The organism is Erythrobacter sp. R86502, assembly GCF_042466465.1.
Lineage (GTDB): Bacteria > Pseudomonadota > Alphaproteobacteria > Sphingomonadales > Sphingomonadaceae > Erythrobacter.
Genome location: NZ_JAXHCJ010000001.1, coordinates 573279 through 803964, shown reverse-complemented (window position 1 = coordinate 803964; position 230686 = coordinate 573279). Strand labels below are relative to the sequence as shown.

Below are 230686 nucleotides of genomic sequence, written 5' to 3'. Positions count from 1 at the left end.
TGCAGCGCCGCCACGGCACCTGCCTGAGCCAACAGGTTGATCCCCGCAGCCTCTCCCGCAGCCCACACTCCCAAGCTAACAGCAACCAGCACAAGCCCCGGCCAGAAGCCTTGCGGCGTGATGACGGCCAGTTCCTCTTCTTTCAGCGCGACCAGCCAGGCGATGATGAACGGCACTAGCAAGAGGTGATTGTAGGTATCGATATTCCACCACTGGTGCAGCATTGCGCCCCAGCTTTGCGCCGTCACAGCGATGAGCGCGATTGCAGCAGCCGCGACGGCGGCCAGCGTCCCACGCCATGCCTTCGGGAAGCCCTTGGGAGCTGCCAGAACGGGCAAGACGCTGCTGTCAGGCGGCATCGCGGCGGTCTTCGGTCCTGATGCCGATCAGGTTGGCCAAAGGGGCCAACACCGCATCCCAACCATGCTGTTTGCAAACAAACGCTCTTGCAGCAGCGCCCATGCGTGATGCGCTGCCGTGTGCCGAAAGAAGCGCGTCGATCTGCTCGGACATTTGGGCCGGGTCAGAGCGGCACACCAGCCAATCCCTTTCATTGTCCGCGGCGATGCCTGTTGCTGCGTCTGGTGTCAGCACGACCGGCTTGGCCATCGCCATCGCCTCAAGTACCTTGTTCTGGACACCGCGCGCGATCAGCAGCGGCGCAAGAACAGCATCTGCGGCAGCAATAAAGGGCCGCACATCGGGAACCTCTCCCCAAACCATCACGCCACGCTTGCCATGATGCGCCATCAGTCTGCTCGTCGGATTGCGCCCGACGACGTGGAACATGGCCTGCGGATGGAGAGCGTGCAGCCGGGGCAAAAGCGCCTCGATCACCCACAAGGCGGCTTGTTCATTGGGGCGATAATCCATCTGGCCGGTGAAAACGAAATGCGGCCCCGGCATGGCCGCGATTGGCGGGTGAGCGGCCACAGCCGCCGGATCGAAATAATCAAAGTCGATCCCGTTTCCGATGACGTGGACATCGACCGCCTCCGGCGCGTCAAGCCGACTGCGGTACATCGCAGCCTCCGCTTTTGAGACGAGGACCGTCGCATCGGACCGAACGCCTAGGCGTTCTTCTTCGATAGCCAACAAGCGCGCCTCACGCGCGTTAAGCCACACGCGCTCCCCCGCGTCAGCATAGCTGGCAAACTTGGCGCTATCGACGTCGCACAAGTCGATCACCACTCTGCCCCCGAAGTCAATGGGTACATATTGCCCCATCTGCCCTGAAAAAACGACAATCGCGGTGATCGGTCGGGTTGCGATAATGCCGCGCACCCAATCGGCGAGGCTGCGAGAATGGAACGCGGTGAGGCTCACCGGTTTGCGGGTCACAATCGCTTCGATCCCAGCCAGCGGCAAGGGCTTGGAACGCGAGACAACGCAATGGGTGGCAGCCAGCGCCGCCAATGCTCTCTCACCGTCACCCCCGCTTTGGTCTTCGGCAAAGCAGCCGACATGGACCGGCGCAAGCCGGGTCAGCGCTTTCAGGATATTATGGGACCGGATCCGGTCGCCGCGGTCGGGCGGGAACGGCACCCGGTGGGCAAGAAACAGGATTTCACCCATCACGCCAGCCCGCGCGCGATCCAGGGCCCCAGGGTATTGGCGACCGGCATCGGCAACTTTTTCCAAATGCCGATCTTTCGTGAATAGCTGGCATCTGTCGGGTCGATATTGCGCGCCGGCTCGCCAGGCGCGGTCCATCCGGCATAGGTCAGCGGTGTGGGTTCAAAACCCCAGTTCTTCTTGAAGGCAAACGGGCCGCTGCCAGTTTTCGAGCGACCGAAATCGAACCTTGTCATGCCCCGGTTTCGCGCATGACGCATCAGTTCATAATACATCACATCATTGGCCCGCGCGGCGCGTGCAGCATGAACCCCGCCGCCCCAGAATGGCATCACCGCGCCATCATGATAAAAGTTGAGGACGCTCGCCAGGGGCCTGTCGCCTTGCCACACCGTTAGGATGTCGCTGGTGTCGGGGAAAGCGTCCAGCATGGCGGCAAACAGCGCCCTGGGAAACACAGGCGTGCCCAGATTACGCACGCTTTGGCTGTAACAGGCGTAGTGGGCCGCGCGATCGGAAGGCCTGCGGCCAACCGTGACACGATGTCCATAGGACAAACCTTTTCGCACTTCGGCACGTGCCTTGCGCGGGATGGCAAGCAGTTCAGCCTCATCGTCCGCCGCCAGCGGACGGATAAAGCCGCAATGCTTGTCTGACCACACATCCCATCCGGCCGGGGCAAACCCACCGCGCAGTTCAATCGTGCGAAAGCCGCCAGCCCTTGCGTGGCCTTGGGCGGCACGCGCCAGCGCCTCGGCGGCATCGGCACTTTGCGCAATAATGCCGCCCCCAATGCCAAAGCCGCTCGAAACCAGCGCCTTTCCGAACAGGGCAGAGCGCACTTCGGTCAGGGGCAGCCAACCGGTGATGATACCCAGGCGTTCGGACACGAAACCCGTCGCACGCTGGCCGGTGCCCTTTTCGACGGCTTGCAGCCATGATGGGCGGTGGAACAGGCTTCCCCCCTCATCGGCCAGAAAACCTTCGATCCGGCGCCTATTCGCTTCGGCGCGCGAGTTGATCACGCGCACGTGCGTATTGGCGTTGACAGCCACGTTCATGCCATGATCGCCGAGCACGGCGCAGCGGGATCGGGCAGGAACAGATCATTGGCCCGCTGCGCCTCGCGATGCGCGACAAGATCCATTCGCCCCCAGCGGAATTCATGAACCAGTTCGCGCAATTTGCCCGCCATGCGCGCCAACCCGGTATAGTGGCGCAGCCGCGAACGCAGCGGCGCATGGCCCACCCGCGGTTGATCGGGATCGACTTCCCAAGGATGGAAATAGAAGCACGCCGGGCGACCTTCATCCCGGTTCACCTGCCGGATCGCCCAACGCGAAAAACCATAGGGCAGCACGCGAAAGAAACCGCCCCCGCCGGCGGCCACGCGTCGACCGCCCAGAATTGCTGTGGTCACCGGCAGTTCGATCAGCGGCGACCACGGCAGCGGCTTGAACGCAAAGCGTGGTGCCTCTGGCCAGCCATAGTGATCATGCACCACGGGGGCCACGCTGGACGAATAGGCGTAGCCTTGTTCGGCAAGCTCGGCAAATGCCCAAGGCGTTCGCTGATCGATGGAAAAACTGGGCGCGCGGTAGCCGGTCACCGCAACGCCCGAACAATCTTCGATAATCGAGCGCGCTTTGCGAATATCCTGCGCAAAGGCCGAACGGTCCATGGTGAAAACCCGCGCGTGGTCATACCCGTGGCTGGCCAATTCATGGCCTGCCGCAGCAATGCGGCGGATCATCTCGGGGTGCCGTTGCGCCACCCATCCCAAAGTGAAGAAAGTCGCGCTGACCTCAGCTTCGGCAAACAGGTCGAGCACACGATAGACATTATCTTCGACGCGGGTCTTGATGCTGTCCCATTCGCCGCGCGCAATGACATCTTCGAAGGCGCCGACCTGAAACCAGTCCTCCACATCGACCGACAAGCCGTTCACAATGCCGGGAATGTTTGGTGATGAGGATTTGAACGGAGCGTTCATGGTCTACGCAGCCTCGCGCGAAGGATCTTCCTCAAGCCATTCGATCAACATGGTGAGGACATGACGGAACGATTGTTCCTGCTCTTCCAACCGCGCCTCGATCCGTTCGAGCGCAGAGGCGAAACGTGCTTCGGCAATGCGGGCTTCTTCAGGGGTCAACGGTTCGCCATCTGCGCCATGCTGTCCGTTCCCGGCTGCTTGAAGTTCGCTGATAGCTGCTTCTAGTTCGGCGGTGCGTGCATCGCGTTCTGCCAGCAACGCCGCGACTTCGGTGGCCGGAAGGCTTCCTTGCGCAGCCGGTGCAGGCGTCGCCGAAACAGCGGGTGCCGACCGCAGATCGCTGCCGCTGCGCGCCCCGCGGGTTTGATCGGACGTCATTTCCGCAATGACATCGCCCAACATGGCAAGGCTGAGCGTGTCGCGCTCCTCGATTGCGCCAAGCAGCAGCAACCGGTTCATGACCTGATTTACCCGCCGCGGAATGCCGCCTGTGTGTTGATACAGACCGTCGAGCAGACCGGTGTCGAACAAGGGGCGTTCGTCCCATCCGACATGACGAAGCCGGTGCCGGACGTAGTGCTCAACCTCATCGGCATCCAGTGCCTCGAGATGGTGCGAGGCGATCACCCTTTGGCGAAGCTGTTCCAGCCCAGGGTGGTGCGCAACCATGCGGCGAAACTCCGGCTGGCCGAGCAGCAGGCTTTGCAACAGCGGATGGGCGCCCAGCTGGAAGTTGGAAAGCATGCGCAACTCTTCCAAGGCATCCAGATCAAGGTTCTGACATTCATCAACCACTAGCAGGCAGCGGCGTCCTGCGCGTGCTTCGTCTTGCAGGAACCGTTCTATGGCGCCCAAGGCGCCGGCCTTGTCGCGGCCTTCGACATGCAGACCGAATGCCTGCGCAACCACATGCACCACTTCGGCCCCGTCAAGCGCGGTGGTCACGACCTGGGCCACCGTCAGGGCCGCAGGATCGATCCGCTCCATCAAGTGCGCCACCAGCGTCGATTTGCCCGCGCCCACTTCGCCCGTGATGATGATGAACCCTTCGCCCTGAGCAAGGCCATAGCCAAGATAGCTCATCGCCTTCTTGTGACTGACGCTTTCAAAATAGAACTGTGGGTCAGGGGTGAGCTGAAAGGGCCGTCCGCGGAAGCCATAGAATTGTTCGTACATGAGCCGCCTATCCTGTCAGAAATTGTAGCGCAGACCGACCAGCGCGGTCGCAAAAGCGAAGTCCTGAGCGGTGAACTCGCTATCGAAGTAATCCAGCGCGATTGCCGCCCGTCCGGTAAGCCGCTGCGTAATCGACTGGTTATAGGCCACCGACGCGCCCATTGCGGTCACGTTGTTGCTACCCCCCTCGGCCTTGAACCAGTTGACGTAGGCATTGGTGGAGATGTTTGCGTTCTGCCCGATCTGGCGGGTCAGACCGCCGATGACGTAGTAGCTTTCATCGGTCAGCCCATCGATGGGTGCAAGCACTGTACCCGCTGCCGCAATGAAGGTCCGCCTGTCATAGCCGGCTCCGATGGATGCTACAGTGCGGCCCATTGTCCGCTGATAGGATGCCCGCACCCCGCGTCCGCGAAAGGCTGCCGAGCGGGTCGAGCCCAATCCGCCAACCAGTGCCTGCCCTTCGGTGTCACCGACCAACCCGCCAAAATCGCCCGTTACCGGATTTCGGATCGCTTCAAAATCGCTGTCCAGTGCGGCAAGCGCATTGCCCAAGGTGCCGCCGATGCCGCTGACCCCGTCATAGACGGATATTGCCAAAGCGCTGCGCTGGTTCGGAACGTAGGTGAAGTTGCCGTAATATGTAGTTGAATCGTAACGCCGTCCGACCGAAGCTTGAAGGCTGGTTCGCGAACTTGGCCGCCACATGACACCCACGTCCCACAGAAGGCCGTCGACAGCAAAGGCGATCCGCCGCGGCGCCGTGCTGTCCGTAATAAAACGACCATCAGGGCCAATCACCGGCACGCCGTTCGCATCACGCACCGCATCACGGCTCGAAATCTCGACATCCTCATATCCTGCGCCCGCCACCAGAGCGAGACTGCGGGTCAGCGGAACTGTCACATCGCCGCGAACATACAGGTCGCGCACGCGCTGATCGAGATTGCCAATATCTTCTTGAAATCCGCCCGCCGTGACAGCGAGGCCCACAGGCAGAACATCGCCCGGCCTTACGCCTGCGCGAACCTGTCCAAGGTAGGTGACACTGTCATCGAACACGTCGACTGTCGCGCCCTGTTGCGAAACGAGCGCATCATCGGCTTCAAACCGGTTGTAGCCCACGCGTGCCAGCCCCTGCACATCGACATCGCCGACACGGGTGTTGAGGCTGGGCCCTGCATAGACGCTGTAAACGCGGCTTTCGTTGTCGTCGCGGACAAGCGGGTTCGCGGTGGCGCCGCCGCCTGCGTCGATACGGCTGCGTGACGCCAGCGCGCCCGCTTCCAGGTTCAAGGTGTTGGGTACCAAAGCTAGCGTACCGCGCGCAATCCCGCTGATGGTATCGGTATCGATGCTGTCATCACCGTAACCGATATTGCGTTCGTATCGCAAAGACACTGCGGCGCCGCTGTTGCGTCCCTGCACGTTGATATCGACGCCCGCCGCCACTTGCGTAAACGTCACGACATCATTGCCCGGACTGATTTCGGCCGAGACGACTTGGCCCACTTCGATATAGGGCTGCACCACGCGACTGGCGCGCTGCCCGGGAACGTCACCGCCGCTCGCTTGCGCTTGTCCTTGCGACTGCGCGTATGCCGGACTGCACGCAGCCGCAATCAGGCCTGCGGCGAGCAAAGCGGACGCAAATGAGCGGGCGCGCATGATTATTTCCCCTTGGTGCCGTAAGTGCCGAAGCGCCGCCCGGACGGGCTGTAGCGCGCGGCATTCAGGAGCAATTTGATATCGCCGCAGGCCGACAACAGCTGCTGGGCATCTTCCAGCGCAGCCCGGCTCGTTTCATCTGCGCGCACCACCAGCAACGCCTGCCCGACATGCTGCGCCAGTTCGGCTGCAGGCGACGCGGCAAGCGCGGGCGGGGTGTCGAAAATCAGGATTCTGTCGGGTGCATCCTGTGTCAGCCGATCGAGCACATCGCCTGTGCGGGCGCTGGCCAAATATTCCGCGTCCAGCGACGTCGCAGTGCCCGCAGGCAAGACGAATAGACCTTCGATATCGGTGCGGATCACAAGGCTTTCGGGGGCGATTTCCGGGTCGGCCAGCGCATCCATCAGGCCCTGTTCCGTAGCGATGCCAAGTCGCGAAGCAACAGACGGCTTCACCACGTCAGCATCGACCAACAGCACCTCAAGGCCCCGTTCGGCTGCAAGCGCGATAGCAAGGTTGGTGGCGCAGTATGTCTTACCCTCACCCGGATGCGGCGAACACACCAGGATGCGCCGCGATAACGGACTGGCGCCAGCGCGGGCATCGGCAAGAAGCTCACGTTTGACGATGCGGAATTCTTCCAGCAATCCTGTGACCGGATCCTCGGGGACAATCAGTCCGGCATCGCGAAGATAATCGCGATCAATGCTGGCGGATGGTCCGCAAAACGCCACCGCTCGAACCAGCTGTGGTTCTGCCTGGGGGCGCGTGTTCACCACCGGTGAAGACGGCGGCGGCGGCGCCATTACGGGCTCGGCCTGTTGTTTGGGCTGCGCCATTGCCGCTGGCGCCCGACGTACCGCATCGGGGACAGGAGGTACCGCAGGCGTACGCACAGGCCCGAACCCGAAGGTAACATCGGCCCGTTCGAACAACGAGGCTGGCCGGGCGTCGTCCCGATTGATCTTGCGCTGATCGGTCATGCCTTGTCCCTCATTCTCACGCTATCGTCCCGATCGAGACGACCTCGATGGCGAGAAGGATCACAAACATAAGCCCCAGCCCGGCGCAGGCGCCGACAAACTGCTTCAACCGGCGCTTTTCAATCATCCGGGCCGCCTGGGATACGGTCAGCGAAATCGAACCGATCACCGGCAGGTCAAAGGCTCGCTCCAGTTTTTGTGACGTAGCAAAGCTCGATTTGAACTGAGCCAGCGCATACGCGGTCGCAACCCCGGCGCCGAGGCCGACGAAGAGTACCCCGAACAACAATAGCGGCCGATTGGGCGCAGCCGGTTTCTGCGGAACACCGGGCTGCTGGATAATATCGAAGCGAAACTGGCTGGCCTTGTCTTCAACCTGGCCGCGGGTGCGCAACTGTTCGCGGTCCTGCAACAATTTCTCGTAATTCTGCCGCAGGACATCATAATCGCGGCTGATACGATTGGCTTCGGCGGCAACCGCTGGCTCCGTCGCCTGACTTGCCATCAGTGCAGCGAAATTGCTTTGTAGCGCAGCGCGGCGAGCCTGAAGGGCTTCAACCGAAGCCTGACGCTCGCTCCGTATCGCTACCAGCGACGCATAGGCTGGATTGGGCGTGCCGCCCGCATCGTCCCCCGCCGCGGCTGCCTGCCTTGTCAGGATGGCGACCTGCTTCGTTGTGGACACCACATCAGGATGACTGTCGGTCAGACCGCGCGACCGCAATTCGGCCAGCTGGGTCTGGGCTTGCTGCAGTGCTGCACGCGGTCCGGTCGCCTGCGGACCGCCTGCCAATGTGCGCGGAGTGCCAGCCAATTGCGATGAAATGGCTGCCAGCCCGCTATCTGCTGCAGCCAGATCGGCATCGACATTGCGCAAATCGGTGCGGGCTTGCTGGACCTTGTTTGACAAGCTGTCGGAACCACCAACAAGATCAGGGTATTGCGCTTCGAAGTTCAGGCGGCGCTGTTCGGCCTGCTCCAGCTCCAGCTTGCGTTCGTCAAGCTGGCGATCAAGATCACCGATCGCGGTGCTGATCCCGGTGCGGTTGCCGATGACGTGTTCTTCGCGAAGAATATCGAGAAGCTTTTGTACGACATCGCGCGCCAGAACGGCGTTTTCGGCGTCCGACAGATCACTGCGTCCGATCGTTGCGGTGATTTCGAACAGATTGTCCTGTTCGCTCGTCACCTGCACCTTTTTCTCAAGTTCACCGATCATTGCATCCAGCGCGCCGCGTTCCATCACGCCTTCGCTGAGCCGTGTGGAGGTAACGACCTTTTCCAGATTCTTGGCGCTCGACAAGGTTTGCCGCACGCGCATAATTTCTTCTTTGCCATCGCCCGCAATGCCAAGCTGCTTGGACAATACGTCCTGCACATCAACATAAACCCGCGCCTTGGATTCATAGCTGTTGGGGATCATGCTCACGACGACCCAACCAAGCAGGCATACGCCCCAAGCCACCGCAATCGCGATCCAGCGCCGGTGCCAGACCGACCACATCGCCGCCCGCAGTTCGTCGAAAATTTCGCTCATCCCCGTTGCGCCTCTTAGAACCGGCTCTCGGGAATGATGATCGTATCGCCGGGCTTCAGCATGACGTTGGCGGTCGAATCACCCTTGCGGATGAGATCCGACAGCCGCAACCGATATTCGGTCTGCGTCCCGTTCTCATTGTTCAGCCGGATCAACTTGGCGCGGTTGCCAGCTGCGAATTCGCCCAGACCGCCCACCGCAATCATCGCGTCCAGCACGGTCATATTCGCACGGAACGGCAGCGATGATGGCTGCGGGGTCGCGCCGATAATGCGCACCTGCTGGGTGAAATTGCCTTCAGGCGTATTCACGATCACCGAGACGATCGGCTGTTCGATGTACTTCGCGAGTTCGCCTGCGATGTAATCCTGCAATTCCGTGGCCGTCTTCCCCACTGCGGGGATATCCTGCACCAAAGGGATCGTAAGCCGCCCGTCGGGCCTGACGCGCACCTTGTCGGCGCTCAGTTCTGGGTTGCGCCAGACATGGATCGTAATCTCGTCAAGCGGGCCGATCGTGTATTCTTCGGACGGCGCCACGCTGCCATCGCCATAGCTGGCAGGGGGCAATTCAGTGCCTGCGGTCGTGCAAGATGCCAACAGACCCGTGCTCATGCAGAGAGCGGTTAGACGCATCAGAGGCAGACGGTGCAACATTGGTACAGTGTTCCTTGGCCAGTTCCAGTCGGGCGGGTTGTTAACGCGCAGGAGCGACCTGCCACACAAAACGCCCGGATATCGGCCTTCTTGTGGCGGGAAATGGTGAACATCTGGTTAGTTATACAGCGGCAATTGCGGCCCCATCCCGCTTTGGCACAGCGGCTTCGGCGCAATTAACGCTCTGACACGGGGCCGTTGGCTGATGCTGTCACACCAGCATTTCTGCGGCAGGACCGTGACCCAGAAAGGCGGTGGGAGATGCGGTTGCGCCGTAAGCTCCTGCGCAGAAAACCGCGACAAGATCGCCCACCTGCGCTTCAGGCATGGCTGCATTATCGGCAAGACGGTCCAGCGGGGTGCACAGGCAGCCGACAATATTAACAGACTCTGTCGGATTGTCATCGTAACGTGTTGCAATCGCAGAAGGATAATTTCGCCGCACGACGGTTCCAAAATTTCCTGACGCTGCCAGTTGATGATGCAAGCCGCCATCAGTGATAAGGTATGTCACTCCGTGGCTTACCTTGCGATCAATTATCCGGGTGAGATACACCCCTGCTTCGCCCACAAGATATCGCCCCAGCTCGATGCACAATTCAGTATCTGCAAGAGAAGCGGGCAGATCAGCCACGCGGGCGTGCAAAGCCGCGCCGACGCGTCCCAGATCGACGGGCGTGTCCCCGGGGAAATAGGGAATACCAAGTCCCCCGCCCATATTGAGCTTGGGACACCCGTGCCCGATGGCGTCGGTCAATTCCGCCGCCAGATCCAACACTTTTCCTTGCGCTTCGACTATGGCGTCTGCGCTTAGAGTCTGACTTCCGGTAAAAATGTGCAGACCCCGCCATTCGGCACCATTTTCGATAAGATGCCGTGCCAGTTCGGGAACGCGTTCGGCATCAACACCAAATTGCTTGGCACCCCCGCCCATCTTCATGCCCGAACCCTTCATTTCAAAGCTGGGATTGACGCGAACTGCAATGCGCGGCGCTGTACCCAGCTTTTGCCCGATGGCGAGTGCCCGCGCACCTTCGCCTTCACTCTCGCAATTCAGGGTGACACCTGCCGCGATTGCCGCTTCGAGTTCATCGTCGCGCTTGCCCGGCCCGGCAAAGCTGATGCGCCGCGGATCGATCCCTGCCGCTGCACACATTGCCAGTTCGCCTGATGACGCGATGTCGAAGCCATCGACCAATGACGCCATGTAGGCAATCACATCGGGATGCGGGTTCGCCTTGACCGCGTAATTCAGGCCCATGCGGCGCGGCATGGCGGCGCGAAGTTCAGCCACACGCGCATCAAGATGCGAGCGCGAATAGACAAACAGCGGCGTGCGCCCCGCTTCAGCCACCAGTTCACTCACCCGCTTTCCGCCAATCGCAAGTTCGCCCGCGATTGTATCATATCCGGCAGGGATCGGGCCGACGGGCTTCATTCGCCATATTCCTTTGTAAGTTCAGCTTGCAACGTCGCACGATCGATCTTGCCATTCGGGTTCAATGGCATCGCGGCGCGCCAGTGGATGTGCTGCGGCTGCATGAAATTCGGCAGTTCGCGCTGCAGCAATCTGGGCAACTCTGCACGCACGGCGTCCTCTGCACTTCCCCGCACGACCAAATGCACCGCCTGCCCCAGTCGCCGATGCACTACGCCCAATGCCGCGGCTTCCGCCACCAAACCCGTCCCAAGCGCTGCCTCTTCGATCTCCTGCGGGCTAATCCGATTGCCTGCGCTCTTGATCATGGCATCGCGGCGACCGGCAAAATACAGCAACCCGTTTGCATCGCGCCGCACCCGGTCCCCCGACCAGACCGCCGTCCCTCCATAGTGCGAAGCGGCAGGCGCCGGTCTGAAGCGTTCGCCAGTTCGCACAGGGTCCTGCCAATATCCCTGCGCCACGAGCGGTCCGCAATGCACCAGTTCGCCGTCGACATTATCCGCCGCGACTACGCCTTCGTCGTCTATTACGAGAATCTCTGCAAAGGGTATCGCCTTACCCATTGATGTTGGATGCTTATCGACCAAGGATGGATCCAGAAAGGTCGAACGGAACGCCTCGGTCAACCCGTACATCGGAAACAGAAGCGCATCGGGAAACTGACTGCGCAAGGCACGCACCATATCAACCGTCAGCGCCCCTCCGCTATTGGTAAGCCGCCGAAAGGAAGCGCGCGCTTCCTGCGGCCAATCAATTTCGGTCAGTTGCACCCACAGCGGGGGCACGGCAGCGAGCGTCGTCACGCCGTGCCTGGCGCAGGCCTTGGCCACATCCTTCGGGAACAGGAAATCCAGCGGCACCGCACACCCGCCTGCATACCACGTGGAGAGCAGTTGGTTCTGGCCATAATCGAACGACAGCGGCAGCACCGCGAGCGTCACGTCATCATCTGCCAGGCCGAGATAATGCGCAACGCTCACCGCCCCCAGCCACATGTTCGCATGGCTCAGCATCACGCCCTTGGGACGCCCGGTCGATCCCGAGGTGTAAAGTATTGCCGCAAGCTCATCCGGATCGGCATCGGAAGGGCCGATGGCAAGCCCGGCCGCTTGCGCTGCGGCCAGCGCCTCAGCCTCCTCCAACACGGCGCAATCCGGCGGCAGATCGTTGGCGTCAAGGCTGGCGATACGCGAACCTGTACCGATCAGCAGCGAAGCCCCGCTGTCTGCCAGAATATGTGCAGCCTGTGCACGCTTGAGCAGGGGATTGATCGGCACGTGCACCAATCCGGCCCGTGCTGCGGCCAGCGGCAGCAGGCACGTGACCTCACCCTTGGCCGCCCAGCTTGCAACGCGGCCGCCGCGACCGGGCACTACCTGCGCCAGCCACCCAGCTAGCAGGGCAACACGCTGTCTTAACGCATTGTGGTTAAGCGTCGCATCGCGAAGCACCAGCGCCGGATGATCGCCGCGGCCCTCTGCTCCGGCCAATTCGGCCAGATGGTCAAGCGGACGGGGAGTAGGATCAGGCTGATGCGGCATGGACAGGAGCAGTCTTTCAAGTGATCGAAACGCGGTATCACGATAGCGTTAACGTCTTGCAAGCGTTGAACGCGGGCGGAACAGCCCGGGGAACCCTCGCGCCGTTTGATCGTGCCGAATGGTTTGCCTTGATAGCCGAAACCGGACTTGCGCCGCTCATCGCGGTTGCAAGCGATGGCGACAACGCGGCCGCGCTTGCCCTGACAGAAAATGGTGGGCGAATCACGCCTTTGCGGAACTGGTACAGCTTTACATGGCGCGAATACGCCATGGCAGGTCCACCCGGTGACCGCCTGCTCGAAGCAATTGCGCAGCAGTTGAAGGCCCGCAGTTACCGGGTCACGCTCGAACCTGTTCCGGGGGAAGACGGATCGGCCGCACGTCTGGCACGGCTATTTCGGGCAGCCGGTTGGCATGTCATACTCGAACCCTGCGACATCAATCACATTCTGCCGGTAGGGGGTCGCAGCTTTGACAAATATTGGGAAAGCCGCCCCGGCCCCCTGCGCACAACGTTCAAGCGCAAGGCCAAGAAAGTCGATGTCGAGGTGCTTACCCACTTCGACGCTGCGGCGTGGGCGGCTTACGAAGCGATCTATGCTGCAAGCTGGAAACCTGCTGAAGATCAACCCGCGATGTTACGCGCCTTTGCCATGGCTGAAGGGGCTGCTGGCCGCCTGCGGCTAGGGATTGCGCGCGCCGCCGGAACTGCTGTTGCAGCGCAATGCTGGACCGTTGAAAATTCAACCGCTTACATTCACAAGCTGGCACATCTCGAAAGCCACAAGGCGCTGTCGGCTGGCACAACCCTGACCGCCGCATTGTTTCGGCATGTGATCGACATCGACCGCGTCGAACTCGTCGACTTTGGCACGGGCGATCAGCCCTACAAAGCCGATTGGATGGAAGATGTGCGGCCGCGGTTCCGGATCGATTGTCTCGATCCGGCGCACCCGAAAAGTTGGCCACCATTGGTCAGGCAGATGCTTCGCCGCAGCAAGCCTTGAGGCGCGGCGCAGGGGCAGCAGCGCTTGCACCGCGCCCCGTGCATGGCTAAGCCCCGCCGCCGAGGCCAACTACGCCAAGGCCGAACACAGGGATTTGGGCATAAATGACCACGTTGCCGAACATCGAAAGCGAAGCTGGCGAAGCAGCGCTTGATACCGAACTGAAGGCGCTCATCGCTGATGTGCTCGGGCTCGATCCTGAACAAGCGGCGGCATTTGGTCCGGAGTCAGGACTGTTTGGCCATTTGCCTGAGCTGGACTCGATGGCGGTCGCCGGCCTGCTCACTGAAATGGAAGATCGCCTCGGTATCGTGATCGAGGATGACGATGTCGATGGGGAAATGCTGGAAACCTATGGCGGTTTGTTGGCTTTTGCGCGCGCCAAGATGATGGACCGCTAGGCTCACCTTGGCCTTTGCCAGAGCATCCATCGCGTGATTGACACATGGAAATGCCCCGCATTTGCGGACGGCCCGCCTGCCGAAGAACAGGTGCTGGCCTTCGACCGCAACCGTGCGTCCCGGGTGTTGGTCTGCCCGGCATGGTTTGACGAAGCAAACAAACTGCGGCGCCTTACAGTGGAAGTCATGAGGCGGTTGGATGCCGCCGGGATCGACAGCTTTCTGCCCGATTTGCCTGGCTGCAATGAAAGCTTGGCTCCGCTGGAAAGTCAGACTCTCGAAAGCTGGCAGGCAGCAACAGTTGCCGCAGCAGAGACATTGGGGGCGACGCATGTTCTGACCATCCGCGCAGGCGCGTTACTGGCACCGACTTTTCTGCCCGGGTGGTTTTATGCGGCCCAATCAGGCCCAAAACTGCTGCGCGGCATGGTCCGCGCGCGCATCATTGCAGCACGCGAAGCAGGTATCACCGAAACTTCGGACGACATCCTTGAAACCGGGCGGCAAACGGGGCTGTTTCTTGGTGGCTGGTCGATCGGGGCTGAGCTGATCCGTTCGTTGGAAACTGCGGAACCCATACGATCAGCGGGACAAACCGATATTGCCCAATCCGCCGTCAGCGGTGCAGGTCTCTGGCTGCGTGCCGAGCCTGATGAGCATCCTGGTCAAGCAGATCAGCTTGCCCGGATCATTGCCAGCGATATCGCAGAAGCCGCAGAATGACGCGGCTGTCACACACCTTTGGCTGCGGCAGCCTGAAGCTTGTCGGCACGCTTGACACCGCCCCCGGGCGAACCGGCATGCTTATCGTCAGCGGAGGTAATGAAATTCGCTCTGGCGCGTTTGGTGGACAAGCCCAGATTGCAGCACGAATTGCGCAAGCCGGCTTTCCCGTTTTCCGTTTCGACCGCCGAGGAATCGGCGACAGCGAGGGCGAGAATCGCGGATTTCGTCATAGTGCGAAAGACATATCCAGCGCGTTGGGTGCCTTCCGGGCCATGGCACCGCAAATGTCGCGGGTTGTCGCCTTCGGCAATTGCGACGCGGCATCTGCGTTGATGTTGACAGGCGGCTCTGGCTGCGATGGACTGGTTCTGTCGAACCCCTGGACGATAGAGCCGGATCAGAGCGAGAATGCCACCAGCAACATGCCGCCTCCGGCCGCAATCCGAGCGCGCTACCTTAGCAAGCTAAAAAATCCACGTGAAATCATCAGATTGGTAAGCGGGGGGGTCAACTTAGGCAAATTGGTCCGCGGGATACGCACGGCGTTGCAGCCGTCGGCGCCCGTGACTGATCTTGCGCAGGACATGGCCGCCGGACTGACAGGCTTTACCGGCTCGGTGCGCATCCTGCTGGCGACCGCAGATCGCACCGCACAGGTGTTCGAAGCCAGCTGGGACGCTGCCGACCCGCGGATTTCGCGCTGTGAGGGCGCAGGCCATTCCTATGTCGACCCTGTCCACCGCGACTGGTTGTATGCTCAACTTTTGGCGAGCTTGCGCACTTAACGTTCGAAATAACTGACCAATTCCACGTGCGTCGACCAGCGGAACTGGCCAACGGGCCGCAATTTTACGAGCCGGAAACCTGCTTCTATCATGACCGCAGCATCGCGGGCCCAGCTTGATGGATTGCAGCTGATATAGACTACGCGGGCGGCGCTACTGGCGGCAATTTGCGCGATCTGGGCCCGCGCTCCTGCACGCGGCGGGTCCAGAACGATGCCGTCGAACCGGCTCAATTCTGCGGAATCGAGCGGGCTGCGGAACAGATCGCGGTGCAGCGCGAGCACTGTGCCGCCTGACTGCGCGCCGGCAGTCTTGCACGCCAGATGGGCAGCACGTTCAGCCTCGACCGCCAGCACCTTTCGATCCCGGCGCAGCGCAAACGCAAAGGTGCCCAGACCCGCAAACAGATCCGCAACGATCCGGGCGTCTCCAAGACATTCACGGGCATCGGCGGTCATGATATCTTGTGCATCTTCGGTCGCCTGAAGAAAGGCGCCGGGCGGCAATACCACGACCACGCCGTCCAGCGTCACGGTCGCCGGCTCAGGCTCCCACATCGTCTCGGCGCCGTATCCCTGATCTACAGTCAGCCTGGCAAGACCATGCTCCCGTGCGAAATCGAGCGCGGCTTCGGTCGGGCCCAGTCCATCTAGCGGAAAGTGGACCAAGTTTACCTCCACGCCTTGGTCGGCGAGCGTCAGATCGATCCCGACCATCGCTTTTGGCCCATGGGAGCCGACAAAACGCCGCAAAGGTGCGATCAGCGCAGTGAGACGGGTATGCAGGACCGGACATTCGGACAGATCCACCACCCGGTGCGATCCGCCCTCCCGATATCCCAGCACAGCGCCTTTGGCTGTACGCAGACCGTGCAGCCCCGCACGGCGCCGAGTATGTGGCGGGGACAGGTAGGTCGCCAGCAGTTCTTCTGCTTCTATCCCCTGGCCCCTTGCCGCGTTCACCACCCTGTCCCGAACAAAATCCGATAGCGCAGCATCATCGACATGCTGCAACTGGCAACCACCACAGACATGAAAGTGGCGGCATACGGGTTGAATATGATGCGGACCCGGTGTGATCGTTCCAGCAGCGTCCACCGTGTCTCCCGGTACACCTTCGGCGAAATGCCGGCCGGACGCGGTTATCCCGTCTCCCTGGGCGGCGAGGCGGATGATGGGTTCGCTGAGCGTTGGATCATGGGTCACAACGCGGCTGCTAGCGCCTCGGACACCCTTTCGGCAAGCTGCGACGATGTGAAAGCGGGCCCAGCCCGCCGCGCCGCCTCGCCATGCAGCCAAACGGCTTCGCAAGCGGCATCAAAAGGACATACACCGGTCGCCATTCGGCTCGCAGCAATGCCTGCCAGAACATCGCCTGTTCCGGCGACTGAAAGCCAACTTGGTGCGGGCGGCGCAAGTGCGAGGCGCCCATCAGGCGCTGCGACGATGGTGTCCGGCCCTTTGGCCAGAATCACCATTCCGCTTTCCCGTGCCAGCGCCCGCGCCCGATCCCGGCGACTTTTGGCGTTGATGCCAAAGCTGTCGCAAAGCGTTTCAAGTTCCCCATCGTGCGGGGTGGCCAGCAGAGGCACTTCGCGGCCAAGCATGGCAGGGCGAAGCAAGGTCAAGGCATCCGCATCTAAAAGCAATGCTGGCGCGTGCATCACCGTATCGGCGAGGAGCGCCGTAGCCCGGTCATCACGGCCCAATCCAGGACCGATGAGAACCGCTGCAATCCGATTGTCACCCAGTGCTTCGGGCAAAGGCGTATCGTCGGCTACGATATCGACAGGCGTGCGCGGATCGCTCTGCGCGGTAAGCAGTTTGACATAGCCTGCTCCGGAACGCTGCGCGGCAGCGGCGGCCAGAAGGGTTGCCCCCGGCATCGCCCCGGCGACGACAGCCAGCAAGCCCCGGCGATATTTGTGACTTTCGGCGTCCGGCGGGGCGATAACAGGACGTGCCACCATCCGAGCCGCTTCGGATAGCTCGCCGATGCCAATGGCGATGCGCCGCATCTGCCCCATCAATCCGCGGCCTGGCAGGCTCCAATGTGCAAATTTCCACGCCCCCAGCGCCAGTGTCAGGTCATAGGCGGGTAATTGCTCGTTCAGCACCGCGCCGGTATCGCTGGCAATCCCGGAAGGCAGATCGATCGCGACGCGCAGCCGATGCCGCGCCGCCAGATCGCGCAGCATCAACACATGGTCGTTCACCAACGGTCGTGTTAGCCCAGAACCAAACAGACAATCGACAAAGACATCGCCCGATGCGTCACCCGCAATGCCGATATCCGAACCCCATCGCTGGCGCGCGCGCTGCGCCGCATCGGTGGTGGACGCAAGTGGCGCGATGACTGTTACCAGATTGCCCGAGTTACGCAAAATCCTCGCAATAACAAATCCATCGCCGCCGTTATTGCCGGGGCCACACAGCACCGTCACAGCGCGTCTGGCGGCGATCCGCCGGATCCATTCTGCGGCCCGGCCGGCGGCCTTCTCCATCAACGCATCGACCGAAGTTCCGTTGTCGAACAGTGCCTGTTCGGCATCCCGCATTTGTGCAACGGTAAGAACCTGGTCGCCCAACATTGATCAGCGACGATACCCGCCGCCGAGTGGTACAAGGTAGCGATCGCCATCGACCGCGATTTCAACCTTCCCCGAAGCATCAGGCTCTTGCGCAGCAGCTCTGCCTGCGCCGTCGTTTGTAACGATAACGCCATCAATCATCCGGAATCGGCGAAACCCGCCGTCGGGGTGATGAATCAGGAATACGCCATCACCTTCTACGGTCTCCAGTGTGCAGACTGCGGAAAGTTCGGCCCCTGCCCCGATGGCACAGGCGATCGGTTCTCCGGGCGGCGGCGGGCTTTCGGTCTGGGAGCAAGCTGCCAGGACCGCAATCGCCACCAATGGGCTAGATATCCGCAAAAACATGGGTCTCCGATCGTGCGCCGGGATGGGTAATGGCGCCATACCGCGCAAGGCCCACAACCTGACTGTAACGCCAGAGCGCACCAGATTGGTAGTTGTTGACCCGCGGTTGCCAATTTGCGCGCCGTGCGTCCAAGACGTCTTCAACTACTTCAAGTTCGATCGAACCGGTTTCCGCATCGATACTGATAATGTCGCCATCCTCAACCAGCGCAATCGGTCCGCCGTCGGCAGCTTCGGGGCAGACGTGGCCGATGCAGAAACCGCGGGTCGCGCCTGAGAAGCGACCATCGGTAATCAGCGCGACTTTTTCGCCCATGCCCAGCCCGTACAATGCGGCGGTGGTCGAAAGCATCTCGCGCATGCCGGGGCCGCCCTTGGGGCCTTCGTAACGGATCACGATCACGCAGCCTTCGGCGATATCGCGGCGCTCCACCGCGGCAAACGCGTCCTCTTCGCAATCGAACACCCGCGCTGGGCCGGAAAACTGCAGCCGCGCCATGCCGGCGACCTTCACGATTGCGCCCTCGGGAGCGAGCGAGCCTTTGAGGCCCACGACACCGCCAGTTGGCGTGATCGGGTTTTTCACGTCATAGAAAACTTTTTGATCAGGGTTCCAGGTGATCTCTTCAAGGTTTTCGCCGATGGTCTTGCCTGTGACGGTGATCGGGTTGGGATCAATGAAACCGCCATCGAGCAGCGTTTTCATCGCCATGTAGACCCCGCCCGCATCATGCATATCCTTGGCCACATATTTGCCACCAGGTTTCAGGTCCGCAATATAAGGCGTTGATTTGAAGATCTCGGCCACATCAAACAGATCGAAAGCAATCCCCGCTTCGTTCGCCATCGCTGGCAAGTGAAGCGCGGCGTTGGTGGAACCACCGGTCGCAGCCACCACCCGCGCCGCATTTTCGAACGCGGCTCGGGTGCAAATATCGCGCGGGCGCAAATTGCGAGCGACCAGTTCCATCACCTGGCGGCCTGCCGCAACCGCAATGTCGTCACGCGATCTGTAAGGCGCAGGGGCCATATTGCTGTTCGGCAAGGACAATCCGATCGCCTCGCCAACACAAGCCATGGTGTTGGCGGTGAACTGACCCCCACAAGCACCGTGCCCGGGGCAGGCGACCTTTTCGAGAGCAATCAGCTCCTGCAACGGACAATTGCCGGCGGCATATTGACCCACCGCTTCGAAGACGTCCACCACGGTCACATCCGCGCCGCGGTGCGTGCCGGGAAGAATTGAACCGCCGTAAACAAATATGCTGGGTACATTGAGCCGCAGCATCGCCATCATCATGCCAGGAAGGCTTTTGTCACAACCCGCAAATCCAACAAGCGCGTCATAACAATGACCTCGCACCGAAAGCTCAACTGAATCCGCAATGACTTCGCGACTGATGAGCGACGACTTCATCCCTTGATGGCCCATCGCGATACCGTCGGTCACGGTGATCGTGTTGAACCGGCGCGGGGTGCCGCCGCCCGCAATCACGCCTTCGCGACAGATATCGGCTTGTGCGTTCAAGGTGGTGTTGCAAGGCGCAGAATCATTTCCCGCGCTGACCACGCCGACGAAGGGCGCGGCGATTTCGTCCTCAGTCATGCCCATCGCGTAATAGTAGGAGCGATGCGGCGCGCGCTCCGGCCCGACCGAAACATGGCGGCTGGGAAGTTTGGACTTGTCAAACCTGGACGACATAAGATTTCCTGCTGAGGGCGATTTGTGAAACGCCCCCTGCCTTCAGGTGAGCGCTGACGCAACCCTTTGCGCAATTTTCGCCAACAATCCCGCCCAGCGATCATGGCTTTCGGGCGTCTGGACAAGATCTTGACGCAGTTCGACGCCAAGATAGGGGCGCCCGTGCACCTCGGCGTGGCGGTTCATCGTATAATTGAGATCGCGCCCGGAATAGGGAAGATTGTCGCCGACATTCAGCCCTTCGGCCGCCAGCAGCGGGATTGCGATCCGGGCGGCGCGGTCGTCCTGATTGTAGAGAACGCCGACCTCCCACGGACGCGGTTCGTCGCGGCTGGCGAGGTGCGGGGTGAAACTGTGCAGTGACAGGATCAGTGCCGGTTCTGCGTCATCAAGCCAGTCGGCCAGTTCGGTGTGGTACGGGCGGTGGAAGCGGGCGAGGCGTTCCTCGCGGTCCACGCCGACATTGCCGGGGATCGGGTGACCGTCGCTTCTCTCCGGGACAAGGCCGGGGGCCGTTTCGTCGCGATTGAGGTCGCACACTAGACGGCTGACGGCGGCGATATGCGCGGGGATGGCGTGGTCTTGCGCGAGCCGTTCGGCGATCGCGGCGGTGCCTATATCGATGGCGATGTGTTCGTGCAGCAGGTGTTGGGGGATGCCGAGGTCGATGTCGGCGGGCACGGCGTTGCTGGCGTGGTCGGCGGTGCAGACGATCCCGCCACGCGCGGGCGTGCCGATCTGGCGGAAAGCTTCGCTCACCGCAGCCGCCCCGCCATCGTCCACCAGTCCTTCGGCATGGCCGCCGCCGCGGCGTCGCGGGCTTCGGGAATGTCGTAGAGCGCAAAGCATGTCGCACCCGAGCCGGACATGCGGGCGAGCCACGGGTTGGTCTGTGCCAGCGCCGCCAGCACCTCGGCGATCACCGGGCACAGTGCGATGGCAGGAGCCTCGAGGTCGTTGCGCCCTTCCCTTGCGATCCGACTGGCGGGGCCTTCGGGCAGCGCCCCCCTGTCCTCGCCATCCCACGCCTTGAACACCGGGCCGGTGCTGAGCGGTACGCGCGGGTTGACCAGCAACACCGGGGTTCCGGCGAGGTCGTCCTCGACTTCACGCTGCTCGGTGCCGGTGCCCAGCCCGATATGGGTGCGGCTCAGCACGCAGGCGGGCACATCCGCGCCGAGCTTCGCCGCGCGCGCCTGCCAGTCATCGGGCAGGCCGTGCAGCGCCTCGACCATCCGGAAGACCGCGCCTGCATCCGCCGAGCCGCCGCCAAGGCCAGCAGCGACGGGGAGGTTCTTCTCCAGCGTCACGGCGAGCCCTTGCGGTCGCGGCAGTGCGGTCAGCGCGCGAGCCACAAGATTGTCGAAGGGATTGTCCAGCCCGCCCGCAAACTCACCCAGCGTGGTGACGATGTCCTGCGCAGCCGGCTTCGCCGTCAGCACGTCGCCCGCATCGACGAAGGCGAACAGGGTTTCGAGTTCGTGATACCCGTCCTCGCGCCGTCTGCGAACATGCAAGGCGAGGTTGATCTTGGCATAGGCGGTTTCGCGCATTCGTTTATCCTCATGCACGATGGCGAGATCGGCGTAAGCGCTGCCGATCTCCCAACACATGGTACTGGAGTGCTGTGCCGAGCATCAGCAGGATGGGGATACCCAGAAGAACCAGCACGACCAGCCAACTTGGCCACAGCTCTCCCCCAACCGGGAAGGACTTGTGCGGGTCGTCTTCAAGAAACCGGATTTCAACCGTGCTGCCGACCGGATGGGTCCGGACCAACGGGCATCCCCCCGTACCCCCTTCAAACACCTCGCCCCTATAGGCGAATTGATAGCTGAAGGTGCAATATCTCAGCCCCTCGAAGGACTCGGTAACGATCGCTGATCCCGACTGGCCATGGCTAACCACATGCTCACGAAAGCGACTTTCGATGATCGCGTAGGACACGACAGCCACCAGAAATGCTGAAATCAGGGCCGGGACCAACAGCAGCGATGCAATTCTCGCTGCCTTCGTATCGGTCCGCGCCGCTGATTTCAGCATCATCGGGCCTCACATATTCGGATAGTTCGGCCCGCCGCCGCCTTCCGGCGTCACCCAGTTGATGTTCTGGTTGGGGTCCTTGATGTCGCAGGTCTTGCAGTGGACGCAGTTCTGCGAGTTGATCTGGAACCTGGGCTCACCGGTCTTTTCGTCGACCAGCCATTCATACACCCCGGCCGGGCAATAGCGGGTCGAGGGGCCGCCATAGACCGCTAGCTCGCTTTCCTTTTGCAGTTCCCAATCCTTCACCTGCAGGTGGCAGGGCTGGTCTTCGGCGTGGTTGGTGTAGCTGTAGGCAACGTTGGTGAGCTTGTCGAAAGTGATCACACCATCGGGCTTGGGGTAGTCGATCTTCTTGTAGAGATCTGCGCGGCCCGTTTGCTCGTAATCGCGGTGGTGCTTCATCGAGATCGGCAGGCCGATTTTCAATGTCCGCATCCACATGTCGATGCCCGCCAGCACCGTGCCGATATCGCCGCCGAACTTGGCGACTGCGGGTTCGGCGTTCTGGACGACCTTGAGCTCGTCCGCGATCCAGCTCGAACGCACCGCCGCGTCATAATCCATCAGCTCGGTCTTTTCCTGACCCGCAGCCACCGCCGCCGCGATGCTCTCAGCCGCCAGCATCCCGCTCTTCATCGCGGTGTGGCTGCCCTTGATGCGCGGTACGTTTACGAAGCCTGCCGCGCAGCCGATCAGCGCGCCGCCGGGGAAGGCGAGCTTGGGCACGGACTGCCACCCGCCTTCATTGATCGCCCGCGCGCCGTAGCTCACCCGCTTGCCGCCTTCGAGATATTCGCGGATCGCGGGGTGCTGCTTCCAGCGCTGGAATTCCTGATAGGGCGATACCCAGGGGTTCTTGTAATCGAGCGCGGTCACGAAGCCCAACGCCACCTGACCATTGGCCTGATGGTAGAGGAAGCCCCCGCCCCAGCTTTCGCTTTCGGTCAGCGGCCAGCCCTGCGTGTGGATCACGCGGCCCGGCTTGTGCTTCTTGGGATCGATGTCCCACAATTCCTTTATGCCAAGGCCATAGACCTGCGGCTGGCAGTTCGCTTCGAGATCGAAGCGCTTCTTCAACTGCTTGGTAAGGTTGCCGCGCGCGCCTTCAGCAAACAGCGTGTATTTGGCGTGGATTTCCATGCCGGGCTGGTAATCGCCCTTGTGGCTGCCATCGGCGGCAACGCCCATGTCCTGCGTGATGACACCGGCAACGCGCCCTTCCTCGTCGAACATGACTTCAGCAGCAGGGAAGCCGGGGAACACCATCACGCCCAGCCCTTCGGCCTGTTCGCCCAGCCAGCGCGTCAGATTGCCGAGGCTGCCGGTGTAGCAGCCCTTGTTGCTCATCAGCGGCGGCATGATCGCGTGCGGCATTGAAGACTTGCCGGTCTTGGACAGCACCCAGTGCCAGTTGTCCGTGACCGGGGTTTCCGCCATCGGGCAGTTCATGTCACGCCATTCAGGCAGCAGCTCATCAAGTGCCTTGGGATCAACCACCGCGCCCGACAGGATGTGCGCGCCAATCTCCGAGCCCTTTTCCAGCACGATCACTTCAAGTTCGGCGTTGACCTGCTTGAGCCTGATCGCCGCGGCAAGACCCGCAACCCCGCCGCCGACGATCACGACATCGCAGGGCATTGATTCACGTTCGCTCATGGGGCTTCTGATCCTTGTTGGTTTGGGCGCGCGCGACGCACAGACTGGCGATATGCCTTTCATGCCCACTTGCTAACACCCTCAGGGACAGTCAAGACCCGCGTTGGATAGCATGACCCCCCAATGAGCCGACCCGAACCTTCTCTGGTGCACGAATTTGAAGCCGCGCTTGCCTGGTGGCAGGCGGCAGGGGTGGATCACGATTACAGCGATGACGCTACGGCGTGGTTGGCCCCGGAGCCTGGGGCGCAGGCTTCCGACACCCCCGGAAACGGTGCGTCGGCGCGGAACAAGACGCGGGCAGGCGGTGCAGGATTGGCCGTCGCGAAGGATCGTACCGCCGCGCCGTCATCGCCTTCTGCAACGCTGCGCCGCGATTTGCTGGGCGAATCGCCGCCGCAGGATCTTGCCGCGTTTCGCGAATGGTGGATGACAGCGCCGGGGATCGACACAGCGCGCGCCTATCCGCGGATTTTGCCCCGTGGCGATACCCAGCCGGCCTTGATGGTGCTGGTGCCGCAGCCCGAAGACACCGATCACGAAACCTTGCTTTCGGGCGCCCAAGGCCGGCTGCTGACGAACATGCTTGCGGCAATGGGGTTGGATGACAGCGCCGTTTATATCGGGGCAGCGCTGCCGTGCCATACGCCAATGGCCGATCTGGCAACGCTGGCGGCCAGCGGGATGGACGCGGTGACCGCGCATCATATCAGCCTTGTTCGCCCGGCCCGCGTGCTTGTGCTGGGCACCGGGCTTGCGCCGATGCTGGGCGGTACACCCGAAGAGCCTTTACGCGAAATCAACCAAGCCGGTGGCAAGGTGCCGGTAATGTCCAGCGAAACGCTTGACGCCCTGATGGAAATGCCCCGGCTGAAAGCCCGGTTCTGGCGGAGATGGATCGAATGGTGGCCCTCACAATGAAACTTCGCTTGCGAGCGATGTGCGCCGTGACGCTCGCGGTCATTGCCCTGCCCGCGCCTGTGCTGGCGCAATCGAGCGATATGGTCGCACGTTGGGATGACGCTTCGCTATCTGAACAAAACCGCATTGCGCCTGTGCTGACCGCGGAAGAGCGCGCCCATTACCGCGTGCTGTTTGCCGCGATTGACACCGAACAATGGGACGCGGTGGAGAATCTGCTCGCTCAGCGACCCGATGGACTGCTGACCCAGACAGCGCGCGCCGAATATTATACCCATGCCAACAGCCCCAAGGTTTCAGCCGAGCAGATTGCTGCCTGGTTCGCAGCGGGGACCGATCTGCCGCAAGCTGAACAGATTGCGCGCATGGGTGCCAAGCGGGGTGTGACCTACCTCCCGCCACTTCCCAGCGAACAGGGATTTGCGCGGCAACCCTATGCTCCCAAACGGATCCTGCCGCGATCCGTGGCCGACGGCACCATGCCCGACATCACCGCAACCGCCATCCTTGAAGCGATCAAGGCCGACAATCCAGGCGAGGCCCAGCGGCTGCTCGCCGAAATCGATCCGATGTTGTCCGGCGACGCGCGGGCCGAATGGCGCGAGCGGGTGGCGTGGAGCCACTACATCGAAAACAACGATAATGCCGCGCTCGAACTGGCCCGGACGGTATCCGAAGGTACGGGCGAATGGGTGGCCGAAGGCGCATGGGTTGAAGGGCTTGCGTCATGGCGGATGGGATACTGCCAATTGTCGGCCGAAGCCTTTGCGCGGGTTGCGGGCCGGGCGTCAAACGTCGAACTGGCTGCGGCGGGTCATTACTGGGCGCACCGGTCGCTGGTGCGCTGCCGCGAACCGGAACGGGCACAGCAGCACCTGTCTGCCGCCGCGCAATTCCACGAAACACTCTACGGAATGCTCGCTGCCGATCAGTTGGGCATAGAGCTTCCGCATCATGCGCCGCCTCAGGCCTTCACCGGTGACGATTGGGCCACACTGGCGCAGCGGCCCAACATTCGGGTCGCCGCTGCACTGACCGAGATCGGGCGGCCATCACTCGCCGATGAAGTGCTGAGGCATGAAGCACGGATCGGGCCGGCATACCAATACGCATCACTTGCCCGCCTCGCCCGCGAATTGGGGATGCCGGCGACGCAGTTGTTCATGGCCCACAACGCGCCTTACGGCACCAGCAGCGATCCATCGCTCAGGTTCCCGGTGGCGCACTGGCAGCCGGTTGGCGGTTGGCAGGTCGATCCGGCGCTGGCCTTTGCCCATGCCTTGCAGGAATCGAATTTCCGCGCCTCGGCCGTCAGCCCTGCGAACGCCCGCGGGCTGATGCAAATAATGCCCGCAACCGCGCGCGATCATTCCTTCCGCCTGAGCCTTGGCGCCAGCTACGAAGATCTGAACGATCCGCAGGTGAACCTTGCCTATGGGCAACGGCATCTCGAAATGCTGCGCGATCACCCTGCTACGGGCGGCGCGTTGCCCAAGATCATGGCGGCCTACAACGCTGGCCTCACCCCGATCGGACGCTGGAATTTCGAAATTAACGATCAGAACGATCCGCTGCTATGGATGGAATCGATCCCTTACTGGGAAACCCGCGGCTATGTCGCGATCGTGATGCGCAACTACTGGATGTATGAACGCGCCGCGGGCACCCCGTCGCCCAGCCGCCGTGCGCTTGCACAAGGACGCTGGCCGGAATTTCCGCGCGCGGTGAAGAACACCCGTTCGGCCCGACTGGAGCCTTAAGGAGGCGCACCGCAGTGGCTATTGACGAAACCCGCGCCTTCACACCGATCAATATCGCGATCCTCACGGTATCGGACACACGCACCCCCGATACCGATACATCGGGTGATCTTCTGGCCGACCGCGTCAAGCGTGCTGGGCATAATCTGGCAGCGCGCATGATTGTGAAAGATGATGCCGCAACCTTGGCCGCGCAATTTGATAACTGGATCAAGGATCCGGCAATTGATGCCATCATCAGCACCGGCGGGACCGGCCTGACAGGGCGCGACGTGACTCCTGAAGCGCTGGCGATGGTTGCAGACGCGCGCGACATCCCCGGCTTTGGCGAATTGTTTCGCTGGCTGAGCTACAAGACCATCGGTACCAGCACGGTGCAATCGCGGGCCTGTGCTGTCGTGGCCCGCGGCACCTACATCTTTGCGCTTCCCGGATCGAACGGAGCGGTAAAGGACGGGTGGGACGGCATTCTGGCAGAGCAGCTCGACAGCCGAAACCGCCCTTGCAACTTTGTGGAGCTAATGCCCCGACTGCGCGAGATCTAATCAACGATCTGCCTTTGCAGAATCGCTTTTGTTCCCTAAATGTTTCACGTGAAACATTCACCCATCAAAGGCCGCGGCGCACAATCGGCGGACGTTTCTTCCCGCTTCGGTCTTGCCGCACGAGAAGTGGACGGGGATTGGCGCGACCATGTCGAAACGCTCGATGGGCCGCCGATAAAGCTTCGCACCACGGTGATCGAGGAGCGACCCAAATCGATCCTCACCTTCAACCAATCGCCCGATGTGCCGTTTGATCGGTCGATCAACGCTTACCGTGGTTGTGAACATGGCTGCGTGTATTGCTTTGCGCGGCCTACCCATGCCTATCACGACCTGTCCCCCGGACTGGATTTTGAAACCAGACTGTTTGCCAAACCCGACGCAGCAAAGCTGCTGCGCGCCACTCTGGCAAAGCGTGGCTATGTGCCCAAGCCCATTGCGCTGGGGACCAACACCGATCCCTATCAACCGATCGAACGCGATTACCGCATCACCCGCGCAATTCTCGAAGTTTGTCTAGAAGCCCGCCACCCTGTCACTATCACTACGAAATCCGACAGGGTGCTTCATGACGCCGACCTGCTGATCGAACTGGCGCGGCAGAAACTGGTCGCGGTGGCAATTTCGGTGACGAGCCTTGATCCCGTGCTTTCGGGCAAACTTGAACCGCGGTGTGCGGCGCCTGCCAGACGGGTTACAGCCCTTGGCAAGCTGGCAGAGATAGGGGTGCCGGTGCATTGCTCGATCTCGCCGATCATCCCGGCGATCACTGATGATGTCATCGAAGACATCGTATCCTTGGTTGCGCAGTCAGGGGTGCAAAGCGTGAACTGGATACCCCTGCGCCTCCCCCATGAAGTCGCCCCGCTATTCCGCGAATGGCTTGCCGTCCACTACCCTGATCGCGCGGGCAAGGTTATGAGCATCGTTCGGGAGATGCGCGGCGGACGGGACAATGATCCCAATTTCCACAGCCGCTTCAATCCGCAAGGCGTGTGGGCCGACCTTATAAGGGCGCGTTTCAAACTGGCGTGCAGGCGCGCCGGGATCGGCAAAACGCGGTTCGAACTGGACTGCTCGCGGTTCAGGGCGCCCGAAGTGGACGGGCAGCTGCGCTTGATTTAGCCTAACCGAACGCCGCCCCGGTTTCGCCAGGCTGAAAACGCACCAACCGGCTGTCCACCAGCGCGGCTGTGCGGTTGACCACGGCTTTCTGATAATCTGGATCCTTGATCATTTCGAAGAATGCGCCTGCGTTGGGATAGTGCGCGATAAAGCCATCGTGCCAGCGTTCGCCTTCTGGACCAGTCACCACTGTCTGAAAGCTGCCGCGCCACAGGATGCTGCCGCCAACGCGGCTGAAGATGGGACCGCTGGTCTTACCATATTCTTGATAGGCACGTCTGCCGCTCCACCCTTTGCCCGCGTGTTCGTGTCCGTCGGGATAAGCCGCCCGATCGCGATATAACAGCAGATTGAGCATGTCGATCGGCTGATCGCGCGGCAAGTCCTTGAACGCCGCGAAGTTGGCTGGCGAAGGATCGATGTAGGTTTCGCAGGTCATCGGCTCACTCCGTCAGCGTATAATCCGCAAACCGATCGCGCAGGTCTTTCTTGCTGATCTTGCCTGTGGCGGTGTGGGGAATATCGTCAACGAATTCGACCGCGTCAGGCAGCCACCACTTTGCCACGATCGGTGTCAGATGCGAGATGACATCATCTGCTGTCAGCTCTGCATTTTCCTTCCTTACCACGAACAGCACCGGGCGTTCATCCCATTTGGGATGCGCGACCCCGATGCAGGCGGCCTCGGCGATACCAGGGTGCCCAGCGGCAGCATTTTCCAGTTCGACCGAGCTGATCCATTCGCCGCCGGACTTGATCACGTCCTTGGTCCGATCGGTCAATTGCAGCGTGCCATCGGGGTGAAGGATGCCGACATCGCCGGTGTCGAACCAGCCATCGTTCCCGACCGCGTCCTGTTCCGCCTTGAAGTACCGCTTGATCACCCAAGGCCCGCGAATTTGCAGCGCTCCGCTGGTTTTGCCGTCGCGCGGAAGTTCGGTAGCCATGTCATCCAGATCAACCGTGCGCAGTTGCACGCCAAAGATCGGACGTCCCTGCATGGCGGTCTTTTCGACCTTCTGTTCCAGCGTTAGGCTATCCCAGTCCCATGTTGGCCCGCCAACCGTGCCGATGGGCGATGTTTCGGTCATCCCCCAGGCGTGCTGAACGCGGGTGCCGTTTTTCAAAAGCCGTTCGATCATGAAACGCGGCGCTGCCGATCCGCCGATCGTCGCAGCCTTCAGCGGCGGCAGATCCAGCTTTTCGCGATCGCAGTACTGGAAATGCGCAAGCCAGACAGTCGGAACCCCTGCGCTGTCGGTCACGCCTTCGCGCAGCATCAGATCGTGCAGCACCGCCGGGTCGTTGACCGCAGAAAATACGAACTTGATCCCCGCCATCGCACCGGCATAGGGCAGCCCCCAGCTGGCTGCGTGGAACATCGGCACCACCGGCAGCATGACTGACGCCGCGCTAAAATTGAACGCCGCCGGTTGCAGCCCGGCCATTGCGTGCAGCACGGTCGATCGGTGTTCGTATTGCACACCCTTGGGATTGCCTGTCGTCCCGCTGGTGTAGCAGATCATGCACGGGTCGGTTTCCGGCCCCGTCACCCATTCGAAATCACCGGTTTCAGCACCGATCCAATCTTCGAACGCGGTCGCCTGCGCATCCAAATCGTAGCAAATGTAATGTTCGACCATCGGCCAGCGTGACCGCATCCGATCGACAATCGGCTGAAACGCTGCATCGTAACACAGCACCCGGTCTTCGGCGTGATTGATGATATATTCGAGCTGATCGTCAAACAGGCGCGGATTTACGGTGTGAAGCACCCCGCCCATGCCTGCTACGCCATACCAGCTGACCAGGTGGCGTGCATGGTTCATCGCAAGGCTGGCGACCTTGTCACCCGGTCTGATGCCCAGACGTTGCAGCGCCTGCGCCATCTTCAAGGCATCGTTGCGGATACCGGCCCAGTCCGTGCGCGTTTCGCTGCCATTGGCCCACCGGCTGACGATTTCGCGGTCGGGTGCCTCGCGCGCCGCGTGATCAATCACGGCGGTTACGCGCATGGTCCAGTCCTGCATTGCTCCGAGTTGGGTTCCAGTCATACCAAGCATCTCTCCCTTTGTTATGACATATCACCGCGCAGCGCCGTCGTCAGGGCTTTCTTGCCGTGCAGCGGAAGGCTTTGCAATCGGCTCGCCCAAACGAAAACACGTTCTATCTTTTTTTGATGAAACTTTCTTGCCCGAGCGAGACTTTATCCTCCCGCTGCTCAAGGAGCCCGGGTGTCATAACACTGGCACTGAGCGGTACTAAGCCTCTTCAGGGCACCCAATTTCGAGGAACCACAATAATGAGAACCACAGCATTTCTTCTGGCAGGGGCCGCAATGATCGTTGCCGCTCCCGCTGCCGCGCGTGACGGCCAAGCGTACATCGGCATCAACGGCGGCGTCAGCATCGACGATCAGGTCGATGTCGATTTCGACAACGGCCAAGGCGCAAACACCAACGCAGCTTTCGCTGATACCAACCTCGGCATCGATGCCGATGTTGTCCTTGGTTACGATTTCGGCGCGTTCCGTCTTGAAGCCGAAGGCGGCTACAAGCGTGCGGGCTACGAAGGTCTGACCGTGCTGGATTCGGGCATTCTTCCGGGCGGCCTTACCGTTCCGTCGGGCACCCGCGTTCAGAACGAAAGCGATCTCGAAATCTGGAGCGGCATGGTCAATGCGCTGGTTGAATTCGGCGATGACGATGGCTTCCAGGTCTTCGGCGGCGGCGGCGTTGGTATCGCCAACCTGAACCTGCCCGTGAACGTCAACGGTGTCGGCACCGTGATCGATGACAGCGCAACCGATTTCGCCTGGCAGCTTTTGGCTGGCGCGCGTTTCGCTGTGACCGATAACGTCGACCTCGGCGTCAAGTATCGCTACTTCGTCGCTGACAACTTCAATCTTGAAGCTGCCAATGGCCGTTCGCTTGAAGCCGATTATTCGGCGCACTCGGTGCTGGCAAGCCTGACCTACAACTTCGGTGGTCGCGCAGAGCCGATGCCGGTTGTCGCTCCCCCGGCGCCGGTCACCGCTCCCCCGCCGCCGCCGCCGGTCGTAGCACCGCCGCCGCCGCCGCGTCCGGCTTGCAACACCGGTCCGTACATCGTGTTCTTCGACTTCGATCGTTCGGACATCTCGCCTGAAGCGTCGACCATCCTTAACAACGCTGTCACCGCCTATGCCAACTGCGGCATGGCGCGCGTGATGCTTGCCGGTCACACCGATACCTCGGGCAGCATGCAGTACAACATGGGCCTCGCCCAGCGTCGTAACGAAGCTGTGCGCAGCTATATGACGGGTCGCGGTGTTCCCTCGGGTCAGATTTCGGGTGAAGCGTTTGGTGAAAGCCAGCCGCGCGTCCCGACTGCCGATGGTGTGCGCGAAGCACAGAACCGCCGCGTCGAAGTGACCTACGGCCCCGGTTCGGGCATGTAATCGTCACAATCCTTGACGGACAAGCGAGGGGGCAGAGAAATCTGCCCCCTTTTGCTTGTGCGGGTCAGGCGACCAATCGCAAGTTGCCGCGTTTCTTGAGCGGCACCAGAGAGACTTTGTCGATCCCCTCGACCGCGGCAAGCCGTTCAGCCAGTTCGCCGCTCAGCACGAAATTGCAGCCCAACCGGGCGTGAACCTCATCGCCATCAGCCAGCATCAACCGCACCACAACCTCGCCCGTTCCTGTGGGCCGTTCGCCCTGCGCGGTCTGAAGTTCGATCTGCAATTCGCGCAAACCCTCAACCGAAAGGATGTCCGCCGTCAGCTCCATCGCCGTCGCCCCGCTGACCGCTGCCAGCGGCCGTGCCCCGCGAACGGTCAGACGCGGGGGTTCATCCACACTGGGCGAATCCAGTTCGACGCTGAGCAGCAGGCACTCTCCATCGGCAGCCCAGCGCTCAAACTGCGGCACCAGCGCTTCTTCAAAACAAGCGGCCGAAAACTGGCCCGAGGAGTCCGAAAAATCTGCCCGCACAAAGGTTGCGCCCTTGCGGGTGCGCGCCTTGGTGATGCCTTCAACCAGCACCGCCATCACCGCAGACCCCTTACCGCCCGAAGGCGCGCCCGCTTCCATCAAGCTTTGATAGGTGCGTGCGCCGTTGGCCGAAGCGACATCCCTGTATTGATGCACCGGGTGTGCGGAGAAATAGAACCCGAAATTTTCGCGCTCCTTGGCCATTCGGTCAGTCCGGCTCCACGGTTCGCAGGCCTGCAGCCGCAGGTCTTCGGCAGGGCCCGCATCGCCTCCGAACAGCGCGGCCTGACCGCTTGATCGTTCGCGGATCGCGGCATCGGCCACCGCCATCAGCAAATCGGCGTTAGCGAACAAAAGCGCACGGTTCGGCTCAAGCGTATCGAACGCGCCTGCACAGATCAGCCCTTCAAGCTGGCGGCGGTTCATCGTGCCCTGGGGCAGCCGTTCGAATAGATCCTTGAGGCTGGCAAATGCCCCATTGGCTTGGCGTTCCGCCACGATGGCCTCCATCGCCTTTTCGCCAACATTGCGAATTCCCGCGAGCGCATAGCGAACGGCATAGCCATCATCGGTCTGTTCGACCGTAAATTCGGCCTCGCTGGCATTGATGCACGGCGCCAGCACTGCAATGCCGCCCTGCCCCCCTGGGTAGCGCCGCGCGTCATCGACAAAGACGTTCAGCTTTTCCGATTGGTGCATATCGAAGCACATCGACGCAGCGTAGAATTCCTCCGGGTAATGGGCCTTCATCCACCCGGTCTGATAGGCGAGCAAGGCATAGGCCGCCGCGTGGGATTTGTTGAAACCGTAGCCTGCAAACTTGTCGATCAGGTCGAACAATTCATTGGCGCGTTTGGCGTCGATCCCGGAATTGGTCTTGCAGCCTTCACAGAAACGTCCGCGCTGCGCGTCCATTTCGGCCTGCACCTTCTTACCCATCGCACGGCGGAGCAAATCAGCGTCTCCGAGCGAATAGCCCGCCAGAACCTGCGCGGCCTGCATCACCTGTTCCTGATAGACAAAAATGCCGTAGGTTTCGGCCAGAATGCCTTCCAGCTTTTCGTGCGGATATTCGATCGGCACAATCCCGGCCTTGCGCTGGCCGAACAACGGAATATTGTCCATCGGGCCAGGCCGATAAAGCGAAACAAGCGCGATGATGTCGCCAAAGTTGGTTGGCTTCACCGCTTTCAGCGTGCGCCGCATCCCTTCGGATTCCAGCTGGAAAACGCCCACGGTATTGCCTGTCTGCATCAGGTGGTAAACCTGGGCATCGTCGAGCGGCAACGCGCCCAGGTCGATCGTGATCCCCCGCGCTTCCAGCAGATCGACCGCCTTTCTCAGCACCGAAAGCGTTTTGAGGCCGAGGAAGTCGAACTTCACCAACCCCGAACTCTCGACATATTTCATGTCGAACTGCGTAACCGGCATGTCCGAACGTGGATCGCGGTACAGCGGCACCAGCTGCGCCAGCGGACGGTCCCCGATCACAACGCCCGCGGCGTGGGTGGACGAGTTGCGCGGCAGGCCTTCAAGCTGCATCGCCAGATCGACCAGACGTTTGACGTCCTTGTCATTGTCATATTCGCGCCGGAAATCGGCCGCGCCGTTCAGCGCGCGCGGCAGCGGCCAGGGGTCGGTTGGATGGTTGGGCACCATCTTGCACAGACGGTCAACCTGACCATAGCTCATCTGCAAGATGCGGCCGCAATCGCGCAGCACCGCGCGCGCCTTCAGCTTGCCGAAGGTGATGATCTGCGCAACGTGATCGCCGCCATACTTGCGCTGGACGTAACGGATCACCTCACCGCGCCGTGTTTCGCAGAAGTCGATATCGAAGTCTGGCATCGACACGCGTTCGGGGTTCAGGAAACGTTCGAACAGCAGGCCCAACTGGATCGGGTCCAGATCGGTAATCGTCAACGCCCACGCCACCGCCGAGCCTGCGCCCGATCCGCGTCCCGGCCCCACCGGGATGCCCTGTTCCTTGGCCCACTTGATGAAGTCGGCCACGATCAGGAAGTAGCCGGGAAAACCCATCTTGACGATAACGTCGATCTCGAACTCAAGCCGGTCGGAATAGATGCGGCGCTGGTCTTCGGTAAGATCGGGATAGGCAGACAGACGCGCTTGCAGACCTTTGCGCGAATCTTCGGCCAGCATCCGTGCCTCGCCCGAAAGATCGCCGGCAAGACTGGGCAGGATCGGTTTGCGATACGGCGGCGCAAAGGCGCAGCGCTGCGCAACGACCAGCGTGTTGGCGGTGGCTTCGGGAAGATCGGCAAACGCCTCTTCCATCATGCTTGCCGATTTGACGAAAGCCTGCGGGTTGGATCGCGGACGCTCGTCTGCGTCCACCTGCGTCGAATTGGCAATGCACAGCATCGCATCATGCGCCTTGTGCATATGCGGTTCGGCAAAATTGGCAGGGTTGGTCGCCATGAGTGGCAGATCGCGGGCATAGGCGAGATCGATCAGCGCGTCTTCGGCCTGTTCGCAAACCGGATCGCCGTGCCGCGCCAGTTCGATGTACAATCGCCCGGGAAACAGCGCCTCCAACCTGTCGGCCAAGCGGTTGCCCGCATCCAGCTGCCCGCCAGCCAAAAGCCGCGTCAAACCGCCCTCCCCCGCTGCGGTCAACGCGATGAGCCCGGCGGTGCGGCCGTCAAGATCGTCAAGCGTTACATGCGGATCGCGTTCAAGCGGCCGATCAAGATGCGCACGCGATACCAGATGGCACAAATTGTCGTACCCGGCATCATCCTGCGCAAACAGCGCGAGGTAATCGACCGTCCCGCGTTCATCATTACGCGCCACGCCCAGCATTGCGCCGATGATCGGTTGGACACCTTCATTTTTGCAGGCCCCGGCAAAAGCCATGATGCCATACAATCCGTTGCGGTCGCAGATCGCTATCGCGGGATAGCCGCGCTCCTTGGCCAGTTTGGCGATGTCCTTGGGATCAATCGCCCCTTCCAGCATCGAATAGGACGAAAGCACGCGCAACGGGACAAAGGGAGCAAAGGCCATAGACACTGATATGCGGACGAGGCGCAGATTCGCCAAGCACCTGCGGCGTGCTTTTCCGGCATCCCGTCGTGCAGCAAGCCCCCGCGACGTAGGATCAGCTTACAGCAGCGCTTCGATGTCCCGCGCAATCCGTTCGGGCGTATCGGTCGGCGCATAGCGCTTAACGACCCGGCCATCGCGGCCAATCAGAAACTTGGTGAAGTTCCACTTGATCGAATTGAGCCCCAAAAGACCCGGCGCCACGCGCTTCATCCAATTATACAGCGGCGAGGCGTCACTGCCGTTCACATTGACCTTCTCCATCAACGGAAAAGTGACACCGAAATTGACCTTGCAGAATTCGGCAATCTCATCGGCATTGCCCGGTTCTTGTCCGCCGAACTGGTTGCAGGGAAAACCCAGCACTTCAAACCCGCGGTCCTTGTACTGCTGAAAAAGCTTTTCGAGCCCGTCATATTGCGGCGTGAAACCGCATTTGCTGGCGGTGTTTACCACCAGCAACACGGTTCCAAGCTTGTCCTTGAGATCGAGAGGCTGCCCACGATTGGTGGTGACGGTGAAATCGGCAATCGTGGTCATGCAGTCCCCTGTGTCTGATGCATCAGCTTTCGTTGTGTGACGGGAAATCGGGGTGCGAGGCAAGCTCCATCGCTTCTGCCGCGGTATATTCCCGGTCGCCCGACTTGGCGATCACGTAACCCTGCCGTTCGTCGTCAGGCAATGCGGCCATATGCCGGATCATGTCTGCAAAGGAACCGCGCAGCAGGGGAATGCCGCCACCGGGAACCTGCGCCTGCTGGCTGGCGGGCACGATCGAAGCGCGGTCTTCCCAGGCAAGCTCGCCCGATTGGGTTGTGGCGCCGCCAAAGGTGCTGGGGTGGTCTGTCATGAAAGTTCTCCTTTGCCCGGATCAAAGAGGTGAAACGCGGCGAAGGTTCCTTTTCTAGAGCAGGACACCTTCTTTCAGGCGGACGACGCGATCCATCCGCGCGGCAAGACGTTCGTTATGCGTGGCGACCAGCGCCGCGCTGCCTTCACCGCGGACAAGCGCGAGAAATTCCGCAAGCACGTTATCGGCGGTGGCTTCGTCGAGATTGCCGGTGGGCTCGTCCGCCAAAACCAGCGTCGGCCGGTTCGCCAGCGCGCGGGCGACTGCCACACGCTGCTGTTCGCCCCCCGAAAGCTGACTGGGCCGATGGGTCAGCCGCGCTGCCAGACCAAGGCTTGTCAGCAGGCTATCCGCGCGCACTTCGGCCTCTGTCCGGACCACGCCGCGGATCATTTGCGGCATCACCACGTTTTCACGCGCGTTGAAATCGGGCAGGAGGTGGTGGAACTGGTACACAAAACCCAGATGGTCGCGGCGCAGCTGGGTACGGTCGTCACCGGCCAGCGCCTCGGCCTGTTGTCCGGCAATGCTGATCGACCCGTCAAATCCGCCTTCGAGCAGACCCACGGCCTGCAAAAGCGTCGATTTGCCCGAACCTGACGGTCCCAGCAACGCGACGATTTCGCCCGGCATGATGTCGAGTTCGACACCGCGCAACACCTCGATACGTTGCCCACCCTGCTCGAACGCACGGCGCAGGTTGCTGAGCCGCACGATCGGCGCGCCCGGAACAAGATCACTATTCATACCGCAGCACCTGCACCGGGTCCGTGTTCGCCGCCTTGAACGCGGGGTAAAGCGTGGCAAGGAAGCTCATCGTGAGCGCCAGCAGCACGATGCCCAGCACCTCCCACGGATCGGTCCGCGACGGCAGCGTTGAAAGGAACCGCACCTCGGGATCCCAGATTTCCTGCCCTGTTGCAAAGGCGATGAAATCAACGATCGGTTCGCGGAAGAACAGCACGATCGCGCCCAGCAGCAGGCCCGCGATCGTCCCGATTGCGCCGACCGTGGTGCCGGTGGTTACGAATATCTTGAGCAGTGAACGACGCGTGGCCCCCATCGTGCGCATGATCGCAATATCGCGTGTCTTGGCACGCACCAGCATCACAAGGCTCGAAAGAATATTGAACGATGCCACCAGCACCATGAAGCTGAGTGCGAAGAACATCGCCACGCGTTCAACCTGAAGCGCTTCGAACAGGGCGGAATTCATTGTTTTCCAGTCCGCGATCAGCGCACGTCCCGTCAAGCGATCGGACACCGGCTGCAGGATTTCACCTACCTGATCGGGATCATCCACTGTAACTTCGATCTGCGCCACCGAATCGCCCATGAGAAGCAGCGTCTGTGCATCCTTGAGCGGGAGCATCACAAACTTTTCATCGAAGGTGTAGATCCCCACTTCGAAGATAGCGCCGACTTCGTAAGGCAGTTGGCGAATGGTGGTGCCGAAAGGCGTGGTGCGGCCTTGCGGATTGATGATGGTGATACTGTCGCCCACCCTGACGCCAAGGTTCTGTGCCAGTCGGCTGCCGATCGCAACCCGTTCCAATCCGTCCTGCAACGTGCCGATATCGCCCAGGATCACCTTTTCGCCGAGCGCCGCAACATCCTTGTCGGATTGGCCGCGCAGGAAAATCGCTTCGACCCGGCCGTTGTAGCTGACCAGCAAGGGGCGTTCGATCATCGGCGTTGCTTCGATGACGCCGGGGGTCCGTTCGATATCGGCGATGACATTCTGCCAGTCATCAAGCCGGCCTTCGTAGCCCTGCACCACCGCATGGCCGTTCAGACCTACGATCTTGTCGAGCAATTCGCCGCGAAAGCCGTTCATGACGCTCATCACGATGACGAGCATCGCAACCGAGAGCATGACAACGCCAACCGATATGCCGGCGACAAGCGCGATGAATGCCTCGCCCTTGCCGGGCCAGAGGTAACGCTTGGCAATCATCCATTCAAAGGGGGAGAGCATGGGTGGTAAGGAAGCCCGTTAATCGCTGAAAGCTGCCTGTAGTGCGCGCATCACCCCGCGGCAATCCCTCAAGACAATCGAGGTCTTGAACGCCGGCCGATCATGGCTGTGTCACACGATGGTCGGGAAAAAGGCTTGGGTCGCAGGGTCGCTTTTCCTTGTAATTGATCCGTCACATCGCCATTGGGGCCATGCACCCCAGCAGCTCGGCTGCAAACAGGTCTGGTGATGCCGATGACGCCCCTCAATATGACACACCCCTTCCTCGACGCGGATGGCGACAAGCTGCGCGAGGAATGCGGAATCTTTGGCGCAATTCGCGCAAACGACGCTGCTGCGGCAACGGCACTGGGTCTGCACGCGCTGCAGCACCGCGGTCAGGAAGCGGCCGGGATCGTCAGCTTCGATGGCAAGGAATTCTCTGCCAGCCGCGGGCTTGGCCATGTTGCGGACAACTTTTCGTCGCACGAGGCGATTGCGGCTCTACCCGGCCATATGGCCGCCGGCCACGTGCGCTATTCCACGACCGGCGGATCGGGCCTGCGCAACATTCAACCGCTGTATGCCGATCTGGCCAGCGGCGGATTTGCGGTGGCGCACAACGGGAACATCTCCAACGCCGGCGCCCTGCGCAAGGATCTGGTGAACAAGGGTTCGATCTTCCAGTCGACATCGGACACCGAAGTCATCATCCACCTGGTCGCCACCAGCCGCTACCCTACCATCGCTGATCGTCTGGTCGATGCGCTGCGTTTGGTGGAAGGCGCCTATGCGCTGATCGTGATGACCCCTGAAGGCATGATTGCCTGCCGCGACCCCCTGGGTATCCGTCCTCTCGTGATGGGCCGGATGGGTGATGCGATCCTGTTCGCGTCCGAAACGGTGGCTTTCGATGTCGTGGGCGCTGAACTGATCCGCGAAGTTGACCCCGGTGAGCTGGTGATGGTCGATTTTGCCGGTGACGTGCGCACGATCCGTCCCTTCGGCAGTCCTTCACCGCGCCCCTGCATCTTCGAACATGTCTATTTCAGCCGCCCCGACAGCGTTTTTGCAGGTCGCAGCGTTTACGAAGCGCGCAAGGCCATCGGCGCGCAGCTCGCGCTTGAGGCGCCGTGCGATGCCGATTTGGTGGTGCCCGTTCCCGATAGCGGTGTGCCCGCGGCGATTGGTTTTGCCAAGCAATCGGGCCTGCCGTTCGAACTGGGCATCATTCGCTCGCACTATGTCGGGCGGACCTTCATCCAGCCGTCGGACGGCGCGCGCCATTCAAGCGTGAAGCGCAAGCACAACGCCAACCGCGCGCTCGTCGAAGGCAAGCGCATCGTTCTGATCGACGATTCAATTGTGCGCGGCACCACGTCGATGAAGATCGTCGAGATGATGCGCGAAGCCGGCGCGGCCGAAGTCCATTTCCGCGTAGCCAGCCCGCCGACGGCGCATTCCTGCTTTTACGGTGTCGACACGCCCGAACGGTCCAAGCTGCTTGCTGCCCGCATGGAGCTTGAACCCATGCGCACGTTCATCAAGGCTGACAGCCTCGCCTTCATCTCGATCGACGGGCTTTACCGCGCCGTCGGACGCGAAGGCCGCGATGCGGCTTGCCCGCAATTCTGTGATGCCTGCTTCACCGGCGACTATCCCACATCGCTCACCGATCTTGCGATTGCCGAACAAAAGTCCGCCGAACTTCCCTTTGCCGATCCGAAAGCTGCCTGACCCATCATGACTGACACTGCCAAGCCGCTAGCCGGCCAGACCGCGCTTGTTACCGGCGCCAGCCGCGGTATCGGTGCTGCCACGGCCAAATCGCTCGCCAAGGCCGGCGCGCATGTCATTCTGGTGGCACGCAAGGTCAAGGCGCTCGAAGCAGTGGAAGATGACATCCATGCTTTTGGCGGCACATCCACCATCGCGCCCATCGACCTGACAGAGCCTGACGCCGTCTCGCGGCTTGCCGCAGCGATTGCAGGGCGTTGGGATACGCTGGATATCATGGTGCTGGCAGCGGCCTATCTGCCAGAACTGACACCCACGTCGCAAATCGAACCCAAACCATTCAATCAGGCGCTGCTGACCAATGTCGTGGCGACCCATGCACTGATCGCCGGATTCGATCCGTTGCTGCGCCGCGCCAAGGCTGGGCGGATCATCGGTCTGACCAGCTCAGTCGGAAGCGCGCCGCGGCCCTATTGGGGCGCGTATGGCGCCACCAAGGCAGCGTTTGACAACCTGCTTGCGACCTACGCGGCCGAAGTTGAACGGTTGAGCCCGCTGCGTGTCGCCATCGTCGACCCGGGCGCAACGCGTACCGAAATGCGCGCGCGCGCCTATCCCGGTGAAGATCCTGCCACGGTCAAGGCGCCCGAAGTGGTTGCGGATCGCCTGTTAGCGCTTCTTGTGGAAGGCTTTGACAGTCTGCACCGCGAACGTATCGACTGACGCAAACTCTGATTAGCGCGCCGTTTACCATTTTTTTAAAGCTGTGATTTAGGAACGCGGGTGCAAACCTGCGCGCGGACTCATTTACCCAAGAGGCCGCAGAAACCAGGACAAGGCGCAACGCAATGCCCGTGAGTTCAGATCCGTACAGCACCGCAAGCCAGGAAGATCGGTGCAGCCCGCGCACGCGATTGACGATCCCGGCAACCTTGCGGGCATCGGGCGGGCGTGCGTTTCAAAGCGTGGTCCACGACCTGTCGATTTCCGGCTTTTCCGCAGCATCGATCAACCGCATGCATGAAGGCCAGATGTGCTGGTTGACGTTGCCCGGCCTTGAATCGCTGCAAGCCGAAGTGATCTGGTGGGACAATTGTATTGTCGGCTGCGCGTTCAGCGAATTGCTGAGCCCGATCGTCCACGACAACATTCTGCAGCGCTACACCAATATCGGGGTTTATCGCCAGATGATCTGATCGGCTTCCGGCCGTTCACTCCACCTCTGCAGCGATCTTGCGGCTCATATCAAGAAGCTGCCCGCGTTCGGAACCGCCGCTCGCCGTGGCCCAGTTGCCTATATAGGCAACCACGACACGCTTGTCAGGGAACAGCGTGATACCCTGCCCGAAGATCCCCTGCGCACCATAGGTGCCTTGCGGATAGGTCCACCACTGGTAGCCATAGCCAAAGCCGCTGCTCCCGAAATCGACGGCGCTGTCGGTCGCCTCGGCGAACCAGCCATCGGGCACGATCCCCTTCCCGCCTTCAAGCGCGAACTGGCCCATGCGCGCATAATCGGCCAGTGTGATCGACAAACAGCATCCGCCGATATTCCCGCCGCGCGGGTCGACCATCCAGAACAGATCGCCTTCAAACCCGGCAGGTTCGACGATCTTGGCCATGGCATATTCGGCCAGAGGCAAGCCCACGGCATTTTCCACCAACACGCCGATCAGATTGGTTTCCCCGGTCTTGTACACCCATTTCACCCCCGGTTCCGCCTCACGCGGAAGCGCTTTCATCTGGGCAACGATCGCGTTGGCGCCGTGTTCAACGACGAAGCGGTTCATCTGCGCAACATCGCTGTTGGGGTCTGTGTAGTCTTCGTTCCATTTCACGCCGCTTGTCATCGTGGCAAGCTGGCGCACGCTCACACCGTCATAGGCCGAACCTGCCAGACCCGGAATATAGGTGGTGACCATGTCATCAAGGCTGGCGATGTGACCATCCCTCACCGCGGCCCCAAGCAGGGTGGAAGTGAAGCTTTTCGCCACTGAAAAACTGGTCCAGCGATCCTGGGGTCCCATGCCGAGGCTGTAATGTTCAAACCGCACCTTCCCATCAACCAGCACGATGATGCCGGCGGTTCTGGTTTGCTCCATCAAAGTACGCAGCTCGGCTTCGGTCGCAGGATCAAGCGGTGCGCCGCGCACCAGTTTGCGCGGGACAGTCGCAGCGGGAACTTCGTGCCCTGCAAACCACTGCTCCATTGCGCGAAACCGCTCGGCGCGCTGCGCGTCCGACCAGAACAGCACCTGAAGATCGGCAGCATCGCGCGCCGGGGGCTGCACAAGCCGGGCCGCAGGAGTGGCAGGGCCCACCATCGCCGCGCCTGCCTGCGACGTGCCCGGCGCAACGCAACTCGGCATCAGCACCGCGCCCAGCGCCAGCGGCGCAAGCCGTGCCATCATTTGTGCAAACCGGTTGCTGCGGCCCATCGTCTTGTTCCCCTTGCCTTGTGTTTGGCCACGCATAGGCGGAGCGGGCGGGTTCGGGCAAGCCTCGCCTAACCGCTCTTCATCGCCTTCAGCGCATCGAGCGCGCGTTCGCGTGCAGCCTTGTGCGCGATGATCTTGCGGGGATAGGATTGCGGTCGCTTTCCGGCATCTTCGGGATCATGAATGGCCGCGTCGTCCAGCCCTTTCAGTTCGGGCACATATTCGCGGATATAGCGCGCCGCATCGAATTTTTCCGACTGGGTCAGCGGCGCCATGATCCGGCTGAACATGTTCGAGTCTACCCCGGTGCCCGCGGTCCACTGCCAGTTGGTTGCATTCGATGCGTAGTCGGCATCAACCAGACAATCCCAGAACCATTTTTCGCCTTCGCGCCAGTCGATCAGCAGATGCTTGATCAGGAAGCTTGCGGTGATCATCCGCACGCGGTTGTGCATCCAGCCGGTCTGCCACAGCTGGCGCATCCCTGCATCGACGATGGGATAGCCGGTGCGGCCCTGCTGCCAGGCCTTAAGGTCGCTGGCGGCGTCATCGTCACTCGCCGGATCGCGCCAGGCGAAGCGGTCGAAGTCCTCACGATAATTTTTGGTTGCGTAGTCGGGGAACTGGCAGATGGCGTTCTGCGCATAGTCGCGCCAGATCAACTCGCCTTCGAAGGTGCGCCACCCGTCGGAACGCTTGTGCTTGAACGCGTGCCAAATCTGGATCGGAGAAATCTCGCCCCAGTGCAGATGCGGGGACAAGCGCGAAACCTTGTCGACGCTGGGAAAGTTGCGCTTGTCGTCATAGTCGTCGACATCGGCTTCCCAAGCCTCAAGACGTTCGTGCGCCGCGTCCTCGCCCACCTGCCAGAATTCGCGCATTCCGCCTGACCAGTCAGGTTTGGTGGGAAGCAGGTTCCACGAAGCAAGGTCGTCGCTGTCAGGCCATTCCGATGGCGAGGACAGAGTTTCGGGCGCGGGCAATTCATCGCGCGGAGGAAACTCGGTGCGCATGGCGCGGCTGAAGGGGGTGTATATCTTGTAGGGCCCTCCGCTGCCGGTGGTGATGCTGCCAGGCGGCATTAGGTAGTTGCTGTCATACAATTGCAGGTCGCAGCTTTCGGCAAGCTTGCCCTGCGCCTTGCGCCACCAGGGTTCGTAATGGCGATTGGCGTGAATGGTGGTCGCGCAGGTTTCCTTGGCCAGCTTGGTCAGTTCCTCCACCGCATCCCCGCGCCGCAGGATCAGCCGGGCGTGCCGCTGAGCGAGACTGTTGGACAGGCTTTCGAGCGAGTGATGCAGCCACCACCGCGACGCGCCGCCATAGGCGTGGTGCTGGGGTGCGTCGTCGTCGAGGACATAGACGCACACCACCGGCCCGGCCTTGGCGGCGTGGTAGAGTGCAGGATTATCGGCGAGGCGAAGGTCGCGCCGCAGCCATACGATTTGGATTTGGGGCATTGGTTTCTCTGATTGAACGCTTCCAACACCAAACGCTGTCATGCTGAACTTGTTTCACCTCTAGTGAACTTCGTTTCCAGCACCCATCCGGCAAAATCGGGCGGAGGCGCGTGGGGCAAATGTATCCTGGAAGCGAAGCTGTGCCTGCACAAACAAGTTCAGGATGACGGAGAAGGCAAAGCCTCAAACTGTACATCCGGCAGCGCGAGGCTGTGCTCTCATTCAATCAATGATCCGGCATCCTCCCGGAATAGCGACAGCGAAACGCTCCTTCACGCGCTCGTCGGTAAATCGGGCATCGCCGATCCAGAACTCTCCGCCATTGCGCTTATGTACATATGGCGCTCTTGACCAGAAGAGGAAAGCGTCGATCTGCGGGTCTTTCTTGCGCGCCTTTTCAAGGTCACAACCAGCGACATTGTAGCCATCCAGCCATGGTTCCTTTCCAGGAGTCGCGACGTACCATTGCCCAGTTGAAGGATTGCCAATCAGCTTTTCGCGCTGCCAAAACGCAAACGGAATCGGCGCCGCTATGGCGACCACATCAGGTCGGCCGCTCTCAGCCAGTAGAGATTGCTCGACTGACGCGGTGATCGCCCCATTCACCCCGATATACGCCAGCGCCGCCGCGATCCCCGCCCGCGCAGGCCACATCCATTCACCGTCCGCCTTTTCCCGCCGCCGCGACCACCAGACGGTGCCGATCAGCAACGCCCAAAGCCACGGGTCGATGATGAACAGCGTATCGCCATAAAACCACTGTGAGGAAAACGGCTCCAGCAGGCGGATGCCATAGACATTGAGCCAATCGAAGAAAGGGTGGCTGAGGCACCCCATGAAGGCCATCGCGTAAAGCCAACCAAACCGCACCGGTGGCCGCCTCTCCGGCCGCGTGCCGCGCTTGCTCTGCCAGCGGTCAAAGGCCCACAAGATCCCCGCCAGAATCAAGGGCAGCAGCACCAGCGCGGGTGGGCCGTGGGTGATGCCTCTCCTGAAGGCGAGATGCTCGGTGCCCTCCAGCCAGAAGAAGCACGCCGCATCCACGTCGGGCAGGTTCGCGCCGATAATCAGCGCGGGCATGGCGAGGCCAGTGGTGCGCTTCAGCCCCGCCTGCCCCATGACCGCGCCGACAAGGCTATGTGTCAGATTGTCCATCGCTTCACTGGCTAGCGCGCCGCAAGCCTCCACGCGAGTGCAAATGCGCTTGGCACTTGCGCCCGCGCTCGCCTATCGCATCACAAAACCGTCCCGGGAGAGACATGCCATGACCGACACGCCTTACATCCGCCCCGACATGAAGGGCTTCCTCGACATGATGGCGGCGGTGAACGGCCCTAAGCTTGCGGACATGACGCTGGAAGAAGCCCGCGCATCCTATCAGGCGATGCATGGGATCGCCGACCGTCCGGCCCGCGCATTGCCCGTGATCCGCGATCTTGCCTGCCCTGGCCCCAATGGCGACATTCCGCTGCGCCTTTACGATGCCCGCGAAAACCGTGACGAAGCCGCGCCCGTTGTGATGTTCTTCCACGGCGGCGGATTCGTTATCGGCGATCTCGACACGCACCATGCGCTCTGCACCGAAATTGCCGCGTTGATCGACCTGCCGGTACTGGCCGTACATTACGCCCGCGCGCCCGAAGCGCCCTTCCCCGCTGCGATCCTCGATTGCGAGGCGGCGACGCGGTGGGTGGCGGGCAGTCCTGCTGACCTTGGCCGCATCGCCAACGGCATCATCACCATCGGCGACAGCGCCGGTGGCAATGCCGCGGTCGTCGTTCCGCAGATGCTGGAAGCAAATCCTGCAGCGGTGCCCGTGGTGCTGCAAGTGCCGATCTTCCCGCTGGTCGCTGACGCAAACGGTTCGGTCAGCATGGCGGCATTCTCCGAAGGCTTCTTGCTGACCGCCGACACCATGGGCTTCTTCGATGCGGCCTACGGCGCCGACCGCGCCGATCCGCGCGGTTTCCCGATCCTTGCCGACCACAGCAACGCCCCGCCCACCATCGTCGTTACCGCCAGCCTTGATCCGATCCGCGATTCGGGCCGGGAATATGCCAAGGCGCTGGTCGATGCCGGGCGCGATGTGGTGTTCCTCGAAATGCGCGGGGTGACGCACAGCTTCACCAACCTGCGTCAGGCCGTGCCCAGCACGCAGGCCGATCTGGAACGCATCATCGCTGCGATGCAGTTCATGCTGGCGAACCCGGCATGAACCGCGAAACCCTCCCCTATCGCCCCTGCGCAGGGTTCATGCTGATCAACGCCGAAGGTTTGGTCTTCGTCGGCCAGCGCATCGACCCGTCGGCCCACGGCTTCTGGCAGATGCCGCAAGGCGGGATCGACCAGGGCGAGGATGTCCGCGCCGCTGCCCTACGCGAACTCGAGGAGGAAACTGGCATTGGCGCGCATCTGGTCGAGGTGATCGCCCCGGCCTCACGCACCATCGCCTATGACTTGCCTGACGAGTTGCTCGGCAAGGTGTGGAAGGGCAAGTATCGCGGGCAGGAACAACACTGGTTCCTTGGCCGCTTCCTTGGCACCGATGCCAATATCGATTTGAACGCGCACGAACCGGCCGAGTTCAACGAATGGCGGTGGATTGCACCGGGCCTGCTGCCAGAAGTGATCGTACCGTTCAAACGCGACGTGTACGAAGCCGTCCTCGCTGAGTTTCGCGACCTGATCTGAACCGATCAGTTGCTGGCAGGGGCGGTGTCGTTGTTGCTTTCAATCGCGAGACGCGGTGACGGGCCGCGGGCAATGCTGCTTTGCAATGCCATGGTTTCAGGGCATCCGTTCCCGCACAGCGATTGCAGCTTGGCAAGGTTCAGCTTGGCCTTTTCAACCGCGCCCTTTTCAACCAGCGCCGTACCTTCACCCGAGATAGCGGCAAAATTGTCCGGGTCGCGGTCCAGCGCCTCACGGTAATAGCGGATGGCCTTGCCCTGAAGACCCTGGAGCTGTGCGGCTTCGGCAAGGTTGACAAGGACGGGCGTATGGCCCGGATCAACGGCAAGCGCAGCTTCGAACGCATCGGTCGCCGCCTGCGCTTCTCCCGCGGCAAGCGATGCCTGACCCTGCGCAATCAGTGCCAAGGCACGGGGATCGGGCTGCCCGGTATCATCTGCGCTGGTGATGCTTGCCGAAATGGCAAGGCACAGCGAGAGAACAGCAGCAGCAGGCGCAAAACGCATTAGAAGCTCCTTCAGGGCATGGGACCGGGAACCGGAAGGCGGGGTCATACCATGCGAAGCTATCATGGTGAACGCAAGCAGGCGATGAAAAAACCATCCGTGCCGTCATGATGCGGATCAAGACGCACTCCGCCGCCGCGCGGACGGCCCAGCGGCAGCGACAGCGACTCGCTGCGCCAGCCGGGATGCTGCGCCAGAAACGCTGCGACACGGTCCGGGCCTTCGGCATCGAGCACCGAGCAGGTGACAAAGCCGATCGAGCCGCCGGGGCGCACCAGTTGCGCCGCCAACGCCAGAACGTGATCCTGCAAGGCATTGAGCCGCGCCAGTTCTGCCGGATCAAGCCGCCAGCGCCCTTCGGGGCTGCGCCGCCAGGTCCCGCTGCCCGAACAGGGCGCGTCCACCAGCACGTGATCGGCCTTCCCCGCCCACGGGCCCAGCGCCCGCATTTCGCGGTTCGGATCGAGCAGCACGATATGGTCAACCGCCGCGCCCGCACGCGCCGCACGCGGTGCGAGATTGCCCAGACGGCGCTTGTCGGTGTCGGCTGCGATGATGCTGGCCGCGTTGCCCAGCCGCGCTGCAAGCGCCAGAGTCTTTCCGCCGCCGCCAGCGCACAGATCGATGATGGTATCGCCTGCTGCAATCGGCAGCGCTTCAACAATCAGCTGGCTGCCCAGATCCTGCACTTCAAACGCGCCGTCGGCGTAGCCGTCCCATTGTTCGGCTGCCGTGCCGGACGGGAACCGGAGGCCCTGTGCAGAGACCAGTTCCTCCCCCTGTTCGGGCAACGTCAGGCTTGCCCTGTCTGCTTTCAACGCATTGACCCGCAGGTCAAGCGGCGCACGGCCCAGCAGTGCGGCGATTTCCACCCCCCCGAGATCTGATGCGCGCAAGGCCGCAGCCAGCCACTTGGGCGCAAGCGCGGATTTGGCCGCTTCCTCCCCTTCACCGCGCGGGGCGGGGCCGTGAGGTGAATCATCGAACAAGGCTGCGACCGCCTCGTCCTGCACGGCCACGGCCAGCATCGCAGCGCGTCCGCTTTCGGGCACAGGTCCGCACAGGCGGATGGCGCGGTACACCAGATCGCGGACCGCTCTGCGGTCCTTCGACCCGGCATAGCGGCGTGCGCGGAAGTAATCGGCGATAATACGGTCGGCGGGCGCACCTTTCCCCCGCGCGGCGGGAATGATGGCATCAAGCAGCTCAATCGCCGCCTGGACTCTAGCGGCGGGTGTCATATTGCGACCTCAGCGTGTGGGATAATTGGGAGCTTCACGGGTAATCGCCACGTCATGGACATGGCTTTCCGAAAGGCCGGCATTGGTGATGCGCACGAATTGCGCGCGTTTCTGCAAATCGGCGATGGTATGCGATCCGGTATAACCCATCGCTGCCTTGATACCGCCAACCAGCTGGTGAACAACATTGGCGGCCGGGCCCTTGAACGGCACCTGACCTTCGATCCCTTCGGGCACCAGCTTCATTGCGCTGACATCCTGCTGGAAATAGCGGTCAGCCGATCCCCGCGCCATGGCGCCAACCGATCCCATGCCGCGATAGGCCTTGTAGCTGCGCCCCTGGTAAAGGAACACTTCGCCGGGGCTTTCGGTGGTGCCCGCCAGCATTGATCCGATCATCACCGACGACGCGCCCGCGGCAAGCGCCTTGGCCGCATCGCCGCTGGTGCGAAGGCCGCCATCGGCGATCACCGGCACGCCCGATCTGGCGGCTTCGGCAGCGCTTTCCATGATGGCGGTCAATTGCGGGACGCCCACGCCTGCCACTACCCGGGTGGTGCAGATCGATCCGGGGCCAATCCCTACCTTCACCGCATCGGCGCCAGCATCAACCAGCGCGCGCGTGGCTTCTGCCGTGGCGACATTGCCCGCGATCACCTGCACGCGGTTGGACAGCTTCTTCACCCGTTCGACCGCGCGGGCAACTTCGATGTTGTGGCCGTGCGCGGTGTCGATTACGATTACATCGCACTCGGCATCAACCAGTGCCTCGGTGCGCGCAAAGCCCGCGTCGCCAACGGTTGTCGCTGCGGCGGCACGCAGACGGCCAGTGCTGTCCTTCGTTGCGTGCGGATAATTCACCGCCTTTTCGATATCCTTGACCGTGATAAGGCCGATGCAGCGAAACGCATCGTCCACCACCAGCAGCTTTTCGATGCGGCGTTGATGCAGCAGACGGCGCGCTTCTTCTTGCCCTGTGCCCAGCGGGACGGTGGCGAGATTTTCGGTCGTCATCAGCTCGCGCACGGGCTGCATGGTGTTTTCGGCGAAACGCACATCGCGGTTGGTCAGAATGCCAACCAATCGCCCGCCAGCATCGACGACCGGGATGCCGCTGATCCGGTGCAGTTCCATCAGCGCCTGCGCTTCGCCAAGCGTCGCGTCGGGACCGATTGTGATGGGGTTGACCACCATGCCGCTTTCATAACGCTTCACCGCGCGCACAGCCGCGCACTGCGCATCGACATCCAGATTGCGGTGCAGCACGCCGATCCCGCCCAATTGCGCCATCGCGATTGCCATGTCCGCTTCGGTCACGGTGTCCATCGCGGATGAAAGCACGGGGATATTGAGCGCAATATCACGCGTCAGCCGGGTCGAGGTATCGGCCATGCTTGGCAACACACTGCTTTCCGCAGGGCGAAGCAGCACGTCATCGAAGGTAAGACCGAGCGGGATATCCATGAGTGCCACTTTCTGAGAGCCGAAACAGCGTTCTCCCCGCTTCTGTGATGCGTTGGAGAATCGTGGCGGCCCATGTAACCGCACTTGCGCAATTGCGCTAGGGCTGCGCGGCGGTGGCCATCGGATAGCGTGCCGGATCGGCCAGCACACGGATCAGGTCTTCGTGAAGCAGAAGGTCATCGATAGCCCCGCCAAGCTCGACATCATCGGCTTCATCGCGTGGCCGATGATATTTCGCGCTCAAAAACGGGCCCAGAATGCTGGTCGAACCATAGGTGCTCGATACAAGCACGCTGGGAACGCCTTTCTGTAACAGGGCCCAACCATCCTGCCGCTGGACAAAGCTGTCGGCCAGTGTCTGGTCGCCCAAGGTGCGGCCATTGCGGGCAATGGCTTCGATGATGGCGGCATCCAGCGGCGTGTCAGCACGCCCGATGACGCCGACGGGGCTTCCCGCGGGCGCCACGGCGACCATGTCGAAATTGAGCGCCGCAACAATTCCCGACAAAGGCACGGGCGACGTCATGGCAAAGCCCCGCGCCCCCAACAGTCCGGCTTCTTCCGCGGTGGTGGCGAGCACATAAATGTCGCGGCCATGGGGCCCGGCGGCCTTCAGACGCTGCGCCAGTTCGAGCATGGCGGCAACCCCGCTGGCATTGTCGGCCGCGCCGTTGCAGATACGATCGGCAGCATCAGGCGCACCGCATTCGCCAAGGTGATCCCAATGCGCCAGCAAAAGGATAATACCCGCGTCCGGCACCGTACCCGGAATCCTGCCCAGCAGGTTGTAGCTAGTAAATTCGCGCCGTTCAGCAGCGGCTTCGATCGACACGGCCAGATTGAGTTCGAGCGGTGCAAAATCGTCCGCCCTGGCATCGCTTTTCAATCTGTCCCAGATGCGACTGCCGATCAGATCGGCCAGAATGGCATCGGTCACGAAAGCGGAAAGCGTATCTTCTTCTTCGCTGGCAAGCTGCAGCTTTTCCCGCGATTCGGCATTGCGCACGATCGCCAGCGTCGCTGCATCAGGCACCACGGTCACAACGGCGGTTGCGCGTTGGCGAAACAGCGCCTCGCGCCGGGCAGCGCCGCGTCCGGGATCGGCGAGCATCACTGCCACCGCGCCCGCCAGACGGTCGCCAAGAACCGAACCGTCACCATATCCCACGAACACCACCGGCACGCCTGTACCCGGCCCGCTGATCGCCAGCGCGCGCCGCCGGGGCGTGAAGACCGCAGCCGCCGTTTCGGGAACCACAACTTCGCGGTTGCCCCGGGTCATCGTCATACTGCCGGACAATGGCGTGGTCGCCACCAGATCAACCGGCATGCGCCATTCGCTGCCGGGATCATTCGTGCCCGACACCAGTCCCACCTCGCGCATGCGTTGCTCAAGGTAGGAAAGCGTCTTGTCTTCGCCTTGCGTACCCGTTTTGCGCCCGGCGAATTCATCGCTGGCCAGAACGGCGATATCGGCTCGCAAGCGTTCAGCGATGCCAGCGCGCTGGGCATCGGCCGACATAACCGTCGGCACGGTGGCACATCCTGTCAGCCAAACGCCTGCCAGCGCGGCAAAACACAATCCAAAACGCCGCAGGATCATTCGGCCGTCCATCCCCCATCAAGGGCATAGTTTGCGCCGGTGATATTGCGCGCCGCATCGCTGCACAGGAACACCGCCAGCGCGGCGACGTCTTCGGGCAGAACGAAGCTTTTGGTGGGCTGCTTGGCCAGCAGCACGTCATTCATCACCTGTTCGCGGGTCATACCGCGTGCCGCCATCGTATCGGGGATCTGGTTTTCCACCAGCGGGGTCCAGACATAACCGGGCGAAATGCAGTTCGCCGTGACACCGCAGGTCGCAAGTTCCAGCGCTACGGTCTTGGTGAGGCCCGCCAGCCCGTGCTTGGCCGCGACATAGGCGCTTTTGAAAGGAGACGCGGTGAGCGAATGCGCGCTGGCGGTGTTGATGATCCGCCCCCAGCCCTTCGCCTTCATCCCCGGCACCGCCAGCCGCGTCGTATGAAACGCCGCCGACAGGTTGAGCGCGATGATCGCGTCCCATTTTTCAGGCGCAAAATCCTCAACCGGGGCGACATGCTGCATCCCGGCATTGTTGACGAGGATATCGACCGGGCCGACATCATCCATCATCGCCGCTATCGCATCAGGCTGCATCAGGTTCGCGCCGTGGAACGTCGCACCGATATCCTTGCAAAGCGATGCAATTTCGTCGGCATCACCCAGCCCGTTGAGAATCACTTCGGCACCCTCATCCGCGAGCGCGCGGGCGATGGCTAACCCGATTCCCGACGTAGAACCGGTGACAAGCGCACGCCTGTTCTTGAGCATTCGCCGCATCTCCTGCACGTTCGGCCTCTTGGCGCTGCTTTTGCCGCACCCAAAGCGGCTGTCCAGCACTTTGCGACCGAACACGATGAACGGAGAAATTTGTATGCGACTGGGGCCGTTCGATACGTCCAAGATCAATGTACGGGGCAGCGAAGGTGGCGGCGGGATCGGTGCTGGCGGTGTCGGATGCGGCACATTGGTCATCGCCCTGATCGGCGCGGTGGTGTTCGGGATCAATCCGATGCAGACCATCGGAATGGTTGAAGGCCTTCAGCAGCAGACATCAGCGCCCGCGCAAGGCGGCGGCAGCGGCCTTAGCGAACAGGAAGTCTGCACCCGCAACGCCTACGCCACCGAGGCATGCAATGCGCTTACCAATCTGGATGCGACCTGGCAGGCGACCTTCGCGCAGGAAGGTATTCCGTTTGAACAGCCCTTCCTGCACCTGTTCGCCGGCGGGGTGCGCACCGATGGTTGCGGCAGCGCCACATCGGCGTCGGGGCCGTTTTACTGCCCGGCTGACAAGGGCATCTATATCGACACGAGCTTTTACGATCAGCTCGCCCGAATGGCGGGGACCGGCGGCGATTTTGCGCGGATCTATGTAATCGCGCATGAATACGGGCACCATATTCAGAACATCACCGGGCTTGCCAGCCAGGTGAGACGCGCCCAACAGCAGAACCCGTCGTCGGCAAACCAGTTACAGGTGGCGATGGAGCTGCAGGCCGATTGTTACGCCGGCATGTGGGCAGGCAAGAACCGCGACCTGATCGAATCGGGCGATCTGGAGGAAGGCCTGCAGGCTGCCAGCGCGATTGGCGATGATACGTTGATGCGCAACGCAGGGCAGCGCATCAATCCGGAAAGCTTTACCCATGGCACCAGCCAACAGCGCATGTCCGCGCTGAGACTGGGGCTCGACAGCAGGGACAATGCCGCCTGCGACGTTTTTTTTGAAGGAGCCTGATGGAAATGGTCCGTATTATCCCGCTTGCAGCGATGCTTGCCGTGTCTTGCACGGGCGCGACCGCTGCGTTTGCGCAAACAATGCCCGAACCGGACATGACAGAAGTTGCCAAAACCCCTTTGCGCGATCTCAATATCGATGGGCGCGATATCCCCGAAGTTCTGGTGGCTGCGGCTGCCGATCCCTATGCCTTACCCGCTGGCGGCACTTGCAATGCGCTGGTCTCGGAAATCGCGGCGCTGGATACGGTGCTTGGTGCGGATTATGATATTGCCAATGATGACGGCAATGACCGCTTCAGCCAAGGACGGATCGGCCAGAGCGTGGTGGGATCGATCCTGCCGTTCCGCGGCATCCTGCGCGAAGTGACAGGCGCTGCGGGCAACGACCGGGCACTGCGTGCGGCCTATACCGCAGGAATGGTCCGGCGGTCGTTCCTGAAGGGATTGGGCCTTGGCAAAAGCTGCGCCTACCCCGCGCAGCCCAAGGAACGCAGCATCGCTGCCGAATAATCAGCGCGCCGCACCAACGATAGCCAAAGAAAAAGGCCCGGTCCCATGGGGGGAACCGGGCCTTCGATTTTTGCGGCCTGATCGGCAGAATCAGTAAACACGGGCCTTGGGCTCGATATACTTGATATCGTCGGTCAGCGTGTATTCGTGCACCGGACGGTAATCGATGCGGCTGTTGCTGCCGCGACCGCCCCAGCCATCGAACCATGCGATGGTGTGCTTCATCCATTCCGCATCATTGCGCTCAGGGAAGTCTTCGTGCGCATGCGCGCCGCGGCTTTCCTTGCGATTGGCCGCCGATGCCATCGTGACGTTAGCCTGGCTCATCAGGTTGTCGAGCTCCAGCGTTTCGATCAGATCGCTGTTCCAGATCAGCGATTTGTCGGTGACGTGGATGTCTTCCATCCGCTTGTTCTGTTCGGCCAGCTTCGCCACGCCTTCGTCCATCAGCTTCTGATCGCGGAACACGGCGCAGTGCTTCTGCATCGCCTTCTGCATTTCGCTGCGGATCTGCGCGGTCGGGGATCCGCCCTGAGCGTAACGGAAGTGATCCAGACGGGTCAGTGCAAAGTCGGCGCTGTCGGCGGGCAGTTCAGGCTGCTTGGCCTTGGGCTGCAGATTGTCGCGCAGATGGTGACCGGTCGCGCGGCCGAACACCACGAGATCGATCAGCGAGTTCGAGCCGAGGCGATTGGCGCCGTGCACCGAAACGCACGCCGCCTCGCCCACGGCATATAGACCGGGGATGACCGTGTCCGGGTTGCCATCCGGACCAAGGGTGACGACCTGTCCGTGGTAGTTACACGGAATACCGCCCATGTTGTAATGCACCGTCGGGGTGACGGGCAGCGGCTGACGGGTCAGATCGACGCCGGCAAAGATCTTGCCGCTTTCGGTGATGCCCGGAAGGCGCTGCGCCAGCACGGCGGGATCGATATGGTCGAGGTGAAGGTAGATGTGATCCCCTTCCGGCCCCACGCCGCGCCCTTCGCGCATTTCGAGCGCCATCGAACGGCTGACGACATCACGCGAGGCGAGATCCTTCGCTGACGGCGCATACCGCTCCATAAAGCGTTCGCCTTCGGAGTTGGTGAGATAGCCACCCTCCCCGCGCGCGCCTTCGGTGATGAGCACGCCCGCGCCGTAGATGCCGGTCGGGTGGAATTGCACAAACTCCATGTCCTGCAGCGGCAAGCCCGCGCGCAGCACCATCCCGCCGCCGTCGCCGGTGCAGGTGTGGGCGCTGGTGGCGGTGTAGTAGCAACGCCCGTAGCCGCCGGTCGCCAGAACGACAGACTGCGCACGGAAACGGTGGATCTTGCCATCATCTAGGCACATCGCGATCACGCCGACGCACTGCTTCACCCCGTCACGCTCATCCATGATGAGGTCGAGCGCGAAATATTCGATGAAGAAGTCCGCGTCGTACTTCAGGCTTTGCTGATACAGCGCGTGCAGCATGGCGTGACCGGTGCGATCGGCCGCGGCGCAGGTGCGCTGCACCGGCGGGCCGGCGCCCATGTTCTGCATGTGACCGCCGAAGGGGCGCTGGTAGATCGTGCCATCCGCATTGCGGCTGAAGGGCACGCCGGCATGTTCCAACTCGTACACAGCGGCAGGCGCTTCACGGGCAAGATATTCGATCGCGTCCTGATCGCCCAGCCAGTCCGACCCCTTGACGGTGTCGTACATGTGCCAGGTCCAGTGATCGGGCGAATTGTTGCCCAACGATGCGGCGATCCCGCCCTGCGCTGCCACGGTGTGGCTGCGTGTGGGGAACACCTTCGAAATGTTGGCGGTGCGCAGGCCGCTTTCGGCCGCGCCCATCGTCGCGCGCAGGCCCGATCCGCCTGCACCAACAACCACCACGTCATAGGTGTGATCGATGATCGTGTATGCGCCCGTCAGATGCGCGCCGCCCACGTCGTTGGCGGTGCCCCTTGGTGCTGCGGTAGCCATCAGGCCTGTCCTCCGAATGCAAGGCTGGCGACGCTGAAGATGCCGAACGCGCCGCCGCCGATAGTTGCAAGGTTGAGCGCCGAGATCGCAGCAAACTTGCTGCCGGCGTCATGAATGTAATCCTCGATCAGAACCTGCAGCCCCAGCCGCGCGTGCCAAAACACGCTCAGCAGCAGCAGGATCATCGCCGTGGCCGAAAGCGGCGCAGACAGCCACTTTACCACGTTGGCATAGCCATAGTCGCCCAGCATCACGAGGCTGACGAGCAGCCACACCATCAGCACCACGTTGCCGATTGCGGTGAAACGCTGCACCAGCCAGTGATGCGGGCCATGATGCGCAGCGCCAAGGCCGCGCACCCGTCCGATGGAAGTTCCGTTACCCATATCGCGTCTCCCTCAGCGCAGCAGGATCAGGGCCCAGAAGGCCGCGGTAAGACAGATTGCGATAATCGGCGAAGCGATCGACCACAGACGGTTGGTGTCGAGTTCATAGCCCGCGCCGATATCCAGCACGAAGTGGCGCATCCCGCTCATCATGTGCGTGAAGAACGCCCAGCTCAGCCCAACCAGGACGAGCATGCCGATCGGCGATCCCATCACACCCTGGAACGTGGCGTAAGCGTCAGGCCCGCTGGCCAGCGCGCCCAGCCACCATAGCAGAACGCCAAGGCCAATCAGCGCCATGCCGTCACCGGTGGCCCGGTGCAGGATCGATACCAGCATATGCGGCCCCCAGCGCCACACCTGCAAATGGGGAGAAAGCGGTCTTTGGTTCATGGTGATCCCAGTTATACCTCGAATTGGCCTCCCCACTTAGCGTCGCTGACGCATGAGGCAAGCCGCGAGCGGTGGACACAGCTTGCAAAGTTTCGGATAGGCGCTTGCATGGGACACATTCTTGTAACTGGATCAAGCCGCGGAATCGGCAAGGCGGCGCTGGAAATGCTCACCGCAAAGGGTGCGCAGGTCATCGGACACGCATCGCGCCCGGTCGCGCCATTGGCCGGCGCGGTGCCGGTCATCGCGGCCGATTTCGGCGATCCGCTCTCAGTGCAATCGCTGTGGGAACAGGCTCTGGATCTGGCAGACGGCGAAATTGACGCCGTGGTCAACAACGCCGGACGGTTCGAAGCAAACCGGCTTGACCGTTCGGATATCGAATGGCTGGACGCGTGGGAAGATACGCTGCGCGTCAATCTCACCGCCGCAGCGCAGCTGTCGCGCTTTGCGGTGCTGCACTGGCAGGAACGCGGCTTTGGGGGACGGCTTGTCCACGTGGCAAGCCGCGCTGCCTATCGCGGCGACAGCCCCGCGCACTGGCACTATGCCGCTGCCAAAAGCGGGATGGTGGGGATGCACAAGACCATCGCCCGCGCCTATGCCAAGGACGGTATCCTCAGCTTTGCCGTCACCCCCGGCTTTACCGACACCAGCATGGCAGATGATTACCTCGCCAGCCGTGGGGGACCGGGTTTGCTCGCCGATATCCCGCTGGGACGCGTTGCCACACCTGATGAAATCGCCGCGATCATCGCGTTCTGCGTGTGCGATGCGCCCCCCAGCATGACCGGCGCCGTGATCGATGCCAATGGAGCCAGCTTTGTCCGATAGCACCACATGGAAGTTATCGCTCTTCGCGCCCAAGCCGATCGTGCAGGCAGCGCTGCTGGCGCATGATCTGATCGATGACTGGGACAGCGAACTGGTGATTGCCGGGCGCGAGGTCGCAGAAGACCAGCCCGACGACTGGGTGCTTGAAGGCTGGTATCCGCGCAAGCCCGGCAACGCTGAAAAAACCGCGCTTGCCGGTCTGTTCGATGGCTCAGCGCCCAAAGTGGTCGTGGAAAAACTGCCTGCAGAAGACTGGGTCACGCTCAGCCAGCACAACGCACCGCCGATCCGTGCGGGACGGTTCCATGTCCATACCCCCGATTACCCTGCCGATCCCGAACTGATCGATTTCACGATCCCGGCGAGCCAGGCGTTCGGGACCGGCCAGCACAAGACAACCGCCGGATGTCTGGAAATGCTGGGCGCGATGAAGGACAGCGGCGTTGCGGCACGCAACATCGCCGATATTGGCACCGGCACGGGGCTTTTGGGGTTTGCCGCGCTCGCCCTGTGGCCGCGAGCGCTCCTGACGCTGACCGATATTGATGCGGTGTGCGTTGGCGTGGTGGAGGAAAACGCGCGCCTCAACGCTGTTCCCATGGGGGCAGCGCGTGGTGAGGCGGTGATGATCGTGGCCGACGGCATGGACGATCCGCTGCTGCAGGTGCGCGGTCCGTACGATCTGCTCATCGCCAATATTCTGGCGGGCCCGCTGGTCAGCCTTGCGCCCGATTTTGCCAAGGCGATAAGCCCGAAAGGCAGCCTGCTTCTGGCAGGATTGCTGGCCGGCGAGCAGGAAGACGCCGTCAAACGCGCGATGCACCGCGCTGGCTTCCGCATGGCAGCCCGGTTGCAGCGCGGCGATTGGGCGATCCTGTGGCTGCGACGCCGCAGCACCCGGCGGCCGGCGCGATAGACGCAAAACTCAGCCTGCGCGTTCCACCGCATAGTCAATGGGCTTGAACGTCCCGCCGTTGGAGGCATAGGCCGAACACGCCGTAAGGCCAATCACCAGATCCATTTCGGCGCGAAAACGCACGATATCGCCCGGCTTTGTCGCAGGGGGAAGAACAGAAATCCTCCCGCCTTCCCCCACGGGCACGTGCATGAAAACGTTGAAAGCGGTGGGGATCATGTCCGGCGTCACGCCATAAGGTTCCAGCGCCTCGGCCAGATTGCCGAAACATCCGCGATGCAGCGGCTTGTCAGGATAAAAGTGGCGGAACGTATCGTAAGAACAGGGCGTCAGCAGAAAATCGTGATGCGGCGCTGTGTCCTCGATGATCGTCAGCATCACCTGCGATCGGTTCGACCACAATCGCGAACCCTTGGATAGCGTTATGCTTTCTTCGTAATCGAAGGTTCGTCCGTTCGACAGGATTTCGCCGGGATCGCCATCGGCAACTGCGATCAGATCGCTCACCTGACCGCCTTCGGGATCGCAAACGGTCAGGATATCCCCCTTGGCCAGCTTGAAAGCGGTGCCGGTGCGCGGTGCAATACGCTCCATCATGGTGTCTCCTGAAGGTCTGCGCGCCGCGTTACGTGCAGCGCCATAAGAATGGTTCGATGCGTGCCCTTATCCGATGCACCGCGATTTGTTCCGTCGTGTGACCCCGCAAGGGGCGCCGCGAATGTCGTGCACGCGAACGGCCTATCCCATATGCGCACCATATCGCCCCGCGCCCTCCAGCGCAGCCAGTATCTATAGCGAATGCGCCATGGAACTCTGCAGGGCAGGCGGGCTTGATCCTGGCACACAAGCCACAAAACAGGAGACAACTTATGGCCCGCACCCTTCTTATCACCGGCGCTTCGTCCGGCATCGGCGCTGCCACTGCCCGCGCTGCCGCTGCCAAGGGCTGGAACGTCGCCATGCTCGCACGTTCGGCAGACAAGCTCAGCGAACTTGCCAGCGAAATTGGCGACAGCGCGCTTGCGCTGACCTGCGACGTGACCGACCGCGATGATCTGGGAGCCGCGATCGAAAAGACCGCCAGTCATTTCGGCGGCATTGATGCCGTTTTCGCCAATGCAGGGAAAGGCGTGTCGAACCCCGGGATCGAAAAGGGCGATCCGCAGGAATGGCATGACATGATTCATCTCAACATCATGGCCGTCCTCTACACTGCACATGCCGCGATGCCACATTTGCGCAAGACCAAGGGTCATTTTGTCGTGACCGGATCAAAGGCCGGGCGTGATCATATGAAGGGATCGGTCTATTCGGCGACCAAGTGGTTCATTCACGGCCTGTCGGAAAACATTGCCGAAGAAATGCGCGAATGGGGCGGCCGCGCCACCGTCATCGCGCCGGGCATGGTCAACACCGCCTTTTTCGACGAAGCAAAGCCTGAAAAGCTGCAGCCCGAAGATGTGGCTGCGGCGGTCATCTTTGCGATTGAACAGCCCGAAACATCGGCAATTCGTGAAATTTATCTGATGCCGAATGATTAAGGCTGCAACAGCGCGTCTTCCAGCAATGCCAGCGCGTTGCGGGTAAACGCGCCCATATTGCCGATGCGGTCTTCGCTGGCAGTGTCGAGGACGCGGACATGTTCGCCTCCCGGCCCTGCCAGCGCGGCCACACTACGGCCGGCTGGCGCGCCGCTCGGATGCGTCGATCCGCCGACTGATCCGCTTTCAGCGAGCCCCCAGTCCGCATCGAAATTGTCGCGGATGGCACGGGCCTGCAGCAACGCGTAATCTTCGGTCGCTCCGCGCATCCCTGCATAGGCATCCCGCGGCAATCCGAACAACAGGTCACGGGCGCGAAAAGAATAAACCACCCCGCCCCCCACAAAAAAGTCGAGCGCGCCCGGCACTGTCAGCAGCGTGGCGGCAATCAATCCGCCCGTAGCGCCATCGGCAGCCGCCACCTTTTCGCCGCGCGCCCGCAACATGTCCGCAATGCGCAGCGCCTGAGGGTTAAGGTCATGCAGCAGGTCCATCAGCTTCCCAGCGCTTCTGCCACCAGCGCTGACCAGCCAGCTTCGTCCATCGTCTCGATGCCCAGCTCGGCGGCTTTTTTCAACTTCGAACCCGCGCCCGACCCGGCGACCAGCAGATCGGTTTTTGCGCTGACGCTTCCCGCCGCCTTGGCGCCCAACCGTTCGGCCTGCGCTTTGGCTTCATCGCGGCTCATCGTTTCCAGCTTGCCCGTGAACACGACGGTCTTGCCCGCAACACGGCTGGCGATGGTCTTGACCTCGTAGCGCGGCGGCGCCACTTCGCTGAGAATATCTTCCCATACCGCCACATTGTGCGGTTCATGGAAGAAATCGCCCAGCGCTTCGACCACTGATGGGCCGATGCCGTCGATCGCCGTTAGTTCGGCTGCCGCCTCGGCATCGCCGTCACGCGCGCGTTCGGCCTGAATACGCAGATCTGGCAGCGTGTGCAGATGTTTCATCAGATCGCGCGCGGTCACTTCGCCGATGTGGCGAATACCCAATCCGAACAACAGCCGCGCCGCATCGGGCACGCGCTTCGCTTCGATGGCTGCCAACAGGTTATCCACAGACTTGTCCTGCCAGCCTTCAAGGCCAAGAATATCACTACGGCGGGCCCGCAGCCGGAAAATATCCGCCGGACTTTCCAGCCACCCCAGCGCAAAGAACTGTGCGATGGTCTTTTCGCCCAGACCTTCGATATCGAGCGCCTTGCGGCTGACGAAATGTTCGAGCCGCTGGGTGCGCTGTGCCGGGCAGATGAGGCCGCCGGTGCAACGCACATCGACCTCGCCCTCTTCGGCCACCGCTTCGCTGCCGCATTCGGGGCAGTGATCGGGGAAGGCGAAGGCAGGGCGTTCCTCCTCGCGGGTGAGGTTTTCGACCACCTGCGGGATCACGTCGCCAGCGCGCTGGATCACCACGCGGTCGCCGATACGTAAGGCGAGCCGCGCGATCTCGTCACGGTTGTGCAGCGTGACATTGGTGACGGTCACGCCGCCTACCAGCACCGGGGCGAGCCTGCCCACCGGGGTCAACTTGCCGGTGCGGCCCACCTGGATGTCGATGCCCTGCACCGTGGTCTCCGCGCGTTCCGCCGGGAACTTGTGCGCCAGCGCCCAACGCGGCGCCTTGGCGACGAAGCCCAATCGCTCCTGCCAGTCGAGCCGATCGAGTTTGTAGACCACCCCGTCGATATCATAATCGAGCCCCGGACGCGCCGCGCCGATGGTGTCGAAATGCGCGACCAGGGCATCGGCCCCGCCCTCGATCCGCGTGAACAGCGGCGAGACGGGAAAGCCCCATTCGCGCAATTTGGCCACCACCTCGCTTTGGGTCACCCCCGGCACGGCGGACGCCGCGCCCCAGCCATGTGCCCAGAACCTTAGCGGGCGCTTCGCCGTGACGCCTGCATCCTTCTGCCGCAGACTTCCGGCAGCCGCATTGCGGGGGTTGGCAAACAGCTTCCCGCCCGCTTCATGCTGCGCAGCATTGAGCGCGGTAAACGCCTGTTTTTCCATGTAGACTTCGCCGCGCACTTCGAAGACATCTGGCACACCGTGGGGCAGTGTTTGCGGGATATCGGGAATGTGCGCAACATTGGCGGTCACGTCTTCACCCACCTGCCCGTCCCCCCGTGTCGCAGCGCGTACGAGTTGACCGTTCTCGTACCGCAACGAACACGACAGGCCATCAATCTTGTCTTCAGCCGTGCATGCAAGCGGCTCGCTGTCAGGCAGGTTCAGAAACCGCCGCATCCGCGCCAGCCACTCGGCCACGTCCGCTGGCGAAAAGGCATTGTCGAGGCTCATCATGCGAACCTCGTGGGCAACCTTGCCCAATGGCGAGGCGGCAATGCCATGGCCGACCTTGCGCGAAGGGCTGTCGGCGCGAACCAGATGCGGAAAGTTGGTTTCCAGTTCCGCGTTGCGGCGCACCAGCGCGTCGTATTCGGCATCTGTGATTTCGGGCGCATCCTCGGCGTGATACAGCCGGTCATGCCGCGTAATCGCACGTGCCAGCCGCATCAGTTCGTTGGCGGCTTCGGCTTCGGAAAGGTCAGCCGACATGGTTTACCGGGCGCGTTTCAGCGCGCAGGCCGAAGCCCGCAATCAAAGGGCGGGCGCGGGCTATCGCGGCTTGCACGGCGGCAGGCTTGAGGCTTTTGGCGTGGTCGGTGCGGGTTCGCCAGACTTCGGTGATCCAGATCAGATCAGGGTCGGCCAGATCTTCGGCCACCAGGTAAAGCAGGTTCCCTTCCATCGCCGCTGAGGCTTCGATCAGGATGGCGATCAGTTCTTCGCGTTTGCCCGGCGCGGCGGTGAGTTGGCCGATCAGTCCGTAAATCTCTTCCATGTCCTCTCCTGCGCCAATCAGCGGCGAATGCGCCGCCAGCAGAGCCAGTGCTGCCGCACCGATAAATTCGCGGCGCGCCATCATCGGCTCAATCCCCTTTCAGCACCGCCATCATCGCGGCTTCGTTGGCTTTATAGGCGTCGGCGCCAGGGGTGATGATGGCAAAATGGCTCGCGCCTGCATTTTCGCGCACGGCCACACGCGCGCCGCCGCGTGCGGCTGCTGCTTGCGTTGCGGCAGATGGCGCGGGGAGCTTGGCCTGCACGAACAGCAGATCGGCCAGCCGGGGCGCGTGAATCACGGGCGAGATGGCGGCATAGCGCGTTCCCGCAGCTTCAGACACAGCACCGATGAACGGGTCGACAGCGGAAAACTGGCACAGCGTATCGAACGCCGCACGTTCCGCTCCGACATCGCCCGGCCCGTCGAGCACAATCGCAGCACGGGCGTTCACAGGCGCACGGACACCCACAGGACCGCTGGCATCCTGCCCGCTGGCAAGCCATTGCGCCGGCAACCCGCCAGCCGAATGACCGACCAGTGTGACACGCGCACGATCAATGGGGTAAGCCGCCGCCATATCGTCGATCAACCGCGCCGAATCTGCCCAATCGGCAAATGATCCCGGCCAGCCCCCGCCATCGCCCACCTCGCGGTAATCGACATTCAGCGTCGCGATACCCTGCTGCTGCCAGCGCGTTGCAAGCGGGGCCATGTAAGCCTGGCTGGCGATCCCGGTCTTCCAGCATCCGCCGTGATAGATCACCGCCAGCGGAAACGGCCCCTCTCCTGCAGGCAGGCGCAATTCGGCAAACCCGCGCGCATGATCGGCATAGCGCAGGATCGCATCGGGCGGAGAGGCGGCAAGGTTTGCATCGGTGCCGTAGGTTGCGTTGTTGGGCTGCACCGCGGACGGCGCGTTCTGCCGGTCAGCCGTTACGGGGGCACAGGCCGCGGCGAACAGCAGGACGGGAAGCCAGCGCATCATACCCCCTCCAGCAGCCGATCCGCCTGCGCCCGCGCTTCGGGTGTGACTTCGGCGCCCGACAGCATCCGGGCAATCTCCTCCTGCCGCCCGGCATGGTCGAGCAGCACCACCGATGTCTTCGTCACCGTGCCGGTGGAAGCCTTGGCGATGAAATAGTGCTGCCCACCCCGCGCGGCGACCTGCGGGCTATGCGTTACCGCCAGCAATTGCCCTTCGCGCGCCGCCAGCCGCGCCAGCCGCTCACCAATCGCAGAGGCCACCGCCCCGCCGACGCCGCGGTCGATTTCATCGAAGATGATCGTCGCCGCCCCGCCCTGTTCCGCCAGGGCGACCTTCAACGCGAGGATGAATCGCGACAATTCGCCGCCCGATGCGATCTTGCCCAGCGGCGCAAAGTCCGCGCCGGGGTTGGTCGAGATCAGAAACTCCACCGCGTCCATCCCGCTTGCGCCCCAGCGATCTTCGGGCAGCGGAGTTATCGCAGTGCGGAACCGCGCGGCGTCCAGTTTCAGCGGTGCGAGTTCTGCCGCCACGGCGCCATCCAGCTTGTTTGCGCCCGCCACCCGCGATGCGTGCGCTGCTTCGGCCGCAGCGACGTAAGCCTTGCGCGCATCCTTGGCCGCGGCCTCCAGCGCATCAAGTTGCGCTTCTCCGCCCTCAATCGCGTCCAACCGGCTGCGCATGGTGCGCATCAGTTCAGGCAGATCGTCAACCTCGCAGCGATGCTTGCGCGCAGCAGCGCGAAGTTCGAACAAACGGGTTTCAGCGCGTTCCAGTTCCAGCGGATCATGCACCAGCGCCTCGGCAGCGGAGCGCAGCTTGTCTTCCGCCTCGCTAGCCTCGATTACCGCGCGGTCGAGCGCAGCCAAGGCTTCCGCCAGCAAGTTGTGCTGTTCGGCAATACGATCGAGCTTGCGCGCCGCCACCCGCAGCGAAGCCAATGGCGAATCCGAACCTTCCCACAGGTGGCGCAGCGTTTCGAGATCGCCCGAAAGCTTTTCGCCCTTCTGCATATCCGCCCGCGCCCCGGCGAGCCGCGCTTCTTCGCCCGCGACAGGTTCCAACGCGGTCAGTTCGCCCAAATGGGCAATCAGCAGGTCCTGATCGGCCTTGGCCTGATCGACCACGCTGCGCGCTTCTGCCAGCTGGGCTTCGGCCTTGGCCCAGTTGGCATAGGCGCGTTCAAGCCCGGCGGTATCGGTTCCGGCATAGCGATCCAGCAGCATCCGGTGCCCCTTGGGGTTCACCAGCCCGCGATCATCGTGCTGGCCGTGCAGTTCGACCAGCGCAGGCGCCAATTCGCGCAGCAGCGCAACGCTGGCAGGCGAATCATTGACGAACGCCTTCGATCCGCCATCAGCCTTGATCTGCCGGCGGATCAACAGCGGTTCGCCCGGTTCAATGGCAATATCGGCATCATCAAGCGCCGCCGCGATCCCGGCAGGCAGCGTGACAAATTCAAAGCTGGCAATGACGCTGGCCTTGTCTGCGCCGCTGCGCACCAGCGATGTTTCCGCCCGGCCGCCAAGGATAAGCCCCAGCGCATCAAGCAGGATCGACTTGCCCGCCCCCGTCTCCCCCGTCAGCACGCCAAGCCCGCGCGCGAAATCGAGATCGAGCGCTTCGATAAGGACAATGTTGCGGATCGAAAGCCGGGTCAGCATGGGTATCCGGGCAGATAGCGCACCCTTGGCGGCACGTCACCACCGCAAGCAGGGCAAATCCCCGTCGCTGATCGATTTTGTGATCGCCGCGCCGCAACAGTGCGCAAATGATGTGTCACCGCTTTATCCATCGCCTTGCGCAGGATCGGTGATAGGATGGCACAGTGCCAGGCTGCCAGACCCCTCACATATTCCGCATCGCCTTTACCGATGCGCCCGTGCGCGACGCGCCCGAAGCGCTGGCGCAGGAACAGCCCATTGCTTTTGAATATAACGGGCTTGGTTATGCCGTCATGCTGGGCACGCCGCACGATTGTGAGGATTTCGCGGTAGGCTTCACCATCGCCGAAGGATTGGCGAACGGCCCTGAAGACATTCTGGCCTTGGCAATTGCGCCGTTGGATCGGGGCACCATCATCCGCATAACTCTGCCTGAAGATCGCGCTGCGCCATTGCGCGAACGGTTGCGGTTGCGATTGGTCGAAGGCAGCTGCGGATTGTGCGGGCTTGAAACGATCGACGATGTGCTGCGCCCGCTTGCACCCATCACGGCGCACCCTGCCCTGTCGGTGGCCGCGATAACCGCTGCACTGGCGGCGCTGCGATGTCATCAGCCGCTGGGCCGCGCCACAGGGGCCATGCATGCCGCCGCGTTTTGCGACGGGGCGGGCCAGATCATTGCCACGCGTGAGGATGTCGGGCGGCACAACGCGCTCGACAAGCTGATCGGCCACATGGCGCGGATGAAGATTGATCCGCACACGGGGTTTGTCCTGCTGTCCGCCCGCTGCTCGTATGAACTGGTGGAAAAGACCGTACGCGCCGGCGTACCCGCGCTCGTCACGATTTCGGCGGCAAGCGATCTTGCGGTTGCGCGCGCGGGCGAAGCGGGCTTGACGTTGATCGCGCTGGCCCGTGACGATGGGGCGCTGGTGATGAATGATCCCCACGCCATCTTCGATGCGGTGGCGGATGCAGATACCCGAACGAAAGGCAAAGCACATGGCCGATGAACTTCCCAAGCCCAGGCAATATAACGGCGCAACCGGTGGCTGGGGATCGGTCGAAGGCATCGCCCGGATCGAACTGGCGGCGCGCGCTTCCCCATCTGCGTTGCTGACGCTGAAAGACCAGAACAAGCCCGGCGGGTACATGTGCGCATCGTGCGCCTGGACCAAACCGGAAGACCCGCTTGCCTTCGAATTCTGCGAAAACGGTGCCAAGGCGACCTTGTGGGATCTGACCCGCGATCGCTGCACGCCCGAAGTGCTGGCGCAGCACACCGTCACCGAATTGCGCGGCATGGGGGACTACGCGCTCGAAATGCTTGGCCGTCTAACAGAGCCGCTGCGCTACAACCCTGCAACTGACACATACGAACGCGCCGACTGGGACACCGCCTTTACCGAAATCGGGGCAAAACTGCGCAGCCTCGATCCGCAATCGGTCACGTTCTACGCCAGCGGGAAGGCCGCGCTGGAACCATCCTATCTCTACGCGCTGTTCGCCCGCGCCTATGGCCACAATAATCTGCCTGACAGTTCCAACATGTGTCACGAAACGACTTCGGTGGGTCTGAAGAAGGTGATCGGATCATCGGTGGGCACCTGCCAGATGGAGGATTTCGATCATGTCGATGCAATCTTCTACCTCGGTCAGAACCCCGGCACCAACAGCCCGCGCATCCTGCACCCGCTGAAATCGGCGGTGGAGCGCGGGTGCAAGATCATTGTCTTCAATCCGCTCAAGGAAAAGGGCCTGCGCGAATTCGTCGACCCGCAGAACCCTGTCCAGATGACCGTGGGGACGCCGACCAGGATCGACCATCAATATTGCCAGGTTCGTGCAGGCGGGGACATCGCGGCACTAATGGGCGTGTGCAAGCACGTCATCGCGATGGAGCGCGCCCGCGGGCCCAATGATGCTGCGGTGCTCGATCATGCGTTCATCGCAGAACATACCCATGGCCTCGACGATTTCATCGCTACGCTTGACGCTGCCGATTGGGGCGATCTTGAACGCGCAAGCGGCCTCACGCGCGATGAGATGGAGGCGGCGGGCCGCTGTTACGCGCAGGCGAAGAATGTGATGGGCATTTACGGCATGGGTCTGACCCAGCATGTTCACGGATCCCAGGCGATCGGAATGCTGGTCAACCTGCTGCTGCTGCGCGGAAATATCGGGCGCAAGGGCACCGGCTGTTCGCCGATCCGCGGCCATTCCAACGTGCAGGGCCAGCGCACCGTGGGCATTACCGAAAAAGTCGATCTGGCTCCGGTCGAAAAATACCGCGAGCTGTTCGATCTGGAAACGCCTGTGCGCGATGGGCACAACACCGTCGCCTTTCTCGAAGCGGTGTGTGACGGATCGGCCCGGGCATTTGTGGGACTGGGCGGGAACCTTGCCAATGCGGTGCCCGATCATGTGCGGGTGCATGATGCGTGGCGGAACATGGAACTGACCGTCCACGTCGCGACCAAGCTTAACACCACGCATTGCCTGCCCGGAAAGGCAAGCTGGATACTCCCCTGCCTTGTGCGTGCGGAGATCGATGAGCAGGTCAACGGCCAGCAGTGGGTGAGCATGGAAGACAGCTTCAGCCACATCAGCGGCAGCCGCGCCTATCGCACCCCGGCCAGCGAACACCTGCTCAGCGAAACCGCGATTGTCTGCGGGCTGGCCAAGGCTACGGTGGGCGATCGCTATCCCAAGCTGACGTGGGACGCCTGGCAGGCCGATTACGGCCGCATCCGCGATGCGATCGCTGCGACCTATCCTGACGAATTCTTCGACATGAACGGCCGGATGAACACGCCCGGCGGCTTTTTCCGCGGCAACGCAGCGCGCGAACGCGTGTGGAAAACTGCGAGCCGCAAGGCGGAGTTCACCGTGCCAAGCGTGCTGAATGCCTGCGGCGTGGGCGATGCCGCCGGGCGCTATCATCTCATCACGCTGCGTTCCAACGACCAGTTCAACACCACGATCTACGGCCACGATGACCGGCTGCGCGGGCTTTCTGGCAGCCGGATGATCGTGCTGATGAAGCCCGAAGACATGCGCGACGCCGGACTTGCAGAAGGCGACCGGGTGACGCTTGTCACCGATGCAGGCGAAGCACCGGGCGGCGCGCAGGAGATGCAGCGCAGCGTCAGCGGGCTTGCCGTGGTGCCCTATGATCTGCCCGCGGGAACGCTGGCGGGATATTTTCCCGAACTCAATCCGCTGGTTCCGCTGTGGTATCACGAAGAACTGTCACAAACCCCGGCAAGCAAAGGGGTTCCGGTGCGGATCGCGCTGGCCTGAGCCAGCAACGCGCACGTGCGTGCTTGCGCCCCCATCACCGCACCGTCCAACTGAATTGCCCGACAATGGAACCGCCCGCGCCCCTTGCGGTTTCCCCCTCCCTGTGCCCGATCGCGGGCTTCGCCATAAGGATTTTTCATGCGTCTTCCCCTCGCTCCGCTTGCCCCCCTGTGTCTGCTGCTGGGTGCGTGCGGCGCAGAACAGTCTGACCCGCAGGATTCCAACACAGCCGCAGCGACCCGCGATGACAATGGCGCGGATTCGATGGCGTCGAACGACAATGCTACAGGAGGCGACGCCATCGCCGACACCGACCCGCGCCCCGTGATGCAAGCACAGGTCGTGCTGGAACGTCTGGGCTTCGGTCCCGGCGTGATCGACGGAGCGAAGGGCGCGTCGCTGACGAACGCCGTGAAAGGCTTTCAGGAATCGCGCGGGCTGGAAGTGACAGGCGAATTCGATACCGCCACGATGGAAGCACTGTCTCAATGGCGCACCATTTCCGCGACCCGGATCGTCACGATCCCGCAGGACTGGGGCCAGCTGACGTTTGAAACCTTGCCCGAAAGCCCCGCCGATCAGGCCAAGCTGGAAAAGCTCGGCTACGAAAGCTTGACAGAAAAGCTGGCCGAACGCTTCCACACGACCCCGGCGGTGCTGGCACAGCTTAACCCCGGAGGAAAGCCCGCCGGTGCCGATGGCGCCACCCCCAGCGCGGCAGCCACGCCCGAAAACGCAAACAATGCGCCCGTATTCACGGCGGGACAAAAGGTGCGTGTGCCCAATATCGGTGCTGACCGGATTGCGGCCGATAGCATCGATAACAAGGACTGGCTCGAAACCCTGCGCTCGCTCGGGGTGGGCACCAATCAGCCCGAAGTTGCGCGTATTCTGGTCGACGAAAGCGAAGGCTGGCTGAAGGCGTTCGATGAAAACGACAAGCTGGTGGCGATGTTCACTGTCACGACCGGATCACAGAACGATCCCCTGCCCATCGGCAATTGGGACGTGAAGGGCAAAGCCTACAACCCCACCTACGCCTATGATCCCAAACTGCTTCGCGGTGCGCCTGACAGTGATGAAAAGCAGCAGCTTCCCCCCGGCCCCAACGGCCCGGTCGGCGTGGTGTGGATCGATCTGAGCAAGGAACATTACGGCATCCACGGCACGCCCGCGCCCGACACCATCGGCACGGCGCAAAGCAACGGATGCGTGCGCCTGACCAATTGGGATGCGGCACGGCTGGCCCAGATGGTCAGCGGCAGCACCAAGGTGGTGTTCCAGAAGTAACACCAGCATTCACGGGCATGGCGGGGCTTGTTCCCCGCCAGCCTGTTTCAAGCCTCAGGACGGAACGACGCCATCCGCATGGCGATCGACCAGCTTGAATGCGCGATCGTACCAATCCGTGCCCGGATAGTTGGCGCCCAGCACGGCGGCGTACTTCACCGCTTCGGCCGGCACACCCAAGGCCAGGCTGCTTTCGGTCAGACGATACAACGCTTCGGGCGTGTGACTGGTCGTAGCGAACTTTTCTACCACATTGCGGAAGCGCAAATCAGCGGCCAGCCACAATCCCATACGCTGATAATGACGGCCGATTTCCATTTCCTTGCCCGCAAGGTGATCGGCCACCAGATCAAGCTTCAATCGCGCATCGGCGGCATATTCGGTCTGCGGGAACCGGCGGTTGACTTCGCGCAGCGCAGTCTGCGCCTGTTCGGTGATTTTCTGGTCGCGGTTCACATCGCTGATCTGTTCGTAATAACTCAGCGCGATCAGGTAATAGGCGTAAGGCGCGTCCTTGTTGCCCGGGTGGATCGACAGGAACCGCTGCGCGTTCTGGATCGCCTTGTTGTAATCGCGCGCGACGTAATAGCTGAACGCACTCATCAACTGTGCGCGCCGCGCCCAGGGGGAATAGGGGTGCTGGCGTTCCACCTCGTCAAACAGCGCCGCGGCCTGCAAGGTGTTGCCATTGTCGAGCCGGCGCTGCGCTTCGGAATAAAGCGATTCCACGTCGCGCGCGACATAGGCAACGTCCTGCCCCTCCGTGCTACCGGCACAGGCCGAAAGGGTCGCAAATGTAGCGGCAGCCAGCGCGACCTGCGCAAGACGGCCAAGGGGGCGAGCGGTGAACTTTGTCGACATGGACGCTCCTATAGCCAGCCGTGCGCTGAACGCCAAGTGAAGCTGCGTGCCCGCTCGCCCCTCACCCACATTTTCCTACTGATGCGTTTTGTGATGTTGTCGCCCCGATGCTGCGCCAGCATCCTCATGCGTGCGCGAAAGGACGAAAATGACTCGCCGCAAAGACCCCCGTACCGCCCGTCTACCCGTCCCTGCGGGAGAGCTGCCTTCTTTCACCCCCGTTCCGCGCCGATGTGATCGCCACGACGGCTGGACGCCGCAGCGCCAACGCGATTTTATTGAAGCGCTGGCCGATACAGGATCGGTCACCGCTGCGTGCAAGGCTGTCGATATGAGCACGTTTGGTGCCTATTACCTGCGGCGCCAACCCGGTGCGGAAACCTTCCGCGCCGCATGGGCTGCCGCGCTGCAACTGGGCGTTCAGCGGGTCGAAGATGTGGTGATGGACCGCGCATTGAATGGCGTGGAAGAACCGCTTTATTCCTACGGCAAACTTGTCGGCACCCGCACCCGCTATAACGACCGGCTGCTGATGTTCATTTTGCGCAATCGTGCGCCAGAACGATTTGCCGCAGGTGGCGGGCCAAAGGGGCTCAACGCGGTCAGCCAGATGCAGCTTGATCGATTGAAGAAACAATGGATCGCAGAGCACGAGGCGGGCAAACGCAATGTCAGCGACCACGACGTGCGCCGCAGCATCGATGCCAAGATCGAAAGCATCCGCCGCAGCATGGAACCGCAGCGTGTGGCGCGCTGGAACAGTCTGTCGTCAGAAACCCATGCGGCGTGGACGCGGTTCGTGGAACTGCGCGAACGCGACCTTGCCGCAACCTGCGCCGATGAAGCCGCACGTCAGTTGGTCAACGTGGAATGGGACGCGCACGAAAACGTGTTTACGCCCAGCAAAGATCTGAAATATCTGCACGATCGCCTGGCGCAGCGCGACGTATCGAACCCGATCGCTTGCGACGGGACCGATGAAGCGCCGTCAGTGTCGCTTGGCAGCCCGCCGGAACCGGAACCGCCGACGCTATAGAGGCTGTAACAACCAAAAAGAACGGTCCGCCGGATAGCCCCTGCATGAAGAAACGTGGGCTATCCAGCGTGATACAGGCATCGCGATGGGCGGCCGGATCTATTCCTCGCCCATTCGCAGGGCTGCGATAAAGGCTTCCTGCGGAATGCTCACGTTCCCATATTCGCGCATCCGGGCCTTGCCCTTCTTCTGCTTGTCGAGCAGCTTCTTCTTGCGGCTGATGTCCCCGCCGTAACACTTGGCGGTCACGTCCTTGCGCATCGCGGCGATGGTTTCGCGCGCGATCACCTTGCCACCGATGGCCGCCTGAATCGGGATCTTGAACAGGTGCCGCGGGATCAGGTCTTTCAGGCGTTCACACATGCCGCGGCCGCGTTCTTCGGCCACATGGCGGTGAACGATCAGGCTGAGCGCGTCGACGGGTTCCGCGTTGACGAGAATGTTCATCTTCACAAGATCGCCTTCGCGCGTGCCGATCTGTTCGTAATCGAAGCTGGCATAGCCGCGGCTGATTGATTTCAGACGATCGTAGAAGTCGAATACGACTTCATTGAGCGGCAGTTCATACGTGACCTGCGCGCGGCCGCCCACGTAGGTCAGTTCGGTCTGGATGCCGCGGCGGTCCTGACACAGCTTCAGGATCGGGCCGAGATATTCGTCAGGGGTGTAAATCACCGCCTTGATCCACGGCTCCTCGATCATCTCGATCCGGTTGGTGTCGGGCCAGTCGGCGGGATTGTGAATGTCGATGACCTTGGCATCCTCGGTCTTGGAATGGCCAAGATGGATGCGGTACACCACGCTTGGCGCGGTGGTGATCAGGTCAAGGTCGTATTCGCGGCTCAGGCGTTCCTGGATGATCTCCAGATGCAGCAGACCAAGGAACCCGCACCGGAAGCCGAAGCCCAGCGCCGCGCTCGATTCCATTTCGAAGCTGAAGCTTGCATCGTTCAGCCGCAGCTTGCCGATGCTTTCGCGCAGCTTCTCGAAGTCGGCGGCGTCGACCGGGAACATCCCGCAGAATACCACGGGCTGCACTTCCTTGTAGCCCGGCAGCGCCGTTTCCGACCCGCCCTTGACCGTGGTGATCGTGTCACCGACGCGCGCCTGTTCGACTTCCTTGATCTGCGCCGTAATGAAACCGATTTCGCCGGGGCCAAGTTCGGCCAGATCGGTGCGCTTGGGCGTGAAACAGCCAACGCGGTCGACCAGGTGCTGCGTGCCGCCCTGCATGAAGCGGATATTCAGCCCCTTGGTCAGCTTGCCGTCGATCACGCGCACGAGGATGACGACGCCCAGATAGGGGTCGTACCACGAGTCGACGAGGCTAGCGGTCAGCGGCGCATCGATCTTGCCTTGCGGCGGCGGGATGCGTTCGACCACCGCTTCGAGCACTTCCTCGATCCCGATTCCCGATTTGGCGGATGCAAGAACGGCGTTGGATGCATCGATCCCGATGATGTCTTCGATCTCCTTGCGAACCTTTTCAGGCTCCGCAGCGGGCAGGTCGATCTTGTTGATGACGGGGACGATTTCGTGATCGTGCTCGATCGATTGATACACGTTGGCCAATGTCTGCGCCTCGACGCCCTGCGCCGCGTCCACCACCAGCAACGCGCCCTCGCACGCGGCAAGGCTGCGGCTCACCTCATAGGCGAAGTCAACGTGGCCCGGCGTGTCCATGAGGTTGAGCTGATATGTTTCGCCGTTCTTGGCGGTGTAATTGAGACGCACGGTCTGCGCCTTGATGGTGATACCGCGCTCTTTCTCAATGTCCATGTTATCAAGGACTTGCTCGGACATCTCGCGCGCGGTGAGCCCACCGGTGAACTGGATCAGCCGGTCAGCCAGCGTCGACTTGCCATGGTCGATATGCGCGATAATCGAAAAATTGCGGATTTTTGAAAGGTCAGTCATCGCCGCGCGATGTAGCGCCGAGCCTCGCGGTTGTCATTCGCCAAAAACGCAACAGCTAGATCGGCTGGTTGGCGTAACCGAACTTGGGTATGGCCCCGCCCTGATCCATGCTCAAGAACTTGTCCGGGGCCAAAGCCGCGAGCGGTGTTCCCGCGGCTGCGAGCGCGTAGGGCGACACGCGGTTGCGGGTGCACAGCCCGCCCGAACCGTCCTCGATCAGCGACTGTTCGAATTCCAGCCCCTGCACATCGCCATTGCTGCGGGTCACCGTAGCAACGGCGAGCTGGCCGCCGCCCAGATCGACCACGAACTGTGTCTGACGTGGGACGTCGGCCAGCCCCTGGATCAACGCGCCCGTCTTTGACAGATTGCGCAGTGTCACTTCGTAGGTGTAGTCATCGTGGATCACCTGGATCTTGCGAAACACCGTGCGCCGACGTGCACGGCGCGTCCGGTCAGAGTCGGGTTCGATTTTCCACGTGCCGCCCGCCAGTTCCTGCATCAGTGCCTGGTCGTCCACTGGTTCGCTGAAGATCGGGCCTTGAAGGAAACGGACGCCGCCATTGGCAAGCGCTGAGACAAGATTGGCGTTTTCAATGCCGCTTGCCATCGTATCCATATGCAAAGCCCCGGCCAGGGCGACGATCGCTCGCACCAGACCGAGTTCGCGGCCATCATCGCGTTCTGCCGCAGCGATCAGTTTCTGGTCGAACTTGATGCTGTCGAACGGCGCCCGGCGCAGATAGGCGAGCGAGGAATAACCGCTACCGAATTCGTCGAGAGTAAGACGCACACCAAGTTTGAACAAAGCCGCCAGCGTGCGATCGACGACATTGGTATCACCAAAAAACACCGCTTCGCTGATTTCAAGTTCAAGCCGAGACGGGTTGATGCCCGATCCATGAACCGCTTCGCTGACACGTTCGACGAAATCTTCCGCTTGAAACAGAGGCACCGGGACATTGACCGCGACCTTAACACTCTCCGGCCAGGCTGAGGCGCTTTGGCAAGCGGCGGCAATTGCCCACCGCCCCACATCGCCGAGCAACGCCGAGCCTTCGGCGATCTGCGAAAATTCCTCCTCGTCGATCACACCGCGTTCGTCGTGGTTCCAGCATACGTGGGCTTCGAGCGCGCAAACATTTCCGGCTGCGGCCTCTACGATCGGTTCGAAACGCAGGAACAACTGCTCTTCACGCAAAGCGGTGCCCAGATCCTGTTCAAGCCGGCGGCGGAAAATCGTTTCGTTTTCCAGATCGCCCGAAAAAAAGCGGTATTGTCCGCGGCCGCCATTCTTCGAAGCATACAGCGCAAGATCTGCGGCACGCACGAGTTCTTCGCGGTTTACCCCGTCGTGCGGGGCGATCGCGATTCCGACGGAGGCACCAATGACACAGCGCCCCTCTTGCAGGCTGTAAGGCTGACGCAGCATGGTGATAATCTTCATCGCCAGATCGCCCAGAACCCCGCGATCATCGACATCAGGCAACATGACCTGAAATTCATCTCCGCCCAATCGCCCGATCTCGCATTCGCGATCGATTGCACGGGTTAATCTGTCGGCAACCTGCTTCAGCAGTTCATCACCCGCGGCATGGCCCAGCGTGTCGTTGACATGTTTAAACCGATCCAGATCGAGCATCATGACCGCGCAATTGCGCCGCGCCGCCTTGAAAGCGGTCAGCGTCGTATCAAGGTGGTGCGCCATGCGGTGCCGGTTGGACAGCCCGGTCAGGGAATCAAATCGTACCAGTCGCGCGGTTTCTTCCTCGCGGTGATATTCATCGGTGATGTCCGCACCCGTTCCACGGAAACCGGCAAATTGACCATCGGGACGTTTTACCGGTTGGCCCGAGAGACGCAGCACTGCGCCGTCGGGACGCCGCACGGCATGTACTGCGATGCCCGCAAAACCCTTGTGAGCGCCCAGCATCCACGAAAGCGATTTGCCGCGTTGTTCGCGATCGGCAGCGGTAAAAATCGAGGTTAAAGGCTGACCCAACAGATCGGCCAGCGGCACGCCGATCCGCGCTGCGATGACGGCTGACAAATAGGTAAGATGGCCGCTTTCATTGCTGGCCCAAAACCAGCCCAACCCCGATTCTTCTAGATCATCAAGCATGGCGAGACGTTCGTCATCGGTCAAAACCGATGCAGCAGCAGGGCGCTCGCTCTGAGGCGCAACGACAATGCGGGGGGACAAGAGACCCTTCAGCGACACTCCCCTGCAAACCTCCAAACGTCAGGTGGCAAACGGCCCACGCCGCCGCTCTCTCTGGTTTGCAGAGGAGTAAAGCCCGATGGTTATTTTTCCGCTAACAGCCACCCCTAACAACACCGATACCCACGCGGCGATCGTGCTAGTTACGTCAAGGCAACCCGTCTAACCGTGCGAAGCCTTGAGCGCATGTTCGCGCTGACTGCTGAGCACCGAAAAGGACCCATCAGCACGGCGGCGCAGTGCCTCATCAAATTCTATCCCTACGCGGGTATCGCAGGACCAGCGGACTTGAGCGGTCGCCACACTGCCGGGTGAAAATTCGACACGCAGGACACTTCCCGCTGGCACATTCCACAGCCCTTCGATCATGGCTCCGCTTTCCGAAATGTTGCGCAGAGTCGCAGTGGTCCGGATGCGATTGTGAATGACTGCGACCTTGCGCAGCAGGTTTTGTCGAGGCGCGCGGACGCATTGCGGGCCTTCTGCGGACGCCACCAGATCGCCCTCGACAAGAGCGGCGGCGTCTTCTGCGGGCATCGGTTTATAGTAGATATGACCCTGAACATGGCTGCATCCCAGCAGCCGCACCAGATCCAGTTCGTCCAGCGTTTCGACGCCTTCGGCTGTCGTATCCATGTGCAGTGCCTCGGCCAGCGACGTAATCGAGGCGATTATGGCGCCGTTCCGGCTACCTTCTTCTGTGGCACCTTGCACGAAGCTGCGGTCAATCTTGATCTTGTCGAAAGGCGCTTTCTTCAGATAGCCGAGCGAAGAATATCCCGTTCCAAAGTCGTCAAGTGCAAGGCGTACGCCCACCCGCTTCAGCGCCTTGAACATTGTCTCGGTCATGGCATTGTCGTTCAGGAACACGCTTTCAGTGATTTCAAGCTCCAGACGCGAGGGAGCGACACCCGAATGGGCTAGCGCATTGGCCACGATGGCAGGCAGTTCGGGATTGGCAAATTGCAGCGCGGATACATTGACCGCACAACGGATCGATCGCGGCCAGCGCGACATGTCGGCGCATGCGGTGCGCAAGGCCCATTGTCCCATCCGGTCGATCAAGCCGGCATCTTCGGCAATCGGCACAAATTTGGATGGGCTCAACCAACCGCGCTTTGGGTGGTTCCAACGCATCAGTGCTTCGAACCCGACGATGGTTTCGGTCGCAGCATAGATCACAGGCTGATAATAGAGCTGCAGATCGCCTTTGGCGATGGCATCGCGCAGATCCTGTTCCAGCTCAGCGCGTTCTTCGGCCGCCGCGTGGAGGTCTTCGGCGTAGAAGCGATAGACCCCGCGTCCGGCATCTTTGGCTGCGTACAACGCAAGGTCAACATTGCGGATCAGCTCATCGCTGGTCGCACCGTGTTCCGGTGCAAGTGCGATCCCGATTGACGCGCCGATAACGACGCTTTGCCCTTCAAGCGAATAGGGCTGCGACAGCGCGCTGATGATTTCCTGCGCCATGTGCCCCAATGCCGGGCGCGACTGGTCGCCCGGAACGATGACCTTGAATTCATCGCCCCCCAGCCTTCCGCACCGCCCCGCAGCGCCGATGCTGCGTTCGAGCCGCTGCGCGACCTGTTTGAGCAGAGCATCCCCTGCCGGATGGCCGAGCGTGTCGTTCACCTGTTTGAAGCGGTCAAGATCGAGCATCAGTACGGCGCACGCGCGTTCGCGTGCGCTGGGAGCGGCAAGGATTTCTTCCAGCGCCCGGCTCATCTGCACGCGGTTGGCCAGGCCGGTGAGCGAATCGTAATGCGCAAGGCGCGAGACCTGTTGTTCGCTCCTGCGCTTTTCGGTGAGGTCGGTGCCGTGGCCGCGGAAACCGCAGAAGTTCTTGAAGCTGTCGTAGACCGGTCGTCCCGTCAGCGCCCACCAGCGTTCATCGCCCAGCGTTGCTGCGCGAACTTCAACGTCGTGGAAGGATGACCGGGCAGAAAGATGGAAGGCGAGCGTGCGTTCGGCGTCTTCTGCGCCGGGCGCAGGATCGACAATTGCGCCCAAGGGACGACCAACGATCTGGGCGCTTGTCTTGCCCAGCGCCATCGCTGCCTTGGGTGAGATATACGTAATCAACCCGCGCCGGTCGGTTTCCCAGAACCAGCCCTGTCCGGTTTCTTCAAAGCTGCGCAGAATATCTTCTGCGCGGGCCGCCACGCGTTCGCGTGCTTCGCGGTTCTGGCGGCGCCGTTCCGCAGCCTTCCATTCTAACCGGGCGATCAACGACAGGGTCAAGGCTGATGCTATCAGCGCGGCGTAAGTCATCGCATGGGGCACCAGCAGCGCAAACCCGGCCCAGCTGGCGATCTTCCCACTGAACAACGATATGATCCGCATATCGAACAGCGCCGCAGCGGCTGCGTTGATGCAGATCAGCGTTGCCACGGCCCATTGCCACGGCAAGCCTTCTCCGACCCAGCATGCCATGGCGTAACCCGCCAGCGCCATCGGCAATACAATGCCAAGCATCACTACGATGATGCGGGTCCGCAAGGACACCTGCGCACGGCGCTGGATCGTTGCGAACAGCGATCCGCATGAAAACAGCGCTGCCGAAGCGAGCGCCGCGCCCACCGTGTTCAGCGATGGGAGACCCTGAAACGCCACCGCGGAAACGGCGTAAGCGACCAGCAGGAACAGGGTCATGGCCCCTGCTTCCTTGGGCAGAAGAATGATCTGCTCGCTTTCCTGGTGCATTTCGCTGTCTTTGATCTTGTCGATCCCGGCTGCATCCAAACGCGCGGCGCTGCGCCGTTCACGGCGGGCGCGCAGATCGCTGTCACCCCCCTCGCCCGTTGAAGGCGAGCCGGTATTGGCAGACGCCCGCATACCCCGCCTGCCGGCACGCGGCCGCCGGTTTGCCTGTGGCAATGTTTTGATACGGTCCCCCACCATCGGGTGCTTTTGGCCCAACAGGCTTGAGAAAAGGATTAATCCTTGTGGTAAATCCTTTCATGCTTTGCCGCGGCCCCAACAATTTGCGCCGTTGCTGAACACCTTGCATGTTTATGCGGCAGGCTGCATTCTTCCATTAAGATCGCATGAAACGGCGGCCGTCAGCGGCGCTGATCAAGACGGTCACACGGAGAGGATGTTATGGCACGCAGCGAAGTGAAGCTTGAAAACGAAGCCGCCCAGTCCACCAATGCGCTGGGGCCGCTGATCGGGGTTGCGCGCGAAGATTTCGTCAGCGCGATCGCGCTGCTGCTACGCGAAACAGCATCCGATCCCGCCCGTCTCGTGCGGCATTCGACGGCGATGGCGCAGGACATGGTCAAGATCATGACCGGCAAAAGCGATCTCGCTCCCGATCCCAAGGACAAGCGGTTCATGGACCCGGCCTGGGCCTTCAACCCCTTCTTCCGCGCCGGTGCGCAATATTACCTGGCCGTTCAGAAAGGCATGCGGGGCTGGCTGGAGGAGCTTGAACTGGACGAACTTGAACGCAACCGGGCAAATTTCATCGCCAACATCGTTCTCGACAGTCTGGCCCCAACCAACACGCTCATCGGCAACCCGACCGCGCAGAAGCGCGTCATCGACAGCGGCGGGCTCAGCCTCATCAAAGGCCTGCAAAACGCATACAATGATGTTGTCCATAACAAGGGCATGGTGAGTCAGGTCGACAAGCGCCCGTTCAAGCTGGGTGAAAACGTCGCGACTTCGAAGGGGGCCGTGGTTCTTCGTACAGAAATGATGGAACTGATCCACTACGCCCCGACAACGGACGAAGTGCATGAAATCCCGCAGCTGACCATCCCGCCGCAGATCAACAAGATGTACATCAATGATCTCAGCCCCGATAAATCGGTGGTGAAATGGCAGGTTGATAACGGCATTCAGACGTTCGTGATTTCGTGGCGCAACCCCACCAAGGAACAGGGCCGCTGGGGCATGGCCGATTATGTCAACTCCTGCCGCGAGGCGATGGAAGCGGTCGCGGCAATTACCGGCGCAAAGAAGGTCAACGTGTCGGCGGGATGTTCGGGCGGACAAACGGCCGCGATGCTGGCGAGCAAACTGGCCGCCGACAAATCCGACCTACTTGGCGCGCTGACTTTGATGGTGTGTGTGCTGCATCCGATGGCGACGGACATTGAAGCCGGTTCGCTGGTGTCCGAAAACGGCATGAAGCTTGCCCGCCAGCGCGCCAGCAAGGCGGGAGTCATCAAGGCGGATGATCTGGCGCGTGGCTTTGCGTGGTTGCGTCCCAATGATCTGATCTGGAACTACGTCATCAACAACTATCTGCTGGGCAGCGATCCGCCCGCATTTGATGTGTTGTTCTGGAACGCCGATGCCACCAATCTTTCAGCAAGTCTGATGGGCGATTTTCTAACCGTCTACGAAACGCTGGCCTTCACCAAAAAGGGCGAAGTGGAGATGGTGGATCACGCAATCGACCTGTCGAAAGTCACCGCCGATATGTTTATCCTTGGCGGCGTGACCGATCACATCACTCCGTGGAAAGCGACCTACCGATCGACACAATTGTTCGGATCGAAGGATGTGACCTACGTTCTGAGCCAATCGGGCCACATGCAGGCAATCCTTAATCCGCCCACCAATCCCAAGGCTAAGTATTTTATTCAGTCCAAAAAAGGCAAGTTGCCAGCCACTGCCGATGCCTGGCTGAAAGGAGTCGAAGAGGTCAAAGGCAGCTGGTGGCCGCTATGGATTGAATGGCTCCAAGCCCGTTCGGGCAAGACCAAATCTGCGCCTTCGACGCTGGGCAGTGATGCCTATCCCCCCACAGACCCCGCACCAGGACTCTACGTGCGCGAAGAAGTCTGATATTGCGCTGCAGCATAGGCGCGGCTCCATGCCGCCCGTTGATGCAGTGAATAAACGAGGGTGTGCGTGATGCCATCTGGCTGAGCACGCCCACCCTTGCGCCGTTGATGGCGCCAAGAAAGGACAGGTTTTTGTGGCCAACCCAATGGACGGCGCCGTCGTCACGATGGAAGAAGTGGGCGGACGGACGCTACGGACTGCGGCGTGGCGGCTGGATATGCCGTCCGATCACTTGCCGATCCTGTTCTTCAATGGCATCGGTGCGAATATCGAAGCGGTCGCCCCGCTGGCCGCTGCCATGCCAGAACGCGGCTTCATCATGTTCGACATGCCAGGAACAGGCGAATCACCTGATCCGGTGGTGCCTTACAACCCTTTCATCATGTGCTGGACCGCAGCACAGCTTCTGTCGAAATATGGTTTGGACGAAGTGGATGTGATGGGCGTGTCATGGGGCGGCGCCATGGCCCAGCATTTCGCCCTTCAACACCCCAAACGCACACGCCGCCTGACCCTGATTGCGACTACGCCGGGGATGGTGATGGTACCGGGTAATCCCAAGGCGTTGACGAAAATGGCCAATCCCCGTCGCTACGTCGATGCTGATTTCATGGCGAAGCATTTCATGACGCTGTATGGCGGAATGACACGGACCAAGGGCCAGGATCACAAATCGAGCCACATCGGCCGCCTTACCCCCCCCAGCCCCCGCGGCTACGTGTATCAGTTGATGTGCATGATGGGCTGGACAAGCTTACCCGCCTTGCCGTTCATGAAAAAAGAAACGCTGATCATGATGGGTGAAGACGATCAGATCGTGCCCGTGATCAATGGCAGGATCCTGAAGGCGATGATCCCCAACGCGCAGCTTAGGATCTTTGAGGACGGCGGCCACCTGTTCTTGTTGACCCATGCCGATGAAAGCGTGGCGGCGATCCGTGAATTTCTTGACGCGCCGGAAACAGGCACGGAAACGGAGCGCATGATGGCAGCGATTGCCTAAGCGGAAAGAGACCCGTCGGGTGTCGGTCGGTCAGCGCCTTTGGTGATGCGATAAAAAGTGGAACCATCACCTTCGGCGGCGGGGTTTTACCGCAGCGAGAGCGGACTGCGTTATCCGTGGGCGCCTTAAAGGGCGCTATTGGGTCAAGCTGCGGAGTGATTGGCCGCCTCGGCTCAAGGCTCTATGACGATGCCCTTGGCCGGGTCGATCTGCCCTGCCACCATCGCGGCAAAAACTTCGCGGGCGGCCGCAAGGCCGGAATGCCGTTCTATCGCGACTGTGCCTTCAGTCACTGCCAGGAAATCACGCCACGCGGAAGCGACCAGCTTCCCGCCTTCGTCCGGCCCATGTGTCTTGAAAAAGGCGACCGCATGATCAGGGGCAAAGAACATTGCAGGCTTGGGGCCAGGTAGCGGCTCGCCCGCACCAGAGGCGGAGCGCGCTTCGATATGAGTCATGCCCACCAGCGCCGAATGGGCGAGCGCGGCGTCGAAATGACGGTGCACCCGCGCGAGCAGATCGGCATTGCCTGCAAAATCAACACTGACGCTGCGCAGCACCGGCAACCGTTCCAAATCTGCATAGGTCACGACGTCATCGTAAAGGCCGCAAGATTCGACAAAGGCGACGTTCTGTTGCGATGTCAGCCCGATCCGCCTGATGGTCGGCGACAACGTCTTTGCCACGCTCGCCAAGCCCATCGCGGTTTTGGAAGAAGCGCTGGTCACGATAAGCTGTTCAGCGCCGAACCAGTCGGCACCGCGAAGAAAGTATTCGATCAGGAAGCCAGTGCGGAACAGGGGCGCAAAAATCATCCGCTCCCCCTCCCGCGCGGGGTCGTGTTCGGGGTCAGCGGCAAGGCGCGTGTAGCTGTTGTAGACCGGGCTCATCGGCTGGCGATGCGCTGCAATGTCCAGGAATCCTCCCGGCGTCACCCTGCCCGGTAGAACGTCCAAATGGCTTGCCATGGGCAAGTAGCCATACAGGCGTTCGCCCACCGCGATTTCGGCGTGGCGGCTTTCGATCACCTGCGCATGGCCCCACATCGGCACGATGCCATAGCCTTCGGGTGCCGGAAAAAAGTCCCAATATTTGAAACCGTCACCCACCACAGCGTAAGTGACGTTATTGGCGGTGACCGAAAAACTTTCTACCGCCAGTCGCACCGCGTCGTCGGGCAAGGGAGAAACCTGCACTTCAACAAGTACGCTCTGCGTCAGGTCCGCCTTGCGAACGTGCACCTGCATCATGGTCATCGGCAGTGCCCCTTCTGAAACGGCAGCAGTTACACCCGCATCGGCATCAGCACATACAGCGCACGGGCATCTTCGTTCTCGCGGATCAAAGTCGGCGCGCCGGCATCGGCCAGATGCAGTTCAACAATGTCGCTATCGATCTGACCAAGAATGTCTTTCAGGTAGTTGGCGTTAAAGCCAATCTCCAGACTTTCCGCCCGGTATTCTGCGGCAATTTCCTCGGCCGCGGTGCCATTGTCGGGCGATGTGACCGACAGGGTCACACGGTCGTTATCAAGCCCGATCTTTACAGCTCGGGTCTTTTCGGTGGCGATGGTTGCAACGCGGTCAACGCCCGAAAAGAACAGCTTGGGATCGACCTTCAAGAGCTTGTCATTCGCGGTGGGGATGACGCGGCTGTAATCGGGGAAGGTACCATCGATCAGCTTGCTGGTGAGAACAACGCCGCCTTCGCCGCCCATCGTGAAGCGGACCTTGCTGGCCGACAGATCGATCAGCACGTTGCTGTCCAGCGCTTCATCTAGCAACTTGCGCAGTTCGCCCACCGCTTTGCGCGGGACGATAACATCGGGCATTCCGGCCGCACCTTCGGGGCGCGGCAATGTGAAGCGCGCCAGACGGTGCCCATCGGTCGCTGCAGCCTTCAGCATCGGTTCGTCATCGTCGGTGACGTGGAAGAAGATGCCATTGAGGTAGTAGCGCGTTTCTTCAGTAGAAATCGCAAAGCGGGTGCGATCGATCAACTCGGCCAGCAGACGTGCAGGCAGTTCGAAGCTAGTCGGCAGATCGCCTTCGACGATCACGGGGAAATCGTCGCGCGGCAAGGTTGGCAGCTTGAAGTTCGACCGGCCCGCCTTGACCTCAAGCCGGTTGTCGCTGGTGGTCAGGCTGACTTGGCTGCCATCAGGCAGCTTGCGGGCAATGTCGAACAAAAGGTGGGCGGACACAGTGATCGCGCCCGCCTGATCGACCGAAGACGCCGACATCGTTTCGACCACCTGCAAATCGAGATCGGTCGCCATCACGCGCATTGAACCACCGGCGTCGGCATCGATCAGCACGTTGGAAAGGATGGGTATGGTGTTGCGGCGCTCCACCACGGATTGAACATGGGAAAGGCACCGCAGCAGTGTCGCGCGTTCGATCGTGGCCTTCATCGCTTGTCCCTATCGGTCCTGTCTATGGCCTAGAGGCGAAGGAATCGCTCTCAAGCGCCGGAATCTGCGTCAAACCTTAGCGTAGGCAAAGCTACGAGCAAGTTGATGGCTTTGCGAGGCACGTTTCCGCTGGGGATAAGGCCGCGCAATTGCGCCGCTGGCTATCCCAGCATCGCCATCCCGCCGTTCACATGCAGCGTTTCGCCCGTCACATAGGCGGCTTCGCGGCTGGCAAGAAAGGCCACGGCCGCCCCGATCTCCGCGCCCTCGCCCATCCGTCCCATCGGAATACGCCCATTGATGGCAGTCTGCTGCTTTTCATCGAGCGCAGAGGTCATCGCAGTGCGGATGAAACCGGGCGCCACGCAATTGGCGGTAATGCCGCGACTGGCGACTTCCTGTGCGAAAGCCTTGGTCATGCCGGTAAGGCCCGCCTTGGCAGCACAATAGTTCATCTGACCGGGGTTGCCGGTCGCACCCACAACCGACGTGATGTTGATGACGCGACCGAAACGCGCCTTCATCATCGGCCTGGCCGCCGCGCGCATCAGCCGGAAACCGGCTTCCAGGTTGATGCGGATCACCTGATCCCATTCATCGTCCTTCATCCGCATGCCCAGGTTGTCACGAGTGATGCCGGCATTGTTGACGAGAATATCCATAGTCCCGAGTGTATCGAGCATGGCAGGGATCAGTTCTTCGACCTGTACGGGATTGCCCAGATCGCAGGTAATTTCGACATGACCATCGTGATCATGGTGCGGATAGGCAGCGTTCAATTCGTCTCGGAAGGCGCGCAGCTTGGCCGCGTTCGATCCCGACAACGCGACCCGTGCTCCTTGCGCAGCAAGTGCATGCGCAATCGCTGATCCGATACCGCCGCTTGCGCCGGTTACCAGTGCGTTCATGCCTTTCAGTGAAAACATCGCTTCGCGTTCCTGTTACTGGGTTTATCCGACAAAGTTGCGGGCGCTCATGCGCTGCATCGCCAGGGTGGCAAGAAAAGCTCCAACCAGTTCGGCGGTTGCTTCGTCCATGCCAAAGCCGATTTCCATGACGAAGTCTTCAAAGACCTTCGCGTTTGCCTCGCCAACCGAAGCGTCTTCTCCTGCGATGCCGATGTTGACTTGTTCTTCCAGCGCGGCCCACAGCGCGCTTCGGTCGCCCTTGGCTAGCGCTGCGTCGATATTGGTGACGTCAACTTGCGGCAAGGGTCCATGGCGCCGAATCGCGGTTTCCACCAAGCGGCCAAGTTCATAAAACAGGGCGGCCTCGAATTCGCTATCGTTCCATTCGTAGGTATCGGCGCAGTCTATTGCTACGTCGCCCACCACTGTGCCGATCGCATCCATCGTGGCGTCACCTGCATCGTCCAGCATGTTCACATCGGGCAGCAGCTCGTCGATCTCTGCGCGCTCTTCAGCGGTGTACCCGGATTCGATGCATTGAAGTTCTGCCCGATCCCTTGCCATTGCGCCCGAAGACAGCAGCAGCGCCGCGCCTGCCAGCCATATTCCGCGTGTCATGCGATCTCCTTCGCAAACGCCTCAAGATCCTTCATGGTCACAAGGCTGGTCATCTGCGCATCGCGGTCCGTCCGGCTCACCATCGGCCCCACTACCTTTCCACCCAGTTCGACAAAGCTTTCGACGCCATCGGCGCGCATGGCAAGTACGCTTTCGCGCCAGCGCACGCGGCCTGTGATCTGTTCAACCAGCAATGCGGTGATCTGCGCAGGATCAGTCACAGCCGCGGCCGTGACATTGGCATAGAGCGGCAGCATCAGCGCACCGGGAGGGGTTTCCTCCAGCGCCCCGGCCATCCGCTTGGCCGCCGGCGCCATCAGCGAGGAATGGAACGGGGCCGACACGTTCAGGATCATGCCGCGCTTGATGCCATGTTCCTTCGTCAACGCCACCGCCCGTTCGATCGCGCCTGTATGGCCCGAAATCACCACCTGCGAAGGGTCGTTGTCATTGGCAACCTCGCAAACCTCCCCCTGCGCGGCAGCTTCAGCCAAGGCTTTGGCCTGCTCGACATCAGCGCCCAGCAGCACGGCCATCGTGCCCTCGCCCAGTGGCACGGCAGCCTGCATCGACCATCCGCGCAGCTTCAACAAAAGCGCCGTATCCGCCAGACCGAATGCACCGACGCTGGCCAATGCGGTGTATTCGCCAAGCGAATGGCCCGCCACGCAGTTCGCATGTTCGAGCAACTTCACCCCGAAGTCATGCTCCAGCACGCGCAGCGTGGCGATGGCGTTGGCCATGATCGCTGGCTGGGCATTTTCGGTAAGCGTGAGCCGGTCTTCGGGGCCTTCGCGCATCAGCACCGACAGGTGCTGGCGCAGCGTATCGTCAACCTCGTCAAAGACATCGCGTGCAGCGATGCTCGAAGCGGCAAGCTCTGCACCCATGCCAACCTTCTGGCTGCTCTGACCGGGAAAAATGAACGCACGCATGATCGACCCCTCTTTATGAGTTTTGGGGCGGGCCGTTACGTCCGCACCGGCGGGCTGGCAAGGCCGAAGGGCACAACCCTGTTGGCAGACGTATGCCCAATCATCGCGCGGCCAAGGTATGGAATGCCCGCCCGGTCGCACCAGAAACGGGCAATATCTTCCTCGCTCTGACCGAACTCGACATAATTTTCGGGGACATCGGTAACAAAGCCAAGCCGAAGCCCGGCAAGCCTTGGCAGTGTGCTGGCAAGGTGAAAAAACATCCGGTCAATCGCATAGAGATGTTCGGACACTTCCTCCACCATGACCACATGTCCTGAAAGATCGGGCATGATCGGCGTGCCCGCGATCATCGCCAGCGTGATCAGATTGAAAGCCGCAGCAGGGGTGGTGCCATCAAGGCCCGGCTCAAGCCCGCTGGTATCGCCGCCCAGCCATCTGAGCACACGGCGGATCGCCTCTCGTCCGCCTTCCGAACGCACGCTTACAGGCATATGACCGTGAACGCTTTGACCGATACGGGCACGGTAAAGCGCTGCCAGCATGTAACCGCAGTCGGAAAAGCCCACATAGGTCTTGGTCCGTGCGGCCGGGTTCATCTGTGCCACCGCAGCTTCGGCAATCCGATTGGATCCGTAACCACCCTTGGCAAACCAGACGACATCGAAGGCCGGATCATTCGCACATTCCAGCAGCGCGGTCAGGCGGCGCAGATCACTGCCTGCAAAATGACCTTCACGTTCAAAGCACTGATCGTGAAAGGTCAGCCGATGACCGGGAAATTCTGCGGCGACCATGGCTTCCAGCGCGGTTTGGTGTTCGCGCGTTATCGGGGTTGCGGGGGCGCAAATGGCGATATTCGTCATGGCGATCAGCCTATGGCGCTTGTCAGGCGGCACGCAAGCCAATAACCCACCAGGATATGGATAATGGGATCAAGGCCGGATCGCTCGCTGGGCGACCGCTGTTCTTTTGCGGCATCGGCGGGTCCGGAATGCTGCCGCTCGCGCAGATCGCGCAGGGTCTGGGCCATCCTGTCGCCGGATCGGATCGCAGCCGCGATCAGGGGCGCACACCTGACAAGTTCGGATGGATGGAAAGCAGCGGCTTTTCGCTGTTCCCTCAGGATGGCACGGGTGTAACCTCGCCCGATCAGATCCTGATCGCTTCGGCCGCGATCGAAGACACCGTGCCCGAAGTCGCCCAGGCCCGGGCGCTGGGTTGCGAGCGTTTGAGCCGGGCAGAACTGCTGTCCAGAATGTTCAATGCTGCCGAATTTTCCGTGGCAGTTGGCGGCACGTCGGGCAAATCCACCGTCACAGGAATGATTGCCTGGATCCTTGCCGAAGGCGGTCACGATCCGACTGTGATGAACGGTGCCGTGATGAAAAACTTCGTCACCCCGGCCAACCCCTTTGCCAGCGCCCGGATTGGGCGGCCCGACCTTTTTGTCAGCGAGGTGGACGAAAGCGACGGTTCGATCGCGCTCTATCAGCCTACTATCGGGGTGCTTCTGAACGTCAGTCTTGACCACAAGAGTATTGAAGAACTGCGTGTGTTGTTTGGCCGGTTCGTTGGCAGCGCCGGAACCGCGGTCATCAACCTCGACAGCACCGAGGCCGGCTATCTTGCCCCCAAGGCGCAGCGCAGGGTGACATTCGGTATCACGTCCCGCAATGCCGACATTACCGTAGACCCGGATTCAATCGATCAAAGCGAACTTGGCTTGCGGGCCGCAGTGATCGATAATCGCAAGCGCGAAGTGTTTCCGCTGATCCTGCCGATGCCGGGGCTGCACAATCTGTCCAATGCGCTGGCCGCGATTGCCGCTGCGGACGCGGCAGGTATCAGGATTGGTTATGCGACCTACGCACTGCGCAGTTTTGAAGGGCTCGCCCGCCGTTTTGACGTGATAGGCACGTCGCCGGGGGGCGTTACGGTCATAGACGATTTTGGCCATAATCCGGAAAAATGCGCCGCCACGTTGCGCACTTTGAAAGCGACCAGCGGCCGGGTCATCGCCTTCTTTCAACCGCATGGCTACGGGCCCTTGCGGCAAATGGGGGCAGAACTGGCGAACACCTTCGCACGCGAACTGGGCCGCGAGGACGTTACGATATTCAGCGATCCCGTTTATTTCGGGGGCACAGTCGACCGAAGCGAAGGAAGCGAGCGGATCGTGGCGCTGATCGAGCAAGCTGGCGGCCATGCCGAACATATCGCGGACCGTGCCGAATGCGGCGATCGGATCGTTGCGCTGGCCCGCCCCGGCGACCGGATCGTGGTAATGGGTGCGCGCGATGACACCCTGACGGAGTTCGCGCAATCGATCCTCACCCGCCTGACCTGAGCCTTTACGCACGCGCCGCGCGCCATGCTCGCCGCATGCTCGGCGCGGTTGCGTTTGGCGTGTTGCTGGTTGTCACTGTGGATCAGGTCTGGGGACATTCCACCCTTGCCTTTGCCGCAGCCATCCTGTTGCTGTTGATCGCAAACGCGCCGATGCTGCGGTTCAATTGCCCGACCTGCGGGAAGAACGCGTTCTTCCGTGGGATTTTCGTGGTCCCCTGGCCCAACCGCATCTGCAAACGCTGCGGCCGGGATCTGTCGGAAAACCCGCCGCGTCATGGCTGAGGGCTGACCGCCACCACGTTACCGGCTACGGAGCCATCCTGCCAGGCTATTGCACTTGAGCGGCGATCCCGGCGGCTTGAATGAAAAAATCCGTGCGTTGGTGGATAGCTTCCGGTGCCTGTCGCACCGCAGCGCCGTGACTGATCGCCTGCCGTTGCAGATCATTGACGAACAGGCCCATGAACATGTCCGCCAGAAAATCGGGCGCTTCTTTCAACGGCACCCCGTCATCGCGCCATTTTGCAAACAACGCTTCGATGGCGTCGCGTGTCGGATTGGTGGTCCGTTCAAAAAATTGACGTGCAAACTGCGGGTCGCAAATGCTGCGCGCTATCACGATCCGTACCAATGCAATCACATCAGGATCAAGAAATTGCTCGTGCAGACCATCGGCAATCACCCGAAGGGTTGCTGCTGGACAGACGCCCAACGACACCGCCTCGCAGATCATCGTTTCTCCCGATGCAGCATTTTCCAGTACCACAGCTTCGAGCAAGCGATCCTTGTTGCCAAACAGTTTGTAGACGGTCGCCAGCGATCCGCCGGCTAACGTCACGATTTCCGCAAGAGTCGTGCGTTCGTAGCCTTGCGCGACGAAAAGATGCCGCGCCGCCGCGATGATAGCGGCGCGGCGTCGGTCGATTCGCTGAAGGGTTGGCGCGGCGATCATGTGACAGGGCATCTCCGGAATACGGGAGTGATTGACAATGGTGTAATCATTATTACACCTTCGCACCTGCAAAAAAATACCAAATGAAAGACTCTCCCGATGAAGTGCATTTGCATTGGCTTGGCGGCCTGCGTCCTTATCGCGGCCTGTTCCGGTGAACAGGCCCCGCCCGAACCACAGCCGGTTCCAGTGCAAACGGTTACGATCACCAATCAGGCTATCCCAAATGTGATCGAATTGCCTGGCCGCGTGGAACCGGTTCGTCAGGCGGAAGTGCGCGCGCGGGTGACCGGAATCGTCCAGAAACGGCTTTATACCGAAGGCAGCAACGTTGCCGAAGGTCAGCCGCTGTTTCGAATCGACCCGCGTGAATTGCGCGCAAGCTACGCGCAGACCCAGGCGGCGCTCGATCGGGCGCGTGCGACCTTGCGTAATGCCCGTGCGGTGGTGGATCGTTACAAGCCGCTGGTCGCGGAAAATGCGATCAGCGGTCAGGAATATGATGCCGCATTGGCTGCCTCCCGCGAAGCTGAGGCGAATGTTGCGCAGATCCGGGCGCAGCTCGAATCGGCCTCACTCCAGCTCAACTACACCACAGTCCGGGCCCCGATTGCTGGGCGTGCCGGCCGTGCGGAAATCACCGAAGGCGCATTGGTTAGTCAGGCCGAAGGTACGTTGATGACCCGGATCGAACAGACCGCGCCGGTTTATGTGAACTTCGCCCAAGCGGCGAGCGAAGTGCTGGCCATTCGCCGTGCGATCAGCGCAGGCAAGATCGCGCTCGATGCCAACGACCGGGTCGAAGTCCGCCTGACCTTTACCGATGGCAGTGAATATCCGATCCCCGGCTATATCAATTTTCTGGCGTTTTCGGTCGATGAAGAAACCGGAACCGTAGGTCTGCGCGCCGAATTCCCGAATCCCACGGGGCTGTTGCTGCCAGGAGAGTTCGTACGCGCCAAACTGTTCGTCGGTGAGGTGCAACAAGGTATCGTCGTTCCCCAGCGCGCTGTAACCTTGTCCGAACAAGGCGGGTCGGTGTTCGTCATCGATGCAAAAGGGTTGGTAGCTGCGCGCAAGGTGACGCTGGGTTCGCTAGTAGATAGCAATTGGATCGTTGAAACCGGGCTGAAACCCGGCGATGTGGTGATTGTCAGCAATCTGCAGAAGCTGCGCCCCGGCATGCCTGTCAAACGCGTGGCCGGGACTGCAGGCACCAGAAAGCCGGTAACGTCCAAACCAGCCCAGCCTGCCGGGGCGCGCTGATTCATGGCACGCTTTTTCATTGATCGTCCCATCTTTGCATGGGTTGTGGCACTGGGCATTCTGCTGGCCGGCATCATCGCGCTGCGTGCGCTGCCGATCGAACAATATCCCGAAGTCGCGCCGCCATCGCTGACGATCAGCGTCGTCTATCCGGGCGCCGATGCGCAGACGCTCGAACAGAATGTCACACAGGTCATCGAACAGCAGCTCAACGGGGTGGAGGGTTTCCTCTACATGGCCTCGTCCAGCGCATCGAATGGCACGGCCAGCATCACACTGACGTTTGAGGCCGGGACTGACATCGACATAGCCCAGACCGAGGTGCAGAACCGCCTCAGCACGGTTGAAGCGCGATTGCCCGAAGAGGTGCGACAGCAGGGCATTACCGTCCGGCAGGCCAATGCCGGGTTCCTGCTGATCGTTGCGCTCACTTCAACCGACGGCGGTTTGAACAGCACCGACCTGGGCAACATCGCTTCCAGTCAGGTCATTGATGAACTGCGCCGTGTGCCCGGCGTAGGCGATGTCACCTTGTTCGGTTCGCCTTACGCGATGCGTATCTGGCTCGATCCCGATGCACTGGCCTCGTACAACCTTTCGCCCAGCGCCGTGCTGAACGCGATACGCGAACAGAATACGCAGATAGCCGGGGGTTCGATTGGAGCCAAGCCGTTGGCAGCCGGGCAACAGATCACTGCGACCATCACCAGCGACGGACGCTTCCGTACAGTGGAAGAGTTTGAAAACATCATCCTGCGCGCCAACACTGGCGCAGCCGTCATCCGGCTGGGCGAAGTCGCGCGTATCGAAATCGGCGCGCAAAGCTATGCCACATCCACCACGCTTAACGGCGCCCCGATGGCGGGGATGGCTGTGCAATTGGGCACAGGTGCGAACGCTTTGGCGGCGGCAGCGGGCGTAAAAGCGCGCATGGCCGAACTGGAAACTGGCCTGCCCCAAGGCGTCAACTGGTCGATCCCCTATGATACCACACCGTTCGTGCAGGCCTCGGTTGACGAGGTTATCAAGACACTCGTCGAAGCGATGGTTCTGGTATTTCTGGTCATGTACCTGTTCCTTCAGAACTGGCGTGCGACACTGATCCCGACGCTGGTGGTTCCGATCGCCCTTGCAGGCGCGTGTCTGGGGCTGTGGCTATTCGGCTTTTCGATCAACGTGCTTTCGCTGTTCGGCATGGTGCTGGCGATCGGTATTCTGGTCGACGACGCCATTGTCGTCATCGAGAACGTCGAACGTATCATGCGCGAAGAAGGTCTCCCTCCGCTTGAGGCGACCCGCAAGGCAATGGGCCAGATCAACACCGCGATCATCGGGATGACATTGGTGCTGATCGCCGTTTTTGTACCGATGGCCTTTTTCCCAGGCTCGACGGGCGGAATTTATCGGCAATTTTCGGTAACGCTGGCGATTGCGATTTTCTTCTCCGCGTTTCTCGCCTTATCGCTGACCCCTGCGCTGTGCGCGACGTTTCTCAAACCGATGACGGCAGAAGGGCATGGGGGGCCGCCGCCCACAGAGACGCCTGCGCAGCATCGCCAGTCTGGCTGGCGTAGCTGGCCTGCGCGGGCGCGCGGGTACGCGGGTCGGTTTCTTGGGCGGTTCAATATCTGGTTTGCACGGATGGAGGGGAAGTACGATCGCTCCAACGCGCGCATCCTGTCACGTCCGAAACGCGGTATGGCGGTATTCATCGCGCTGATTACGGTGACTGTGCTGCTGTTCATGCGCTTGCCAACCGCCTTTCTGCCCACCGAAGATCAGGGCTTTCTGATTACCGCAGTACAAGCGCCGCCGGGCGCGACCCAGGAACGCATGGACGAAGCGTTGGCGCCAGTCACCGATTTCTGGATGGCGCAAGACGAAGTGCAAAGTCTGGTCGTGGTGCGCGGCTTCAGCTTTTTTGGACAGGGGCAGAACAATGCGCTGATGTTTGCCTCACTCAAACCTTGGGGAGAGCGTTCTGCGGCTGAAAGCAGCGCCGGATCTCTTCTGCAGCGCGCCATGGGCCTGTTCATGCAAAATGATGGCGCAACCGCATTCGTCATTCAGCCCCCCGCGATCCAGTCGCTTGGGCAGGCCAGCGGCTTTACGATGAAGCTGCAGGATCGCAGCGGTCTGGGGCGCGACGCTTTGGTGGCGGCACGCGATCAGCTTCTTGGCGCCGCATCGCAAAGCGCGGTGATCGCCAACCTCAGACCCGAAGATCAGGGACCCAGCCCCGAAGTCAAAGTGAAGATCGATAGGGTGCAGGCGCGTGCTCTTGGCCTTTCCATGACCGAAGTGAACGCCGCATTATCGATCACGTTCGGATCGGCTTATGCCAATGACTTCAATCGTGAAGGCCGCGTGCTGCAGGTGCTTGTGCAGGCCGACGCGCCGTTCCGCATGACGCCTGACGATGTGCTGGCTTTGCGCATACCCAATGCCGTGGGCGAACTGGTGCCCTTCGGTGCCTTTGCAACAGCAGAATGGTCAGCCGCGCCCGCCAGCCTTGCACGGTACAATGGTTATCCCGCCATGACGCTTTCAGGCATGGCGGCCCCCGGCGAATCTTCGGGCGCTGCGTTGGCGGAAATGGAGCGGCTTGCTGCCGAATTGCCGCAGGGCATCGGGTATGAATGGACCGGCGTGTCCTTTGAAGAAAAGCAGGCTGGCGGGCAGATCGGGCTGCTGCTGGGGCTTTCCGTGGTGGTTGTCTTTCTTGTGCTTGCCGCGCTGTACGAAAGCTGGACAATCCCTCTGGCCGTTCTGCTGATCGTGCCGATGGGCGTGCTTGGTGCGGTCTTGTTTTCGATGCTGCGCGGATTGTCGGCGGACGTCTATTTCAACGTCGGCCTAATCACGATCATTGGCCTTGCCGCGAAAAACGCGATCCTGATCGTGGAATTCGCTATCGAGGAGGAAGAACGCGGGGTGACGCCGGTCGAAGCGGTGCGGGCCGCAGCGCGGTTGCGGCTGCGCCCGATCATCATGACCTCGCTGGCCTTTGCAATGGGGATGGTCCCGCTGGTGCTGGCCAGCGGAGCCGGCGCTGCAAGCCGTATCGCGGTGGGCACAGGCGTTCTGGGCGGCATGATCGCAGCAACGGTGCTGGGCATTTTCCTTATCCCACTGCTCTACCTCACCATCCGCCGCATCGGCCGCAAGAAGGATGATACGCCAACCAACACGGATCGCGTTTACGGCCCGGTGCGCGAGGGGGAGACCGCCTGATGACTCGTCTGATCCCTCTTGCCGTCGTGTCTGCGATGCTGGCTGGCTGTGTCAATCTGGCGCCTGATGACACGCGCCCTGACCTTTCAACGGCGCCTGCCTTCGATCCGGCCTACCGGCCGGATGGCACCGTGGTCGCCTCGCAGTTGTCTTACCGCGAATGGTATCGCGATCCACGCTTGCAGGTGCTGATTTCCAGCGCCTTGGCAAACAACCGCGATCTGGTTGCCGCCACGGCGCGGATCGAACAGGCTCGGGGCCAATTCCGCATCGAAAACAGCCGCCGCCTTCCCAATCTGGTTGCAACGGCAAGCGGCACAAGGACGCGCCAGTCGACCGCAGCAAACCCGGCGATCAATGCGGCGGGCAACACGTCTTTGCCCAATTCGTTTACCTTCAACCGGTTCGATATCGGTGTCGGTGTGAGCGCGTTTGAACTGGATTTTTGGGGCCGGGTCAAAAACCTGAGCGACGCGGCACGTGCCAGCTATCTTGCGACGGTGGCGAACCAGCGCGCTTTCTACCTTTCGCTGATCGCTGATACGGCAACGACCTATTTCAAAATGATCGAGACCGAAGAACAGATCGTGCTCGCAGAGGCCACCGCCGCAAGCCGGCGCGAAGGCTTGCGGATTGCCAAGCTTCGGCTTGATGCCGGCGTCACTTCGGCGCTGCCGTATCGGCAGGCAGAGACTTTGCTGACGCAAGCCGAACAGCAGATTTCCAGCGAGCGATTGGTGCTGGCACAGCTGCGCAATCAACTTGCAGTTCTGGTTGGCGGAAGCATGCCTGACGACCTGCCAGCGGGCGTTTCGCTCGCAGCGCAAGCAGACGAACGAAGGCTCGCCGCAGGCCTGCCTTCCGAACTTTTGCTGGCCCGCCCCGACATAATCGCCGCCGAAGAACAGCTTCGTGCAGCGCGTGCCAATATCGGTGCGGCGCGAGCCGCGTTCTTCCCGTCGATATCGCTGACCGGAACCGCCGGACTGACATCGTCCAGCCTCGGCAATCTGTTCGATGGTGATGGGCTGGGCTGGAGCTTTGGGCCTTCAATTTCGCTTCCGATTTTCGATTTCGGTGCACGCGCAGCGAACCTCGACGTTGCGAAGGCGTTAGAGGTGGAACAGGTGGCCATCTATGATCGCACAGTGCAGCAGGCCTTCCGCGAGGTATCCGATGCACTGGCTGGCCGGGAATATCTGGCACAGCAGATCATTACGCTGGAACGCGCACGAACCGCGCAGGTGGAGATCGCACGGATCGCCCGCGCGCGATATCGCGAAGGCGTAGCGGATTACCTCGAAGTGCTGGATGCCGAACGCAATCTCTTCAGCGCGGAACAGCAATTGCTCGCGACGCGTCGTGCGTGGTTACAGAACCGCGCAACCTTGTTCGTTGCGTTGGGCGGCGGCGCCGGCACCGGCGCGTAGCCGCGAACGCGCGCTGTGCTGTCAGATCGCGCGGCGTCCTGCGTCTTCCCTGGCGTAAGCGCGCTGGTAGGAAGCACGCCCGGTCAGCCGCGCACGGTATTCCTTGATCGCAGCAGGTACGCCTTCATCAAGGCCAACCCGTTCCGCCAAAATCAAGGCGTACCCAACACATATGTCCGCCACGGTAAAGCGATCGGCGCAAAGATATTCGCGCTGTGCAAGCCGCTGTTCGATCTTGATCAGGCGCTTATGAAACCATTTAGCATAGGCGTGTCCGGCCTCCGCCAGCCCCTTGTCCTTCTCGAACAGGGCAAAGCGCAAGAATACGGTTTGCGGGAAGGTCAGCGTGGCATCGGCATGGTGTGTAAAGTCGCAGTATTCGCCGTAATCAGGCTCCCCCGGACCGATGGCGAGGTCTGTATAACCGTCGCGTGTCGCCAGATAATGGGCGATGGCGCAGCTTTCAGTCAGGCGGGTTTCGCCGTCGATCAAGAGCGGAACCGTGCCAAGCGGGTTCAGCGCCATGAATTCAGGTGCGAGGTGGCGCGGCGGAAATGGCAGCAGGACAAGATCAATATCCACTCCCGCTTCTTCTGCCGCCCAGGTAGCCCGCATCCCTCGCGAACCGGCACAGGTGTAAAGGACAGGACCGGTCATTTGCAGGCAGGCCTAGTGCGCTTCGCCTTGCCCCACACCCAACACCTTGTGCAGAATGAAGGCGATGATGCCGCCCAAGACCAGTCCGACGACCGCTGACAGTGCTGCATAGGTCATCCATCCCAGCACACCCGCTGCGCCGCCGACTGCGGCTCTGACCGCATATTCGGCGCCGTGGACGATGTCATAGATCGCATCGAAGCCGATTTCATGGGTTCCATGGACGATGATACCACCGCCCACCCACAACATCGCGACCGTCCCAATCAGTGACAATGCGACCAGCAACTTGGGCACCATTCGCAGCATGAACCGCCCGAACGACTGCTTCCATGGCGCCTGCTTCTTGGTGAGATACAGTCCGATATCGTCGAGCTTCACGATCACACCAACCGCGCCGTATACCACCACCGTCACCACGATCGCCACCAAGGCCAGCACCACTCCGCGTGTGACCAGCGTTTCTGCCGCAACTTCGTTGAGTGCAATCGCCATGATTTCGGCCGACAGGATCAAATCGGTACGAATGGCGCCGCCGACGCGCTTGTTTTCAAATGCCACGGGATCGACGATTTCGTCCTCCAGCGTTTCGCCGTGCTTTTCGCCGCCAAGCTTTTCGATAACCTTTTCAGCGCCTTCGTAACACAGGAACGCGCCCCCAAGCATCAAAATGAAGATGATCGCGCCCGGCAGGAATTCGGATAAAAGCAGGGCGCCGGGTAATACGAACAACAGCTTGTTCTTGAGGCTGCCCTTCGTAATCTTCCATATAATCGGCAATTCGCGCGCGGGGCTTAATCCGGTCACGTAACTGGGGGTCACGGCCGCATCGTCGATTACGACGCCTGCGGTTTTTGAACCCGCGCGTCCCGCTGCAGCGGCGACATCGTCCATCGAAGCTGCCGCTGCCTTGGCAATTACCGAAATATCGTCGAGCAATGCAACCAGACCTGACGGCACTTTATATCCCCTTGTTGCGAATCGCGAACGGCAAAGTCTTCGCCTGCCCGTGATGTTGCCATCGGACAAGCCTTGCAAATTGACACAGACCCTGTATGGGCGCCCACTTCGCATGGGAACCGCCTGTGCGATTGATCGAAGAAAGCCGGAGGGGCCCTGTTCAACCGAACGGATCAGCCAGCGATCGGCAGAGAAGTGAAAGGACGCGAAGATGGCGCTCTACGAGCACGTCTTTCTCGCACGTCAGGATTTGAGCCAGGCTCAGGTTGACGCGCTGGCGGCGCAAGCCACCGAAATCGTTGAGGCTGGCAATGGCAAGGTCGTCAAGACCGAAACCTGGGGCCTCAAGTCGCTCGCCTACAAGATCGAGCGCAACCGCAAGGCGCATTTCGTGATGCTCAACATCGATGCCCCCGGCTCGGTTGTAGCTGAACTTGAGCGTCAGACCCGTATCAACGAAGACGTCATCCGTTACATGACCATCCGCGTGGACGAACACGAGGAAGGCCCTTCCGTGATGATGCGCAAGAACGAACGCGAGCGTAAGCGCCGCGAAACTCGTGAGGACCGCGACTGATGGCACGCCCGTTTTTCCGCCGCCGCAAGTCCTGCCCGTTCGCGGCCAAGGACGCCCCCAAGATCGACTACAAGGACGTGCGCCTGCTGCAGGGCTTCATGTCCGAGCGTGGCAAGATCGTGCCTTCGCGCATCACCGCCGTGTCGGCGAAGAAGCAGCGTGAACTGGCCCAGGCAATCAAGCGCGCCCGCCAGATCGGCCTGCTGCCGTTCATCGTGAAGTAGGAGAAAGAGACATGAACATCATTCTCCTTGAGCGCATCGAAAAGCTCGGCTCGATCGGTGACGTTGTCACCGTGAAAGACGGCTATGCGCGCAACTTCCTGCTGCCGCAGAAGAAGGCCCTTCGCGCCAATGACGCGAACAAGAAGGTCTTCGAAGCGAACCGCGAACGCCTTGAAAAGGAAAACGCAGAACGCCGCACCGATGCTGAAAAGCAGGGTGAAAAGGTTGCTGGTGCGGAAGTGGTGCTGATCCGTGCTGCTTCGAACGCCGGCCAGCTTTACGGTTCGGTCAGCGTCCGCGACATCGTTGCAGGCCTTGCCGATCAGGGCCACGACGTCGACAAGCGTATGGTTATCCTGGGCGCGCCGATCAAGAACATCGGTATGCACAACGTGACCGTCGCCCTGCACCCTGAAGTGCGTGTCACCGTGAAGGCCAACGTGGCCCGTTCGGATGACGAAGCCAAGCTGCAGAGCGAAGGCGTCGATGTGCTTGCGCAGATGTTCGAAGACGAACAGCGCGAGATCGAGGAACAGGCCGATGCCACCCGCATCGACACTGGTCTTGAACCTGGTGAAATCCCGGCTGAGTTGCTCGACAACGACGACGAAGATTGATCCTTGCGGCCCTACCGGCCTTAGGAAACGCAAAAAAGGGCGCGGAGGTCGGCATGATCTCCGCGCCCTTCTTGTAAACAGACCCCTCATGCACAAAGGTCTCGTCGCACAACGATAACAACAAAGGAGCAGTTGTAACTGCCATGATCGACATTCCCACTATCCTAGCCGAACTTCAGCAACATTATGACGACGCCGTCCGCACCCTGCGTGACGATGTGATCGCTTTCGGGCGCGATGGCACCTTGCCATCCCCGTCGAAGCGCACCGATGGCAGTTATGCCTATCCCCAGATCACCTTGCGGTATGCCGGCACCGGAGCGCCGCGCGATCGCAGCCGGGCGTTCGGGCGTCTGGAAATGCCGGGCAGCTATACCACCACCATCACCAGGCCCGATCTTTTCGCCCCCTATCTGACCGAACAGCTGCAACTGATTGCGGAGGAATACGAAATCGATGCCCGGGTCAGCCGGTCGCGTCAGGAGATCCCCTTCCCCTACGTGCTGGATGGTGAGGCGGGTGCGGCGATGGTGGGCATTTCGCCGCAGGACATTGCCAGCCACTTCCCCTCAACCGATCTGGCGCTGATCGGCGACGAACTGGCCGATGGCATCGAAATCGACAGCACCACCGACATTCCGTTGTCGCTGTTCGATGGTTTGCGCACCGACTATTCGCTTGCTCGGCTGAAGCACTACACCGGCAGCGAAGTCGCAGATTTTCAAGACTTCATCTTGTTCACGAACTATCATCGCTATGTCGATGAATTTGTGAACTGGGGCGCCACCCAGATTGGCACGGATGGTTACGTCGCGCTGACCGGCGCTGCCGGGCTCGACATTCGCGAACCGACGCGCCACGCGCAGGATCAGCTGAACGACACCGCATGGCGCCGGCACCAGATGCCCGCCTATCACCTGATCCGCGAGGACGGGCGCGGGATCACGCTGGTCAATATCGGCGTCGGCCCCTCCAATGCCAAGACGATCTGCGACCACTTGGCCGTTCTGCGCCCCCACGCCTGGATGATGATCGGCCACTGCGGCGGTCTGCGATCCACGCAGAAGATCGGTGATTTCGTGCTCGCCCATGCATATCTGCGCGACGATCATGTGCTTGACCCGGTGCTTCCGCCCGAAGTGCCGATCCCTCCAATTGCCGAAGTGCAGCAAGCAATGGCACAGGCGGCCGAAGAGGTCAGCGGCGTCCAGGGTGCGAATCTCAAGCAACGCATGCGCACCGGCACGGTTGTCACCACCGATGATCGCAACTGGGAACTGCGCTATTCCTCGTCAGCCAAGCGCTTTTCGCAAAGCCGCGCGATCGCGATCGATATGGAAAGCGCCACCATCGCGACCCAGGGCTATCGTTTCCGCGTGCCCTATGGAACGCTGCTTTGCGTGTCGGACAAGCCGCTGCATGGAGAGATCAAGCTGCCGGGGCAGGCCAACAAGTTCTACGAAGAAGCGATCGCTGCACACTTGCAAATCGGCATCGTCGCCGTGGCACTTCTTCGCGATGAGGGCGACCGTTTGCATTCACGCAAACTGCGCGCCTTCAACGAGCCGCCGTTCCGGTAAGGAAACGAACAGGGCGGCGGGCAGTAATTGTCCGCCGCCTGCGAGGGCAGCGGATCACCACAGCCCGGTTCTACCCGCGTCCCTTGGTCTTGGTGGCCCCGCCCTTGGCATTGGCAGCGACGAAATCAATGATCTGACCGGCAATGTCCTTGCCCGTCGCGCTTTCGATGCCTTCCAGACCGGGGGACGAATTGACCTCCATGATTACAGGGCCGTGGTTGCTGCGCAGCATGTCGACGCCGCATACGTTCAGGCCCATGTGCTTGGCTGCGCGAACTGCGGTGCTGCGTTCTTCCGGCGTAATCTTGATCACCTGCGCGCTTCCTCCGCGGTGCAAGTTCGATCGAAATTCATCCGGCGCGCCTGTCCGCTTCATCGCCGCAACCACCTTGCCGCCAACCACTAGCGCCCGAATATCGGTGCCGCCGGCCTCGCTGATAAATTCCTGAACAAGAATGTTCACATTCGCGCCGCGAAACGCCTCGATCACGGATTTGGCGCTGCTCATCGTTTCGGCTAGCACCACGCCGATGCCTTGCGTGCCTTCAAGCAGCTTGATGACGACAGGGGGGCCTTTGACGGCTTTGATGATTTCCTCGGCCTGCTTGGGGTCATTGGCATAGGCGGTCAGCGGCAGTCCCAGACCATGTTTGGCAAGAATTTGCAGGCTGCGCAGCTTGTCCCGGCTGCGGCCGATGGCGACGCTTTCGTTCAGCGACCAACTGCCACGCATTTCGAACTGACGCAGGATCGCAAGGCCATAATTCGTGATCGAGGCGCCGATCCGCGGGATGACCGCATCATAGGCGGAAATCGGCGCGCCATTGTAGAACACCTCGGGCCGGTGGCTTGCGATGTGCACCGTGCAGCGCAGCGTGTTAAGAATGTCGAGCGTGTGGCCGCGCGCCTCGGCGGCCTCTTTCAGCCTCCGGTGCGAATAGAGATTGGCATTGCGCGCCAGCATCGCAATTTTCATGGATTACCTTTCGAGCCCGGCGATTCACCGGCCGATGCGGCCCTTATGCGTTATTGCAGGGGATTGCAGCCATGAATGTCCGCTATCCACTATCATCCGCCGCCGAAGCGCGGTGCGCCCAATCAGCATCGGAAATTGCATCTGTGACCGATCTGCCAGGCTGATTTCCGCCCGGAAAGTAAGGCTACCGATCGTCAGCGGCGTCTTGATGACAAAGCGCGTCTGCTGCTCGCCATTGGATGAAGTGATCCCGCGTACATCAACATGCACCGCTTCACAGGCATGGCGCACCCCATCCCAATCAACGGCAAAACGCACGAAGCGTTCGCCGTCGCGCTGGAATTCTTCAAGCACGCGGGCATGCAGTGATGATGTGCGCGCGCCAGTATCGATCTTGGCGGGGATGCCCTGCAGCCCAAGTTCCTTGAGGCTGACAAGTTCGCGCCAACCCACAACTAAAGGGGGCCTGCCCGATGTCACGGCCGTGCGGTTCGCAGGGGAGCGACACCCATCGGCTTATATCTCAGCCGCAGCGGGCGCAGCAGCAGCAGCTGTTTCCTGTACGCCCCGCTTACTGCCGTCAGCATCATCGCTGCCATCATCATCAAACGCGATAGTGTCAAAGTCGCGCACTACATCCAGATAGCGCTGCACGGCGTTCAGAAACAACAGCTGCGCGATCCCCGCGTCCCCCGTCAGGATCGCCCATTGCATGATCGGATCGCCTTCTTCGTCCTTCCAGATTGAAACATATTTGAACCGACGGTTGGATTCGGCAACGACATCGTCGGTCATTGGCGTGTTGCGGTTCCAGCTGGTAGAAAGCACCAGCGTTTCGCAATATTCGGGTACAGCCTCGTCGCAGTCGGAAAACTGCACGAAGATCGCCCCGTCGCGAGTTGTGATTTCGATCAAGGCCGTATCGTTATCACCTTCGCGTGGCTGGGCTTCAGCCTTGTAGCCCGCCTGTCTGAGCGCCATGAGGGCACCTTCTGCGTCGGTCGCCCTGATCTGAGGCGAAGGTTCGACCTGCGCTGCGATGGGCACAGCCCATCCGGCAACGCACAGGGCCGCAACACTAACCAACCCGCGCGTCAAACCCTTGAAAGACCTCATCTGACCCCCCCATTTGCCAAGACTATCGGATACTGTCCGGGATCTCCCCTCACCAGTCATTGCTTCTCGGCTGACGGGGAAAGGTCACGCTTGTCGGACCCTTCCCCCGATTTTTGGCCTTTACCAGCCTGCCGTTTCGCCCTTGTTCTGCTCTTCCAGCCACGTCATCAACGGGGCGAAGTATTCAACCATCGCGGTGCCGTTCATCTGTCGTTCGCCGGTGAACACCTCAAGCGCGTCGGGCCAGGGCTTCGATGCACCCATTTCCAGCATAGCGTTCAGCTTCGCGCCGACATCCTTGTTGCCGTAGAACGAACAACGGTGCAGCGGCCCTTCCCATCCGGCAGTCTCGCAGGCAGCCTTGTAGAACTGGAACTGCAAAAGCCGCGCCAGGAAGTAGCGGGTGTAGCTGACATTACCGGGAATGTGATACTTGGCACCCGCATCGAACCCATCGGCGCTGCGTTCAACCGGGGGGACCACGCCCTGATAATCACGACGCAACGCGTTCCATCCCGTGTTGGTGGCAGCTTCGGGGATCGACCCATCGTACAGGCCCCAGCGATAGCGATCGAGCAGCAGACCGAAGGGCAGGAAAGCGACCTTGTCCATCGCCTGCCGCAGCAGCAGACCGATGTCCTTGTCGGCGCTAGGCACCTGCGCCGGTTCGAGCATGTCGATCTGCACCAGATATTCCGGCGTAATCGACAGCGCGATCATGTCACCGATCGCTTCGTGGAAACCGTCATTCGCGCCGGTCAGGTGCAGGTTGTCCTGCTTGTTATAGGCGCGCTGATAGTAGTTGTGGCCAAGTTCATGATGGATCGTGATGAAATCATCCGCGTTCGGCTTGATGCACATCTTGATGCGCAGATCGTCCACATTATCGAGGTTCCAGGCCGAAGCATGGCACACCACTTCGCGATCCGCAGGCTTCACGAACTGGCTGCGTTCCCAGAATGTTTCAGGCAGCGGTTCAAAGCCCAATGAAGAAAAGAACTGTTCGCCCACCTTGGTCATGCCAACCGCGTCGAGGTTCTTCTTTTCGATCAGATCGGTCAGATCATAGCCGATGTCGCCCGCGCCTTCAGGCGCGACGATGGGGTATATATTGCCCCATTCCTGCGCCCACATGTTGCCCAGAAGGTCGGCGCGGATCGGGCCGGTGCGCGGCTGCACGGCATCGCCGTACTTGTCGTTCAGCTTGCCGCGCACATAGGTGTGCAGCGCGATGTAGAGCGGCTTTACTTCCTGCCACATCCGCTCGGTCTCGGCCGCGAATTGTTCGGGCGGCATGTCATAGCCCGACCGCCACATCGCACCGAAATCGGCAAAGCCCAGCTCTTTTGAACCTTCGTTGGCAAGCGCAGTCATCCGGGTGTAATCTTCGCGCATCGGTGCGCCGACATTGTCATGCCAGCTCGTCCACATTTCCTTCAGTTCTTCAGGCGTGCGTTCGAGGTTGCCCATTTCGGCCTCGATGTCGCTGCCGTTGATGGGCTCACCGTTCAGCGTGCCTTTTCCGCGGCCGTAGGCAGACCCGAGCCGGGTCGCGATTGCGTTCAATTCTTCAGCAGCGCCATCGCGCGACGGAGCGGGAAGCGAAATGCTGTTGCGCAGCATATCGAGCTTGCGGCGCGTTTCTTCATCAAGCCCTTCGATCTGGGCATAACGGGCTGCTTCGGTCGCATATCCGACTTGCTTCAAGGTCAGTTCCGCGCCGTACTTGGCAGCCAGTTCGTCACTGTCATGCGTGATATATGTCGCGTTGATCCACGAAACCCGGGCGAATTCGACACCGAAATCGGCAAAGTCCGCTTCGACCTTTGCGATCCAGGCCCGTGCATCTTCAGGCGTGAGCGCAGCAGCAGCGGCGGACGGCGTCGCAGCATCATGCGCCGTCAGCGGCGCAGCCATGGCGATGGCAAGCGCGGCAGCGGCGCAGCGCAGGGGGGCAGCAAATTTCATCAGTAATGTTTCCCGTCGGTCGTGTGACAATACCCGGCGGTTTGAACGTCCGCGCCGCCGGAATCAACCCAAGTGCGTCAGGCTGCAAGGAACGCGGCAATCGCCTCGCCCATCTGCGGCTTGGTTACGCTGTTGAGATGCGTGCCCGGAACTTCGATATAACGTGCATCTGGAAGCAGAGCTGCCAGTTCCACAGCCGAGCCATTGTCGTGGTCTTCATCCCCGCAAATCAGGGCTGTCGGCATCGTAATGTGCGACAAGCGCGCAAGATCAAAATCGCCCATCGCATCCAGCAACAGGCGCGCAGCGACCCTGTCCACGCCCTGCGACTTCAGGAAGGTGCGTGCAGTATAGGCAGGATCGCCCGGTTTGATCGTATCGAATTCGTCGATCACTCGCTTGAAATGGGCGGCCCGTCGCTCCCACTGGGAAAGGCCCGCAACGCCCATACCGCAAATTGCCAGACGGCGCGGTTCGAGGATTCCGTGGCCGACAGCATGGATCGCAGTACGCGCGCCGAGGGAAAAGCCGACCAGATCATATCCGCCCGGTGCCAGACCCAGATGTTCGACCAAGGTGGCGACATCGCGCACCAGAACGCCCGTCGGATAGGCGCTGGCATCGCGTGGTGCGTCGCTTTCACCATGAACGCGGAAATCCAGCATGATCGCCCGGAACCCCGCTGCTGCCAGTCGCGCGCCGTGGCCCCACTTGATCCAGTTCATGTGTGACGAGGAAAATAGACCGTGGAGCAGGATGACCGGGCGGCCATCGCCTTCGGTGTGCAAGCCAAGACGGGTGCCATCGAAACTGGTGAAGTGATCAAGCGTCACGGCGGGTCAATCCTTTTTGCTGCATGCGCCATTTCACCATGTCGATCCGGTCCTGCCCGAAGAAGGGTTCCCCTTCGAACACAAGGGTCGGCACACCCCAGTGGCCCGCTGCTTCAAGCGCCGCCTCATTCCCCGCAATTTCGGTATCGAGCGCCTCGGCGTCGGACTTAGCCTCTGAATCGAGTTGGACAAAGTCCAGTCCGGCACGCTCGCAGGCGGCTTGCATGTGTGTCTCGAGATACCAGTCATCGACTTCGCCAGACCAGATAATCCGCGCTACCTCACCGGCAAAGGCAAGCCCCCTGCCGCGTCGCTCTGCCGCTTGCCCCATCCGGCAAAGCCAGTGGATGTACGGCTGATCCGTCGCGATCTCGCGCGTGGCGAGGTTCTGCACCACCGGATCGGGCCGCGGCCAGCGATAGGGGATGCCGAGCATCTGCGCGCTGCGGGCCGCGTCCATGAAGATGTAGCGACCGACATTCGGACTGCCGGTAAACAATATCGAAGGATCGCGCACCGCGATCGGCCGCACGGTTCGCAGCGCGATCGACAAATCATAGTCCGCAGCCATCGCGCGGTATCGGCCAATGGCCAGATAGGAATAGGGCGAACGGAAGCTGAAAAACAGGTCGGCGTGAAGGGTCATGCCTGTCTTGCTAACGCGGTTTGCGATGCGGGGCCAGCGCCCTTGTCAGACAAGCGCGGCGCAGCATAGGCTTACCGGAAGAAGCATTGCGTCCCGGCATAGAGCATTTCGACCCTGTCGCCCGTGATGAAGCCGCCGATCTTGTCGCCCAGCGCGAATTCCTCGCCCAAAGTGCTGCCTTCCACCTTGGCAAATCCGGTCGCGGCTTCAGCATCAGTGCGCGCCGAGCCCACTTGCACCTTGCCCGGCAACCGAACTTTGCCTGCCGCCGCGCGGTCGCCATCCTGGACCGCGTGCCAGTTCCAGCCCACCAGGCGACCTTGCTGGAAATGAGCGGTCAGCCCACCTGCAAAATCGGTGAAGGTGATCGGTCCTGCGCCGCATTCGGCATTTTCCCCTGAGCGCATTGACTCACCGAGAGCTTTGGCCAGCGCAGCTTCAACTTCGGCTTGGCCAGCAGCAAAATAGAATGCCTCTGCCCCGGCCGAAAGCCCATCGCCGCGCAGTTCGACCGCATCGGCTGCGACGCTGGCTTGCGGTTCCTCGCCCTGTTGACGTTCGGCAGGGCTCGGCACGTCGCCGCTGTCACAGCCCGTCAGCGCGATTGCGCATGCCAGCGCAACAAGAACGGTGCGCATCGCCCTCAACCCTTCTTCAGATGACGTCGGCCCAGCAGTTCGGCAATCTGGACCGCGTTGAGAGCGGCGCCCTTGCGCAGATTGTCCGACACGCACCACAGCGTGAGGCCATTTTCGACCGTGGGGTCTTCACGCACGCGGCTGATGAAGGTCGCGGCGTCGCCGACGCATTCGACCGGGGTGACGTATCCGCCATCCTCACGCTTGTCGATCAGCATCACGCCGGGGGCCTCGCGCAGAATGTCCATTGCCTGTTCGGCGCTGATTTCGTTTTCGAACTCGATGTTCACCGCTTCGGAATGGCCGACGAACACCGGCACGCGCACGCAGGTGGCGTTGAGTTTGATCTTGGGATCGAGGATCTTCTTGGTCTCGACCACCATCTTCCATTCCTCCTTGGTGGAACCATCATCAAGGAAGCTGTCGATGTGCGGGATCACGTTAAAGGCAATCTGCTTGGTGAACTTGGACGGTTCGACCGCATCGCCCACGAAAATGGCGCGGCTCTGCTGGAACAGCTCGTCCATGCCCGCCTTGCCCGCGCCGGACACCGATTGGTAAGTCGACACAACCACGCGCTTGATCGTGGCAAAATCGTGCAGCGGCTTCAGTGCCACGACCAGCTGCGCGGTCGAGCAGTTGGGATTGGCGATGATATTGCGAGCGGTGTAACCGTCGATCGCGTCGGGGTTCACCTCGGGCACCACCAGCGGCACATCGGGGTCCATGCGGTAGAGCGACGAATTGTCAATCACGACGCAGCCAGCCGCCGCTGCTTTGGGGGCATATTCCTTGGCCGGGCCGGAACCTGCGGCAAACAGCGCGATGTCCCATCCGGCAAAGTCGAAATGCTCAATATTCTTGCACTTGAGCATCTTGCCGGTGTCGCCGAATTCGACCTCGGTGCCGACCGAACGGCTCGAGGCGACCGCGGCCACCTCGTCACACGGAAACTCACGCTCGGCGAGAACCTGCATCATCTCGCGCCCGACATTGCCGGTCGCGCCGACCACTGCCACCCGGTAACCCACTGTGCATTCTCCTGAGACTTGTGCCTGCGCGAGATAGCGTGCGCTGGCGCATGCGCAACCGCTATCGCGTTTGTGCAGACCTATTCGGGCCCTATTCCGGCCCTATTCCGACGGTGTTACCTTGTACGCTTCGAGAAAGCGCATGATGCTGTTCCACACGTGCGGGCCGATCTTCTCGCCCGACACGCGGTGGGTGTAGCCGGGATAGAGCATCATTTCGAACGGCGTATTGCTTTCCTGCAGCACGCTGATGAGTTCCGAGGAGTTTTCGAACACGACGTTGTCATCCGCCATGCCGTGGATCAGCAGCAGCGGATCGACGATTTTGGTCGCATCGGGGATCGCGCTCGCCTTTTCGTAAGCTTCGGGCACTTCGCGCGGGTCGCCCATGAAGCGTTCGGTGTAATGCGTGTCGTAGAGTTCCCAGCGCGTCACCGGCGCGCCGGAGATGCCGGCCGCATACAGGCCCGGATCGGCCTCGAGCTGCTTCAGGGTCATGTAGCCGCCATAGGACCAGCCGTAGATCGCGATCCTGGCAGGATCGACGAAATCGAGCGTCCTAAGATATTCCGCCCCCGCCTTCTGGTCGCGTACTTCGACGGCGCCCATCGCGCGGTAGATTGGCTGTTCGAAATCCACGCCCCGGTTGGCCGAGCCGCGATTGTCGAGCACGAAATAGACATATCCCTTGTCAACGATCGACTGCGCCAGCGCCCCGCCCCAGCCCATGGTCACCATCTGCGGTCCCGGCCCGCCGTAGTGGCTAAAGAACACCGGGTAACGCTTGCCCGGTTCCAACTTGGGCTTGAGCATCATCCAGTGCAGCGGCGTGCCATCCTCGGCGGGGATGGTGCCGTATTCGGGCGTCACATGGCTCGCGAGGTAGGGCGCATAGGGGTGATCGCCCGCCACCGCATTTTCCTCGATCCATGATACCCGCTTTCCATCGGGCGTTGCCAGATAGGACTGCGGCGGCTGTTGCGGCGCTGAACGGGTGACATAAAGCAGACGACCTGCGCCATCCATGCTCGCAGAATTGGTAAAGGCAGGGTCGGTCAGCAGCTCAGGCTCACCCGTCCCGTCAAGACGCGCGCGGTAAATCTGCTGGGTCAGCACGTCCGCTGTCGCCTGATAGGTGAAGGTGCCGGCAGCCTCGTCCACGCCGACAAGAGAAGTGGTGGGCGATGCGCCCGATGTGAGCTGCTGCCACTGGCCCCCGGCATAGCGGTAGAAGTGGCCGAAACCGTCCCGCTCGGACCACCACAGCAAGCTGCCATCCTTCAAGAAGCGGTAATTGTCTGACAGGTTGATCCAGTAATCAGGCCGCGCGGCGGTTTCCGTAAAGGCAATCGTGCTCGCGCCTGTTGCCGGATCGACCTTAAGCATGTCGGTCCGTGTCTGCGCACGGTTCTGGCGCTGGACGTAGATGGCGCTGCCATCGGGCGCCCAGTCGACGCGGGCGACGTAGATATCGAGATTCGGGCCAAGATCGACCTTCACCTGTCCGGTGCCATTGGGGTTCATTACAAAAAGTTCGACCACCGCATTGTCGGTGCCCGCAGCGGGATAACGCTGATCGAATACCTTGGTGCCGGTTGCGCCGATCGCTGCGCGGGTGACAATCCCGACGCTGGCTTCATCGGTGCGCTGCACAATGATGCGGCTATCATCCGGGCTCCACCAATACCCCTGCAACCGCGCCATTTCTTCCTGCGCGACGAATTCGGCTTCGCCCCAACGGACGGTTTCGGCCTCTCCTGCGGGGGTGATGGGCTGCGCCTCTGCGCCAACCGGTCCCGTCCACAACCGCCGGTCACGCACGAAGCTGACATATCCGCCCTTGCTCGACAATTTGGGATTGAGTTCGGTGCCTTCGGTATCGGTGAGCTGCGTCACCGTGCCATCCAGCTTTGCCAGAAACAGATCGCCGTCCAGCGGCACCAGCACGCCGGACCCGTCGCTGGCCCACTGATAGCTGATGATACCCTTCAGGCTGCCAACACGCGCGCGCTCGCGCTGCATCTTTTCGTCTTCCGACAGTTCGCGCCCACTGCCCAGCTTTTCGGAATCCACCAGCATCCGCCATTCGCGGGTCGCAATGTCGTATCCCCACAGGTCATACCGCTCGCGGTCATCGGTGCGGTTGCGCAGCAGTGTGAGATAACGGCCATCGGGTGCCAGCTTCACCTGCCGCGGCGCCGGGCCATCCAGGCCGGGGGATGCGAACACCCGTTCGAATGAGAGCGTGGGAGCGGTTTCAGTCATAGCCGAGTCCTGCGCCCAAACGGGGCTCGTCAGACATGTCGACAGCGACAGGGCAACAGCAGCAAGAACCGAACGCATCCAAAGCTCACCTCATTATCGCGACCCGCACACTCACGCGGCGCGTCCCCGTCCTCGCAATGGCGGAGCCGAATGGCAAGAGGCGCAAACGAAAAGGGCGGCGCCTTGCAGCGCCGCCCTTTGCAAATTCATGGGCTGAAAAAACCTTACGCCTTGGGCGCGAAATCGCGACGTTCGACGATACGTGCGCTCTTGCCGGTGCGGCCGCGCAGGTAATAGAGCTTCGCACGACGCACCACACCGCGGCGAACCACAGTGATGCTTTCCACGATCGGCGAGTAGAGCGGGAAAACGCGCTCGACGCCTTCGCCAAAGCTCATCTTGCGCACGGTGAAGTTGCTACCCATGCCGCGGTTCGAACGGGCGATCACGACGCCTTCGTAGTTCTGAACACGCTCGCGGTTGCCTTCCTTCACCTTCACGCCGACGCGGACGGTGTCGCCTGCGCGGAATGTCGGGATGTCCTTGCCGGACTTGGCGATTTCTTCGGCTTCAATCTGCTGGATCAGGTTCACTGGTCCGGTTCCTTGTCTTTTCGCCGCGCGCCAGAGGCAGGCTGGACCCGAGCGCCCTCATAGCGCTCCCACAAGTCCGGCCTGCGTAACCGTGTATCATCCTCGCTTCTTGCCTTGCGCCAAGCAGCGATCTTCGCATGATCCCCCGATCGCAGCACTTCGGGGATCGTGCGCCCTTCCCATTCCTGAGGTCGGGTATAGTGCGGATATTCGATAAGGCTTTGTTCAAAGCTCTCGTCATCCCCGCTGGAAGCCGCGCCCATTACGCCGGGAAGCAGCCGAATGCAAGCATCAAGGATGGTGAGCGCGGCCATCTCACCGCCGGAAAGAACCACGTCGGCAAGGCTGACCTGTTCGATTGCGGGCCGCGCCTCGAACAGGCGTTCGTCGAACCCTTCAAAGCGCCCGCACAGGATGATGACGCCGGGGCCGCTTGCAAGGTCGCGGATGCGCGCCTGCGTGATCGGCCGACCGCGCGGGGTCATGGCAAGGATGGGTCGTCCGGCAGCAGGAGCGGAATCAAGCGCACGCGCCAGAACATCGCATTTCAGCACCATCCCCGCGCCGCCCCCTGCTGGCGTATCATCGACGGTGCGATGCTTGTCGGCGGCGAAATCGCGGATTTGTACCGTTTCACAGGCCCACTTGCCCTCAGCCATGGCTCGTCCTGCGAGCGAGACGCCGAGAGGCCCGGGGAACATCTCGGGATAGAGCGTGAGGATGGTGGCGGCGAAAGTCATGCGCGCCAACCCCTGCCCCTAAACCGGATCAACTGGGAACCTAGCGGTCCAACGACCGGAGCGGTCCTGACCGCAGCATCATAGTGCTTCATCATGGCGCGCGCTTACGCCCGGATGTCAGCCTCCGCAACCGCCGCAGCCGCCCCCGCCGCAACCCGAACCGCCGCCGCTATCCCCGTCAGCGCCGCCGCCGTCATTGCCCGGCTGCCGCATCGCATGCACCGGTTCCCACGGCGTACCCACCAGAACACCCGTACCGAACAATGCCACTGCCATAGCAACCTCATCGGACCGCGGGGCGCGCGAAAAGCGCTGGGAACGCGCACGCAGATCCTTAACCGCCGCAACGCCGGCTGCGGTTCGCGGATCGGTGACGACAAAGCGGATCACGGCCAGAACCGCTGTCATAGCCAGCAGGATTACCAGAAACCCTGTCGGCTCTCCCAGGGCGCTTCCGGCACGCTGACGGTACACACCCACAAAGAACAGCGCCGCCAGCGGCGCTACCGAGATCCACCGGATCCTTGCATGTTCTTCAGGCCGCAGCAGCAATCCGGCCCGGCGAAGGCGCGCTGCCACCCGGTCGGAATGGGCCTGGATCGCCCGCCGCGCATCCGGCAGCGTCAGCGGCGAAGCGATCGACAGCAGCGCTTGGCCTGCAGGGCTTGCCGAAAGGTTGGGTTCGGCCACGACCAGTTTGCCCGCATCGAGAGGCGCCAGCCCGCCGCGCACATAAAGGTCAGCCAGAAGCGAATCGGTCATGCGCTGGCGCCCGCCTGCCAGCAACGCGATGCTTTCGATGTCATCGGATTCGCCGCGCCGCCCCGGCTCGCGCAGAAAAGCCGGCAGCCACCATGCCGCTGCTACGCTCAGGGCAAGCAGCATGATGTAAAACAGCAGGAAATCGCCGCCCGTCCAAGACGAGAACAGCTGCATTATGTTATCCTTCCTGCGAGCCAGCCCATCACGAAGACAAGCACGCCCGCCGCCAGCGCGACCCGGCGAGACACCACAATATCATGAAACAGGTTAACGCGAACACTCTTGGGATCGACGAAAAAGCGCCTGTGCGCTGCGGGCCAGATTGCAAGCGGAGGCGCCGCAGCAAAGGCGGCTTCATAGGCGGCCAGCGTGTCGGCATATTGGCGGTAGAACCGCGTCCGTTCCGCCGTCCCGCCTTGCGTGGGTCCATGGTGCAGGTCTGCGCCGAGGATCTGCGGACAGAAAACCTGCCAGTAATCACGACTGTAGGTCAAATGCAGATGCCACGCCTGATCGACCGCGTCAGAGGGAGTCACTTCATGTCCTGCAGTCATCGCCAGAAAACAGAAGCGTTTGTATTCGTCCAACACCGCATCCGCATGTGCCGGTGTCCAGCGGTTTTCACGGGCAAGACGGGCTGCAAAGGTCAGTGATGCATCCGGCGGCCCGATGGTGTGCGCATCGATCCGATGCCACAAGGCGCGTTGGGTTGGTGTCACGCCGTCAATCTTCGGCGAAAGCGGCTCCGATCACAAGCCTTGCATCATCCCACGCGATCACCGCAGCGGGAATCATGGGCACCATGAAGGTCTTCGGCCCCTTTTCAGGCGCGGGTTCGCGCGCAATCTCGATGATGTCGGTCGCGCCGAAATTTTCGATGGCAAGCACAGTGCCAACCGTGTCGCCTGCATCGGTGACCACCGGCAGGCCGAGCACATCGGCATGATAGAACTCGCCATCAGCCAAAGGCGGCAAGGCATCGCGGGAAACCGTCAGCGCGGTGCCGCGCAAGGTTTCCGCATCCGCACGCGACGTGCTTTGGGCAAAGCGGGCAATCGCCCCGCCCTTCCCGTCATCGCGCACCTTCATCAGGGTCAAGGCACCATCGTTGAAGCTCTTGTGCGCTGAAAGCGTGTGTGCGCCTTCGCCAAACAGCTTCAGACGCACCTCGCCCGTCACTCCGTGTGCGCCAATAATGGCAGCCAGAGTGACGGGCTTGGTCATGTCAAATCAGCCTTCGGCCTGTTCTTCGGTCGCTGCATCGTCGGATGCGGGCGCTTCTTCAGCAGCCGGGGCAGCCGCAGCGGCCTTGGCTTCTTCTTCAGCAGCGGCCTTGGCTTCCTCAGCTTCGGCAATCTTTGCTGCACGCTCTTCTGCGCGCTCCTTGGCCTTGTCGCCGGGCTCACCCTTCTTGGGGTTGCTGCGCTCGGCACGCTCGACGATGCCAGCCGCATCAAGGAAGCGGGCAACGCGGTCGGTCGGCTGCGCGCCAACGCCCAGCCAGTAACGGGCGCGGTCTTCGATCAGCTTCACGCGCTCGCCGCTGTCCTTGGCGAGCAGCGGATTGTAGGTGCCGATCTGTTCGAGATACTTGCCGTCACGCGGGCTGCGGCTGTTGGCAACGACGATGCGGTAATAGGGACGCTTCTTGGCACCGCCGCGCGAAAGCCGGATGGAAATGGACATGGGATATACCTTTCAATTGGAATTGGTTTGAACTGTTAATTTGAAACGATTGAAATAAAACTATTTCTTGCCGCGCGGTGGGCCACCAAGGCCGGGCAGTCCGCCCATTCCGCCCGAACCGCCGAGGCCGGGAAAACCGCCTGCGCCGCCCATTCCGGGCATGCCGCCCATCGGGCCAGCGCCGCCGCCGCCGAACATCGCGGCCAGACCTTTCAGACCACCCATCTTCTTGATCTGCTTCATCGCGCGGGCCATTTCCTGATGCATCTTGAGCACCTTGTTGACCGTCTGCACATCGGTCCCGCTGCCTGCGGCCACGCGCTTCTTGCGCTTGGCATTCATCAGTTCGGGATTGGCGCGTTCCTTGGCCGTCATCGATCCAATGATCGCTTCCATGTGCACCAGCACCTTGTCGTCCATGCCGCTCGATTGCATGGCGGCCTTGGCCTTCTTCATGCCCGGCATCATACCCGCCAGCATGCCCAGCCCGCCCATGTTGCGCATCTGCTTGAGCTGCATGGCAAGATCGTCGAGATCGAACTTGCCCTTTTCAAGGTTGCGCGCGAGCTTTTCTGCGTCCTCTTCCTTGATCGTCGCGGCAGCGCGTTCGACCAGGCTGACGACATCGCCCATACCAAGAATGCGGTCAGCAACCGATCCGGGGCGGAACACCTCGATCGCGTCAAGTTTTTCGCCGGTGCCGGCAAACTTGATCGGCTTGCCCGTCACCGCGCGCATCGAAAGCGCCGCACCGCCGCGGGCATCACCATCCATCCGGGTCAGCACCACGCCGGTCAGCGGCACTTCACCGCTGAAGCTCTGCGCGACGTTCACGGCGTCCTGACCGGTCAGCGAATCGACGACCAGCAGCACTTCGTTGGGAGCCGAAACCCCGGCAACGGCCTTCATTTCGGCCATCAGTGCATCGTCGACATGCAGGCGGCCTGCGGTGTCGAGCAAAAGCACATCGACATTCTGCAACCGCGCCAATTCCATCGCCCGGCGGGCAATATCAACCGGCTGCTGGCCCTGAACGATCGGCAGCGTCGCCACGTTCACCTGCGTGCCCAGCACCGCCAACTGTTCCTGCGCTGCAGGGCGGTTCACATCGAGCGAGGCCATCAGGGCTTTTTTGCCGTGGCGTTCGCGAATCAGCTTGGCTAGCTTGGCAGTGGTGGTTGTCTTGCCCGAACCCTGAAGGCCGACCATCATGATCACGACCGGCGGCTTGGCATCCAGGCGGAGGCCTTCGACCTCAAGCCCGCCAAGCGTTTCGACCAGTTCATCATGAACGATCTTGATGACCTGCTGGCCGGGCGTGACCGACTTCAGGACATCCTGACCAACTGCCTTTTCGGTAACGGCATCGATAAAGCGGCGGGCCACCGGCAGCGCGACATCGGCTTCGAGCAACGCGATCCGCACTTCGCGCATCGCATCGCGCACATCCTGTTCGCGCAACGCGCCGCGGCCCTTGAGCTTGTCAAAGACCCCGCCAAGACGGTCAGACAGCGTGTCGAACATCGCCAACTTCTCCTGCCGGACACCGCAGCGCCCGGAAAAATGCGAAAAACGCCGGCGGACGAAACCTCGTCGGCCAGCGTTGCGAATATGCGTCCCCCCAGGGGGACTGACAAATCCGACTTTGATCAGGATGACTGGTGGAGCCTAGCGGGATCGAACCGCTGACCTCAACACTGCCAGTGTTGCGCTCTCCCAGCTGAGCTAAGGCCCCGATCCAGTCATCATGCGGACAAAGCGTTGTGCTCTGCCTGCGGGAGGCGGCCATTAGAAGGGCCACCATCCCATTGCAAGCCTAATTTGAACGATCAGGCCGGATATTTGCCAAATCGTTCTGTGTCACATCAGGATTTGTCGTCGTCGTCGTCACCGCTGGTGGCAACGCCCAGATCGTCATCGCCGCCAAGATCGACATCGTTGTCGGGCGAATCGTTATCCTCGTCGATATCCTCGATATCTTCCAGATCATCATCACCGCCCAGATCGGAATCGGCTTCGACGTCCTTCTTCTTCTCGACTTCCTCGAAGGGAATCGGCTGCTTGGACTTGAGCACCGGTTCAGGCGTCCAGGTCTCACCGCATTCGATGCACGTGACCGGGTCTTCCTTGCCGAGATCGTAGAAACGCTCTGCGCACTTGGGGCAGGTGCGCTTGGTACCCCATTCGGGCTTGGCCATGGTAATTCCTCAATTCGGGCCGACCCTTACATCAAGGATGGGCCAAACAGCTGCGAAAATCGTGGGTGGATTGATCGTAAAACTGGGTTCCGGCAAGCCCTTTATCAAGGACCAGACCCGGTGCGCGGCGCGCCTTGCCAGAAGCGCGGGGCGCTGTCAAAGACCGCTGCCTTATGACATGCCATACATTTGCGTCATCCGGCCCCTTGCGCGGCTCCATGGGAATTCCCGGCGACAAGTCGATCAGCCACCGGGCGCTGATGTTTGCCGGCCTTGCGGTGGGACGCAGCACCATCACCGGCTTGCTCGAAGGTGAGGACGTGCTGGCAACCGCGGCGGCGATGCGGCAGTTCGGCGCACAGATATCCCGCGGCCCGGACGGCGCCTGGACAGTCGACGGTGCGGGGGTTGGCAGCCTGCTGGAACCGCGAACCGCGCTCGACATGGGCAATTCGGGCACATCGACGCGGTTGTTGATGGGTCTGGTCGCAAGCCACGCCATCACCGCAACCTTTGTCGGCGATGCCAGCCTGTCGGGAAGGCCGATGAAGCGCGTGATCGATCCGCTGATGCAAATGGGCGCTGGTATCGAAGCGACGTCCGGCGGAACGCTGCCACTGATGATGCGCGGCGCCAACCCGGCCGTGCCGATCACCTATCGCCTCCCCGTCGCCAGTGCGCAGGTCAAAAGCGCGGTGCTGCTGGCAGGGCTCAACACCCCCGGCATCACCCGCGTCATCGAACCCGTGCCAACCCGCGATCACACCGAACGCATGCTGGCAGGCTTTGGCGCGCAGCTTGAGGTGAGCGAGGAACAGGGCGAGCGCGTCATCGCCATTCACGGTGAGGCCGACTTGAAGCCGATGGACGTCACCGTGCCCGGCGATCCTTCATCGGCGGCCTTCTTCATGGTGGCCGCATCGCTTGTGCCCGGCAGCGATCTTGTCATCCGCAATGTTGGCCTCAATCCCACCCGGGCAGGTCTGCTGACAATTCTGCGTCAGATGGGCGCCGACATCACCGAAATCGATTCCCGCGAAGTCGGCGGTGAGCCGGTGGCTGATCTGCGCGTGCGCCACGCCAACCTGACAGGGATCGCGGTCGACCCGGCAATCGCGCCGGCGATGATCGATGAATTTCCCGTGCTGTTCGTTGCAGCAGCGCTGGCAAAGGGCACAACACGCACCAGCGGGCTTGAAGAACTGCGCGTCAAGGAAAGCGACCGGCTTGCCGCAATGGCGGCTGCGCTGACGCTGGCAGGCGCGCGCGTGGAAGAACACGAGGATGGCCTGACCATCCACGGCACGGGCGGCGATCCCCTGCCCGGCACACCGCCGGGCGAACACGTGGCGACACGGCTCGACCACCGGATTGCGATGAGCATGGCGATTGCCGGGCTGGTCAGCCGCGACGGGGTCAGCATTGATGATACCGCGCCGATCAACACCAGCTTCCCGACCTTCATGAATCTGCTGGCAGAGGCGGCGCGGTGAGCGTCGGATTGACGGGCGCGTTTGACTGGCCGAGCCTGGTCGGGCTGGCAGGCACGGTCTGCATCATTGCAGCCTATGCCTATGTCACGCTGGCCAAGACAACCAATCCCTTCTGGCTGCATGGCACCAACCTTAACGGCGCGGCCCTGCTCACCGTATCGCTGCTCTACCATACCAACTGGGCCAGTCTGGTGCTGGAAGGTTTCTGGGCCCTGATCGCGATCTTTGGCCTGGTAAGGGCATGGCGTGACCGATCGTCTGGAAAGGCGGCGGCAAAGCCGGACAATCCATGACCCGCCGCACGCTGATGCATCTGGGACGCACACCTGCGATACGGCGTGTGGTGGCAGCGGTGCTATTGGCAGGATGCGCAGCAGGCCTGACCTGGGTGCGAGCCGATCCTGCGCAGTTGTGGATCGAACTTGGCATCAATCTGCTGGCTGCAGTGATTGCGTTTGTCTTTCTGCATATGCGCTGGCGCACGCGTGAACGCCGCGAACTTACCCCGAAACAGGCCAAGGACATATTTTCATGACCAGCCCCCTCCCCGCACCCCCGGCCTCCGGGTTCGGCACGGTCGCAATGGCTGACCGCAGCAATTCCCGGCCCAGCCCCCACTTTTGCGGCCAGGTTACCTGTAAAAGGATAGTCTTGTGATTATCGCGGTCGATGGCCCCACGGCGAGCGGCAAGGGCACAATTGCCAAGGCGTTGGCGGCGCATTTCGGTCTGCCGCATCTGGACACGGGCCTTTTGTACCGTGCTGTCGGACGGCAGGTGGCCGCGCAGGGCGGCAACCCCGATAGCCCCATCGATGCGCTTGCCGCTTGTAACTTTGCCGATGCGCTTCTTGCAGACGAAATCCTGCGCTCTGAGGAGGTTGGCGGGTTTGCGAGTCGGGTTTCAATCCACCCGGATGTGCGCCACGCGCTCTATCAGCGGCAACGCGCCTTTGCCCTGCAAAAAGGCGGCGCGGTTCTGGACGGGCGCGATATCGGGACCGTCATCGCACCCGAAGCCGATGTGAAGCTGTTCATCACCGCAAGCGTACAGGAACGTGCGCGGCGGCGCTGGCTGGAAATGACGGGCCGCGGGATCGACGTGGCGCTTGCCGCGATAGAACGTGACATTGCCGCACGTGACGCACGTGATATGGGACGCGCCGATGCCCCGCTGATCGCTGCGAACGATGCCTTGGTGATCGACACCACGCATTTTGGCCGTGACGCCGCCATCGAAGCCGCGATCGAAGCGGTCGCGCTGCATACAGGAACCGCCTGAACCGCCCTTTCCTACTTCACCATGCCGCGCAACATGCAGACCATGTCCTGCCGCGCCCTTTCCTGCCGTAATGCCGCTGCTGGCGCACAATGCAGCCCGGCAGCATCCGGGATCGGATTTTGTGTTCCTGGACAGTGTCTCATGTGTCTCCTACAGCGCGTGCGTCCCTGCCCGATCTGCGGCTGCACGCCGCCGGGGCACGGGGGAAACTCCTTGCATTTTGCGCCGCTCTCGCCTAGGCGCGCGGCCGTTCACGCAATCCTTGCTGATTGAAGAACCCGCGCAACCGCATACGGCGGCGCGCGGAAGTCGGCCTCTTGCCCTGCCAGCCCGCGCAATGGTGCACGGGAAGCAGTTTAAGACCCCGGAAAAACCGGTGGCCGGTAGCACAACGTAACAGGATCTTTCGAGCCTATGGCAACGCAAATGCCCACCCGCGCTGATTTTGAAGCGCTTCTCAACGAACAGCTCGGCGGCGCCGGCGATGATGGCTTTGAAGGCCGCGTCGTCAAGGGCACCGTCACCGCGATCGAAAACGGCTTTGCCGTGATCGACGTTGGCCTCAAGAGCGAAGGCCGCATCTCCCTCAAGGAATTCTCGCGCGGTGAAGACGACCACGGCCTGACCGTTGGCGGCGAAGTCGAAGTCTTCGTTGACCGTGTCGAAAACGCCGATGGCGAAGCCATGCTGTCGCGTGACCGTGCCCGCCGTGAAGCTGCGTGGGACAAGCTTGAAAACGAATTCGGCGAAGGCAAGCGCGTCGAAGGCCGCATCTTCGGCCGCGTCAAGGGCGGCTTCACCGTCGACCTCGATGGCGCCGTTGCGTTCCTTCCCGGCAGCCAGGTCGATATCCGCCCCGTGCGCGATGTCACCCCGCTGATGGATATCCCGCAGCCGTTCCAGATCCTCAAGATGGATCGTCGCCGCGGCAACATCGTGGTTTCGCGCCGCGCCGTGCTAGAAGAAACGCGCGCCGAACAGCGCAGCGAACTCATCAACGACCTGGTCGAAGGCCAGATCATCGATGGCGTGGTCAAGAACATCACCGATTACGGTGCGTTCGTGGATCTCGGCGGCATCGACGGCCTGCTGCATGTCACCGACATGAGCTACAAGCGCGTCAATCACCCGAGCGAAGTCATCAATATCGGTGACACCGTGACCGTGCAGATCGTTCGCATCAACGCCGATACCCAGCGCATCAGCTTGGGCATGAAGCAGCTTGAGAGCGATCCGTGGGATGGCGTCGCCGCCAAGTATCCGGTTGGCATGAAGCTGCAGGGTCAGGTGACGAACATCACCGAATACGGCGCATTCGTCGAACTGGAAGCCGGCATCGAAGGCCTGGTCCACGTTTCGGAAATGAGCTGGACCAAGAAGAACGTCCACCCCGGCAAGATCGTGTCGACCTCGCAGGAAGTCGATGTGATGGTGCTGGAAGTCGACAGCGAAAAGCGTCGCATCAGCCTCGGTCTCAAGCAGGCCCAGCGCAACCCCTGGGAAGAGTTCGCCGAGAAGCACCCGGTCGGCTCCGAAGTCGAAGGCGAAGTCAAGAACGCCACCGAATTCGGTCTGTTCATTGGTCTCGATGGAGACGTGGACGGCATGGTGCACATGTCGGACATCGCCTGGGGCATCTCGGGCGAAGACGCGCTGGCGCTGCATCGCAAGGGCGAAATGGTCAAGGCCATTGTGCTCGATGTCGATGTCGACAAGGAGCGCATCAGCCTCGGCATGAAGCAGCTTGAAAAGGGCGCGCCTTCGGCTGAAGGCGCAACCAGCGGCGGCGCTCTGCGCAAGAACCAGACCGTCACTGTCACCGTGCTCGAAGTGCGGGACGGCGGGCTTGAAGTGCAGGTTGGCGAAGACGGTGCGACCGGCTTCATCAAGCGTTCGGATCTTGGCCGTGACCGCGACGAACAGCGTCCTGATCGCTTCCAGGTTGGCAGCAAGATCGACGCGATGGTGATCGGTTTCGACCGTTCGAAGAAGCCCAACTTCTCGATCAAGGCGCGTCAGATTTCCGAGGAAAAGGAAGCCGTCGCACAGTTCGGCTCGTCGGATTCGGGCGCATCGCTCGGCGACATCCTTGGTGCCGCGCTCAAGAAGAACCAGGACTGATTCCAATGAACCGCCGGCCCTGCGGGGCTGGCGTTTCGGCAGTCTGAGAGGCCCGCCCGCTCACCAGAGCAGGCGGGCCTTTCCACATCGGCAATCCGCCTCTAAGGTGCGGGCATGATTCATGTTCACCTGTTCCCGTGCCTTAGCGACAACTACGGCTTCCTCGTCCACGACACCGACAGTCACGAAACGGTCGCGATCGACACACCTGATGGCAAGGCCTACCTGCTTGAAGCCGCGATGAAGGGGTGGAAGATCACCCAGATCTGGAACACTCACTGGCACCCCGATCACGCGGGCGGAAATTCATTGATCCAGGAAGAAACCGGCTGCACTATTACCGGACCGGCCGAACTGGAAGGCAGGTTCCCCGTCGACCGCGTGATTGCTGATGGCGATACGGTCAAGCTGGGTGATGTCGAAGCGCGCGTCTTCGATGTTTCAGGACATACAAACGGCCATATCGCTTTCCACCTGCCTTCGGCCGAGTTGGCATTTGTTGGCGATGCGGTATTTGCCTTGGGATGCGGCAGGATGTTCGAAGGCGAACCCCGACAGTTCTGGGAAAGCCTCAGCCGGATCAAGGCGCTCCCGCCCCAGACTCTGCTGTATTGCGCCCACGAATACACTGCATCCAACGCGAAGTTCGCGCTTCACGCTGATCCGGAGAATGTCGCGCTGAAAGCCTACGCTGACGAGATCGCTGCCAAACGGGCCAGGGACGAGCCGACGGTTCCCACGCGGCTCGATCGCGAGCTCGCCACCAACCCCTTCCTGCGGGCCGACGATCCGGAGCTGATGGAACGCTGGGGCGGCAGCGAACCTTACGAAACCTTTGCAGCCCTTCGCGCGGCAAAGGACAACTTCTAACCCGATGCAGGCGCTTCGGGTCGATCGTCTTTCGGCGGATCTGTCCGGAGTAGCCCTCATTGATGTAGCAGTGCCGCGCCGCGCTCCGGACGAAGTGCTGGTGCGCATCCAGGCTGCTTCATTGAACTTCCCCGACGTGTTGATGACGCGGGGTGATTACCAGTTCAAACCCGAGCCTCCTTTCACCAGCGGGCTCGAATTTGCAGGGGAAGTCATCGACGCCGACAAGCACAGCGGCTTCAAGCTGGGTGACCGGGTGATGGGCGGCAACAAGACAGGTGCCTTTGCAGAATTCGCCAGCGTTCCGGCCAGCAAGCTTTCACTGATGCCGAAGGGTATGGACTTTCCTGCCGCCGCAGCGATGGGCGCGGCCTATTCAACCGCCTTTACGGGGCTGGTAGAATTGGGCGGATTGCAGGAGGGCCAATGGGTTCTCGTCCACGGTGCAAGCGGTGGTGTCGGCCTTGCAGCCTGTGACTTGGCTTTGGCATTGGGAGCTAAAGTCATCGCCACTACCGGATCGGATGCGAAAAAGGCGGCTATTGCCGAGAAAGTCCATAGCCTGGCCCGTCCCCTGTCAGTGATAACGGCCGCGGGGCGATTTCGAGAAGAAGTCGCACAGCTGACCGATGGAACCCTCGTTAACATCGTTTTCGATCCTGTCGGCGGCGATATATTTGATGAATCCACGCGCTGCGTCGCATTTGGTGGAAAACTGATTGTGGTCGGGTTCGCATCGGGTCGGATCGCTGACGTGTCGACCAATATTCCGCTGATCAAAGGTTTTGGCATCATTGGGCTGCGAGCTGGAGAATACGCGCGGCGCCTGCCGGAACGGGGCGCTGCCATCCAGCGTGCCATACGTCTATTGGCCGAACGTGAGGCAATTACGCCGGCTATTGACCGGGTTTTGCCGCTGTCCCGCTGGCGTGAAGGGTTCGACGCCATGACGAACAGAGAACTGGTCGGAAAGGTTGTCTTTCAGCCCGGGTAAGGTGCATCTTTGAGAAGCTTGGCGAGGTGGGCAGCATTGCCCGCGACCATCGCCGCAGTGTCTCTGACCTTATCGGGGGTTTTGTGGAAATCCTTGAAATCTTTCGATCCCATCGCCTCACCTACCCAATAACACGCAGCTACAGCTGGGATCGTCCAGCCGGTATCGTTTAAAGACTGGAACAATTGCGAAGACGCCCAGTGCGCGCCGTCTTCGTTGCCGACAATCGCGGCTACCGCGACCTTGCCGTAGCTCGGCATTCGGCCCTTATCATCAGTTTCGGAAAGGAAGGCATCCATCCGTTCGCAGACACGCCGTGCAATCGACGACGACTGCCCCATCCAGATCGGCGTGCCGAACACGAGGATATCAGCAGCTAGGATTTGCTTGCGAATCCTGGGCCAGTCATCGCCTTCCCCTTCGTCCGACGTCACCCCCGGCTTCACGTTATGATCTGCTATACGGATCGGGTCGCCCACCGTCACATCATGTTCTAAAAAGGCGTCCCGCAACACGGCGATCATCGCATCGGTTGAGCTTTCGCGGGCACCCGAAGGCGCAAGCGAACAATTGATGGCACAGGCGGTCAATTTCATGAATGGGCTCCTTGTTCAAAACCCCAACTTGCCAAACCGCAGGATGTTGCATTGAACCAGTCAGAATGGCTGATGTTTGCGGCGAGCGGCAAACAAACGAAAAGGGCGGCCCACAGGACCGCCCTTTAAAAATTGATCGATCAAGCCGCTTTACAGTGAGGCGATGACCTCGTCTGCCAGCTTGCAGTCTGCAGTGGTGTCATGACGTTCCGCAATCAGCTTGCGCGATGCGGCAGCAGCGGCGGTGACAGCGCGGGCTTTGACTTCTGCGATGGCAGCACGTTCAGCAGCAGCGATCTTGTCTTCCGCCATACGCTGACGACGGGCAACCATCACTTCGCTGTCAGCTTCAGCCTTGGCGAGAAGCGCGTCGGCTTCTTCGCGGGCGCCGGCCAGCATTGCCTCTGCATCTTTCTCGGATGCTGCAATCTTGGCCGCATATTCTGCACGCAACGCTTCGGCTTCTAACCGCAAGGCCTTGGCTTCGTCTAGGGCGGTTCGAATGGCGGCGATGCGGGCGTCAAGCCCGCCCGCGATGATGCCGGGCACCTTCTTCCATACGAATACGGCAATCAGCACGGCCATCGCCAAGGCGACCCACTGATACGAATCGAGCCCAAGCACACCAGGTTCGGAATGACCTTCGGCCCCGGCAGCCAGCAACAACAGAACGTCAGCCATGCGCCATCACCTCCTTGACCGCCGCTTCTGCAGCGGCGGGTTCGACTTCGGCTCCGGCCACACGCGCCACGATGTCACGCGCCGCATCAGCTGCGACCGCTTCGATTTCGGCCATCGCGCTGTTACGCGCAGCGGCGATAGCAGTTTCAGCCTGCGCCAGACGTTCATCAAGCCGGACCTGCGATTCGGCCAGCTTGACACCGCTTGCGGCGTTCGCCTTGTCTTTGGCCTGACCGATAACGGCCTGAGCCGCCGCACGGTTAGCGTTTTCACGCTTACGCCAGGCGTCTTCTTCGCTGGTGGCCTGATCGCGCGCCGCCTGCGCCGCTGCGATGTCATCAGCGATCTGCTTGTCACGCAGGTCGACCGTACCGAGAACCTTAGGCACCATACCCATGCCCACAAGGACAAAGGTGAGGCCGAAGAAGACCAGCAGCCAGAACACCTGGCTCGACAATGTTGCAGCGATTTGTTCGATCTGAGGCATCGTTGACCTTTAGCCGGAGCGCCAGTGGTTCAATCCGCCGGACGGGGATGGGACATCGTCCCACACTCGCCCGGCAAATTGCATGTCGTACTTAACGGAAGATCAGCAGAACCGCGATCACGAAGGCGAGCAGGCCGAGAAGTTCGGCGGCTGCAAAGCCGATGAACAGGCGGCCCTGCTGGCCGTCGGCAGCACCCGGGTTACGCAGCGCGCCTTCGAGGAACGAAGCGAACACGTTGCCCACGCCGAGCGCGGCCAGACCGGCACCGATCGCCGCGAGACCGGCACCGAGAAGAGCTGCAGCAGTAGCGTCCATGATTATAAACTCCTTGAAGAAAATCTGTATGTTGGTGGGTATTGTCAAAAGGTGCCGCGATGGCGCCTCAGTGAAGGTTTTCCGCGTCGTTGATGTAAAGCGACGTCAACAGCGCAAACACGTAGGCCTGAATTCCGGCCACAAGAATTTCCAGCGCGCTGATCGCCACCATCAGGATAAAGCTGGGAACGCCGACAAGAACGCCGGTGCCAATACCGCCCGTGCCGCCAGCGATCACGAAGCTCGCCAGAACTTTCAGCAGTACGTGGCCTGCCATCATCGCAACGAACAGTCGCAACGCGAGACTGAAGGGGCGCACCATGAACGACACCAGCTCGATCGGCGCGATGAACAGTACCATCGGAAGCGGCGTTCCGGCCGGAACAAAAAGCGAGAAGAAGTGCAGACCATGCTTCCAGAAGCCGACGATCAGCACGATCGAGAAGCTCATGATCGCCAATACGCCCGTCACGGTGAAGTGGCTGGTGAAGGTGAAAGCGTGGATGCCTGGGATCAGGCCGACCGGCACCAGGCCGAGCAGGTTCCCGAACAGGATGAACATGAACAAGGTGAAGATGTAGGGCACATATTTGCGCCCGCCCTTGCCCACATTGGCTTCGAGCAGGTCATCGATAAAACCGGTCATGCTTTCGACCGCCATCTGCCAGCGGCCGGGGACCAGTGCGCGCTTCATGCCGCCCGCAACGAACACCCACACCAAAACAGCGGTAATCGCCATCCACAATGCGGAGTTGGTGAAGGCGATGTTGATCCCGTCAGCCAGTTGCCAATCGGACCCGAAAATGGGTTCGATCGTGAACTGCTTCATCGGATCGACCTTACCGGACTCGGCTGCTTCGAGATTCTGCACAGCAATTGCCGCGCTTCTTTCCGCTGCCATGATGCCTTCTGCGGCTGCCACGATCGAAAGATCCCCAAATGTTTCACATGAAACACGCCCCTGACAAATGCCTGTCGCGGTATGGCGCGAGACTAGCTCTTGCCGTCAGGCCGCGGGGCCTCATCTTCGGGACGCGTTTTCGCACTTTGTATGATCGACCTGAAAGCCGACGCTGTCCCAAGGAACAGCCCAACCAACAGACCCCAGGGCGCAGTGTCCAGCAATGCGTCAACCGCAAAACCAATCACCAAGCCACCGATAATCCCACCCAAAAGGTTGGCCAGAGCGCGGTTGCCGCTGCGGTAATTCGCATCGGCGCCCTTGACCTGTGACCGGTTGCGTTGCTCTTCACGCTCGCGTGCGGCCTGGAGCCGCGCCTCGAGCGCGTCAATCCGCGCATCCTCTTGAATAGGTTCTCGTGCGGGTTTCTCGTCGCTCATATCTGATCCTCAGTAAACCAAGGCCCAGACACGCGCATCGAGGTGCCCGCCGAGGGCGCCGCCCCCTTAGAAGGGGGGGGAATATGTGTCAACACGGAGCGGGACATGTTTGTGCAGGTGCGAAGGTTTTACGGGCAGCGCGGATCGCGGATCGGCGGCCCTGATGTGCGGGTCTGCCAGCTGCCGTCGGGCGCACGATATTTTTCACCTGCAACAGTCCGCGATATTGCCTGGCACCCTGATGTCAGCGCATAAGCTTCCTGCGTGGCGTTGTTTTCCTTGGCCTTTTCGGCATAGATCGCACGGCGTTTGATATTGATATCATTAACCAGATCCTGAAGCGCCTTGTCAGCGGCGCCTACGATGCCAAGATAACCGTCTGGTTGTTCGCCAACCTTCCCCGCCGATCGGGCGGCGGCATAGGCAGGGTCGCGCTGGGCCATGGCAGGTGTCGCCACTGCGCCAAGCGCCGTCACGGCGAGAATGGCGGCCAGAGCTGAATTACGCATTGTATGTCTCCTCGAAGCGGCACATCGGTCAGAAGATGTCCGCGTTCTCGTCTATCGTGTTGGCCGCATCCTCGGCGAGGGCATACAGCACTTCAGCCCGGATATTGATGTCGAGCTGGATGACGATCGGCTTATCAGGTGCCTGAATATTGATGCAGCCCGCAGTCATCATCGTCAGCACGCCTACCGCCGCCAAAGCCTTCATCCCCTTACCCCCTGCAAACTTGCGCCCGAACAAATGTCTTGGGCTTACCTTTGCATTCGTGGCCAGTCGGGTCAATTTCGCCGTCGTCATGACACGGGGTCGCTTTCTGAAGGTTGAACGGTTCACGGGCCGCGGGGTATTTCTGACTGAGGAGGCGGTCCTTCGATACGCGGCGAGACGCGATCTCGCATGATGAGCTTGCCGTTCTCGTAACGCACCAGCCCCAGCGCGAAGGGATCACCCCACGCGGTCGGGTCGGAATAGCCGCGGGCGATGATGGCCAACTGCGAGAAGGATTCGGACCGAACGTTGATGCGGAACTGGATCGGCAATCGGGCCAACCGCCGCGTGATGAAGTTCTGGCTGGCGCCGGCACCCTGGCGCACACCGTCGAAATCAAAATTGGTAAGTATCTCGCCGGCCAGATCGCCGCGCAGTCCAACGCGCATTTGGCGGTAATCGAGCGACCGCAGGGCGGAGAACGCGTAATTGCCCATCGTTCCCAGATCTTCATACGTCAATTCACCAAGATAGGCGATATTGCCCCCGCCCTCACGCGCGGTCAGCAACCCTTCCTCGATCCGGCCATTGCCATCGGCATCGAACACGATTGGAACCGTGCCGTCAAAAATGCCGGTGGCGTTGATATTGGTGAGCTCCATTTGCGCAACGAACTGCGCGGCATCAAGCCCTGTGATGTCAAACACATAACGGCGCGCTTCGGGCTGACTGAAGTCCATTGTCAACGGCCGCATGGTCAGCGTTCCGCCCATAAGGGAAAAACGCGCATCTTTGAGATTGAGTAGCGTTGCGTCGTTCAGGTCGAACCGGACGGTGCCATCCAGAACCTCGACCCCGGGATTGATCGCGGCAATTTTCAGCGTCTGGTCGGGCGCTGTGGTAAGGTTGAGAAGATCGGTGAAAACCACTGCCCCCGAAACACCTCGCACCGGGCCGAACGCGGCGGCAAAATCGAACCCGTCTGACAAAAACGTCCCGCTGCTTGTCAGCGAATCCCCCTGCCAATCGATCTGGCCTGCGCCTGTGATTGTGCCATCTGCAAGGGCGATCACGCCCTTAGTCAGCGGTGTCAGATCATCGGGCTGAAATACCTTGTCGAACAGCAGGCCGGGAACAGAAAGTCGCGCCCCGCCCGCGGCAGTGCCAAGATCATGCGTGATGTCGAGCTGCGCCACGCGCCGATCCGATGGCTGGTGTACAAGCGTGGCGGCGGCTGCGATGCGATTGTCTGCGAAAGTCAGGCTAGCCCCATTTGCCTTTAGGGGGAAAAATCGCGCTTCACCCTGTGCGGGCCGATCTGACAGGACAAAGGCGGCATTCGCGATCTGAAGAACCCCATGGGAATATCGCCAGTCTCCTGTAATGGCGGCCAGATCGAGAGGCACTGCGGCCAGCCGTGCCCTTCCCCCGTTAAAGGTGCCGGCAGGTTCACCCGCGAGGCTGCCTTCAAGTGCAACGCCGGACAGGCGTACTTCATTGTCGCCCGCGCCGATTGTCGCTTTCCAATCGTCAATCACGAATGGCTGCGGGTAGCGTAACGTCACCGCTTTTGCAGAAAGACTTGCGGGATTTTCGCCCAGCATGCCTGCAAAGTTCAATGGCCCTGTTCGCGCAGCTAGCTTCAGCGCCTCGTCATAAGCCAGAAGCGGGGCCGTGCCTTCAGGACACAGCGTGATGCTTTGCCCGTCCAGCGACAGGCCGGATAGTACCATACGTTCAAAGCGAACCGGCGTGCATCGCAGCCCAAGTGCAAGACCGCGTGAATCGCTCCAGGTTCCTTGCAAAGGCACAGTCAGATCGGTGACACCGCCTCCAGGCAGCGCCCCGCTCGCCTGAGCCAATCCTTCAAAGGCAACGGCGCCGGATGCTGAACCTTGCAGCGTTAATCGCGGAATGGCGAGGCGATTCGCTCCCGCGGCATAGTCGGCCATGGCAGCGCGCAGCGTCCAGTCGCCGCCGCGCCGCTGTTCGATCCGGCCGTTGATATCAGGTAGCCCTTCCCCGCCCACCAAAATATTGCCCCCCAGACCTGACAGACCCCGGGCGCTGAGATTGGCACCGAAACGCGACAGCGCGGCCACCTTCACACCATTGCGAGACAGCAGGCTGGCATCCGGCACGATCAGAGATGCGGTTGCCCCCTTGTGTCGAACAATGCCCTCTGCACGAAAATCGGCAGCAACAAGCGACCGCTGCATGGCGCTTTGTACGCGCGCCAGCAGCGGTGCGAACAGCGTGCCTTCAGCACCGCGCACGGCGTTGTCCAACCGGGGTGCTATTGCCCTGCCAGTATCAAGCCGGGAGCCGCGCAACGCGCCTTCCCACTGCCCGCTGTCCCCATCGACTGATCCCCGCCACCGGCCCTCGGCACCCAGTTTTTCCAGACGTCCATGCGGGCTGGCAATCGCTGTGATGGTCAGATTATGCCCGATCGCAAGCCGATCCGCTGCCCAGTTCACCCGCGCTGTACCCGACAGACTGGTCCCCGAAAACTGGCTGAAGGACATGGCTTTGCCTGTCAGTCGCAAATCGGCTTCGGCTGCGGAAAAATCGCGGTTCAGGCTCACCAGCGCACCAATGTCCGCCCGTTCCAGCTCGGCATCTCCGCAGGCCACGTCGCGCAGCCTTAACGGGCCATCAATCGCGGGCGCACCTTCGTTGGTGGTAAGAGTGCCGAACATAGTGGCCGACCGGGCCCGGCAGCCTGCCGTACCAATTCCGGGCGCCACAACCGCGAGGGTTCCGGCAAATCCATCGTCTATCTGCCCCTCACCCGCAAGCGAGACGCCGATACGGCCGTAATCACTTTCGACCAATGCGCGGGCATCGACGATTGTCACATTTATTGCAGGCAGCGCCGGGGGTGCGTCAGCGCCCGAGAACACCAGCGGATCGAGCGCGCCGAAACTGACGTGACCGCCGCTCATCTTCGCAAAGACACGCGCCCCTTCCACGCGCACGCGCCGCACCTCGGGCCCGGCCCAGCCGACACCGGTTTCGACGACAAGGCGGCGGATCACCAGATCGGGCCGTGCCGGATCACCGACGACAAAGTTTTCAACGATCTGCGACTGCGGGCCAATTGTGACAATATCGTACCGCGCCGCAACGCCGTTTGCTTGCAGATAGTTGTCGATCGCGTTGCCCGCGATTCGCTCCCGGCTGATCCAGGCGGAACCAACGGCCAGCGAAACGACCGCAGCCATTCCCAACGCGATTCGTTGGCGCCGCCGACGCGGAGCCAACCGCTGCGTGCTACTGCCTTCCGGCTCGTCCATTGGCTGCGCATCCGACACCGGCATTGTCTCCAACCCTTGCGCGCATCATCGTCCAAAGGCAATGAGGCACGATGTGCAACGCTATTCCGGGGGGCGCGATTGCCGGAAGCTGAAGACAGTTTCGATTTTCTCGATGGCGTCGTGCCCGATTTCGATGCCGGAAAAGCCGCAGGAGACGGGCACCGCGCACGCCTTCGGCATCGGCTGTTGACCGGCGGCGCCGAAGCGCTCGCAGATTACGAGGTGCTGGAATACCTGCTGTTTGCAGCAATCCCGCGCGGCAACACCAAACCCATCGCCAAGGCGCTGCTCGCGCAATATGGCAGCCTCGCCGCGGTGCTCAATGCAGACCCCAGGGCCTTGCAACGCGTTAAGGGGGTGGGGGAAAACAGCGCTGCCGCGCTTAAAGCCGTCGCGCTTGCCGCCCGCAGGATGGCGCGGGGTGAAATCATGGGGAAGCCGGTTCTGGGAAGCTGGCAGGCGCTGATCGACTATCTCACCACAGATATGGCCCACCTGACCGTTGAACGGGTGCGCGTGCTGTATCTCGACACCAAGAACCGTCTGATTGAGGATCATCATGTGGGCGATGGTTCGATTGACGAGGCGGCAATTCACCCACGCGAGGTCATCCGCCGCGCCATGGATGTGGGCGCATCCGCGATGATCCTCGTCCACAACCATCCCAGCGGATCGCCCGAACCCAGCCGCGCCGATATTCAGATCACCCAGCGCATCGCCGAAGCAGGGCGGTATATGGGTGTGACTGTGCATGATCATGTCATCATCGGACGTGAAGGTCACACAAGCTTGCGGACCAGAGGACTAATCTAGCGCTCTTGCCATCCGCGCCCGCCCCGCCTAGCCCGCGCACCATATTCGCCCTCTCATCCGGAGCCGCCCGATGGTCCCCCGTTACGCCCGACCGCAAATGACCGCCTTGTGGGAACCGGAAGCGAAATATCGCATCTGGTTCGAGATCGAGGCGCACGCTACGCAAAAACTCGCTGACCTGGGCGTGGTGCCGCAATCAGCGGCCAAGGCGCTTTGGGATTGGTGGGCAACCAATCCGGCCATCGATGTCGCCGCGATCGATGCCATCGAGGCTGTGACCAAGCATGATGTTATCGCCTTCCTCGACTGGGTCGCGCAGCAGGTGGGCGAAGAGGCGCGCTTCATGCATCAGGGCATGACTTCTTCGGATGTTCTCGACACCACGCTTTCTGTGCAGTTGGCCCGGGCAAGCGATATTCTGATGGCCGATCTCGATGCGCTGCTCGCCGCCATCAAGACGCGGGCCGAGGAACACAAATACACGCCCACCATGGGGCGCAGCCACGGCATTCATGCAGAGCCCGTAACCTTTGGACTGAAGATGGCGCAGGCCTACGCCGAGTTCGATCGCTGTCGGACCCGGCTGCTGGCGGCACGTGCAGAAATCGCCACCTGCGCGATCAGCGGCGCTGTCGGCACCTTTGCCAACGTCGATCCGCAGGTCGAGGAATACGTCGCCGAAAAGCTCGGTCTGGCGGTCGAGCCGGTCTCCACGCAGGTGATCCCGCGCGATCGCCATGCGATGTTCTTTGCGACGCTCGGCGTGATCGCCAGTTCGGTCGAACGCCTGGCCATCGAAGTGCGGCACCTGCAACGCACCGAGGTGCTAGAGGCGGAAGAATATTTCTCGCCCGGCCAGAAGGGATCGAGCGCAATGCCGCACAAGCGCAACCCGATCCTCACCGAAAATCTCACCGGCCTTGCCCGCGTGGTACGGTCTGCCGTTACGCCCGCGCTGGAGAACGTGGCGCTCTGGCATGAACGTGATATTTCGCATTCTTCGGTAGAACGGTACATCGGGCCCGATGCGACCATAACGCTCGATTTCGCGCTCGCGCGGTTGACTGGCGTTGTGGAAAAACTGTTGGTCTATCCCGCACGGATGGAAAAGAACCTCAACCGGATGGGCGGCCTTATCCACTCCCAACGAGTTTTGCTGGCGCTGACTCAGGCTGGCCTGACCCGCGATGATTCCTATCGTCTGGTACAACGCAATGCGATGAAGGTATGGGAAGCGGATGGCGCACTCAACCTGCTCGATCTGTTGAAGGCAGACGCTGACGTAACGGCGCGCTTGGCACCTGATGCGCTCGATCAGCTGTTCGATCTGGGTTATCACTTCAAGCACGTCGACACGATCTTCGCGCGGGTCTTTGCATAAAGGCAGCGATGCTGGACTCGGCGGGCGAATAGCTTAGATTCGCGATCCGCACAGGCCATCGGAAGAGGCAGTTCTCGTGAAAATCCTTCGCACCATCCTTTTGATCCTGGCGGCCTTGGGCTTCTTGATCTTTGCGATCTACAATTGGCAGCCGGTCGAGCTGACGTTGTGGCAAAATCTGGTGTTGGAAACCAAGGTTCCAGTTTTGGCCCTATTGGCCTTTCTCGCAGGATTTCTGCCAATGTGGGCGCTGCATCGCAGCGTCGTTTGGAGCCAGAACCGTCGGATACGCGCACTCGAGGCGTCGCTGAAGAATGCTGCCATGGTGCGCCAGCGCGATACGCAGCCCACCACTGTGACCGGGGTGGACAACCCTGTGGAAAAGGCTGCTACAACACCGGGACAAACCGTCGATCCATTTGATGCGCCGTTGGTAAATACAGAAGGAAGCGCAAGCCAATGAGCAATCCGATCTATCTGGCGCTTGATGTGCCCAGCCTCGAACCGGCCAAGGCGCTGGTCGAAAAGGTCAAGGCGCACATTGGCGGCGTGAAGCTCGGTCTGGAATTTTTCTGTGCCCACGGCGCACATGGCGTACATGAAATTGCACATCTGGGTCTGCCGATTTTCCTCGACCTTAAATTTCATGACATTCCCAACACGGTCGCAAAGGCGATGCAGGCGATCCACGTCTACGAGCCCGCCATTGTCACCGTTCACGCCAGCGGTGGACGCGCGATGCTGGAAGACGCCAAGGCCGCCGCAGCCGAAGGGTGCAAGGTGGTGGCCGTCACGATGCTGACCAGCCTTGATGCGGCCGATCTTTCGGCCACCGGGGTTTATGGCAGCGCCGAAACACAGGTAATGCGTCTGGCCGAACTAGCGCATGAAGCAGGGCTCGATGGAATTGTATGTTCTGGCCACGAGGTCGGCATGGTCAAGAAAGCTTGGAAGGACGGTTATTTCGTCGTTCCAGGCCTGCGACCAACTGGCGCCCGGAACGGGGGCGGCACCGGCGATCAGAAGCGCGTCGTCACCCCCCGGCAGGCCCGTGACAATGGTGCCAGCGTACTGGTTATCGGTCGGCCGATCAGCCGGGCCGATGACCCTGAGGCGGCGGCCCGCGCAATCGAAGCCACGCTTTAAGAAGGCGCCCGGGTTGGATACCGCGACCCCCAACCTTCCCTCACGCGATTTTGCCGCGACGTCGGCCTTTTATGCGATGCTGGGCTTCGAAGAGGATTATCGCTCTGCTGGTTGGATGATCCTGTCACGGGGCCACGCCCTGATCGAATTCTTTCCCTACCCCGATCTAGACCCCTATGCCTCGTCCTTCAGCTGCTGCCTGCGGTTGGACGATTTGGCTGCGATGATGCGCGCCGTGGAGGCGAGCGGTGTGCCCAATGCCCGATCCGGCATCCCACGCTATCATCCCGCGGCGCCCGAGCCGAGCGGGCTTACAATTGCGTATCTTGTCGATCCCGACGGAACGCTGCTGCGCCTTATTCAGAACGACCAGCCATGATTGATACCCTCACCATCACCATCGCAGAACCCGCAGACGCCCCGGCGCTGAAAGCCCTGCTGGAAGCTGCCTATCGCGGCGATTCGGCGCGGGCTGGTTGGAACCACGAAGCTGACATTCTCGATGATGAACGCATCGCGGCACATGAACTCGATGCGCTGTTGAACGATCGTGCGGTCACCATTCTGATTGCGCGATCATCACGTGCGGCAGGCGGTGATAACCTGATGGGGTGCGTCGCCGTGACACGGATCGATAACGCCCGCGGCTATCTTGGCATGTTGTGCGTTGCCCCTGCCTTGCAATCGGGCGGGTTTGGACGGCGGCTGCTTGATGCGGCAGAGGATCGTGGGCGCACGATCGGGATCACACGCATGGAAATGACTGTGATCGACAGCCGGGAAAGCCTGATCACATGGTACGAGCGGCGAGGCTATCTGCGCACGGGCGAAACGCGCCCTTTCCCGGTTGCCCGCAATCCGCCAATCACTTTCACGGTGCTGGAAAAACCGCTCGCCCCGGCCTAGGGCGGCTTGATGACCGGCACCCTCGTGAAAATCTGCGGGCTTTCCACGCCTGAAACCCTTGCTGCGGCTGCGAAAGCGCGGGCGGATTACGTCGGACTTGTGCATTTCGAAAAGAGCCCGCGTCATCTGAGTATCGCCCAGGCATCGCGGCTGCGCGGACTGGTGCCGCCGCAGGTCAAGGTGGTGCTGTTGATCGTCAATATGGCTGCCACGACGCTTGCGCACGCCGTGCGTGAAGTGCGCCCGGACGTTGTGCAGTTCCACGGCGACGAGACCCCTGAAACCCTTGCCCGCTTTCGGTCCGAAACGGGGATTGAAGCTTGGCGCGCATTGGGCGTGACAAGCGTGGATTCGTTGACTGCGGCCGCTCGCTTCAATGGCGCTGCAGACCGGTTGCTGTTCGATGCGCCCGCCAGCGGCCTGCCCGGCGGCAATGGCACGCGTTTCGACTGGAACGTGCTGCGCGCTTACAAGTCGCCGACACCGTGGGGACTGGCGGGCGGACTGACGCCTGCCAATGTCGCCGAGGCCATTCGCCTCACCGGTGCGCCCCTCGTCGACACATCGTCAGGTGTAGAAAGAGCGCCCGGCATCAAGGACGTGGACAAAATCGCTGCCTTCTGCAAAGCGGCCCGGGTATGAACAATCCCATGAACACAACCCCCAATTCCTTCCGCAACCAGCCCGACGAGCGCGGCCATTTCGGCCAGTTCGGCGGGCGCTATGTTGCTGAAACGCTGATGCCGTTGGTGCTCGATCTCGAGCGCGAATATCGCGCCGCGCAGGCCGATCCGGCGTTTCAGGCCGAATTCGACGACCTGCTTGAGCATTACGTGGGCCGCCCCAGCCCGCTCTATTTCGCGCCGCGCCTCACCGAGGAATTGGGCGGCGCGCAGGTGTGGTTCAAGCGCGACGAGCTCAATCACACCGGCGCGCACAAGATCAACAATTGCATCGGGCAGATCCTGCTCGCGATGCGGATGGGCAAGACCCGCATCATCGCCGAAACCGGCGCGGGGCAGCACGGGGTCGCCACCGCCACGGTGTGCGCGCGCTTTGGCCTGCCTTGCGTGATCTACATGGGCGCCGAGGACGTGGCGCGCCAATCGCCCAACGTGTTCCGGATGAAGCTCTTGGGCGCGGAAGTGATCCCCGTGACCAGCGGCGGCGCAACGCTGAAGGACGCGATGAACGAGGGCCTGCGCGACTGGGTCGCCAACGTCCATGACACCTTCTACATCATCGGCACCGCTGCCGGCCCGCACCCCTACCCCGAGATGGTGCGCGATTTCCAGAGCGTGATCGGCAAGGAAGCGCGCGCGCAGATGCTGAGCCGCGTTGGCCGCCTGCCCGACATGCTGGTCGCCTGCATCGGCGGCGGATCGAATGCGCTGGGGCTGTTCCATCCCTTCCTCGACGATGCATCCGTGAAGATGCTCGGCGTCGAAGCGGCAGGCCACGGCCTCGACGGTAACGAGCACGCTGCCAGCCTGCTCGGCGGCACGCCCGGTGTGCTCCACGGCAACCGCACTTACCTGCTGCAGGACGAGGACGGCCAGATCACCGAAGGCCACTCGATCAGCGCCGGGCTCGACTACCCCGGCATCGGCCCCGAACACGCATGGCTCAAGGAATCGGGCCGCGTCGATTACACCGCTGTCACTGATGACGAGGCGCTCGAAGGCTTCAAGCTGCTGTGCCGCACCGAAGGCATCATCCCTGCGCTGGAGCCCGCTCACGCGATCGCCGCCGTCAGCAAGATCGCGCCGACGATGCCCAAGGACAGCATCATCCTCGCCAACCTGTGCGGCCGCGGCGACAAGGACATCTTCACCGTTGCGGAGCGTCTGGGGGTCGAACTGTGAGCCGCTTCGCTTCGGCTTTCGGCCAGCCCCGCCCCGCGCTCGTCTGCTTCATCACCGCAGGCGATGGCGACACCGCGGCCAATCTCGATGCGCTGGTCGAAGGCGGCGCGGATGTGATCGAGCTGGGCATGCCCTTTACCGATCCGATGGCCGATGGGCCCGCGATCCAGAGCGCCAATCTGCGCTCGCTGGGCGCGGGCACCACCACCGCCGATGTGCTGCGCTACGCCACCGACTTCCGCGCCCGGCACCCCGATGTGCCGCTGGTGCTGATGGGCTATGCCAACCCGATGGTGCGGCGCGGGCCTGAGTGGTTCGCGCAAGCTGCGGCTGATGCTGGCATTGACGGCGTGATCTGCGTCGACATTCCGCCCGAGGAGGACGACGCGCTCGGCCCGGCGCTGCGCGCTCATGGCATCGCCCCGATCCGCCTGGCTACCCCGACGACCGATGCTGCGCGCCTGCCACAGGTGCTCGAAGGCTCGGCCGGGTTCATCTATTACGTCTCGGTCGCCGGGATCACCGGCAAACAACAGGCAGTGCAGTCCAGCATCGAGGAAGCCGTGGCACGATTGAAGCAATCTACCGATCTCCCCATCGCCGTCGGCTTTGGCGTGCGCACCCCCGAACAGGCTGCTGCCATCGCCAAGGTGGCCGACGGCGTCGTGGTCGGCAGTGCACTTGTGGAGATCTGCGGCGAATATGGCGCGCAAGCCCCTGCCAAGCTAGGGGAACTGACCAAGGCGCTCGCCGACGCCGTCCACACCGCCAGGCAGGAGATCGCGCAATGAGCTGGTTGACCCGTGTTCGCAATTCGCTGGGCTTTTCGTCCGAGAAGAAGACTTCCACGGAAAAGGATCTGTGGATCAAGTGCCCTTCGTGCCAGGAAATGCTCTTCGTGCAGGAATACGAGGCAAACCTTTCGGTTTGCCCGAAGTGCGAACATCACGGCCGCATCGGCGCCGATGCCCGGCTGGCGCTGCTGCTCGACCCCGGGTTCGGATTGCTGCCCTTGCCCAAGGTCACAGAAGACCCGCTGCAGTTCAAGGACACCAAGAAGTACACCGATCGCCTGAAGGCCGCACGCGCTGCCAACCCGCATGAGGATGCCTTTGTGGTCGGATCGGGCACGATCGACACGCGGCCTGCCGTTGTGGGGGTGCAGGATTTCGGCTTCATGGGCGGATCGATGGGGATGGCCGTGGGGCAGGCGTTCTGCGAAGGCGCGCAAAAGGCGCTGGATCGTGGCTGCGCCTATGTCGTGGTGACGGCGGCGGGCGGTGCGCGGATGCAGGAAGGCATCCTGTCGCTGATGCAGATGCCGCGCGCTACCGTCATGACCCGTCGGCTGAAGCAGGCAGGACTGCCCTATATCGTCGTGCTGACCGACCCGACCACTGGCGGCGTGACAGCCAGCTACGCGATGCTGGGCGATATCCACATTGCCGAACCTGGCGCGCTGATCGGCTTTGCGGGCCAGCGCGTCATTCAGGACACGATCCGCGAACAGCTGCCCGACGGGTTCCAGCGCGCTGAATATCTGCACAAGCATGGCATGGTCGACATGGTCGTTCATCGCCGCGATCTGCGGGCGACGCTTGCGCAGGTGCTCGATTATCTTCAGCCGGTAAAGGCGGCATAACGCGCGATGCGCGATTTCGGTCGGTCGGACGACCCGCGTGTGCAGGCGCAGCTTGATCGTCTTGCCGCGCTGAGCCTGCCGCAAGGAAGGCTGGGGCTGGAGACGATCCGAGCGCTGATGGAGCGCCTCGGCAATCCGCACCGCAAGCTGCCGCCCGTGTTCCATGTCGCCGGCACAAACGGCAAGGGATCGACCTGCGCTTTCCTGCGGGCGATGCTGGAGGCTGAGGGATACAAGGTCCATGTTACCACCAGCCCCCATCTGGTGCGCTACAACGAGCGTATTCGGCTGGCGGGGGAGCTGATATCGGACGCTGAGCTCGCCGCGACCCTTGAAGGGGTGCTGCACGCCGGGGAAGACCTCAGCCCCAGCTTCTTCGAAGTCACCATCGCTGCTGCCTTTCTCGCCTTCAGCCGCACGCCTGCGGATGCCTGCGTTGTCGAAGTCGGCATGGGCGGGCGCTTCGATGCGACCAACGTGCTCGAGCCCGTGGCGCTGGCGGCTTGCGGGATCGCCGCGCTCGGCCTCGATCACGAACGCTTCCTGCTCGCGCCCGAAGATGGCGTGCCGACAGAGCCGATGGCACGGATCGCCTTCGAGAAGGCGGGAATTGCGAAGAAAGGCGTGCCGCTGGTCGCCATGAACAACGGCGACAAGCCGAATGTCGAAATCGCGCGCGCGGCAGAGCGAGTTGGCGCCATAATCTTTGCTTACAACAAGCACTGGTACATCGGTGCGCATAGCGGGTTTCTGGAAGACGATCGGGGCGAGTTGAACCTTCCCCCACCTTCGCTTGTCGGCGAACATCAGATGATGAACGCCGGTCTCGCCGCTGCCATGCTCCGGGCGCAGGCACGCATTCCTGTATCCGACAACGCGATCCTTGCAGGCGTCCGCAGCGCCCACTGGCCTGCGCGGATGCAGCGCCTGAAGCCAGGACCGCTGGTCGGCGCGCGGACCGTGTGGCTGGACGGCGGGCACAACCCGCAGGCTGGCGCAATGCTGGCCGCGCACTTCCAACACGAGCGCCTGCATCTGGTGATCGGCATGATCGAAGGCAAAGACCCCGCCGCGCTTACAGCCCCGCTTGCGCCGCTGCTTGAGAGCGTCACGGCTGTGCCCGTGCCGGGGCATGACTGGCACCCGGCCAGCGCGTTTGGCCCCGATGCCCGCCCTGCTCCCGATGTGCCGAGCGCCCTGGCGATGATCCCCAACGACGGTCTTCCCATCCTCATCGCAGGCTCGCTCTACCTTGCGGGTGAGGTGCTGCGGTTGAACGACGAGTTGCCGGATTAGGCACCCCGCCTGCTCTTGTGTTGGAGACACATGAGACACTGTCCAGAGAGAGAAAATTCGGGCCGGCCAGCCATTCCCTTGTATCGGCTACCGGGCGGGGATACTGGCTTGCCATGCACGCGGGTTTGCCCGCGCAGGGATATGTAGGAAAGTCCCGCTACACCCCCACGATACTGCGCCGGATCACGCCAGCGCCGGGTCAGGCTGCACCACCCCGCTCGCCGCGCCGCTGCGCGCCTGCCGCCACCATTCCAGCGCGCACAGCACCACCGCGACCACTCCGATCAGCGCGGTGAAGATAAAGACGAAGTAATAGCCGCGGTCCTCGATCATCTGCCCCAGCGCGCCGCGCCCCAAGGTTCCGATCAAAAGCGTCAGCGATGCCAGCAGCGCGAACTGCACCGCCGCGTAACGTTTGGCCACGATGCTGGAAAGCCACGCGATATAGGCCGCCCCCGCGATCCCAATGGCGAGGTTTTCCCAGAAGATCGTGAATGCGAGCCGCGCCAGACCCTCCGAAGGCGGCGCTGCAACGAAGAACAGCGGAGCCAGCCCGTTCGCGGTAACATTTACCAGCCAGGTAAAGCCAATCGCGTCGCTCGCCGCCTGCATTGTGGCGCCCCCCAGCGCCAGATCGGCGTAGAGCAGGTTAGTTGCCGCCGCGATCACCGCGCCCAGCGTCAGCATGAACATCCGCCCGAGCACAGTAATCAGCCACCCGCCCAGCGCCAGCCCGATCAGGATGGCAAAAATGCCGAGGATTTTGGAAGCGAACGCCACCTCCTCCCCGGTATAGCCCAGCTCGCCAAGGTAGAACGGGTAGGCGAACACCCCCCAGACCGAGTCTGTGATCCGGTAGGTCAGCACCAGCGCAAGAACCAGCATCAGCGACCAGCCCATCCGGTTGACGAATTCAACCAGCGGCAGCACCAGTGCGCGGTACAGGTGATCGGTAAACTTGACCTTGTGATCGGCAAGACCGCCCGGTGAGGCAGCGATGATATTTGCACCGTCGCGCTTCTGTTTGACCACCCACGCGGCAATGAAGGCAGGCAATACGATCGTGGCCAGCACGATCAGCGGACCATATGTGGTGGTGAACAGGGTCACGTCAGGGCGCGTTTCGGGGCTTTCGGTCATAGAACGTACCATGAAGACAACCACCGTGCCGATTGCCCAGGTCCACAACAACCCTACGGCCAACAGCGCACGGTTGCGCACCTTTTCCGACACTTCGCCAACAGTGTAGAGTTCGGCCACTTCGTCGTGATTGGCCGCCGCGTTGGCTACGCGGTCTTCGGTGACGCGGGCATCGGGCGCAAACAGGCCCGCAATGCCGATAGCCAGCATGAACCCACCGAACATGACATAGACGAACGGCCAGCCATACCGATCCGCCATGATCAGGCCGATGGCCCCGCCCACCAATGACGCCAGACGGAACCCCATCTGCGTGATCGTCGACAGGATATCGATCGTCGCCACCTCGTCCGCCACATCGATCCGCCAGGCGTTGATGGCAATGTCCTGCGTGGCGCTGGCAAAGGCGCCGATGGCGGCGAGCAGGCTGAACCAGGCGAGCGCATTCTTGGGGTCAAGAAAGCTCATCACCACCAGCGCGATCCCGATGACAAGCTGCATCGGTGCGATCCACTGCTTGCGTTTGCCCAACCGCCGCAGGCCCGGAATATCGACCTTGTCGAGCAACGGCGACCACAGGAACTGAAACGCGTAGGCCAGCCCGACAAGCGAGAAGACCCCCATCGTTTCCAGATCGACCTCCGCTTCGGAAAGCCACGCGTAAAGCGTACCGAGGAACAGCGCGGGCGGCAGACCCTGGGCAAAGCCGAACAGCAGCATGTAGCCGCTTTTCGGGCTGCGCAGCGCGCCCATCAGCGTGCGCCAGCCGGGCTTGCCTTTCGTCCCAGTGTGTTCGGCCATCAAGCAGCGTCCTTTTCGTTGGCGCCAAAGTCTGCGACACTAGCCGCGCTGCAGAGGTTTGGGGAAGAGAGCATGAACCGAGTTGAAACCACTGTCCCCAGCTTGCGCCCCACGGCGGGCCAATTGGCGCTGGCCGAAGCGATCCGCGGCGGTGTCGCCAAGCAGGCAGGCGGTATCCAGACGATCCCGGCGCGCAATTACATCTGCCCCGATCATTTCGCAGCCGAAAGGGCGGCGCTGTTTGATCGCTTGCCGCAGGTGCTGTGCCCTTCCGCCTTGCTGCCCGACGCTGGAATGGCGGTGCCGCACGATGCCACGGGCCGTCCGCCGCTTGTAACCCGTGACAATGTGGGCCGCGTCCATGTCTTCCTTAACGTGTGCCGTCACCGCGGCACGCGGCTGGTCGAAGGTAATGATGTGCAATGCGCCAAGCGGCTGGTCTGCCCCTACCATGCCTGGACGTACCGGCTCGATGGCGGTCTGCTTGCACTGCCCCGCCCTGAAACCTTTCCCGGTCTGGACAAGGCCGATTTCGGGCTGGTGGAACTACCCAGTCGGGAAGAGGGCGGGCTGATCTGGTTTGCCCCCATCGGACAGGCTGATTTTTGCGATGCCGAACGGTTGGGCGCTGATCTTGACGCCTTCGGGCTTGGCAGCGCCCACCTGTTCCGGCGCAAGACCCACACGGTCAAAGGCAACTGGAAGCTTATCATGGATGCCTTCCTTGAAAGCTATCACGTCACCCGGTTGCACGCCGCTACCATCGGGCCGTTCTTCAAGGACGGTATCACTGCAGGCGATCAGATCGGCCCGCATCAGCGTTCAGCGGTGGGCCGGTTGGAGGAGATGGAGACCGTCGATCTGAACGATATGGCTGCGCTGCGGCGCGTGGTTACATTCGCCTACCAGCTTTTGCCTGCCACGATCATCGTTCCCAGTCCCGATTACATCAATGTCATGGTGCTGATGCCCCAGGCGGCTGATTGCACGCTGGTCGAAGATTTCATGCTGATTCCCGAAGCGCCCACCACGCAAAAGGCGCTGGCCCATTGGGAAAAGAGCTGGAATCTGCTGGACGGCGGGGTGTTCGCTTCGGAAGATTTCCGCGCGGCCGAACTGGGTCAGCAAGGCCTTTCGTCAGGGGCGATCGACCATCTTACGCTGGGCACGCTTGAAGGTGGGATCGCACGGTTTGACCAGATCGTGCGCGAAGCCTTGCGGGCGGCTCCTTGAGGCCCTAGGCGCGCGCCATGCCCACCCAGCCCCCCCGTTCCGAAGGACGCCCCGAAGGCGACCGTATCGCCAAATTGCTTGCCCGTGCCGGTATCGCCAGCCGGCGCGAGATCGAACGGATGATTGCAGAAGGCCGCGTGGCGCTGGATGGCAAGGTGCTGCATACGCCGGCAACCATTCTTGCCAGTTTGCGAGGCGTGACCGTTGATGGCAATCCGGTTGCCGCCGCTGAAGCCACGCGCCTGTTCGCGTTCCACAAGCCAACCGGGCTCATCACCGCCGAACGCGATCCTGCTGGCCGGCCGACGATATACACCGCGCTGCGCAACGCTCTGCCCAAGGATACGCCGCGGCTTATGCCGATCGGGCGGCTTGATATGAACACCGAAGGCCTGCTGCTGCTGACAAACGATGGCGGTCTCAAACGCACCATGGAACTGCCCGCGACCGAGGTTCCCCGCACCTACCGCGCCCGCGCATTCGGAGCCGTATCGCAGGAACAGCTTGAAGGCCTGATGGACGGGATCGAAATCGATGGCGTTCGCTATGGCCCGATCAATGCCAATCTGGAGCGGTCGGCTGGCCGCAATCTCTGGGTCGAAATGACAATCACCGAAGGTAAGAATCGTGAAGTTCGCAATGTGCTCGAACATCTCGGCTTGCAGGTCAATCGTCTGATCCGCACCGGATACGGCCCCTTCAATCTTGGCGATCTGCCGCGGGGGCTGGCGGTTGAGCTGACTGGCAAGCCTACGGCGCATTTCATCTCCGAAATGACCGGTGCGCCCATCCCGCGTGGAGGCGTGAAAAAGGCGGAGAAAATCGCAATCGACGCCGCCAGGCCCGCTCGTCCGCCCCGGCCAACGCCGCGCAACGCGCCTGCCGTGCGGCCGACGCGGTCCGATCCGGCATTTGCACCTGCCGCTTCGCGCACCGATGCCGACGCGGACAGGAAACCGCAGCGCCGCGGGGCCAAGCCGCCAGTGGCACCTGCAAAGGGGCGCGAGGTGCTGACCAATGCGCCGCGCCGCGGACCAACCGGGCCCGGATCATCGCGCTCCAGCGCAGGGTCGCGCAAGCGTCCGCCATCGACACGCGGCAATACGCCATCAGCGCCGCCGCGCGGGCCTCGCAAATGAGGATTATTGCAGGCGACTGGCGCGGACGGAAGCTGGCCGCGCCCAAGGGCGAAAGCACGCGTCCCACCGCTGATCGTGCGCGCGAGACGCTTTTCGCCATGCTGACAAGCCGGCTTGGTGATTTTGAAGGATTGCAGGTCGCCGATCTGTTTGCCGGTTCGGGCGCGCTGGGGCTGGAAGCATTGTCACGCGGGGCAGCGCATTGCCTGTTTGTTGAACAGGATCGCGCTGCGGTCGATGTCATCCGCGGCAATATCGCGGCGCTTGATGCGCTCACACGGTCGCGGGTTGAGACGGGGTCGGTGATGCAACTGCGGGCGGCGCAGCGCCCGCTCGACCTTATCCTCGCTGACCCACCGTATAACTCGGGCGCTGGCGAAGTGTCGCTGGATCGCTTGATGCGCCTGGGGTGGATCGGGCCGGAAACCTGGATCGCGGTGGAAACCAGCTTCAAGGAAGATTTCAGCGTCAAGGGACTGGCCCTCGAAGCCGAACGCCGGGTCGGAAAGGGCAAGCTCAGCCTGTTGAAGCTGGCGGCGCCCGATGCCGACCCGGCGATTGGGGCAGGCGCGGATTAAGCGCCCATCTGTTCAAGCTTGGTCTTGATCTGAAACCAGGCGGATTCGCGCTGGGCTTCGGTCAGGCGTGTCAGTGCAGCCTTGTCGTCATCAGTCAGACGCCAGAAGATATCCTGACGATCTTGCGACAGCGACCAGAAATAGTTCTGCGTTTCAGGTGCCCACATATCGTAGGCTGCTTGCTGATCTTGCGGCCAGGCCTCCATCGACGCCATTTGATCGGCGGTCGGTGCTGGTAGCGGTGCCGTGGTAGGCATCGGAGCCGGGGCTTCGGTCGTGGTTGGCGCGGCTGTTCCGTTCATTGCCGGCATGGAAGCCGCATCAGCCGGGGCCGTATCGGTTCCGGGCGCAGCTGCTGGCGGCGGCGCTGGCATTGCCTGATCCTGCGCACTTGCCAATGCCGGTGCCGTCGCAAATGCCAAAGCGATAGCAGAGAGGCCGAACGTATTCAGATATTTATGCATGGGTTTCTCCAATTCTTTTGACCCAGACATGACGAACGCAAAAAGCATGTCCAGCCGATGGCTTCCCTGCTGACCGGACCATTTCAAGTATGGGGCTGCGCGGGTCAGACACAATCCCAACGCCGGGGCAGGCAGCCTGTCCGGGCCACCATCCATCGCCAATTGTGGCTGAAAAGCGGCAGGCCGAATTTCGGGTTGGCTGATCAATTGACCATTCCCGCCTCTGTTCGCTTGCCCCTTCGGCAATTGTTCCCTACCTGTTCGCACGATATCATGAGTGACAATATGCCCACCCCCCTTCCCGCACGCGATTCCGGCGCTGCAGCGGTGCCCGCCTATGCCGCGCGTCTGAACCCTCCTCAGCGCGCCGCGGTCCTCACGACAGAAGGGCCGGTGCTGATGCTGGCAGGCGCGGGCACTGGCAAAACCGCTGCGCTCACATCGCGGCTGGCGCATCTGGTCGCAACGGGCCGCGCCTATCCATCGCAGATCCTTTGCGTCACCTTCACCAACAAGGCCGCACGCGAAATGCGTGAACGGGTGGCCCATCATCTCGGCCCGCAGGCTGAAGGGTTGCCATGGCTGGGCACATTTCACTCGATCTGCGCAAAGATGCTGCGACGCCACGCCGAACTGGTGGGGTTGCAAGCCAATTACACCATCATCGACACCGACGATCAGCTACGGTTACTAAAGGCGCTTATCACCGAAGCGGAACTTGATGAAAAGCGTTGGCCTGCCCGGCAATTGTCAGGCCTGATCGACCGCTGGAAAAATCGCGGACTGAACCCGGCCGATCTCGATGCCGCCGAAAACGAAGCTTACGCCAATGGCAAGGGCGCGCAGCTTTATGCACGTTATCAGGAACGATTGAAGGCGCTGAACGCCTGCGATTTCGGCGATCTGATGCTGCATATGCTGAACATCCTGAAACAGCACCGCGACATCCTGTCCGATTACCAGCGCCGCTTCCGCTATATCATGGTGGACGAATATCAGGACACGAACGCCGTCCAGTACCTGTGGCTGCGGCTGCTTGCGCAGGAACACAAGAACATCTGCGTGGTCGGCGACGACGATCAGTCGATCTATTCATGGCGCGGTGCAGAAGTCGCCAATATCCTGCGATTTGAAAAGGATTTTCCGGGTGCCGCGGTCATCCGGCTTGAACAGAATTATCGGTCGACCCCGCATATCCTTGGGGCGGCGTCCGGGCTGATCCGCGCCAATTCTCAGCGGCATGACAAGACGTTGTGGACCGAGGTCAACGGCGGCGACAAGGTCAAGGTGATCGGGGTCTGGGACGCGCCCGAAGAAGCGCGCCGGGTGGGCGAAACCATCGAACGGCTTGAACGAGAAGGCGCGCCGCTTAACCAGGTCGCTATTCTGGTTCGGGCACAATACCAGACGCGTGAATTTGAAGACCGCTTCATCCAGATCGGGATCAATTACCGCATCATTGGCGGCTTTCGCTTTTACGAACGCGCCGAAATTCGCGATGCGCTGGCCTATCTTCGTCTGATTGCGCAGCCGCAGGACGATCTGGCGTTTGAACGCATCCACAACCAGCCCAAGCGCGGGCTTGGCGCCAAGGCGCTGGAGCAGATGCACAGCCACGCCCGCCGGACGGGCCTGCCGCTGGCAGCGGCTGCGCTGCAATTGGCGGATAGCGATGAACTGCCCAAGCGGACGGCAAACACCATCGGCGGACTGATGCAGCAATTTCTGCATTGGCGTGGTCTTGCCGACACGATGACGCCGTCAGATTTGCTGCGGCTGGTTCTGGAAGAATCGGGCTACAACGCGATGCTGTCCAACGACCGGTCACCCGAAAGCGCAGGCCGCGCCGAAAACCTGACCGAACTTGCGCGTGCGATGGAAGATTACGACAGTCTTGGTCACTTCCTTGAACACGTCAGCCTTGTGATGGACAATGACCGATCGGATGCCGAAGAAACGGTAACGATCATGACAATCCACGCTGCCAAGGGTCTTGAGTTCGACAATGTCTTTTGCGTGGGGTGGGAAGAAGGCGTGTTCCCGTCGCAACGCGCGATCGACGAAGGCGGGCTTGCCAGTCTCGAAGAGGAACGCCGGCTTGCCTATGTAGCCATTACCCGGGCAAGGCGGCACTGCACGATTTTGCATGCAGCAAACCGCCGGATCTATGGGCAATGGACGAGCTCGATCCCCTCGCGCTTTATCGAGGATTTGCCGGAAGAGCATATCGAACAGGAAACCACGTTGACCGGCGGCGCTTCGCTGTGGCGTGCCAATTGGAGCGAGCAGGATGATCCGTTCGCGCATGTTGCCCGCGATCGTCCGGAACGCGCACAGCAGCGCGGCCCCGGGTGGCAGCGTGCGATTGCGTCAGGTTATGACACGAAGCCTGTGCGCGTGCGCGAAAACACCCGATCGGCCGCAAGTTTTGCCGCGCCTGCCCGCAGCGATGTGACGATCGGCGCGATGGTGACACATGCCAAGTTCGGAACCGGCTGCGTCATCGATCAGGAAGGCAACAAGCTTACGATCATGTTCGAAGAATTGGGCGAAAAGCGCGTGCTGGACAGTTTCGTGACCGTGGTGGGGTAGCCACCCCCACGGTCAGCCGCGAAGCTACCGGCCAAACCCCACATCGAGGAAATTCGGACGGGGCCCGTTCCATTCGCCCGCAGGAACAGGCGCGTCATCCTCGTCATGGCGGCGACGAGGTTTGCGTTCGTCGCCTGTGGCCACGCGATCAGGGCGGGAACCGGATTTTTCGCGGCGCGGACGCGTTTTCTGTGCTTCTGCGGGTGCCGCCTCTTCACGCGACGCGGCGTCGGTGCGAGCGCGGCGCGGCTTGCGCTCGGCACGCTCTTCGCGTTCTTCCTTTTCCGGCTCATCCGCTTTCTCAGCGTCAGCCTTGGCCATCATCTCGCTGAGATCGACCCGAACATCGTCCTTGCCGAAAACGTTGATGGCGCTGCCCGTTAACTTTTCGACGTTGCTGATCGCTTCGGCGTCTTCTTCGGAAACGAAGGTGAAGGCCCGGCCCTTGGCGCCAGCGCGGCCCGTGCGGCCGATGCGGTGGACGTAATCATCGGGGTGCCAGGGCGTGTCGTAATTGAACACGTGGCTCACACCCTTGATGTCCAGTCCGCGCGCCGCAACATCCGATGCAACCAGAATATTGACCTCGCCCGCCTTAAAGCGGTCCAGTTCCTTGATCCGGCTCGACTGGTCCATGTCGCCGTGGATTTCGGAAGACTTGAAGCCGAGGCGGTTCAGGCTCTGATTGAGTTCGCGCACGGTTGTCTTGCGGTTGGCAAAGATGATCGCGGTTTCCACCAAATCATTTTCAAGAAACCAGCGCAGCGTGTCTTTCTTCGCCCGCGATTTCACCGGCACCTTGAAAGCGGTGATGTCGGAATTGGTAGAAGCCGCACGGCTAACTTCGATCCGCTTGGGATTGGTCAGGAATTTCTTGGACAGTTTTTCGATCGGCGGGGGCATGGTGGCCGAAAACAGCATCGTCTGGCGCGTTTCAGGCAATTTGGAACAGATGAATTCGATGTCGGGGATGAAGCCCATGTCGAGCATCCGGTCAGCCTCGTCGATCACCAGCAATTCGCAGCCGTTGAGCATGATCTTGCCGCGTTCGAACAGGTCCATCAGCCGGCCCGGTGTGGCAATCAGCACGTCGACCCCGTCGGACAAGGCTTTGAGCTGGTCACCCATCTGCACGCCGCCGATCAGCAGCGCCATTTTCAGATCGTGGTTCTTGCCGTACTTCTCGAAGTTCTCGGCGACCTGTGCGGCAAGTTCGCGGGTAGGTTCGAGAATGAGCGACCGCGGCATCAGCGCCCTGCGGCGGCCCGAGGCCATCACGTCGATCATCGGCAGCACGAAGCTTGCAGTTTTGCCAGTGCCGGTCTGGGCAATGCCGATCAGGTCGCGCATCATCAAGACGGTCGGAATGGCCTGCGCCTGAATCGCGGTGGGCGTTGAATAGCCCGCGTCTTCGACGGCTTTGAGCAATTCGGGTGAAAGGCCGAGATCGGCAAAAGTCATGCGGTGTGTTGTGTCCGAGAATTGCGGGCAGGGTTACTGCCGGGATTAAAACCCGGCGTGCGACAAGCGCGGCATCGGGCTGCCCGGCCTTTCCTTCAAATGACTACAAAAGTCAAGAAATCGCACCTGACAGCAAGTTTGATCAACTTTCAACCTGGACAAGTTGACGCATGGTGTCGACTTCGCAGCGCGCGCCGGTGCGCGATTGCAGCTTGTCGCGATCCACGCACAAACGCCCGTCCTTGTTCTTCTCGACATAGAAGCCTGAATAAAAGTCACGGGCGCGACACGATTTTTCCAAGCTGACCGAAATCATCCGACGGTCCCGCAGGTAAAGCACCAGACGATTGCCGCTGCCTGTCTGCACGCCAGCGATGCCATCAAGCGGGACGCATTTTTCCTTGTCCCGTTCCTCGAAACGGGGAGCAACCGCGCGCTGTGGCACGTCGGCCAACAGGCTGCGCCGCGTAACCGCCGATTGCGGCGCGATGCGCACCACCACGCGTTGTTCAATTCGAACCTGACGGCTGATCGACGATTGACGCATAGCGGAAAGCGGATTGATTGGCGCGGCAGTCACGGGGCTTTCGGCAACGTCGGCCATGCTGCATCGGGGCGCGGACCGGGCATCCCTGTTCTGACCGTCACCCGTGCTCGCCAACACAGGCACCAACAGCGTCAAAGGCGCCGCAAAGGCCAAGAGGCTGTCCATGATCGGGAAAGATTCTCCTTTGCGACCGATAAGCGCCGCGCATACTGAACCCCGTCACTAGCACCGGCGATTGAACCATGCCTTAACTGGGACGCAATGGCCTGCAAAAGCTGTGGCGAAATGGGCGCCGACTGTGGCATGGGGGACACAATGACAGAGCCCCCCCTGCCCTCAAGCCGCGATGAAGCGGTTGCCCGCTTTCTCTTGAACGCCCGTAACCTTCTGGGCGACAAGGGCTTCACGACCGATCCTGACAAGATGGACTCATGGCTGACCGACTGGCGCGGGCGATACACTGGCCGGGCGCTGGCGCTGGCATCACCGGCATCCAGCGCGCAGGTTGCCGCGTTGGTCACACTGTGCGCTGCGCATGGCATCGCGATCGTCCCCCAGGGTGGGAACAGCGGTATGGCAGGCGGAGCAACCCCCGATGCGAGCGGGACAGCCCTGTTGCTTTCGCTGCGCCGCTTGGATCAAATTCGCAGCATCGATGCGGCGAGCGGTCAGGCGGTTTGTGAAGCGGGTGTGGTGCTTCAAACCCTTCACGAAGCAGCCGAGGCAGCGCGCTTGCGTTTTCCGCTCACGCTGGGAGGCAAGGGGTCGGCCACGATTGGAGGCTTGATCGCCACCAACGCCGGGGGCACGCAGGTTTTGCGCCACGGCACAATGCGTGCGCAGGTTCTCGGTCTTGAGGCGGTGCTGGCATCGGGCGAGCTGGTTGATTTGATGACGCCCTTGAAAAAGGACAATCGCGGCTTCGATCTCAAACAGCTGTTCATCGGGTCGGAGGGGACGCTCGGCATTGTTACCGCCGCTTGCCTGCGCCTGCTTCCCGCGCCGATTGGGCGTGCGACCGCGTGGGTGGGCCTCAACGGGATCATTGAAGCCCGAACCTTGCTGCGGCAGATGGAGCGGGCGCTGGGCGAATCACTGGAAGGCTTTGAGGTCGTACCTGCGCACTGTCTCGAATCGGTGCTTGCGCACCAGCCATCGGCACGCGCTCCCTTGGCGGATCGTCACGCCTGGAACGCGCTTATCGAATGCGCTTCTGCCACCACCGATTCTTCCGGGCTGAACGCCATGCTGGAAACGAGCCTTGGCGCAGCGATGGAGCAGGGGCTGGTCATTGATGCCGTCATCGCCGCCAATGAAACGCAGGCCGACGCTTTCTGGGCGTTGCGCGACGGCATTTCAGCTGCCGAGCGGGCACTTGGCCCGGCGATGCAGCATGATATTTCGGTACCAGTGGACAAGATGCCCGAATTCATCCTTGCGGCGTCTCCCGCGATCGAAGCGGAATTTCCCGGCACCCGTGCGGTCGCCTTCGGGCATCTGGGTGATGGGAATGTCCACTTTCACGTGCTGGCCCCCGCGCATGCCGTGCGCGGCGAGTGGGAAAACACACACGGTAAGGTGGTAAGCGCACGGGTGTATGATCTGGTCGCGCAATGGGGCGGATCGATCAGCGCCGAACACGGCATCGGGCAGATGAAGGTAGCCGAACTGATGCGGCTTCACGATCCGGTGTCACTGGCATTGATGGCCCGGGTGAAAGCAGCGCTTGATCCTGCTGATCTGCTGAATCCGGGGAAACTGCTGCCCGCCGGGGCAAAGCGCTGACCAGCGCCGCTTGCACGCACCGCAGCACTGCCTTAAGGGCGGCGCTTTCGGCGGTGGCACCATGTTCCGTCGAGGGGATTTTCCATCACCGTTTTTCGGAGACGACGTCATGGCCAGCGCGCCGCAACCGCAACTTCCGTTGTTCTACAATGACCTCCTGCCGCTCAACAGCCGCGATCATGCCGACTGGAAAGCCGGTTCGCTTGACAGTGCTGCCTACCTTGCAGCAACCCATGCGATCCCGTTGACATCGGACGAATTCGTTGACGCTCAACGTGACTTTCCGATCGTGTTCACCGCTGGTGAAAATCCGCTTCCGATTGCCCTGTTCGGTCTGAACGAAGGTGTGAACACCTTCGTCGGTGACGACATGAAGCTTAACCAGCCGGTGTACCTGCCTGCCTATGCCCGCCGTTACCCGTTCATCCTTGCCAAGCTTCAGCAGGGCAATGACGACATGTCCTTGTGCTTCGATCCGACCGCTGGCCTTGTTGGCAAGACCGAAGACGGCGTTGCGATCTTCAATGCGGAAGGTCAGCCCACCGATTACACGCAGGGCGTGCTCGATTTCTGCCGTCGTTTTGAAGAAGCCGGCCAGCGCACGAAGTTGTTCATGGACGAACTGGCCAAGCTCGACATTCTGATGGATGGCGAAATCGCGATCACCCGCAATGACATGCCCGACAAGCCCTTCGTCTATCGCGGTTTCCGCATGGTCGACGAAGCCAAGCTGCGTGAATTGACGCCCGAGAAGCTCGATACGCTGGCCAAGAACGGGATGCTGATGCTGATCTATGCGCACCTGTTCTCGCTGAACCTGATGCGCACCTTGTTTGAACGCCAGCTTGCCCAAGGCAAGGTGCCGTTGACGAATGATGGCGGGCCGGCGCCTGTGCTTAACTGATTTGCCGGTGCCGGACGATCCTGTTCGGCAAATCGGTGCAAAAGACATGATGGGCAGGCCGGCATCATGCCGCCTGCCCGTTTTGGCAGGGTCAGATGTTCCGGGCTACTCGGCGGCCTGGCGCTGATTGTCCTGACCGCCAAGCAAGGCCGCCTCTGCGCCCAGTTCCCGCGTTAGGCCTGAAAGGACGGCCGCCATCGCCGGAAGGCCCGGCCCCGGCTCAGCCATCCGTCGATCAAGATAGGTTGCCCGGCAGACCTCGATCTGCATCGCATGTATTCCTGTTCCCGGCATCCCGTGACGGTCGAGAACGTAGCCCCCCGAATACGGGCGGTTCTGCGCCGCTGACACCCCGCGCCGATCCAGATGAGCGAGCGCCCGGCCTGTCAACGCGTTGTGACATGATGCGCCAAACCGATCGCCAAGCACCAGTACCGGCGCACAAGACTGCCCTTCGGCAGGTCGAAGCGGCGGCATCGAATGCAGGTCGATCAGCAAGGCTGCGCCCCATTCGTCGCGAATGCGCTGCAATGCTCCCGACAGGGCGGCGTGATAGGCGCGGTGGATATTGTCGATCCGCTCCACCAGATCGCCATGCGAAAGCCGCCCGCGCCATATTTCGCCCGAACCCGGTATCCGGCGCGGCACCAGCCCCAGCCCGCTGCGCGCCCGTGCGTTGCCGTATTGCCCAGGGCCCGAGGGCAATGTTCCGTGTGGCCGGCCCCCTTCGACCATGTCCCAATCGATATCATCGTCAGCCCGGTTCAGATCAAGCATGGCGCGCGGAGCGTGAGCCACCAGCAAGGCCGCGCCTGTTTCTCGGGCAATGGCCACACCAAGCCGGTCAACATGGCGATCTTCAAGTCGCAATGGCGCCAACACGGGGTCGCGCATTCGGGCAGTGACGGCAGCGGGATAGGCCCTTCCCGCATGAGGAACCGCGATCAGCACCGGCAGGCTCATGCGTGGCGGGGTGGTCAGCGTGAAGGCTGGCGCATCGCCCAGACCCGGCACTACCCCGCCGCTGACCGATGCACGGACAGAAGGGGACAAGGATCGGGAGGGGCCGGGCGGACGAGACATTCTGCCAGCCTTGCTGCAGGGTTTGCGCGATCCTGTCAAAATGTCTTCTTCCCCCCTGCCATCGCCACTGTACTACAATGCGGCGAATTGGTCAGAGCGACAAAGATTTCTTAAACCCGTTCTGCTAGTGCGCCCTTCATGACAGCGACACGCACCCCCCGCATCCTTCTTGCCGAAGACGAAGACGCGATGCGCGCCTATCTCGAACGGGCGCTGACCAACGCCGGTTATTTCGTCAGCGCCGTGGACCGCGGTACCGAAGCGGTGCCCTTGCTGGAAACCGGCGATTACGATCTGCTGCTGTCGGACATCGTCATGCCCGAAATGGATGGGATCGAACTGGCCCAGCGCTGCGCCGAAATTTCGCCGCGCACGAAGGTGATGTTCATTACCGGCTTTGCCGCAGTCTCCTTGCGTGCAAGCCGCGAACAACCGGCGGCCAAGGTGCTGTCCAAACCCTTCCACCTGCGCGACCTTGTGCTCGAGGTGGAGCGCGTTTTCGAAGAAGTTGATGCAGCACGCGGGTAATCGCTTCGAATTGCTTGCGCCGTTCCAGAGCATGCGTTAAGGGCCGCGTCCGCCCCGACTTGGGGCTGATCCGATGGTGCGGGCGTATAGCTCAGTGGTAGAGCACTATGTTGACATCGTAGGGGTCGCAAGTTCAATCCTTGCTACGCCCACCATCGGTTGATTGCGATTAGCCCGCCCTTTGGCGGGCTTTTTTGCGTCTTGTGCAGGTGGGACGCGAGTGGGCGTTGCTTTGCCCCCCTCCCCTTGCAAGCCTGCCCTCCTCTGCTAAAGCCCGCCGCGGGATCTTACACAGCTTCCTGTCGATCACATGTCGCCCTGCGCAGACGATCTGCGTGTTCAGGGCAAGAAGGATAGGGCAACAGCCATGGACAAAATCAAAGTCGCCAACCCCGTCGTCGAACTTGACGGCGACGAGATGACCCGCATCATTTGGCAGTGGATCCGCGAAAGGCTGATCCTGCCCTACCTCGACATCGATCTTAAGTATTTCGACCTTTCGATTGAAAACCGCGATGCGACGGACGATCAGGTCACAGTCGATTCCGCCAATGCGATCAAACAGCACGGCGTGGGCGTGAAGTGCGCAACCATCACCCCTGATGAACAGCGCGTCGAAGAATTCGGCCTCAAGAAGATGTGGAAGTCGCCCAACGGCACGATCCGCAACATTCTGGGTGGTGTGGTTTTCCGCGAACCTATCGTGATCGATAACGTGCCGCGGCTGGTGCCGGGCTGGACCGACCCCATCGTGGTGGGCCGTCATGCCTTTGGCGATCAGTACAAGGCCACCGACACCCTGATCCCCGGCCCCGGCAAGCTGCGTCTTGTCTTTGACGGCGATGACGGCACCAAGATCGATCTCGACGTGTTCGACTTCCCCAGCGCCGGCGTGGCGATGGCGATGTACAACCTCGACGATTCGATCCGAGATTTCGCTCGTGCCAGCTTCAACTATGGTCTCAACCTCGGCTGGCCGGTCTATCTTTCGACCAAGAACACGATTCTGAAGGCCTATGACGGGCGCTTCAAGGACCTGTTCCAGGAAGTGTTCGACACCGAAGGCTTTGCGCAGCAGTTCAAGGACGCCGGCATTGTTTACGAACACCGCCTGATCGACGACATGGTCGCATCTGCGCTCAAGTGGTCGGGCAAGTTCGTGTGGGCGTGCAAGAACTACGACGGCGACGTGCAGTCCGATACCGTGGCGCAGGGCTTCGGCTCGCTTGGCCTGATGACCTCGGTGCTGCTCAGCCCCGATGGCAAGACCGTGGAAGCCGAAGCCGCGCACGGCACAGTTACGCGTCATTATCGCCAGCACCAGCAGGGCAAATCGACTTCAACCAACCCGATTGCGTCGATCTTCGCGTGGACGCGCGGTTTGATGTATCGCGGCAAGTTCGATGGCACGCCCGATGTGGTAAAGTTCGCCGAGACGCTGGAACGGGTCTGCGTCCAGACCGTCGAAAACGGCCACATGACCAAGGATCTGGCGCTGTTGATCGGTCCCGGTCAGGCATGGCAGACCACCGAACAGTTCTTCGAGACAGTCACCAAGAACCTTGAAAAGGAAATGGCGAACTGGGCCTGAGGCCCGGATCGAAAAGGTTATGGCAAGCAAATCGACAGCACGGCTCGAAATCCGTCAGGCCAAGCTCAAGGACGTGCGGGCGATCGGAGACCTCGTCCGCCGCGCCTATGACGATTTGCCTGCCTACACCCAGGGCGAAATTCGGGGTCAGATCAACAATTACCCCGAAGGCTGCTTCGTCGCCAAGTTGGACGGCGAAGTGGTTGGTTACTGCGCCTCGATGCGACTGGACGAACGGGTCGCCTTATCCGATCACACGTGGGAAGAAGTCACCGGCAACGGTTTTGGCAGCCGCCATGATCCCACAGGAGACTGGCTCTACGGCGACGAAATGTGCGTCGACCCGCAGGTGCGCGGTACCCGTTTGGGCCGGCGGCTTTACGAAGAACGCCGGGAACTCGCCGAACAGCTTGATCTGACAGGCATCGTCTTCGGTGGACGGATGCCCGGTTATGCCCGCGCCAAGCGTCGCAAGACCAATCGGGCGGACACGCCCGAAGATTATCTGGCGCAGGTTATCGATAGCAAGATCCACGATCCTGTGCTGCGTTTCCAACTTGCCAACGGTTTCGAGCCTGCGGGCATTCTTCCCAAATACCTTCCCGAAGACAAGGCAAGCCGCGGAAATGCGGTGAAGATGGTGTGGCGCAATCCTTACGTGGATGGCGATGCGCCCCCCAAGCATCGTTTGCCACGCGGCGTCGAAAGCGTTCGTATCGCGACCTGTCAGCTGCAATCGCGCGCAGTGTCGGGCTTCGATGAATTCATGAAGCAGATCGAATATTTCGTGGATGTTGCCGCCGACTACGAAGCGGACTTCATTGTCTTCCCCGAAATGTTCACGCTGATGCTGTTGTCTGCCGAAGACCGTGAGCTTTCGCCGATGGAGGCGATCGAAGCGCTCAGCGACTACACCCCACGAATCCGCCAGCGATTGTCCGAACTGGCGCTGTCGTTCAATATCAACATCATTGGCGGATCGCATCCCACCCGCATGGCCGACGGCGACATCCACAATGTCGCCTATGTGTGCCTTCGCGATGGATCGATCCACGCACAGGAAAAGATCCACCCTACCCCCAACGAAGCGTATTGGTGGAACGTGAAAGGCGGCGATTCGATCGACGCCATTCCCACCGATTGCGGGCCGATCGGCGTGCTGATCTGCTACGACAGCGAATTCCCCGAACTGGCGCGCCGGCTGGTGGATGAAGGCGCACGGATCATCTTCGTGCCGTTCTGCACCGATAGCCGCCAAGGCTACATGCGGGTGCGTTACTGTTCGCAGGCGCGCGCTATCGAGAACCAGTGTTTCGTGGTGATGAGCGGCAATGTCGGGAATTTGCCCAATGTCGCCAATATGGACATCCAATACGCCCAGTCCTGCATCCTCACCCCTTGCGATTTTCCCTTCGCGCGCGATGGTATTGCGGCAGAAGCTTCAGAGAATGTGGAAACGCTGACCATCAGCGACGTGAACCTTGCCGACCTGTCGTGGGCACGAGCCGAAGGCACGGTGCAGAACCTCGCAGATCGTCGTTTCGATCTTTACCGGATCGAATGGGACAAGCGGGTCGGGAACATCAAGGACCCACTCGGCGAACAGCATGTCACCGGCCAAAAGCGCCCGATCGGACCGCATGGCGCGGGCGGCGGATGACATTGCGTGCGCTGCACGCTAGGCAACTGGCGTGGCTGGCGAACTAACCTTCTCTCCGTTCCTGTCTGACGCGCTGGTCATCCTTGGCGCGGCGGGAATCGTAATTCCCGTTTTCGCCCGTTTCCGCATAACCCCCATCATCGGGTTCATTCTGATCGGGGTGCTGGTTGGCCCCTATGGTCTTGGTTCGCTGGTCGAACGAATACCGTGGCTTTATTACGTCACCATCAGCGATCCTGACAGGCTCACGCCCTTTGCCGATTTTGGCATTGTTCTCCTGCTCTTTGCGATAGGGCTTGAGCTGAGTTTCAACCGCTTATGGCAGATGCGCAAGCTGGTGTTCGGGCTTGGCGCGCTTGAATTGCTGATCATCGGATCATCCCTCGCGGCGTTCCTTGGATTGGCGGGCAGCATGGATTGGACCGGGGCGCTCGCGCTGGGCTTTGCGCTGGCCTTTTCTTCAACAGCCATCGTGCTTCCAATTTCCGGGACAAAAACGCCCGTCGGCCGCGCCGCACTTTCAATGCTTCTGTTCGAGGATATCATGATCGTTCCGATCATCTTCATCCTTGGCGCGCTCGCGCCGAATGCGGCCGATGACGGTTGGGGAGGCATGGTCACGACACTTTGGCAGGGCGGTCTGGTCATCGCCGTGCTGTTGATTGCAGGTCGGCTTGCTCTTCCCCGCCTGTTTGCGCAGGCTGCCCGTACCAAAAGCCCCGAACTGTTTCTAGCGGCGTCGCTGTTGGTGGTAATCGGTGCCAGTCTCGCCACGGCGCTTGTGGGTCTGTCCCCCATTGTGGGCGCTCTGATCGCAGGATTGTTGATTGCCGAAACCGAATATCACACCGAAGTCGAACAGATCATGGAGCCCTTCAAGGGTCTTGCCCTTGGCGTGTTCCTGATTACCGTCGGGATGAGCATCAATCTGTTCGATATCGGCGCGCAGATTGGGGTCTTCACACTGGCCGTTGTCAGCGTGCTGGCCTTCAAGGCGATCATCACCGGCGTCCTGCTGCGCCTGATGGGGGCACGGCGCAGTACGGCCGCAGAAACCGGCGTGCTGATGTCCTCTCCATCAGAAACCACCCTTATCGTCCTCGCGGCAGCGACAAGTGCGTTGGTGTTAGACCCGGAAACGGCACGATTTTGGCAGACGGTCACGGCAATCGGCCTGACAGTCACTCCCGTTCTGGCCAGATTGGGTGCGATGCTGGCCCGCCAGGTTGACGGCGTTATCGCTCCCGACGCTGACGAAGATGGAGACGAGCCCCGCACGATAATCGTTGGCGGCGGCCGTGTGGGCCGGTTGGTGGCCGATATGATGCGGGCTCACGGCAAAACCTATGTCATGATCGATGCGAACCCCGATCTGATCACCGAAGCCAAGCGCGACGGATATCGCGCAATTTTCGGCGACGCAGCCCGCGGCGATACGCTCGCCCGGTTAGGTGTTGAAGCAGCGCCTGCCGTGGTTCTGACAATGGACGAACCCGTTCTCGCGCAGCGATTGGTAACGAAGCTGCGCCAATCCTACCCCGATCTTTTGATCGTCGCACGCGCACGCGACACGGATCATGCCGCAGCGATGTACCGTGCCGGCGCCAGCCATGCCGTGCCGGAAACGTTGGAAAGCTCGCTCCAGTTATCTGAAGCCGTGCTGGTCGACATCGGCGTCGCCATGGGCCCTGTGATCGCATCGATCCACGCCAAGCGCGACGAGTTTCGCGAACAACTGGAACGCGACGGAGGCCTTAGCGAAAAGCCGAAGCTGCGCACCAGCACGACGAGCTGAGAAACTTTTACCAGGTTCATCGGCTTATCTCTGGAGAAGGAGAACTTTCCATGAGTAAGCCGGAAAAAACAAACAATCCTGCGGACCGCGGCCCTGAAACGCGCACGGATGCCCCCGATGCTGCGCACAAGAAAGGCCAGCGTGAAGGGGTGAACGAACCCGGTCGCGACATTTCGCGGGGTGCCGAAGGCGACGTTCGACGTGCTTCGGGCATGTCGCGCTGATTCAATCAGGCGGCGGGTTAGCCCGCGATGAGGGCTTTGACCGCTGACATGGCGTTTTGCGCCTTGGCCCCATCGGGGCCTCCGCCCTGCGCCATGTCGGGGCGGCCGCCGCCACCTTTTCCGCCAAGGGCTTCAACTCCGGTCCTAACGATATCAACTGCGCTGAAACGCGAAGTTAGATCGTCCGTGACAGCGGCTGCGATACTTGCCTTGCCATCGTTTACAGCGACGGCGACGGCAACGCCCGATCCCAAGCGCTGTTTGGCAGCATCCAGCAGCGGTCTCAATTCCTTGGGGTCCAACCCGTCTAGGATCTGGCCGCTGAACATTACACCAGCAATATTTTCATCGGCGGGTGCGACGGCCGAAGTTGGCCCGCCCCCGCCGAGTGCCAGCGCCTTCTTCGCTTCGCCCAACTCCTTTTCGAGCCGCTTGCGTTCGTCAAGAAGTGCGGCAAGCCGAACTGGCACGTCGTCGGGCGTCGAACGAATGAGCGATGCCGCAGTCTTCAACGCTTCTTCGCGGCCAATCAGCCATTGCCGTGCGCTTTCGCCCGTCAGTGCCTCGATCCTGCGCACACCGGAAGACACTGCGCTTTCCGACACGATACGGAACAGTCCGATGTCCCCTGTGGCGCGCACATGGGTGCCACCGCACAGTTCTACCGAATAGTTGCGCCCCTCCCCGCCCGGGCGTCCCATTGAAAGCACGCGCACTTCTTCACCGTATTTTTCGCCGAAGAGTGCCAGAGCGCCCGCCGCTACAGCGTCATCTGGCGTCATCAGACGTGTAGTAACTGTCTCGTTGGCGCGGATTTCGGCATTTACTTCGACCTCGACCGCGGCGATGTCCTCCGGTGTCAAGGCAACCGGGTGCGAGAAATCGAACCGCAACCGATCATCGGCCACCATGCTGCCTTTTTGCGTCACATGCCCGCCCAAACGATTGCGCAAGGCTGCATGAACAAGGTGGGTTGCCGAGTGGTTGGCACGAATACGATCGCGGCGTTCGGCGTCGACCTTCATTTCGACGGTATCGCCAACCGCGACTGTGCCGCTTTCAATGATAATGGTGTGAGCGTGGAGCCGGCCCAATGGTTTGGACGTATCGATGACCCGTGCCCGCAATCCATTGACGCTGGAGATTGTGCCAGCGTCGCCGTTCTGCCCCCCGCTTTCGCCATAGAAAGGCGTCTGGTTGGTAAGCACCGTCACTTCATCGCCAGCGTCCGCGCTTGCCACCTCAACGCCGTTTTTCATGATGGCGGTGATCCGGCCCTCTCCGCTGGTGGACGCGTATCCAGTAAATTCGGTCGCGCCTTCGCGTTCGGCGATATCGAACCAGACCTCGCCCGAGGCCGCATCGCCTGAACCTTTCCACGCCGCCCGCGCTGCGGCCTTCTGGCGCGCCATTGCCGTATCGAAACCTGCCCGATCAACATCGATACCACGCGCACGAAGCGCATCTTCGGTCAGATCGTATGGGAAGCCGTACGTATCATAGAGGCGGAAGGCGATCTCACCGTCAAGCTCGCCCCCGTTCGACAAGTCTCCGGTGGCCTCATCAAGTAGCTTCAAACCCTTGTCTAGGGTCCGGCGGAACTGGGTTTCTTCGCGTTCAAGAACCTCGGAGATCAAGGCCTGACCGCGGACCAACTCGGGATAGGCCTGCCCCATCTCTGTCACCAGAGCCGGAACCAGACGATGCATCAAGGGATCGGCAGCGCCGAGAAGATGCGCGTGGCGCATCGCGCGGCGCATGATCCGGCGCAGCACATAACCGCGCCCTTCGTTCGATGGCAGCACGCCATCGGCCATCAGAAAGCTGGTGGACCGCAGGTGATCCGCGATAACACGGTGGCTGGATGCAGCATCGCCGTTTGCTGCAACACCGGTGATCGCTTCTGACGCTGAGATCAGGGCCTTGAAGGTATCGGTGTCGTAGTTGTCATGAACGCCCTGCAACACCGCCGCGACTCGTTCGATCCCCATCCCGGTGTCGATCGAAGGCTTGGGCAAATCTCGCCGGGAGCCATCTGCCTGGCTGTCATATTGCATGAAAACCAGATTCCAGATTTCGACAAACCGATCGCCGTCTTCATCGGGGCTGCCGGGAGGGCCGCCGAAAATATGATCGCCATGATCGTAGAAGATTTCCGAACATGGACCGCATGGCCCGGTGTCGCCCATCGACCAGAAATTGTCAGCAGTGGTGATACGGATAATGCGTTCATCGGGAAGTCCGGCGATACGCTTCCACAGGGCATAGGCTTCGTCATCGGTGTGATACACTGTGACGGTCAGCCGATCCTTGGGCAGACCCCATTCGCGCGTCAACAATGTCCAGGCGTGTTCGATCGCCTGTTCCTTGAAATAATCGCCGAAGGAGAAGTTACCCAGCATCTCAAAGAACGTATGGTGACGCGCCGTGTAGCCGACGTTGTCGAGGTCATTGTGCTTGCCGCCTGCGCGAACGCATTTCTGCGACGAGGCCGCACGGGGCGACGGCGGCGTTTCAAGACCAGTGAAAATGTTCTTGAAAGGCACCATGCCAGCATTCACGAACATCAGAGTCGGATCGTTGTAAGGCACAAGCGGCGCCGAAGGCGTGGCCGCGTGGCCAGCCTTGCTAAAATAGTCGAGAAAAGAGCGGCGGATTTCGTTCGTCGATGTCATGGCTGTGCAGTTAGGCAACGCAACGGATTTAGGCAATGGAGCGCGGATGCAAGAGCATATCGAGCGTTGCAGCCGTGTCACAGATACGCACGCAATACCGTCTCTGTTTTGAACTTCCCTGTTCGCAGCCGCAACCTTCAGAAGCCCGAACGCGAAACGCCGGCTTGCGGCTTTGGGAAAAGCGCGAGCCGGCGTTCCGGGTGTTCGGGCATTGATGGCATAGCCTTAAGGATGCCATACCCTCCAGGCTATGAACCCGCTTGAGGATCAGTCGTCAGAATCCGCGTCCGGCCCTGCCATCATTTCCTCGGCGACCTTATCGGTGCGGCTGCGGATCGCAGCTTCCAATCGGTCGCAAACTTCCTTGTTTTCCTTCAGATAGTTCTTGGCGTTTTCGCGTCCCTGACCGATCCGGATCGAATCATACGAGAACCAGCTGCCTGATTTTTCGACAAGACCTGCCTTGACCCCAAGATCGAGAATCTCACCGATCTTGGAGATGCCTTCGCCGTACATGATGTCGAATTCGACCTGCTTGAACGGGGGGGCCACCTTGTTCTTGACGACCTTTACGCGGGTGGCGTTGCCCGTGATTTCATCGCGTTCCTTGATCTGGCCAGTGCGGCGAATGTCGAGCCGGACAGAGGCATAGAACTTCAGCGCGTTACCGCCGGTGGTGGTTTCGGGATTGCCGTACATCACACCGATCTTCATGCGCAGCTGATTGATGAAGATCACCATGCAGCGCGAACGGCTGATCGAGCCGGTCAGCTTGCGGAGCGACTGGCTCATCAGACGGGCCTGAAGGCCAACGTGCGAATCCCCCATCTCACCTTCGATTTCCGCGCGCGGCACCAAAGCTGCGACCGAATCGACCACCAGCACATCAATGGCATTGGAACGCACCAGCGTATCGACGATTTCCAGCGCCTGTTCGCCGGTATCGGGCTGCGAGACGATCAGTTCATCGATGTCTACGCCCAGCTTCCTGGCATAAACCGGATCAAGCGCGTGTTCTGCATCGACGAAGGCAGCCGTGCCGCCCATCTTTTGAGCTTCGGCAATGACATGCAGCGCGAGCGTGGTCTTGCCCGAACTTTCCGGCCCGTAAACTTCGATTACCCGGCCACGCGGCAAGCCACCGATCCCGAGCGCAATATCGAGCCCCAAGGAGCCGGTCGAAATAGCTTCGACCTGCATCGCTTCCTTTGAACCCAGCTTCATCGCCGAACCCTTGCCAAAGGCACGATCGATCTGCGCAAGCGCGGCTTCAAGAGCCTTTTGACGGTCCACGGCTTTCTTGTCCTCTTCCACCAATTTCAATTGGGTAGCCATCGCACGCGCTCCTTCGAATGACCAGAGGCGGCAAACAATTTTCCGTCCCCCGTTGGAGCCGATGTATTGCATTTGTTCTCTTGGAACAAGTGGGGAACGAAAAAATTCCTACATCATCTATCGCAATGCGCTGTTGGTCCGATCCCTGAGCTTCCAATGATAGGTGCGGCTCGTATTCGCGGGAATTGTAACGACAACGGTTTGATACCCATTTTTCTGCGCAATTTGCTGTTGCGGAAACTTGATGTCGTACCCGCCTCCCCAAGCCAGTTGCAGCCGCATTCTGACGGGGTGCGGATTGCCGTTGGTCAATCTTGCCTGCATGCCGTTCCATTGCCCGCGCGCTTCAGACACGCCACCCGGTTTACTGGCGCCGCAGCGCGCAAAGACCTGCGCGCTGGTTCCGAGGCTCAGTTCCATGTCCTGACCGCGAGCATAGTCACGCAAGTTGGCCTGAGCTGCAACATGAAGGCCCGTGGGCGATGGCTCGTAAAGCGTAAGCTTACCTTGAGGCAACGCAACGCCGAGCCCCTTGGCAGGCTCGTTCCTGCTTGTCAGAAGCAGTTCTGCGGGTTCATCCACGCCGCTGTCCGGATCAATCCAGGTGCCGGCATCGCAGGTGATCTGATACAGATAGCGCGCCCTGACATCGTCCTTGTTGAGAAAGGCGACCTGCTTCATTCCCTTGGCCGCCACGTCGACGCGAACGGGAACACGGAACAGCTTGAGATCGCCCAGATCTTCTTCATCGGCCGTCATTACCTTTACAGGTGTAGCCATCATTGCGGGCGCCTGAAGGCGCGATCCGGTCACCACAATCGTACGATCCTGCATCTCCATCACGCCAGGCGGGGGCGGCGGCGGCGGCGGTGCTGGAAGAGCTATACCCGCCGAAGTACTGCCGATGGGATAGCATTCCAACCGCAAGGGTTCTGCCACGGGAGGATCGGCAAGCCCTTCGTAATTGCTTTCGACGTTGAGCTTGCCCGCGATGATCTGAAGACGTGCGTTGTTGAAGCTCTGACCGTTTTCATTGACCAGTGTGAGCCAGCTCAACAGCCGCAGATCAAAATCTTCGTCACGCTTGCGGGTCGTCTCCTTCAGGGTTGCAACGTAATCGGCCTGCCAGTCGAATCCCCAGGCAAGGTATGTCAGCGTGACATCGTAGGTCCCGCCCCGCGGCGAAATCGTATCGACAGAGAACACGGGGCTGGATGATAGGCCGTCCGGCACACGGTCGAAGGCCAGGGCTTCCGGCAAGCCCGAACATCGCACCGCTTCAAAACCCTCGCCCGTCTGAAGGACCAGCCCTCCGTCGGCGCGGGTACGTACCACCGCTTCTTGGCTGACTTGTGCGCCAGTGACGGGATTGGTCCGCGTAATCGTGACGCGGTTTCCGAGAGTGCCATCAACCAGAGCGGCAGGCGACAGAAGCTGCGCATTGCGGTTCTTTTCGATCGTTCCGCCGGGGAGGCCAGTGACTATGGCGGACACGCCGATCATGCCTTCGGCCACGCCTTCAAACCGGATTGTCGTTTGCCCCGCGGGTAGCGTGACCTTCCGGGTTTCGCTGATCAATGCAAAACCCCGAGGGTTGTCGCGAACCAGCGGGGCATCCGGGTCGCGCTCGGAGTCGCGATAAATTGTGACAGACAGATCGCTTGGGGGCGAGGCGTCGATGACCTCGCGTGCGGCCGTTGGTACTGTGAGGCCCATGGCACCCAGTAGCAGAATCGCGGGTATCCGCATCGCGCGCACGTTCAGTAGCGGGTTTCGTAGGTCACGCGGACCACCCGTTCACCCTGGGCTGGGACTGGAACGGTGTAACGGCGCCGGTCGGCGTTCAGCTGCTCACCGGGGATGTCTTCGGATGTGACGCGGAAATCGCTGGACCACCAGCCTTGATTGAGACCCGTCTGCATAAGCATCACGTCAACCGGCACATTCTTCGCGTTGGTAAACGTGTATCGCATGGTCGTGCGATAGAAGGTGGTGGGCCTTTCGACCGTGACGTCTTTTGTTACCTGACCATCTTTTACGACGCGATAACGCGCGCTTTTCTGCCATTCTTCGGAAGTGATGGTGTCGCGCTTTTCGACTTCCGATTTTAACGTGATGTCGAAGGCGTCGCCTGTGACCAGCGAAAGATCGCTGCCCATCGGGGTGTGGCCTATCGCATTCTCACCGATGAATTGCGGTACACCTTCGCGGTCCTTCTGATAAAACCGCACAGTACCGGCAGGAAGGGCGTCGCCCAGACCCTGATCGCCTGATGTCGAAAACGCGATCCGGCTCTGCACATTGATGGGCTGTTCGTCGTTCTGCTGCCAATCGACCATCAATCCATAGATCTTGCGCGCAGTCACGGCCTTAACGTCAAGAAAACTGACCTGTTTGGTCTGGGCGTTCGCAATCGTTGTCCGCGCAGCGATAGGATAGAGGTAGAAGTCACCGAGCCGTTCCCGCGTCGCGGTTTCGGTTCCGGCGCGAACCATACTGCGATTGGCGACGTTGCGCCGGTTATAATTCTGCGTATTCGCATTGGCAGGTTGGCCTGCGACCAGCACGGTACTGGCTTGGTGAAAGGTGGTGCCGGTGTTGTTGGTCAACGTCACCCAGCCCTGCATGTCGATGGTGCCGTTCGCTTCATCATACAGGGCGACGTAATCGGCGCCCCAGCCGAGCCCATTCGTCAGATAGCGTAAAGAGACCGGACGCGTGCCGCCGCGCGTCGAATCGAGATTGACCGACAGGGTCGGGCGCGCCCTCAGGTTGGCAGGGACACGATCGAAAATGACCCGCACCGGCAGACCATCATTACGCAACACCTCGATCCGGTCACCGATCCTGAGCACGGTGCCGCCAGCGACAGAGAGCACGGTAGCCCTTTCACGCGTCTCGGCACCGGTGGCGGGATTGGTACGCAGCAGCGTGACCGTTTGCCCGACTGCCTTTTCCATCAACTTTGACGGTGTCAGCAGATCGTAGTCGAAATTCTGTTCGATGATGGCCGTGTCGGCCGCAGCAAAGTTCAGGGTTTGCGGCTGTATCTGCGCGGACACGTCAGGAAATTCGACCCGGCTTCGCCCTTTAACAATTGCGAGCTGACGCACGTCCTGCACCAGAGCGAGATTGTTGTTGTAGATCGTTACTGCAACTTCGCCTTGTGCCGATTGCGACGGCGCGCTGTCATCGGTTGATTGCGCGCTGGCCGTCGCTGCCAGCACCGCCATCAACGATGCACTGCACACAGCAATACTTGCCCGGTAGATCATCTTGCCCCCTCCTGTGTCCGATTCACAAGATGAACGACATCCGTGATTTAGCCAAGGTGAATGATCCTATGGGCCACGCGGGGGAACGAAAGCTTCAGGCGTCAGTCGGTTCCGATCGGGCACCCTGCGATATCCGCGCCTCCCGCAGAACCGCCCCCACCTTGTCACCGATCGATGCGACGCTGAAAGGTTTGGCAATGAAGTGCATGTCGGGAATATCGATGTCGCGGCGCAATTGTTCTTCGGCATAGCCGGACATGAACAACACTGGCATTTCGGGAAGCCGGGCGCGAATTGCCCGGACCATCGCAGGCCCGTCCATGCCCGGCATTACCACATCGGACACCACGATATCGAACCGCGCCGTGCCTTCGGTGATCGCAGCCAGCCCTTCCTCGCCGTTGGCGCAGCCCGTTACTTCATACCCGGCACGCGCCAGCGCGCGTTCGGCGACGGCTCGCACCATATCCTCATCCTCGACCAACAGCACCTTTCCGCCTGCCGACCAATCCGACGATACCAGTGGCGCAGCTTCGCGCTTCTTCGGCATTTCGCCTCTGTGCACGGGGAAGTAGACGGTGAAACGCGCGCCAGTGGGCTGGCCCGACTTGTTCAGAATATTGTCGGCGAAAATGAAACCGCCCGACTGTTTCACGATCCCATAGGCGGTTGAAAGGCCAAGCCCGGTGCCCTTGCCCTGTTCCTTCGTGGTAAAGAACGGCTCAAACAGCTTGGGCAGAACATGGGTCGGAATACCACCGCCCGTGTCCTGAACGATCAACACCGTGTAGTCGGCCGCGGGCAACACTTCGGAACCGAGCTGGATCACCTGCTTGGCCTGAAGTGAACGTGTGAAGAGCGAAATGCGGCCCTGCCCGTTTCCACGCGATGGCCCTCCATTGCCCTGAATTGCATCGCGGGCATTGACGGCCAGGTTCATGATGACCTGCTCCATCTGCTGCGGATCAGCACGCACAGGGCCCAGATTGCGGTCATGCTGGACGTAGTAGGTGATCTTTTCGCCCAGCAATCGTTTGATCAGCGGACTGACTTCACTGACGACATCCGGCAACTGAATGATTTCGGGACGCAATGTCTGCTGCCGCGAGAATGCAAGCAGCTGGCGGGTCAATGCAGCCGCCCGGTTGGAATTGGCGCGGATCTGCTGAATGTCGTCATAGTCACTATCACCCGGAATGTGGCGCAGCAGCATCAGATCGCAGGTGCCGATGATTGCGGTCAGAACATTGTTGAAATCATGCGCCACACCGCCTGCCAGCTGCCCGACCGCCTGCATTTTGGTTGCCTGAGCCACCTGACGGCGCAGCTGATTTTCCTGACTGGTATCAGCCAGACTAAGCAGGACCGCCGCTTCGCCTAATCCGCGCACACCTGCCAGACCAAGCGATACCGGTTCATCCGGACTATCAACCAACCGCACCGCAACATCGCCGCTTGTGGCAGGTCCGCGGCCATGTCGGCGCACCGCGTCGGATAGCGCAGCCTTGTCTTCGCGCACCACAAGATCGGTAGGGAATTGCGGCAGGCCCCGCCCTTCGCGGGCAACCGAACGCAGGAACGCCTCGTTGCCGAAAAGGAAACGCCCGTCCCGATCAGTCATCGCAAGGCCAAGCGGCAACTGCGCCAGAAGTGCATCGAGCTGCGCCACGCCAGCATGCGATGCCCCATCCCAACCCGACCCGATTCCCACGCCCGAATCGATCATCAGCATAAGCGATGTCGCTTCATCGGGACCGGCAGCAGTGACCCGTTCCTCCGGATCGACCAAAGGAATATCGACAAGTGTCTGGGGCGTACCCCCGCGGCCTTCTCGGGCGAAAAAAATACGGTCCCGTTCGTCCGAGCGAAGGAAGCTGACAAAATCCTGCCCGACCATCGTGGCCCGTTCGTCCCCCGCGGCGCGCTCGGCAAAACCGGCGCTTACGGCGCGGATAACACCGTCGGCCGTCGTGATGGCAGTTTCAATTCCGGCGCGGCTCAACATCTTGCCAAACGGCCCTGACAGATCAAGGGAACCCAGATCGGCACCGCGGGACCGTACCATTGGCACCAAACGCCAAACCAGATGATCGTCACCGCGGCCGGCCCGGATGGCCATGATATGCCATTGCGTTTCGTCCTCGGATTCAATCGCTTCGATCGTTGCGGTTCCATCGCGCCACGCCGTGCGCGCCAACAGCGTCACCGCTTCCTGCCCTGCGCGGCCGAATGGCAGGGCAGGCGGTGCGGCGTTGGCGCCGAAGCTTTCGAGGAAAAATGCATTGGCGCAAACCATGCGATTGGCGCGGTCCGTGATAGCAATCGCCTCACCCTCGCGTTCGATGGCTGTGACGGTCACGCTCCAATCAGCGGCGCTCGCCGTTTCGCTCGACGGTGCGCTGCGCATCCTGTCGAGCATCAGGACACCGCCCAGCAATACGCCAGCTGCCAGACCAAAAGCCAGCGCCACCAAGCCGCTACCCGAGGCCAGGAACAAAATAGCCGCGCTGCCGACTAATGCTGCGCCAAGCACAAGCAAAAGGGACTTGGCAGGCGCATCGGATTGCGCATCCTTGCTACCGGTTGTGGTCGGGGAAATGGGATCAAAGCCAGTTCGGCGGGACAAGCGGGCAGGCTCCTGTAACTCACGCATCAACGGTCGCGTGCAAAGGCTGCTTCCTACTGTGTGCCGAGCCGCTGGTCGAGCCGCGCTTCCATCGCCTTCAACCGTCTGGCGCGCTTACGAGACACCACAGCGCGCCACACCCAGCCGGCAACCAGATATCCAATCGATGGCGCAACCATGGCGAACACGAGAAAGCCGAATGCTGTCGTTCCTGCCATCTGGAAAAAGTCGACAATCATCGCCCAAGCGCCGGCCTGTGCTTCGGCTCTGGCAAGGGCAGGGCCGGCCATATCCAGACCCAAGGTCAGATTGCCAACCTTATTGGCGGCCACCAACCAGAACGGCAGGGTGAACGGATTGGTGACGAATGTCACAAGCGCGGCAAGCGGCACATTCGCCCGCGACGGCAGCGCAAGAAATGCGGCAAGGAATATTTGCCCCACCGGGATGATGAAGGCAGCGAACAATCCCAGCGCCACGCCGCGGGGAACGGATCTGCGGGTAAAGCGCCACAGCTCTGGCGACAGAAACCGGTGCGCGATTGGCGCCAGATATTTGTTTTGCGCCATCTGTTCACGCGTCGGCGTGTGGGTGTGAACAATCCGCTGCATCCAAGCACGTATCCGTGCGCTGATTTTGCGTTCATCAGGCGCCGGGATCGTCACGCGACTGGTCCGATAGGCTTTGGAGCGATCGATTCGCACAAGATCATACCAATCACCATGACATGCGACATATGGGTAGCGCAGCGACACTGACCAGTAGATGAATCAACCCCTCCGAACATTTTTCCGCCTGCCGATTTCGGGAATTAGAACGGCCCGTGACTATCCGCGATCCCGCATCAGACGCGCTTTGTCGCGCTTCCAGTCGCGGTCCTTGATCGTCGCGCGCTTGTCATGGGTCTGCTTGCCCTTGGCCAAAGCCAATTCCACCTTGGCCCGGCCGGTTCGGTTGAAGTAGACCATCAACGGCACCAAGGTCATACCCTTACGTTCAACCGCGCCGACAAACTTTTCGATCTCGCGTTCATGCAGCAGCAGCTTGCGCGGGCGTCGCGGTTCGTGATTCAATCTGTTTCCGTGGCTATATTCCGGGATATTGGCGTTGATCAGCCAGACCTGACCATCCTTCACCTCGGCATAGCTTTCCGCGATGCTCGCCTCACCCGCGCGCAACGCCTTCACTTCGGTCCCCTGCAAGGCAAGACCGGCTTCGAAGGTGTCTTCGACATAGTAATCAAACCGCGCACGGCGATTTTCAGCGACGATCTTGAGCTTGTCGAAGGTAACGGGTTTGGGGCGTGCCATGGGACGCGCGATGTAGGGATGAGCGCGGCAAAAAGCGAGGGGGAATGCACAGGCCATCTTTGCGCTTTGCCCAATCGCGGACTAGCGTCAGCACAAACAGACTGGTGAGATACGCTTGGAGCACATGGACAACGCTGAACCGTTCGCGATTGCAGGTGTCGATGTTGCACCGGGAACGGCGCAAGATGTGGCTTTCCCGATCACAACGTTGGCAACAGGTACGGCATCGTCTCTTGCGGTCAGGGTGCTGCATGGTTTCAGGCCGGGCCCCACGGTGTTCGTCAGTGCTGCAATTCACGGCGACGAGATCATCGGCACGGCCGTAATTCAGCGAATTGCGCAGGAACTGCGACCAGAAAACCTTGCCGGGACTTTGTTGTTGGTGCCGGTTGCCAACATCTTCGGGTTTCTCAATCGTTCGCGATACCTGCCCGACCGCAGAGATCTCAATCGCAGCTTCCCCGGCAGTCCGGGAGGATCGCTGGCCGGGCAGATCGCCAATGTTTTCTACCGCGAGATCATGGAGCGTTCAGCGCTGGGGATCGACATCCATTCCGCCGCCATTCACCGATACAACCTGCCGCAGATACGCATCGCAGCGGGCAACAAACGGCTGACGGAACTGGCGATGGCTTTTGGCGCGCCGGTTATCATCGAAAGCCCCCTGCGCGAAGGCTCGCTACGGGATCTGGCACAGGCAAAGGGTATCGACATGCTCTTGCTGGAAGCGGGTGAGGCATTGCGTTTCGACCGCCTTTCCATCGAAACCGGGGTTGCGGGCGTTTGCCGGGTGCTGGCGCATATCGGCATGATCGAGGCTGATGATGGTTTGGCAAATGTCGGCATCCCTGCGCGTGCCAATCGGTCAGTCTGGGTACGGGCACCGCGCGGCGGGGTGATGCAGGCGCTGCGCGAATCCGGCGCGCCTGTGAATCAGGGTGACTTGCTGGCAAATGTCACGGGATTGTTCGGCGATGACCCCCACGCTCTGCGAAGTCCCGTCGACGGGATTATCATTGGTCACGCGACGCTGCCGGTCGTGCATCAGGGCGATGCGTTGTTCCACATAGCGCAGATCGAACATCCTGAACGCGTCGGCGCGCAGATCGAAAGCATCACCGATGCAATTCTGGCAAGCGAGCCGGAAGGGGTCGGTGACCGTCTGCTGGACGAAGACGAAGTGATCTAGCCTTCCAGCACGCCTGCCAGCACCAACGCTTCGTCAACGGCCATCATGGCTTGTTGATCGCATTCAACCAGCGGCAGGCGCACTTCAGGTGCAATCCAGTCATGAACCCGCGACAGCGCGTATTTTACCGGCGCTGGCGACGCATCGGAAAACATGGCGTAATGCAACGGGAACAGGCGGTCGTTCAGTTCGCGTGCTTTCTTCAGTTCGTTTGCCGCAATCGCTTCGTGGAATTCGGCGCACAGTCTGGGCGCAACATTCGCCGTTACCGAAATACAACCACGCCCGCCCGCCGCTGCATGCGGCAACCACAGTTCATCATTGCCCGAAAGCTGACAAAAATCGCGGCCAATACCCATACGGTGATCGGCAACCCGGCTTAAATCGCCGCTGGCATCCTTGATTGCGATGATTCTGTCCGGAAATTGGCGAACCAGTTCGACCACCGTATCATCCAGAATATCCGTCACTGTGCGCGCCGGCACATTGTAAAGGACAATGGGAAGATCACAGTTTTCCGCCAGATAGCTGAAATGCGCGATAAGGCCGCGCTGGCTTGGCCGGTTGTAATAAGGAGCCACGCAAAGCCCTGCGGCCGCGCCGGCCTTCTTGGCAAAGTTCATGTGCAGCGCGGCATTGCGGGTATCGTTAGATCCGCACCCCGCGATCACAGGCACCCTGCCTGCTGCCTGTTCGATGCACACTTCGATCACGCGGTGATGCTCTGCGTTTGACAGCGTCGATGCCTCTCCCGTGGTTCCGCACGGCACCAGCGCAGCGCTGCCGTTGTCGATTTGCCAGTCGACCAGCCGCCGGAAGGCCGCCTCATCGAACGTCCCACCCCGGAAAGGAGTCACAAGAGCGGGTATCGAACCGCTGAACATTGCCTTTGTCCTGCCTTCATCGCTAGATATTGGAATTGCGGAGAACATTTCTCCCCCCATCCCTTCGTTCACCGCCTGATAAGGAGCCGATTGGCACAATGTCCAGCATGGTCCGTTATTCTTTGTCTTCATCCTGGATTTCTGCTGCCCTTGGGCTTTCGCTTGCAGGCTTTGCTGCTGTGCCTTCTGCCGTAGCTGCGCAGGATTTTGCCGGCAGCGATAACCTGGTCGCGCGCCAGCCTGCCGCGATCAATGCCGCCGTGGCACAGTGGGAAGTTCTGCAAGCCAGCCGCACCCACAGTTTCGCCGATTACGCGGGCTTCGTGCTGGCCTACCCCACCTTCCCGCGTGTCGAAATTCTGCGCCTGCGCGCCGAAGCGGCGCTGGAAAACGAATCGCCGTCGCAAGCCGAATTGTTGCGCTATTTCGATACGCACCCTCCGCTAACCAATCCCGCCCGCGCTCGATATGCGCTGGCGTTGGCCTCTGCGCAGCGTCCGCAGGCGCTGGAAGAAGCACGTCGTGCCTGGCGCGGCGGCGAAATGAGTGACCCGGTCGAGCTGTACATCGCCGGGCTCTATGGGGCGCAGTTCACGCCTGACGATCATGCGGTACGGATGGACGCGCTACTATGGCAGGGCAAGGCCGATGCTGCCTCGCGTCAGATCATGAACCTTGGCGGGACCGACAACCAGCTCGCCCTTGCCCGTCTTTCGTTGCTTCGCGGCGCGCGGCCTGAAATGGCGGGCGTAGCTGTGCCCGCAGCCGCCAATGCCGACCCGGGCTATACCTACAACTTGGTAAAGTTCCTGCGCGGCACCGGCCAGACAAGCGAAGCTGTCCGCACCTTCACCGAGAGGCCAAGGTTTACACGCCCCGCGCTCGATCCCGAAGGCTTCGTGGGCGAACTCCTGACGATCGCAAAGAGCGGCAGCGCGCGCGACGCGGCACGCATCGCAGCGCGCACCGATGACCTGTTTGAACCTGGTAGCGATCTGTCCGCGATGAGCTTCACCCTGCGCGATCGGCTGACCGATCTGATGTGGTTAGGCGGAACGCGCGCGCTGTGGGACATGGGTGATGGCACCACCGCCGCACCGCTGTTCCTGCGGTACGGCGATACCGCCAAGACCCCGCTCACCAAAGCCAAGGGCTATTTCTGGGCAGGGCGTGCCGCACGCCAGTCTGGCAACAGTGCCGACGCCACGCGCTATTTTGAAATGGCAGCCCAATGGCCGGATTACTATTACGGGCAGCTTGCGCTATCCGCTTTGGGCCGCCCGATGCCAGCATTTGCTGGCCTGCCGCAGCCTGCCATTGATGCCGGTGTCCGCGCCGAGTTCGAATCCAGACCGGTCGTTAAAGCTATCCGGGCCCTTGCATTGAACCGCCGTGATTGGCGGACCGAACGCCGCTTTTTCGAAGCGCTGGGCGATGAGGCTGATACGCCGAACGAAATGCTGATGGCTGGAATGCTGGCCAACGAAGTCGGTATGGATGAACTTGCCGTAGTACTGGGCATGAAGGCCGGAGAAAACGGGCTGTCCGGGCTCGAGCGTATCGGCTTTCCCACGGTGTCCACCCCTTCAAACATCAACGACTGGGTGATGGTTCATGCGATCAGTCGTCAGGAAAGCGAATTTGATCGGACGCGGGTAAGCCATGCGGGCGCCCGCGGCGTGATGCAGCTGATGCCGGGCACCGCGCGCGAACAGGCAGGCAAGTTGGGCATGCAATATTTGTCCGCAGACCTTATTGGTGCCCCGCAATACAACATCACATTGGGCGATGCCTATTTCGCCAGAATGATGAGTTATTACGGTGGGGCCTACCCGCTCGCCGTGGGCGCCTACAATGCCGGGCCGGGCCGCGTGAACCAGTGGCTACGCCTCAACGGCGACCCGCGTCGCGGTGAGATTGACTGGGTGACGTGGGTGGAGAAGATTCCCGCCAATTTTGAAACGCGTTATTATATCATGCGGGTAATCGGTAATGCTGTGACATATTCGCACATGTACCCTGATCGGGCTGGCCTGCCCCGCCCGGTCGACACGTTCCTGCGCTGAGCCTGTCACGATGACCCCCCAGGGCCCGCCCATCACGCCCGCGGGCATGGCTGCGTTGAAGGCGCGCTATGACCATCTGCTCGAAACCGAGCGACCGGCGATTGTGGAAATCGTCAGCTGGGCGGCGGGCAATGGCGATCGTTCGGAAAACGGAGACTATATTTACGGGCGCAAGAAGATGCGCGAAATCGACCGCGAGCTTGCGCATCTCATCAAGCGGATGAAGACGCTGCGCGTCGTCAATCCGGCAGAGCAGATTGACAAAAGTCGCGTATTTTTCGGTGCGCGGGTCACGATCGCGGACGAAGACGACAATCACCAGACCATCCAGCTGGTCGGCGATGATGAGCAAGAAGCGAGCGAAGGCCGCATCGGCTGGCATTCGCCCTTGGCTCGGGCGCTTCGCGGTTCGGCGGTAGGCGATGTTCGCATCGTAACCCTGCCATCGGGTACGCGTGAATGGGAAGTGTTGACAATTGCGTATGCTTAGGTTTGCCTTGGCTGCTCTAGTGCTGATCGGCGGGCCTTTGGCAGCGCGCGAAAGTCTGGGCGTGTATGATGGTTGGGCGGCGTTCAAGGATGACAGTCCTCTGCGCTGCTATGCAATTGCAAAGGCACAGATCCGCGGATCAGCGTCTGCCTACATGACCGTGTCCTACTGGCCTGACCGCCAGGTGCGCGGCGCCGTTCACATGGCGTTGTCACAGACTGTTGCCGATGGGGCAAATGTGCGTTTGTCGTTGGGCGCGAATAGGTTCACGCTGGTTGCCAAAGGTCGCCATGCCTGGGCCAAGGACATGCGCGATGATGCCGCGATTGTCGCCGCCCTGCGATCTGTCGGCCGTCTGCGCGTGTCAGCAACAGCCACAAACGGCCGATCTTTTACAGACCAATATGCCCTTGCCGGATCGGCCACGGCGATCGATGCGGCAACGGTAGGATGCGCCCGATTGAGCTGACTGGTCAAACCGTCCATTCGCGACTATATGGGCAGCCTCCATGGCAGACACAGCACTCATGACGATCCCGGGCCTCGTTGACCCGGTCCCCGCTTCACGCGACATCACGCCGCGTGCCGATGGCCGCATCGACCTTATCGGTCTGCCTCGGCCCCGGATTGGTGAACTGTTTGCCGAGGCCGGTCTTGATGCCAAGGCAGCCAAGTTGCGCGCAAAACAGGTGTTCCACTGGCTCTATCACCGCGGCGTGACCGATTTCGACTTGATGACTGATATCGCCAAACCGATGCGGCCTTGGTTGGCAGAACGGTTCGTGATCGGACGCCCCGATATCGTCGAGGCGCAGCATTCGGTCGACGGCACCCGTAAATGGCTGCTGCGTACCGCTGACGGTCACGACTTCGAAATGGTGTTCATTCCTGACGAAACCCGCGGCACGCTGTGCGTGTCGTCGCAGGTGGGCTGCACCTTGAACTGCACCTTCTGCCACACGGGCACGATGAAGCTGGTGCGCAATCTGACGCCGGGCGAGATCGTGGGTCAGGTAATGCTGGCCCGCGATGCGTTGGGCGAATGGCCCAAAGGCAGCATGGCAAGCATGGCAGATGCCATCGATGAAGATGATGAAGCAGGCCATTACACTGCCGACGGGCGGTTGCTTACGAACATTGTGATGATGGGAATGGGCGAGCCGCTCTACAACTTCGATCATGTGCGTGATGCTTTGAAGTTGGTGATGGATGGCGATGGGCTTGCCCTGTCAAAGCGCCGCATCACCTTGTCCACCAGTGGTGTCATCCCGATGATGGAGCGCTGCGGCGACGAAATCGGTGTCAATCTGGCAGTGTCGCTGCATGGCGTGCGCAAGGACGTGCGCGACGAACTCGTCCCGCTTAACAAGAAATACGGTATCGAAGCCTTGTTGCAGGCGTGCGCCGATTACCCCGGCGCAAGCAATGCGCGGCGCATCACGTTTGAATATGTGATGATCAAGGACAAGAATGACAGCGACGACGATGCGCGCGAGCTTGTCCGCCTGCTACGCCAGTTCAATCTGCCGGCCAAGGTCAATCTGATCCCCTTCAACCCCTGGCCCGGCGCCGGATACGAATGTTCGCCGCCGGATCGCATTCGCGCTTTTTCCGAGATTGTGTTTGAAGGCGGGTTTTCCGCGCCCGTTCGCACGCCGCGTGGGCGCGACATCGACGCGGCGTGCGGCCAATTGAAAACCGCCGCTGAAAAGAAGTCCCGGGCGCAACGCGATCGTGAGGCGACCGAGGCAGCCACTGCTGCGTGAGCACCGATCCCGATACGATCGCCTTCTACCAGAAGCGCGCGCCGTATTGGGTCTTTCATTCCGGCACGCATTGCAGCCATCAGCTTGACCGTTTTCTTGACCGGCTACCTCCTGCCAGCCGCGTGCTGGAACTGGGCTGCGGCGGCGGACGAGACGCTGCACGCATAAGAGAGCGCGGATTTTCCATTGATGCAACCGACGCGGTGCCCGCTCTTGTCAGCCGCGCGAACGAAGCTTTCGCGCTTGATGCGCGGGTGATGGCTTTTCACGAACTAGACGCGGCTGATGCCTATGGCGGCGTGTGGGCCCATGCCAGCATGCTGCATTGCCCCACGGCTGCACTTCCCGATGTTCTGCTCCGAATCCACCGTGCGCTTATGCCCGGCGGCTGGCATTTTGCCAGCTTCAAGCTGGGCACTGGCGAAGGCCGCGATCTGCTGGGTCGTCTTCACAATTTCCCATCGCCCCGATGGCTGACGCAAACTTATGAAGCGGCCAATTTCCTCATCGAATCGCAGGAGACCTATGCGGGTCAGGCGTCGGATGGAACGCAGCGGGACTGGATCGATCTGATTGTGAGAAAGCCATGAGCCGCTGGATGATCGAAGCCGTATGCACCGGGACTGCGCGCCCGTTCAACGGGGCAGAACGCAGCGCGATCGTCAAGCGTCCCCGCGACGGCGCGGTGCAGGTGTTGATGGAGGGCCTTGCACCCGATGAACAGGCTGATCGCAGCGTGCACGGCGGACCGGAAATGGCGCTGCATCTCTACCCGCTCGATCATTATGAATGGTGGCGCACGCAAATTGGCGATCATCCTGCCCTGGAAGAACCGGGCGGTTTTGGATCGAACCTTGCCGTTGCCGGCCTGCTTGAACATGACGTCCACATTGGTGATCGCTTCCGTGTCGGCACAGCGTTGATCGAAGTCAGCCAGCCGCGCCAGCCATGCTGGAAAATCGAACACCGCTTCGGCCAAAAGGGCATGGTTGCCCGTATCGTGAAAACGGGGCGATGTGGCTGGTACTTCCGGGTATTGGAAATCGGCGAAGTCGCCGCCGGCGATGCACTGGAACGGGTTCAAATCGGCATCACTGATTGGACAGTAGCCAGAGTCTTCAACGCCTTGGTAGCGGGGAAGGCTACCTCTGCGGAATTGGCTGCACTTGCTACGCTCAAACCTTTATCGCCAGATCTTCGCGCAAAAGCGGCGGCTCGTCTTGGCTGAGCAACGATCTATCGCGATATCCGTATGAGTGATCAATTCTGGCCGCTTCCTGACATCATCGTTCATCCTGCGTTCGAGTAATCTGAACGAAAAGGGGGTCGCTCCATCGGGGAGCCGCCACAAGGAAGAATGATATGAAGAACCTTGCCCTTCTTGCCGCCGCTGGTGCCATGGCGGCCGTTACCGCCCCCGTGCAGGCCGCAGAACTGCCCGGCGCACCCGCTCCGATCTTCTCGAGCTTCAGCCAGTCGGCGGCGCCCGCGACGCAAATCGCGGGCTATGACCGTAACGATTGGCGCGATCGCCGCGATCGCCGCAATTATCGTGATCGTGACCGCCATCGTGGCCGTGATTGGAACGATGGCCGCCGGCTTTCACGCAATGATCGCGTCTGGCGCGGCAATGATGGCCGTTACTATTGCAAGCGTGACAATGGAACCACGGGTCTGGTGATCGGTGCCGTTGGCGGGGCGTTGCTTGGCCGTACCGTTGATACCCGCGGTGATCGTACACTGGGCACAGTGCTTGGCGGATTGGCCGGAGGTCTGTTGGGCCGCGAAATCGACCGCGGCGAAGCCCGCTGCCGCTAAGGCGTTCTAAGGGCGGGATACGTTACTCCCTGTACGGGAACACTCCCGCCCTCAGGCGCTTTGCCTTTCTTTTGAAGCAGTTTGACCAAAAAGGACTCGCCATGAAGAAATTTGCACTGATCCTCGCCGCTGGCGCCATGACTTTGCCCATGGCAGCCCCTGTGCAAGCTGATCCCCCGCGTCACGCGAAGGCCTATGGCAAGCGTGTAAAGGACAGGTTGTATGACGATCGCGGCCGCTACTATGAACCACGTCGTCTAAGCCGGAATGATCGCATCTGGCGTGATGGGGATCGCTATTATTGCCGCCGTGATAATGGCACCACTGGTTTGGTGATCGGTGCTGGCGTGGGCGCCCTGCTTGGCCGTACCGTCGACACTCGCGGGGACCGTACGGTTGGCACCGTTCTGGGCGCGATTGGTGGGGGCCTCTTGGGCCGCGAAATCGATCGCGGCGAGCTTCGCTGCCGTTGATATATCAACTTATGCATTCATAGCGCCGCTGGCCATCAAGCCAGCGGCGTTTTTTTCGGATAGGTTATCGGCGCCTGTACGTTGTGTATTGGATTGATGCACACGACGGGGCCTGTTAGCTTGCCAGCATGGTGCCACACCCAAACGTTTCGCGATGACGCGTCCTGCGGTTCTGGTTACCGGAGGGGCGACGCGCATCGGTGCCGAAATGGTCCGCCAATTTGCCGCCGCAGGCTGGCACGTGGTCATCCATTACCGCGCTTCGGGAAGCGACGCTGAAGCTCTTTCTGAGACGCTACCCTCTGCCGAAACGATCGCGTTTGACTTGTGCGATGACGATGCGGCATCGGCTGCGATCATCGCCCTATCTTCACGGTTGGCGGACTTTCGCTGTTTGGTGAATTCCGCGTCGGTTTTCGATTACGACGGCGCGGCGCAGCTTGATCCGGCAACCAACCGGCATGCGATGCAGGTCAATGCGCTTGCTCCCGCCCGTCTCGCCCAGATCTTCATTGCGCAGGCAAAATCGTTGGCGATGCGGTGCGTTATTCACGTGACCGATATGAAGATCGAGAACACCAATCCCGATTTCTTCAGCTACACCATGTCCAAACATGCCTTGGCATCCACGATCGGGATGTTGGCCAAGAGCACGCAGCAGGCGGGCGTGCGGGTCTATGGGTTGGCGCCGGGCGCTGTTCTGGCAAGCCACGATCAGGCCGAAGACGAAACCGAAATTTCGCACCGACTGAACCTGCTACAGCGCAAGACCTCTGCCGGAGAGATTGCCGAAGCAGCGGTGTTCCTTGCCAGCGGGGCGATGGCAAGCGGCCAAACCCTGTTTGTGGACAGTGGGCAGCATTTGCTGGATCAACCACGCGACGTTATCTGGCTGGCGCGCGGCGAAGGACAGAGGCAGGAAATCGAGGCATGAAACGGCACGCATTATCGACCCGGATCTGGCACTGGGCCAACGCCTCAGCGATCGTCGTGCTATTCATGTCGGGCCTGAACATATCCAACGCGCATCGCTATCTTTATTGGGGCGATTATGGTTTCGATCCGAAGGATGCCTGGCTTTCGGTGGTTCGTTTCCCAGCTTGGGCTACGATCCCGCAATACTACAGTCTGGCACTGGCTCGCGATTGGCACATCACGGCGGCTTGGGTGTTCGGCGTAGGACTGCTTTTCATATGGATCGCGATGCTGCTGAACGGCCATTTCCGCCGCGATCTTACCACCTCGCCCAGCGATTGGACGCCGCGTGCGGTGATTGCATCGATCCGGTCGCATTCCGCCAAAGAAGATGCACCAGCGGGCTATAACCCCGTTCAGCGAATACTTTACGGTCTGCTGCTTGGCATCTTGCTACCGTTGATGTTGTTTACAGGTCTGGCGATCAGTCCGGGCTTTCAAGCGGCTGCGCCGTGGCTGCTTGAGGTGCTGGGCGGACGCCAAAGCGCCCGATCGCTTCACTTCATCGCATCATGGGCAATTTTCGGGTTCGTCGTGATCCACGTCGTTCTGGCGCTGATCGATTGGCGCCTGATCGGAACGATGATTACAGGTGGCAAGCGGCCGGATGTAACATCAGATACGGCTGAGCGCGATATGGGAGTGCCTGAGCATGGTTGATCTTCCACGCCGATCGCTGCTGGCGGGGATGGCTGCGATGGGCGCTGCTGCCTGTTCAAAAATCAGCGATAGCGCTGCGGCAAACAGCATTTTCACAGCCGCAGAAGATGGACACCGCGCGGTACACCGCGCTCTTGCGGGAAAACAGGGCCTGGCCCCCGAATATTCACGGGCGGAGCGATCGCCCACGTTCAGAGGCAACGGATCGGTCACGGTCGAGGATCCGTTCTATCAAAGCCAGCTCGCCGGTGGATTTCCCGATTGGCAACTTGAGGTGCGCGGGCTGGTGGACAATCCCTTGCGCCTCTCCATGGCCGATATACGCGCCCTGCCCCAACGCACGCAGATCACACGGCACGACTGCGTGGAAGGCTGGAGCGCTATCGGCGAATGGCAGGGTCCGCAACTGTCTGCATTGCTGGACGCGGCCAAGGTGCGAAAAGGCGCCAATTTTCTGGTCTTTCGCTGCGCCGATGTCCTGTATGGCCGCGATTATTACGAAAGCATCGACATGGTCGATGCCTATCATCCGCAAACGATCATCGCCCACGCACTGAACGGCGAACCGCTGCCCGAGAAAAACGGGGCCCCGCTCAGAATGCGGATCGAACGGCAATTGGGCTACAAGCAGGCCAAGTATGTAAAAGCCATCGAAGCCGTGGCCAGCTTCGATCAGATCGGCCAAGGTAAAGGCGGCTTTTGGGAAGATGTTGCCGGCTACCAATGGTATGCCGGAATCTAAGTGTCAGGATACAACCGCTGCATGGCTTGCCAATCGGCAGCCACAATGTCTTCCAGCACGGCAAGATCGATGTCCGCCAGCTTGTTGATGTAAAGGCAGCTTGCCCCAATTGTATGTTTGCCCAACCGCGCCAGCGCCGCATCGCGATAAGTTGCCGCACCGGGGTCGCCGTAAGCGCCCGTCAGAAACAGCACATGCCTGCCTTTCCGCGGGCTGAAACCGCTGCGCATCGCAAGAACGCGCCGGCCGCTCTCGTAGGTCGTGCGATATTCGCCGTAGCCGATGATGGAAGCCCCCCACATCTTTGGCGCCTGTCCGGTCGCCTTGCGGAACAACGCATCGAGCCGTTCTGCATCGTCACGTCTGCCCGCCGGATCAAGCGACGCAATATAGGTGGCTGGCGACGCGTCCGGGCCCGCGTCCTTTGCGTTCGTCATCGTTTTCCCTTTTCAGCGCAGGTTATGGCAGCAGTCGTGTTGTCAAATCGATGTGCAAGAGTAACGCTTGCGTATTGAATCATGAAAGGCGCCAAATGAGCAAGCCCCTCCTCGATCGTTTTCTGTCCCGCGCCGTAAAGCTGGGGCGTCTCGGCATCGTGTTTGCGGACGGCCAGGTCAGCACATACGGCAGCCCGGCTGCTGGCTTCCCCGAGATCGTGTTGCGCTTCACCGACAGCCGCGTGGCCCGCGACATCATTATGGACCCTAGGCTTGGCGCGGCAGAAGCTTTTGTCGATGGGCGCCTGCTGATCGAAGAAGGCGATGTAATGGGACTGGTGGGCTTGCTGCGCGCTAATAATGCCTGGGACAAGGGCGGCGATATTGGGCCTCCGCGGCGGTTGAAACGATGGATCAACCGCGCAAGTTTTGCAGCCGAACAGATTAACAATCGCGTCGGGTCCAGACAGAACGTCGCGCACCACTATGACATCGGCAACGATTTGTATGCTTTGATGCTGGATGCTGAACACTGGCAATATTCCTGCGCCTATTGGCCGCGGGACGATATGACCCTGGCAGAAGCGCAGAGCGCAAAACTGGCACATATCGCAAAAAAGCTGGTGCTATCACCCGGACAGACGGTGCTCGATATCGGCTGCGGCTGGGGCGGAATGGCGATCTATCTCGCCAAACATCACGCAGTTCATGTCACGGGGATCACCCTGTCGGAAGAACAGGCTGCGCTTGCGCGGGATCGGGTACGGGCCGCCGGCGTCGCAGACAAGGTAACGATCCTGCTTGAGGACTATCGTGATATTGCCGCCAGCGATCGGCGCTTCGACCGGATCGTATCGGTCGGAATGTTCGAACATGTCGGCCGCGCTCAGTTCGAGACGTTTTTCCGCGCCTGCGCCGCCATGCTGGCCGATGACGGGGTGATGCTGCTGCACACCATCGGTCGCTTTGGCGGGCCGGGCATCACCGATGCTTTCACGCGCAAGTACATCTTCCCCGGCGGGTATATCCCCGCACTGTCCGAAACGCTCGCCGCTTCAGAAAAAGTGCGCCTTATCGCGGCAGATGTGGAAACCCTGCGGTTGCACTATGCCAAGACGATCCGCGCCTGGTACGCCAATTGCATCGACAACAAGGCGAAAATCATCGCGCTTCATGACGAACGCTTTTTCCGCATGTGGACGTTCTACCTTGCCGGTGCTGCCACGGTCTTCGAGAATGGCGGAATGTGCAATTACCAGATCCAATATGTGCGGAGCCGCCGGGCGTTGCCGATCACCCGCGATTATCTGCTGAACCCTCTGCCCTAACGCAATTCACCCGCGCCGGGACGATTGCGGGGGCGGTACACCGGGCCAAAGCCCATCAGTGCTGCGCCGACCAGCGGCAACGCAATCACCCACCAGCGTATCCCCGAAACGCTGTCCGGGCTGGCGATGGTCAGCCCTGCTGTTGCCCCCAAACCGGCGCAGATTGCCACCACGCCCAACACCGCGCGAAGCCGCGGGACGGTGCGCCCGCCACGAATGGGACCAAAGCTGCGTTCGTGACGGGCAAACAGTGCAATCAACGGCAATAGCGCCAGAATATAGAGTGCGATCCAAAGCGGGCGTGTGGCCCACCAGCCAGCCGTGCCCGGCACAGATTCCAGCCCTGCCCCGCCAAAACCCAACCATGCGATCGTCATGACAAGTACGAAGGCGGTAAGATGCCACAGGAACACGGTCATGATCATGCCGTTCATCAAAACGGTTCCCGTCCAGATTCCGGACCGGTCCAGCAGGCGCCTTCCGGCAGGTTCCAATGCGAGCACCAGTCCGATCTGCGCAGCACCCAGCACAAACAGCGCGACTGTGGGCGGAAGTGAATTGGAAAAGCCGCCGGGCGCGGACACCATCGACACCGGGTAAAAGCCAAACACTGTGATCGCGATCAGGATGGCGAGCGACGCAGCGAACCACACCCACGCAAACACCGGGTTTGCAAACCTCCCGGCGCGCCAGGCAAAGCCCAGCTGATGAATGCCCAGAAAGACCCAAAGGAAATTGGTGAAGTTGATCCACGGCACATTGGCGCCGAAGGTCAGCCAATCGGTCAACAACGCGAAGGGTACAAAGACTGCAAAACTCAGCCAGCCCAGCCGTTGCCATGCGCGGTGCGCCAGCGGGGTGAAAGCCGTAACCAGAAGATAGACCGCAAGAAACCACACCGGGATCAGCGCGGCTTCTGTCGCCATGCGGATCTGTTCGCGGGGTAAGCCGATCTGCGTCATGGCCACCGCCAGCACTGCCCACAGCATCAGCACCGGAAAGGTCGGGGTGATAAGCCGCTGCACCCGGCTTGCCAGCCAGTCGCGGTATACCCCTACGGCGTCCCTTGGCGCCTTGGCCGTGGTTGCTGCCCAACTGACGCTGTTCGAAAAGCCTCCCACTAGGAAGAACACCGGCATGACCTGAAAGCCCCACGTCAGCCAGTGGGTCCAGTCCGCTACCGATAGCAGATCGCCGCGGCGCAATTCGCCTGACGCATCGACATAAAGGCCCGCCATCATCCAATGACCGATCACCACCGCCATGATCGAAACCGCGCGCAGGAAATCAACCCAGCGGTTGCGTTCGGGCGGAGTCATCTCGGCCAGTTGGTGTGCCTTGTTCCACATCTTCAACATACAGACCCCTGAAAGACCGGGCTATCCGGTCATCGTCACCGGACTTACCAGCAATTTCTGAAAGCGCGATTGATGGGGCTGCTGTCATCCCCAGCTTGGAAACCGCGATTGCCCCGGACCCCGTGCGCTGTTAGGTGCGCGCGCAATCTGAAATCCGAGGAAACCGTCATGGCTCAGCCCCAGAAAGTCGTTCTCGCCTATTCGGGCGGGCTTGATACCAGCGTTATTGCCAAGTGGCTGAGTGTGGAACGTGGGCTGGAGGTCGTGACGTTCACCGCTGATCTGGGTCAGGGCGAGGAGATCGAACCCGCCCGCGCCAAGGCCAAGGCAATGGGCATTCCCGATGAACACATCTTCATCGAAGACTTGCGCGAAGAGTTTGTGCGTGATTTCGTCTTTCCGATGATGCGCGCAAACGCCCGGTATGAAGGCGACTACCTGCTCGGCACCAGCATCGCCCGTCCGCTGATTTCCAAGCGCCTGGTCGAGATCGCGCATCAGACCGGCGCGGACTTCATCGCTCACGGCGCGACAGGCAAGGGCAATGATCAGGTGCGCTTCGAACTGAGTGCCTACGCGCTCGATCCCGACATCAAGGTCATCGCTCCGTGGCGCGAATGGGACCTGACCAGCCGCACCGCGCTGATCGCCTGGGCTGAAGCGCATCAGATCCAGGTGCCCCGCGACAAGCGCGGCGACAGCCCGTTTTCGACCGACGCGAACCTGCTGCACACCTCGTCCGAAGGCAAGGTGCTCGAGAACCCGTGGGATGAGACCCCCGACTACGTCTATTCGCGCACCGTCAACCCTGAGGACGCCCCCGACGTTCCCGAATACATCACCGTCGATTTCGAACGCGGCGATGGCACTGCGCTTAATGGCGAGGCGATGAGCCCGGCGACACTGCTTAGCGCGCTCAACGATCTGGGCCGCAAGCACGGTATCGGCCGCCTCGATCTTGTCGAGAACCGCTTCGTCGGCATGAAGTCGCGCGGCATGTATGAGACGCCGGGCGGCGAAATCTACGCCCGTGCACACCGCGGGATCGAGCAGATCACGCTGGACCGCGGCGCGGCGCACCTCAAGGACGAGCTGATGCCGCGCTATGCCGGACTCATCTACAACGGCTTCTGGTTCTCTCCCGAACGTGAGATGCTGCAGGCCGCAATCGACCATTCGCAGGACAAGGTCAGCGGCACCGTGCGGCTCAAGCTCTACAAGGGCCTGGCAAGCGTTGTCGGGCGCAAGTCGCCCCACTCGCTCTATTCCGAAGCTCACGTCACGTTCGAGGACGATGCCGGCGCCTATGACCAGAAGGACGCCGAAGGCTTCATCAAGTTGAACGGCCTGCGTCTGCGCCTTCTGGCACGCCGCAACCGCGACGCCTGATAGCGCGACGCTGGCGATTCGCTGCCGAACGCTGGCGCCTAAAGCCCTGTTCGCCCCCACTTGTTCCAACGGTTCGTCGCATTTTTGCGGCAGCTCGTTGGCGAGTTGATGGGCTCCGGCGATGAAAGCCTAACCTGGTTTGCCTTTGTTAGGGGGGTCGCTTTATCGGCCCCCCCCATGTCGACACGACTTCCTATCCGCAGCCACACGGCGCGCAGCACCGCCCGCTTCGGGATCCATGCTCTGGCCATCGCGGGTCTGATCGGCCTCGCGCCGATTGCCGCATCATCGGCAACCACCGCCGAAGCCGAGAGCATGACCCCCTCCCCCGCGACCAGCGCCGCGATTGTCGAGATCGTGCCCGTCCAGCCCGCCCCCGAAGCCGCCCCCATGCAAGCATCGGACGACAACACCGCCGCATCAGCCCCGGTCGAAACCCGGCTTGGCCGCGGCAGCGCATCCTATTACGCCGCCCGGTTCAACGGCCGCCGCACCGCCAGTGGTGAGCGGTTCGACAACAGCGCGATGACCGCTGCGCACCGCACCCTCCCCTTCGGCACCCGCCTGCGCGTCACCAACCCTGCCAACGGCCGCAGCGTCGTGGTGCGCGTGAATGACCGCGGCCCCTTCACCCGCGGCCGCCTGATCGACGTGAGCCGCGCCGCCGCCGACGAACTGGGCATGGTCGCCCGCGGCCACGCCGATGTCGAACTCGCCGTCATCGAAGGCTGATCACAGCGCCCGCGTGTCCGTGTAGGAGACACATGAGACACTGTTCAGGAACCAAAAACCTGAACCACCGCGCGCCGCGCATCGTCAGGCCGCATCGTCACCAAACGCGCTGTCATCAGATGCGAGCGCGCCATCCCAATCGAAGTCATCATCCGCGTCCTCATCCGCATCATCGTCGTCCGCATCATCCCAGGCATCGAACAACGCGGGATTGCGCAGCTGCTCCAGCCGCTCGTCAAACTCCTGCCCTGCGCGCTTGATCGCAAAGGTAGCCTCCAACCGGTCGAGCCGCCCCAGATGCGCCAGCAGCAACCGCGCATCAAAGCGTGTGCGGGTCGCCACCTCCTCGCCGTGGTAGAACACCGCTTCGGTCACTCCGTTCAACGCCCGGTCGGCGAGCACTTCTTCCACCTGCGGCCGCGCAATCAGCAGCGCGGCATCCCACAGCTCGCGAAACGGGGCCGAGGCGCGGCGCAAGCGGTAACAATGCGCCCGGCTCACCCCCGCCTGCTGCGCGGCAGCACGGACATTGCCCCACTGCGACAGCGCCTCCAGAAAGGCCGCCTGCACCGCGGGGGGTAACGCGCCTGCGGCATCGGCGGGCGCCAGCACCGCAAGCGGCGCGGCGGCAGGGGCAATCGGGTTTTCGGTATGGGGGACGGTCATGGGGAAGCATCTCCTGTAACGTGGCGGGAAAAGCGCGCAGACCCGCACAATGCATCGCGCCCGCCTGCGCCCGTATGAGGCGCGGCGATGTTGGCGGTTATGAGAACGAATGCGGGTGCGGGTGTCAGTCGAGGATGGTGCGCTGGCGCCCGAACATCAGCCATTCATTCGCCAGAACAATCGCGCGCGCATCGGCGCAAGCATCACCCCCACGCCCGATCCGCCCCGCATCGACATGCGCCTGCCAGCGCGCCGCAAAGGCAAGACCGGTGGGATCACACCAGTCGGTCGGCCCATCGGGCAACCTGCGCCGTGGGTCAGCAGGCTGCGTATTGACGGGTTCAAGTTCACGAGAGGCAATCATCCGCGTGTCTCCTGCACAAGAGAACAAACGCGCGCCCATGCCGAGCCGCCGCAAGGATGCCCTCTGCCCGCGTCAGGCTGCGGTGAGCCTACGCCGGGCAGGAGAGCGGGTGCGGGCTGCGCGGATGGGTTGGCGCGGGCGGAGGGGTATGGCGATTTGGAGGGTGTAGGAAAGGGGTCGTGTGCTCTGCGGCGCCTTTACACTCCTTCGACAAGCCCAGGACAGGCGTGATTGCCTATCTTTGCAGCAAGGGCGTCAGATACTGCCCCGTAAAGCTGCGCGGCTCCTTCACCACCTGTTCGGGCGTGCCTTCCGCGACAATCTCTCCGCCGCGCACGCCGCCTTCAGGGCCCAAGTCGATGATCCAGTCGGCGGTCTTGATCACGTCGAGGTTGTGTTCGATCACCACGACCGAGTTGCCGCCCTCCACCAGCCGGTGCAGCACTTCCAAGAGTTTGCGCACATCCTCGAAATGGAGGCCGGTGGTCGGCTCGTCGAGAATATAGAGCGTCTGCCCGGTCGAGCGGCGCGCGAGTTCCTTGGCGAGTTTGACGCGCTGCGCCTCGCCGCCCGATAGCGTCGTCGCCTGCTGGCCGACCTTGACGTAGCCCAGCCCCACCTCGTTCAGCATCCGCATCTTCTCGCGGATCGGGGGGACGGCCTTGAAGAACTCCTCGGCATCCTCGATCGTCATGTCGAGCACGTCGGCGATCGAGTGGCCCTTGAACTTCACTTCGAGCGTTTCGCGGTTGTAGCGCTTGCCGCCGCATTCCTCGCAGGTGACGTAAACGTCGGGGAGGAAGTGCATCTCGATCTTGATGAGGCCGTCGCCCTGGCACTTTTCGCAGCGGCCGCCCTTGACGTTGAAGCTGAAGCGCCCCGGCTTGTACCCGCGCGCGAGGCTTTCGGGGAGCCCCGCGAACCAGTCGCGGATCTGGGTGAAGGCGCCGGTGTAGGTGGCGGGGTTCGATCGCGGGGTGCGGCCGATGGGGGACTGGTCGATCTCGATCACCTTGTCGCAATGTTCGAGCCCGGTGATGGCATCATGCGCGCCGGCGATCACCCGCGCCCCGTTCAGCGCCCGCGCCGCGCCGGCCTGCAGCGTGTCGATGGTGAGCGATGACTTGCCTGAGCCGGAAACGCCGGTGATGCAGGTGAAGGTGCCCAGCGGGATCTTGGCCGTCACGCCCTTCAGATTGTTGGCGCGCGCGTTCTTCACCACGATCTTCTTGCCGTTGCCCTTGCGGCGCTTGGTAGGCACGTCGATCTTGCGCTTGCCGGTGAGATAATCGGCGGTGAGCGACCCCTTGGCTTTCAGGATCTGCTTCAGGTTCCCTTGCGCGACGATCTCGCCCCCGTGGACGCCTGCGCCGGGGCCGAGGTCGACGATATAGTCGGCGGTGCGGATCGCGTCCTCGTCATGCTCGACCACGATGACAGTGTTGCCGAGGTCGCGCAGGCGCTTCAGCGTTTCGAGCAGCCGGTCGTTGTCGCGCTGATGGAGCCCGATGCTGGGTTCATCGAGAACATACAGCACACCTGAAAGGCCTGAGCCGATCTGCGAGGCTAGGCGGATGCGCTGGCTCTCCCCGCCCGACAGCGTGCCGGAAGTGCGATCGAGGTTGAGGTAGTCTAGGCCGACGTTGTCGAGGAAGCCGAGCCGCTCGTTGATTTCCTTGAGGATCGCCTTGGCAATCTGGCTTTGCTGCGGGGTCAGCTGCGCGTCGAGAGCGAGGAACCATGCCTTTGCGTCCGACACGCTCATCGCGACGGGGGTGGCGATGTCGGTCATGGCGATCTTGACGCTGAGGGCCTTTTCATTGAGCCGCTTGCCGCCGCACACTTCGCATGCCTGCGCGGTCTGGTACTTGGACAGCTCCTCCTGCATCCACGCGCTTTCGGTCTGCATCAGGCGGCGGTTCAGGTTGCCGATCACGCCTTCGAACGCCTTGTTGACGGTGTATTCGCGGCGGCCATCCTTGAAGGTCAGCGGCACCGGCATCCCGCCCGTGCCGTGCAGGATGATGAGCTTCTGTTCGGGCGCGAGGTCGGTCCAGGGGGTGGTGAGGTTGAAGCCATACGCCTTCGCCAGCGACGCCAGCACCTGCATGTAATAGGGCGACGGCGGGTTCGACTTGGCCCACGGCACCACCGCGCCCTGTTTCAACGTCAGCGCCTCGTTCGGGACCACCAACTGCTGGTCGAACAGCATCTTTTCGCCGATCCCGTCACACGCGGCGCAGGCGCCTTGCGGGGCGTTGAAGGAGAACAGGCGCGGTTCGATATCCTCGATGGTGAAGCCGCTGACGGGGCAGGCGAATTTTTCGGAGAAGACAATGCGGTTGGCGGCGAGGCCTGCGCCCTTCATCGCCTTGCCGGCCTGCGCCTCATCCTCGCGGCCCGGCACCACGCCATCGGCGAGATCGACATAGGCGAGCCCTTCGGCCAGCTTGAGCGCCTGTTCGAAGCTTTCGGCCAGCCGCGTCTGGATGCCGTCCTTCACCGCGATCCGATCGACCACCACTTCGATGTCATGCTTGAACTTCTTGTCGAGCGCGGGGGCATCTTCGATCGCATAGATTTCGCCGTCGATCCGCACGCGGGTGAAGCCGTTCCGCTGCCATTCGGCGATTTCCTTGCGGTATTCGCCCTTGCGCCCGCGCACCACGGGGGCAAGCAGATAAAGGCGCGTGCCTTCGGGCAGTTCCATCACCCGGTCGACCATCTGGCTGACGGTCTGTGCCGAAATCGGCAGGCCAGTAGCGGGCGAATAGGGCGTACCCACCCGCGCCCACAGCAGGCGCATGTAATCGTAAATCTCCGTGACGGTCGCCACGGTCGACCGCGGATTGCGGCTCGTCGTCTTCTGCTCGATGCTGATCGCAGGGCTGAGGCCGTCGATGTGCTCGACATCGGGCTTCTGCATCATTTCGAGGAACTGGCGCGCATAGGCGCTCAGGCTCTCGACATAACGCCGCTGGCCTTCGGCATAGATGGTGTCGAAGGCGAGGCTGGATTTGCCGCTACCCGACAGACCCGTCACCACGATCAGTGCATCGCGCGGCAGATCAATGTCGATCCCCTTGAGGTTATGTTCGCGCGCACCGCGCACCGATATGGTCGTAAGGCTCATGAAGGTGATCTGTTCCGGAAATGTTCGCGTGGGTCAAGAGCGGCGTATCAGGGTTTGCCGCAACAGCGCCTAAGTGGTGATGCGCAGTGCAAGTGCAACGGGTGGAGCGCGGATCGGTTTCCGACACGCAACATTCGCCGAGTACCGCGCTGCCCCATTATGGCGGCGGATCGCCGTAAGCAAACGCAAGACCGATTGCCCATCCCTGACCGGTATTGCGGGCCAATGCGTGGCTTTAATCCTTGGCATGTTTGGCGCCGCGGTATCCCGCAAAACGCACAAAATTCAGAAGCTTTGCCCAGCCGTCCGATTTTCTACCTATGTTTTTCAGGCACTTATTTAAGACTACAGAAAATCTCAAGTCGTCACAGGCGCGCTCTTGGGCAAGGCACATGTGCGCTTCGCGCTTTTGGCCGGGTCCTTTGCAGGGTCGCAACCTGGCCGCACGACGCACCCGGTAGGGGCCGGAACGGAAGAATTTGGCTGTCAGATTTGCCGCTTCATCTGTTCCGGTTCCGCGGCTGCCGCCAAGGCCATGGCACCCGATTGACCCAGCCACTGCGCCCTGACCCCCCAACCCAGTGCAATCACGTCAGGCGACAACGCGGTTGAGGGCGGGCCGTTGGCGATCAAGCTGCCATCCTTCAGCACCAGAACGCGGTCGGCATGGTTTCTTGCGATGGCAAGATCATGCACAACCAACACCACCCCCTGCCCTGCTGCCGCACACGCTTTGAGATGAGCAACAAGGCTCAACTGATGCGCCAGATCAAGCGCAGCCAGCGGTTCATCGGCAAGGATCCAGCGCGGCTCGCCTGCCAGAACCCGGGCAAGCAGCGCGCGTGCGCGTTCACCGCCGGAAAGTTGCCTGATGGGCCGATGGCGCAGCGGGGCAAGCGCCAGCGCGCCAAGCGCGGACTCGATCGCCTCTGCGCCCCTGTCGCGGCGTGGCAGGCGACCAAGCGCGACCAGCGCCTCTACTGCCACATCCCAGGCGATATCGGGCGATTGCGGCAGATAGCCGATGGCGGTTGCGCGGGTTCGGGCAGGAAGTTGCGCCAGATCTTCATGTTCAAGCGCAACCGTTCCGCTTGCCGGTGTCAGCAGACCGGCAAGACCCAACAGAAATGACGATTTGCCCGCTCCGTTGGGGCCGACAATGGCGGTTATGGTTCCAGGTTCAAGCGTCGCCGACACATCGGCAACGACCACGCGCCCGCCGCGCTTCAGGGTAAGGTTGCGTGCCGCTAGCATCTACAACCGCCCGCGCCGCATCCGCAGCAGCAACCAGCCGAAGAACGGCGCGCCGATCAGCGACAGCGCAATGCCAAGGCGCAATTCGGTTACCAGCGGCAAAATGCGCACGATGCTGTCCGCGGCCAGCACCAGACAGGCCCCCGCCAATGCGCTTGGCACAATCAGGTTCGACGGCAGGCGATTGGTCAGCGGACGCACCAGATGCGGCACCACCAGTCCGACAAAGCCGATGATGCCCGCCACCGCCACGCCAGCACCAACGGTCAGTCCCACCCCGACAACCAGCAGCGCGAGCAACCGGCGCGGCTCCACACCCAGCGATCGCGCCGCTTCCTCACCCAGCGTCAGCGCGTCCAGGCTGCGCGCCGACAATGCCAGAACAGCAATCCCGGCTGCGGTAAGCGGCGCGACAATGGCGACTTCGCGCCATGAACGATCTGTCAGCGCGCCATTGAGCCACAGCACGATTTCACTGAGAGCAAAGGGATTGGGCGCCAGCGTGATGGCCAGCGCGGTGAGAGCGCCTGCAAGACTTGCCAGCATCAGGCCCGCCAGCGTGAACAGGGCAATGCCCCCGCCGGCGCCGCCCGCAGCGTCATCCGATGTGCTTCCTGCGATCAACGCCAGTAAGGCCATGCCCGCCCCTGCGCCTGCCAATGCCATGAGCGGGAGGCCCCAAGCCGCAAGCGCGGGCGGAATAGCCGTGCCCAACCAGAAACTAGCCACCGCGCCCAACGCCGCCATCGGCGCAATACCGAACAGGCCGGGGTCGGCCAGCGGATTGCGCAGGTATCCCTGCATCGCCGCGCCTGCTGCGCCCAGTCCGGCACCGATAGTGATTGCCAGCATCGCGCGCGGCAGCCGCAATTCGCCAAGGATCAGCGCAGCATTGGCATGGTCATCGGACCACGGCGCGATCCACACCCGTCCGGCCAGCAGCGACAACGGCACCAACAGCCCCAGCAGAGCCGCAAAGACAAGATTGGCGCGGGTCACAGGCTGCGCTCCGCCTCAGCGCGGATCGCACGCAACCGGGCACGGGCCCTGGGAATGGTCGGCCCGCCGCAATAGAGCAGCGCCGGATCGAACGCAGCAACCTGCATCCCTGGCGATGCCCGCGCCAACAGCGGGTGACGCTGACCCGGCGCATCACCTGCGACCAGCAGCAACTCTGGCGGTTCGGACAGCAGACCTTCGAGCGTAACCCTGTCGGCCTGTTTCAATCCGCGCGCAGCGCCGTGGCTGGCAAAGCCTTCCTGATGCAGCAATTCAGCAATCAGCGTCTGTTCGCCCGCGACGATCTCACCCGGCTGCCACAGCAAGGCGTTGATTGGCGTATGCGATGGCGACGGGCGCGGGGCGGCGGCGATACGGGCCGCCAGCATGGCGCCTTGCGAAGCATGGCCGGCAAGCGTGGCGACCTCGCGCACCTGCGCCGCGCTTTCGGCGATCGTAACCGGGCTGCCGAAGGTTGCGACTGTCAGGCCAGCACGTTCAAGCGCGGTGCGGGTGGGTTGCGGAAGGTAGATCGACGCCAGCACAAGATCGGGCCGCAGCGCAATCACCTCTTCAGCCGTGCCGCCCGTAACGCCGTAGCGCGCTGCCGTTGCAGCCGGGATCGAGCTGCCGGAAGGATCGCGGCTGTAGTGTGACAGGGCCAGCACCTGATCCGGCCCTGCGATCTCGACAAGGATGGCATCAAGGCACGGGTTGAGGCTGACGATCGTGGGCGCGTCACCTGGGGTTCGGCTGTGCGGCGTATCGGGCGCACACGCAGCCATCAGCATCGCTGCCGCAAATGCTGCGCACCGCAAGGCAACTCCCCCCTCAAAGCTGATGCGATTGCGCGCCATGTCCTGCGCGGCGATACGGCGGCTGGCCCGGCGGCGCAACGGGTTAAGGGCCGGTGCGCAACTGTCCGGAAACGGGACGCGGCGGTGCGGCGCGCTCGCCCCGGCGCCAGCGCCCGTCTAAGGCGGCGGCCTGATTATGACATTTTGGCGCCCCTCCCTCCCCCTCAGCGTGACAGCGTTTGCTGGTTGGCCACGGCTGGGCAACACCTGGCGCAAACGGGTTGCAGTGCTGATTGCCGCGATCACCGTGCCCGCCATGGCCGCGCCGGGGATGACAGGCGGCGGCCTCACCACCTTGCCGGGCGATGCGGTAGAAAGCACCGCGGCACTGGCGACCCGACAGGCCGCACGGGCGGCCTTGCCGTTCGAACATCCCGGGATGAGCTTTCCCGGTTCGGCCTTTTTCTACATGGCGGACCCTGCCGGTACGGCTCTGATCGCGCTTCCCACAGACGACCCGCTGGCAACCGGCGCGCAAAGCGGACGCGAACTTGGCGCGCTGATCGATGTTGGTGCAGCAGCGCGGCCATTCTTCTCGCCCGGCACCGGGATCACCCATGCACGTGCCGCGGAATGTCTGGCGCAGGCGATCTGGTACGAAGCCGCCAGCGAAAGCGAAGCGGGCCAGCGCGCCGTGGCGCAGGTCGTGCTGAACCGCGTGGCACATCCGGGCTGGCCGTCTAGCGTGTGCGGTGTCGTCTATCAGGGGGCAGAGCGTTCGACCGGGTGCCAGTTCACCTTCACCTGCGATGGCAGCCTGGCACGGGGGCCATCAGGCTCCGGCTGGGCGCATGCGCAGCGGATTGCCGCCGATGCGCTGGGCGGCGCGGTCTATGCGCCCGTCGGCCTTGCCACGCATTACCATACGCTTTGGGTGAACCCCTATTGGGCACGCACGCTGGATCATATCGGCTCGATTGGCGCGCACCAATTCTATCGCAACCGCGGCGCAGGCGGCCGTTCGGCAGCGTTCACGACCTCCTATGCCGGGCTGGAACCCATAGTCAGCGGCCGCACCACCGGAATGCAGGCTGGCGACACGATCAGCGTCGCAGGAACGGCAGGGCGTCCAGTGATCGCCTACGACCTTGCTCCCGCAGCGCAGCAACGACAGGCTTCGGACCGTATTCAGGCCCCTGCAGCTGCCGCGCTGTCTGCATCGTCCACACCTAGCGAACCCTATGCGGACACGGGTACGGTCAAACCCGCATTTGCCCGCTCAGGTCGGTGGAAGACCCAGCCCGGCGCAGGATCTCCTGTCTCGCCCGCGGCGGCGCCTTCGGAATCGGCCGGTCAATAAGCCGTTGAAAATCGCGCCCCGATACGGTTAAGCGCGTCTCAACCTTGTTGCCACACCAAGCCTTAGCGGCCGACAGTTAAAGCGCCCAAGCCTGGCCGCACGCCAAATGATGCGGTCCTCAGAACGGGAATATTCGCGCTCCATGTCCATCCGATTTGCCTCCGCCAATCACCCTGTCCGCAAACTTGGCTGGCGCGCGGCAGGGCGCGGATTGGTGGCGCCGGCGCTGGCGCGGGCAGCCAATGACAATGCCTTCCCGGACGGGCGCATCGGGGTCGCTGCAACATCGCTCGACCCGCTTTTGACCGATGCGTTGCGGCACTTCGCTATCTACGGGCTGGCAGCCGCCGAAGCCGCCGTCGATGCCGCCGCCGAGGCCGCACGCAGCGGGGACGCGGAGGGGCAAACCCACTGGCTTGCCGTTACACGGATGTTCGATCGCAGACTGGCAGCGCGAATGCTTTGCGAATAGAAAGCGAGCCTTGCCGTTACGGAAGTTGCGACAAGGGGTTTCCCTGAAGCGATCGCTCGAAGTCATTAATGCAACTGCGAACTATTTGCAAAGATTGTTCGTAGCTTGGACCTTTTGACGGTTGCAATCCGATTTACAGCGGCCTACCGCGCCCCATGTAACGGGTGCCATGCCGCTTGGGACGGGGGTTGGCGCCAGCACATGTGCGCGTTTTTGTCGTCCCGATGAATAAGGGAAGGACGTCGACTTCATGGCCCGCAAGAAAATCGCCCTCATCGGCGCCGGTAACATCGGCGGCACGCTCGCCCACCTCGCGGCCCTGAAGGGCCTTGGCGACATCGTGCTGTTCGACGTGGTCGAAGGCGTGCCGCAGGGCAAGGCGCTCGATCTGTCGCAGTGCGGCCCGGTCGAAGGCTTCGACGCCTCCATCACCGGATCCAACGACTATGCCGACATCGCGGGCGCTGACGTCGTGATCGTCACCGCTGGCGTCGCCCGCAAGCCCGGCATGAGCCGCGACGATCTTCTCGGCATCAATTTGAAGGTGATGAAGGCCGTGGGCGAAGGCATTGCTGCCAACTGCCCCGATGCCTTCGTGATCTGCATCACCAACCCGCTCGATGCGATGGTCTGGGCGCTGCGCGAGTTCTCGGGCCTGCCCGCCAACAAGGTCGTCGGCATGGCCGGCGTGCTGGACTCGGCGCGCTTTGCCACCTTCCTCGCGTGGGAATTCGGCGTTTCGGTGAAGGACGTGAACGCCTTCGTGCTCGGCGGCCACGGCGACACGATGGTGCCGGTGCTGAGCTACTCCACGATCAACGGCATCCCGGTTGCGGACATGGCGAAGATCAAGGGCATTTCCGAGGATCGCCTCGGCGAAATCGTCCAGCGCACCCGTTCGGGCGGCGGCGAGATCGTCGCGCTGCTCAAGACCGGCTCGGCCTTCTATGCGCCCGCCACCAGCGCCATTTCGATGGCCGAAGCCTATCTCTACGACCAGAAGCGCATCCTGCCCTGCGCGGTGCAGGTTGACGGCAAGTACGGCGTCGATGGCCTCTATGTCGGCGTGCCGGTGGTGATCGGCGCAGGCGGCGCAGAGGACGTGATCGAGATCAGCCTGACCGACGAGGAAAAGACGAACCTCGGCGTCAGCGTCGATGCGGTCAAGGAACTGCTCGAGGCGTGCAAGGCGCTGGATAGCTCGCTTGCGTAATTCCGCCGCCTTGCTTGCAGTTTCCTTTGCGGTTTCCGCTTGTGGCGAAGGTTCGCCGCAGCCTACCGCATTGGAACAGCTGCAGGGTGGGCAACGTCCCTACACGATCTGGAAATTAGCGCCTGCATCTGTTGACGACGTTTCGGTCGCTTTGGGTGACTGCATCAACGCCGTTCATGAGAGCGAGGATTTTGCGTCATCGTCGAAGAATCTACGTGCGGCTGGCTGGCGGCCTCGCCCCTATCCCGATGATTTGCTGAAATTCGTTGGAGAGGCGGCTCAATACTTCAAGGAAGGCGAGAACAGGTCAGCAGTGGATTCGCAAGGCGATCCAGTGTTGAATCCTGCAAACTGGCCTGAAGTGTTCGAGCGAGCTGACTCTCCGGCTTTGCTTGCGCTTTCGAAGGAAGGTGACGGTAAGTTCTGCTCGGTTCTTGCCCAATCCCCTGAAGAGGATTTCGAACAAATCAGCCGCGCTGTGGCATCTCTTGATCAGGATTTCGCTCCGCGGATCGAAACGCCTCACGGCTTTCGTTGGCAGAACGGCGAAGTCAGCATCACCGAGGACTATGGCGACGGGACCGGTGGCCGCTGGGAGTTTCTGCCGCCTGTATTCGCTCCGATCAAAGATAACACAGCGCCGCCGGGAACACCGGCTGCGAATCTTACCGTCTTTCACTGTAAAGGAACTTGCTAGTGTCCATCCTCGTAAACAAAGACACCAAGGTCATCACCCAAGGCATGACCGGTAACACCGGCACCTTCCACACCCAGGCTGCGCTCGATTACGGGACGCAGATGGTCGGCGGCGTGACTCCCGGCAAGGGCGGCACCACGCATATCGGCCTGCCGCAGTTCAACACCGTGCGCGAAGCCAAGGCTGCGACCGGCGCGACTGCCTCGTGCATTTACGTGCCGCCGCCGTTCGCCGCTGATGCGATCTGCGAGGCGATCGATGCCGAGATCGAGCTGATCATCTGCATCACCGAAGGCATTCCGGTGCTCGACATGGTCCGCGCCAAGCGTGCGCTCGCAGGCTCGAAGTCGCGCCTCATCGGCCCCAACTGCCCCGGCGTGCTGACCCCGAACGAATGCAAGATCGGCATCATGCCGGCCAACATCTTCAAGAAGGGCAGCGTCGGCATCGTCTCGCGCTCGGGCACGCTCACCTATGAAGCCGTGCACCAGACCACCATGGCGGGCCTCGGCCAGACCACCGCGGTCGGCATCGGCGGCGACCCGGTCAACGGCACCAACTTCATCGACGTGCTCGACCTGTTCCTCGACGATCCGGAGACCGAGAGCATCATCATGATCGGCGAAATCGGTGGATCGGCCGAAGAAGAAGCCGCCGCCTTCATCAAGGCTGAAGCCGCCAAGGGCCGCAAGAAGCCGATGGTTGGCTTCATCGCGGGCCTCACCGCCCCTCCGGGCCGCCGCATGGGCCACGCGGGCGCCATCGTTTCTGGCGGTCAGGGCGGCGCGGAAGACAAGATTGCAGCGATGGAAGATGCAGGCATCCGCGTCAGCCCCTCGCCTTCGGAACTCGGCACCACGCTCGCCGCGATGCTGAAAGAAATGGCTTAACTGAATACCGGCCCCTCGCTCGCACTGAGCGGGGGGCCATCCTTCCTCCTCCCCCGGAGTCCCCACCATGGGCAACGAACCGCAGAATTTCATCCCCGCCTTCGCCGATCAGGAAGGCCCGCAGCCCGGCCCTTCGTGGGCCAAGCGCGGCTGGCTCGACACGCTGGCCGACAGCGCGTCCGATCTGGTCGCGGCGATGGACCCGACCGAGATGAAGCTTGCGGTGAAGCAGGCGGCCAAGGACGCGGGCAAGCCTGCCGATCCCAAGTCGGTTGAAAAGGCAGCAGCGCTGTCGATCGCAGCGATGACACTGGTGCGGCTCTACCGGGTCCGCGGGCACATGGCAGCCCAGCTCGATCCGTTGGGCCTCAGCAAGCGCGAAGGCCCCGAAGATCTGACGCTGGCGTGGCACGGCCTTGCGGGCAAGGAACAGGAGGAGGTCTATGTCGGCGGCGTGCTCGGCATGGAATGGACCACGGTGGGCAAGCTGCACGATCGGCTGTGCGAGGTCTATTGCGGCAAGGTCGGCCTTGAATACATGCACATCGCCGACACCGATGAACGGCGCTTCCTGCAGGAAAAGTTCGAAAGCCCCGGCGACACGATCCAGTTCACGCCCGAAGGCAAGAAAGCGATCCTCGCCGCGGTGCTGCGCGGCGAGCAATACGAAGAGTTTCTCGCCAAGAAGTATGTCGGCACCAAGCGGTTCGGCCTTGATGGCGGGGAATCGATGATCCCGGCGCTTGAAGCCGTTATCAAGCACGGCGGCAGCGCAGGCGTCCGCGAGATTATCTACGGCATGGCCCACCGCGGGCGTTTGAACGTGCTCGCTAACGTGATGGCGAAACCCTACCGCGTGATCTTCCACGAATTTTCAGGCGGCAGCGCCAATCCCGATGATGTCGGCGGTTCGGGCGACGTGAAGTATCACCTCGGCACCTCGACCGACCGCGAGTTCGACGGCATCTCAGTGCACATGAGCCTCGTGCCCAACCCTTCGCACCTTGAAGCGGTCAACCCCGTGGTGCTGGGCAAGGCCCGCGCGCAGCAGGCGATCCGTGACGATCTGGCCAAGAAAGCGCAGGTTCTCCCCGTGCTGATCCACGGTGACGCCGCCTTTGCTGGTCAGGGCGTGGTGTGGGAAAGCCTTTCGCTGTCAGGCGTGCCGGGATACGATACCGGCGGCTGCATCCACTTTATCATCAACAACCAGATCGGCTTTACCACTTCGCCCAAGTTTGCACGGTCTTCTCCCTATCCCAGCGATGTCGCCAAGGGCGTGATGGCGCCGATCCTGCACGTCAACGGCGACGACCCCGAAGCCGTGACCTTCGCATGCAAGCTCGCGGTCGAATACCGCCAGACCTTCCACCGCGACGTGGTGATCGACATGTGGTGCTACCGCCGCTTCGGCCACAACGAAGGTGACGAGCCCAAGTTCACCCAGCCGCTGATGTACGACAAGATTCGCGCCCACCCCAAGGTCAGCGTGGCTTATGAAGGCCGCCTGATCGGCGAAGGCGTGATCGAAGCGGGCACGCGCGAACGCATGGCTAGCGAATTTGTCGCGCTGCTCGAAGGAGAGTTCGAAGCGGGCAAGAACTACAAGCCCAACGAAGCCGATTGGTTCGGCGGGCGCTGGAGCGGTCTGAACAAGCCCGCTGACCCCGAAACGGCACGCCGCTCGGTCGAAACCGCGATCGAACCCAAGATGCTCGATTCGCTCGGCCGGGTGCTGACCGAAGTTCCGTCCGATCTGGACGTTCACAAGACGCTGGACCGCGTGCTTTCGGCCAAGCGTGAAATGTTTGCCGCTGGCGACGGCTTTGATTGGGCCACTGCCGAAGCGCTCGCGTTCGGCAGTCTGGTGATGGAAGGTTATTCGGTGCGGTTGTCGGGCCAGGATTCGGGCCGCGGCACCTTCTCGCAGCGCCACGCCGTCTGGGTCGATCAGAAGTCCGAACGCAAATACGTGCCGCTCAGCACGCTGCCGCATGGCAAGTTCGAAGTGCATGATTCCACGCTGTCGGAATATGGCGTGCTCGGTTTCGAATATGGTTTTGCCATGGCCGATCCGCGCAGCCTGGTGCTGTGGGAAGCGCAGTTTGGTGACTTTGCCAACGGCGCGCAGATCATGATCGATCAGTTCATTGCGTCAGGCGAAAGCAAGTGGCTGCGTGCCAATGGCCTCGTGATGCTGTTGCCGCACGGGTACGAAGGCCAAGGGCCTGAGCACTCCTCAGCGCGGCTTGAACGCTTCCTGCAGCTGTGCGCTGACGACAACATGTGCGTGTGCAATATCACCAGCCCCGCCAACTACTTCCATGTGCTGCGCCGCCAGATGCTGCGCAGCTTCCGCAAGCCGCTTGTCATCATGAGCCCCAAGTCGCTGCTGCGCCACCCGATGGCCAAGAGCAGCCGCGAAGAGTTTCAGGGTGATCGGCAGTTCAGGCGGATCATGTCCGACACGAAGCACATCGCGGACGACAAAATCCGCCGTCTGGTGCTGTGTTCGGGCAAGGTCGCCTATGACCTGATCGAAGCACGCGATGCGGCAGGGCAGGATGATGTCTCGATCGTCCGTATCGAACAGCTGTTCCCCTTCCCCGGCGATCCGCTGGCGGTGCGTTTGCAGCGCATGACCGGCCTTCAGGAGGTGGTGTGGTGCCAGGAAGAACCGCGCAACAATGGCGCATGGTTCTTTGTGAACGAACGGATTGAGGAATCGCTCACCGCTTCGGGGCACACCGGTATGCGTCCGGTCTTCGCGGGCCGTGATGCCGCAGCCTCGCCCGCGACCGGGCTCGCCAGTCGTCACAAATCGCAGCAGGAAGCGCTGATCGCAGCCGCGCTTGGGCTTTGATCCGCTCCCTTCACACCCGTTAGAAGCAAGTTTCAGGAACCCTCCCCGATGGCCACCGAAATCACAGTCCCCGCTCTGGGCGAATCCGTTACCGAAGGCACGATTGCCGAATGGCTGAAGCAGCCGGGCGAAGCGGTCGCCGCGGACGAGCCGATCTGCAGCCTCGAAACCGACAAGGTTGCGGTTGATGTGCCGTCGCCCGTCGCAGGCGTTATGTCCGAACACCGCGTGGCGGTGGGTGACACGGTCGAAGTGGGGGCAGTGATCGCGGTGATCGAAGAAGGCGCAGCCGCGGCCACTGCGGCTCCTGCTGTCGCGGCCAAGGCCGATACCCCTGCCCCCTCAACCTCGGAAGACCTCCCCGGTGCAGCCCAGACCATGTCGCCGGCCGTGCGCCGCGCAGTGCTGGAACACGGCGTCGACCCTTCGACCATCAAAGGCACAGGCAAGGATGGCCGCCTGACCAAGGAAGACGTGCTGGCCGCAGCCGAAGCCAAGAAGTCGGGCTCTGCCGCATCGGCGCCTACGGCTGCTGCAGCGCCGTCAGCCGCTCCGGCGTCGTCGGACGGAGAGCGCGGTGAAGAACGCGTCAAGATGACCCGGATGCGCCAGACCATCGCCAAGCGGTTGAAGAGCGCGCAAGATAACGCAGCCCTGCTGACCACCTTCAACGATTGCGACATGACCGCGGTCATGGAGGCGCGTGACAAGTACAAGGACCTGTTCGCCAAGAAGCACGACATCCGCCTCGGCTTCATGGGCTTCTTCGCCAAGGCCGCCTGTCTTGCGCTGAAGGACGTGCCGAGCGTCAACGCGTATATCGAGGGCGATGAGATCGTCTATCACGACTATGTCGACATTTCGGTTGCGGTGTCAGCCCCCAATGGCCTTGTCGTTCCCGTCATCCGCGATGCCGACAAGAAGGGCTTTGCCCGGATCGAGCAGGACATCGCCGATTTCGGCAAGCGCGCCAAGGACGGCACGCTGAAGATGGAAGACATGACTGGCGGCACGTTCACCATCTCGAACGGCGGCGTATTCGGTTCGCTGATGTCGACCCCGATCATCAACCCGCCGCAGTCGGCCGTGCTGGGTCTCCACCGCATCGAAGACCGCCCGGTTGTGCGGGGCGGTGAGATCGTGATCCGCCCGATGATGTATCTGGCGCTGTCCTATGACCACCGCCTGATCGACGGGCGTGAAGCTGTGACTGCATTGAAGATCATCAAGGAAGCGATCGAAGATCCCACCCGGATGCTGATCGACCTTTAATCCCATGACCGTTCGGGCTGAGCCTGTCGCAGCCCTGCTCTTTCTTTTGGAGCGACGGACCCCAAGTGAAGTGCAGCCCTTCGACAAGCTCAGGGCGAACGGAGTTGGAAATGGCTGAATACGATTACGATGTCCTCATCATTGGTGCTGGCCCGGGCGGTTATGTTGCCGCGATCCGCGCAGCGCAGCTGGGGTTGAAGACCGCTTGCGTCGAAAGCCGCGAGACGCTTGGCGGCACCTGCCTCAATGTCGGGTGCATTCCGTCCAAGGCGCTGCTGCACGGCTCGGAACTGTTCGACGAAGCGCGCAACGGTCATTTCGCCACCTGGGGCATCACCGCCACCCCGACGCTCGATCTGGGCCGGATGATGCAGGAAAAGACCAAGGCGGTGGGCGAGCTCACCGGCGGCATCGAATTCCTGTTCAAGAAAAACAAGGTCACTTGGCTGAAGGGCCATGCCGCCTTCGAAGATGCGCACACTGTCATGGTCGCTGGCGAAAAGGTCACTGCCAAGGACATCGTGATTGCCACCGGTTCATCGGTTACCCCCCTCCCCGGCGTCGCGGTCGACAACGCGGGCAAGCGCATCGTCGACAGCACCGGCGCGCTTGATCTGGACGAAGTGCCCGAACATCTCGTGGTGATCGGCGGCGGCGTGATCGGCTTGGAACTTGGCTCTGTGTGGCGGCGTCTGGGTGCCAAGGTCACGGTGGTCGAATTCCTCGACCAGCTGCTCCCCGGCATGGACGGCGAAGTGCGCAAGGAAGCGGGCAAGATCTTCAAGAAGCAGGGCATGGAAATGATGCTCGGCCACAAGGTCACAGGCGCGAGCATTGACGGCAATACAGTCACCCTGACGATCGAGCCCGCCGCCGGCGGCGACGCGAAGACCGTCACCGCCAGCCATGTGCTCGTCTCGATCGGGCGCCGTCCCAACACCGATGGCCTCGCGCTTGAGAAGGCGGGGCTATCCACCAACGGACGCGGGCAAGTGGAAATCGATCATGATTTCCGCACATCAGTGCCCAACATCTGGGGCATCGGCGACGTGGTCCCCGGCCCGATGCTCGCCCACAAGGCCGAGGATGAAGGCATTGCCGTGGCCGAAAACATCGCTGGTCAGACCGGCATTGTGAACCACGATGTCATCCCCAATGTTGTCTACACCGCGCCCGAAATCGCGGGCGTGGGGATCACCGAAGAACAGGCCAAGGAACGCGGTCTGGATGTCAAGATCGGCAAGTTCCCGATGATGGCCAACAGCCGCGCCAAGGCCAACCGTGACACCGACGGCTTCGTCAAGGTGATTGCCGATGCAACCACTGACCGCGTCGTGGGTGTGTGGATGATCAACAGCCTTGCGGGAACGATGATCGCTCAGGCCGCGCAGGCCATGGAATTCGGCGCGACGTCGGAAGATATCGCATACACCTGCCACGCCCACCCCACCCACGCTGAAGCCTTCAAGGAAGCGGCGATGGCGGTGACGGGCAAGCCGATCCACATGTAAGCGGCACAAGGGTGAGCGCGCAGGCCTTTTATCGCTCGCGGCTCACCCTGGCCCTCGCCCTGCCGTCATTCGGCGGCTTGGCATACCTTTACGTCCTTGGAGCGCCTGCTCGGGCGATCGCGTTCAACACGTGCGCATAGGTTGCGGGCTTGGTTTGAATAGCAATCGGGCGCTTGCCTTCCTCAGACCAATTTCGGTTGGTTATTGCCGGGTGTGCAGCCACGGTATTGTTTCTTCCCGTGTGTGCTGACCTTCGATGCAGGTACGCTGGCGCCGCAGCAGTTTACCGAAGGGGTGCTGACCCATGCTGCTGCGACATCCTATCTGGCCGCAACCGCTTTGGCTGCGTCGCTTTTCATTGCACCACTGATCCTGCTGCCGATGCACGACGAGACATGCGCTCTCGCGGCGCTGCTTGTAGCTCTTGGCGCGATGGCGGTGATCGCGCCCTTCCCCTACCCGCTGATCGGTTACGGCGCGGCGCCAATCATTGGCTTTGGTCTGGCATTCGGAGCAACGCGGCAGAGGGCTGGAAATCGCAACGGCAATCTGGCAACGGCCTGACCCTGTAGGAATTCGGGGCAGTTAAGGGGGCGCAGATGCAGGCGGTTCGCCAAACCATGTTCATGTTGAAAGCGGCAAGCCTGTTGCTTTTAGCGGGGTGCAGCGCAGGCGAAGACGCTGTTTCCACCGCACCGCCGCGCGCGACGGACCCGATTGTCTTTCCGCAGAAACCATCGCACGTCGCAGTCGATCTCAGGGTCGATCTAGCCCAGCTCGAACGTGCGCTTGAACGGGAACTGCCGCGCGAGTTGTGGACGATCGATCGACCGGGCAGCGAATGCGTTGCCTCCAAAAAGATCGATCTGGCGCTGTTCAAGGTCAAATCGCCCAAGATCGAATGTCGCATCACGGGCCGAGTGACCCGCGGCAATCTTCGCGTCAGCGGCAATGGGCAGGCGCTGGTTGTTACCCTGCCGGTGTCCGGGACGCTCGCCGCCCGCGATGTCGCCGGGATATTCAAGGGCGAAACCGGCACAGGCTCTGCCGAAGTAACGCTGCGGCTCAGGCTCGATCTCAACAGCAAGTGGCAACTCGTCAGCGATACCAGGCTGGATTACCGCTGGACACGCGAACCGGGGATCGATTTTCTGGGGCAGCGCATCACCTTCACCAGCGAGGCCGACCGTGAGCTTCGTCCCGTCAAACGCGATGTGGAGCGCATTGTTAATCGTGAACTCGCCAGCCTGCCGGTAAAGGCCACTGCGCAGGATGGGTGGCGCGATGCGCATGATGTCTTCAAACTGAATGGAAAGAACCCCGTCGTCTGGGGACGCCTTACACCCCGGCAGTTCCGGTTTGGGGGTTATGCGGTCAATGGACGCACGTTGACCTTGCGACTAGGGCTTGATGCCATGTTCGAAAGCTTCGTCGGGATGAAACCCGAGGTCGCAAAAGTCGGCCCGCTTCCTCCCTTGGCTCGCCGCGACAAACAGCAAAACCGTTCGATCCTGCATATTCCGGTAATCGCCGATTATGACGTGCTGGAACCGGTCATATCCAAGGCCTTGGCCAAGCGATCGCAGCGGCCGTTCCAGATTGCCGATTACGGTCAGGTCACGGCACGCTTCGGCGACATCACCGTATACGGGACGGATGAAGGGCGCATTGCGATTGGCGGGCGCTTTTCCGCTGCATCGGACCTGCCGGTGGTGGAATCGGCCAAAGGCACAATCTGGCTGACAGCGCGCCCGGCCAACGCGCCGGGGTCGCGTGCAGTCCGGTTTGAAGACGTTCAGGTTGCAGGCGATGTCGATATCGTCGGGGAAGCATTCCTGTTCGCGCTGGCCAATTCGACCGACTTTCAGGACACCATTACCGATGCGCTGGCCCAGAATTTCGAGCGTGACTTTATGTCGCTGCGCACCAAGATCGACCGCGCGCTGGCCAAGCGATCAAACCGACTGACCGATTACAGTATCACGATCGAGCAGGTGGAGACGGGCGTTATTACGGCACATGGCGCGGGACTTTATCTTCCCGTCGACGTAACAGCGCAGATCAATGCGCGGCTGCGACGTCTGAATTGAACAGGCAAATAGCGCGGTGGGCTTTCGCAGGGCCTGCATGCTCGGTAGACCCGCGGCCATAATTGGGGGAACACGCATGGCCTATCCGCAGCTTACAGACAAAGCTGGCGTACTAGAAACCGCTGCGGCCATTCGTACGGGCAAAATCAGCGTCTTAGAAGCGGTTGATGCCGCTATCACGCGGGCCGGGCGACTGGACGGTGAGATCGATGCGCTGGCCGTGCCTGATTTTGAAAGAGCTTGCGAAACTGCCCGGTCGATGGATGGCGCGCCGCGCACCAAGAACCAGCCGCTGTTCGGCGTGCCGATGACAGTCAAGGAAAGCTTTGATGTGGCCGGGCTCCCCACTACGTTCGGCCATTCGCGATTCCGCCATGACAGCGCGCCCCGCGATGCGGTGCTGGTGAGCAGGCTCAAGGCGGCCGGTGCAATTATCATTGGGAAAACCAATGTCCCGGTGGATCTTACTGATTGGCAGAGCTTCAACCCGGTCTATGGCCGCACAGCAAACCCCCATGATCCGGCCCGTTCGCCGGGCGGCTCGTCCGGTGGCAGTGCCGCAGCGGTGGCAAGCGGCATCGTACCAGGCGAATACGGCACCGACATCGGGGGATCGGTGCGGGTGCCGGCGCATTTCTGCGGCGTGTGGGGCCACAAGACAACCTGGGGTCTTGTCCCCAAGCACGGCCATGACTTTCCTGCGCAGTCACGCCAGCGCGGCTTTCTTGCCGCGCATGACAGTCCGCTATCCGTCGCAGGCCCGCTGGCGCGCAACGCACCCGATCTGGCGATTTTGACCGAAGTCGCCGCAGAGCTTCCCCTGCGGCACAGGTCCAAGCCGTTGCAGGAATGCCGTCTGCTGGCGATTACCACGCTTCCCAAGGCGCCTGTCGATGCAAGCGTCATCGAGCCGACCGAAGCTGCGCTGGATACCTTGGCCCGCGCCGGTGTCAGAATTGATCGATCCAGCGATCTTCTACCCGATCAGGCGTCACAGCATCGTCATTATCTCAAGATGATGAATGTGGTGATGGCACGCGGAGCGCCCGCGCCCGATGGCAGGCAGGCCAGCGCATCCGACTGGTTCGACCTGCTCGATGCGCAGGCCAGTTTCATGACACAGTGGGAGGCGTTGTTCGCCGCCTATGACTTTGTGCTGGCACCGCCAGCCCCGGTGCTTGCCGTGCCGCATTCCGAAAAAGCAGTGTTTCGCGGAACGCTCACAATCAACGGAGCGCAAGAACCGGGCGGGAACGCCCTTGCCTGGGCGGGTCTGGCGACATTCCCCGGGCTACCTGCCACGGTGCTGCCCATTGGCAGCGGTGTCTATCTCGGCAGCACGCTTCCGTGCGGGATGCAAGTGATCGGGCCACGCTGGAGCGATCTGGACTGTATCGCCGCCGCCGAAGCGATCGGGAATATCTTGCACCGCTGAACACGCTTGGTCATGGGGCGCAGCATGACGAATTTCTCGATGCGCAAACTGGCCCGGTGGCACGTCTGGCTGGGCTGGCTGGTCGGTGTGCCCATTGTGATGTGGCTGGCCACAGGCCTGCTGATGGTATCGCGCCCCATCGAAGACGTGCGCGGCGAATACCTGCGCCGCGCCACGGCGCAGGCTGCACTGGTTCTGCCGGGCAGCGCGCTGGCCAACCCCGCATCGCCCCTTGCCGAAATACGCGTTCAGATGCAGCAGGGCCGCGCCGTGGCGATCCTGACCGGGATCGATGGCACCGTGAGCCGGGTCGATTTTGCCTCCGGCGCCAGCCTTCCTCCGCTGACTGCCGAGGATGCGTTAAGGCTGGTCGCGCAGGACATCGTGGGCGGTGATGCGGTAGAGCGCGTCACGCTGTTTCCTGCCGACCGGACGCCTTACGATTTTCGCCGCCCTTTGGCAGTCTGGCAGGTTGCGCTGGCGGATGGCACCAACATCTATGTCGGCCGTGATACGGGCGCAATCGAGGCGGTTCGCACCCGCTGGTGGCGCGTCTTTGATACGGCGTGGGGCCTGCACATCATGGATCTGTCCGAACGGGTGGATACCAGTCATCCGCTGCTAATCCTGTTTGCAGCACTATCGCTGACCGGCGCGGTGATCGGCTGCATTCTCATGTTCGCACGCCGGGGCTGGCGCTCCCCGCGCACCGAGGCATGAACGCTGTATGACACCGACAGTTCTCACCCCCATCCTCGACTGGCTCGACATCGCAGGGATCGCCGTTTTCGCGCTGTCCGGGGCGGTGCTGGCAGCGCGTCTGAAGCAGACCTTCGTCACAATGGCATTCTTTGCCTTGGTGACGGGTGTAGGCGGGGGAACCGTGCGCGATCTGCTGATCCGCGCGCCGGTGTTCTGGATCGATGATCCGACGGTGGCTGCCGTGTGCCTTGGCACCGCGCTTATCGCATGGTTCACACCGATCCGGTGGTGGGAAGGAAAAGGCTTCGACTATGCCGATGGCGCGGGCCTTGCCGCCTATGCGGTCATCGGGAGCGCAAAGGCGCTGGCTTACGGTATCCCGCCGATCCCGGCAGCGCTGATGGGGGTCATCACCGGATGCGTCGGCGGGATCATCCGCGATGTGGTGGCAGGGCGTCCATCGATCATCATGAGCCCTGAGCTCTATGTGACCCCCGCTGCGCTGTCTGCCGTGCTGACAGTCGGCGGCATGTCGGCCGCACGGCTGATGGGAATCAGTCACCAATGGGCCTGGGGGCTGGCGTTCATCTGCGGCTTTGCCCTACGATCCGCCGCGATCCGGTGGGAATGGGGACTGCCAAGTTATGGCGAGAGGGGGCGCGACCATGCACCCCCTCCCCGCTGATCCGCTTTACAAACGGTTGTCGATTGTCTCGGGGATGGGTTCGCCCGGTATCGGCCCACCCGGATAGGCAGGCATTGCCGAGGTCGCGGGGGGAGCTTCGTCCGAACGGACAACCTGCATCCGCGCTTCCTGCACTGCAATGTCCGGCCGCACCTCGCCGCCAACCGCAGTGCGGGCGGCGGTGTAACGCTGATCATCCCACTGCCCTGCCCCGCGAGGCAACGGCTCGCCGCGATCCTGCACCGCTGAATAGCCGACATCGGCAAAACCATCGCCGTAATCGATCGTGTCGATCTGTCCGCTGTTGCCGATCCGGCATTGGAACGGCACACCATTAAACAGCACGCCGCCGACCTGCCAGCCTGCACCGGTGCGATCGACTGAGTCCACGGTATCGACCCGGACATCGCGTTCGATCCGTTCAAGGCACTGGTTGACTGCAGCATCAAGACCCGATGAACCGGTGCCAGTGGATGAAGCCCTGCGATCATCGAACCGCCTGTCATCGTAGCGGCGGCTGTCATCACGCCAATCCGGAGCGCGCACTCTGCGATCCACGACCACGACATCACGATCGCGCTCACGGCGATTGTTCGAACTTATAATAGCCGCCACGCCGCCGATGATCGCAGCACCAAGAAGGACGTCGCCTGCCCCCACCCGGTTGCGTCGCCATCCGCGATGGCCGCCCCACCCGCAGTTCCATCGGCACCTGCGCCAATCCGCGGTAGAATTGACCGAGTTGTACCGGCTAAAATCCCAACCAGCAAAAGGTGTAGCCGCCACCAATGGAACCGCTGGTACGGGCGCGGCAACCACGGGGGCTGCCAATATGGTGGTGCCAACAAGCGCGCCGGCCAGCCCGGCCGCGCGGAAAATAAGAGCCATTCGCCCTCTCCTGTTTGAATGCGGGCGACCACCAACCGCCCCGAAGTTTACAGGTCTAAACGCAGCAGGCTTGCGGCAGGCTGAACCGCAAGCAGCCCGCAAAAAGCCGCCCCGCTCCTGCCGGATGGCAGAGCGGAGCGGAGCGGAATGGGCCATCATGTACAGGGCAAAGCGTCAGCGCAGCCCGCGAATGCCGCTGAAATCGATCTGCGGCCTGCCGCGACCATCAAGGTGGCATGTGAAGTTGCCGCGATCATTGCGGGTGTTCCAACCACCGCCAACATCCATGCGTCCTTTCACCCGAAAGCCGTAACGGGTGCGATCGACGTCGCGAACATCAATGACGTCGGCGTAGCGATAACCGCCAAAGCGTCGTGCCTGATTTTCAGCCGCTCGCACGCACATTTCCACGGCTCTGCGGGGGTTGCCGAACCCGCCACGGTCGAACCGATCGCCGCGGAAGTTGCGGTCACGATAATCGTAGCGGCGATCGTTACGATCGTTGTCGAAAGCGCCCGCCAAAGCCGCGATACCGCCAATCACCACCGCGCCAGCTATGATTTCGCCTGCGCCGATACCGCGATCATCGCGATCACGCGCCTGAGCCGGGGTCACAGAAGCTGCGGTCAGGGCGGTAGCAGCGACCGCGCCAAGCACAAGCCGGGCCGATTTGCCGGTGGCCAGTCGGTTGGTCATGGTGGTCATCAGAAGTATCCTCGTCTGGCACCGCGTGCCTGATTGCTTGCGGTGTCGAGAATGCTTTTGCCTGATTCGCGCTGTGTCGAAGCTGAATTGCCATGGCAGGTTCTGTTAATAATAAAACGGTCTTTTGTGAACGTAGCTGAGCTGGCTATTCGGTCAGAAGGCTCGCCAGCACATCCCGTGTGAACGCAGCTATATTGAAACTGCTACCAGCGGGATCTTCGCCTCGACGCACAATCACCACCTGCCGCGAAGGCACGATCACGACATATTGCCCACGGTTGCCAATCGCCGCGAAGGTATCAGGCGGCACGCCTTCCTCTTTATTCAGCAACCAGAACCCGGCCCCATAACCGAACGTGCCGGTGGCAGGCTGCGGACCGCTGGGGGTGGTGACATACTTTACCCAACCTTCCGGCAAGACGCGCTCGCCTGAGGGTAGCACGCCGTCGTTCAGATAAAGCTGGCCAAATGCGGCAAGGTCGTCAGCGGTGCTCCACACCTGCGAGGAGAGGACATAGCTCCCCTGCCAGTCAGTTTCAGCCACGGTGTGGTTCATTCCGAGCTTGGCAAACATTCCCGTAGGCGGGTGCGCGGCGAAGGTCTTTCTGATCGCAGCGACAGCAGCGAGTGTGTCATTGTTGGCGTAACGGTAAGTGCTCCCCGGTGGGCTGATGAGCGGCCAGTCGAGCGCGACCTCATCAACCGTGGCACCGCCATAGTAAAGGGGATCAGTTCGGTTGCCGGGCGTGTCCGAATAGCGGCCAGACGCCATGCGCAGGAGATGGTCGATGGTTATAGCACGGCGCGGATCGGCCTCGGAGAGTCCGAGGCCCGCTGAAGCATTGACGTCCGCGTTACCGCGATAGACCGACGCGCCGATAAGCGTCGCCGCGATGCTTTTTGCAACCGAGAACGTGCGCTGTGGTGTGCTCCATCCAAAATCGGTGGCATACCCATCGGCGAGTGTCGTCCCGTCTGACTGGATCAGAATGCGGGTCGTCCTTGCGCCCTTCCCGTAGTCATCAGCATCCAAAGCCCTTTCCACAGCCGCGGCGAGTTTGGGTCCGGCTCGCCCCTCGGGCAACACGGGTTCATCATTCGGTGAGAGAATCTTCAAGGCCATTTCATGGGCAGGCTGCGCGTGCGGGTCAGAGCCATTGTGTGCGCCAATGGGCAAGATCGAGCAGCCAGTTTCCGGTCGCTGATAGGCAGCGATGCGGGCGGGCATATCCTCGGCCCAATCTACAGCGACATGGGCAATCTGACCGCCGGGACGGCGCACGATCTCGAAGGGGAGACTGGCAACCAGCCCATCGAGCGGCGCCTGTATGCCAGTCAACTCCCACGCCTCAACGCTCTCCGGGGTGCGGGTGGTGCCGTTGCGCTCGGCAATCGCGATGGCGCTGCACAGCACCAGCGCCTTGTATCCTGCAGCCAGCGCGCGGTCGTGCCTCGCATCGAGCAGTTCTTGCTGGCTCTGAGCAGATAGCGGCACCGCAAGGGCAAGTGCAGCGATCGCAGCGGCAAGGGTTGTGGTTCTCATCCCCTGGTCATGCCACGCCCTGAGCAAAAGGAAAGGGCCGGAAGCATCGCTGCCCCGGCCCTTCTTCTAACTGTGCGAAGCGCGCTTTACGCGTCTTCGTATTCTTCTTCCGACTGCACCGGGCCGCTGTCCTGACCGCGGGCGGCTTCGTCGCGGTCAACCAGTTCGATGATCGCCATCTGAACGGCGTCACCAGCGCGCACGCCAGCGCGCAGAACGCGGGTGTATCCGCCTTCGCGATCCGCATAACGCTCAGCCAGGACCTCAAACAGCTTCTTCAGCTGCGCGTCGTCACCCAGACGGCTCATGGCGAGGCGACGGTTCGACAAACCGCCACGCTTGGCCAGTGTGATCAGCTTTTCGATGTAAGGACGCAGTTCCTTCGCCTTGGGCAGCGTGGTCTTAATCTGCTCGTGCTTGATGAGCGCGGCAGCCATGTTGCGGAACAGCGCATTGCGGTGGCCCGTCTTGCGGCCCAGCTTGCGGCCAGAAATACCATGACGCATTTTATCAGTCCTTCGTTCGTAAAGAGCCCGTTTCAGGTAGCTCAGTGCCGGTGGCCATCAGGGCCGCCACCATCACCCATCAAGGCAACCCCCCGCTTGCGCGGGAGGTCACGAATTCATCAGCCCAGCAGTTCCTGCTCAAGCTTCTTGGCCATCTCTTCGATGTTCTCGGGCGGCCAGCCCGGGATGTCCATCCCGAGACGCAGACCCATGCTGGAGAGCACTTCCTTGATCTCGTTGAGCGACTTGCGGCCGAAGTTCGGCGTGCGCAGCATCTCTGCTTCGGTCTTCTGGACCAGATCACCGATGTAGATGATGTTGTCGTTCTTGAGACAATTGGCCGAACGCACCGACAGTTCCAGCTCGTCCACCTTCTTTAGAAGGTAACGATTGAGCTGGTTGGCGTCGCTTTCTTCAGGCTGCGCGGCATGGCCGATCATCTGACCAACCGGCTGCGGGATGCCATCTTCGAAGTGGACGAACAGCGTCAACTGGTCCTGAAGAATGCGTGCAGCATAGGCCACGGCATCTTCGGGAGTGACGGTGCCATCAGTTTCGACGGTCAGCGACAGCTTGTCATAGTCAAGCTCCTGCCCGACACGGGCATTCTCGACCTTGTAGCTGACCTGACGGACCGGCGAATACAACGAGTCGACCGGGATCAGACCGATCGGCGCATCGGCCGGACGGTTCTGCACGGCGGGCGAATAGCCCTTCCCGACATCCGCGGTCAGCTCCATGTTGAGCGTTGCGCCGTCATCGAGCTGGCAGATCACCAGATCCTTGTTCATCACTTCGATATCACCGGTCACGGCAATATCGCCGGCCTTGACGGCCCCGGGGCCCGTCGCCGAAAGCTGAAGACGCTTGGGGCCTTCGCCCTCCATCTTCAATGCGATCTGCTTGACGTTAAGGACGATGTCGGTGACGTCTTCGCGCACGCCAGCCAGGCTGGAAAATTCGTGAAGCACGTTCTCGATCTTGATCGAGGTGATTGCTGCACCCTGAAGGCTCGACAGCAAAACCCGACGCAAGGCATTGCCCAGCGTCAGGCCAAAACCACGCTCAAGCGGTTCGGCGACGAATGTCACCTTGCGCTGACGATCGCCGCCGTCCTTGATTTCGAGGGTGTTGGGTTTCTTGAGTTCCTGCCAGTTCTTGGTGTTGACGGACATGGATTTCCCCTAATGCGCCTTGTGGGCGGTTCAAACTTGAGCGGGCCGGATACGTGGGCGCATGACATGCCGCATCAGACCCGATCGGATGGCGAAGACGCACCGCGCCTTCGCCATTCCGGCGGATCAGACGCGGCGACGCTTGGAGGGACGGACCCCGTTGTGCGGGATCGGCGTGACGTCGCGGATCGAGGTAATGTTGAAACCGACAGCTGCAAGACCCCGCAGCGCGCTTTCACGGCCCGACCCCGGACCCTTCACTTCGACTTCAAGCGTGCGGACACCGTGTTCGGCAGCCTTCTTGCCTGCGTCATCGGCGGCAACCTGTGCGGCATAGGGAGTCGACTTGCGGCTGCCCTTGAAGCCCATCATGCCGGCACTGGACCAGCTGATCGCATTGCCCTGCGCATCGGTGATGGTGATCATTGTGTTGTTGAAGCTGGCGTTGATGTGAGCAACACCGCTGCTGATATTCTTCTTGTCACGACGCCGAATACGGCCTGGTTCGCGTGCCATCGTTATCTGTCCTCTAGATCGTCAGAAGGAAAAAGCCTGCAGGGAAAGACCCTGAACGCTTACTTCTTCTTGCCCGCGATGGGCTTGGCCTTACCCTTGCGGGTACGGGCATTGGTGTGGGTGCGCTGGCCACGAACGGGGAGACCCGAACGGTGACGCAGGCCGCGATAGGCGCGAAGATCCATCAGACGCTTGATGTTCATCGCGGTGCCACGACGAAGGTCGCCTTCCACGGTGAAATCGGCATCGATGGTTTCACGGATACGCAGCACTTCCTCATCGGAGAGGTCCTGCACACGCGCAGAATGCGCGATACCCAGCTTGTCAGCGATCTGGACGGCGGTGGTACGACCAATACCATGAATGTAGGTCAACGCGATGATAACGCGCTTGTTGGTGGGGATATTTACCCCGGCAATACGAGCCACTTATTTCTCCATGCTCCACAGGGGAATTGACCACGGGGCCACCCCTATCTCAACGCTCAATTCATTCGTCACATCGCCTGCCGATCCGGTTCACCCGCAAGCGAACCCGTAAACGGCAAAAAGCCCGGTCGGCACGCGCAAGAGCGTAGCCTGCCGAACTTGCTTCGAACATGTCGAATGATGCGCGCGCTTAGGCTGATTCGAGCGGGGCGTCAACTGGTAGCGTGGGATAGACCGCCAAGCCACCAGTACCGGACGAACCAGCGTCACCCTGCCCTGCCCAAACTTTCTCCTGCAATCAGCGTCTAGGACTTGGGCTTGGGCTCGTCTGCCAGATCACCAAAGGCGTCATCAACTGACGCCGGCTTCACCGCGGAGCTGTCGGCAGCCTTGGCCGCGGGCGTCCCGGGGGAAGGAGGTGTCGATGCGGGGGCCACGGTTTCGCGATTGTCCTTGGCAGCGGCAACAACCCTGAGCGGTTTGGCAAGCGCGGCAATCTGCGCGCCCATGACACCATCGACCGCCTTGGAAATCACCGGCACTTCATAACGCATCGCACCGCCGACATTGTACTCCCAAACGATGCGTGTGCCTTCGCTGACCTTTGTAAGCGCAATTGTCAGCACACCTGTTACCGGTTCGCTTTGCAAGGGGCCAAGACTGCCAATCATGCGCAGCGCGCTTTCGGGATAGGCTTGAACGATCCGCATGTGCTCGACACTGCCCTGTAGCGTAAACCGGCCCGGCTCATCCACTTCAGGGATCGTCTCGCAGAAACACCCGCCCGCTTGCGGAGTAAGCGTGAGGTTCTTGGCATCACCCGACCAGGTGTGCTCCGACGTCCACCAACCAGAGGGGGAAATCAGCGCCAGCCACACTTCTTTCGGGCTGGCTTCCACCATGACTTCGTGACGCGAGACGAAACTGATGTCGGTCGAACGAGTGACTTCCGCTGTGGCGGGCACCGACATGCCAAAGGCCGCAAGCCCGAGAAGTGCGCCGCAAATGCGTGAGCGTGGTGTCATGAATGCCCCCTTCTGCCAAATGCGCCAAGCCAGCCCGATGCAGGGCGCGACCTTCATGCGGCCGCTGTCAGCCCTTGAGGATCGCGTCGACTTCCTCTGCCACAGTATCGATCGCCGCCATGCCGTCGACCCGCGTTACGATGCCCCGCGCCTCATAGCCGGGAAGGATGGGCGCGGTCTTGGCGCGATATTCCTGCATCCGCATCCGCACCGTTTCTTCATTGTCGTCAGGTCGACGCTTGAACTCAGTGCTGCCGCAGATGTCGCATACGCCGTCTACCTTGGGCGGGTTCGCGGTCTCGTGGTACAGGGCCCCGCAATTGCCGCAGGAAAAACGTCCGGTGATGCGTTCGACCAGCGCGTCCTCGTTCACTTCGAGTTCGATGACGTGATCGAGCGTGCGGCCATTGCGCGCGAGGATGGCATCAAGGGCATCGGCCTGCGCCGCTGTACGCGGATAACCATCGAAGATCGCGCCGGTTGCAGGCGCCATCGAAGCCAGTTCGGCGTCGATAAGATCGGAGACGATCTCGTCCGAGACCAGTTCACCCCGCTCCATGACTTCCTTCGCTCGCATGCCAACCGGTGTGCCGGCCTTTACGGCGGCACGCAGCATGTCACCTGTCGAAAGCTGGCGCATGCCGTGCCGTTCGACAAGGCCAGCACTTTGTGTGCCTTTGCCTGCACCGGGAGGCCCAAGAAGAATGATATTCACGAACCGTCCCCCAATAACGCCGCGGAGCTTTGCCCGGCGTATTCTTTCAGACTAGCGGGTTCAACCAAGCGGGCATCTGCGTCAAGCCGACTGTCGTCGGATATCAGCGCATCCGCCCCTTGAGCTTGGCCTTTTTGATAAGATCACCATATTGCAGCGCCAGCAAATGCGACTGAATCTGGCTGATGGTGTCCACGGTCACGTTCACCACGATCAGCAGGCTGGTGCCGCCGAGGAACAGCGGAATCCCTGTCTGCGCGATCATGTATTCCGGAACCACACACACGATCGTGAGATAGAGCGCGCCAACCACCGTGATCCGCGTCAGAACATACTCAAGATAATCTGCGGTGCGCTTGCCCGGGCGGATCCCCGGGATCGAGCCACCATTCTTCTTGAGGTTGTCTGCCGTTTCCTCCGGGTTGAAGACCACCGCGGTGTAGAAGAAGCAGAAGAAGATGATGCCGATCGCGTAGAGGATCATATAAAGCGGCTGACCGTGCGCGAGGTACTGGTTCAGACCCTGAAGCACGGAATAGAACTGGCTGTCAGTATCCACCGACGTTCCGGCAAACTGTGTGATTGTCAGCGGCAGCAGAAGCAACGAGCTGGCAAAGATCGGAGGGATCACGCCCGCGGTGTTGATCTTGAGAGGCAGGTATGACCGTTCCGCCTGCATCATGCCGCGCTGCGTTGCGCGCTTCGGATACTGGATTGTCAGACGACGCTGTGCGCGTTCCATGAACGAGATCAGCAAGATCAGCGCCACCACCATCACAAGAAACGCAATGATAACCCAAGGCGCGATCGATCCAGTGCGGCCACCTTCAAACAGGTTTGAAGCAAAGCTCGGGAACTGGGCCACAATACCGGCCATAATGATAAGCGAAATGCCGTTGCCGATACCGCGACTTGTGATCTGTTCGCCCAACCACAGCAAAAACATCGTTCCGCCGACAAGGTTGATGACAGACACAACCCGGAACATTGGTCCGGGGTTAACAACCGCAGCCAATCCGTTCTGCGCTGCAAAGCTTTCAAGCCCCACGGCAATGGCATAGCCCTGGATCATGCACAGTAACACGGTGCCATAACGGGTGTACTGGTTCAGCTTCTGACGGCCGCTCGCGCCTTCCTTCTTCAACGCCGAGAGCGTTGGATGGAGCGCAGAAGCCATCTGAACGACGATGGACGCCGTGATGTAGGGCATGACGCCGAGCGCAATGAGACTCATGCGCTCAAGGCTGCCACCCGAAAAGGCGTTGAAAAGGTCGAGAATTCCGCCGCGGGTCTGCTGATACAGCTCGCTCAGAATCAGCGGGTTCACACCGGGCAACGGCACGAAGCTGAGGAAACGGAAGACAATCAGCGCACCGATGGTGAACCAGATGCGCTGCTTGAGCTCGGTCGCCTTGGCAAAATTGCCGAGGTTGAGATTGCTCGCGATATTATCGGCGCGTGAAGCCATGTCGTTTTGTCAGTCCTAGCTCTTGATCCGGTGCCGGTGGCTTACATGCAGCCACCCCGGACCATCCAATGCACGACTTTGCTGCAACAGCAGGCCCCGCATCAGGAAGGCCGCCCGGCGTGCGAGAGCGTAAATAGGGAGCGCGGGGGCACTTGTCGAACCCCCGCGCATCACCTTTTGTCGATTACTTCGCGCGCGCAGCCTTGTTGGCATCGCGGCGAGCAAGCTTCTTTTCGTGCTCGGGCGTTGCGGCCGGAGCCACTTCGACCTTACCGCCGGCCTTTTCGACCGCAGCAATCGCACCCTTGGTCGCGCCGGTAACGGCGAAGGTCACCTTGGAGGTGATCTCACCTTTGCCAAGCACACGGACGCCGTCCTTGCCGTCACGCACCAGGCCAGCGGCCCGCAGCGTGTCTTCACTGATGGTGTCAGCTGCATCGAGCTTGCCGGCGTCGATGAACTTCTGGATCATGCCGATGTTCACTTCGGCATATTGCTTGGCGAACGGGTTGTTGAAGCCACGCTTCGGCAGGCGCATGTGAAGCGGCATCTGACCGCCCTCAAAGCCCTTGATGGCGACGCCGGAACGGGCCTTCTGACCCTTTTGACCGCGAGCCGAGGTCTTGCCCTTGCCCGAGCCGATACCACGGCCGACCCGGATGCGGCCCTTGCGGGCGCCGGCATTGTCGCGGATGTCATTCAGTTTCATAGTGTGCACTCGCTTTCGCTTTTGTCGCGCTGACAGAAAGGAAGGCCCCGACGATGCGGGGCCTGCCAGGATTGATTTAGTCGACCACCTGAACCAGATGCGGGATCTTGGCGATCGCGCCGCGCACCTCAGGGGTGTCCTGGCGCTCTACAACCTTGTGCATCTTGTTCAACCCAAGACCGATAAGGATCTTGCGCTGGCTTTCGGGACGACGGATCGGCGAACCGATCTGCTTGATCTTGATGGTAGCCATGATCGGTTACTCCACGATCGCTGCAGCGTCGGCTTCCGCCTCGGCTGCGCTCGATCCGCCGCGACCCAAAAGGTCGGCAACCTTCTTGCCGCGACGCTGAGCCACCGACTTCGGCGAAGTCTGCTCGGTCAACGCGTCAAAAGTGGCACGGATCATGTTATAGGGGTTCGAAGTGCCGACCGACTTGGTCACCACGTCAGCAACGCCCAGGCTTTCGAAGACAGCGCGCATCGGACCGCCGGCAATGATGCCGGTACCCGGAGGCGCCGTACGCAACGTCACCTTGCCCGCGCCAAAACGGCCATTGCCATCATGGTGCAGCGTGCGGCCTTCCTTGAGCGGGACACGGATCATTTTCTTGCGAGCAGCAGCAGTCGCCTTGGTGATGGCTTCAGGCACTTCGCGCGCCTTGCCGTGGCCAAAGCCAACGCGGCCCTGACCGTCACCCACCACGACCAAAGCTGCAAAGCCAAAGCGCTTGCCGCCCTTTACGGTCTTGGAGACACGGTTGATGTGGACCAGCTTTTCGATGATGCCATCATCTTCTTCCTGCTTGCCACCGCGGTTGTTGTCACGGCCACCGCGTCCACGACCGCGATCACCGCCGCCGCCTTCACGATTGCCGCCACGGCCACGGCCACGACGCGCATTGCCATCGTCGGCCTGAGCCGGCGACTGATTTTCGGCCGCTTCCGAAGGAGTGGTTGCCACTGCGGGCACCTCGGCCTGGTTTTCGGTGTTTTCGTCAGCCATCATCAGAACTCCAGCCCGCCTTCACGGGCGGCATCGGCCAGCGCCTTGACGCGGCCATGGAACAGGAACCCGCCGCGATCGAACACGACCGTGGTCACGCCCGCCTTCTTGGCAGCTTCGGCAATCTGCTTGCCAACCTCGACAGCAGCATCGACATTTGCGCCGCTGACCTTGACCCCGAGGGTCGAAGCCGCTGCGACCGTACGGCCGGCTGCATCGTCAATGATCTGCGCGTAGATGTGACGACCGGTGCGATGCACCGACAGACGGGGCTTGCCACCAGCCCGCGCACGCAGCGCGGTGCGGACCCGGCGACGGCGCCGTTCGAAAAGGGAAAGCTTTGCCATCTTATCTCTTCTTCCCTTCCTTGCGGAAGATATATTCGCCGCGATAGGCGATCCCCTTGCCCTTATAGGGCTCGGGCTTGCGCCAACGGCGGATTTCGGCAGCGAACTGACCAACGGCCTGCTTGTCGGAACCCGAGATTTCGACCGTGGTCTGATCCGGGGTCTTGACTTCAAGACCCTCGGGAACCGGCAGATCGACATCGTGGCTGTAGCCAAGCTGCAGCTTCAGATTGCGGCCCTGCGCATTGGCGCGGTAACCCACACCCTTGATGACCAGAACCTTGGTGAAGCCGTCGGTGACGCCTTCGACCAGGTTGGACACCAACGTACGCTGCATACCCCAGAAGGCACGCGCCTGGCGGCTGTCGTTGGCCGGCTTGACCGAAATCTCGCCGTCTTCGACCTTGTAATCGATCAGATCCGACAGACCCATGGTAAGGGTGCCCTTGGGGCCCTTCACGGTCAGCGTACCATTATCGATGGTGGCCATCACCCCGCCGGGGATCGCCACCGGCTTTTTGCCGATGCGGCTCATCAGAACACCTCCGCCAGCACTTCGCCACCGACGTTGTGAGTGCGTGCTTCGGCATCCGAAAGCACGCCCCTGGGCGTCGAGACGATGGTGATGCCAAGACCGTTGCGGATCGTCGGAAGTTCCTTGGAACCCGAATAGATCCGGCGGCCGGGCTTGGAAACGCGCGCCACGTGCTTGATCGCGGGCTCGCCTTCGAAATACTTCAATTCGATCCGCAGCGCCGGGTGCTTCCCCGAGTGATCTTCGCTGAAGCCACGGATGTAGCCTTCACGCTGAAGCACTTCGAGCACGCTAGCGCGAAGGTTGCTCGCGGGCGTCAGCACGGAGTCCTTCTTGGCGCGCTGGCCGTTGCGGATACGGGTGAGCATATCACCCAGAGGATCGGTCATAGCCATTATTCAGTCCTCACCAGCTCGACTTGGTCAGACCGGGGATCATCCCGCTGTTACCGAGTTGGCGCAGTTCGATACGGTTGATGCCGAACTTGCGGTAATAGCCGCGCGGGCGGCCGGTGGTGGCGCAACGGTTGCGGACCCGGGTTGGGTTCGCGTTGCGCGGAAGCTCTGCCATCTTGAGGCGCGCAACGAGACGTTCGGTCTCGTCAAGCGATTCATCGGCAGCAATCGCCTTCAGCTTCTCGTACTTCGCAGCGTACTGCTTGACGAGCTTCTTGCGACGCTCATTCTTGTTGATGGAACTCAGTTTCGCCATGGACTTAAGCTCTCTTGCCTAGTGTCTTTTGGGGGAAGCGGCTCACGCCGCCTCCTTCTGTTCGGTCTTGGCATCGCCCTGGAAGGGGAAGCCGAAAAGACGCAGCAGCTCGCGCGCCTCTTCATCGGTCTTCGCGCTGGTGGTCACGATGATGTCCATCCCGCGCACCTTGTCGATCTTGTCGTAGCTGATTTCGGGGAACACGATCTGTTCCTTCAGCCCCATCGCGTAGTTGCCGCGGCCATCGAACGACTTGGCGTTCAGACCACGAAAGTCACGGATGCGCGGCATAGCCACGGTGACCAGACGATCAAGGAATTCATACATGCGTTCGCGGCGCAGGGTAACCTTGCAACCGATCGGCATGCCCTCACGCAGCTTGAACTGCGCGATCGACTTCTTGGCGATCGTGATGACCGGCTTCTGGCCGGCAATCAGCGCCATTTCTTCAGCGGCGGTCTGGACCTTCTTCTTGTCCTGGCTCGCTTCGCCCACGCCCATGTTGAGCGTGATCTTTTCAAGCTTGGGAACTTCAAGACGGTTCTTGTAGCCAAACTTTTCGGTCATAGCCTTGACGATTTCCTCGTCGTACTTGACCTTCATCCGTGCGGTGTAATCAGCCATCGATGGTCTCCCCACTCTTCACGGCGACACGGACCTTCTTGCCGTCCTTCATTTCGAAACGGACGCGCGTGGCCTTGCCGGTCTTGGGATCGGCCAGCGCCACCTTCGAGATGTTCATCGGGGCCGGGAACCGGTCGATGCCACCCTGCGGGTTGGTCTGGCTGGGCTTGCGGTGACGGGCGGCGACATTGATGCCTTCGACAACGACCTTGCCGTCCTTCGGCATGACCTGAGCGACCGTACCGGTACGACCCTTGTCCTTGCCCGACAGCACGACAACGCTGTCACCCTTCTTGATCTTGGCAGAAGCCATCACAGCACCTCCGGCGCGAGCGAGATGATCTTCATGAAGCCGCGCGAACGCAGTTCACGAACCACTGGGCCAAAGATACGAGTGCCGATCGGCTCTTCGTTCTTGTTGACCAGCACGGCAGCATTGCTGTCGAAGCGGATGACGGTGCCGTCAGGACGACGAACGTCCTTGCGGGTACGCACGATCACAGCGCGATGAACATCGCCCTTCTTGACCTTCGCGCGCGGCTGCGCCTCCTTGATGGAGACGACGATCACATCGCCGACGCCCGCGGTACGACGCTTCGACCCGCCCAGCACCTTGATGCACTGGACGCGCTTGGCGCCGCTGTTGTCCGCGACGTCGAGATTGGATTGCATCTGGATCATTGATCCGGTTCCTTCTCAATGGCTTTCCGGGACGCCCGATCCGACCGGGGCCCGGTAGTTCCGTTTACGTCTAATTCAGTTACCGGCCGCAGCCACGTCGAGGTCGGCTTCCACCGCCTGAACGCCGCCAGCCACAACCCGGTCCTTGACGATCCAGGTTTTGGTCTTGGACATCGGGCGGGTCTCTTCGATCCGCACGACATCACCCACGGTGAATTCGTTGGTTTCATCGTGAGCGTGATACTTCTTCGAACGACGAATGATCTTCCCGTAAAGCGGGTGCTTCACCTTGCGTTCGACCAGCACGGTCACGGTCTTGTCTGTCTTGTCGGAGGTCACAGTCCCGACGAGGATGCGCTTGGGCATAGTGCTTACTCCTTACGCCTTAGCGGCGGCGGCTTTGGCCGCACGCTCGCTTTGCAGCGTCTTGATCTGCGCGATGTTCCGGCGCACCTGACGGATGCGCGAGGGAGCCTCGAGCTGGTTGGTCGCAGCCTGGAACCGCAGATTGTACTGCTCGCGCTTCAGCTCGGTGAGCTCGGCGGTCAGCTGATCGTCAGTCTTGGTGCGAAGGTCCGCAAAGTCGGCCATTATTCGCCTCCCAGGTGGCTGGTGTCACCCAGACGGGCAACAACCTTGGTCTTGATCGGCAGCTTCATCGCTGCGCGCTCGAATGCTTCAGCGGCCAGCGGGCCGGCAACGCCGTCGAGTTCAAACAGAATACGGCCCGGCTTTACGCGCGCAGCCCAGTATTCCACCGAACCCTTGCCCTTACCCTGACGAACTTCGGCAGGCTTCTTGGTCACGGGCACATCAGGGAAGATGCGGATCCATAGACGACCCTGACGCTTGATGTGACGGGTGATGGCACGACGCGCAGCTTCGATCTGGCGCGCGGTGATCCGCTCGGGTTCCAGCGCCTTCAGGCCGTAAGAGCCGAAGTTCAGCGTGGTGCCACCCTTGGCCTCACCCTTGATCCGTCCCTTGAACTGCTTGCGGTACTTATGCTTTTTCGGTTGCAACATGGTCTGTTACCTCAACGAGCCGGCCGTACGCCGGAAGTCTGCGCTTCCAGCATCAGGCGATCCTGCGCGGTCGGATCATGGGCGAGGATCTCACCCTTGAAGATCCAGACCTTGATCCCGATGATCCCGTAAGCGGTCAACGCTTCGGTTTCGGCGTAATCGATGTTCGCACGCAGTGTGTGAAGCGGAACGCGGCCTTCGCGGTACCATTCGACTCGGGCGATTTCCGCCCCGCCCAAACGGCCACCGCAAACGATCTTGATGCCTTCGGCACCCAGACGCAGAGCCGACTGCACAGCGCGCTTCATCGCACGGCGGAAAGCCACACGGCGAACCAGCTGGTCAGCGATACCCTGAGCGACAAGCTTCGAATCGATTTCCGGCTTGCGAATTTCAACGATGTTCAGCTTCACGTCGCTGGCGGTCATCGTGGCAAGCTTCGAACGCAGCTTTTCGATGTCTGCGCCCTTCTTGCCGATGATGACGCCGGGACGTGCCGCATAGATCGAAACGCGGCACAGCTTGGCCGGACGCTCGATCACCACCTTCGAAACTGCCGCCTGCGGCAGGTTCTTCATGATGTACTTGCGGATCATCACGTCTTCTTTGAGAAGCTGCGCATAGTCACGCCCTTCGGCGTACCAGCGGCTGTCCCAGGTGCGGTTGATCTGCAGGCGCAGACCGATCGGATTGCTCTTCTGGCCCATCTTACGCCTCTTCTGCTTCGCGAACGACGATCCGCAGCCGTGAGAACGGCTTGAGGATCCGGGTCGACTTGCCGCGGCCGCGGGTGTGGAACCGCTTCATCGTCACCGACTTGCCGACCGAAGCTTCCGCCACGATCAACGCATCGACATCGAGGTTGTGGTTGTTTTCAGCGTTGGCGATCGCCGACGCGAGAACCTTGCTCGCATCGCGTGCCATCGCGCGCTTCGAGAAAGCCAGGATGTTCAACGCATCCTCTGCCTTCTTGCCACGGATCAGGGCAGCAACGAGGTTGAGCTTCTGCGCCGAACCACGGATCGTGGTGCCGACGGCCAGCGCCTCATTGTCGCCCACGCGGCGGGGTGCCTTTGCCTTGCTCATCAGCGCTTGCCCTTCTTGTCGGCAGCGTGACCCGGGAATGTGCGCGTGGGCGCAAATTCACCAAGCTTGTGGCCGACCATTTCCTCAGAAACCGAAACGGGAATGAACTTGTGCCCATTATAGACATTGAAGGTCAGCCCAACGAACTGCGGCAGAATCGTCGAGCGACGCGACCAGGTCTTGATCGGCTTGGTGTTGCTCGCTTCCTGCGCGGTCTCAGCCTTCTTCAACAGGCTCAGCTCGACAAACGGACCTTTCCAGACGGAACGTGCCATCGTCTTTTACCTCTTCTTCTTCGCGTGACGCGAACGGATGATCATCTTGTCCGTCTGCTTGTTATGGCGTGTACGGGCACCCTTGGTCGGCTTGCCCCATGGCGTCACCGGATGGCGACCACCTGAGGTCCGGCCTTCACCACCACCGTGAGGGTGGTCGACCGGGTTCTTCGCAACACCGCGCGTCAGCGGGCGGACACCCATCCAGCGCTTGCGGCCAGCCTTGGCAAAGTTCTGGTTGCCGTTGTCGGGGTTCGACACGGCGCCCACAGTGCCCATGCAGTCGGCGCGAAGGTAACGCTGCTCACCCGAATTGAGGCGAACGATGACCATCGCACGGTCACGACCGACGACCTGTACATACGTACCGGCCGAACGAGCGATCTGACCGCCCTTGCCCGGCTTCATCTCCACGTTGTGGCAGATGGTGCCGACCGGCATCTGACCCAGCAACATGGCGTTGCCCGGCTTGGTGTCGACCTTTTCGCCAGCGACAACCTGATCACCAACCGCAAGACGCTGCGGCGCAATGATGTAGGTCTGTTCGCCATCTTCGTACTTCACCAGTGCGATGAAGGCCGTGCGATTGGGATCGTACTCCAGACGCTCGACGGTAGCCGGCATGTCCCACTTGCGACGCTTGAAGTCGATGTAGCGGTACTTCTGCTTGTGACCACCGGCGATGCCACGCGAAGTGACATGACCCTTGTTGTTACGGCCACCGGTCTTGTGCTTGCCTTCGGTAAGCGCCTTGACCGGCTTGCCCTTGTAAAGCGCCGACTTGTCGACCAGGATCAGACCGCGACGAGCGGGACTGGTCGGTTTATAGTTCTTGAGTGCCATTGTTCGTTTCCTGTCCCTTGGCCTCAGATACCGCTGGTGATGTCGATCATTTCACCCTCAGCGAGGGTGACAATGGCCTTCTTCACATCGGAACGCTGATAGGCCTTGCCCTTCCAGCGCTTGGTCTTGCCCTTCATGACCAGGGTGTTCACGGCGACGACCTTCTTGTCGTAGATCGCCTCGATCGCTTCCTTGATCTGGGGCTTGGTCGCGGTGCCCGCAACCTTGAAGACCACGGCATTGAATTCCGACGCAAGCGTCGACTTTTCCGTGATGTGCGGCGCGATGATCACGTCATAGTGACGCGCATCGACAGTCTGCTTCTTAGCCATTGAAGCGCGCCTCCAGCTTTTCGACAGCGGCCTTGGTCAGCACCAGCGTGTCGTGGTTGAGGATGTCGTAGACATTGGCGCCCATTGCGGGGAGCACATTGATGCCTGGCAGGTTACCGGCAGCCTTCTTGAAGCCTGCGTCAACCTGTTCGCCGTCGATCACGAGAACCTTGCCGGCGAAACCAGCCTTGGCGAGATGACCCTTGAGCGCCTTGGTCTTGGCTTCGGCGAGTTCAAGCGTGTCGACCACGACCAAACCGTCCTTGGCCTTGCTCGAAAGCGCCATCTTGAGGCCGAGCGCACGGATCTTCTTGTTAAGCGACTGCTCGAAGTCACGCTTGCGCGCACCATGAGCCTTACCACCGCCGATGAAGATCGGAGCAGCACGATCGCCGTGACGGGCGGTACCGCCACCCTTCTGCTTGCCGTACTTCTTGCCGGTGCGCGCCACATCCGAACGCTCACGCGTCGGACGTGCGGTGCCGCGACGGTTTTCGAGCTGCCAGGTCACGACCCGGTGAAGGATGTCAGCGCGCGGCTCGATGCCGAACACGTCGTCCGAAAGCTCGATATCACCGCCGTTGCCAGCAGTACCATCGATGTTCTGAACCTTGATCTTCATGGCTCAGCCTTCCTTGTTTTCTTCGGTGGCCGCGGCGTCGTTTTCGACACCTTCGGTCACGATGGCTTCGTCAGCGGCAGCGTCGGCAACCGAGGGGTTCTCGTCAGCCTGCGGGGCCTTCTTGTCGAGTACGGCACCGGGGAACGGCACACCTTCGGGAAGCGGCAGCTTCACCGAATCGCGCACAAGCAGCCAGCCATTCTTCGCACCGGGCACCGAGCCCTTGACGAAGAGAAGACCGCGCTCAGCATCGGTACGAACGATTTCCAGGTTCTGCTGGGTGCGTTGACGGTCGCCCATGTGGCCGGCCATCTTCTTGCCCTTGAACACGCGACCCGGATCCTGACGGTTACCCGTCGAACCGTGGGCACGGTGCGAGATCGACACGCCGTGGGTGGCGCGCATACCGCCGAAGCCCCAACGCTTCATGGCGCCGGCAAAGCCCTTACCCTGCGTATGACCGGTGATATCGACCATCTGACCAGCGATGAAATGCTCGGCACTGATCGTCGAACCGACGGGCACGAGGCCGTCTTCATTTTCGACGCGGAATTCAGCGACGCGCTTCTTCAGACCGACGTCGGCCTTGGCGAAATGTTCACGCTGCGGCTTGGCGACGTTCTTCTGCTTGGCTTCGCCCGCGCCGAGCTGGACAGCGAAGTAGCCATCACGATCAGCAGTACGGTGCGAAACCACCTGGCAATCTTCCAGCGCGAGAACGGTCACAGGCACGTGCCGTCCGTCCTCCTGGAAGAGGCGGGTCATCCCGACTTTCTTTGCGATAACGCCGGTGCGCATCGTCAGTTACTCCTCAACAGAGGCACCCGGCGGACCATCCGCAAGGTGCATGGCAGGCCACAACGCAAGCGCTGCAGCCCAGTTCAGCCCAAATTGTCTGATACGTCGCCCCGTCCGGGCTGAGTGCTTCGTCAGGCCACATGGCCGTGGAAGCGAGACGGGGGACGCAGCCCGGATGATTATCCGGCGGTATCCACCCTATCGTAGAATGGGGCGCGCTTCGTATATGAAGGCAATCCCCGACGATAGAGGCCCCTGCCGAAGCAGGGGCATTTCGGCTGGCTTAAGCCAGCTTGATCTCAACGTTAACGCCAGCGGCCAGATCGAGCTTCATGAGCGCGTCGACGGTCTGGGCGTTGGGCTGCACGATATCGAGCAACCGCTTGTACGTACGAACTTCGAACTGCTCGCGCGACTTCTTGTCGACGTGAGGACCGCGGTTCACGGTGAACTTCTCGATACGCGTCGGCAAAGGAATGGGGCCACGAATAAGGGCGCCAGTGCGGCGGGCCGTATCGGCGATCTCACCAGTTGCCTGGTCGAGAACGCGGTGATCAAACGCCTTGAGGCGAATACGGATATTCTGAGCTTCCATGTCCTACTACCGATGCGAAAGAGCCAAGGAGCAGCCGGTCATCCGGCATTTCCCAAAAACAAAGGCCGGCCCCGCTCAATTCCGGTTTCCCGAGAGCGGGCGGCCTTCTTCAAAACTCGTTGCAGACGGGACGAATCTCGTCTGCGGATGCGGGCCTATACGCAGCACGCGAGATTCTGGCAAGGGGCTTTGGCAAGGAAATTGCGTGACCGTGAAACGACACGGCCACCCTGCCCCAACGTCTCCTGCTTCCAGCAAAAAGGCCCGGCAGCTCCCTGAAGAGCGGCCGGGCCTTTGAGGCGTTCAGTCAGCTCCCTGACGGGAGCAGAACCTTACTTCGTGATCTTGGCAACGACGCCCGAACCCACGGTGCGGCCGCCTTCGCGAATTGCGAAGCGCAGACCTTCGTCCATGGCGATCGGTGCGATCAGCTTCACGCCGATCGAAACATTGTCGCCCGGCATCACCATTTCGGTGCCTTCGGGAAGAACGACTTCACCGGTCACGTCGGTCGTGCGGAAGTAGAACTGCGGGCGGTAGTTGGCGAAGAACGGCGTGTGACGGCCACCTTCGTCCTTCGACAGCACGTAAACTTCGGCTTCGAACTCGGTGTGCGGCTTGACCGTACCGGGCTTGCAGAGAACCTGGCCACGCTCAACTTCTTCACGGGCCACACCGCGGATCAGCGCGCCGACGTTGTCGCCAGCTTCGCCGCGATCGAGCAGCTTGCGGAACATTTCCACGCCGGTGACGGTGGTCTTGCGGGTGTCCTTGATGCCGACGATTTCGACTTCTTCACCCACGTTGACGATGCCGGTTTCGATACGGCCGGTCACAACCGTACCACGACCCGAGATCGAGAATACGTCTTCGATCGGCATCAGGAACGGCTTGTCGACCGGACGGTCGGGCTGCGGAATGTATTCGTCGACAGCCTTGATCAGTGCAATGACCGATTCCTTGCCGATGTTATCATCGCGGCCTTCAAGAGCGGCGAGAGCCGAACCCTTGATGATCGGAATGTTATCACCGTCAAAGTCGTACGACGAGAGAAGCTCGCGCACTTCAAGTTCGACGAGCTCGAGGATTTCCTCGTCATCGACCTGATCGACCTTGTTCATGTACACGACCAGTGCCGGCACGCCGACCTGACGGGCGAGCAGGATGTGCTCACGGGTCTGGGGCATCGGGCCATCAGCGGCGTTCACCACCAGGATCGCGCCGTCCATCTGGGCGGCACCGGTGATCATGTTCTTCACGTAGTCAGCGTGACCCGGGCAATCGACGTGCGCGTAGTGGCGGTCGGCCAATTCGTATTCGACGTGGGCGGTCGAGATCGTGATCCCGCGCTCGCGCTCTTCCGGAGCCTTGTCGATGTTGGCGAAGTCGACAGCGGCGCCGCCGTAAACTTCAGCCATCACCTTCGTGATTGCGGCAGTCAGCGTGGTCTTGCCATGGTCAACGTGACCGATGGTGCCGATGTTGCAGTGCGGCTTATTCCGCTGGAACTTTTCCTTGGCCATTTCTCTGGTTTACCTTCTTGAATGAAACAATGTGTTCGCGGGAAAAACGGCGGCACCCGCTGAATCAGGCGCCGCCCCTAGACTGCTCACGCAGCTTAGGCAAGTTTCTCCTTGACCTCGGCAGCGACGTTGGCCGGAACCTCGTCGTAGTGCGAGAACTGCATCGAGTAGTTCGCGCGACCTTGCGTGAACGAACGCAGTTCGTTGACGTAGCCGAACATGTTGGCGAGCGGAACAAACGCTTCGACCGCCTGAGCGTTACCGCGGGTATCGGTACCCTGGATCTGACCGCGCCGCGAGTTGAGGTCGCCGATAACATCGCCCAGATAATCGTCCGGGGTGATGACTTCAACCTTCATGATCGGCTCGAGCAGCTTGATACCGGCCTTCTGCGCGACTTCACGCATCGCACCGCGCGCGGCGATTTCGAACGCGATCGCGCTCGAGTCGACGTCGTGGTACGCACCATCGGTCAGCTTGATGCTGAAGTCGATGATCGGGAAGCCGACCAGGTGACCGCTGGCCGCCTGTTCGCGGAAGCCCTTTTCAATCGCCGGGATGTATTCGCGCGGAATGTTGCCGCCCTTGATGACATCCTCGAAGATCACGCCCTGACCACGCTCACCGGGGATGACCGTGACCTTGACGCGGCCGAACTGGCCCGAGCCACCCGACTGCTTCTTGTGGGTGTAATCGACATCGACTTCGCGGGCGAGATACTCGCGGTACGCCACCTGCGGTGCGCCGACATTGGCTTCGACCTTGAACTCGCGCTTCATGCGGTCGACGATGATGTCGAGGTGCAATTCGCCCATGCCCTTGATGATGGTCTGGCCGCTTTCGTGATCGGTCGACACGCGGAAGCTGGGATCTTCGGCTGATAGACGATTGAGCGCGATGCCCATCTTTTCCTGGTCCGCCTTGGTCTTCGGCTCCACGCTCAGTTCGATCACCGGCTCGGGGAATTCCATCCGTTCGAGCACGATCGGCGCGCTGCTAGCGCAGAGCGTGTCGCCCGTGGTGGTTTCCTTCATACCGGCAAGAGCGATGATGTCGCCTGCGAAGGCTTCGTCGACGTCCTTACGCTCGTTCGCATGCATTTCGAGCATACGACCGACCTTTTCCTTCTTGTCCTTCACCGAGTTCAGGTAGGTCCCCTTGTTAAGGCTACCCGAATAGATGCGGATGAAGGTCAGGCTGCCGACGAACGGATCGTTCATCACCTTGAACGCCAGCGCGCTGAACGGCGCGTCATCGGTGGCCGGACGGCTATCGACTTCGTCGCTGTCCATCTTGACGCCCTGGACGTCAGGAATGTCGAGCGGCGAAGGAAGATAATCGACCACGGCGTCGAGCAGGGGCTGCACGCCCTTGTTCTTGAACGCCGAGCCGCAGCAGACGGGCACGAACGACTGATTCAGCGTGCCCTTGCGGATCAGCGCCTTCAGCGTGGCCGCATCAGGCTCGTTCCCTTCGAGGTACGCTTCCATCGCCTCGTCGTCCTGCTCAACGGCAAGTTCGATCAGTTCGCTGCGATACTGCGCCGCTTCGTCGGCGAGATCTGCCGGGATGTCTTCATAGACGAACTCGGCACCCAGCGATTCATCTTTCCAGATGATGGCGCGGTTGTGGACGAGATCGACCAGACCCTTCAGATCAGCTTCGAGACCGATCGGAATGTAAAGCACGGCCGGGCGTGCGCCGAGGCGATCGATGATCGACTGGACGCAATACTTGAAGTTCGC

227 protein-coding genes and 2 tRNA genes (2 of these 229 only partly in view) are annotated in these 230686 nt (G+C 61.4%); 92 read left to right on the top strand and 137 right to left on the bottom strand.

Going from position 1 to position 230686, the window contains the following annotated elements; translation table 11 throughout:
• From xrtA to SJY33_RS03790, 11 genes are all read right to left on the bottom strand, one after another.
• On the bottom strand, positions 1-359 hold the beginning of the coding sequence (xrtA, locus tag SJY33_RS03840) for an exosortase A (RefSeq protein WP_379921247.1). It extends 646 nt beyond the left edge of the window; 359 of the gene's 1005 nt are visible here — the first part of the coding sequence; it begins with the start codon at positions 357-359; the stop codon falls past the left edge of the window.
• Positions 349-1575, bottom strand: a complete 1227-nt coding sequence (locus SJY33_RS03835) for a TIGR03087 family PEP-CTERM/XrtA system glycosyltransferase (RefSeq protein ID WP_379921245.1) — start codon at positions 1573-1575, stop codon at positions 349-351. Before SJY33_RS03835 ends, xrtA begins: the two co-directional genes overlap by 11 nt.
• Positions 1575-2636, bottom strand: coding sequence for a FemAB family XrtA/PEP-CTERM system-associated protein (locus tag SJY33_RS03830; protein WP_379921244.1), 1062 nt, complete (start codon positions 2634-2636; stop codon positions 1575-1577). Before SJY33_RS03830 ends, SJY33_RS03835 begins: the two co-directional genes overlap by 1 nt.
• A complete protein-coding gene (locus tag SJY33_RS03825; RefSeq protein ID WP_379921243.1) occupies positions 2633-3568 on the bottom strand; it encodes an XrtA system polysaccharide deacetylase in 936 nt (311 codons plus the stop codon). Before SJY33_RS03825 ends, SJY33_RS03830 begins: the two co-directional genes overlap by 4 nt.
• 3 nt (positions 3569-3571) lie before the next feature.
• Positions 3572-4744 (bottom strand): XrtA/PEP-CTERM system-associated ATPase, encoded by a 1173-nt coding sequence (locus tag SJY33_RS03820; RefSeq protein ID WP_379921242.1) that lies wholly within the window; start codon positions 4742-4744, stop codon positions 3572-3574.
• Between the two features lie 15 nt (positions 4745-4759).
• The gene (locus tag SJY33_RS03815; protein WP_379921241.1) at positions 4760-6412 is read right to left on the bottom strand and encodes a preprotein translocase subunit YajC; all 1653 of its coding nucleotides are present in this window, start codon (positions 6410-6412) and stop codon (positions 4760-4762) included.
• A gap of 2 nt (positions 6413-6414) precedes the next feature.
• Positions 6415-7398 carry an AAA family ATPase gene (locus SJY33_RS03810; RefSeq protein ID WP_379921240.1) on the bottom strand — a complete coding sequence of 328 codons (984 nt, stop codon included), beginning with the start codon at positions 7396-7398 and terminating at the stop codon, positions 6415-6417.
• A 16-nt stretch (positions 7399-7414) separates the two neighbouring features.
• Entirely contained in the window at positions 7415-8935 is a 1521-nt protein-coding gene (locus tag SJY33_RS03805; RefSeq protein ID WP_379921239.1) for an XrtA system polysaccharide chain length determinant, read from the bottom strand.
• Positions 8936-8949: 14 nt separating this feature from the next.
• Positions 8950-9549, bottom strand: coding sequence for an XrtA/PEP-CTERM system exopolysaccharide export protein (locus SJY33_RS03800; RefSeq protein ID WP_379921238.1), 600 nt, complete (start codon positions 9547-9549; stop codon positions 8950-8952).
• Positions 9550-9802: 253 nt separating this feature from the next.
• Entirely contained in the window at positions 9803-11029 is a 1227-nt protein-coding gene (locus SJY33_RS03795) for a pyridoxal-dependent decarboxylase, exosortase A system-associated (RefSeq protein WP_379921237.1), read from the bottom strand.
• A complete protein-coding gene (locus tag SJY33_RS03790; protein WP_379921236.1) occupies positions 11026-12573 on the bottom strand; it encodes an acyl-CoA ligase (AMP-forming), exosortase A system-associated in 1548 nt (515 codons plus the stop codon). Before SJY33_RS03790 ends, SJY33_RS03795 begins: the two co-directional genes overlap by 4 nt.
• A 20-nt stretch (positions 12574-12593) precedes the next feature.
• On the opposite strand from SJY33_RS03790, the gene SJY33_RS03785 reads away from it, so the two are divergent.
• The 4 genes from SJY33_RS03785 to SJY33_RS03770 all read left to right on the top strand — a co-directional run bounded on the left by SJY33_RS03785 (position 12594) and on the right by SJY33_RS03770 (position 15492).
• Positions 12594-13580 carry a GNAT family N-acetyltransferase gene (locus tag SJY33_RS03785; protein ID WP_379921235.1) on the top strand — a complete coding sequence of 329 codons (987 nt, stop codon included), beginning with the start codon at positions 12594-12596 and terminating at the stop codon, positions 13578-13580.
• 104 nt (positions 13581-13684) lie between these two features.
• On the top strand, positions 13685-13981 hold the full coding sequence (locus SJY33_RS03780) for an acyl carrier protein (RefSeq protein WP_379921234.1): 297 nt from the start codon (positions 13685-13687) through the stop codon (positions 13979-13981).
• Between the two features lie 33 nt (positions 13982-14014).
• Positions 14015-14704 (top strand): hypothetical protein, encoded by a 690-nt coding sequence (locus tag SJY33_RS03775; protein WP_379921233.1) that lies wholly within the window; start codon positions 14015-14017, stop codon positions 14702-14704.
• The gene (locus SJY33_RS03770) at positions 14701-15492 is read left to right on the top strand and encodes a hydrolase 1, exosortase A system-associated (RefSeq protein ID WP_379921232.1); all 792 of its coding nucleotides are present in this window, start codon (positions 14701-14703) and stop codon (positions 15490-15492) included. The genes SJY33_RS03775 and SJY33_RS03770 overlap by 4 nt, the downstream gene beginning before the upstream one ends.
• Here SJY33_RS03770 and SJY33_RS03765 read toward each other — a convergent pair.
• The 8 genes from SJY33_RS03765 to SJY33_RS03730 are packed head-to-tail and all read right to left on the bottom strand — an operon-like array spanning position 15489 to position 23834.
• Positions 15489-16697, bottom strand: a complete 1209-nt coding sequence (locus SJY33_RS03765; protein WP_379921230.1) for a class I SAM-dependent RNA methyltransferase — start codon at positions 16695-16697, stop codon at positions 15489-15491. The genes SJY33_RS03770 and SJY33_RS03765 overlap by 4 nt on opposite strands.
• The gene (locus tag SJY33_RS03760) at positions 16694-18082 is read right to left on the bottom strand and encodes an NAD(P)H-hydrate dehydratase (protein WP_379921229.1); all 1389 of its coding nucleotides are present in this window, start codon (positions 18080-18082) and stop codon (positions 16694-16696) included. The genes SJY33_RS03765 and SJY33_RS03760 overlap by 4 nt, the downstream gene beginning before the upstream one ends.
• Positions 18083-18085: 3 nt before the next feature.
• A complete protein-coding gene (locus SJY33_RS03755) occupies positions 18086-18403 on the bottom strand; it encodes a hypothetical protein (protein ID WP_379921228.1) in 318 nt (105 codons plus the stop codon).
• A gap of 7 nt (positions 18404-18410) precedes the next feature.
• Positions 18411-20132, bottom strand: coding sequence for a dihydroxy-acid dehydratase (gene ilvD, locus SJY33_RS03750; protein WP_379921226.1), 1722 nt, complete (start codon positions 20130-20132; stop codon positions 18411-18413).
• A 42-nt stretch (positions 20133-20174) separates the two neighbouring features.
• Positions 20175-20891 (bottom strand): N-formylglutamate amidohydrolase, encoded by a 717-nt coding sequence (locus SJY33_RS03745; protein ID WP_379921225.1) that lies wholly within the window; start codon positions 20889-20891, stop codon positions 20175-20177.
• Positions 20888-21685, bottom strand: a complete 798-nt coding sequence (locus SJY33_RS03740) for a 4-(cytidine 5'-diphospho)-2-C-methyl-D-erythritol kinase (protein ID WP_379923511.1) — start codon at positions 21683-21685, stop codon at positions 20888-20890. Before SJY33_RS03740 ends, SJY33_RS03745 begins: the two co-directional genes overlap by 4 nt.
• Before the next feature lie 10 nt (positions 21686-21695).
• A complete protein-coding gene (locus SJY33_RS03735; RefSeq protein WP_379921223.1) occupies positions 21696-22178 on the bottom strand; it encodes a DUF3592 domain-containing protein in 483 nt (160 codons plus the stop codon).
• A gap of 6 nt (positions 22179-22184) precedes the next feature.
• Entirely contained in the window at positions 22185-23834 is a 1650-nt protein-coding gene (locus tag SJY33_RS03730; protein WP_379921222.1) for an electron transfer flavoprotein-ubiquinone oxidoreductase, read from the bottom strand.
• A 123-nt stretch (positions 23835-23957) separates the two neighbouring features.
• Between SJY33_RS03730 and SJY33_RS03725 the strand changes: the two genes are divergently transcribed.
• From SJY33_RS03725 to SJY33_RS03710, 4 genes are read left to right on the top strand one after another with little or no spacing between them, the layout of a single operon-like run.
• The gene (locus SJY33_RS03725; protein ID WP_379921221.1) at positions 23958-24755 is read left to right on the top strand and encodes a uracil-DNA glycosylase family protein; all 798 of its coding nucleotides are present in this window, start codon (positions 23958-23960) and stop codon (positions 24753-24755) included.
• A complete protein-coding gene (locus SJY33_RS03720; RefSeq protein WP_379921220.1) occupies positions 24752-26515 on the top strand; it encodes a lytic transglycosylase domain-containing protein in 1764 nt (587 codons plus the stop codon). The genes SJY33_RS03725 and SJY33_RS03720 overlap by 4 nt, the downstream gene beginning before the upstream one ends.
• Positions 26516-26529: 14 nt before the next feature.
• Complete coding sequence (gene moaB, locus SJY33_RS03715; protein WP_379921219.1) at positions 26530-27060, top strand: molybdenum cofactor biosynthesis protein B; 531 nt, start codon at positions 26530-26532, stop codon at positions 27058-27060.
• A 39-nt stretch (positions 27061-27099) separates the two neighbouring features.
• Positions 27100-28185, top strand: a complete 1086-nt coding sequence (locus SJY33_RS03710) for a PA0069 family radical SAM protein (RefSeq protein ID WP_379921218.1) — start codon at positions 27100-27102, stop codon at positions 28183-28185.
• A 1-nt stretch (position 28186) separates the two neighbouring features.
• Here the strand turns inward: SJY33_RS03710 and SJY33_RS03705 are convergent, their stop codons facing one another.
• Together SJY33_RS03705 and SJY33_RS03700 are read right to left on the bottom strand one after the other, a co-directional pair.
• The gene (locus tag SJY33_RS03705) at positions 28187-28624 is read right to left on the bottom strand and encodes a DUF1330 domain-containing protein (protein WP_379921217.1); all 438 of its coding nucleotides are present in this window, start codon (positions 28622-28624) and stop codon (positions 28187-28189) included.
• Between the two features lie 4 nt (positions 28625-28628).
• Positions 28629-30239: a long-chain fatty acid--CoA ligase gene (locus tag SJY33_RS03700; protein WP_379921216.1), complete on the bottom strand. Its 1611-nt coding sequence runs from the start codon at positions 30237-30239 to the stop codon at positions 28629-28631.
• 248 nt (positions 30240-30487) lie between these two features.
• Between SJY33_RS03700 and SJY33_RS03695 the strand changes: the two genes are divergently transcribed.
• Positions 30488-31624: an OmpA family protein gene (locus SJY33_RS03695; protein ID WP_379921215.1), complete on the top strand. Its 1137-nt coding sequence runs from the start codon at positions 30488-30490 to the stop codon at positions 31622-31624.
• Positions 31625-31688: 64 nt separating this feature from the next.
• Here SJY33_RS03695 and dnaE read toward each other — a convergent pair whose 3' ends face one another.
• The 5 genes from dnaE to SJY33_RS03670 all read right to left on the bottom strand — a co-directional run bounded on the left by dnaE (position 31689) and on the right by SJY33_RS03670 (position 38056).
• The gene (dnaE, locus tag SJY33_RS03690; RefSeq protein WP_379921214.1) at positions 31689-35189 is read right to left on the bottom strand and encodes a DNA polymerase III subunit alpha; all 3501 of its coding nucleotides are present in this window, start codon (positions 35187-35189) and stop codon (positions 31689-31691) included.
• Between the two features lie 99 nt (positions 35190-35288).
• On the bottom strand, positions 35289-35768 hold the full coding sequence (locus SJY33_RS03685) for a glutathione peroxidase (RefSeq protein WP_379921213.1): 480 nt from the start codon (positions 35766-35768) through the stop codon (positions 35289-35291).
• 22 nt (positions 35769-35790) lie between these two features.
• On the bottom strand, positions 35791-36078 hold the full coding sequence (locus SJY33_RS03680; protein WP_379921212.1) for a hypothetical protein: 288 nt from the start codon (positions 36076-36078) through the stop codon (positions 35791-35793).
• A 54-nt stretch (positions 36079-36132) separates the two neighbouring features.
• Positions 36133-36825 carry an ABC transporter ATP-binding protein gene (locus SJY33_RS03675; protein WP_379921211.1) on the bottom strand — a complete coding sequence of 231 codons (693 nt, stop codon included), beginning with the start codon at positions 36823-36825 and terminating at the stop codon, positions 36133-36135.
• Positions 36818-38056 carry a lipoprotein-releasing ABC transporter permease subunit gene (locus SJY33_RS03670; RefSeq protein ID WP_379921210.1) on the bottom strand — a complete coding sequence of 413 codons (1239 nt, stop codon included), beginning with the start codon at positions 38054-38056 and terminating at the stop codon, positions 36818-36820. The genes SJY33_RS03675 and SJY33_RS03670 overlap by 8 nt, the downstream gene beginning before the upstream one ends.
• 228 nt (positions 38057-38284) lie before the next feature.
• Here SJY33_RS03670 and purF point away from each other — a divergent pair, with 228 nt between their 5' ends.
• The 3 genes from purF (at position 38285) to SJY33_RS03655 (ending at position 40968) form a co-directional block, all read left to right on the top strand.
• Positions 38285-39772, top strand: coding sequence for an amidophosphoribosyltransferase (gene purF / locus SJY33_RS03665; RefSeq protein ID WP_379921209.1), 1488 nt, complete (start codon positions 38285-38287; stop codon positions 39770-39772).
• Positions 39773-39778: 6 nt separating this feature from the next.
• Positions 39779-40495: an SDR family NAD(P)-dependent oxidoreductase gene (locus tag SJY33_RS03660; protein ID WP_379921208.1), complete on the top strand. Its 717-nt coding sequence runs from the start codon at positions 39779-39781 to the stop codon at positions 40493-40495.
• Positions 40496-40620: 125 nt separating this feature from the next.
• Positions 40621-40968, top strand: a complete 348-nt coding sequence (locus tag SJY33_RS03655; protein WP_379921207.1) for a PilZ domain-containing protein — start codon at positions 40621-40623, stop codon at positions 40966-40968.
• Positions 40969-40983: 15 nt separating this feature from the next.
• On the opposite strand, the gene SJY33_RS03650 is transcribed toward SJY33_RS03655, so the two are convergent.
• The 3 genes from SJY33_RS03650 to SJY33_RS03640 form a co-directional block, all read right to left on the bottom strand.
• Positions 40984-42210 carry a serine hydrolase domain-containing protein gene (locus tag SJY33_RS03650; RefSeq protein ID WP_379921206.1) on the bottom strand — a complete coding sequence of 409 codons (1227 nt, stop codon included), beginning with the start codon at positions 42208-42210 and terminating at the stop codon, positions 40984-40986.
• Positions 42211-42278: 68 nt separating this feature from the next.
• Positions 42279-43670, bottom strand: a complete 1392-nt coding sequence (locus SJY33_RS03645; protein ID WP_379921205.1) for a cryptochrome/photolyase family protein — start codon at positions 43668-43670, stop codon at positions 42279-42281.
• Positions 43671-43892: 222 nt separating this feature from the next.
• Positions 43893-44825, bottom strand: coding sequence for a metal-dependent hydrolase (locus tag SJY33_RS03640; RefSeq protein ID WP_379921204.1), 933 nt, complete (start codon positions 44823-44825; stop codon positions 43893-43895).
• 109 nt (positions 44826-44934) lie between these two features.
• On the opposite strand from SJY33_RS03640, the gene SJY33_RS03635 reads away from it, so the two are divergent.
• Both SJY33_RS03635 and SJY33_RS03630 read left to right on the top strand, forming a co-directional pair.
• The gene (locus SJY33_RS03635) at positions 44935-45885 is read left to right on the top strand and encodes an alpha/beta hydrolase (RefSeq protein ID WP_379921202.1); all 951 of its coding nucleotides are present in this window, start codon (positions 44935-44937) and stop codon (positions 45883-45885) included.
• On the top strand, positions 45882-46361 hold the full coding sequence (locus tag SJY33_RS03630; protein WP_379921201.1) for an RNA pyrophosphohydrolase: 480 nt from the start codon (positions 45882-45884) through the stop codon (positions 46359-46361). Before SJY33_RS03635 ends, SJY33_RS03630 begins: the two co-directional genes overlap by 4 nt.
• Before the next feature lie 5 nt (positions 46362-46366).
• On the opposite strand, the gene SJY33_RS03625 is transcribed toward SJY33_RS03630, so the two are convergent.
• The 5 genes from SJY33_RS03625 to SJY33_RS03605 all read right to left on the bottom strand — a co-directional run bounded on the left by SJY33_RS03625 (position 46367) and on the right by SJY33_RS03605 (position 51924).
• Positions 46367-46867, bottom strand: coding sequence for a tetratricopeptide repeat protein (locus SJY33_RS03625; RefSeq protein WP_379921200.1), 501 nt, complete (start codon positions 46865-46867; stop codon positions 46367-46369).
• A gap of 62 nt (positions 46868-46929) precedes the next feature.
• A complete protein-coding gene (locus SJY33_RS03620) occupies positions 46930-48108 on the bottom strand; it encodes an RsmB/NOP family class I SAM-dependent RNA methyltransferase (protein WP_379921199.1) in 1179 nt (392 codons plus the stop codon).
• Positions 48109-48117: 9 nt separating this feature from the next.
• Positions 48118-49572 carry an IMP dehydrogenase gene (gene guaB, locus SJY33_RS03615; protein ID WP_379921198.1) on the bottom strand — a complete coding sequence of 485 codons (1455 nt, stop codon included), beginning with the start codon at positions 49570-49572 and terminating at the stop codon, positions 48118-48120.
• 97 nt (positions 49573-49669) lie between these two features.
• The gene (locus tag SJY33_RS03610) at positions 49670-51175 is read right to left on the bottom strand and encodes a M20/M25/M40 family metallo-hydrolase (RefSeq protein ID WP_379921197.1); all 1506 of its coding nucleotides are present in this window, start codon (positions 51173-51175) and stop codon (positions 49670-49672) included.
• The gene (locus SJY33_RS03605; RefSeq protein WP_379921196.1) at positions 51172-51924 is read right to left on the bottom strand and encodes a 3-hydroxybutyrate dehydrogenase; all 753 of its coding nucleotides are present in this window, start codon (positions 51922-51924) and stop codon (positions 51172-51174) included. Before SJY33_RS03605 ends, SJY33_RS03610 begins: the two co-directional genes overlap by 4 nt.
• Positions 51925-52027: 103 nt before the next feature.
• Between SJY33_RS03605 and SJY33_RS03600 the strand changes: the two genes are divergently transcribed.
• Positions 52028-52894 (top strand): neutral zinc metallopeptidase, encoded by an 867-nt coding sequence (locus SJY33_RS03600; RefSeq protein WP_379921195.1) that lies wholly within the window; start codon positions 52028-52030, stop codon positions 52892-52894.
• Between the two features lie 5 nt (positions 52895-52899).
• Positions 52900-53406 carry a hypothetical protein gene (locus tag SJY33_RS03595; protein ID WP_379921194.1) on the top strand — a complete coding sequence of 169 codons (507 nt, stop codon included), beginning with the start codon at positions 52900-52902 and terminating at the stop codon, positions 53404-53406.
• 90 nt (positions 53407-53496) lie between these two features.
• On the opposite strand, the gene sdhA is transcribed toward SJY33_RS03595, so the two are convergent.
• The 3 genes from sdhA to sdhC are packed head-to-tail and all read right to left on the bottom strand — an operon-like array spanning position 53497 to position 56144.
• Complete coding sequence (gene sdhA, locus SJY33_RS03590) at positions 53497-55365, bottom strand: succinate dehydrogenase flavoprotein subunit (RefSeq protein WP_379921193.1); 1869 nt, start codon at positions 55363-55365, stop codon at positions 53497-53499.
• Positions 55365-55751, bottom strand: a complete 387-nt coding sequence (sdhD, locus tag SJY33_RS03585) for a succinate dehydrogenase, hydrophobic membrane anchor protein (protein ID WP_379921192.1) — start codon at positions 55749-55751, stop codon at positions 55365-55367. Before sdhD ends, sdhA begins: the two co-directional genes overlap by 1 nt.
• Before the next feature lie 12 nt (positions 55752-55763).
• On the bottom strand, positions 55764-56144 hold the full coding sequence (gene sdhC / locus SJY33_RS03580; protein WP_379921190.1) for a succinate dehydrogenase, cytochrome b556 subunit: 381 nt from the start codon (positions 56142-56144) through the stop codon (positions 55764-55766).
• A gap of 108 nt (positions 56145-56252) precedes the next feature.
• Here sdhC and SJY33_RS03575 point away from each other — a divergent pair, with 108 nt between their 5' ends.
• The gene (locus SJY33_RS03575; RefSeq protein ID WP_379921189.1) at positions 56253-56978 is read left to right on the top strand and encodes an SDR family NAD(P)-dependent oxidoreductase; all 726 of its coding nucleotides are present in this window, start codon (positions 56253-56255) and stop codon (positions 56976-56978) included.
• Positions 56968-57894 (top strand): 50S ribosomal protein L11 methyltransferase, encoded by a 927-nt coding sequence (locus SJY33_RS03570; RefSeq protein ID WP_379921187.1) that lies wholly within the window; start codon positions 56968-56970, stop codon positions 57892-57894. Before SJY33_RS03575 ends, SJY33_RS03570 begins: the two co-directional genes overlap by 11 nt.
• Positions 57895-57903: 9 nt before the next feature.
• Here SJY33_RS03570 and SJY33_RS03565 read toward each other — a convergent pair whose 3' ends face one another.
• The gene (locus tag SJY33_RS03565) at positions 57904-58488 is read right to left on the bottom strand and encodes a DUF1989 domain-containing protein (protein ID WP_379923510.1); all 585 of its coding nucleotides are present in this window, start codon (positions 58486-58488) and stop codon (positions 57904-57906) included.
• Positions 58489-58763: 275 nt separating this feature from the next.
• Here SJY33_RS03565 and SJY33_RS03560 point away from each other — a divergent pair, with 275 nt between their 5' ends.
• Positions 58764-59435, top strand: coding sequence for an SDR family oxidoreductase (locus SJY33_RS03560; RefSeq protein ID WP_379921186.1), 672 nt, complete (start codon positions 58764-58766; stop codon positions 59433-59435).
• On the opposite strand, the gene SJY33_RS03555 is transcribed toward SJY33_RS03560, so the two are convergent.
• Genes SJY33_RS03555 through recN form a run of 5 tightly spaced genes read right to left on the bottom strand, consistent with a single transcriptional unit; the run spans position 59432 to position 64936 of the window.
• Positions 59432-59929, bottom strand: coding sequence for a CinA family protein (locus tag SJY33_RS03555; protein ID WP_379921185.1), 498 nt, complete (start codon positions 59927-59929; stop codon positions 59432-59434). The two genes, SJY33_RS03560 and SJY33_RS03555, sit on opposite strands and share 4 nt — an antisense overlap.
• The gene (gene ligA, locus SJY33_RS03550; protein ID WP_379921184.1) at positions 59929-61998 is read right to left on the bottom strand and encodes an NAD-dependent DNA ligase LigA; all 2070 of its coding nucleotides are present in this window, start codon (positions 61996-61998) and stop codon (positions 59929-59931) included. Before ligA ends, SJY33_RS03555 begins: the two co-directional genes overlap by 1 nt.
• Positions 61988-62368 carry a putative quinol monooxygenase gene (locus SJY33_RS03545; protein ID WP_379921183.1) on the bottom strand — a complete coding sequence of 127 codons (381 nt, stop codon included), beginning with the start codon at positions 62366-62368 and terminating at the stop codon, positions 61988-61990. Before SJY33_RS03545 ends, ligA begins: the two co-directional genes overlap by 11 nt.
• A 4-nt stretch (positions 62369-62372) precedes the next feature.
• On the bottom strand, positions 62373-63272 hold the full coding sequence (locus SJY33_RS03540; RefSeq protein ID WP_379921181.1) for an alpha/beta hydrolase family protein: 900 nt from the start codon (positions 63270-63272) through the stop codon (positions 62373-62375).
• Entirely contained in the window at positions 63269-64936 is a 1668-nt protein-coding gene (gene recN / locus SJY33_RS03535; RefSeq protein WP_379921180.1) for a DNA repair protein RecN, read from the bottom strand. Before recN ends, SJY33_RS03540 begins: the two co-directional genes overlap by 4 nt.
• A 164-nt stretch (positions 64937-65100) precedes the next feature.
• Between recN and fdhD the strand changes: the two genes are divergently transcribed.
• The 3 genes from fdhD to SJY33_RS03520 all read left to right on the top strand — a co-directional run bounded on the left by fdhD (position 65101) and on the right by SJY33_RS03520 (position 69529).
• Positions 65101-65949, top strand: a complete 849-nt coding sequence (gene fdhD / locus SJY33_RS03530) for a formate dehydrogenase accessory sulfurtransferase FdhD (protein WP_379921178.1) — start codon at positions 65101-65103, stop codon at positions 65947-65949.
• Positions 65939-68239, top strand: coding sequence for an FdhF/YdeP family oxidoreductase (locus SJY33_RS03525; protein WP_379921176.1), 2301 nt, complete (start codon positions 65939-65941; stop codon positions 68237-68239). Before fdhD ends, SJY33_RS03525 begins: the two co-directional genes overlap by 11 nt.
• Positions 68240-68377: 138 nt before the next feature.
• On the top strand, positions 68378-69529 hold the full coding sequence (locus SJY33_RS03520) for a L,D-transpeptidase (protein ID WP_379921175.1): 1152 nt from the start codon (positions 68378-68380) through the stop codon (positions 69527-69529).
• A 54-nt stretch (positions 69530-69583) separates the two neighbouring features.
• Here SJY33_RS03520 and SJY33_RS03515 read toward each other — a convergent pair whose 3' ends face one another.
• The gene (locus SJY33_RS03515; protein ID WP_379921173.1) at positions 69584-70390 is read right to left on the bottom strand and encodes an outer membrane protein assembly factor BamD; all 807 of its coding nucleotides are present in this window, start codon (positions 70388-70390) and stop codon (positions 69584-69586) included.
• A gap of 148 nt (positions 70391-70538) precedes the next feature.
• Between SJY33_RS03515 and SJY33_RS03510 the strand changes: the two genes are divergently transcribed.
• Complete coding sequence (locus SJY33_RS03510) at positions 70539-71426, top strand: hypothetical protein (RefSeq protein WP_379921172.1); 888 nt, start codon at positions 70539-70541, stop codon at positions 71424-71426.
• Between the two features lie 99 nt (positions 71427-71525).
• Here the strand turns inward: SJY33_RS03510 and lepA are convergent, their stop codons facing one another.
• From lepA to SJY33_RS03495, 3 genes are all read right to left on the bottom strand, one after another.
• Entirely contained in the window at positions 71526-73343 is a 1818-nt protein-coding gene (lepA, locus tag SJY33_RS03505; protein WP_379921170.1) for a translation elongation factor 4, read from the bottom strand.
• 55 nt (positions 73344-73398) lie between these two features.
• Positions 73399-75564, bottom strand: a complete 2166-nt coding sequence (locus tag SJY33_RS03500) for a putative bifunctional diguanylate cyclase/phosphodiesterase (RefSeq protein WP_379921169.1) — start codon at positions 75562-75564, stop codon at positions 73399-73401.
• A gap of 162 nt (positions 75565-75726) precedes the next feature.
• The gene (locus SJY33_RS03495) at positions 75727-78399 is read right to left on the bottom strand and encodes an EAL domain-containing protein (protein WP_379921167.1); all 2673 of its coding nucleotides are present in this window, start codon (positions 78397-78399) and stop codon (positions 75727-75729) included.
• Positions 78400-78666: 267 nt separating this feature from the next.
• On the opposite strand from SJY33_RS03495, the gene SJY33_RS03490 reads away from it, so the two are divergent.
• Together SJY33_RS03490 and SJY33_RS03485 are read left to right on the top strand one after the other, a co-directional pair.
• Entirely contained in the window at positions 78667-80364 is a 1698-nt protein-coding gene (locus SJY33_RS03490) for a PHA/PHB synthase family protein (RefSeq protein WP_379921166.1), read from the top strand.
• Positions 80365-80497: 133 nt separating this feature from the next.
• A complete protein-coding gene (locus SJY33_RS03485) occupies positions 80498-81367 on the top strand; it encodes an alpha/beta fold hydrolase (RefSeq protein ID WP_379921164.1) in 870 nt (289 codons plus the stop codon).
• Positions 81368-81540: 173 nt separating this feature from the next.
• Here SJY33_RS03485 and SJY33_RS03480 read toward each other — a convergent pair whose 3' ends face one another.
• From SJY33_RS03480 to SJY33_RS03455, 6 genes are all read right to left on the bottom strand, one after another.
• On the bottom strand, positions 81541-82623 hold the full coding sequence (locus tag SJY33_RS03480; protein ID WP_379921162.1) for a DUF2855 family protein: 1083 nt from the start codon (positions 82621-82623) through the stop codon (positions 81541-81543).
• 29 nt (positions 82624-82652) lie between these two features.
• Complete coding sequence (gene dnaN, locus SJY33_RS03475; RefSeq protein ID WP_379921160.1) at positions 82653-83780, bottom strand: DNA polymerase III subunit beta; 1128 nt, start codon at positions 83778-83780, stop codon at positions 82653-82655.
• Positions 83781-83941: 161 nt separating this feature from the next.
• The gene (gene fabG, locus SJY33_RS03470; RefSeq protein ID WP_379921159.1) at positions 83942-84706 is read right to left on the bottom strand and encodes a 3-oxoacyl-[acyl-carrier-protein] reductase; all 765 of its coding nucleotides are present in this window, start codon (positions 84704-84706) and stop codon (positions 83942-83944) included.
• A 24-nt stretch (positions 84707-84730) separates the two neighbouring features.
• Complete coding sequence (locus tag SJY33_RS03465; protein WP_379921158.1) at positions 84731-85306, bottom strand: hypothetical protein; 576 nt, start codon at positions 85304-85306, stop codon at positions 84731-84733.
• Positions 85303-86241: an ACP S-malonyltransferase gene (locus tag SJY33_RS03460; RefSeq protein WP_379921156.1), complete on the bottom strand. Its 939-nt coding sequence runs from the start codon at positions 86239-86241 to the stop codon at positions 85303-85305. The genes SJY33_RS03465 and SJY33_RS03460 overlap by 4 nt, the downstream gene beginning before the upstream one ends.
• Before the next feature lie 35 nt (positions 86242-86276).
• Positions 86277-87107 (bottom strand): LD-carboxypeptidase, encoded by an 831-nt coding sequence (locus SJY33_RS03455; protein ID WP_379921155.1) that lies wholly within the window; start codon positions 87105-87107, stop codon positions 86277-86279.
• 56 nt (positions 87108-87163) lie between these two features.
• On the opposite strand from SJY33_RS03455, the gene SJY33_RS03450 reads away from it, so the two are divergent.
• Complete coding sequence (locus SJY33_RS03450) at positions 87164-88591, top strand: glutamate ligase domain-containing protein (protein WP_379921154.1); 1428 nt, start codon at positions 87164-87166, stop codon at positions 88589-88591.
• Positions 88592-88626: 35 nt separating this feature from the next.
• Positions 88627-88875 (top strand): hypothetical protein, encoded by a 249-nt coding sequence (locus SJY33_RS03445; RefSeq protein WP_379921152.1) that lies wholly within the window; start codon positions 88627-88629, stop codon positions 88873-88875.
• A 46-nt stretch (positions 88876-88921) separates the two neighbouring features.
• Here SJY33_RS03445 and SJY33_RS03440 read toward each other — a convergent pair whose 3' ends face one another.
• The gene (locus SJY33_RS03440; protein WP_379921151.1) at positions 88922-89545 is read right to left on the bottom strand and encodes a TetR/AcrR family transcriptional regulator; all 624 of its coding nucleotides are present in this window, start codon (positions 89543-89545) and stop codon (positions 88922-88924) included.
• A 99-nt stretch (positions 89546-89644) separates the two neighbouring features.
• Between SJY33_RS03440 and SJY33_RS03435 the strand changes: the two genes are divergently transcribed.
• Genes SJY33_RS03435 through SJY33_RS03425 form a run of 3 tightly spaced genes read left to right on the top strand, consistent with a single transcriptional unit; the run spans position 89645 to position 95475 of the window.
• Entirely contained in the window at positions 89645-90811 is a 1167-nt protein-coding gene (locus tag SJY33_RS03435) for an efflux RND transporter periplasmic adaptor subunit (protein WP_379921150.1), read from the top strand.
• Positions 90812-90814: 3 nt separating this feature from the next.
• Positions 90815-94045 carry a multidrug efflux RND transporter permease subunit gene (locus tag SJY33_RS03430; RefSeq protein WP_379921148.1) on the top strand — a complete coding sequence of 1077 codons (3231 nt, stop codon included), beginning with the start codon at positions 90815-90817 and terminating at the stop codon, positions 94043-94045.
• The gene (locus SJY33_RS03425) at positions 94045-95475 is read left to right on the top strand and encodes an efflux transporter outer membrane subunit (RefSeq protein ID WP_379921147.1); all 1431 of its coding nucleotides are present in this window, start codon (positions 94045-94047) and stop codon (positions 95473-95475) included. The genes SJY33_RS03430 and SJY33_RS03425 overlap by 1 nt, the downstream gene beginning before the upstream one ends.
• Positions 95476-95496: 21 nt before the next feature.
• Here the strand turns inward: SJY33_RS03425 and SJY33_RS03420 are convergent, their stop codons facing one another.
• Together SJY33_RS03420 and SJY33_RS03415 are read right to left on the bottom strand one after the other, a co-directional pair.
• The gene (locus tag SJY33_RS03420) at positions 95497-96132 is read right to left on the bottom strand and encodes a glutathione S-transferase family protein (RefSeq protein WP_379921146.1); all 636 of its coding nucleotides are present in this window, start codon (positions 96130-96132) and stop codon (positions 95497-95499) included.
• 12 nt (positions 96133-96144) lie between these two features.
• A complete protein-coding gene (locus SJY33_RS03415) occupies positions 96145-97092 on the bottom strand; it encodes a DUF808 domain-containing protein (protein WP_379921144.1) in 948 nt (315 codons plus the stop codon).
• A gap of 211 nt (positions 97093-97303) precedes the next feature.
• On the opposite strand from SJY33_RS03415, the gene rpsF reads away from it, so the two are divergent.
• The 4 genes from rpsF (at position 97304) to SJY33_RS03395 (ending at position 100090) form a co-directional block, all read left to right on the top strand.
• Positions 97304-97669: a 30S ribosomal protein S6 gene (gene rpsF, locus SJY33_RS03410; protein WP_379921143.1), complete on the top strand. Its 366-nt coding sequence runs from the start codon at positions 97304-97306 to the stop codon at positions 97667-97669.
• Complete coding sequence (rpsR, locus tag SJY33_RS03405; RefSeq protein WP_017665523.1) at positions 97669-97893, top strand: 30S ribosomal protein S18; 225 nt, start codon at positions 97669-97671, stop codon at positions 97891-97893. The genes rpsF and rpsR overlap by 1 nt, the downstream gene beginning before the upstream one ends.
• A gap of 11 nt (positions 97894-97904) precedes the next feature.
• On the top strand, positions 97905-98510 hold the full coding sequence (rplI, locus tag SJY33_RS03400) for a 50S ribosomal protein L9 (RefSeq protein WP_379921141.1): 606 nt from the start codon (positions 97905-97907) through the stop codon (positions 98508-98510).
• 143 nt (positions 98511-98653) lie between these two features.
• A complete protein-coding gene (locus SJY33_RS03395) occupies positions 98654-100090 on the top strand; it encodes an AMP nucleosidase (RefSeq protein ID WP_379921140.1) in 1437 nt (478 codons plus the stop codon).
• Positions 100091-100160: 70 nt separating this feature from the next.
• Here SJY33_RS03395 and rimK read toward each other — a convergent pair whose 3' ends face one another.
• From rimK to SJY33_RS03305, 18 genes are all read right to left on the bottom strand, one after another.
• Positions 100161-101066: a 30S ribosomal protein S6--L-glutamate ligase gene (gene rimK, locus SJY33_RS03390; RefSeq protein WP_379921139.1), complete on the bottom strand. Its 906-nt coding sequence runs from the start codon at positions 101064-101066 to the stop codon at positions 100161-100163.
• A gap of 24 nt (positions 101067-101090) precedes the next feature.
• Complete coding sequence (locus tag SJY33_RS03385; RefSeq protein ID WP_379921138.1) at positions 101091-101519, bottom strand: ATP-dependent zinc protease; 429 nt, start codon at positions 101517-101519, stop codon at positions 101091-101093.
• A gap of 63 nt (positions 101520-101582) precedes the next feature.
• Positions 101583-102182, bottom strand: a complete 600-nt coding sequence (locus SJY33_RS03380; RefSeq protein ID WP_379921137.1) for a YbjN domain-containing protein — start codon at positions 102180-102182, stop codon at positions 101583-101585.
• A 120-nt stretch (positions 102183-102302) separates the two neighbouring features.
• Positions 102303-104150 carry a M2 family metallopeptidase gene (locus SJY33_RS03375; protein WP_379921136.1) on the bottom strand — a complete coding sequence of 616 codons (1848 nt, stop codon included), beginning with the start codon at positions 104148-104150 and terminating at the stop codon, positions 102303-102305.
• 77 nt (positions 104151-104227) lie between these two features.
• Entirely contained in the window at positions 104228-104983 is a 756-nt protein-coding gene (locus SJY33_RS03370) for an alpha/beta fold hydrolase (RefSeq protein ID WP_379921134.1), read from the bottom strand.
• Complete coding sequence (locus tag SJY33_RS03365; protein ID WP_379921133.1) at positions 104973-105629, bottom strand: 2-hydroxychromene-2-carboxylate isomerase; 657 nt, start codon at positions 105627-105629, stop codon at positions 104973-104975. The genes SJY33_RS03370 and SJY33_RS03365 overlap by 11 nt, the downstream gene beginning before the upstream one ends.
• Positions 105630-105700: 71 nt before the next feature.
• A complete protein-coding gene (locus SJY33_RS03360) occupies positions 105701-106267 on the bottom strand; it encodes an aspartate-semialdehyde dehydrogenase (RefSeq protein ID WP_379921132.1) in 567 nt (188 codons plus the stop codon).
• Between the two features lie 5 nt (positions 106268-106272).
• A complete protein-coding gene (locus SJY33_RS03355; RefSeq protein ID WP_379921131.1) occupies positions 106273-107298 on the bottom strand; it encodes an aspartate-semialdehyde dehydrogenase in 1026 nt (341 codons plus the stop codon).
• Between the two features lie 102 nt (positions 107299-107400).
• A complete protein-coding gene (locus SJY33_RS03350; protein WP_379921129.1) occupies positions 107401-109641 on the bottom strand; it encodes a DPP IV N-terminal domain-containing protein in 2241 nt (746 codons plus the stop codon).
• Between the two features lie 146 nt (positions 109642-109787).
• Complete coding sequence (gene rplS / locus SJY33_RS03345) at positions 109788-110156, bottom strand: 50S ribosomal protein L19 (protein ID WP_379921127.1); 369 nt, start codon at positions 110154-110156, stop codon at positions 109788-109790.
• Positions 110153-110896: a tRNA (guanosine(37)-N1)-methyltransferase TrmD gene (gene trmD / locus SJY33_RS03340; RefSeq protein ID WP_379921126.1), complete on the bottom strand. Its 744-nt coding sequence runs from the start codon at positions 110894-110896 to the stop codon at positions 110153-110155. Before trmD ends, rplS begins: the two co-directional genes overlap by 4 nt.
• Positions 110897-111013: 117 nt before the next feature.
• Positions 111014-111832, bottom strand: coding sequence for a TIGR04222 domain-containing membrane protein (locus SJY33_RS03335; protein ID WP_379921125.1), 819 nt, complete (start codon positions 111830-111832; stop codon positions 111014-111016).
• Positions 111832-112377: a glycine-rich domain-containing protein gene (locus tag SJY33_RS03330; RefSeq protein WP_379921124.1), complete on the bottom strand. Its 546-nt coding sequence runs from the start codon at positions 112375-112377 to the stop codon at positions 111832-111834. Before SJY33_RS03330 ends, SJY33_RS03335 begins: the two co-directional genes overlap by 1 nt.
• A gap of 4 nt (positions 112378-112381) precedes the next feature.
• Positions 112382-112882, bottom strand: a complete 501-nt coding sequence (rimM, locus tag SJY33_RS03325) for a ribosome maturation factor RimM (RefSeq protein WP_379921123.1) — start codon at positions 112880-112882, stop codon at positions 112382-112384.
• Between the two features lie 6 nt (positions 112883-112888).
• On the bottom strand, positions 112889-113344 hold the full coding sequence (gene rpsP, locus SJY33_RS03320; protein ID WP_379921122.1) for a 30S ribosomal protein S16: 456 nt from the start codon (positions 113342-113344) through the stop codon (positions 112889-112891).
• Between the two features lie 60 nt (positions 113345-113404).
• On the bottom strand, positions 113405-114868 hold the full coding sequence (ffh, locus tag SJY33_RS03315; RefSeq protein ID WP_379921121.1) for a signal recognition particle protein: 1464 nt from the start codon (positions 114866-114868) through the stop codon (positions 113405-113407).
• Positions 114869-115003: 135 nt separating this feature from the next.
• A tRNA-Ala gene (locus SJY33_RS03310) sits at positions 115004-115079 on the bottom strand.
• A gap of 130 nt (positions 115080-115209) precedes the next feature.
• Positions 115210-115542, bottom strand: coding sequence for a TIGR02300 family protein (locus tag SJY33_RS03305; protein WP_379921120.1), 333 nt, complete (start codon positions 115540-115542; stop codon positions 115210-115212).
• Positions 115543-115715: 173 nt separating this feature from the next.
• Between SJY33_RS03305 and aroA the strand changes: the two genes are divergently transcribed.
• The 7 genes from aroA (at position 115716) to SJY33_RS03270 (ending at position 122300) form a co-directional block, all read left to right on the top strand.
• Positions 115716-117035: a 3-phosphoshikimate 1-carboxyvinyltransferase gene (gene aroA / locus SJY33_RS03300; RefSeq protein ID WP_379921119.1), complete on the top strand. Its 1320-nt coding sequence runs from the start codon at positions 115716-115718 to the stop codon at positions 117033-117035.
• Positions 117032-117328, top strand: coding sequence for a permease (locus tag SJY33_RS03295; RefSeq protein ID WP_379921117.1), 297 nt, complete (start codon positions 117032-117034; stop codon positions 117326-117328). Before aroA ends, SJY33_RS03295 begins: the two co-directional genes overlap by 4 nt.
• A complete protein-coding gene (locus SJY33_RS03290; RefSeq protein WP_379921116.1) occupies positions 117325-117570 on the top strand; it encodes a hypothetical protein in 246 nt (81 codons plus the stop codon). The genes SJY33_RS03295 and SJY33_RS03290 overlap by 4 nt, the downstream gene beginning before the upstream one ends.
• Positions 117571-117688: 118 nt before the next feature.
• On the top strand, positions 117689-118315 hold the full coding sequence (locus SJY33_RS03285) for a (d)CMP kinase (RefSeq protein ID WP_379921114.1): 627 nt from the start codon (positions 117689-117691) through the stop codon (positions 118313-118315).
• Between the two features lie 414 nt (positions 118316-118729).
• Positions 118730-120436, top strand: coding sequence for a 30S ribosomal protein S1 (gene rpsA / locus SJY33_RS03280; protein WP_379921113.1), 1707 nt, complete (start codon positions 118730-118732; stop codon positions 120434-120436).
• A 114-nt stretch (positions 120437-120550) separates the two neighbouring features.
• A complete protein-coding gene (gloB, locus tag SJY33_RS03275) occupies positions 120551-121306 on the top strand; it encodes a hydroxyacylglutathione hydrolase (protein ID WP_379921112.1) in 756 nt (251 codons plus the stop codon).
• A 4-nt stretch (positions 121307-121310) separates the two neighbouring features.
• Positions 121311-122300 carry an NADPH:quinone oxidoreductase family protein gene (locus tag SJY33_RS03270; protein WP_379921111.1) on the top strand — a complete coding sequence of 330 codons (990 nt, stop codon included), beginning with the start codon at positions 121311-121313 and terminating at the stop codon, positions 122298-122300.
• Here the strand turns inward: SJY33_RS03270 and SJY33_RS03265 are convergent.
• The 9 genes from SJY33_RS03265 to SJY33_RS03225 all read right to left on the bottom strand — a co-directional run bounded on the left by SJY33_RS03265 (position 122288) and on the right by SJY33_RS03225 (position 129758).
• Positions 122288-122896, bottom strand: a complete 609-nt coding sequence (locus SJY33_RS03265; RefSeq protein ID WP_379921110.1) for a flavodoxin family protein — start codon at positions 122894-122896, stop codon at positions 122288-122290. The genes SJY33_RS03270 and SJY33_RS03265 overlap by 13 nt on opposite strands.
• 150 nt (positions 122897-123046) lie before the next feature.
• Positions 123047-123577 carry a hypothetical protein gene (locus SJY33_RS03260; protein WP_379921109.1) on the bottom strand — a complete coding sequence of 177 codons (531 nt, stop codon included), beginning with the start codon at positions 123575-123577 and terminating at the stop codon, positions 123047-123049.
• Entirely contained in the window at positions 123570-124064 is a 495-nt protein-coding gene (locus SJY33_RS03255) for an ATPase (RefSeq protein WP_379921108.1), read from the bottom strand. The genes SJY33_RS03260 and SJY33_RS03255 overlap by 8 nt, the downstream gene beginning before the upstream one ends.
• 91 nt (positions 124065-124155) lie before the next feature.
• Positions 124156-124380, bottom strand: a complete 225-nt coding sequence (locus SJY33_RS03250) for a F0F1 ATP synthase subunit C (RefSeq protein WP_054118254.1) — start codon at positions 124378-124380, stop codon at positions 124156-124158.
• Between the two features lie 67 nt (positions 124381-124447).
• A complete protein-coding gene (locus SJY33_RS03245; protein ID WP_379923509.1) occupies positions 124448-125281 on the bottom strand; it encodes a F0F1 ATP synthase subunit A in 834 nt (277 codons plus the stop codon).
• A gap of 92 nt (positions 125282-125373) precedes the next feature.
• A complete protein-coding gene (locus tag SJY33_RS03240) occupies positions 125374-125721 on the bottom strand; it encodes an AtpZ/AtpI family protein (RefSeq protein ID WP_379921107.1) in 348 nt (115 codons plus the stop codon).
• Between the two features lie 128 nt (positions 125722-125849).
• Positions 125850-126230 (bottom strand): YdbL family protein, encoded by a 381-nt coding sequence (locus SJY33_RS03235; protein ID WP_379921106.1) that lies wholly within the window; start codon positions 126228-126230, stop codon positions 125850-125852.
• 28 nt (positions 126231-126258) lie between these two features.
• Positions 126259-126525 (bottom strand): YnbE family lipoprotein, encoded by a 267-nt coding sequence (locus SJY33_RS03230; RefSeq protein ID WP_379921105.1) that lies wholly within the window; start codon positions 126523-126525, stop codon positions 126259-126261.
• Positions 126526-126557: 32 nt separating this feature from the next.
• Positions 126558-129758, bottom strand: a complete 3201-nt coding sequence (locus SJY33_RS03225; protein WP_379921104.1) for a YdbH domain-containing protein — start codon at positions 129756-129758, stop codon at positions 126558-126560.
• Between the two features lie 75 nt (positions 129759-129833).
• On the opposite strand from SJY33_RS03225, the gene radC reads away from it, so the two are divergent.
• The 11 genes from radC (at position 129834) to SJY33_RS03170 (ending at position 138804) form a co-directional block, all read left to right on the top strand.
• Positions 129834-130568 carry a DNA repair protein RadC gene (gene radC, locus SJY33_RS03220; protein ID WP_379921103.1) on the top strand — a complete coding sequence of 245 codons (735 nt, stop codon included), beginning with the start codon at positions 129834-129836 and terminating at the stop codon, positions 130566-130568.
• A gap of 70 nt (positions 130569-130638) precedes the next feature.
• On the top strand, positions 130639-131949 hold the full coding sequence (gene purB, locus SJY33_RS03215; RefSeq protein ID WP_379921102.1) for an adenylosuccinate lyase: 1311 nt from the start codon (positions 130639-130641) through the stop codon (positions 131947-131949).
• Positions 131950-132073: 124 nt separating this feature from the next.
• Positions 132074-132412 carry a hypothetical protein gene (locus tag SJY33_RS03210; RefSeq protein WP_379921101.1) on the top strand — a complete coding sequence of 113 codons (339 nt, stop codon included), beginning with the start codon at positions 132074-132076 and terminating at the stop codon, positions 132410-132412.
• Positions 132409-133095 carry an orotidine-5'-phosphate decarboxylase gene (gene pyrF, locus SJY33_RS03205; protein WP_379921100.1) on the top strand — a complete coding sequence of 229 codons (687 nt, stop codon included), beginning with the start codon at positions 132409-132411 and terminating at the stop codon, positions 133093-133095. The genes SJY33_RS03210 and pyrF overlap by 4 nt, the downstream gene beginning before the upstream one ends.
• Before the next feature lie 13 nt (positions 133096-133108).
• Positions 133109-133474: a bleomycin resistance protein gene (locus SJY33_RS03200; protein WP_379921098.1), complete on the top strand. Its 366-nt coding sequence runs from the start codon at positions 133109-133111 to the stop codon at positions 133472-133474.
• Positions 133471-134001 (top strand): GNAT family N-acetyltransferase, encoded by a 531-nt coding sequence (locus tag SJY33_RS03195; RefSeq protein WP_379921097.1) that lies wholly within the window; start codon positions 133471-133473, stop codon positions 133999-134001. Before SJY33_RS03200 ends, SJY33_RS03195 begins: the two co-directional genes overlap by 4 nt.
• A 9-nt stretch (positions 134002-134010) precedes the next feature.
• The gene (locus tag SJY33_RS03190; protein WP_379921096.1) at positions 134011-134643 is read left to right on the top strand and encodes a phosphoribosylanthranilate isomerase; all 633 of its coding nucleotides are present in this window, start codon (positions 134011-134013) and stop codon (positions 134641-134643) included.
• An 8-nt stretch (positions 134644-134651) separates the two neighbouring features.
• Positions 134652-135866, top strand: coding sequence for a tryptophan synthase subunit beta (gene trpB, locus SJY33_RS03185; RefSeq protein ID WP_379921095.1), 1215 nt, complete (start codon positions 134652-134654; stop codon positions 135864-135866).
• Positions 135863-136657 (top strand): tryptophan synthase subunit alpha, encoded by a 795-nt coding sequence (gene trpA, locus SJY33_RS03180; protein WP_379921094.1) that lies wholly within the window; start codon positions 135863-135865, stop codon positions 136655-136657. Before trpB ends, trpA begins: the two co-directional genes overlap by 4 nt.
• Entirely contained in the window at positions 136654-137508 is an 855-nt protein-coding gene (accD, locus tag SJY33_RS03175) for an acetyl-CoA carboxylase, carboxyltransferase subunit beta (protein ID WP_379921093.1), read from the top strand. The genes trpA and accD overlap by 4 nt, the downstream gene beginning before the upstream one ends.
• A 6-nt stretch (positions 137509-137514) precedes the next feature.
• Complete coding sequence (locus SJY33_RS03170; protein ID WP_379921092.1) at positions 137515-138804, top strand: bifunctional folylpolyglutamate synthase/dihydrofolate synthase; 1290 nt, start codon at positions 137515-137517, stop codon at positions 138802-138804.
• A 183-nt stretch (positions 138805-138987) separates the two neighbouring features.
• Here SJY33_RS03170 and SJY33_RS03165 read toward each other — a convergent pair whose 3' ends face one another.
• Complete coding sequence (locus SJY33_RS03165) at positions 138988-140745, bottom strand: AmpG family muropeptide MFS transporter (RefSeq protein ID WP_379921091.1); 1758 nt, start codon at positions 140743-140745, stop codon at positions 138988-138990.
• 72 nt (positions 140746-140817) lie between these two features.
• On the opposite strand from SJY33_RS03165, the gene SJY33_RS03160 reads away from it, so the two are divergent.
• From SJY33_RS03160 to rsmD, 3 genes are read left to right on the top strand one after another with little or no spacing between them, the layout of a single operon-like run.
• Positions 140818-141978: an aromatic ring-hydroxylating dioxygenase subunit alpha gene (locus tag SJY33_RS03160; RefSeq protein ID WP_379921090.1), complete on the top strand. Its 1161-nt coding sequence runs from the start codon at positions 140818-140820 to the stop codon at positions 141976-141978.
• A gap of 17 nt (positions 141979-141995) precedes the next feature.
• Positions 141996-143117 (top strand): pseudouridine synthase, encoded by a 1122-nt coding sequence (locus tag SJY33_RS03155; protein WP_379921089.1) that lies wholly within the window; start codon positions 141996-141998, stop codon positions 143115-143117.
• Positions 143114-143695 (top strand): 16S rRNA (guanine(966)-N(2))-methyltransferase RsmD, encoded by a 582-nt coding sequence (rsmD, locus tag SJY33_RS03150; RefSeq protein ID WP_379921088.1) that lies wholly within the window; start codon positions 143114-143116, stop codon positions 143693-143695. Before SJY33_RS03155 ends, rsmD begins: the two co-directional genes overlap by 4 nt.
• On the opposite strand, the gene SJY33_RS03145 is transcribed toward rsmD, so the two are convergent.
• The gene (locus SJY33_RS03145; protein WP_379921087.1) at positions 143692-144159 is read right to left on the bottom strand and encodes a hypothetical protein; all 468 of its coding nucleotides are present in this window, start codon (positions 144157-144159) and stop codon (positions 143692-143694) included. The genes rsmD and SJY33_RS03145 overlap by 4 nt on opposite strands.
• A gap of 273 nt (positions 144160-144432) precedes the next feature.
• Between SJY33_RS03145 and SJY33_RS03140 the strand changes: the two genes are divergently transcribed.
• Positions 144433-146751, top strand: a complete 2319-nt coding sequence (locus tag SJY33_RS03140) for an ATP-dependent helicase (RefSeq protein WP_379921086.1) — start codon at positions 144433-144435, stop codon at positions 146749-146751.
• 24 nt (positions 146752-146775) lie between these two features.
• Here the strand turns inward: SJY33_RS03140 and SJY33_RS03135 are convergent, their stop codons facing one another.
• On the bottom strand, positions 146776-148212 hold the full coding sequence (locus SJY33_RS03135) for a DEAD/DEAH box helicase (protein ID WP_379921085.1): 1437 nt from the start codon (positions 148210-148212) through the stop codon (positions 146776-146778).
• A 142-nt stretch (positions 148213-148354) separates the two neighbouring features.
• Complete coding sequence (locus SJY33_RS03130) at positions 148355-148924, bottom strand: hypothetical protein (protein WP_379921084.1); 570 nt, start codon at positions 148922-148924, stop codon at positions 148355-148357.
• 150 nt (positions 148925-149074) lie between these two features.
• Between SJY33_RS03130 and SJY33_RS03125 the strand changes: the two genes are divergently transcribed.
• Positions 149075-150544: an FAD-binding oxidoreductase gene (locus SJY33_RS03125; protein ID WP_379921083.1), complete on the top strand. Its 1470-nt coding sequence runs from the start codon at positions 149075-149077 to the stop codon at positions 150542-150544.
• Between the two features lie 109 nt (positions 150545-150653).
• Complete coding sequence (locus SJY33_RS03120; protein WP_379921082.1) at positions 150654-151448, top strand: SapC family protein; 795 nt, start codon at positions 150654-150656, stop codon at positions 151446-151448.
• Positions 151449-151553: 105 nt separating this feature from the next.
• Here the strand turns inward: SJY33_RS03120 and SJY33_RS03115 are convergent, their stop codons facing one another.
• Positions 151554-152531, bottom strand: a complete 978-nt coding sequence (locus SJY33_RS03115; protein WP_379921080.1) for an N-formylglutamate amidohydrolase — start codon at positions 152529-152531, stop codon at positions 151554-151556.
• 138 nt (positions 152532-152669) lie between these two features.
• Here SJY33_RS03115 and cpdR point away from each other — a divergent pair, with 138 nt between their 5' ends.
• The 6 genes from cpdR (at position 152670) to SJY33_RS03085 (ending at position 158329) form a co-directional block, all read left to right on the top strand.
• Positions 152670-153059, top strand: a complete 390-nt coding sequence (gene cpdR / locus SJY33_RS03110) for a cell cycle two-component system response regulator CpdR (protein ID WP_379921079.1) — start codon at positions 152670-152672, stop codon at positions 153057-153059.
• 80 nt (positions 153060-153139) lie between these two features.
• A tRNA-Val gene (locus SJY33_RS03105) sits at positions 153140-153214 on the top strand.
• A 212-nt stretch (positions 153215-153426) separates the two neighbouring features.
• The gene (locus SJY33_RS03100) at positions 153427-154650 is read left to right on the top strand and encodes an NADP-dependent isocitrate dehydrogenase (protein WP_379921078.1); all 1224 of its coding nucleotides are present in this window, start codon (positions 153427-153429) and stop codon (positions 154648-154650) included.
• Between the two features lie 19 nt (positions 154651-154669).
• Entirely contained in the window at positions 154670-156310 is a 1641-nt protein-coding gene (locus tag SJY33_RS03095) for a GNAT family N-acetyltransferase (protein WP_379921077.1), read from the top strand.
• Between the two features lie 31 nt (positions 156311-156341).
• Complete coding sequence (locus SJY33_RS03090) at positions 156342-158105, top strand: cation:proton antiporter (RefSeq protein ID WP_379921076.1); 1764 nt, start codon at positions 156342-156344, stop codon at positions 158103-158105.
• Between the two features lie 50 nt (positions 158106-158155).
• Positions 158156-158329: a hypothetical protein gene (locus SJY33_RS03085; protein ID WP_379921075.1), complete on the top strand. Its 174-nt coding sequence runs from the start codon at positions 158156-158158 to the stop codon at positions 158327-158329.
• A gap of 17 nt (positions 158330-158346) precedes the next feature.
• Here SJY33_RS03085 and alaS read toward each other — a convergent pair whose 3' ends face one another.
• From alaS to smpB, 7 genes are all read right to left on the bottom strand, one after another.
• On the bottom strand, positions 158347-161004 hold the full coding sequence (alaS, locus tag SJY33_RS03080; RefSeq protein WP_379921074.1) for an alanine--tRNA ligase: 2658 nt from the start codon (positions 161002-161004) through the stop codon (positions 158347-158349).
• A 267-nt stretch (positions 161005-161271) separates the two neighbouring features.
• Positions 161272-162339 carry a recombinase RecA gene (gene recA / locus SJY33_RS03075; protein WP_379921073.1) on the bottom strand — a complete coding sequence of 356 codons (1068 nt, stop codon included), beginning with the start codon at positions 162337-162339 and terminating at the stop codon, positions 161272-161274.
• 117 nt (positions 162340-162456) lie between these two features.
• Positions 162457-164088, bottom strand: coding sequence for a DUF4139 domain-containing protein (locus tag SJY33_RS03070; RefSeq protein WP_379921072.1), 1632 nt, complete (start codon positions 164086-164088; stop codon positions 162457-162459).
• 11 nt (positions 164089-164099) lie between these two features.
• Positions 164100-165614, bottom strand: coding sequence for a DUF4139 domain-containing protein (locus SJY33_RS03065; protein ID WP_379921071.1), 1515 nt, complete (start codon positions 165612-165614; stop codon positions 164100-164102).
• A 94-nt stretch (positions 165615-165708) separates the two neighbouring features.
• Complete coding sequence (locus SJY33_RS03060; RefSeq protein ID WP_379923508.1) at positions 165709-168147, bottom strand: response regulator; 2439 nt, start codon at positions 168145-168147, stop codon at positions 165709-165711.
• A gap of 146 nt (positions 168148-168293) precedes the next feature.
• Complete coding sequence (locus tag SJY33_RS03055) at positions 168294-168851, bottom strand: DUF2062 domain-containing protein (RefSeq protein WP_379921070.1); 558 nt, start codon at positions 168849-168851, stop codon at positions 168294-168296.
• Positions 168852-169067: 216 nt separating this feature from the next.
• Complete coding sequence (smpB, locus tag SJY33_RS03050) at positions 169068-169550, bottom strand: SsrA-binding protein SmpB (RefSeq protein ID WP_379921068.1); 483 nt, start codon at positions 169548-169550, stop codon at positions 169068-169070.
• A gap of 124 nt (positions 169551-169674) precedes the next feature.
• Between smpB and SJY33_RS03045 the strand changes: the two genes are divergently transcribed.
• Positions 169675-170739 carry a succinylglutamate desuccinylase/aspartoacylase family protein gene (locus SJY33_RS03045; protein WP_379921067.1) on the top strand — a complete coding sequence of 355 codons (1065 nt, stop codon included), beginning with the start codon at positions 169675-169677 and terminating at the stop codon, positions 170737-170739.
• On the opposite strand, the gene dapA is transcribed toward SJY33_RS03045, so the two are convergent.
• Complete coding sequence (gene dapA, locus SJY33_RS03040; protein WP_379921066.1) at positions 170736-171623, bottom strand: 4-hydroxy-tetrahydrodipicolinate synthase; 888 nt, start codon at positions 171621-171623, stop codon at positions 170736-170738. The genes SJY33_RS03045 and dapA overlap by 4 nt on opposite strands.
• A 98-nt stretch (positions 171624-171721) precedes the next feature.
• On the opposite strand from dapA, the gene SJY33_RS03035 reads away from it, so the two are divergent.
• From SJY33_RS03035 to SJY33_RS02985, 11 genes are all read left to right on the top strand, one after another.
• Positions 171722-173689 (top strand): lytic transglycosylase domain-containing protein, encoded by a 1968-nt coding sequence (locus SJY33_RS03035; protein ID WP_379921065.1) that lies wholly within the window; start codon positions 171722-171724, stop codon positions 173687-173689.
• Positions 173690-173699: 10 nt separating this feature from the next.
• Positions 173700-174179: a GreA/GreB family elongation factor gene (locus SJY33_RS03030; protein ID WP_379921064.1), complete on the top strand. Its 480-nt coding sequence runs from the start codon at positions 173700-173702 to the stop codon at positions 174177-174179.
• Positions 174172-174648, top strand: a complete 477-nt coding sequence (locus tag SJY33_RS03025; RefSeq protein WP_379923507.1) for a hypothetical protein — start codon at positions 174172-174174, stop codon at positions 174646-174648. The genes SJY33_RS03030 and SJY33_RS03025 overlap by 8 nt, the downstream gene beginning before the upstream one ends.
• Positions 174649-174688: 40 nt before the next feature.
• On the top strand, positions 174689-175945 hold the full coding sequence (gene rlmN / locus SJY33_RS03020) for a 23S rRNA (adenine(2503)-C(2))-methyltransferase RlmN (protein ID WP_379921063.1): 1257 nt from the start codon (positions 174689-174691) through the stop codon (positions 175943-175945).
• Positions 175942-176535, top strand: a complete 594-nt coding sequence (locus tag SJY33_RS03015; protein WP_379921062.1) for a class I SAM-dependent methyltransferase — start codon at positions 175942-175944, stop codon at positions 176533-176535. The genes rlmN and SJY33_RS03015 overlap by 4 nt, the downstream gene beginning before the upstream one ends.
• On the top strand, positions 176532-177173 hold the full coding sequence (locus tag SJY33_RS03010) for an MOSC domain-containing protein (RefSeq protein ID WP_379921061.1): 642 nt from the start codon (positions 176532-176534) through the stop codon (positions 177171-177173). Before SJY33_RS03015 ends, SJY33_RS03010 begins: the two co-directional genes overlap by 4 nt.
• A 134-nt stretch (positions 177174-177307) precedes the next feature.
• Complete coding sequence (locus tag SJY33_RS03005; protein WP_379921060.1) at positions 177308-177763, top strand: glycine zipper 2TM domain-containing protein; 456 nt, start codon at positions 177308-177310, stop codon at positions 177761-177763.
• A 101-nt stretch (positions 177764-177864) separates the two neighbouring features.
• Entirely contained in the window at positions 177865-178236 is a 372-nt protein-coding gene (locus tag SJY33_RS03000; RefSeq protein ID WP_379921059.1) for a glycine zipper 2TM domain-containing protein, read from the top strand.
• Positions 178237-178390: 154 nt separating this feature from the next.
• Positions 178391-179170, top strand: a complete 780-nt coding sequence (locus SJY33_RS02995) for an SDR family oxidoreductase (protein ID WP_379921058.1) — start codon at positions 178391-178393, stop codon at positions 179168-179170.
• Complete coding sequence (locus SJY33_RS02990) at positions 179167-179871, top strand: cytochrome b/b6 domain-containing protein (protein ID WP_379921057.1); 705 nt, start codon at positions 179167-179169, stop codon at positions 179869-179871. Before SJY33_RS02995 ends, SJY33_RS02990 begins: the two co-directional genes overlap by 4 nt.
• Positions 179864-180613 (top strand): molybdopterin-dependent oxidoreductase, encoded by a 750-nt coding sequence (locus SJY33_RS02985; RefSeq protein WP_379921056.1) that lies wholly within the window; start codon positions 179864-179866, stop codon positions 180611-180613. The genes SJY33_RS02990 and SJY33_RS02985 overlap by 8 nt, the downstream gene beginning before the upstream one ends.
• Here SJY33_RS02985 and SJY33_RS02980 read toward each other — a convergent pair.
• Positions 180610-181050: a DUF1801 domain-containing protein gene (locus tag SJY33_RS02980; RefSeq protein ID WP_379921055.1), complete on the bottom strand. Its 441-nt coding sequence runs from the start codon at positions 181048-181050 to the stop codon at positions 180610-180612. The two genes, SJY33_RS02985 and SJY33_RS02980, sit on opposite strands and share 4 nt — an antisense overlap.
• Positions 181051-181145: 95 nt before the next feature.
• On the opposite strand from SJY33_RS02980, the gene SJY33_RS02975 reads away from it, so the two are divergent.
• Entirely contained in the window at positions 181146-182378 is a 1233-nt protein-coding gene (locus SJY33_RS02975) for a class I SAM-dependent methyltransferase (RefSeq protein ID WP_379921054.1), read from the top strand.
• Here the strand turns inward: SJY33_RS02975 and SJY33_RS02970 are convergent.
• Positions 182375-183736 (bottom strand): acyltransferase, encoded by a 1362-nt coding sequence (locus SJY33_RS02970; protein ID WP_379921053.1) that lies wholly within the window; start codon positions 183734-183736, stop codon positions 182375-182377. The genes SJY33_RS02975 and SJY33_RS02970 overlap by 4 nt on opposite strands.
• A gap of 168 nt (positions 183737-183904) precedes the next feature.
• Between SJY33_RS02970 and SJY33_RS02965 the strand changes: the two genes are divergently transcribed.
• Both SJY33_RS02965 and SJY33_RS02960 read left to right on the top strand, forming a co-directional pair.
• Complete coding sequence (locus SJY33_RS02965) at positions 183905-185125, top strand: argininosuccinate synthase (RefSeq protein ID WP_379921052.1); 1221 nt, start codon at positions 183905-183907, stop codon at positions 185123-185125.
• A gap of 177 nt (positions 185126-185302) precedes the next feature.
• Positions 185303-185857 carry a septal ring lytic transglycosylase RlpA family protein gene (locus SJY33_RS02960; protein ID WP_379921051.1) on the top strand — a complete coding sequence of 185 codons (555 nt, stop codon included), beginning with the start codon at positions 185303-185305 and terminating at the stop codon, positions 185855-185857.
• A gap of 84 nt (positions 185858-185941) precedes the next feature.
• On the opposite strand, the gene SJY33_RS02955 is transcribed toward SJY33_RS02960, so the two are convergent.
• From SJY33_RS02955 to SJY33_RS02930, 6 genes are all read right to left on the bottom strand, one after another.
• On the bottom strand, positions 185942-186523 hold the full coding sequence (locus tag SJY33_RS02955; RefSeq protein ID WP_379921049.1) for a hypothetical protein: 582 nt from the start codon (positions 186521-186523) through the stop codon (positions 185942-185944).
• 124 nt (positions 186524-186647) lie between these two features.
• The gene (locus SJY33_RS02950) at positions 186648-186887 is read right to left on the bottom strand and encodes a hypothetical protein (RefSeq protein ID WP_379921048.1); all 240 of its coding nucleotides are present in this window, start codon (positions 186885-186887) and stop codon (positions 186648-186650) included.
• A gap of 235 nt (positions 186888-187122) precedes the next feature.
• Positions 187123-190020 carry an excinuclease ABC subunit UvrA gene (uvrA, locus tag SJY33_RS02945; RefSeq protein WP_379921047.1) on the bottom strand — a complete coding sequence of 966 codons (2898 nt, stop codon included), beginning with the start codon at positions 190018-190020 and terminating at the stop codon, positions 187123-187125.
• 486 nt (positions 190021-190506) lie between these two features.
• Positions 190507-191274 carry an ABC transporter ATP-binding protein gene (locus tag SJY33_RS02940; protein ID WP_379921046.1) on the bottom strand — a complete coding sequence of 256 codons (768 nt, stop codon included), beginning with the start codon at positions 191272-191274 and terminating at the stop codon, positions 190507-190509.
• On the bottom strand, positions 191275-192273 hold the full coding sequence (locus SJY33_RS02935) for a FecCD family ABC transporter permease (RefSeq protein ID WP_379921045.1): 999 nt from the start codon (positions 192271-192273) through the stop codon (positions 191275-191277).
• Positions 192270-193130 carry an ABC transporter substrate-binding protein gene (locus SJY33_RS02930; RefSeq protein WP_379921044.1) on the bottom strand — a complete coding sequence of 287 codons (861 nt, stop codon included), beginning with the start codon at positions 193128-193130 and terminating at the stop codon, positions 192270-192272. The genes SJY33_RS02935 and SJY33_RS02930 overlap by 4 nt, the downstream gene beginning before the upstream one ends.
• Before the next feature lie 136 nt (positions 193131-193266).
• On the opposite strand from SJY33_RS02930, the gene SJY33_RS02925 reads away from it, so the two are divergent.
• The 13 genes from SJY33_RS02925 (at position 193267) to SJY33_RS02865 (ending at position 208260) form a co-directional block, all read left to right on the top strand.
• Positions 193267-194430, top strand: a complete 1164-nt coding sequence (locus SJY33_RS02925; RefSeq protein WP_379921043.1) for a cell wall hydrolase — start codon at positions 193267-193269, stop codon at positions 194428-194430.
• Positions 194431-194572: 142 nt separating this feature from the next.
• Positions 194573-194902, top strand: a complete 330-nt coding sequence (locus SJY33_RS02920; RefSeq protein WP_379921042.1) for a hypothetical protein — start codon at positions 194573-194575, stop codon at positions 194900-194902.
• 250 nt (positions 194903-195152) lie between these two features.
• Complete coding sequence (gene mdh, locus SJY33_RS02915; RefSeq protein ID WP_379921041.1) at positions 195153-196115, top strand: malate dehydrogenase; 963 nt, start codon at positions 195153-195155, stop codon at positions 196113-196115.
• Positions 196108-196812 carry a hypothetical protein gene (locus tag SJY33_RS02910; protein ID WP_379921040.1) on the top strand — a complete coding sequence of 235 codons (705 nt, stop codon included), beginning with the start codon at positions 196108-196110 and terminating at the stop codon, positions 196810-196812. The genes mdh and SJY33_RS02910 overlap by 8 nt, the downstream gene beginning before the upstream one ends.
• Complete coding sequence (gene sucD, locus SJY33_RS02905) at positions 196812-197702, top strand: succinate--CoA ligase subunit alpha (protein WP_379921039.1); 891 nt, start codon at positions 196812-196814, stop codon at positions 197700-197702. Before SJY33_RS02910 ends, sucD begins: the two co-directional genes overlap by 1 nt.
• A gap of 67 nt (positions 197703-197769) precedes the next feature.
• Entirely contained in the window at positions 197770-200565 is a 2796-nt protein-coding gene (locus SJY33_RS02900; protein ID WP_379921038.1) for a 2-oxoglutarate dehydrogenase E1 component, read from the top strand.
• A 48-nt stretch (positions 200566-200613) separates the two neighbouring features.
• A complete protein-coding gene (gene odhB, locus SJY33_RS02895; RefSeq protein ID WP_379921037.1) occupies positions 200614-201837 on the top strand; it encodes a 2-oxoglutarate dehydrogenase complex dihydrolipoyllysine-residue succinyltransferase in 1224 nt (407 codons plus the stop codon).
• A 110-nt stretch (positions 201838-201947) separates the two neighbouring features.
• Positions 201948-203348, top strand: a complete 1401-nt coding sequence (lpdA, locus tag SJY33_RS02890) for a dihydrolipoyl dehydrogenase (RefSeq protein ID WP_379921035.1) — start codon at positions 201948-201950, stop codon at positions 203346-203348.
• 243 nt (positions 203349-203591) lie between these two features.
• Positions 203592-203912, top strand: a complete 321-nt coding sequence (locus tag SJY33_RS02885; RefSeq protein ID WP_379921034.1) for a hypothetical protein — start codon at positions 203592-203594, stop codon at positions 203910-203912.
• Between the two features lie 35 nt (positions 203913-203947).
• Positions 203948-205438 (top strand): DUF4403 family protein, encoded by a 1491-nt coding sequence (locus SJY33_RS02880; RefSeq protein ID WP_379921032.1) that lies wholly within the window; start codon positions 203948-203950, stop codon positions 205436-205438.
• A 76-nt stretch (positions 205439-205514) separates the two neighbouring features.
• Positions 205515-206873, top strand: a complete 1359-nt coding sequence (locus tag SJY33_RS02875; protein ID WP_379921031.1) for an amidase family protein — start codon at positions 205515-205517, stop codon at positions 206871-206873.
• Positions 206874-206897: 24 nt separating this feature from the next.
• The gene (locus SJY33_RS02870; protein WP_379921030.1) at positions 206898-207593 is read left to right on the top strand and encodes a hypothetical protein; all 696 of its coding nucleotides are present in this window, start codon (positions 206898-206900) and stop codon (positions 207591-207593) included.
• A gap of 7 nt (positions 207594-207600) precedes the next feature.
• Entirely contained in the window at positions 207601-208260 is a 660-nt protein-coding gene (locus SJY33_RS02865; RefSeq protein ID WP_379921029.1) for a trimeric intracellular cation channel family protein, read from the top strand.
• Between the two features lie 6 nt (positions 208261-208266).
• Here the strand turns inward: SJY33_RS02865 and SJY33_RS02860 are convergent, their stop codons facing one another.
• From SJY33_RS02860 to fusA, 33 genes are all read right to left on the bottom strand, one after another.
• The gene (locus SJY33_RS02860) at positions 208267-209148 is read right to left on the bottom strand and encodes a hypothetical protein (RefSeq protein ID WP_379921028.1); all 882 of its coding nucleotides are present in this window, start codon (positions 209146-209148) and stop codon (positions 208267-208269) included.
• Positions 209149-209322: 174 nt separating this feature from the next.
• Positions 209323-209853 (bottom strand): hypothetical protein, encoded by a 531-nt coding sequence (locus SJY33_RS02855; protein ID WP_379921026.1) that lies wholly within the window; start codon positions 209851-209853, stop codon positions 209323-209325.
• 145 nt (positions 209854-209998) lie between these two features.
• Positions 209999-211396 carry a serine hydrolase domain-containing protein gene (locus SJY33_RS02850; protein ID WP_379921025.1) on the bottom strand — a complete coding sequence of 466 codons (1398 nt, stop codon included), beginning with the start codon at positions 211394-211396 and terminating at the stop codon, positions 209999-210001.
• A gap of 86 nt (positions 211397-211482) precedes the next feature.
• Positions 211483-211902, bottom strand: coding sequence for a 50S ribosomal protein L17 (gene rplQ / locus SJY33_RS02845; protein ID WP_379921024.1), 420 nt, complete (start codon positions 211900-211902; stop codon positions 211483-211485).
• A 119-nt stretch (positions 211903-212021) separates the two neighbouring features.
• Positions 212022-213077, bottom strand: coding sequence for a DNA-directed RNA polymerase subunit alpha (locus tag SJY33_RS02840; protein ID WP_379921023.1), 1056 nt, complete (start codon positions 213075-213077; stop codon positions 212022-212024).
• Between the two features lie 126 nt (positions 213078-213203).
• The gene (rpsK, locus tag SJY33_RS02835) at positions 213204-213593 is read right to left on the bottom strand and encodes a 30S ribosomal protein S11 (RefSeq protein ID WP_068352863.1); all 390 of its coding nucleotides are present in this window, start codon (positions 213591-213593) and stop codon (positions 213204-213206) included.
• Between the two features lie 59 nt (positions 213594-213652).
• A complete protein-coding gene (gene rpsM / locus SJY33_RS02830; RefSeq protein ID WP_379921022.1) occupies positions 213653-214021 on the bottom strand; it encodes a 30S ribosomal protein S13 in 369 nt (122 codons plus the stop codon).
• Between the two features lie 305 nt (positions 214022-214326).
• On the bottom strand, positions 214327-215046 hold the full coding sequence (locus SJY33_RS02825; RefSeq protein WP_379921020.1) for an SRPBCC family protein: 720 nt from the start codon (positions 215044-215046) through the stop codon (positions 214327-214329).
• A gap of 67 nt (positions 215047-215113) precedes the next feature.
• Positions 215114-215761 (bottom strand): adenylate kinase, encoded by a 648-nt coding sequence (locus tag SJY33_RS02820; protein ID WP_379921019.1) that lies wholly within the window; start codon positions 215759-215761, stop codon positions 215114-215116.
• A gap of 103 nt (positions 215762-215864) precedes the next feature.
• On the bottom strand, positions 215865-217229 hold the full coding sequence (gene secY, locus SJY33_RS02815; RefSeq protein WP_379921017.1) for a preprotein translocase subunit SecY: 1365 nt from the start codon (positions 217227-217229) through the stop codon (positions 215865-215867).
• Positions 217230-217413: 184 nt separating this feature from the next.
• Entirely contained in the window at positions 217414-217938 is a 525-nt protein-coding gene (rplO, locus tag SJY33_RS02810; protein ID WP_379921015.1) for a 50S ribosomal protein L15, read from the bottom strand.
• Positions 217939-218014: 76 nt separating this feature from the next.
• Positions 218015-218191 carry a 50S ribosomal protein L30 gene (gene rpmD / locus SJY33_RS02805; protein ID WP_379921014.1) on the bottom strand — a complete coding sequence of 59 codons (177 nt, stop codon included), beginning with the start codon at positions 218189-218191 and terminating at the stop codon, positions 218015-218017.
• A gap of 6 nt (positions 218192-218197) precedes the next feature.
• The gene (gene rpsE, locus SJY33_RS02800; protein ID WP_379923506.1) at positions 218198-218944 is read right to left on the bottom strand and encodes a 30S ribosomal protein S5; all 747 of its coding nucleotides are present in this window, start codon (positions 218942-218944) and stop codon (positions 218198-218200) included.
• A gap of 2 nt (positions 218945-218946) precedes the next feature.
• Positions 218947-219291 carry a 50S ribosomal protein L18 gene (gene rplR, locus SJY33_RS02795; RefSeq protein ID WP_379921012.1) on the bottom strand — a complete coding sequence of 115 codons (345 nt, stop codon included), beginning with the start codon at positions 219289-219291 and terminating at the stop codon, positions 218947-218949.
• Between the two features lies 1 nt (position 219292).
• Complete coding sequence (gene rplF / locus SJY33_RS02790; RefSeq protein WP_379921010.1) at positions 219293-219826, bottom strand: 50S ribosomal protein L6; 534 nt, start codon at positions 219824-219826, stop codon at positions 219293-219295.
• On the bottom strand, positions 219826-220221 hold the full coding sequence (gene rpsH / locus SJY33_RS02785; protein ID WP_379921009.1) for a 30S ribosomal protein S8: 396 nt from the start codon (positions 220219-220221) through the stop codon (positions 219826-219828). Before rpsH ends, rplF begins: the two co-directional genes overlap by 1 nt.
• A 10-nt stretch (positions 220222-220231) precedes the next feature.
• Positions 220232-220537 carry a 30S ribosomal protein S14 gene (rpsN, locus tag SJY33_RS02780; RefSeq protein WP_069310542.1) on the bottom strand — a complete coding sequence of 102 codons (306 nt, stop codon included), beginning with the start codon at positions 220535-220537 and terminating at the stop codon, positions 220232-220234.
• Positions 220538-220579: 42 nt separating this feature from the next.
• Complete coding sequence (rplE, locus tag SJY33_RS02775; RefSeq protein ID WP_379921007.1) at positions 220580-221161, bottom strand: 50S ribosomal protein L5; 582 nt, start codon at positions 221159-221161, stop codon at positions 220580-220582.
• Complete coding sequence (gene rplX, locus SJY33_RS02770; protein ID WP_379921006.1) at positions 221154-221474, bottom strand: 50S ribosomal protein L24; 321 nt, start codon at positions 221472-221474, stop codon at positions 221154-221156. Before rplX ends, rplE begins: the two co-directional genes overlap by 8 nt.
• Positions 221474-221842 carry a 50S ribosomal protein L14 gene (gene rplN / locus SJY33_RS02765; protein ID WP_054118166.1) on the bottom strand — a complete coding sequence of 123 codons (369 nt, stop codon included), beginning with the start codon at positions 221840-221842 and terminating at the stop codon, positions 221474-221476. Before rplN ends, rplX begins: the two co-directional genes overlap by 1 nt.
• A gap of 75 nt (positions 221843-221917) precedes the next feature.
• On the bottom strand, positions 221918-222208 hold the full coding sequence (rpsQ, locus tag SJY33_RS02760; protein ID WP_379921004.1) for a 30S ribosomal protein S17: 291 nt from the start codon (positions 222206-222208) through the stop codon (positions 221918-221920).
• Positions 222209-222220: 12 nt separating this feature from the next.
• On the bottom strand, positions 222221-222433 hold the full coding sequence (gene rpmC / locus SJY33_RS02755) for a 50S ribosomal protein L29 (protein ID WP_379921003.1): 213 nt from the start codon (positions 222431-222433) through the stop codon (positions 222221-222223).
• Entirely contained in the window at positions 222433-222867 is a 435-nt protein-coding gene (rplP, locus tag SJY33_RS02750) for a 50S ribosomal protein L16 (protein ID WP_379921002.1), read from the bottom strand. Before rplP ends, rpmC begins: the two co-directional genes overlap by 1 nt.
• An 11-nt stretch (positions 222868-222878) precedes the next feature.
• Positions 222879-223574 carry a 30S ribosomal protein S3 gene (gene rpsC / locus SJY33_RS02745; protein WP_379921001.1) on the bottom strand — a complete coding sequence of 232 codons (696 nt, stop codon included), beginning with the start codon at positions 223572-223574 and terminating at the stop codon, positions 222879-222881.
• Position 223575: 1 nt separating this feature from the next.
• Positions 223576-223953, bottom strand: coding sequence for a 50S ribosomal protein L22 (gene rplV / locus SJY33_RS02740; RefSeq protein WP_379921000.1), 378 nt, complete (start codon positions 223951-223953; stop codon positions 223576-223578).
• Positions 223953-224228, bottom strand: coding sequence for a 30S ribosomal protein S19 (rpsS, locus tag SJY33_RS02735; protein ID WP_101791182.1), 276 nt, complete (start codon positions 224226-224228; stop codon positions 223953-223955). The genes rplV and rpsS overlap by 1 nt, the downstream gene beginning before the upstream one ends.
• A 6-nt stretch (positions 224229-224234) precedes the next feature.
• Positions 224235-225071: a 50S ribosomal protein L2 gene (rplB, locus tag SJY33_RS02730; RefSeq protein WP_379920999.1), complete on the bottom strand. Its 837-nt coding sequence runs from the start codon at positions 225069-225071 to the stop codon at positions 224235-224237.
• Between the two features lie 23 nt (positions 225072-225094).
• Positions 225095-225403 (bottom strand): 50S ribosomal protein L23, encoded by a 309-nt coding sequence (locus tag SJY33_RS02725; protein WP_379920998.1) that lies wholly within the window; start codon positions 225401-225403, stop codon positions 225095-225097.
• Positions 225396-226025, bottom strand: a complete 630-nt coding sequence (rplD, locus tag SJY33_RS02720) for a 50S ribosomal protein L4 (RefSeq protein WP_379920997.1) — start codon at positions 226023-226025, stop codon at positions 225396-225398. Before rplD ends, SJY33_RS02725 begins: the two co-directional genes overlap by 8 nt.
• Positions 226026-226028: 3 nt before the next feature.
• Positions 226029-226823, bottom strand: a complete 795-nt coding sequence (gene rplC, locus SJY33_RS02715; RefSeq protein ID WP_379920996.1) for a 50S ribosomal protein L3 — start codon at positions 226821-226823, stop codon at positions 226029-226031.
• A 283-nt stretch (positions 226824-227106) separates the two neighbouring features.
• On the bottom strand, positions 227107-227418 hold the full coding sequence (rpsJ, locus tag SJY33_RS02710) for a 30S ribosomal protein S10 (RefSeq protein ID WP_017665146.1): 312 nt from the start codon (positions 227416-227418) through the stop codon (positions 227107-227109).
• 332 nt (positions 227419-227750) lie between these two features.
• Positions 227751-228941 (bottom strand): elongation factor Tu, encoded by a 1191-nt coding sequence (tuf, locus tag SJY33_RS02705; protein ID WP_379920995.1) that lies wholly within the window; start codon positions 228939-228941, stop codon positions 227751-227753.
• A gap of 95 nt (positions 228942-229036) precedes the next feature.
• On the bottom strand, positions 229037-230686 hold the 3' portion of the coding sequence (fusA, locus tag SJY33_RS02700) for an elongation factor G (RefSeq protein ID WP_379920994.1). Its footprint extends 444 nt past the window's final position; only the last 1650 of its 2094 coding nucleotides appear in the window; the start codon falls outside the window, past its right edge — the gene reads right to left on this strand; its stop codon occupies positions 229037-229039.

Coding starts and splice junctions, on each gene's coding strand:
- SJY33_RS03835 (WP_379921245.1), bottom strand. CDS start 1,575: ATGGGTGAAATCCTGTTTCTTGCCCACCGGGTGCCGTTCCCGCCCGAC.
- SJY33_RS03830 (WP_379921244.1), bottom strand. CDS start 2,636: ATGAACGTGGCTGTCAACGCCAATACGCACGTGCGCGTGATCAACTCG.
- SJY33_RS03825 (WP_379921243.1), bottom strand. CDS start 3,568: ATGAACGCTCCGTTCAAATCCTCATCACCAAACATTCCCGGCATTGTG.
- SJY33_RS03820 (WP_379921242.1), bottom strand. CDS start 4,744: ATGTACGAACAATTCTATGGCTTCCGCGGACGGCCCTTTCAGCTCACC.
- SJY33_RS03815 (WP_379921241.1), bottom strand. CDS start 6,412: ATGCGCGCCCGCTCATTTGCGTCCGCTTTGCTCGCCGCAGGCCTGATT.
- SJY33_RS03810 (WP_379921240.1), bottom strand. CDS start 7,398: ATGACCGATCAGCGCAAGATCAATCGGGACGACGCCCGGCCAGCCTCG.
- SJY33_RS03805 (WP_379921239.1), bottom strand. CDS start 8,935: ATGAGCGAAATTTTCGACGAACTGCGGGCGGCGATGTGGTCGGTCTGG.
- SJY33_RS03800 (WP_379921238.1), bottom strand. CDS start 9,549: ATGAGCACGGGTCTGTTGGCATCTTGCACGACCGCAGGCACTGAATTG.
- SJY33_RS03795 (WP_379921237.1), bottom strand. CDS start 11,029: ATGAAGCCCGTCGGCCCGATCCCTGCCGGATATGATACAATCGCGGGC.
- SJY33_RS03790 (WP_379921236.1), bottom strand. CDS start 12,573: ATGCCGCATCAGCCTGATCCTACTCCCCGTCCGCTTGACCATCTGGCC.
- SJY33_RS03780 (WP_379921234.1), top strand. CDS start 13,685: ATGACCACGTTGCCGAACATCGAAAGCGAAGCTGGCGAAGCAGCGCTT.
- SJY33_RS03770 (WP_379921232.1), top strand. CDS start 14,701: ATGACGCGGCTGTCACACACCTTTGGCTGCGGCAGCCTGAAGCTTGTC.
- SJY33_RS03760 (WP_379921229.1), bottom strand. CDS start 18,082: ATGTTGGGCGACCAGGTTCTTACCGTTGCACAAATGCGGGATGCCGAA.
- ilvD (WP_379921226.1), bottom strand. CDS start 20,132: ATGTCGTCCAGGTTTGACAAGTCCAAACTTCCCAGCCGCCATGTTTCG.
- SJY33_RS03740 (WP_379923511.1), bottom strand. CDS start 21,685: ATGCGCGAAACCGCCTATGCCAAGATCAACCTCGCCTTGCATGTTCGC.
- SJY33_RS03735 (WP_379921223.1), bottom strand. CDS start 22,178: ATGATGCTGAAATCAGCGGCGCGGACCGATACGAAGGCAGCGAGAATT.
- SJY33_RS03730 (WP_379921222.1), bottom strand. CDS start 23,834: ATGAGCGAACGTGAATCAATGCCCTGCGATGTCGTGATCGTCGGCGGC.
- SJY33_RS03725 (WP_379921221.1), top strand. CDS start 23,958: ATGAGCCGACCCGAACCTTCTCTGGTGCACGAATTTGAAGCCGCGCTT.
- SJY33_RS03720 (WP_379921220.1), top strand. CDS start 24,752: ATGAAACTTCGCTTGCGAGCGATGTGCGCCGTGACGCTCGCGGTCATT.
- SJY33_RS03710 (WP_379921218.1), top strand. CDS start 27,100: ATGTTTCACGTGAAACATTCACCCATCAAAGGCCGCGGCGCACAATCG.
- SJY33_RS03705 (WP_379921217.1), bottom strand. CDS start 28,624: ATGACCTGCGAAACCTACATCGATCCTTCGCCAGCCAACTTCGCGGCG.
- SJY33_RS03700 (WP_379921216.1), bottom strand. CDS start 30,239: ATGACTGGAACCCAACTCGGAGCAATGCAGGACTGGACCATGCGCGTA.
- SJY33_RS03695 (WP_379921215.1), top strand. CDS start 30,488: ATGAGAACCACAGCATTTCTTCTGGCAGGGGCCGCAATGATCGTTGCC.
- dnaE (WP_379921214.1), bottom strand. CDS start 35,189: ATGGCCTTTGCTCCCTTTGTCCCGTTGCGCGTGCTTTCGTCCTATTCG.
- SJY33_RS03685 (WP_379921213.1), bottom strand. CDS start 35,768: ATGACCACGATTGCCGATTTCACCGTCACCACCAATCGTGGGCAGCCT.
- SJY33_RS03680 (WP_379921212.1), bottom strand. CDS start 36,078: ATGACAGACCACCCCAGCACCTTTGGCGGCGCCACAACCCAATCGGGC.
- SJY33_RS03675 (WP_379921211.1), bottom strand. CDS start 36,825: ATGAATAGTGATCTTGTTCCGGGCGCGCCGATCGTGCGGCTCAGCAAC.
- SJY33_RS03670 (WP_379921210.1), bottom strand. CDS start 38,056: ATGCTCTCCCCCTTTGAATGGATGATTGCCAAGCGTTACCTCTGGCCC.
- purF (WP_379921209.1), top strand. CDS start 38,285: ATGCCGATGACGCCCCTCAATATGACACACCCCTTCCTCGACGCGGAT.
- SJY33_RS03660 (WP_379921208.1), top strand. CDS start 39,779: ATGACTGACACTGCCAAGCCGCTAGCCGGCCAGACCGCGCTTGTTACC.
- SJY33_RS03655 (WP_379921207.1), top strand. CDS start 40,621: ATGCCCGTGAGTTCAGATCCGTACAGCACCGCAAGCCAGGAAGATCGG.
- SJY33_RS03650 (WP_379921206.1), bottom strand. CDS start 42,210: ATGGGCCGCAGCAACCGGTTTGCACAAATGATGGCACGGCTTGCGCCG.
- SJY33_RS03645 (WP_379921205.1), bottom strand. CDS start 43,670: ATGCCCCAAATCCAAATCGTATGGCTGCGGCGCGACCTTCGCCTCGCC.
- SJY33_RS03640 (WP_379921204.1), bottom strand. CDS start 44,825: ATGGACAATCTGACACATAGCCTTGTCGGCGCGGTCATGGGGCAGGCG.
- SJY33_RS03635 (WP_379921202.1), top strand. CDS start 44,935: ATGACCGACACGCCTTACATCCGCCCCGACATGAAGGGCTTCCTCGAC.
- SJY33_RS03630 (WP_379921201.1), top strand. CDS start 45,882: ATGAACCGCGAAACCCTCCCCTATCGCCCCTGCGCAGGGTTCATGCTG.
- SJY33_RS03625 (WP_379921200.1), bottom strand. CDS start 46,867: ATGCGTTTTGCGCCTGCTGCTGCTGTTCTCTCGCTGTGCCTTGCCATT.
- SJY33_RS03620 (WP_379921199.1), bottom strand. CDS start 48,108: ATGACACCCGCCGCTAGAGTCCAGGCGGCGATTGAGCTGCTTGATGCC.
- guaB (WP_379921198.1), bottom strand. CDS start 49,572: ATGGATATCCCGCTCGGTCTTACCTTCGATGACGTGCTGCTTCGCCCT.
- SJY33_RS03610 (WP_379921197.1), bottom strand. CDS start 51,175: ATGATCCTGCGGCGTTTTGGATTGTGTTTTGCCGCGCTGGCAGGCGTT.
- SJY33_RS03605 (WP_379921196.1), bottom strand. CDS start 51,924: ATGCTCAAGAACAGGCGTGCGCTTGTCACCGGTTCTACGTCGGGAATC.
- SJY33_RS03600 (WP_379921195.1), top strand. CDS start 52,028: ATGCGACTGGGGCCGTTCGATACGTCCAAGATCAATGTACGGGGCAGC.
- SJY33_RS03595 (WP_379921194.1), top strand. CDS start 52,900: ATGGTCCGTATTATCCCGCTTGCAGCGATGCTTGCCGTGTCTTGCACG.
- sdhA (WP_379921193.1), bottom strand. CDS start 55,365: ATGGCTACCGCAGCACCAAGGGGCACCGCCAACGACGTGGGCGGCGCG.
- sdhD (WP_379921192.1), bottom strand. CDS start 55,751: ATGGGTAACGGAACTTCCATCGGACGGGTGCGCGGCCTTGGCGCTGCG.
- sdhC (WP_379921190.1), bottom strand. CDS start 56,144: ATGAACCAAAGACCGCTTTCTCCCCATTTGCAGGTGTGGCGCTGGGGG.
- SJY33_RS03575 (WP_379921189.1), top strand. CDS start 56,253: ATGGGACACATTCTTGTAACTGGATCAAGCCGCGGAATCGGCAAGGCG.
- SJY33_RS03565 (WP_379923510.1), bottom strand. CDS start 58,488: ATGGAGCGTATTGCACCGCGCACCGGCACCGCTTTCAAGCTGGCCAAG.
- SJY33_RS03560 (WP_379921186.1), top strand. CDS start 58,764: ATGGCCCGCACCCTTCTTATCACCGGCGCTTCGTCCGGCATCGGCGCT.
- SJY33_RS03555 (WP_379921185.1), bottom strand. CDS start 59,929: ATGGACCTGCTGCATGACCTTAACCCTCAGGCGCTGCGCATTGCGGAC.
- ligA (WP_379921184.1), bottom strand. CDS start 61,998: ATGTCGGCTGACCTTTCCGAAGCCGAAGCCGCCAACGAACTGATGCGG.
- SJY33_RS03545 (WP_379921183.1), bottom strand. CDS start 62,368: ATGATGGCGCGCCGCGAATTTATCGGTGCGGCAGCACTGGCTCTGCTG.
- SJY33_RS03540 (WP_379921181.1), bottom strand. CDS start 63,272: ATGATGCGCTGGCTTCCCGTCCTGCTGTTCGCCGCGGCCTGTGCCCCC.
- recN (WP_379921180.1), bottom strand. CDS start 64,936: ATGCTGACCCGGCTTTCGATCCGCAACATTGTCCTTATCGAAGCGCTC.
- SJY33_RS03525 (WP_379921176.1), top strand. CDS start 65,939: ATGGCCGATGAACTTCCCAAGCCCAGGCAATATAACGGCGCAACCGGT.
- SJY33_RS03520 (WP_379921175.1), top strand. CDS start 68,378: ATGCGTCTTCCCCTCGCTCCGCTTGCCCCCCTGTGTCTGCTGCTGGGT.
- SJY33_RS03515 (WP_379921173.1), bottom strand. CDS start 70,390: ATGTCGACAAAGTTCACCGCTCGCCCCCTTGGCCGTCTTGCGCAGGTC.
- SJY33_RS03510 (WP_379921172.1), top strand. CDS start 70,539: ATGACTCGCCGCAAAGACCCCCGTACCGCCCGTCTACCCGTCCCTGCG.
- lepA (WP_379921170.1), bottom strand. CDS start 73,343: ATGACTGACCTTTCAAAAATCCGCAATTTTTCGATTATCGCGCATATC.
- SJY33_RS03495 (WP_379921167.1), bottom strand. CDS start 78,399: ATGCGGGCGTCTGCCAATACCGGCTCGCCTTCAACGGGCGAGGGGGGT.
- SJY33_RS03490 (WP_379921166.1), top strand. CDS start 78,667: ATGGCACGCAGCGAAGTGAAGCTTGAAAACGAAGCCGCCCAGTCCACC.
- SJY33_RS03480 (WP_379921162.1), bottom strand. CDS start 82,623: ATGACCATGATGCAGGTGCACGTTCGCAAGGCGGACCTGACGCAGAGC.
- dnaN (WP_379921160.1), bottom strand. CDS start 83,780: ATGAAGGCCACGATCGAACGCGCGACACTGCTGCGGTGCCTTTCCCAT.
- fabG (WP_379921159.1), bottom strand. CDS start 84,706: ATGTTTTCACTGAAAGGCATGAACGCACTGGTAACCGGCGCAAGCGGC.
- SJY33_RS03465 (WP_379921158.1), bottom strand. CDS start 85,306: ATGACACGCGGAATATGGCTGGCAGGCGCGGCGCTGCTGCTGTCTTCG.
- SJY33_RS03460 (WP_379921156.1), bottom strand. CDS start 86,241: ATGCGTGCGTTCATTTTTCCCGGTCAGAGCAGCCAGAAGGTTGGCATG.
- SJY33_RS03455 (WP_379921155.1), bottom strand. CDS start 87,107: ATGACGAATATCGCCATTTGCGCCCCCGCAACCCCGATAACGCGCGAA.
- SJY33_RS03450 (WP_379921154.1), top strand. CDS start 87,164: ATGGATAATGGGATCAAGGCCGGATCGCTCGCTGGGCGACCGCTGTTC.
- SJY33_RS03445 (WP_379921152.1), top strand. CDS start 88,627: ATGCTCGGCGCGGTTGCGTTTGGCGTGTTGCTGGTTGTCACTGTGGAT.
- SJY33_RS03440 (WP_379921151.1), bottom strand. CDS start 89,545: ATGATCGCCGCGCCAACCCTTCAGCGAATCGACCGACGCCGCGCCGCT.
- SJY33_RS03435 (WP_379921150.1), top strand. CDS start 89,645: ATGAAGTGCATTTGCATTGGCTTGGCGGCCTGCGTCCTTATCGCGGCC.
- SJY33_RS03430 (WP_379921148.1), top strand. CDS start 90,815: ATGGCACGCTTTTTCATTGATCGTCCCATCTTTGCATGGGTTGTGGCA.
- SJY33_RS03425 (WP_379921147.1), top strand. CDS start 94,045: ATGACTCGTCTGATCCCTCTTGCCGTCGTGTCTGCGATGCTGGCTGGC.
- SJY33_RS03420 (WP_379921146.1), bottom strand. CDS start 96,132: ATGACCGGTCCTGTCCTTTACACCTGTGCCGGTTCGCGAGGGATGCGG.
- rpsF (WP_379921143.1), top strand. CDS start 97,304: ATGGCGCTCTACGAGCACGTCTTTCTCGCACGTCAGGATTTGAGCCAG.
- rpsR (WP_017665523.1), top strand. CDS start 97,669: ATGGCACGCCCGTTTTTCCGCCGCCGCAAGTCCTGCCCGTTCGCGGCC.
- rplI (WP_379921141.1), top strand. CDS start 97,905: ATGAACATCATTCTCCTTGAGCGCATCGAAAAGCTCGGCTCGATCGGT.
- SJY33_RS03395 (WP_379921140.1), top strand. CDS start 98,654: ATGATCGACATTCCCACTATCCTAGCCGAACTTCAGCAACATTATGAC.
- rimK (WP_379921139.1), bottom strand. CDS start 101,066: ATGAAAATTGCGATGCTGGCGCGCAATGCCAATCTCTATTCGCACCGG.
- SJY33_RS03380 (WP_379921137.1), bottom strand. CDS start 102,182: ATGAGGTCTTTCAAGGGTTTGACGCGCGGGTTGGTTAGTGTTGCGGCC.
- SJY33_RS03375 (WP_379921136.1), bottom strand. CDS start 104,150: ATGAAATTTGCTGCCCCCCTGCGCTGCGCCGCTGCCGCGCTTGCCATC.
- SJY33_RS03365 (WP_379921133.1), bottom strand. CDS start 105,629: ATGACCCTTCACGCCGACCTGTTTTTCAGCTTCCGTTCGCCCTATTCC.
- SJY33_RS03360 (WP_379921132.1), bottom strand. CDS start 106,267: ATGCGCACCGTTCTTGTTGCGCTGGCATGCGCAATCGCGCTGACGGGC.
- SJY33_RS03350 (WP_379921129.1), bottom strand. CDS start 109,641: ATGCGTTCGGTTCTTGCTGCTGTTGCCCTGTCGCTGTCGACATGTCTG.
- trmD (WP_379921126.1), bottom strand. CDS start 110,896: ATGACTTTCGCCGCCACCATCCTCACGCTCTATCCCGAGATGTTCCCC.
- SJY33_RS03335 (WP_379921125.1), bottom strand. CDS start 111,832: ATGCAGCTGTTCTCGTCTTGGACGGGCGGCGATTTCCTGCTGTTTTAC.
- rimM (WP_379921123.1), bottom strand. CDS start 112,882: ATGACCAAGCCCGTCACTCTGGCTGCCATTATTGGCGCACACGGAGTG.
- rpsP (WP_379921122.1), bottom strand. CDS start 113,344: ATGTCCATTTCCATCCGGCTTTCGCGCGGCGGTGCCAAGAAGCGTCCC.
- ffh (WP_379921121.1), bottom strand. CDS start 114,868: ATGTTCGACACGCTGTCTGACCGTCTTGGCGGGGTCTTTGACAAGCTC.
- SJY33_RS03305 (WP_379921120.1), bottom strand. CDS start 115,542: ATGGCCAAGCCCGAATGGGGTACCAAGCGCACCTGCCCCAAGTGCGCA.
- aroA (WP_379921119.1), top strand. CDS start 115,716: ATGACATGCCATACATTTGCGTCATCCGGCCCCTTGCGCGGCTCCATG.
- SJY33_RS03290 (WP_379921116.1), top strand. CDS start 117,325: ATGACCCGCCGCACGCTGATGCATCTGGGACGCACACCTGCGATACGG.
- rpsA (WP_379921113.1), top strand. CDS start 118,730: ATGGCAACGCAAATGCCCACCCGCGCTGATTTTGAAGCGCTTCTCAAC.
- gloB (WP_379921112.1), top strand. CDS start 120,551: ATGATTCATGTTCACCTGTTCCCGTGCCTTAGCGACAACTACGGCTTC.
- SJY33_RS03270 (WP_379921111.1), top strand. CDS start 121,311: ATGCAGGCGCTTCGGGTCGATCGTCTTTCGGCGGATCTGTCCGGAGTA.
- SJY33_RS03265 (WP_379921110.1), bottom strand. CDS start 122,896: ATGAAATTGACCGCCTGTGCCATCAATTGTTCGCTTGCGCCTTCGGGT.
- SJY33_RS03260 (WP_379921109.1), bottom strand. CDS start 123,577: ATGGCTGACGTTCTGTTGTTGCTGGCTGCCGGGGCCGAAGGTCATTCC.
- SJY33_RS03255 (WP_379921108.1), bottom strand. CDS start 124,064: ATGCCTCAGATCGAACAAATCGCTGCAACATTGTCGAGCCAGGTGTTC.
- SJY33_RS03250 (WP_054118254.1), bottom strand. CDS start 124,380: ATGGACGCTACTGCTGCAGCTCTTCTCGGTGCCGGTCTCGCGGCGATC.
- SJY33_RS03245 (WP_379923509.1), bottom strand. CDS start 125,281: ATGGCAGCGGAAAGAAGCGCGGCAATTGCTGTGCAGAATCTCGAAGCA.
- SJY33_RS03240 (WP_379921107.1), bottom strand. CDS start 125,721: ATGAGCGACGAGAAACCCGCACGAGAACCTATTCAAGAGGATGCGCGG.
- SJY33_RS03235 (WP_379921106.1), bottom strand. CDS start 126,230: ATGCGTAATTCAGCTCTGGCCGCCATTCTCGCCGTGACGGCGCTTGGC.
- SJY33_RS03230 (WP_379921105.1), bottom strand. CDS start 126,525: ATGACGACGGCGAAATTGACCCGACTGGCCACGAATGCAAAGGTAAGC.
- SJY33_RS03225 (WP_379921104.1), bottom strand. CDS start 129,758: ATGCCGGTGTCGGATGCGCAGCCAATGGACGAGCCGGAAGGCAGTAGC.
- purB (WP_379921102.1), top strand. CDS start 130,639: ATGGTCCCCCGTTACGCCCGACCGCAAATGACCGCCTTGTGGGAACCG.
- pyrF (WP_379921100.1), top strand. CDS start 132,409: ATGAGCAATCCGATCTATCTGGCGCTTGATGTGCCCAGCCTCGAACCG.
- SJY33_RS03195 (WP_379921097.1), top strand. CDS start 133,471: ATGATTGATACCCTCACCATCACCATCGCAGAACCCGCAGACGCCCCG.
- SJY33_RS03190 (WP_379921096.1), top strand. CDS start 134,011: ATGACCGGCACCCTCGTGAAAATCTGCGGGCTTTCCACGCCTGAAACC.
- trpB (WP_379921095.1), top strand. CDS start 134,652: ATGAACACAACCCCCAATTCCTTCCGCAACCAGCCCGACGAGCGCGGC.
- accD (WP_379921093.1), top strand. CDS start 136,654: ATGAGCTGGTTGACCCGTGTTCGCAATTCGCTGGGCTTTTCGTCCGAG.
- SJY33_RS03170 (WP_379921092.1), top strand. CDS start 137,515: ATGCGCGATTTCGGTCGGTCGGACGACCCGCGTGTGCAGGCGCAGCTT.
- SJY33_RS03165 (WP_379921091.1), bottom strand. CDS start 140,745: ATGGCCGAACACACTGGGACGAAAGGCAAGCCCGGCTGGCGCACGCTG.
- SJY33_RS03160 (WP_379921090.1), top strand. CDS start 140,818: ATGAACCGAGTTGAAACCACTGTCCCCAGCTTGCGCCCCACGGCGGGC.
- SJY33_RS03155 (WP_379921089.1), top strand. CDS start 141,996: ATGCCCACCCAGCCCCCCCGTTCCGAAGGACGCCCCGAAGGCGACCGT.
- rsmD (WP_379921088.1), top strand. CDS start 143,114: ATGAGGATTATTGCAGGCGACTGGCGCGGACGGAAGCTGGCCGCGCCC.
- SJY33_RS03145 (WP_379921087.1), bottom strand. CDS start 144,159: ATGCATAAATATCTGAATACGTTCGGCCTCTCTGCTATCGCTTTGGCA.
- SJY33_RS03140 (WP_379921086.1), top strand. CDS start 144,433: ATGAGTGACAATATGCCCACCCCCCTTCCCGCACGCGATTCCGGCGCT.
- SJY33_RS03135 (WP_379921085.1), bottom strand. CDS start 148,212: ATGACTTTTGCCGATCTCGGCCTTTCACCCGAATTGCTCAAAGCCGTC.
- SJY33_RS03130 (WP_379921084.1), bottom strand. CDS start 148,924: ATGGACAGCCTCTTGGCCTTTGCGGCGCCTTTGACGCTGTTGGTGCCT.
- SJY33_RS03125 (WP_379921083.1), top strand. CDS start 149,075: ATGACAGAGCCCCCCCTGCCCTCAAGCCGCGATGAAGCGGTTGCCCGC.
- SJY33_RS03120 (WP_379921082.1), top strand. CDS start 150,654: ATGGCCAGCGCGCCGCAACCGCAACTTCCGTTGTTCTACAATGACCTC.
- SJY33_RS03115 (WP_379921080.1), bottom strand. CDS start 152,531: ATGTCTCGTCCGCCCGGCCCCTCCCGATCCTTGTCCCCTTCTGTCCGT.
- cpdR (WP_379921079.1), top strand. CDS start 152,670: ATGACAGCGACACGCACCCCCCGCATCCTTCTTGCCGAAGACGAAGAC.
- SJY33_RS03100 (WP_379921078.1), top strand. CDS start 153,427: ATGGACAAAATCAAAGTCGCCAACCCCGTCGTCGAACTTGACGGCGAC.
- SJY33_RS03095 (WP_379921077.1), top strand. CDS start 154,670: ATGGCAAGCAAATCGACAGCACGGCTCGAAATCCGTCAGGCCAAGCTC.
- SJY33_RS03085 (WP_379921075.1), top strand. CDS start 158,156: ATGAGTAAGCCGGAAAAAACAAACAATCCTGCGGACCGCGGCCCTGAA.
- alaS (WP_379921074.1), bottom strand. CDS start 161,004: ATGACATCGACGAACGAAATCCGCCGCTCTTTTCTCGACTATTTTAGC.
- recA (WP_379921073.1), bottom strand. CDS start 162,339: ATGGCTACCCAATTGAAATTGGTGGAAGAGGACAAGAAAGCCGTGGAC.
- SJY33_RS03070 (WP_379921072.1), bottom strand. CDS start 164,088: ATGCGGATACCCGCGATTCTGCTACTGGGTGCCATGGGCCTCACAGTA.
- SJY33_RS03065 (WP_379921071.1), bottom strand. CDS start 165,614: ATGATCTACCGGGCAAGTATTGCTGTGTGCAGTGCATCGTTGATGGCG.
- SJY33_RS03055 (WP_379921070.1), bottom strand. CDS start 168,851: ATGCAGCGGATTGTTCACACCCACACGCCGACGCGTGAACAGATGGCG.
- smpB (WP_379921068.1), bottom strand. CDS start 169,550: ATGGCACGCCCCAAACCCGTTACCTTCGACAAGCTCAAGATCGTCGCT.
- SJY33_RS03045 (WP_379921067.1), top strand. CDS start 169,675: ATGGACAACGCTGAACCGTTCGCGATTGCAGGTGTCGATGTTGCACCG.
- dapA (WP_379921066.1), bottom strand. CDS start 171,623: ATGTTCAGCGGTTCGATACCCGCTCTTGTGACTCCTTTCCGGGGTGGG.
- SJY33_RS03035 (WP_379921065.1), top strand. CDS start 171,722: ATGTCCAGCATGGTCCGTTATTCTTTGTCTTCATCCTGGATTTCTGCT.
- SJY33_RS03030 (WP_379921064.1), top strand. CDS start 173,700: ATGACCCCCCAGGGCCCGCCCATCACGCCCGCGGGCATGGCTGCGTTG.
- SJY33_RS03025 (WP_379923507.1), top strand. CDS start 174,172: ATGCTTAGGTTTGCCTTGGCTGCTCTAGTGCTGATCGGCGGGCCTTTG.
- rlmN (WP_379921063.1), top strand. CDS start 174,689: ATGGCAGACACAGCACTCATGACGATCCCGGGCCTCGTTGACCCGGTC.
- SJY33_RS03010 (WP_379921061.1), top strand. CDS start 176,532: ATGAGCCGCTGGATGATCGAAGCCGTATGCACCGGGACTGCGCGCCCG.
- SJY33_RS03005 (WP_379921060.1), top strand. CDS start 177,308: ATGAAGAACCTTGCCCTTCTTGCCGCCGCTGGTGCCATGGCGGCCGTT.
- SJY33_RS03000 (WP_379921059.1), top strand. CDS start 177,865: ATGAAGAAATTTGCACTGATCCTCGCCGCTGGCGCCATGACTTTGCCC.
- SJY33_RS02995 (WP_379921058.1), top strand. CDS start 178,391: ATGACGCGTCCTGCGGTTCTGGTTACCGGAGGGGCGACGCGCATCGGT.
- SJY33_RS02990 (WP_379921057.1), top strand. CDS start 179,167: ATGAAACGGCACGCATTATCGACCCGGATCTGGCACTGGGCCAACGCC.
- SJY33_RS02985 (WP_379921056.1), top strand. CDS start 179,864: ATGGTTGATCTTCCACGCCGATCGCTGCTGGCGGGGATGGCTGCGATG.
- SJY33_RS02980 (WP_379921055.1), bottom strand. CDS start 181,050: ATGACGAACGCAAAGGACGCGGGCCCGGACGCGTCGCCAGCCACCTAT.
- SJY33_RS02975 (WP_379921054.1), top strand. CDS start 181,146: ATGAGCAAGCCCCTCCTCGATCGTTTTCTGTCCCGCGCCGTAAAGCTG.
- SJY33_RS02970 (WP_379921053.1), bottom strand. CDS start 183,736: ATGTTGAAGATGTGGAACAAGGCACACCAACTGGCCGAGATGACTCCG.
- SJY33_RS02965 (WP_379921052.1), top strand. CDS start 183,905: ATGGCTCAGCCCCAGAAAGTCGTTCTCGCCTATTCGGGCGGGCTTGAT.
- SJY33_RS02960 (WP_379921051.1), top strand. CDS start 185,303: ATGTCGACACGACTTCCTATCCGCAGCCACACGGCGCGCAGCACCGCC.
- SJY33_RS02955 (WP_379921049.1), bottom strand. CDS start 186,523: ATGACCGTCCCCCATACCGAAAACCCGATTGCCCCTGCCGCCGCGCCG.
- SJY33_RS02950 (WP_379921048.1), bottom strand. CDS start 186,887: ATGATTGCCTCTCGTGAACTTGAACCCGTCAATACGCAGCCTGCTGAC.
- uvrA (WP_379921047.1), bottom strand. CDS start 190,020: ATGAGCCTTACGACCATATCGGTGCGCGGTGCGCGCGAACATAACCTC.
- SJY33_RS02940 (WP_379921046.1), bottom strand. CDS start 191,274: ATGCTAGCGGCACGCAACCTTACCCTGAAGCGCGGCGGGCGCGTGGTC.
- SJY33_RS02930 (WP_379921044.1), bottom strand. CDS start 193,130: ATGGCGCGCAATCGCATCAGCTTTGAGGGGGGAGTTGCCTTGCGGTGC.
- SJY33_RS02925 (WP_379921043.1), top strand. CDS start 193,267: ATGACATTTTGGCGCCCCTCCCTCCCCCTCAGCGTGACAGCGTTTGCT.
- SJY33_RS02920 (WP_379921042.1), top strand. CDS start 194,573: ATGTCCATCCGATTTGCCTCCGCCAATCACCCTGTCCGCAAACTTGGC.
- mdh (WP_379921041.1), top strand. CDS start 195,153: ATGGCCCGCAAGAAAATCGCCCTCATCGGCGCCGGTAACATCGGCGGC.
- SJY33_RS02900 (WP_379921038.1), top strand. CDS start 197,770: ATGGGCAACGAACCGCAGAATTTCATCCCCGCCTTCGCCGATCAGGAA.
- odhB (WP_379921037.1), top strand. CDS start 200,614: ATGGCCACCGAAATCACAGTCCCCGCTCTGGGCGAATCCGTTACCGAA.
- lpdA (WP_379921035.1), top strand. CDS start 201,948: ATGGCTGAATACGATTACGATGTCCTCATCATTGGTGCTGGCCCGGGC.
- SJY33_RS02880 (WP_379921032.1), top strand. CDS start 203,948: ATGCAGGCGGTTCGCCAAACCATGTTCATGTTGAAAGCGGCAAGCCTG.
- SJY33_RS02875 (WP_379921031.1), top strand. CDS start 205,515: ATGGCCTATCCGCAGCTTACAGACAAAGCTGGCGTACTAGAAACCGCT.
- SJY33_RS02870 (WP_379921030.1), top strand. CDS start 206,898: ATGACGAATTTCTCGATGCGCAAACTGGCCCGGTGGCACGTCTGGCTG.
- SJY33_RS02865 (WP_379921029.1), top strand. CDS start 207,601: ATGACACCGACAGTTCTCACCCCCATCCTCGACTGGCTCGACATCGCA.
- SJY33_RS02860 (WP_379921028.1), bottom strand. CDS start 209,148: ATGGCTCTTATTTTCCGCGCGGCCGGGCTGGCCGGCGCGCTTGTTGGC.
- SJY33_RS02855 (WP_379921026.1), bottom strand. CDS start 209,853: ATGACCACCATGACCAACCGACTGGCCACCGGCAAATCGGCCCGGCTT.
- SJY33_RS02850 (WP_379921025.1), bottom strand. CDS start 211,396: ATGAGAACCACAACCCTTGCCGCTGCGATCGCTGCACTTGCCCTTGCG.
- rplQ (WP_379921024.1), bottom strand. CDS start 211,902: ATGCGTCATGGTATTTCTGGCCGCAAGCTGGGCCGCAAGACGGGCCAC.
- SJY33_RS02840 (WP_379921023.1), bottom strand. CDS start 213,077: ATGTCCGTCAACACCAAGAACTGGCAGGAACTCAAGAAACCCAACACC.
- rpsK (WP_068352863.1), bottom strand. CDS start 213,593: ATGGCACGCGAACCAGGCCGTATTCGGCGTCGTGACAAGAAGAATATC.
- SJY33_RS02825 (WP_379921020.1), bottom strand. CDS start 215,046: ATGACACCACGCTCACGCATTTGCGGCGCACTTCTCGGGCTTGCGGCC.
- secY (WP_379921017.1), bottom strand. CDS start 217,229: ATGGCTTCACGCGCCGATAATATCGCGAGCAATCTCAACCTCGGCAAT.
- rplO (WP_379921015.1), bottom strand. CDS start 217,938: ATGAAACTGAATGACATCCGCGACAATGCCGGCGCCCGCAAGGGCCGC.
- rpmD (WP_379921014.1), bottom strand. CDS start 218,191: ATGGCTACCATCAAGATCAAGCAGATCGGTTCGCCGATCCGTCGTCCC.
- rpsE (WP_379923506.1), bottom strand. CDS start 218,944: ATGGCTGACGAAAACACCGAAAACCAGGCCGAGGTGCCCGCAGTGGCA.
- rplR (WP_379921012.1), bottom strand. CDS start 219,291: ATGGCAAAGCTTTCCCTTTTCGAACGGCGCCGTCGCCGGGTCCGCACC.
- rplF (WP_379921010.1), bottom strand. CDS start 219,826: ATGAGCCGCATCGGCAAAAAGCCGGTGGCGATCCCCGGCGGGGTGATG.
- rpsH (WP_379921009.1), bottom strand. CDS start 220,221: ATGGCTATGACCGATCCTCTGGGTGATATGCTCACCCGTATCCGCAAC.
- rpsN (WP_069310542.1), bottom strand. CDS start 220,537: ATGGCGAAACTGAGTTCCATCAACAAGAATGAGCGTCGCAAGAAGCTC.
- rplE (WP_379921007.1), bottom strand. CDS start 221,161: ATGGCTGATTACACCGCACGGATGAAGGTCAAGTACGACGAGGAAATC.
- rplX (WP_379921006.1), bottom strand. CDS start 221,474: ATGGCTTCTGCCAAGATCAAGAAGGGTGACAGCGTTGTCGTGCTGTCG.
- rplN (WP_054118166.1), bottom strand. CDS start 221,842: ATGATCCAGATGCAATCCAATCTCGACGTCGCGGACAACAGCGGCGCC.
- rpsQ (WP_379921004.1), bottom strand. CDS start 222,208: ATGCCCAAGCGCATCCTCGTCGGGACTGTGACCTCCGACAAGACAGAC.
- rpmC (WP_379921003.1), bottom strand. CDS start 222,433: ATGGCCGACTTTGCGGACCTTCGCACCAAGACTGACGATCAGCTGACC.
- rplP (WP_379921002.1), bottom strand. CDS start 222,867: ATGTTGCAACCGAAAAAGCATAAGTACCGCAAGCAGTTCAAGGGACGG.
- rpsC (WP_379921001.1), bottom strand. CDS start 223,574: ATGGGCCAGAAGAGCAATCCGATCGGTCTGCGCCTGCAGATCAACCGC.
- rplV (WP_379921000.1), bottom strand. CDS start 223,953: ATGAGCAAGGCAAAGGCACCCCGCCGCGTGGGCGACAATGAGGCGCTG.
- rpsS (WP_101791182.1), bottom strand. CDS start 224,228: ATGGCACGTTCCGTCTGGAAAGGTCCGTTTGTCGAGCTGAGCCTGTTG.
- rplB (WP_379920999.1), bottom strand. CDS start 225,071: ATGGCACTCAAGAACTATAAACCGACCAGTCCCGCTCGTCGCGGTCTG.
- SJY33_RS02725 (WP_379920998.1), bottom strand. CDS start 225,403: ATGGCTAAGAAGCAGACTGTCGATGCGCGTCACTATGACGTGATCATC.
- rplD (WP_379920997.1), bottom strand. CDS start 226,025: ATGAAGATCAAGGTTCAGAACATCGATGGTACTGCTGGCAACGGCGGT.
- rplC (WP_379920996.1), bottom strand. CDS start 226,823: ATGCGCACCGGCGTTATCGCAAAGAAAGTCGGGATGACCCGCCTCTTC.
- rpsJ (WP_017665146.1), bottom strand. CDS start 227,418: ATGGAAGCTCAGAATATCCGTATTCGCCTCAAGGCGTTTGATCACCGC.
- tuf (WP_379920995.1), bottom strand. CDS start 228,941: ATGGCCAAGGAAAAGTTCCAGCGGAATAAGCCGCACTGCAACATCGGC.